Origin of the sequence: Geotalea sp. SG265, from assembly GCF_022808985.1 — a bacterium.
In the GTDB taxonomy this organism is placed as follows: domain Bacteria; phylum Desulfobacterota; class Desulfuromonadia; order Geobacterales; family Geobacteraceae; genus Geotalea.
In genome coordinates this window covers 173015-346999 of record NZ_JAKZFT010000003.1, presented here as the reverse complement: position 1 = coordinate 346999, position 173985 = coordinate 173015, and the positions used below count along the sequence as shown (strand labels likewise).

Here is a 173985-nt window from a genome sequence, read left to right as displayed (position 1 = left end):
TACGTGCTGCTATAACCTCTGGTGGCCAGTCCATTCTCAGTCTATCCTCTACATACTCGACGAGGGGCTGGTAATTCTGGCGACGATGACTCCGGGCCTTATGTCGGCGCTTCTCTACAACTGGCTGAATCCCGTAGTACCAGTAAACAGCATCAGGGGCATATTTAGGACCGTTACGCTTAATTTCACGGCTAATACTCGTGTGATGCCGCCCTAGTCGGCGGGCTATCTCCCGTAGGCTAAATTTCGCCAAGCGCAAATGGCTGATGACATACCGTTCTTTTTCAGTAAAATGGCTGTAGGACATGGTGGGTTCCTTTCCGTAGTGAGTGTTGGTCGCGCTTCACACACTACCAGAAAACCATCATGTCCTGCTTTTTTATCACGTGGTGCACTTACGAATAGAATCTACCCAATCATCAATAAAAAAATGAACCCGAGCAGGCAGTATCTTGTTGGTAAACAACGGGACTATCAAAGACGACTTAATGGTTTCAAAGCGCGTTGGGTCCAGAATTCCGAGAAGATGACGGTCATAGATTCATGCCAGTCTCATCTCGATGACATTGAGTGCATGCTCAATGTCAAGTGCAAGAAGATATACAAGAAGACTTTTACAATATGGCATTTGTTTCATCGGATCGATGAGTATTTTTTCCTGTTGATGAACGAGGCTGAGTTGAAAGCCAACGGATGGGAGCTTCTGCAAGGGCTAAAAATTTCACCGGTGACTCAGCAGGCAAAGACCGAATGGATCGTCAAACTGCAAGAGATGTTAAAAAAACTGGATGTCCCCAATCCATCCCCGAGAGATGTTTCCGAAGCTGCACAACTCTTTAGTTCAGCGGCCTATATCCATAACGACTGCGTCGACAACCTCTTTTGGGACTATTGGTGTCGTAAGTTCTTTTCCCTCATCTATACAATTGGCCTACTGGCCGCACTGATAATATTTGTTTTCCTTTACTATCACACAAATTTCCTCCTTTGCTCATTTACTGCAGCATTATTGGGTGCAATGGGTGGACTTCTCAGTGGAATAATGACGACACAAATAGAAAGCATTCCCTATGGGCAGTTCTGGGTGAGCATCTTCTATCACTCCATGGTGCGGCCAATCCAGGGAGCTATTGCTGCTGTCATCTTTTTCTGGATGCTTCAAAGCCAGTATATGATCAAGATCGACCCGCCATTATCACCAGGTAAAGTGGTTTTCACAGGATCATCGACGTGCCGGATTGAGATGCCGGCTGTTATGTCGCCTCGTTCAGGGCCTGCAGTCTTCCGTAATATGTCGAATCCAAAGCAAGATCCCCTGCTTGTCCTTAAAGCAGCTCCAGGAATGCAGCTCTATCTCTATATGCTGGTGCTGCTAATAGCCGGTTTCTCCGGTGATAAGGTGCTGCGCTATGTCTCGGATAAGGTGTCTGGACGGCTATTCGCCGAGGCGGAAAAGACGAAGGAAGCGAAGTGACCACGACTGCAGTCACTGTTATACAATAAAATCTGATCTATCAAAGGGGGGGCAATGTTTAAGGCAATCATTATCACAGGGTTATGTTTATTTATACTATCAGGATGCGCAGGAGTCTACCAAGGCCGTCCTTATAAGCCTAAATATCAAGATAAGATAGTAAATGCACTTGTAGATAAGTACTCTGAATCTAATGCAATATTTGTAAATAACAGCACAGTGACTGTTCAACAACGTAATCAAATTTTGGATGAACTCATTTACCTCACTGATGTCAACTATTATAATTTTGAGGCCGGACTTTATGGGGGAAGAGCTACCTTTGACACAACAACTGATTTGGCAATACTCGGTCTGGGAGCTGCTGGAGGGTTGATCACCCACAGTGCCACGTAGGCGATAGTCTCTGCAATTTCTGGTGGCATTGGTGGTGCACGGGTTTCAATCAATAAAAACTACTTTCAAGATTCATCAACACAGGCTTTGATTGCCAAAATGCAATCGTCAAGGAAGGCTAAGTTGGAGATAATACGCCAGGCAATGTCATTGGAGGTAAGGGATTATTCTTTGCCGCACGGTCTTAGTGATATTGTGGACTATTACAATGCGGGCACTATTGTGGGGGCGCTGCAAAATATTATTGCCGATGCCGGAGCCGACAAAAGATCTGCTGATGATAATCTTAAAAAATTGATTGAAGGTAAATACAGCAGGACTGTTTCTGGGGACAGCCTACGTAGTTTCATAAAACCGGATGGTAAGACGATCGACAAGGCAAATGAACAAAGGCTTCTTCAGTGGATGAAGGACAATGGCTTTGACACCAGCCCTGGGGCCATCCCTATGTTTTTGAGGAATAAAACACTTGAGGAGGCGCGCGTAAAGGCCATGCAGGATCTTAAGCTGAACGAATAAAGAGATATCAAAGGAGGGTGCAATGACCACGAAAAGAGTTTTGACTGATGTTCCAGGGAATGATGTTGACCAACTGGTACAAGATTTTATCGACGATGGTTGTACTGCCAGCAAAGAAAAGCAGAGTAATGGTTTGTGGACTGTTACGGCTATCTGTCCTGATAATCGCTGAGGATGTTGCTGTTGTTACTCCTACATCAGCTATTTAAAAGCACCTCTATCGCTGCAGGTTAAAGATTGGCCTGTGTTTGCACTCGCCTGCGGCGGGCACAGATGCGGTGTGGCAGTAGTCACCTTAATCGCTATGACTGGAAACAGTACAGAAACATTGTAAAGGGAGGCAGTATGCCGGATTTCAAAGAACGATTGATGCGTCATTCAGAGCACGTGAAGAACGTAGGCTCCCATTGCCAGAGTGAAGAAACAACCAAGCAGGCCCTGATTCTTCCCTTCCTCAACCTCCTCGATTTCAATCCATTCGATCCACTCAAAGTGAAAGCTGAATACTGCGCGGACTTGCCGGGGATAAAGAATAACGAGCGGGTTGATTATGCGCTGTTCTCGGAGAACGACCCGGTGATGTTCATCGAGGCGAAGCCTTATACGGAGAAACTCACTAACCATACAGGCCAGATCGCCCGCTATTTCAATGCGACCCCTGGCGTTACCATTTCGGCGCTCACCAATGGCCGTGAATGGCGTTTCTATACAGACCTCAAAAACAAAAACATCATGGATGATGCGCCATTCCTAACTTTTGATCTCACCAAAATGTCAGAAGCAGATGCCGAACAGCTGGCTCATTTCCGGTACGGCAACTTCCATCCTGACAGCCTTCGATCTTTTGCAAAGGACCAGGTATATATCGACAAATTCAAAGAAGTGATTGAACTGCTTCTGAGGGAGCCCGATGCCGATTTTGTCCGACTTGTTGCAACTCGCGCCAACATCGGAGCGAAACCAAGCGGCAGGTTTATAGAAACTGTGAGCCCTTTGGTGAAGCAGGCTGTTGCCGATGCCATCAGCAAAATGGTAGTGACCGGCCTTTCCTCACCACCGCCTCCTGCCTCTGCAACCGTAGAACTAGCGACTGCTCCGCCTGTTGACCCCGATGCGGACATGATTGATCCTGCAAATCCCAAAATTGTTACCACTGCCGCGGAGAGGAAGGTGCTTTCCATCGTGCAGATGATCCTTGAGGGTCAGGTGCTCTCGGACGAGATCGTCGGCAAGGATACGGAGAGTTATTACGCTGTCCTGTACCAAGGAAAAACCAATCGCTGGATTGTTCGCTACACCGGAGACCGGCAGAAGCCTTTTGTTAATTTCATTGTTCCCTTGACGGACCAGCATAAGGCGCTGATCGAGCGGGCGGGGCTGGAGGTTGGGGCCAGTAACAGTGTGGTTCTGAATAGGCCTGAGAACCTGATGAAACTGTCGGGGATTATCTTTGATGCATTGTCGTTTTGTCAGGATGATAGCAACTTTAAACGGAAGGGGCAGGAGGTTGAGGGGCAGTTTGCGGCTGTCTAATTCAAAGATTGCGCTGATCTTCAGCCGAGGAGGATACTGTGATCATGAAACCAATAGCTATGAAAAGCTTTGCTGACTTTGTAGCAGGGACCGAAGCTACAAGAATGCGCGTGCTAAGGCAGTACAAGTATCCAAGTGAAGAGGGACTTGCAATGTCCAGGTACTATCACCCTGCGAAATCAACTATCATCGAATTTAATAGAGACAATAGAGACATCGATTGGGCCTTAGATCAAGCAGCGGAACTTGAAAAAAAGGCTCTGACACCAAGTAAGTCATTACGGAATAAACTAGTCTTGAATTCAAAAGCAATTAGGAACTATGTTCAATACTTTGGCGACCAGCACTTTAATATCTTAAAAGACGAGAAGTTTCCATTTTCTTTGAACGAAGTAAAAATTAATGTGACGCCTGACATTCACACGACTCATAAAGAACAAGACTGGTATATCAAACTTTATTTCGGCGCTAAGAGGCCAAAGTATGAGTTCGTAAGAGCAATATTAAATTGTATGGCTTATGGAGTATCCGTTAATAGAGGTAAAATAGCAGGAGAATCAATTGTTTTTGTTGATGTAGTCCGGGGCAACATCAGCCTTGGGGTTAAGTTGACTGATGAGATAATAGAAGAACTTGCTCAACATTGTGCAGATATATCCGACCTATGGCAAGCTCTTTAGGGATTAAAGAGGCGACCGGTGTTTTATGAATAGAAAGATTAAAGTCAGCCTGTTTTAAAATAGAGGCTCCATTACACTGGTGCTACTTTAGGGACTATGATACAGCAGCGATTTGCACGTTAACGCTGAGTATTTTGCTGCATTAGCCATTCAGTTGGAACAAGTTTCACACCAGCCCGTCATTTCTCGAAAGATGCACATTTGCAGTATCACTCCACACATCACGAGGTGCATGGTTAAAGGACAATAATCTACAAACCTCCATTGGCATTTCCGACAACATCAGCCATCACCCTAAAAAATGAGGGATACTATCTCTTTATTCCGCTAGCCGAGGAAACAAAATCTGACATCTGGGCTAATCCGTCTGGCTCCTTACCGAAATCACCGACTAGGTCATAGACCTTTCCATGTAGTAGGACCAAAAGACAATCCCTGCTTTGCTGCCAAATATAAACCGTAAATCCGTTGACCATATCATGTCCTTAACGTACAATTCGTACAGATGGAGGTCGTTATGACGAAGATATCGACAGCAGAGGCTCGCAACGGTTTTGCCGAGGTCATAAATCGTGCATCTTTCGGTAAGGAGCGCTTTGTTCTGACCAGAAGAGGGAAACAACTGGTGGCGATTGTGCCGGTTGAGGACCTGGAACTGCTTGAAGAGCTGGAAGACCGGATGGATATCGAAGCGGCAAAGGCAGCTTTGGCTGAGTCAGACGAGCGGATTTCCTATGAGGATCTGCGTCGTGAGCTGGGACTTAAATGACTTACCGGGTTGAGTTGACTCGTGCTGCTGTCCGGGATTTATCGGCTGTTCCCAAACCGATCCTGAAACGTGTGGATGCCTGTATCCTTGGCCTAGCCGACGATCCATTGCCACCGGGAGTAAAGAAACTCAAAAACAGCGACGGACTGTATCGCGTGCGGGTGATCGATTATCGCATCGTTTACCGTGTTGAACAGGAAATAGTGACCGTTCTCATTGTCAGGATAGGCCACCGACGAGAAGTGTATCGGTGAGGGAAATAGAGAGGCCAATCATGCAATGCCCCTACTGCAAAGAAGAAATCCTCGACGGCGCCATCAAGTGCAAGCATTGCGGCTCCATGCTTGGTCCTCCGCCTCGGCCGGGCGGGCAGGGGGTCTTCGGTGCGCTGTTCGAGACGGTGGTGCGGATCTGGAAGGGGAACCTGGCCGACCTGGTGCTGCTGACACTGATCTTCATGCTGGTGGTCTGGATACCCATCGCCAACATCGGCTTCATCGCCGGCTATGTCCGCTCTATTATCAAGGTCTCGCGAGGGGAAGGGACGGCTCAGGTGGGGGACATCTTCAATGCCTGGGACTGCTTTCCCAATCTCTTCCTCTACGTCCTCATCAACCTCATCATCGTTTTGGTCCTGCATGGTGTTCCCTTTTTCGGCAGCATTGCCTCCATTGCCGTAGGCTTCGTCGTTTTCCCCGGCGCATTTCTCATCATCGACCGGGGAGTTGGCATCACCGAGGCCTACAAATGGAGCTTCGAGACCATTCAGACAGACTTCGCCGGCTGGCTGGCGGCCTACTTGGTGGGGAATGTGATATTCTTCGCCGGCGCCGCGGTCCTCTTTATCGGCATCATCTTTACAGCTCCCCTCGGGCAACTAATCTTCATCCAGCAGTACGACCGGGTAAAGTCCGGCACCCCCACCATCATAATCTGAGCCGTGGTAGCGGCTGCGCGGAAGGAACAGGAAACATCATGCAGATTCATCCCATCCCCACCGGACGTAAATATCTCATGGCAGCGCTTTTGCCCGCCGTTTTGTTTCTTTCGGCGGTGCCGTGCCTCAGTGCCGACAGAAATATCCTCTGGAATACCATCTCCACCTGTATCGACACCAGCGACAAGGATTACTGCTCCAAATGCAGTACCCCCCGCGTGGAGGTGGATTGTAATACCTGCCGGAATCTGACGGAGGTATGGGCCGAATCGAAGGAGTTCGCGGCGATCCGCGATCGGAAGATGTGCGACTGTCCGCCAGGCTTTGTCCATGGTCTGGTGATTCCCCGCAGCCGGGTGACGGGGGTGGAGGATCCCCTGCGCCCCGACGGCATCTGGCAATTCGCCTGGGATTCGGCTGTGAAGAAACTGCCCGAGGGGGAGATCGCCCTGGTGGTGAATCCGAAGAAGGACCGTAGCCAGGATCAGCTCCATGTGCACATCGTCAGGGTGCGCAGGGAGACTCTGCCATCGGACCCGGCGAGAATGTCACTTGTTCATTCTCTGGACCGGGTTTGGTATGAAGCCGCGCGCAAAGCGGCGGAGCTGGAGTGGAAGGATTACGGCGTGCTGGTGACCAGGAAGGCAGGGGAGGGCTACCTGGTGGTAGTGGACGAGGGCAGCCCTGAGGACCGGTTTACCCTGGCGCGGTGCAGGTAAACCGGTCCATTTTTCCTGGCGTACGATTGTTATCGTGTCCGGCCTCCGGTTGCTCTGCCGCCGCCGGAGGGCATCGGCGCCATGCCACCCCCCGATGGCATCCTTGACATGCCCCCCATGCCGGCGGGGCCTCTCATCCCTCCCCCGCTGGGAGCCCTGAACGATCTGCCGGTAAACGGTGCGGGTCCGGGCCTGTTGAATATCCTTCGCTCGCCTCTGGGAACGCCGGTGGGAATGAAGTTGCGTGTTCCACTTCGCACGCCGATGCCGGCGAAGGTCCGCCCGTTAAACCGTGCTCCAGGATCGACCCTGAAAACCCGATGGCGTCTCACGTCATTGAAATGATTCGAGATGAAGTGCACCCGGTTGTGCACCCTGAACGGCCGGTGGAAATCGTGCAGGACGAAGAATCCGGGGAAACCGAAGCCGAAGCTGAAGAACGGGTAGGGGACCCAGCTGTAGAGGTAGAAATAATCGGGGGGAGGGGCATAATAGGTGACAATCGGCGGCCCCTCGTTTTCATAATAGTTGTTGATGACGGTGGAGTCCGGATACTCCCGTGCCGTCTCGGGGATCTTCTCCCCCTTATCCCTTGCCGTGTAAGGTTTTACCTTGAGTCCCGCCTCCTGTTTGGTCTGCTCGAATGCCTTCAATGCCTCTTCCTTGTCCATCTCCAGGTTCCCTGCATCGGCTGCTTTTCTCACCGACTGGTGCAGTTCGCCGACGATATCCGGCGTGACCGGATAGTCCGCTATCCAGCCATTGCGTGGGGCGATACCTGCATCTCCCAGGCTGGTCTCCGCTTCCACCTCGTCGTCCGTATCGACTATGTCCAGGCTTGCAGCAAGCCTGAGGGCGAAGTCACCTTCCCGGACCAACTGTTGTCCTACCGGCGGGGTGGCTGACTGCTCCGTTGCCGTTTGTGCTTGAATCCACCCGGGGAACCACAACGAAAGGGCAAGAACAACCGGCAGAATCTTGAACAATGATCGTTTCATGCTCGCTCCTTGTCCAGTGATAGCGGTCACATACGATAAAAGTGTACCCTAATACACCTCCATTAACCAGTGGCACCAGGGGAAAGATTGCGATTGAATCTTCTCTTAGAAGACGGCCATTTGACTTTTTTGGGAGGGATGGGCCGCCCAGTAGGCCCTGGGAAAATCCTCTGATAGAAAAAGGGGGAAAGCCTTTCGGCCTTCCCCCTTTTTCCTCAGCAGCTGCAAGCCCTACTACTCCAGCTTTATCTGCCGGGCAGAGGTTTTCGTCTCGGTTTTCGGCACCCGGATTTCGAGCACTCCGTCTTTGAAGCTGGCTTTGATCTGCTCGGAATCTATCCCTTCAGGAAGGGCGATTCTCCGGCTGAATGAGCCGTGGGTCCGCTCCACTCTCAGGTAGTCCTTGCGTTCCACCTTTTCCTCTGATTTCCGTTCTCCCTCGATGATCAGGTTGTTGTCCATGATGGTCACCTTGACATCCTCCCTGCTCATGCCGGGCAGGTCAGATTTGACCACCAGCTCATTCCCCGACTCGAAAATATCACAGGTCGGTGTGAATGTTCCGAAACTGCCGAGTTCTTCGAACATGTGTCTGAACGGCACCATGTTGAACCCGAAAAATGGACGATGAATCGTTTCGTCGAACATCCGCTCCATTTCATGCAGGGTCGACAGGATATTCCGTTCGATGGTGGTCGGCTTGGTTTCATAAGTACCGGACGAGACAGGTTTTTTTTCAAGTTCCCTGGTTGCGGGTTTCATTTCTTCTGTCTGCCGCCTCATGACCAGACACCTCCTTCTTTGGACTTTTTACTCCTCTTGTTCAAATAATACTTGGAGTAAAATTGAAAGTCAACATCAAAAAAAGGCCCTGATTATTCAGGTGTTAAAGAGAAACATGCCTTGATTTTAAAACAGGACTGTCAATCGTCCAGACCCGAAGCAACTCGCCGCAGGTAGAACTCGGAAAGCTGAAAGGCGTTGACAAGGCCCAAACTGCGGGCAAATTCATAGACAAAGCCTCGCAGATAGACCGGAGGGGGGAGGTGGTCGATTCGTTCCGATTCGATATCATCCAGCCTCATTGTGCTTATTTTGGTTCGGTCCGCCAGTTGTCTTATGGAAAGTCCTGCCTGGTTCCGCGCCCAACGGAGATATTCCCCGGGTGCCATCTCGGGATCCGGCATGGGTGCGGATGGAGAATGATCGGAGTTAGTGTGTTCCCCTTCATCCCCATGCAGGTGCATGAAGGAGAGAATGCGCTGGTAAGCCGATTCTACCTGTTCCAGGCGGCTCTCCCTGTCCGATTCACTGGCCAGTGAGTAAATGGCCAACGAACCCCGGGAATAAAGTTCTTTGCGCCGCTGGTAAGCACGTTTGACTTCAGAACGTTCCGCACCTGGAGCCAGGCCGAGAATTTCATACGATTCATCCATGTTGCGCCTCCCTATCGCGGTTAATGAGCCGCATGGCGATTCCTTCTATTACGGTAGAAAACTGGCAGGCAGGCTGGGTCGCCTGCAGAGGTTTTCTGTCCAAAATCGAGGAAACAACCCGGTCGTCGCTGCGGAGCCCTCCCAGATACTCCAGTTTCACGCCATAGAAGTCGTGGCAGGCATAGGCAATCTGGTCGCCAAGATGCATGTCTTCCTCGCGGCGGACCTGGTTGACAATGAGCTTGGGGCGTACACCGGCCATCATGCTGCCGATGGCTGATCCGGCATCAGGATGCTCATGGCAGAGATAACGCAGCAATTCCCGCGGGGAATGGAGGCCGTTGGCGTTTTTATCGGCAAGGGCTTTTTTTGCCAGTTCGGTCACTTCGGCCTTTGCCACAGCCTGCATGAAACGGCGATGGAGGGCTGCATTGAGAAAATGGTAGGCATTCTCGATGGAGGTGGGTGTTGGGGCAACGACCATGATCGGGTCATGGGCGGCATTGAAGAAATCTATGACATTGAATGATGACCCGGCGCTAAGGTCAATGAGGATGATATCTGCATCGATGGCAAATAGCTGGCGCAGCAGTTTGAGCTTCTGTGCGTGCTTGGGGTTGGCCATGTCCAGCAGTGCCTGCGCCCCGCTTACGAGATGAAGATTTGCAATGCCGGTGGGGATGAGAATGTCGTTGAGAGATGCGGATTCATGGTTGAAGATGCTGGCAAGACCTTTCTTGGCGGATACCCCCAGCATGGTGTGCAGATTGGCGCCTCCCAAGTCTGCATCCACCAGCACACAGCGGAGACCCAGCCGTGCCACGGCCACACCCAGATTGGTGGCGACTACGGACTTTCCGACTCCCCCCTTGCCGCCACCCACAGCCCAGACCCTGGGAACTTGGGGGGGGATTGGCTGTCCCGGCGAAGGATCTTCTGTCATCTCCACTCCGTTCAATTTATCGGTATCGTCTACTGGAGTACTTCCACCGGCTTATATTCTAAGTTATGGTTTTTCTGCATCATGGAATGACCCTCGAAAATGGCTCCTTCGGCGATGGACAGTCTGGCAGTCATGATATCGCCGTTTATTTCTCCACGGGGCAGAATTTCGACACATTCGCTGGAACGGACATTGCCGTTCAGTTTTCCCCCTGCGATAAAGGTCTTGGCGGTAACATCGCCGACAATCGAGCCGGAATCGCCGATAATGACGCAGTCTGCGGCAATGTCCCCCTCAAGTCTGCCATCGATCCTTACCGTTCCCTTTGACGCGATTTCTCCCTTGATGACGGTTTCGGCGCCGATAACTACTTCGAGTTTCGAGTGCTTCTTGCTGAACATGGTGCTGCTCCTTTCGTGATGGAAGGGTTGCCGGCGTCAGTCGCGGCCCTTGATGAAGGGGAGTGGATCGATGCTCTGGCCGTATTTCCAGATTTCGTAGTGGACATGGGGGCCAGTGGAGGCACCGGTGGAGCCGGCATAGGCAACCACATCCCCCCGTTTCACCGTCTGCCCGGCCTGGGCGAGGTTTTTGGAATTGTGGGCGTAGATGGTGCTGTAGCCCAGACCATGCTCGAGGACAGTGATGTTGCCGTTGTTGGCGGCCCTGCCGGCGAAGCTGACGACACCATCAGCGGTGGCATGGAGGGGGGTGCCGGTGGGGACCGATATATCCACCCCCGAATGGAACTTCCTGATGCCGTAGAGGGGGTGTTCACGATTGCCGAAAAGGGAGCTGATCCGCCCCGCCGCGGGCCACCCCTGTGGTGTGGCCAGGTCCGTGGCCCGTTCCTTTCTCAGATAGGACTTGATTTCCTTGACCGTATCCATGGACTTGGCAACCTGGCTTTTCAGTTCATCGATGTCTATGGAGCCGCTCTCGGCAGTATCCAGGTTCTGGAGGATCTTGCTGCGGGAGCCGAGGGAGACCAGCTGCTTGAGCTGGGCTTCCGATTCTTTGAGGGAGGTCATGGTCGAGCGCATCTGCGAGACCTCATCGGAGATTCCCGCATAGCGCTTTTTCAACTGGTGGTAATTGACCGCTTCAATGGTCAGGGAAACGGTGACGATGCCGCCGACGACGGACAGGCAGCAGAACAGCAGCGCCAGAATGAACGGTATCCTGATGCTGCGGGAAGAGCCCCTGGAATGGGGAACGATCATGATGGTAAGTGGGACATGAATCTTCTTGATGAATGTGCTGAACCTGTACATTTGCATGGACCCCCTGATGTGCAAGCACCATACCCAGTGCCGGGGCAGATGGCGACAGTGCGGCATCAGGATGTGAGTTCAGCGGGTTTACATTGGTAATTACCCGGGCAAGGACCCGAATGTCGGATTAAGCGGGGAGGTGGGGGGCGGAATCCCTGACGGATGGCGACTGTATGCACCGCAATGGAGCTCAGGGACTTATTTTGGGAATGGGTCGAATCTGGATTTGTCGGTCAGCTGTCGCAAAAAATATGACACTTTTTGTCGCTGCCTTATGAAAAAAATTCCGTTTATTCCACGTCCACTTTTCTGATCCCTTCGGGGCGCCAGGCCGGGGAAATGACGAAGGACCCCTTTTTTGCATCATCGGCGAGCAGGGTGCCGAAGGTGACCGAAAATTCACCAAAACGGCTATTGACCTCGTCCATAGCCTTGGCCAGATGGGCTTTCTTCCGTTCCCCCTCGAAAAGGGAAAGCTGTTCGTCCTGGTGGCGCAGGTTGGAAAGCTTTACCCCCAGAAGGCGTACCGGCTGGGCCAGTTGGACGCTGTCCAAAAGCGTCACCGCCCCATGGTAAATATCCGCACTCAGATTGGTATAACGGGGCAGGGTCAATTGGCGGGAAAAGTTGGTATAGAAATCGGCATAGCGCACCGAGAGACAGACGGTTTTGCCGGTGACGCCATAGCGCCGCATCCTTCTGCCGACCATTTCGGCAAGCTGAAGGAGATAGCGGAGTATCTCCTCCCTCTTCTCCAGATCATGCTCCAGGGTCATGCTATGCCCCACCGACTTGACCTGATCGGACTCATCCGTTGGGACTACGGGCGAATCGTCCATTCCCAGCCCCATGCGGTGCAGCGCCTCACCTACGATGCCGAATTTCTGCCTGAGCAGTTTTACCGGAAAGCGCCCCAAGTCACCACAGGTGCGGATGCCGAGCATGGTCAGGGCTTTTTCTGTTTTCTTGCCGATGCCGCACATATCCCTGATGGGGGTCCGGTCCATGACAGGGGCGACCTGATCCAGGGGGATAAACGTCAACCCGTCCGGTTTCTGCATGTCCGAGGCAAGCTTGGCCAAAAGCTTGTTAGGTGCGATGCCGATTGAGCAGGTGAGACCGAACCGCTCCCTGATGCGGGCTTTGAGTTGATGGGCAATGTTTTCGGGGGTGCCGAAGAGGGTGAGCGACCCGGAAATGTCCAGGAAGGCTTCATCAACGGAAAATGTTTCCACCAGCGGCGTAAAGTCGTGCATGAGCTGCATGATCAGCGAGGAGATGTGGGTGTATTCCCTGTTTCGGCCCACCACCAGGATCAGGTCGGGACAGCAACGCTTCGCTTCCCAGAGGGCCATGCCGGTCTTGACGCCGAAAGCCCGGGCCTCGTAGGAGCAGGTGGTGACTATGGTTCTTTTCGAGGAACCGACCACTGCCACCGGCTTCCCCCGGAGGTTCGGGTCGCGCTGCTGCTCCACGGAGGCGAAAAAGGCGTTCATGTCCACATGCATGATGATGCGGCCGCCGAAGGGATTTTCTTTTTGCTGCCCGTCCATGGTCAACCTCTATCATGGTTTCCCATGGAGAGTCAAACCATACGGTACCGCTGCCGGAAGGTCACATCGCCGCCATCAGCTCGTTATGCTCGTCTTCGGCAAAGAGCAGGTTCAGGTCGAGAAGGATCAGCAGACGATTGTTATGGTCGTGGATGCCGGTGATGCAATCCTGCATGCCGTCCTGGTGGGCGACGTCTGGGGCGGGCTGGATCGAGCTCTTCTGGATGCGGATGACCTCGGCTACCGAATCGACGATGAAGCCGGTGAGATTGCCCCCCTTCAGCTCCATCACCAGGATGCGGGAATTCCGGTCATGATCGTGGTCATCCAGGTTGAACCGCTTGCGTAGCGAGATGACTGGAATGACTGTGCCCCTCAGGTTGATGACCCCTTCCACGAAGTGTGGCGCATTGGGCATTTTCGTCAATTCGGGCATGCGGATGATTTCCCGGACGCTCAGCACCTCCACGCCGTATTCTTCCCGCTCCAGGGCAAAGGTTACCATCTGGACGATTTCATTCTTCTTTTGTTCTGCTGCTGGAGAAAAGGGGACAATATCCGACATCTGACCCTCCGCTTTGTCTGAAAAAAAGTAATAGCTGTTGGGTCCTTTATCGGCCTATGCATGTGCAACTTTAGGGCAAACTGATGGGGCATCCTGCAACGAGGTAGAGAACTTGCTTTATCAAAAGCATGTGGATAGACTAAAGCTAAATTAAAAATGGGGATAGACAATGCGCATTCTCGTCATAGAAGACGAACCGAAAACAGCGGGTTTTATCAGGAAAGGACTGCGTGAGAGTGGTTATACCGCCGATATGGCTCACGACGGTGCCGAAGGACTGGAACTTGCCCTGACCAAGGAATATGACATCATCATCCTGGATGTGATGCTCCCGGGGCTTGACGGCTGGCAGGTCATCAGCAGGATCCGCAAACTGAAAAAAGATACTCCGGTTATATTTCTGACTGCACGGGATGCGGTCCAGGACCGGATAAAAGGGCTTGAACTGGGGGCGGATGATTACCTGGTAAAGCCTTTTGCCTTTTCCGAACTGCTCGTCCGGATCCGGACAATTCTGCGCAGGGGGCCGGTAAAAACCCAGGAACTGATAACGATCGGCGACCTGGAGATCGATCTCATGGGACACCGTGTAACCCGAGGCGGCAAAAGGCTTGACCTGACGCCGAAGGAGTTTGCCCTGCTGTCCCTTCTCGCCCGGCGAAGCGGAGAGGTCCTGACGCGGATGCGCATTGCCGAGCGTATCTGGGACATGGATTTCGACAGCGATACCAACGTGGTCGATGTGCATATGCGCCGTCTCCGTGCCAAGGTTGACGATCCCTTCGAAAAAAAGCTCATCCACACGGTACGCGGAGTCGGGTATGTCCTTGAAGAACGATGAACCTTCCAGTGCTGTATGCAGCGGCAGCCATTCCCGATCTTGGTCTCTCTCGCGAAGGCTGATGCTGCATTATGCATTCTCGACCTTCGTAATCCTTAACCTTTCGGCGGCTCTTCTTTTCTGGGGTCTGGTGAATATCGCCGAACGGGAGAGCAGCAAGTTCCTTCAGGACGAAATCAACACCATCAAGCTCCTCAGCTCAAGGGAGTCTTACCAGCAAGGTCTAGCGCGGAAACTGGAGGTCGGGTACGCTGCCCGGGAGTCGATGAAGGTGTATGGGCGGATCCTTGACGGACAGGGGAAAGTTTTGCTGCAGACCTACGGCATGAATGAAAATGTCCCGGTAGCAGTATTCCCGCCACTTGCCCTTTCCGACTATACGCAAACGCAAAAGTGGGAAAACGGCAAAGGACAGGTATACCTTCTCCGCTCCGTCCGCCTCGAATCGGACCCCGGGCAGGGGGAGCGGATGCTGCAGATTGCCCTTAATATTACCTATATGGAGCAGGTATTGGGACATTTCCGCACGGTTCTGCTGCTGGTCATCTGTGTCGGCACGTTTGTCTCTCTTGCCCTGGCGGTCCTTACCGTGAGACGTGGGCTTTATCCGCTCACGGAGCTGGCCCAGCGAACCACATCCATCACTGCTTACAACCTGAATGAACGGGTAACGTTGGGGCACTGGCCGGCAGAGGTTAAGGATCTTGCCATTGCCATTGACACAATGCTTGACCGGCTGCAGGATTCCTTTTGCCGTTTGTCCAGCTATGTATCCAACCTGGCCCACGAACTCCGTACCCCTGTCAACGTGCTCATGGGGGAGGCCGAGGTCGCCTTGACCAAGGCCAGGTCCGCTGATGACTATCGGCATGTGCTCGAATCGAACCTGGAGGAATACGAGCGGCTTGCCAGGATCATCGACAGCCTGCTCTTCATCGCCCGTTCCGACGTGCAGGAACCGGATCTGTCCCTGGAAGAGATAGACGTCTGCCGGGAAGTAGGGGAGATCATCGAATATTACCTCCCTTTGGCCGAGGACAAGGGGATAGCAATCTCCTGCCATGAAAACGCCATCCTCTATGCCGATCGGACCCTTTTCCGCCGCGCCGTCAGCAACCTGGTTTCCAACGCCCTCAACTATACGGATGCGGGCGGCACCATTACGGTTTCCGCGCGACGGGAGGCTGGCCGCACTGTAGATGTTACGGTCAGCGATACCGGTTGCGGCATCCCCAAGGCAGATCTTCCCAATATCACCGACCGGTTCTACCGGGTCGATTCAGCTCGCCACAGGAACAAAGAGGGGACCGGCCTCGGCCTTGCCATCGTCAAGTCGATCATGGACATGCACGGTGGTTCCATCAAGGTTGCAAGCGAAGTTGGCAAGGGAACATCCATTACCCTCGTTTTTCCCCGTTCCGACATTACGAATCTGTCATCCTGATGTCAGCGTACTGAAAGGTCTTTTTCGTCAAATACGCTGTCCCACCTGTCTGTTCACCATCCTGATCCATAAACACCGCGAGCCCTGCCCTGTGCAGGGCTTTTTTTTGTGGAAAAATATCCTGTCTAATCGGTGAGTTAGATTCCATGTGGCTGGTTGTGAAAAAAGACCGGCATCCCTTGTGCTCTTATAAAGACAAGAATGCTTGATTATGGACGTGAAAATGTTAAGGCAGGGTAATGTGTGATGAGACATTCCGATCTTGCCATGGAAAAAGACGGCAACCTGCTGGTCCTGGTCACCAGCGACACGACGCAGGAATTTACCCTGACCCGTTGCACGGCCAAGGGTGAGCCATCGGCACTCATTAGTGTCAGCAATCTGCCGCAGGATTTCACCCGCGATTTCTGCCCGACCAGCCTGTGGTGGGAGAATGGGTGCATAGGTCTCGTTGATAGGGAAAACGGCAAGGTCGCGGTTATTGACGGCAGTGGTGTATTTCTGCGCCGGAAATCATTGCCGGCACCTGCCGGAACGGCAGTTGAACGGGTTAAAGCTTCCCGCCCGAGGCAGTATTTCAGGTCTTTATCCCTTCTGCTTCAGCATGTTGCCAAAGGGCTTGTGAAGGTTACGAAATCGTCATCTTTACGTAATGGAAACGACTCCGCAAAAACGCCTTTTTCTCGGAATGGATTGTTGCTTGACGGAGTGGGGCAATGCGGTGAACAAACCAGATTAACATGGTTTAGTAATCTGCCACCGAAAGACAATGAAAAAGGTAAGGAAATGGACGTATTACGTTTCTCGCTCGCCGAGGATCACCAGCTGGGCATGGTTGATGCCTTTACAGAGGGTATAAATGATCCGCTTTTTTGCAAAATGATTAAAAACAGATAACCAGGTCCCGATTCGATAGGGCGTGTAGTAGCGTCACTGGAATCGATGAGACCCAGAGCTCCAGGAGGGTGGCTTTCCTTGTCTTTGTTGTGAGACGGAAAGGTGGCTCTGAACTAAATAAAAGGGGGTGAGGACAATGTAGCCGCACGGAAGGGTTTCATGTCACAGGTAAGTAGGTACAAATGTAAGGAAGTAAGAAGTATGGGCTAACGCCCTGCAAAACCGTACTCAACGAATCTAAACGAAAACGAATTCAGGAGATTATTAACAAATGAAATCATCCAAGATTTTGTTAGCAACAGCGCTGCTCACGTTCGCTGCAGCCGGCAATGCCCTTGCCTTCCATGAAGGTGGTGTTGCCTACTGTGACGGCTGCCACACCATGCACAACTCTTCTGGCAACAAAGCCATGTCCGGTGGCCGTAACACCGGCCTGACCGGCTGGAACGCCGCCGGCAAAGCTTCCACCACCCAGTTCCAGGGCAATGCCTTCCTCCTCCAGGGCTCCGACGACAGCTCCACCTGCCTCAACTGCCATGCTGCCAACGACGCTGCACCGACCGGCTATCATGTCATGACCTTTCCCGCTCCTGCTGTGAACGCAGCTGCTCCTGTTGAGCGTACTCCTGGCGGTGACTTCGCCTGGTTGACCCAGACCTTCCCGAAAGCCGGCTATGCTGCCCAGAGTATCGGCGAGCGTCATGGTCATAACGTTGTTGCCCAGGATTATGGTCTGCTTGCCGACGCTACCCTGACTGTCGCTCCTGGTGGTCAGTACGATGCAAAATCCCTTTCCTGCGCCAGCTGCCACGATCCCCACAGCCGTGCCCGTATAGTTGATACGAACGGTACCATTGCCTATGCCAAGCCTGGCCAGAAAGTACTGCCCATTGGTAACTCCGGTTCCTATGGTGCACAGCCTGATGCCAACGAGGCTGTCGGTGTTTACCGTCTCCTCGGTGGTGCCAACTACTCCCAGATGTCCTACAGCAACCCGCTTCCTTTCAATGCTGATCCTCCGGTTGCCGTAGCTCCTTCTACCTACAACCGTTCTGAGGCTACTACCGATACCCGCGTTGCCTATGGTCAGGGTATGTCCGAATGGTGCTCCAACTGCCACAGGGCTATCCACAACAACAACACCAACGCCAGCAATACTGCCCTTATCCACCCCGCTGGTAACGGTGCCAAGCTGACCGCCGCCGCCAACGACCTGGCCGGCAATGCTACCGGTACCACCATCGCCAACCTCTACAATGCTTATAAAACCTCTGGTGACCTGACCGGCAGCCAGACAACTTCCTACACCTCCCTGGTTCCCTATGAGGAAGGCACCGGCGTTATCGCTACCCTGGCAGGCCATGCCGACAACACCGGCACCCAGACCGCTGGTCCTACCACCGGTTCTGAGAACGTCATGTGCCTCTCCTGCCACCGCGCTCATGCTTCCGGCTTCAACAGCATGACCCGTTGGAACAACAACAGCGAATTCCTCACCGTCGGTGGTGCATATCCTGACTATGCTGCTGCCGCAGGTACCGATGCACTGAAGAACTCCAACGGTATGAACCAGGCAATCTACCAGGCCGCCATGTATGACCGTCCGGCTACCCAGTTTGCCTATGACCAGCGTTCGCTCTGCAACAAGTGCCACGCTAAAGACTAATTGCATCAATTGTTATTGCGCCGGGGGCAATGCCCCCGGCTTTTTTGAAGTGGGGGGGATGACTGTCGGAAGTCTCCCCCTTTTCCTGTGTGGGAAGCCAGTCCTACGATCAAGACACATAAGGTCGAGAATGAAAAGACATAGAAGAATGAAATTTCCTTTTCAGCACAAGCTTTCGTCGGTAGCGGTCACGGTAATGCTTTCCGTGCTGCTTCTCTCGGGAATCGCAGAAGCCAAACTCGATTACCTGTACAACCTTTCCAATTTCAACGGCGCCATTGCCTCAAGCTGGGTCAATTTCGGCATCGACAGGCAGCAGAAGGAAATCTACGTCATCAATCCTGCGGATCAGTCGGTCGATGTCTTTAATAATACGGGTCTTGTCGTCCATTCATTCGGAGATGAGGGGCAATATGGCTCGATCAGGGGTCTTGCCCTGGATGAGAGCGGCTCCATCTATCTTCTTTCCAATTCCATCAACCAATACAAGGTCTTCATCGCCGATTTCCGTGGCGAACTCAATGGGGTGCTCAAACTGGAAGGGCTGTCTCCCCTTTTTACTGAAGATTTCCGCCCCGATCGCATCTTCTGTCAAAAGGGGCACCTGTACCTGGTGGATACTCAACGCTTTAAATTACTCGTGACCGATCTCCGCGGCCATTTTGAAGACGGCTTCGAATTCGCCTCCATCATCGGCGTCAATGCAAAGAAACGGAGCGACTACGACATCCGCGGTTTAACCATGGATGAGGACGGAACGATGATCTTCACCATTCCGGTGCAGTCGCTGGTTTACCTGATTACACCGGACAAGAAGCTTAACACCTTCGGCAGGCGGGGAAGCAGTCCGGGCAAATTCAACGTGGTGGGGGGGGTTGCCGTTGACGACAAGGGGTTTCTCTACGTGGCTGACACCCTGCGCTGCGTCATCATGGTCTTCAACCGCAACGACGATTTCAAGTTCCTCGGCGAATACGGATACCGGGGGTTCGATCCGGGTAATCTGATCGCTCCAATGGAGATTGCCGTTGCCGGTGACCTCCTCTACGTGTCCCAGAGTGCAAGCAGGGGGGTTAGTGTTTACCGGATTTCCCGCGATTGACATGGTTTGAAAACGGCGAGAGGTGTCCGCCGGCACATCCTTATCCGGCAGAGATTCATAGAATTGGAGTGTAGAAATCTCCGATCCGCTACCAATCGGGGCTTTAACCGTCACAACGGCGGTCAGCCTGATCGGTGCAGGCTTAAAGAGGATGCAGTGAACCATACTCCTTTCAAAATATTTTTGGTCGTGCTTGTTGCAAGCCTCTTTCTCGGGGGCTGCGAAGCACAGAAACCCTTTATCAAGCCTTCCCTCGATGGGGAGGGAGAGGTCTTCCTCTATGTTCGTCCATTGCCCCACGAAGCGCGGCAGCTGAAATTCACCATTTCCAAGATCCTGGCGGTAAAGGATGACGGCAGCGAATACCCCCTTAACCTTGCCTTCAAGGATTTTTCCAATGACTCGGTAGGCCGCCAACGCTTTCTTGCCTCGGGGGTGCTTCCTCCAGGTGAATATGCGGGCCTTGCCATAGGGGTCGGCGGTGCGACTCTCCAGGATGAGGAGGGGGATGAACGGCTTCTCGTACCCGAAAAGCCGGCCCGTATCGACTGCAGGTTCACCATCACTCAAAAGAAGGCCACCTTTCAGTCTCTTACCTTCAACTACGACCAGTCGGTCACGACAGGTTACAGCTTCAATCCAGTTTTTACGGTGACGCCGGCAGGAAAGCCGGTCACCGGACTGACCGGCTACGTCAGTAATTCCGGTTCCAACACACTGACGGTCTTCGACAAGCAATACCTGGAAGTCGTCGGTGTCATCGCCACCGGTGCAGAACCCAAGGGGCTGGCCATAGACCAGTTGCGGCGCCGTGCCTATGTGGCCCTTTCCGGTGATGACGCGGTGGAGGTGCTTGACGTAACCCTTGGCGAAATAACGAACCGCATCAGGCTCAAACCGGGAGATGCTCCCGAGGAGCTTGCCCTGACTCCTGACGGAAAACTCCTGCTGGCGGTGAATAGCGGCTCGGATACGGTCAGCTTCATAGACCCGGTGTCCAATCTGGAAACGGGCAGGGTCAAGGTGGGCAACAAGCCCACATCGATTCTCCTCGACCCTGCGGGCACCAGGGCCTATGTTTTCAACATCCTTTCCCAGACGATGTCGGTCATTGATCTCCCATCACGAACCGAGGCAGCTGCGGTACCCTCCGAGCCCGGACTGACCCGTGGCCAGTTCAGCCGGAACGGGGACATTCTCTACACAGTGCACGACATGAGCCCGTTCGTCAGGGTGCTGAGCCCATTCCCATCCCTGGCGCTGCACCAGCGCTACCGCATCGGCATGGGGACCAGCAGTATCAAGCTCGATACCATGACCAATCTTATTTACATGGGTAAGCAATTGGGGTCGGAGATAGAGGTTTTCGAGCCTTCCACGTTCATATCCCTCGGCACCATCGCCACCTCCGGCAGCGCCGCTTACATGACCATAGACGGCGAGCAGAACAACCTCTATGTGCTCAGTGGCGACAGGAAGATGGTTGAAGTAATCAATCTGGTGACAAAGGATGTGGTCGGTCGTTTCGACGTCGATGAGGCCCCGTTCCGGGTATCCCTCATGGGGGAGAGATAGGTAAGTGTTTCGCCTTGGAAAGGGAAGCGGATCCGCGTGGCGGTGGAGTTGCTGCGTAGTTATGGCCATGGCTCTCGGGGCAGCATTCAGCATGAAATCATGGGCAGACGTGATAAACGGCAGCGCTGAGTTCGATGCCTATCTGTCCCGGAGCAAGTCGAAGGATGGAGCGGGGATGGTGACCTCGGACAGCAGGGGGACCGATTTCATGCACAAATACAACCTGTCCCTGGACAGCAGCCTGTTTCCCTTGCTGAAGCTGTCTGCAGGTTCCACGTTCCTGCAGGACATCAACACAATGCATGATATGGGCACGAGTTCCCGCTCCAAGTCCACGACCCTGTCACCCTACCTGGATCTCATGCTCAACAACTCGCTCTACCAGGCGGCGCTGGGATATTCCCGCAACCAGAACTGGCAGAGTGGTACCCAGGAACTGGTCCCCTCGACGGTCAACGATGAATACCATGCTTCCTTCGGCTGGCGTCCGGTAGGTCTTCCCGATCTCTCGGTCAGGCTTTCCCACGCCAACACCTTCGATGTGGACCGGGTAACCCAGGACATGACCACCAATATGGCGACACTGGGGTCACAATATACCTACAAGGCATTAAAGCTAGGTTATCAGTTTACCGGCACCGAGACCATGGACAACCTGCACGGCACCGACAACACCTCTCTGCTCAACAACGGTTCGGTCGGTTATTCGGATCAGTTTTTCAACCGGCGGGTCTCGGTATATGCCCATTACAACCTCAACCATCTCACCTCCACCACCAAGGCTGGTAATGGTGGTTTTGTGGACACAGAAGCAATTAACTATGACACTTGGCTTTATAGTCATAACTTCGATCAATCCCAGTCAACTGGCGATACAGAACTGAAAAGTGATGATCTTAAATCTGTAGGGATTAACTTGCTGCCTCCTGATCCCTTGGCAGTATGGGGCGTTGGCCTTGGCTTTTCTAACCCCACAGAAATAAATAAATTGAAAGTTTTTGTATCGGTGAGTGGATCAAATTTAACCAGTAGTTATCTGTTGCAACAGATGAAAAGCTATTTTACATGGCAGATTTGGCTAAAAGATAAAGATACCGACAACTGGAGAATGAGCAATGTTACAGTAACGGCTACCCCTGAATTCAATCAGTCCCAGCAATGGTTTACGCTGGATCTAAATGCACCGGTTAAGACAAAGTATATTAAGGTCGTAGTGAACTGGCCTATTATGAACGTCGATCCAAAGTGGAATGGTGTACAGATAAAGGTGACGGACCTGCAGGCATTTCTCAGCCAGCCGGCGGCCCAGGTGCAGGGTACATCGTCCCGTTTCAGCCAGACCTTCAATACGGATGTGCGGACGAAAATCACCGACTCCCTGTACCATAACCTGAACCTGTCCCTTTCCAATACCACCGGCGGAGAGCTGGCCTATGTCCTGGACAACAACCTGACCTACGACCACCGCCTCAACAGCATGTTCACCGTTGGGGCCAGTGCTGGCCGGGAAGACCTTTTGTCTGGAGGACTGCACAGTTCCGCTTACCTGTACAGCGCTTCGCTCAAGGCAACTCCATTGCCCGGTCTCAATAATGCCCTGGTGTACAGCGGCCGCATCGATCAGGCGGTCAACGGCACCTCGGAGAGCAATTCGATTTTCCTCACCAATACGGCACAGCCGTACAAGGGGGTCGCTTTCAACCTTTCCGGCGGGTACAGCCTTTCCACCGATGCCCGTGGGCAGAAATCGGAAAACCTGTCCTTCGTCAGCGGCGCAAGTATCGCTCCGCGTCAGGACCTGAATTTTACCATGAGCTATAACCGCAGCCTTACCTCCGCATCGGGAGGAACCCCCGGCTTGGGAGCATCAGCTGCGATCACCGGCGCGAGCCAGAGCGGGCAGATGGGCGCCACCTATCGGCCATTTCCCAATCTCTACCTGTTTGCATCCCTTGGGATCCAGCAGGCGGAGAGCAAGAAAACCCAGTATATCCAGAATTACGGCGGCACCTGGTCCCCCTTTCCCGATGGTGCGCTGCAGTTCAACATCGCTTACAACGAGAGCGCCAACAGTACCAATAACGAAAAAAACAGCAGCCTGACCCCTTCGATCAGCTGGAAGGTCGCCCCGAAGGCCATGCTCAGTCTCTCGTATTCACTGCTCAGAACCGACTCGCTTGTTGCTTCAACGGAGGCCAGTTATCTGTCGACGGTTCTGCGCCTGTCATTCTAATTTTAGGAGTACCTGTATGCAGTTCAGGAATAAAAGGATTTTACGCGCAAGGGGGCTGGCATGGTCCATGGCATTCCTCCTGTTGATCATGTGCCTGGGGGGCTGTGCTTCCATGCAATCTGCAGATGGATTCAGGGACGGCAATATGGATTTTGGCTCCATCCGTACGGTGGAGGTGCTTCCCTTTGCCAATCTTTCCCGGGACAATGCTGCCGCCGACAGGGTGCGGGACGTCTTCATGACGGCGCTGCTTTCCACGGGGGCTGTCTACGTTGTCCCGGTGGGCGAAGTGAACCGCGGCCTCATCAGGGCCGGCATCAGCAATCCTGCTGCCCCTTCTACGGAGGAGGTCATCAAGCTGGCCGGGTTTGTAAAGGCTGATGCGGTGATCATCGGCACGGTCAAGGAGTATGGCGAGGTCCGTTCCGGGAGTTCCGTAGGCAATGCCGTTTCCCTGAGCCTGCAGATGATCGAGACTCAGACCGGCAGGGTTGTCTGGAGCGCCTCGACCACCAAGGGGGGGATCGGCGTCACCGACCGGCTTTTCGGCGGCGGCGGCGAACCCATGAATGCGATTACTGAAAAGGCTGTCGATGACCTGGTCAACAAGCTTCTTCCATAAACTGCTCTCGGCGCTGGCTACGCTGCTCATTTTGGCCGGCTGTGCGGGGCAATCCCAGGTGCTCAAGCCTCCCCAGCCAGTCGACAAGGCAGGATACCGCGTTGCGGTTCTTCCCATCGAGAATCTGAGCGGTGGCAAAGCACCCCTGAAAGAGTTGCGGAAAACCCTGGAGGAAAAGGTGGAATCCGCGGGATTCGAGGTGCTTGGCGAGGGAGCCCTGGACCAGTTCATGGCCCGGCATCGGATTCGCCATGTGGGTGGCGTGGATGAAGAGTCCGCCAAACTCTTCGCGGAAGAGGAAGGGGTCAAGGGTGTCCTGGTGTCTTCGCTGGAGTTCTATGCGGACAGCTACCCTCCCAAGCTTGTCATGACTTCAAGGCTGGTGAGTACCGGCACCGATCCGCACATTCTCTGGATGGATAGTCTTGCCCTGTCGGGGAACGATTCTCCGGGCCTTTTCGAAACCGGGACCGTCAGGGATGCGGGGAAACTCTCCCAACAGGGGTTGCAGCAGCTTGCCGTGTCCCTTGCCTCGGCGCGGGAAGCCGGTTTCAGGCTCGACCCGGCAAAGATGCCGCAGAAATCATTTCCCCCGCGCCAATTCTTCCGCCAGGGGCTTTCCCCCGATAAGCGCTTCCGGGTGGTGATCCTCCCTTTTTATAACAGGAGTGGCCGCAAGTATGCGGGGGAAATAATGGCTCTCCATTTCCTCAAAGAACTGCAGCAGCTGGGTAATTTCCAGGTGGTTGAGCCGGGCATGGTGAGGAACAAGCTTTTGCAGTACCGGCTCATCATGGAGGGGGGGATGTCCAATGCCAACGCCGATGTCATCTTCGACGTCCTGCAGGCAAATGTCGTTGTCACGGGCAAGGTACTCGAATACCAAGATGCCCGTGGCGAGGCGGGTATTCCCGTCGTGGAGTTTTCCGCATCAATGCTCGATAAGGCAAGCCACATGACCGTCCTCGCCACCGACAGCTATAACACCGGAGAAGAACGGGTGCATTTCTTCAATATCGGCAGAATCAGCACCGCCAGCTGTCTGGCCGGCGAGATGATTCGCGGCATCGTCGATCGCCTCCGTCAACCGGCCGTGCTGGTCAACCATTAGCACCTGTTGTTAAAATTTCGATGAATCGGTAGGTAAATTGAATTTAAAGCAGTGGGCACTATACTAGGAGAAAGGATTGTTAAACTTTAATAAAAAAACCGCCACCGCGCTGAGCATAAGCAGCGTGAGCGAATTTCGGCCAGTCGGCAATACGCTTGTAGAAACACTAGGTAAGCAAAGGGGTCACATGAAAAAGATCATTCAGAGTATGGCAGTTGTTTCAGGATTGGTCATGGCAGTCGCCACATCAGCTATTGCAGCCGATGCCAAGACAGAGGACGTAAAACCTTCCGCAGTTACCGGAACGGAAGCGGCCAATGGGAAACCCAATGAGGCGGAAGAATCCCAGATAGCGGTCAAATTTCCCATCTTTGCCGCCAGTTTCGACAAAACGCCGCTGGCAGCGGTCAATGACGAACCGATCCTGCTGGAAGAGCTGAAGGCTGCCCTGGCCGGTCTGCACCAGCAGCAGGCTTCCGAGGGCAAATCAGGAATCAAAAAGGACTACATGAAAGTCCTTAACCGTCTGATCAATACCAGGCTGATCCTCGCCGAGGCGACCAACATGGGGATCGAGGAAACGCCGGAGGTCAAGACAGCCATTGATGCTTACAAGATGGACCATCTGCGGGACATGCTGAAGATGAAGCAACTGAAAGACTTGAAGCCGGATAGCAAGCTGGTGGAGCAGTTCTATAAGGATGCCGTCAAAGAGTGGAAAATCCGTTCCGTTAAGCTGGACAAGAAGGAGGACGCGGAAACACTGGTCAAGCAGATCGCTGCCGGCGGCAAATTCGACGAGCTTGCCGACAAGCTCATCGACGGCAAAAAGGCCGAAGGGATCAAGGAAGGTCAGTATATCCAGCCGAAAGCCCTGCTGCCTTACGTTGCCAACGCGGTATCCATGATGAAAGTGGGATCTGTCAGCCCGGTAATCCCTGTGGGGCCCGCATTCACTGTCATCAAGCTTGAGGACGTCCGCTATCCGGCCGGTGATGTTCAAGCCAAGGAAGCAGCGGAGAAGAAAGCCCTGGAAATCAAGCAGACGGAAATTCTGACCAAATACAATAAGGATCTGGCAAAGAAATACGCCACCGTTAACGAGAAACTGCTCAAGCAGCTGAATTTCGAGGCGGCAAAACCAGGCTTCAAGGTTCTCGCCAAAGACAAGCGTGTAGTGGTCAAGATGAAGGGTGGAGAAGCCATCACCGTTGCGGATCTGGCCGATGCCCTGGCTGGCCGCTTCTACCATGGCATCGACGAAGCGATCAAGCAGAAGGAAGTGAACTCGGTCAAAAGGGTTGCCCTTGATAACCTGATCTATCGCGTTGCCTTCATCACCGAAGCCAAAAGCCAGGGGATCGACCAATCTGCCGAATATAAGCACGATGTGAACGAGTACCGCAATTCCATCGTCTTCGGCCAGTTCATCAGCACCGTTGTCGCGCCGGATGTGAAAGTGTCCGATGATGACATCGCTGCATACTACAAGGAGCATCTCAACGACTACACCATTCCCGCCATGGTCAAGGCCCAGGGCCTTGTCTTCCAGAAAAAGAACGCCGCGGAAGAGAACATGGAGAAGTTGAAGAAGGGAATCGACTTCGACTGGGTGAAAAACAACGCCGAAGGGCAGGTGGACAAAGCCCAGAGCGAACACCTGCTTGAGTTCTCCGGCAAGCTGTTGTCCATCGCCACCATGCCTGACGGCATTCGCGAGACGGTCCAGGATGCCAAGGAAGATGATGTCCGCATGTATGCCTCTCCTGAGGGGTACTTCTATGTCCTACAGGTGAAGAAGGTCGTTCCGGCGACCCATTCACCTCTGGAGAAGGAAAGGAAGAGGATCTTCAACGAGATGTTCGCCTCTAAACTCAACAAGACCGTTGACCAGTGGTCTGAAAAGCTGAAAAAGGCCTATCCGGTCAAGATTTACCTTACCGGCAATTAATATCCAGCGGCCTGTGCGGTTGCTGTACGGCCGCACAGGAGCACTATCTGGAAAGTTAGGGGACAAATCATGAAGGAAATGAACACGCGACGCTACTCCCTGCTTATGGCGATAGTGGTTTTGTTCGGGGCGGTCTGCCTCATGTCGACGACTTCCCACGCGGCCAAGAAGTTCGTTACCAAGGACTGCCTGGACTGCCACAAGAAGTTCGCCGACAAGTACCTGGGCATGAAGGACGTGCATCCGGTGGTAAAGGAGAAGAAGTGCGAGGAATGCCATCAGCGCCATGGCATCGTGCCGAAACTGATACTTAAAGGGCCGGCAAATACCCTCTGTTTCAAGTGCCACAGCAAGGAAAAAATCGGCATGAACAAGCCGAATGTCCACACGGCGCTCAAATCGGGCAAGTGTTCCCTGTGCCACAATCCCCACGCTTCCAACGCCAGATACCTTCTCAATGCGGAAGGGAATGAGATCTGTTACCAGTGCCACAAGAAAGACAAGTTTGAAAAAAAGGTGGTGCATGGGGTCTTGACCAAGGAGGGGTGCAAGGCGTGCCACCTGGCCCACAGCTCCGATCAAAAGAACCTTCTGACCCAGGCGGAACCGAAGCTCTGTCTCGGCTGTCACGACAGCGGCGCTGCAGGGTTCCGGAAAGCCCATGAGAACTACCCGGTGGAGAATAGCCGCTGCACCACCTGTCACAATCCCCATTCCTCCATACAACCGAAGCTTTTGAAGGTGAGCGCCCACAATCCCGTCGCCACCAGCGGCTGTGATGGCTGTCATCAGCCGGCAAACGCGCCGAATCCCTTTGCCGTGTCCGCGAAGGGGAGCGAACTCTGTTACCAGTGCCATGAGGCAGTCAAGCTCAAAGATGGCGGCACTGTGGAGCATGACCCGTTCAAGAGCGGCGACTGCCTCTCCTGCCATAATCCCCATGCTTCCGAGTATGCGACGCTGCTGATCGAGGAAGGGAACAACCTCTGTGTGACCTGCCACGACAACAAAAAGGAGATTCCGCTCTACAAGCATGCGGCGGTTACCCAGGGGAAAGGCTGCATCTCTTGCCACCGGCCCCACGCCGCCAAATTCAAGAAACTCCTGGTGGCCCAGGGAGCGGACCTTTGCTACACCTGCCACCAGAAGGTCAAGGAAGCCCAGAAAAACATCAAGGTCCCCCATCCGCCGGTTGCCGACGGCGAATGTGATGCCTGCCACAACCCCCATGGCTCGGGGGTACCGAAAATCCTGAAAGACCGCATGGATGCCGTCTGCTATGGCTGTCACTCGGCTCTGGAAGGAATGTTCAAACAGAGCCACACCCACAAGCCGGTGCTGCAGGGAACCTGCAGCGCATGTCACGCGGCCCACGGCGCCCAGCAGAAATACATCCTCAAGGAGTCGGTGCCCAAACTATGCGAGCCGTGCCACAGCGACCTGATCAAACCCGAGGCGGGTGGTACCAATCACCAGCCCTTTGCGGACGGGGACTGCCTGTCCTGCCATAACCCCCATGCCAGTGCGTTCGACGGTATGCTTCGCCAGAAACAGGATGTCACCTGCTTCGGTTGCCACGATACCCTTGAAAAAGGACTGAATGCAGCGGGAAGTAAACATCCTCCTGTTATGGCAGGAGAGTGCACCAAGTGCCACAGCCCCCACAAGTCGAAGCTTTCCCGACTGCTCCTGGCCCAGGTGCCGGATCTGTGTGTGAACTGTCACAAACCGATCAAGGAGAAAATCACCAAGGAGAACCCGCATCCACCGGCGCAGAAGAACTGCCAGGAGTGCCACAGCCCCCATTTCAGCAAGGTGAAGCCGCTTTTGCCCAGCCAGCCGGTTGAGGTCTGTTCCCAATGCCATGACTACAAGGATGCTGCCTTTGCCAAGGCGCACCTGAACATCGCCGTCGGCAACATCAAATGCATGAGCTGTCATGATCCCCATGCATCCAAGGACCCCAAGTTCTTCAAGGAGACGATCCATCCTCCCTTTGCTGCCAGATCGTGCGATGACTGTCATATTGTCGGAAAGCAATAAGAGGAGCTTGTCATGAATTTTTCCCATGCGCGTATAGCTGTTGTCGTTGCGAATCTGGTCCTGGGGACCTGCCTCTTTAGCCATGCCCAGGATACGGAACTGAAGTACAAACTGAAGCCGGGGGCTGCCGGAAAGCTTTGCCTGCAATGCCATGATACATTCAAGGACAAGCTGGCCAAGCCCTCCATACATACCCCCCTTAAAAAAGGGGAGTGCATCGGCTGTCACAATCCCCACGCCTCGGACCACGGCAAATTGCTGGCGGCGGATATGACCAACATCTGCGCCACCTGCCACAAGGGGATGATCCCGGCGGATGCCAAGAGCGTCCACAAACCGGTGGGGGAGGGAACCTGCACCAAGTGCCATGACCCCCACAGTGCCCCGGCCAAGTTCAATCTCCTCAAGGGGGGTAACGACCTCTGCTTCGAATGCCACAAGGGGATGGGGGAAACCCTGACGAAGGTCAAGTTCAAGCACTTTCCGGTCACCAAGGGCTGTCTGACCTGTCACGATCCCCATGCCTCCGCCAAGTCAGCCTCCCTGTTGAAGGACGCTGTGCCGGCACTCTGTCTCGGCTGCCACAAACCGGACAAGCCCAATTTTGCCAAAGCCCACATGGGTTACCCTGTGACCGGGGCCCGCTGTACCGGCTGTCACGACCCCCACGGCTCCGACAGGAACGGCATCCTTTACAACAACGTTCACAAGCCGGTCATGAGTAAGATGTGCGCCCAGTGCCACGAAGCGAACAACTCCGCTACCCCGCTCAAGACGAAGAAGGGGGGCTATGAACTCTGCCGCGGCTGCCACAGCACCCTGATCAACGGCATGTTCGCCAAGAACCGGGTCCACTGGCCGATCCTCGACAAGCAGGGATGCCTGAGCTGCCACAATCCCCATGCCACAAAACAGAAGGGGCTGATCAAGGCTGATCTGATCACCACCTGCGGCAAATGCCACCAGGATACCATCAGGCGCCAGGAGAAATCCCTGACCAAGCATGAGCCGATCAAGGATGGCAAATGCATCTCCTGTCATGATCCCCATGCTTCCGATAACCTCTTTCTTTTCAACCAGGCGAGTGTCATCGATCTCTGCGGGACCTGCCATGACTGGCAGAAACACTCCACGCACCCGATCGGTGAGAAAAAACGGGATCCACGCAACAAGAACCTGTATCTGCAGTGCCTCTCGTGCCACCGGGCACACGGCACGGAATACAAGCATTTCATACCGTTTCCGACCACAAGCGATCTCTGCACTCAGTGCCACGAGCAGTTCAAGAGGTGATGATCATGATAACACGTGCAAATACAGGAATTCTGGTACTGGCGCTGCTGCTGATGCCCCTTGTCGCCTCCGCTGCGGAGCTTACGGCGCCGAAGCTGATTCAGCCCGTTCTTACCGATGACAAGGAGGGGATGATGAAGAGTCCCCAGGGGGTGGCCTGCAACAAAGAGGGTGCCTTCATCGTTGCCGACAGCGGCAACGGCAGGCTTTTAAGGTACAGCTACAAGGAGGACGTGGTCAAAGGGGGGGGAGAAATCAGGCCTGCCCAACTGAGCTACCCCCAGAGGGTCCAGTTGAACTCCAAGGGGGATATGTATGTCCTGGATGGGAAATCCCACAAAATTGCCCATCTGAACCCCCAGGGGAATTTCGTCGCTTTCCTGGAGCCCCAGGGAATCCCCGGAGTTGCCCCGGTCCCGAAGAGCTTCAAGATCGATCCCGAGGACAACATCTACATTCTCGACATCTTCTCCGAGCGGGTGCTGATGCTCGATCCGGACGGCAAATACCTGAAGTCCAAGGCATTCCCCTCGCCACACGGCTTCATCACCGACCTGGCGGTGACCTGGAGCGGGGATATCTATCTGGTGGATAGCACCAATTGCATGGTCCTCAAGTCAGCAAAGGGTGCCGACGCCTTTACGCCGCTCACTAAAAGCATGAAAGCGGACATGGATTTTCCCGGATACATGACCATTGACAGCAAGGGAACCATTTACCTGGTGGACCAGGATGGGGGCGGGATCATTGCCCTTGGTCCCGACGGTAACATCAGGACCCGCATGCTGACCATGGGGGTCAAGCCGGGCTATCTCTTCTACCCTGGCCAGATCTGCCTGAGTGAAAGCGGCACCCTTTTCGTTGCCGACCGGGACAACAACCGGGTGCAGCTTTTTGAAATGCCCAAGTAGGACAAGAGAGGACATCCAATGAAGAGAGCACTGCTATTTTCTATCTGTCTGCTGGCGTTTGGGTCTGCCGTCGCCTTTGGCGCCGATTCGGCCACGAGTCGCACTACTCAGGCGAAATCTGCCAAAGGAATGATCGGGAAGGCAAAGGGTCCCAATGCCGTCACCGTTGGTGAGGCTTACCGGGACAGCGCACGGCTTGCTGGCAATGTGGTCGTTATCAGGGGCAAGGTGGTCAAGGTTACTGCCGGCATCATGGACAAAAACTGGGTGCATATCCAGGACGGCACGGAAAATAACGGCAATTACGACCTGACCTGCACCACGTCCGGTGAGCTCCCCCCGAAAGGTGCCGTTGTCACCGTGACAGGCAGGCTGGCCACCAACCGGGACTTCGGCGCCGGCTATTTCTATCCGGTCATTGTCGAGGATGTGACGTTCAGCAAAAAGTAAAGCTGAGGCTGATGAAAAAGGCCCATCTGCGGCGTTGCCCTCACCTTCGTCGCTGCAGCGTACACTGAGTACGCTTCACTCCTCAGGTTTCGGGCGCCTTGCACCTGGACCTTTTTGATCAGCCTTAAAAGCTTTGATTTTGTCATCTGATGCCGCACATGCGACGCTGTCAGGGCGACAAAGAAGTGTTTCTATTGTTTGTGCTGGTCCTGTTCGTGGCACTTATTGCACAACGACCACTGATTGGCAGCGAAGGCGGTGGGGGGACGGTCATACATGGCCTGCTGATACTCAGCCATGGTTTTCCCCGTTGCATATTCCCCCTGCTGTCCCTGAGTGGTGGGTGCATCCAGGCCGGGATATGAGCCGGCAACGGTCAGGTAGGCGCCCTGGGCGGTATTCCAGCGGGTGCAGCTGTCCCAGGCCGAGGCGTGCGCCCGGTGGCAGGTTAGGCAGTTGACGTTATCCACCGCAGAAGCGCCGGCGGTGCTGGTGGTATCGGCGGCGAGGCTTGAGAGGCTGGAGATACTTTCCTCGAAGGGAACGAGGGAGCTGTAGCCGAGAGCGGGGTTGGTATTGGTGAGATTGCCGGTGTAGATGTAGGCGTTGTAGGTGGTGTAGACGTTGGTGAGCTTTGCATTGTATCCGGCAGGATGGTTGCCGACGGTGGTGGCTGGATTGATGGTATTGTGCTGCAGCGAGGCATGGCAGTTGCCGCACCATTCGGACATGCCCATACCGTAGGCAACTCTGGTGTCGGAGGCGGCTTCGGAGCGATTGTAGGATTGGGGCGCTACGGCCACCGGGGGATTGGCGACAAAGCCGAAATTTCCCTGCAGCGAGGCGGGTTTGTAATATTGCCCGGCCAGTAGGCGGTAGGAACCGACAGCTACGGATGATGTGGGGAGCGCACCATAGGAACCCGAGTCGCCAATGGGTTTGCCGGTGGTGGCAATGGTGGTTCCTGCAGCATCAAGGATGCGATACTTGCCGTGGGGGTCATGGCAGCTGGTACAGCCAAGGCTGGCAGTGGGATAAAAACCGCCTGGCGCTGTCGTCCACCTGGCTCCGTTACTGAAGTAGAGAAAATCGGCGGCGTTGATGTTGTGACCGTGATTGCTGCCGGGGCTTGATTGGGCCGTTCCGGTGGAGGTGACCCAGTTGTAGTTTTTTTGCAGATAGGCGAAGTCTCCCCCGGGGGGCAGTTGGAGCGGGAAGTTCCCGGGAGCGGGAACGGGATTGGTGGCGACTTTAAAGCTGTCGGTGGGGCTTGAGCCGGCATGACAGATGAGGCAGGTGGAGCTCTGGTCGGAACCTTTGAGCAGGTAGGCATATCCGGCGCCTGTCGGTCTGCCGCCGGTGGTCATGGGAACATTGCCCGATGAGTTGTGCATGGTATGACAGCCGTCACAGTCGGCAACGCCGCCATTATGGAAGGCAAAGGCAATGTTTCCAGGCAGAGGATAGGCCAGTAGGGCTGAAACAACAATAAAAGATGTAAGAGATATTCTTTGCATTGTCTGTTTACCTGAGATTATTGGTTAATTATACTTTGTATTTAGGATAAGTCAATTAATATAGCGATAATACATATGTAAGCAAATTGTTTAAATGAGTAAAAATCTCTCACGACTGTGTAATGTGATGTTACAAAAATGATTGCGTTATGGCTCATTGTTGCCTTACAATCCGTTTTTGTTGTTGTATTCACATTTGTTATAAGGAGAAAATGTGTAATGAGTATAATTAGCAAGGTCGGATTGGCCATAACAGTATGTTGGCTGGCAACGGTGTTGCCCTGTTCCAGTTTTGCCCAGCAGCAAAATAAGCTGCAGGAACCATCTCCTGCGGAAAAAAGTCAGGTGGACCTGAACCTGGCAAGCAAGGAACAGTTGATGACCCTGCCCGGAATCGGGGATGCGGAGGCAAAAAAGATCATCGAGGGGCGCCCGTACCAGATGAAAACCCAGTTGTTGAAGAAGGATATCGTTTCGACAGATACCTTTTATGCCATTGTCAACAGGGTTTCCATCGATCTTGACGCCTATGCGAAAGTAATGCGGGAGAAGGAGAAGAAGGCATTCGACGAGAAACAGAAGGCCGGGGGTAAAAGGGTGAAGACCCGCAGTGGCCTAATCTATCAGGATCTCGTTGTCGGGAAGGGAGCTAGCCCTGTTACCGGTAAGAAGGTGAGGGTCCACTATACCGGATGGCTCAAGGACGGCACCAAGTTCGACAGTTCCCTGGATCGGGGGGAACCGTACAGCTTTGTCATCGGCAAGGGTGAAGTCATCAAGGGATGGGACGAAGGGGTCAAATCCATGAAAGTGGGAGGAAAACGAAGGCTGATCATCCCGCCGCAACTCGCCTATGGAAAAAAAGGGGCCGGCGGCGTCGTACCCCCCAATGCCACGCTGATCTTCGAAGTGGAACTGCTTGACGTGATGGACTGACAATAGCATCGCCAGGAGAACGTAATGAAAAAAGCGCACACAATGTTTCAGATCCTCTGTATCAGCCTTGCTGCCGGGTTTGTCCAGCCAGTCTGGGCAAGTTTCAACACCGGTTTCAATGCCTACCGGCTCAAGGATTATCCGACGGCCATGCGCGAATTCAAGGCTGGTGGTGACTCCCAGTCAGCCTACATGCTTGCCATCATGTACTATAAAGGTGAGGGGACCGCTGCCAACAAGAAGGAGGCGGCGAAATGGTTGCGGCAGTCAGCGGAAAAGGGGCATGCGCTGGCGGCCAACAACCTGGGAATGATGTATGACAAGGGGGACGGCGTCCCCCAGGATACGGCCGAGGCTGCAAAATGGTATCGAAAGGCCGCGGAGAAGGGGCATGTGCCTTCCATGTATAACCTTGGCCTCATGTATACCAACGGGGAAGGGGTTGAGAAGGATCCGAAAGAAGCGGTGAAGTGGCTGCGGAAGGCTGCCCGCAAAGGACATGTGAATGCAAAGAAGATGCTCAAGGTGATGGGCGAGAACCAGTAGGCGCCACCAGCATAACGATCGGGGAAAAGAGGTAAAAAATGAAAGTATTGAAAATCGTCGTGGTTTTGGTTTCCATAGCAGCTGTCTGTTTGTTTTTTCTGGGCTGCAACAAGAAGAGTGAGGTGACCGGGAAGTGGAAAAACGTCAACCTGCCCGAAACCCTTGAGTTCAGAAAAGACCAGAGCGGTACCTTCACTGTTCAGAACAATCCAAGCCTGCAGTTCAAGTGGAAGGCGCTCCCCGATGGCAGAATCGAACTGGACATCAACTTCATGGGCAATGTCCGCATCCTGTACGGAAAAATGGAGAAAAGCACCTTTGTCCTCGGCGGAAACGGCGAACAGGCGATCTATAACAGGGTTGATTGACCTTGTCCAAAGGCTTCAGTAGCGGCCGATTTCATCTCCTGGTTTATGAGCCGGCATTAAATCAATAGTTGTAAAGTATTCCCCCTTGCTACCGATACGGTATCAAACACCGATGGCAAGGGAGGATACCATGGGCAAACCGGCGACCATTCTGGCTTCAATAGCTTTAATCACCATCACCGCTGGTTTTGGCTTCGCCGAGACCTTTCATAACGGCCACACTGGAGCTTGCGAAGGATGCCACGGCTCCAGTGGCGCCGACGGCAGCTATGCTTCACTTCTCGGTGCCGATGCCAGTTCCACCTGCCTCCGCTGTCATGCTGCGGCCAATCCCCAGGACTACCAGATTGCCACCGATCCCCCCCCTGCCGATGGCTTGCCACCGAAGGCCATGACTCCGGCGGGCGACTTCGCCTACCTGAAGAAGAACTACACCTGGACCAATGGCAACGGCAGCCGTGGTCAAAGCCCGGGGGAGCGCCACGGACACAACATCCTCGCAGCAGGTTATGGCTATGTGGCCGACAGTACCCTGAACGTCTCCCCGGGAGGCACCTATCCGGCCGGCCAGCTCTCCTGCATCAGCTGTCATGATCCCCATGGCAATTACCGCTTGGTGGATGTTTACGGCACCATCACCACCGATCACAATCCCATTGGCGAGTCCGGTTCCTACGGGGCCGTTCCCACTGCCGATGCGGCCGTCGGCAGCTATCGGCTGTTGGCAGGCAAGGGCTACCAGCCAAAAGGTTCTACCCATGTTTTCGCCAATGATCCACCCATTGCCGTTGCTCCCAAGGAATACAACCGCTCCGAGTCCACCAGCGATACCAGGGTCGCCTATGGAAAAGGGATGTCCAAATGGTGCGCCAACTGTCATGAGGCCCTCCTGGGGGGGAGCGCCAACCACCTCCATCCTGCCGATGCGGAGCTTGGTCCTATCGCCGGCATGTACAACAATTACATCAAGTCAGGTGACATGAGCGGCATGCAGGCGGGTGCCTACACCTCGCTGGTGCCTTTCCAGACCGCCGAGGCCACCGATCCGCAGCAGCTATCCATGGAAGTTACCTCCACAGCCGGCCCCAATCCCAACGACCGGGTGACCTGCCTGACCTGCCACCGTGCCCACGCTTCCGGTTGGGACAGCATCACCCGCTGGAATGCCAGGGGAACTTTCATTACCGTTGCTGGCGAATACCCCGGTACCGATGCTGGCGGCAATGGAAGGGATGGTGAAAATTCCACCGGCAAGCTGATGGCCGAATACAAGGCGGCCATGTACAACCGGGACGCGGCCAAATTCGCCGTTTTTCAGCGCCAGCTGTGCAACAAATGCCACGGTAAGGACTGATTCTGGGGCTATGATCAGTCTTGGAGAAGTTGACTCTGCCGTGACCAGAGCCGTGACTTTGGTCGCGGCTCTTTTTATTTTGAGCGGATTTGCCCGGAAAACTGCTACACTGGTAGCCGATTTTTTTCAACTACAGGGACAAGAAATATGAAGAAGGCATTACTGAAACAACTGGCATTCAGTGGCATCAGGCTCATTGTCCTCCTGTACCTGGCGGTGCTGGCGGCCAATTATCTCAATGGTCGCAATTTCTCCGATTATCTCGGCAGGACTATGATCAAAGTCCACGCCGAGGGTAAAATGGGGCCTGATGCAAATCAGCTGTCTCGCCTCCTGCTGGAGAAGGACACCCGGACCCTGCAGGGGCTTCTGGATCGTAATTACAATATCTACGCTTTGGTTATCACTGACTGCCGGACGGGAAACGACACTTGTCCCGGTCAAAACATTCTGTTTCAGACCAATCCCACACTGATTCCCGACGAGCATATCGATGCCGGATCATTGGATAACTTTCCCTACGTGCTGCTGCGACGGCAGTCTTCATCCATCCTTCAATTACTGCGGAAAGAAGGTGGGGCAGCAGGACATTCAGGTGAAATCATCGGCCGGGTCTATTCCATAAGCACCATCCCCAGCTTCAAGGAGGATTATCGCAACTGGCTCTCTGATCCATTTCGCGATAATGAACTGTGGCGAACCTATCTGAAAACCATGACCGGTTGCCTTCTAGCCTCGCTTTTTGTATGGCTTGTACTTGAACTGTTGCTGAAGCTTCGCCGCACCGAAGTGCGCAATGCCCGTCAGCGGGAGGCGGAGTTGATGCGGGATGTGGACAACTATTTGAACCAGCTGGACGAGAAAGGCCGCCAGATAGAAGAACAGCAGAATCTCTCCAACAGCCAGTTTGCCACTTACATCGGCCGAATTCGTGAACTTGAGCAACGCTTGCAGGATGTGGGCGAGCACCGGCAGGTGGCGGAACAGATCATCCGCGACCTGGAGGAGGATAACCTGCGAAGATCAGCGGAGCTGAAGGGGCAGCTGGACCGGACCCGAGCAGAAAAGGAACAGCTCCGGACCGAGGTGGAGCGATACAAGCGGTCGGTGGGGCGGGACAGGGTGGAGGCATCAAATGCTCTCTCAAGCGCCATAGGCACAAGGACCGGGGCTGCCTTCGAGCAGCAGGTGATCGACCGCATAGTCGGCAGTGACAAGGGGAAAAGCGGCGAATGGCGGCTCGTCACCAACTTCGACGTTTCCGGCGGCCAGGGGGGGAGCCGCTTCGTAGACTGCATCGTCATCAGCAAAGAATGTCTGGTGGTTGTGGAGGTAAAGGGCTATTACGGCACCATCGAAGCGGAAGGGAGCGTGGAGAACTCCACTTGGCTCTGCCGGGGGAGCAACAATCGCATCGTGGAGATCAGGGGAGAGGGGGGGGACAACCCCTATCATCAGGTCCATGACTACGTGGTCAACCTGATGAACCTGGTGAAGAAAAGACTGCCCCAATTGCCGGTTTTCGGGGTGATTGTCTTCCCCGAGAAGAGCGACATCTCCGGGATAGGAACGAGCATCGGCAGGTTCTACCGGATCACCGGCGCCGACCGTCTTCTGTCGGTGCTGGGACAGATGGAAGCAGAAGCGCGGCGGGGCCATCCCTTCAGCAAGCGCCCTTCACTGGCGGAGATCGAGGATGTGATGCGGGGGAAATAGAAGGATTCAGGTCCAGGGAAAGCAGGTAAAGGCTCTGGGTGTGCCTTCGACTGCCAAAGCGGCGCAGTATCCTTCCGGTACCTGAATATCGTGGAGGGTCCAACGCCCCTTGAGTGCCGGATCCTGGAAATCGTCAAGGAGCAGCTCGCCGGGGAGAACAGAGACTCGGAAGGTGTTCGCCGCTCTGGTCAGGCCGGTGCCGAGACCCTTCAGGTACGCTTCCTTCCTGGTCCAGCAGCGGTAAAAGGCTGCCATCTGCTCGTCGGGGGGGAGGATCAACAATTCATCACTTTCCTCGGTAATGAAGAATCGTTCCGCCATCTTCAAGTAAGGGATGCTCTCTCGCAGCTCCTCCAGGTCCACCCCCACTTCCCGGCCGCCGCTTATGGCAAGGGCTGCCCGGCCATGCTTGTGGGTCAGGTTGAAGCGCAGCCTGCCATGTTCGGCAGCATCGGCAAAATAAGGCTTCCCTTGCTCACCTTCAGCAAAAACCAGGCTTTCCGGCGCTTTTCCCAGATACGGTGCCAGGAGCCGGCGCAACCCGCCTCTGCCGGCGACAAACCTGCTTCTAACCACCGGGTTGAGCAGCCGCTTGGCCCGTGCAGATTCCTCCGGCGACAATAGCCCTCCGAGCCGCTTCAGTTCTCCCTCTTCCACATCCAGAGAGTAAAAATGAATATGCACCGCTCCGGAGGCGAGGGTCATGACCGCTATGCTCCCTGGGAGGAGAGCCAGGCCTCAAGGTGCTGCAGCCCTTCGGTAATGGAAATCCGCGGTTCATAGCCCAGATCCCTGCGGGCGGCAGAGATGTCGAACCAGTGGGCGGTGGAAAGCTCCCGGGCGACGAAGCGGGTCATGGGGGGCTCATCTTTCAGGGGGAGGAGTTGCCAGAGGGTTTCACAGAGGGCACCGACCCCGTAGGCGACGGTCGGCGAAATGGTGCGGTTCACCGGTGGCAGTCCGGCGGCATTGAGGATGGCATTGACCATCTCCCAGAGGGGGATGGGGTCGCCGTTGGAAATGAAGTAGGCTTTGCCGGCGACGGGGCTGCCATGTTCCAGGCGGTCGGCGGCAAGGAGATGGGCCTCGGCGGCGTTGTCCACGTAGACCGTGTCCACCAGACAGGGGCATTTGCCGATGCGGCGCAGCTTGCCTGCCTTTGCCCGGGCAATAATCCTCGGTACCAGGTGATTATCCCCAGGGCCCCAGATCAGGTGGGGGCGCAATGATACGGTGGCAAGTGAAGGACTATTCGCCGCCAGCACCAGTTGCTCGGCAATTGCCTTCGTCTTGGGATAGTTCGTCTCGAAGTGGTCAGGGTAGGGGAGTGACTCGTTGCCCCCTTCCACGTCATGGCCATCGAATACCACGCTGGGGGAACCAGTATAGACGAGGCGCCTGATGCCGTTCTTGCGGCAGGCGGCGAGGACGTTTTCCGTGCCGGTGACATTGGCCCGGTGGTAGTCGGCATAGTCTCCCCAGATACCCGCCTTGGCCGCCACATGGAAAACGATATCGCAGCCCGCAGCCGCTGCCGTGACCGCGTCAGGGTCGGCGAGATCCCCGGAGACTTGCCTGACTCCAAGCTTTTCCAGGTCCGGGTACCGGTTGCGGGAAAAGCTGACCACTTCATCTCCCCGCGCCATCAGCAGGCGTACGATGGCACTTCCCAGGAACCCGCCGCCGCCGGTAACTAGAGCCCTCATGCAAGGCTCCGTGCGGCCCACACGGCAAGTTTCTCCCTGAAGATCTTGGCGTTGTGGCGAATGTCTACTGGGAAGGCAGGGTGAAAGAGAATGGTGCTGATCAGCTGAGTATGAATGTGGGCCTTGGCCAGATCGATCAGCTCCTGGCGCACCTTTTCCTTGTTGACCCTTGCTCCCTTTTCCAGTTCGACGCAGAGTACCGGCAGCTGGTTCCCCTTTTCTCCGATCCCCACCAGGGCGGTGCGGAAGACGGCAGGGTGGGTGTTGAAGACCGCTTCGCAAGGGATGGTGAAAAGGGTCTCCTCGGGGGTGATGACACGGTGGGATTTGCGGCCGCAGAACCAGATGCGCCCATCCTCGTCTTTTCCCCCCAGGTCACCCATGCGGTGAAAGAAGCCTCCCGTAGCCGGATCCTTGATCTTGGCAAGGAGGTCCGCTTCCGGATGGTTATGGTAGCGCCGCGTCACCTGCTCTCCCTGAACGACGATCTCGCCGATTTTGCCGATGGGAACACAGAGGGAGTCGTCCCACAGGTCGATAGGGGCATCGCTGATCTCGATGATCTCCAGCCTGATCCCTTCCACCGGCGTGCCGATACAGACGCCGCCACCGGCCTCGGTAATGGCGCGGGTTTCTCCGAGGATCTCATGGCTGCCGATGGAACAGACGGGAAGGGCCTCGGTAGCGCCGTAGGGGGTGAATATCTGCACCTCGGGCCTTAGCATGCTGGCAAAGCGCTCCATGACCACTGCCGGCACCGGTGCACCTGCGGAGATGACCCTGCGCAGCGAGGGTAGCCGTTTCCCCCTTTTGTGTCCGTAGCGGCCGACCCGGTTGATGAGGGCCGGGGAGCCGAACATGGTGGTCACATGATAGGTCTCGATGGCGGAGATGATGCGGTGCGGGTTGACGGACCCGGGGCGGGTGAAATTCATCTGTGGGATGACGGCGGTCATCCCCAGGGCCGGAGCAAAAAGGGCGAAGAGGGGAAAGGTGGGAAGATCAACTTCTCCCGGCTCGATGCCGTAGATACGGCGCAATGCCTCCACCTGGGCGGCAAAGTTGCCGTGGGTGTAGACGGCTCCCTTGGGGGAACCGGTACTGCCGCTGGTGAAGAGGATGGCGGCCACCTCGTCCCGATCTGTCGGGGCCATGGGGAAAGGGCGCTCTCCCTGGCCTACAATCATTTCTTCCAGGGTTACCCCTTCCCAGAAGAGGCGACGGCCGACGGTGACGAAGGTGCGCAGGGTTTCCTCTCCCCAGCCGAACAACTTTCTGGCAATGTGTGCTTTGGGAATGCCGACGAATGCCTGGGGCTCGGCATCGGCCAGGCATTTCTTCAGGTTCTTGACTCCAAGTCCGGGATCTACCAGTACCACCACCGCGCCCACCTTGAAGAGGGCAAAGGTCAGGGCAAAGAAATCGGGGCCGGGGGGCACCATCAAAACTGTCCGCACGCCGCGGCCGATGCCGTAGGCTTCCAGGCCGTAAGCCATACGGTCGCTGAGACGATCCAGTTCGCCGAAGGTCAGGATGCGGTTTTTCTGGGGAAAGATGATGGCCGACGTGTCCGGCTGGCGGCGGGCCATGTCGGGAAGATGGGAGGCGATGTTGACGAAACCGGTTCTGCTCATGGCTTTTCCTCGGTTCGATGGAGGAAGTTCGCGATGAGAGGGACGATTTCATCACGCAGGTCCTCGAGAATATAGTGCCCTGCATCGGCATAGGCATGCACTTCCGCGTCGGGAAACCGGTGCTGCCATTCCTTGAGAAAGGTGCGGTCGAAGACGAAGTCCTTTTCCCCCCAGAAGATGGCCATGGGAAGGCTGCGGAACTGTTCGAGACCGGCGGCGACATCGCTGACCAGGTCGTAGGTGCGATCGCCGGGGGCGAGGGGGATGTCCTGGACAAAGCGCAGGGTGGCGATGCGGTTCTGCCAGTTGTTGTACGGCAGTCGATAGGCGCGCCGCAGCTCTCCATGCATGGGATTGCGCTTGCAGCCCACAAAAGAGGCGGCCAGGCTGAAGGCATTGAAGCCGCGGACAAGCAGGGTGCCCAGGAGAGTCTCACGGCAGATTTTCAGCGCCAGGGGGAATGGTTTCTCCTTGGGGAGATGGAAGGCGGCGGTATTGAGGATCGCCAGCCGTTTGATCCGCTCCGGATGGCGTATGGCATAGGCCATGCCGATCATCCCCCCCCAGTCGTGGACCACCAGGGTGATATTCCCTTTGATGTCGAGATGATCCAGTAGCTGCTCCAGATCATCGACTCGCCGGGAGAGGGTATAGTCGTAGCGGTCATCGCCCGGCTTGTCGGAAAAGCCGCAGCCCATGTGGTCGGGGACGATGCAGCGGTAGCGATCCCTGAGGGCAAGGACGAGGTTCCGGTAGTAAAAGGACCAGGACGGGTTGCCGTGTACCATGACCACCGGGTCACCGCTCCCCTCGTCCAGGTAGTGGTAGGCCAGGCCGTTCAGGTCCAGGTTTTTGCCGGTGAAGGGGTAGTGTTTTTTCAGGTCGATGGCCATTCTACCACTCCACCCCAAGCATCAAGCAGTTCAGCCCGCTGCCGATCCCCAGCAGGGCCACCTTTTCTCCCGGCTCCAGCATCTCCCGCTCGTCGGCAATGGCCGCGGTGAGTGGCAGGGAAACGGTGCCCATGTTGCCCAGGTACTCGAAGGTGGTGAAATCCCTGTCGCCGGGAATGCCCAGGGTCTTGAGGATCAAGCTCTGGTGGGCCGAACCCACCTGGTGGCAGACCACCCGGTCCACATCTTCCTTTTTCCATCCCACCTTGGGAAGAAATGCCTGCCAGGTGCGCAGCCCCAGCTCGACGCCGTGATTCATGACGTTGACGCCGTCGGTACTCATATTCTGGCGGTAGCCCCCCGTGCCGTCGGGTACCATCCCCCACAGGCAGAGGCGGTGGTGTTCCGGGGCGGCCTGCGTGACTCCGCCCAGGAGGCGACGTCGCTTGGCTGGGGAAAAGGAGCCGTCCGTAAGCAGAACGGCGACCGCTCCCGATCCACCGGTGAGGGTGGCGAGGGAGACGGCGAAGTGTTCCATGTTTCTTTCTTCGAGCATGCGGCCGATCATGACTTCGTTGATTTCCCGGGCGCTTTCGCAGGAGACCACCAGCCCGGCCCTGATCTGACCCAGCTCGATGCGGTTTGCCACGTCCAGCATGCCGTTCAACACACCAAGGCAGGCATTGGAGAGGTCGAAGACGGCGGCATTGCCCTCAATGCCCAGTCCGGCTGCGACGCGGCAGGCGGTGGCCGGCTCGAACTGTTCACGGCAGACGCCGGTATAGACTAGTGCACCAATCTCCGATGGTGCGATACCTGCTGCGGCAAGGGCCTTGCTTCCCGCGGCAATGGCGCCTTGGGAGAGGGGATAGCCAGGCTCCCACCAGCGCCGCTCGCGGATGCCGGTCAATGCCTGCAGCTGGCCCGGGGCAAGAAATAATGATTTGTATAGCGGCTCCAGCCTGGTTTCAAGCTCTGCCGAGGTGACCACAACCGGCGCCAGCTCGTAGCCCAGCGCATCCATATATACTTTTGAGTACTTCATATCCTTACCCGTGTCTTACCGTGAAATCGTTCATCTGATAAATAATTTTGCCGTCCACTGACAGGAAACCGTCGGCGGTCAGGGTCCGTTTCTCGTCGTCTACCGCAGTGATCCAGGCCTGGACGGTGGCTCTGCTGTTGGTCGGCACCACCTGCCCGCGATAGAGCCATTTATGCCTCTGCCCCAAGGCAATGACCGCCACCGTCTCACCGTTGTGCCAGCCCCAACGCTCGACAGCCACAAACTTCAGTAGCTGCAGGAACGACTCCAGCCCCAGGGAACCCGGTGTCACCGGGTCCTGGTAGAAATGGGCCTTGAAGAACCACTCTTCGGGGTCCACATGCTTGATGCCGCGGATGTAACCAAGCCCTTTGGGGCCACCATCGGGGACGAAGAGATCGACCTGGTCGATCATGCGCAGCATCTTCTCCGGGAATGGCGCCGTTTCAGGATAGGGCAGGCTCCTGCCCCGCTGTTCCTCATGGATGGTCGGCTGGTAGACAGCAGCGTCACGGATGCCCACCTGGTTGGCCAGGGCTTCCTTGGAGAAGAAGCCGAACATGGTCTCCCCTTCGTAAATGATCCCCTTGTCATCGGCAACGCGGAAGTCGAACTCCTGGATGATCATGCCGCCGCTGGTGGCAACTTTGGTCATGGTGGCCGATGCCGTCAGGGTCCCGCTCGCGGGGGTGACCGGACGGTGTTGGATGGCGGTGCCACCCAGGTTGCGGAAGGAGATGTCGGTGGGGCTGTTCAGCGCCGAGCCCACGTAGGCCGCCAGCCAGCCGCAGGGCTGAAGGGCCGCTTCCAGCAGCACGCAGAAGGGCATGAGAGGCTGACGTTCCGCAGCAAAGTACCATGCGTCGGCGGGAACATCGTATTGGGCTTCGGCCATGGCACCTGCCGCCATCACCCAGGGCTCGCCGCGTACAGCAGTGACCCGGTCCATGAATTGGAAGGGGGGGCCGGGGAGGCGAGCAATTTTTCGCTCGCTGTCGAAGATCCGGTAGCGCTCGCCGAAGCCTTCCGACGGCTTGCCGTTGCTGTAGGCAAGGATCTGTTCTTTGGTGTAAATGGCGGGTTTTACTGTTCCTGCAGGAGATTCGGCCTTCCCCTGCCACAACGCCAACAGCTTTTCTTTATTCGTCCCGCTCAAGCGCACAGACATGCTGGTGATCTCCACGATCGGCCTGCCGTCGGCATACATGAGGGCATCGACGATGGCGTACGGTTCAGGACGGTAGCCCAGCTCGCGGATGGTGATCTCATAGGTGGCGATCCTGGTTGTTTCCAGGACCTGACCGCGGCAGCAGAGACGGCTGGCCACCTCCGGCACCGGTTCCCATGCTGCGTCAACCGCTTCGGCTATCCAGCCCATGCGCAAGAGATAGATGCGCAGGGTGTGGAGGCAGCACTCGTACATGAGGGTACCGGGCATGACCCGGTCATCGACGAAGTGGCAGGTGATGAACCAGTCATCGGCATGGATGTCCGCTTCGGCGCGGATCATCCCCAGTCCGTACCGGCCGCCGGTGGGATCCAGCTCCATGACCCGGTGGACCAGCTGCATCCGCCCGCCCGGGATGGTCAAGGGATTGCGGACGGCAAGATTACTGAAGAGCGAGCCGAAACACCCGGCCAGATCGCCGCTGCGCAACCGCTCCAGCTTATGGGCATCGTAGGATTCCCGTGCCATGGGCACCAGTTCGACCCAGTCGGCCGGTCGCTTGCCCGCCTGGGGGCGCAGGTCAATGGCCCCCTTGACGATCCCCTTGCCTGCTGCCAGTTCCGCCGTGGTAAAGAAGCCGGCGCAGCCGTCACGCATGGTGAGGAGCGGCTTTCCATCGACGGTGGCGTCAAAATGGAAGCGGAACAGGTAGGTCTCTCCCTGGCGAAAGAAGCGCTCGATGCGGATGTCATAATGGATGGTTTCCCCAGGGACCGGCAGTTCGCGATGAAAGGTGACCACAGCATCCAGGAGCCGATAGACGGCAAGACCCCTGGTGATGAAGTCGATGCCCAGGTAGCCGGAAAGGAAGAGGTCGGCCTGGCCCGCTTCGACGGCAATGCAGGTGGGGATGCGCCCCCCGTCCAGGTACCAGGCGCCGGCATGGACATCGTGCTCGGTAACGACACGGCCACGGGTCATGGATTTTGCTTCCCCCTCCAGGGCCATGATCCGGTCCACCAGCATCAGCGGCTCATCAGGGAGGCGGACCCGGGTCGGGAAGGTGTCGGCTTCGGCAAAGGCCGGGCCGAGCATGCGTCCCGCCAGGCCACGGGCGAACTCCAGGCACATTTCCCGGTCAAAGACCGGCTTTGGCCCGGCTGGAGGGGCAGTGACCGGTGCCTGAGCGGCTGGGGAAACGCTGCCAAAGGCAATACCGGCTGCGGCCAGCCCGCTCTGCACGGAAAGCTGCAGCGCCAGTGTGTCGGCCATGGTCCGGCTGAAACTGCTGGAAATTTTCAGATAGGCATCATGGGCCTGCAGCTGTGCCTGCTGTGCTGCGGCAAAGGCTTCCATGAGCGGATCGGAGATCGACGCCTGAGCCGTGCCGGCAGGGAGTGCAGCGGTTGTCGATACCTCCACAGATGCATTCAAAGGGACTGTTGCCATGGTGGGTACCACTACTTTCCCCTCTTCTGGTGGGAAGGGGCGAAGGAGAGGGGGCATTGCAGGCTGAACTGTAGACATGGTTGCAGCAGGTTTCGGCGGTTCAAAGGGCTTATTGGCCATAACAACTGCAAATTCCCTTCCCGCGGCTTTTACCGTGATGACTGATTCCCGTTCTCTGCGGAGTGGGGCCAGATCAACCGGAAGCCGCTCGGCAATGAGCTGGGCCAGCAGGCGGAGAATCGCAGATGTTCCCTCAATGCCGGAAAAGCAGGCGGATCGCGCCAGGTGCGGGCGTTCCCCCAGGATGCGCCCGATCATCCTGCTGCAGGAACTGCCAGGCCCCATTTCCAGGAAGTAGCGGACACCGGTCCCATAGGCATCTTCGATGACGGCAGGAAAATCGATGCCGTCCACCGCCTGGGCCAGGATGGAATCGGCGGCACTGGCGCGGGTAACGGCATAGGACGTGCCTTTGGCGCCACTGTAAAAGGTTATGCCTTCCGGTGGGGTCGTCTTGAAGAGGTGCAGGTCGCGGTAGGCCTCTGCAACTTGCTTCGCCACTTCGCAGTGGACCGTGGTGACGCCCTGCAGTGGGTAGAAGCGGCATTCCAGCATGGCGACCAGGCGCTTGACCGCCTTGGCATCACCGCCGATGACGCACTCGTCGGGGGTGTTGACAATGAGTAGATAGACCCGCCGGGTGGAACGGAGAGCCCGGCGCACATCCTTGGCCGTTGCTTCGACGACACCGATGCTCCATTCCACTTCCTTTCCTTCGCCTAGACCCCAGGCACGGGCGGCGGCGCGGCATTCGCCGGCCAAATCCCGGGTAAAGAGGGTCGAGTTGTGCATGCGCTGCAGCATCTCGTCCCGGGCATGCCAGGCGCCCAGGGCGAAGAGGGCTGCCGATTCCCCCAGGCTGTAGCCGATGACGGAGGTCGGCTCGACACCGAAGGTGCGGACGATGTCGCTGACGGCGACACCGGTTGCCACTTGGCCGAAAATGACCGCCTCGTGATTATTGTTGATCTCATCCGCCGGTGCGCCGTTCCAGAAGTATCCCGGCTGGAACTGGTTGCGCAGGTAGAGGTTGGCGGCGTCCTGGCGGCGGAATATCTCAGGCCATGCGACGGAGAGCTCCATGCCCATGCCGGGATAGTGGTTGCCCGAGCCGGGAAAGACGAAGGCGACCTTGCCATCGGGACCGATAGGCTTGGGGGAAAAGAATAGCCTGTCGCGCAACAGAGGGTGCATCTGGGCAGTGGATGCGGTATCGCCGGCAACGACTGCTCTCCCCTGGTCGATCAGGGCTGTCAACTCATCGAAGTTCCTCGCCACAATGCTTACGGCAAGGCTTTTCGTGGCATCGCCACAATCCTGCCATTCCAAGGCAAGCCCGTCCAGGTCGAATTTATGCCCTTCGCTGAGGAGGCCCAGTTGATCCAGCCCCTGAACCAATTCGCCACGGTTGTTTCCGGTGATGACAAATAGCGATTCATCGGCTGGGCCCAATGGCGCCCGACGTTCGGCCTGGAAGCGCTGGGGTACCGACTCCCAACCTTCCAGAATCACGTGGCTACAGGTGCCGTCCACGCCGAAGGTGCTGATCCCGGCCCGGCGGGGCCCCTCTGCCCGGTTGCGCAGCCAGTAACGTGGGGCACGGGGAATGTGAAGCGATCCGCTGCCTGACAGCTCAGGTAACGGCGTTTCGACACCACGGCAGGGGGGGATAGTCTCGTGATGGAGGGCAAGACAGCTCCGGACGAAGGAGGCAAGTCCCGAGGCGGCGCCGCAATGGCCTATGTCTGCCATGACTGACGTAACGGCGCAGTGACGGCGCTCATTGTCGTCAAAGAAGCGGGCAAGAGTCTGAGCCTCCATGCGATCGTCCGGTGGATTGCCGCTGCCAACAGCTTCCAAAAGGCCGATGCTGCCCGGTTCCAGACCCGACGAGGTATAGGCCCGCTCCATGGCGGTTCTGTAGACGTTTTCGCCAGGGTTGACGATGCCGCCACCGGCTCTGCCGATACCTTTGATGACGGCATAGATGCGGTCACCGTCCTGCAGGGCATCCTTCAGGCGCTTGAGCACCACTGCCGAGGCTCCTTCGCCGATGATGCTGCCGGAAGAACTTTCGTCGAGGGGGGCTCCAAGGCCGGATTGGTTGAAGGGACGGCGGGAGTGGTGGCCGAGGACGGCACGCAGGTCTCCGGCAAAATCAACGGCACCCACCAGTGCCCGATCGATCTGACCGGCGCAAAGCAGCCGCACCGCAGCTTCCAGTGCCCTGATGCCGGAGCCTTCTTCGTTGGAGATGGTGAAACTGGGACCGCCGACCTTGAACTCACGGGCAATGCGGCTGGCAACGATGTTTCCCAGGGCACCCATAGTGCGGTTGGCGGTGAGTGGCGGTCCGGCAGCCTCGCGCAATTTGGCGGCCCATGCTTCCAGTTCGGCGGGGGTGAGTTCTCTGCCCAATTCCCGCTGCCAGTGTGGTGCTTCTTCCCCAATGGACCAGCGGAAGCTGAAATTGGTGCTGTTCAGATCCAGGGCGATGCCGATGAGGACCGCCGTCCGATCATTGCCCTCCCGGCCAAGACCGGCGTCGGCCATGGCCGCTGCGGCCACCTGCAGCATGAGAAGCTGCTGGGGCAGCATTTCCGCCATTTCCAGTGGTGGGATGCGGAATTGGTCGGCGGCCACGGCAAATTCGTCCATGAAAAAGCCCTTGAACCGGGTATGATCCAGCTCTTCGTTCTTGAACCAAGCGCTCTTTTCCGCTCCCCACCAGCGCTGGGGAGGGACCGGCACCGTGCCGCCGTCGCCGCCTAATACCCGTTGGGTAAATTTATCCAGTGACTGCCATGGGCCGAACCGGGCGTCAATGCCGACAACGGCAATATCGGTCGCCTCAGTCGCCGAATCAGACCTGACGGCAAGGGGCTGGGAAACCTTCCCCTGATCGGGCAGCCATTCCTCCACCAGGAGATGGCCATTGATGCCGCCGAAACCGAAGGCGCTGACAGCGGCCCGGCGAGGAATCCCTTCACCCCGTCGTACCCAGGGAATGGCGGTTGCGAGAACGCGGAACGGGCTCTGCTCAAGATCTATGGCTGCCGGAGGATTGGAAAAACCGGCGGTGGGGGGCAGCATCCCTTCCTTCATGGCCAGAAGCACCTTGGTCAGGGCGGCTGCCCCTGCCGCTGTCAAAAGGTGGCCGATATTGGATTTGACGGATCCGATGACGCAGGTCCTGTCTGCCGGGTGGACATCTCCCCAGAGTTCCTGCAGACTGGCGAATTCAGTGGCGTCTCCTATGGCGGTGCCGGTGGCATGGCACTCGATGAGGTCCACATCCTGGGGGTTCCAGCCCGTATCGGCATAGGCAGCCCGCATGGCCCGCAGCTGTCCCTCGGAGAGGGGCGCCAGCAGGCTCCCGCCCACGTCATTGGAGAGACCTACTCCCCTGATTATGCCGTAGATATGGTCGCCATGGGCCACGGCATCCTCCGTCCGCTTCAGGAGGAAGATGCCTGCCCCTTCGCCGACCACCAGACCATCGGCCGCGGCATCGAAGGGTGAGCAGGTACCGCGCTTGGAGAGGGCGCGGAGCTGGGAAAAGCCCATCTGGGTAAAGAGGGGGTCAGGGCGGGAAACGCCACCGGTGAGCATGGCATCGGCGCGGCCGGAAAGGAGCTCATCCACGGCAAGTTTGATGGCATAGATGGAGCTGGCGCAGGCGGCGTCCAGGGTACAGCTGCCGCCGCCAAGACCAAGGGCATGGGCCAGAAGTCCAGCCGGAAGCCCGGCTGAATAGCGGTTGATGGGATCTATATCTGCAGGGATACTGGAGTGTCCGAGAAGCCTTTCTTCAAAGGTTCTGCCCAACCAGGCCCGGGTCAATCCGGCGGTGGTTTCGGTGGGAAGTGCCAGGTTGCCGATGATGACGCCGACCCTGGAGCGGTCCAGGGGAGCGGTGATGGCGTCGTCGAATGCCCTTTTGCCCGTATGAAGCAGCAGCTGGAAAAGTGGGTCGAGACCGGCGACCAGGCCCGGATCTAGGGCGATGCCATCGAGCAGTGCGAGGGGAGGGAGTTTCTCGATGAAACAGCCACGCCGGGAATAGACCCGGTCCGTTTTGCCGGGGGTCGGATCGAAGACAGAGTCGGCAGGGACATGCCACCTCCCTGCAGGCACCTCCCTGGCGGAGGTGTGGCCGGTACGGATATTTTCCCAGTAATGCTCCAGATCGGGCGCGTCGGGAAAGAGGGCGCCGATGCCGACAATTGCAACGGAAGGTTTCTGCTGCATTATCAGGCTGCTCCCAACCGGAATCCGCCCGTTTCCTGGAGCTGGTTACGCTGGAAGGCCTGTTTCAGGGACGGGTCGATAATGCACTCGTATCCTTCGAGGCGTGCCACAAGCTTGCCGGAATGTCGGTCGTGGAATTCCATGTCGGCAGTGGCGCTATTCTTCCGCTCTTCCGTCACTCGCACTACGATCTGGACCCCTTCGGCGGGGAAGCTGTCCACATACTGGCGATAGCGGCCGGCAAAGCAGGGGAGGGAGCCGGCGCCGAAACGTTCGAAGGACCAGAGGATCATGAGCTGGAAGGCGCTGTCCATGACCAGCGGGTCGGTAAGCCAGGCGCTGCGCAGGGGGTGGCTGATCCAGGCGGCGGGTGAGGGCGCACCCTTGACGGTGGCGGCAATACCCTTGGTGGAGCAGCCTATCACCTGCTCGATGCCGTGCAGTTCGGGGCCGTGGAAGAGGCGTTCCGTGTCGTAGATACGGCCGTTTTTCGGCTCATAGGGGGTGGACGGAATTTCGATGATGGAACGGATTCCCTCTGGCAGGCGGCCGGCCAAGACGATCTCCGCCCGGGCGTGAAGGATGTTTTTCCCTTCTGTCGTGGCACTTGTCAGTTCAACAGGCACCAGGTAGAAGGAGTCCCGTTTCTGTGCCTTGCCGGCGAGAAAATGCAGGGTGCAAGGTGCCCCCTGCTCAAAGATAACACCTTTGCAGATGCGCAAGTCGTTGAAGCCATGGAAGCGCAGCCCGGGGTTGCCGTGGAGGGCACCGTGGGCAAGCCACTCGACGATCACCGCCATGGGAAGCACCGCCTTGCCGTCAAGGACATGGGAGCGGAGGAACGGGTATTCGTCGATGGTCAGATTGAGGGTGAAGGCCTCCGGCAGTGCCTGGGACCCGGGTGGGGGCGCAATGGCGGATAGCTCTCCGGCAGCGCCGGCGATGGCAATGATCTCCACGGGCGCTCCCATTGCAGCCACCTCGCGAACGAGGAAATCGCCACCGGCGGCGAGACCGATCAGGCCTATTCCCTCACCGGCAAAGACTCTTTTCAGGGAAGGGGTGACCATGCCCCCGTCCCACGGCCCCCAGTTGATGGCCACTACCCTGCATCCGGGGCGCTTGCGCATCTCGGCCTGGGCCAGCTTGTTGAGTACCTCGTTGGCCACCGCGTAATCCACCTGGCCGATGCGGCCGAAGCGTCCGGTGGTGGAGGAGAAGAAGGCCAGGAAGCGGAGTTCGTCTTCTGCGGTGGCAGCCAGCAGGGATTGCAGGCCTTCCACCTTGGTGCCGTAAACCGCGGCATATTGCTCCAGCGATTTATCGACGATCAGCCGGTCTGCCAGCACCCCAGCTCCGTGAACAATGCCGCGGATCGGGCCGTGCTGCTGCCTGATTCCATTGAGGAGGTTCCTGACAGTCCCGGCATCGCGGATATCCACCGTGTGATAAACTGCCGTGCCGCCGGCCGCCTCGATGCGGGCCAGGGTGGAACGCAGCTCCCGGCCGGCCAGGACAGCCCGGTAGCGTTCCTCGATATCACGGGGATGGAGTTTTCCTCCCGCCTGCTCGATGATACCCTTCTTGATCTGGGCTTCTTCGGTCAATGGGGTCAGCCAGGAGGGTTCCTCGGCAGGTTCCGGGCTTCTGCCAAGAAGGACCAGGAAGGGGCGGTATGCCTGGCTCAGGGCAATGGCGGTTTCGGCGGTCACGCCTCTGCCGCCGCCGGTGATGACAACTACCTCCCCTGGGCGCAGGGGAGTCGAAACCGTTTCCATGGCTGAAGCTTCAGAAAGCTGGAGCGTCACCCGTTCTTCCGGGGTGAGCCCAACCTCCACCGGCCCCATGCGGAACAATTCCCCTGCGACAGCGCCGGCCATGGCCGAAGGATCACTGAAGCCCGCCACATCAATGGCCTTGCAGACAACCTCCGGCCATTCCCGTGCTGCTGTCTTGGTAAATCCGGCAAGTCCGCCGGAGAGTGGATCGGCGATTTCCATTCCCGAACTGCAACCGAAGGCGCCATCCAGGCTGGAGATTGTGGCGAAAAGGGCCGTGCCCTCTTCGCTTCCCTTGCGCAGGGCAGGGGCGGCGCTCTTCAGGAGCATGAAGGAATTTTCCAGGAACTGGCCGTCGGTCCCTGAAACGGGTGCGGAGATTACCAGACCGGCAAGTTTGGCCGGTGCGGATATTTCGTGATGCTCATGGTTGCTGATCCTGCGGACCGTGTACCCGCGACGGAAGAGCATGGTGCAAAGCTCTGCGGTGAAGGGTGAACCGTCGTCGGTGACCCAGAATTCGCCGTCGGTAGGGGGTTCCAGTTTTTCTCCATCCCCAGTCTCCGGTAACTCCACGGGAACTATGGTGCTGCGACATATCTCAGGTTCCACCGCCTTGGCCGCCTCAGCGGGTGACGGAGACACCGTTTCGGCGACGGGAGCAGGCCTGCTGTCGCCACGGGTACCGGCCAGGTGCCCTGCGATCTCCCCCAGGGTTTTCAATGTCCCAAGGTGTTCAGGGCCGATGACCGGTGCGCCGGGGAGTCGTTCCTGGATGGTGGAGAGTATCTCGACCCGTTTGATGGAATCGATGCCCAGGTCGGCATCCAGCCCCATTTCCATCTCCAGCATCTCCACGGGATAGCCGGTCTTCTCGCTCACCACAGTGAGCAGCATCTGGGCTATGTCATCGGCGGGCTGGGCCGCGGCGGATGCCGCCGGTGAAAGAGTTGCCGGTGCGGGTGCAGATCCCTGCCCAAGATAGGCGGCGATGTCCCCCAGGGTGCGCAGGGTCCCAAGGTGCTCTGGACCGATGACCGGTGCGCCGGGGAGGCGTTCCTGGATGGCAGAGAGTATCTCGACCCGCTTGATGGAATCGATGCCCAGGTCGGCATCCATGCCCATCTCCATTTCCAGCATCTCCACGGGATAGCCTGTTTTCTCGCTTACCACTGCAAGCAGTATCCCGGCTACGTTGCTGGCAACCGATGTGGCGGCTGCTGCAGAGGTGCCGGGTGCGGCAACGGCTGATCCGGCACCAAGATAGGCGGCAATGTCCCCGAGTGTGCGCAGGGTCCCCAGGTGTTCCGGCCCGATGGCCGGTGCGCCGGGAAGGCGTTCCTGGATGGCGGAGAGGATCTCCACCCGTTTGATGGAGTCGATGCCCAGATCGGCATCCATGCCCATCTCCATTTCCAGCATCTCGACAGGATAGCCGGTCTTCTCGCTGACCACGGCCAGCAGGGTTTCGGCTACCTTGCCGTTGCCGGCAGGAGAGGATGCAGGGATAGATGTGGTGCACTGTTGTGCAGGCGCAGTACCAGGGGCTCCCACCCCTAGGTACGAGGCGATGTCCCCCAGGGTGCGCAGGGTCCCCAGGTGTTCGGGATCGATGACCGGTGCGCCGGGGAGGCGCTCCTGGATAGCGGAGAGGATCTCCACCCGCTTGATGGAATCGATGCCCAGATCGGCGTCCATGCCCATGTCCATTTCCAGCATCTCCACCGGATAGCCGGTTTTTTCGCTGACTACGGCCAGGAGGGCATCCGCGGTGCGGTCCGTTGCCGCTGCGGCCGGTGCCGGCGCAGGGGCAACAGCAGGAGCCGGTGCCGGAGCTGGGGGGGCGACTGACTTGAATGCGGGTATGGCTGCGGGCTGCTGGACCGCTGCTGGCACGGCGGCAGGTATGGCCTGTGAGGAAAGAGGTATGATGGAACCCTGAACAAGGCGCTGTTGCTGCTCCAGCAGGGCCTGAAAAGTTCGGTTGGCTGCCTCCTGTCCTTCCAGAAAGCGGCGATGGAGTTGGGCTGTCTCTTCCTGCATTTTCTGCAGTACCGCCAGGCTGTCGCGGGTGACCTGCAGGGACTGGGCGAGGACCTCTGGTTGAGCGGATACTGGGGCAGCTGAGGCTACCGACATCTGGGGCTGGGAAGGCGCTGTCGGCAAAGGCTGCGGCTGGACAGGTTGCGCAACGGCTGCGGCAGCCGGACGGGGTAGTGGTGGCCGTTTTGCTTTCGGCTTCACGTAATTGGCGCCGCAGATGGGGACGGTCATGGCCGGTTTTTTGCCGGTTTCCACCGGCGGCTGAAAGCTCTCATCCCACAGGGGGAGGCGCACCGTATAACCCAGCACAGCCAGCTGGGCCAGGAGCCTGGCCAGATCGGCGATGCCGGAACGTTTGCCGTTTGATGAATCAATGGCGACAGCCAGGTGCTCCCTGTCACCGAGGATGGCCTTGACCAGTCCCGTCAGCCTGGAGCCGGGGCCCACTTCCACAAAAGTGCGGATGCCTGCTGCATGCATGGCTTCTATCTCGGCGACAAACTGAACCGGATTGGCCAGCTGTTCTGCCAGCAACTTCCTGGCTGCACCTGCATCGGCGGGGTATTCGGCAGCGGTGGTGTTGGCGTACACCGGAATGCGAGGGGGAGCCAGGGTGACGGAAGCCAGCTCCTTCTGAAAGGGAACCGCTGCATCGGCGACAAGGGGGCTATGGAACGCTGCAGCAACAGGGATCTTTTTGCAGGAGATGCCGCGACCGGCGAGAATATCCGCCGCCCGGTCAATTTCCGCGCTTTTACCAGAGAGCACCCCCTGGGTTGGCGCGTTGCGGTTGGCCAGAACCAGGTCGATCTGCTCCTCGGCCAGCAGTTGCTCAATGGCTGCAATGGGTGCCGAGACGGCCAGCATGCTCCCCTTTTCCCCTTTTGTCTCTCCCATGAGTCGGCCACGCAGGCGTGACAGCTGGTGGAGTGCTTTATCGTCCATACGTCCCGCCGCATAAAGGGCGGTGAGCTCACCATAGCTGTGGCCGGCAACGGCGTCAGGATTCAGCCCGAAAGACTGGAGAATCTTCAAAGCCCCGGCGCTGACGGCACCGATGGCAGGCTGGGCAGCTTCGGTGGCGCGCAGTGCTGCATCCTGTTTCTCCCGTGTTCCCTCATCGAAAGGGGTTGGGGGATAGATGAGGTCGGAGAGACGGCCGCCTGCAGCGGAGCTGAAGCCTTGATCGGCGGCGGTAACCATTTCCAGGAGTTGCGGGAAATGACATGCCAGATCACGCAGCATGCCGGTGTATTGAGCTCCCTGGCCCGGAAAGAGCATGCCCACTTTGCCGGGGGCTGCACCATGGGCAAAAAAGACGCCATCGGGGGTATTCCAGGAACCGGCTGCGTTTTTGCCGAGCATTGCCTTGGCATTGCTGACCAGGGCCGCCGTGTTATTCTTCCCACGTTCGACGACTATGGCCATGCGTAAAGGTGCCCTGTTGTCGAAGGCTGTTCGGGTTTTTGCCGCAAACGCCCGCAGGTCGGTCCATGGGGCGGATACGGGAACCGTGCCCAGGGCCCTTCGCAGATCCTCGGCATTGGTGGCTGAAAGGGGGATGATCTGGACGTTGCCGTCCCAGTCTGCTGCTTCTTTGACAGGTTTGTATTCTTCCAGCACCACATGGAAGTTGGAACCGCCGAAACCGAAGGCGCTGACGCCGGCGCGGCGGGGTTGGTCGCCATGGGAGAACCAGGGGCGCTTTTGGGTGGTGAGATAGAATGGCGTTCCTGTTGCGGTGACTTCTTTGAGTGGTTTTTCCACCTTGATGGTCGGGGGAAGCACCTTGTGGTGCAGGGCGAGGGCAGATTTGATGAGACCGGCCGCTCCTGCCGAAGCCTTCGTATGGCCGATCTGGGATTTGACCGAGCCCAGTGCGCACCAGGGCGTATCTGCTTCGCCGTAGACCTCGCGCAGGGCCGAAACCTCCACTGCATCTCCCACCTTGGTGCCGGTGCCGTGGGCTTCGACCATACCGATGCTGTCAGGGGTGACACCTGCCCTGCTATAGGCATCGATGAGGGCTTTTTTCTGTCCGGCGGCACTGGGTGCGTAAATGGCATCTCCCTTGCCGTCGCTGGAAGAGCCGATGCCGCGAATGACGGCGTAGATCTTGTCACCGTCCCGCTCCGCATCGGCAAGACGCTTGACGACGACGATGCCCAGTCCTTCGCCCAGGATAGTGCCGTCGCCCGAGGCATCGAAGGGGTTGGCATCGCCGGTGGGGGAAAGGGCAGGTGTCTTGCTGAAGCACATGTACATGAAGATGTCGTTGAAGGTGTCGATACCGCCGGTAACCACCATGTCGGCCTTACCGGAGGCCAGTTCCATGGCGGCCAGATGCAGGGCGCTGAAGGAGCTGGCGCAGGCGGCGTCAACGACGCAGTTGGTTCCACCCAGGTCGTAGTGCTTGCTGATGCGCCCTGCCACCACGTTGCCGAGGAGGCCGGGGAAGGAATTCTCCTGCCATTCCACATAGGAATCGGCAATGCGCTGGACCACGTCTGCAGCGATCGTTTCGTCCACCCCCGCGTCCTTTAGTGCCTTGCGCCAAACGGGATGGCCGAGCCGTGCCCCCAGCGGTACGACCAGCTCCAGTGTGCCGGTGACGCCGAGTATGACGCTGGCGCGATTGCGGTCATAGTCGCTTCCCGGGCCGTAGCCGGCATCCTTCAGTGCCTGACCTGCCACCACCAGGCCGAGCAGCTGGGAAGTATCAATGGCTTCCATGATGTTGGGGGGAATGTTGAATTCCATGGGGTTGAAGGGTACCGGTGAAATGAATCCCCCCCTGCGACCGTAGGTGCGGTCGGGGGATTTGGGATCGCCGTCGAAATAGTCGGCGATCTGCCAATGGGTGGCGGGAATTTCGGTAATGGCGTCGATTCCTTCGGCAACATTGGACCAGTAGGTATTGGGATCCTCTGCCTGGGGGAAAAGGCAGCCGATACCGATAATGGCCAGGGGTGAGCTTGCTGTTGCGTCCGGTTTCACGTCGTTCTTTTTCACCTAAGGTACTCCTTGATCTGTGCTGTCTCCAACGGCTTTATCTGCAGGTCTTCAGCTGTCAGGCGAATCCCCTGGCAGCTGAGCATGGCGGCCCGGGTCCGGACTGCTGCGCCGAAGAGTATGTTCATTGCTGTCGTCACCACCGTGCGCCGGGTGTGCTGCTCCAAAAACGATCCGGCAGTCCATTCGTTGAAGGCGCCCATTGCCGGTCCGCACCATACCTGGTAATCCATCTTGCGGGTCGGTTCACCGTCACGGGCCCAGTGTGCCGCCTGCCCCAGGTACCAGCGGAAAACCAGGGCCATACGATGCTTGGGGTCGCGGTCGGCCCGCTCCACCTGGCTCGGGTCCCGCTGGAGGAAGTAGGACCGGGTATCCTGCCAGATCTTATCCAGGGTGGTGCGGAAGAGGGTCTGTTCAAGTTTTTCCCTCTCGGCGGCGGGGATTTCTTCCATGCTGCCGCAGGCGCGGTAGATCTCATAGAGCCTGGCAGCCCGCATGGGGAACATGGTGCCGCGCTTCAGAACCTGCACCGTTACTCCCATCTCGAACATGTCGGCGGCCGGGGCCATGGTCACATCCGCCTGGCGTGTTTCGGCGAGCATTTTGCGCACCTCTTCACAGGTACCGGATTCCACGCAGGCTTGGTTGACCGAGCCGGTGACGATGTAGGCTGCGCCCATGGCAAATGCGGCAGCGGCGGCGGCAGGTGTCGAAATTCCTCCTCCGAGACCGACCCGCAGGTCGATGTCCTTGTATTTCTCCCGGTATGCGGCAGCCAGGGAGAGGATGGTGGGGAAGAGGGCGATGGCCGGGCGGTTGTCGGTGTGGCCGCCGGAGTCGGCTTCGGCCGTAATATCCTGAGCCATGGGAATCTGCGCGGCAAGCTCGGCCTGGGCTTCGTTAATCTCACCTGCGGCAACCAGCTGGCGCAGGTGTTTTTCAGGCGGAGGGGAGAGGAATCGTGCCGCCAATTCTTCACGTGAAACCTTGGCGATGATGCGGTTGGGGGTGACGATGGTGCCGTCGGCGGCACGATGGATGCCGTGGATGCGGTAGCGGACCAGGTTGAGCGTTAAAGCAAGGAAGGCCGATGCCTCAATGACGCGAATGCCCCTTTGCAAATAAAGCTGCGAAAGGGCCTCCTCCAGGTCCGGCTCATGGGGAGAGTGGATGAGGTTGAACCCGAAGGGTACGCCTGCCTTCAGGAGCCGGTCTGCGGCGGTTTCCACCTGGGCAAAGGGAAGCCCGGCGGCGCCGAAGAAGCCGAACATCCCGGCGCGTCCCAGTTCTTCGGCCATGGCTGCGGAACTGATGCCCTTGGCCATGGAGCCACCGATGTAAGGATAGCGGATGCCGAGATCACGGCAGAATTGCGCATCTCCCAGCCGCTCGGGCAGGCATGGTGATGCCTGACCGATAATGGGCAGCGCTCCTGCCGGCTTTTCGCAGCCGAAGAGGGCGTTGCCGCCAGTCCTGGCATAAAGGGTGTCGCCGCTTCTTACCACGTACAGGGGGCGGGTGACCTGGCGAAGCGCCTCGGCCATGGTGTATTCACATCCTGCAGGCTGCGAGGACGCCGACCACCATCCAGGGCAGGCAAATCCCGAGGGATCACCAACCGAGTCACTCCCGGTCTGAAACTGGTTCAACACAATCTCCTATCCTGGTGCGTTTGCTGGATTCCGGTCTGCGAAGGAAGGAACGGAAGGGCAGGCAAACCCGCTGAAACTAAGCGAAGTACCCTTCGATGGATTAAAGATGCCTGCTGAATTTTAACTTTCGACTTTTACCTGAAAACCTCCAAAAAAGCAAGGTTAACGTGGAAGATATGGGTTAAACATTTCATACACCCCTCATTCTAAATCCTGCTGAAATTAGGGGCAAACTATACTGGAGCCAGCCATTTAGCAGGAAACATAAAAACAGCTTTACATTTTGTAGATACATATATAAATATATAGATATATGATTCAAATTTCTTCTAGAGGGGTATGTTGATGGAAGGGATCAGGTTTGGGCTTCAGATTGCGGGGGTCTTTTTGGCCGGGTTGTTCGTCTTGTTTCTGGTTTACCTGAAGGTGGTGGGGGCGGCTGCGAAAAAAGCGAAGAAGTAGGGATCGGGGGGCTGGAAACAGCCCCTTTTTTTGTCATCATGCCACTATTCCCGTGGTCTCCGATTCTCTGCCCCTGTTGTAATAATGAAGACCCACCAGGATCAAAGCTGCAGCGAGATAAGCGGCTGCGAAGGCTTTGGCGGTGCCGAAGCCGAAATTGTTCTGTACGCCGGCCGGAGTCAGAATATAGGCATGGATGATGCCGAAAAAGGATAAAACTGCGGCGACTGTTGTCCAGAGAGCCGCCTTGAGAAATTCCCGCTCCACCACGTGCACCATCACCGCCGAAACGATCATGCAGGAAAGCATGAACCCCTGGGAGAGGGAGATGATGCCGTAAATATAGAGGTCGCCGCCAAATTTCGGGGCGGTGGCGTAGAGGCTGGTGCCTCCCTTGCGCAGAGCCGTCTCGATGAGCAAAAGCGCCCAAGCCGCCAGTGCCGGTATCAGTCCGAAGGCGACAGCCACGCTATGCTTTCTTGGCACTTCCTGGAATGCCTGGGCGGTCATGATTATACCAATCCAGAGCAAAATACCGATCATCGCCTCCATGGGTACCACCTTGAGCACCAGGGTGACTCCTCCGATCAGGCAGAGTATGGTGATTACGGCACCGTTAAGGATGGAATATCCCCACCTGGCTCCCATGGCTTTCCAGCCGGGATGGCCGATATAGATGGTGGTGGGGAAGGGGTTTCCCAGGCAGGCAGCCACAATGGAGCCGAAACCGTTGACCAGCAGGGACGAACGGGTGTCATAGCTGTCTCCTGCTGCTTCGGCGCTCTCCAGGTTCTGGAGCGATCCGATCAGGTTGAATAGGGCCATGGGGAATATTACGGAAAGGAACTTCCAACCCTGTCCGTTGGTGAGAAAGGCCAACATTTCCGAAAGGGCGGACTGTGGCAGGTGCAGGGCAAACCGGTAGGGCTCCGCAAGGGGCTGGAAGAAGGGGTAGCCTGCCAGTCGGAGGATCCAGCCCAAGGCCACGCCGATTGCTACGGCTACGAATCCCCCCGGAAGGCCGAGCGGCAGTTTGATCTGTGCTCCGTAAACAAAAACGACGAATAACGCAGGAATAACCGCTATTGCCGGCATGGCGAATATCTGGAAAACAAAGCCCATGGAAATGAAGGTGATGGCGATCCCTGCCAGGGATGACAGAAGCGCGGCACGGGGCGTGTTTCTGCGCAGGCGGTCGCCGACAAAGGCGCCGATACATTCGAGGACGGCACTGATGAGGCAGGCAAAGAGTCCAGCCTGCCAGGCAAGGTTTGCATTCTTCGTCTCGAAATAGACGGGGGCGATGATGAGAAAGATGAAGGAGATGAGACTGACGGTGTTGATGCCGTAGGGAAGGGCGGTGACATCTGCTCGCCCGCTTTCCATTGCCAGCTTTCGAGCCTGCCAGGTGTAGAAGGCGTTGCCGAAGAGGATGGAAAGGGCGGCACCGGGAAGTATCCTGCCGTAAACCAGATCTGCAGGCATTCCGCAGACGTTGCTGCAGAGAACGGCTATCAGCATCAGCTGCAGCAGATTATCTACAAAAAGGCCGAAAAAACCGTCGATATCGCCGCGAACGAACCATCCCACTTTCATAGGCGCTTTTCCATTCTTGCAGTGATTTCATGGGAGCAAGCCCAATGGTCAAACCGGTGAGAAACTAACAAAAGAAATCGGCAAAGGCAATAGGCCAATAGGCTGTTGCCTCAGTTGGGAATTGGTCGCTGGTGCGAAGGATGTGGGATACCGGGAGAAAAAATAAATGGCCAGGTTGTGGAACCTGGCCATGTGATTTTTGGTGGGCGATGTTGGGATCGAACCAACGACTTCTACCGTGTGAAGGTAGCACTCTCCCGCTGAGTTAATCGCCCGTTGTTGTGCAAAACTTAATAACAGATGCTCTTTTACATGTCAAGATGTCATTACTGCCGAAAGCAGCTGATGTATCCGTTTACTGATGATAAAATATTGTTATCTGGACTTAAATCAGCTTGACACCCGATGCCCGTAGTTGGTATATTTTCGCCGTTTCACCTTGCCTCATTAGAAATTTTCTGTAAACCCTGGAGTCTCCCTTGCCAAATCGCCCCGTACAGGTAAAACACGACGAGAACATTGCAATACTCAGCCTTAACCGGCCTGCCGCCAGGAACTGCCTAAATGGAGAAATGCTGCAGCTGCTGCTGACCACCTTTGCTTCGCTGAAAGAGAATGCTGCCGTGGCCGGGGTGCTCATTACCGGTGCCGGTGCATCCTTCTGCGCCGGCGCGGATATCGACGCCATGCGCACCATGACCCCCTTCGAGGCGGGTCGCTTCTCCCAACTGGGGCAGGATGTCATGTTTGCCATTGAATCCCTTGGCAAGCCGGTCATTGCCGCCGTCAACGGCTATGCCCTGGGGGGCGGATTCGAGCTGGCGCTGGCCTGCGACTTCATCGTTGCTTCCCGTTCGGCCGTTTTTGCCGCTCCTGAGATCCGCCTGGGGATAATTCCCGGCTTCGGGGGCACTCAGCGCCTGACGCGGCTGGTGGGCAAGGCGCGGGCGAAGGAGCTGATCTTTACCGGCGACCGGGTCGAAGGGGAAGCAGCCCTCGCCATGGGGCTGGCGAACCGGATCTATGATGACGGCGCTCTGCTGGAAAAAGCGGCGGCTCTGCTCAAGACCATCTGCAGCCGCGGCATGCTTTCCTTGAAGATGGCCAAGGAGATTATCGGTGCCGGGGCCGATGTGGACCTGAAGAATGCGTGCCTTATGGAGCGGGATGCCTTTGCCATCTGTTTTGCCACCGAAGACCAGAAGGAAGGAATGACCGCCTTCATTGAAAAACGTCCGGCACAATTCAAAGGGAAATAACATGAAACTGGAACGGGGTTGTGTTCAGGTCTATACCGGCAACTGCAAGGGGAAAACGACTGCGGCCCTGGGACTGGCGCTGCGTGCCGTGGGCCGCGAGCTGATGGTCTGCATGATCCAGTTCATGAAGGGGGGAGGGCCCTATGGTGAACATCTGGCTGCCGAAAAGCTCGCCCCCTACCTGACCATCATCCAGACCGGCCGTGAAGGTTGGGTCAACCGGGACAATCCCGATCCCGAAGATATCCGCCTGGCCAGGGAAGCGCTGAACAGAGCCAAGGACGCCCTCACGGGGGGGCGCTATGATATGGTCATTCTCGACGAGATAAACGGAGCCGTCTCCTTCGGCCTGCTTGATGTGGAGGATGTCCTGGAGCTGATTGCCCTCCGGCCGGAACGGGTGGAACTGGTCTTGACCGGCAGGAATGCCCATGGGAAAATTATTGCTGTGGCGGACCTGGTGACCGAGATGACGGAAATAAAGCATTATTACAAGGCGGGAGTGCCAGCCAGGATCGGTATCGAAAAATAGGCGTAGAGACTGCCGCGGCTTCGGGAGAGCGTGACAGAGCGGCAGCGGTGAGCGGACGCCCGCCTGACAATGAACGGTATGTCTACTTCCTGTTGAGAATGAGCCATTTTGATAAAAGGAGAATGCCATGACTGAGCGGAAATTGAGGGTGCTGGTGGGTAAGCCCGGCCTGGACGGACACGACAGAGGAGCGAAGATCATTTCCCGTGCTTTCAGGGATGCGGGTTTCGAGATCATTTACACCGGTCTCCACCAGACACCGGAACAGATCGTTGCGGCGGCGATCCAGGAAGACGTGGATTGTGTCGGTCTTTCCATCCTCTCCGGTGCCCATAACACGCTTCTGCCCCAGGTTTGCCAGATTCTCAAAGAAAAGAAGGCCGACGACATCGTCGTTTTCGGCGGCGGGGTCATTCCGGATGACGATATCCCCGGCCTGAAATCGGCAGGCATCAAAGAGGTCTTCACCCCCGGCACCTCCACGGACGACATCGTCGCCTGGGTGCGCAACAACGTCCATCCCCGCGCATAGGGTTTAAAGGCTTCTTGTCTAGCCACGAATAGCACGAATGTGCACGAATAAAGGCAACAGCTGAATCTTTGGGTTCCAAATCCAAATGTACATGGTTACCGGCTAGGATTCCATTCGTGGCAAAAGAGGTTTCAAGCGGCAATAAACTTTTCGGTTCCGAAGCTTTTTATTAGGGGCGCAGCTGCAGCTGGATTGTCATACATGCTGCAGTTGGCGCTCCTATGGTTTTTGAGGATATAGCCTTGTACAACAAACTGCGACTGGAAGTGAAGAACCGGGTCGGTTTCATGACCATGGACTCGGGAGCAAGGTTCAACAAGCTCACCATCAACATGCTCAAGGAACTGAAGCGCGGCCTGGCCGAGCTTCAAGCCTGCGATGATGCCGCATGCATCGTCCTTTCCGGGTATCCAGGCGAATCATTTGCCGTAGGCGCCGACATCGGCCAGATGGTCAAGTTCGATTCCCAGCATGCCTTTGCCTTTGCCGAACTGGGGCAGTCCCTGTTTGCCGCCATGGAATCGTGTCCCAAGCCGATCATCGGGGCCCTCAACGGCATCGCCATGGGAGGAGGCTGTGACCTCTCCCTGGCTTGCGATCTGCGCATCGCCAGCGATGCCTTGCGCTTCGCCCATCCCGGTGCCAAGCTCGGCATCCTGACCGGTTTCTGCGGCACCCAAAAGCTGCCGCGGCTTCTGGGGAGGAATTTCGCCAACGAAATCTTCATGACCTCCGACGTTTTTGGCCCTGAAGATGCCCTGCGCATGGGGTACGTGAACGCTGTCCGTCCGGCCGCCACCTTCTGGCAGGAGGTCGTCGCCTTTGCCGAGCGCATTGCTGCATATCCCGCATCAGCCCTCGCTTATGCCAAAAAAGCCGTCAATGCCGCAGAGGATTGCGACCTGAAAAACGGCTGCACCCTGGAGTCTGGGCTCTTTGGCAGCCTCTTTCCAATCCGGGACTTAAACGAAAAGGAAGTACGATAAATGTCATTGGCGGAAAAGATTCTTCAGGGGGATATTCGCTCGGCGGCACGGTTGATGCGCGATATCGACGACGGTCTCAGAAGCTCGGTGGAGGAGTTGAAAAAGCTCTATCCACACACGGGGCGGGCTTACATCATCGGCCTTACCGGCCCCCCGGGCGCCGGGAAATCGACCCTGGTGGATCAACTGACCGCCGCCTACCGCAAAGCAGGCAAACGGGTTGGGGTTGTGGCCATTGATCCCACCAGTCCCTTTACCGGTGGGGCCATTCTCGGGGACCGCATCCGCATGAACCGCCATGCCGATGATGACGGTGTTTTCATCCGCAGTCTCGCCACCCGGGGACACCTGGGAGGGCTTTCCCGATCCACCGGCAATGTGGTCAACGTTATGGACGCCATGGGGATGGATATCGTCATCATCGAGACAGTGGGGGTAGGCCAGGACGAGATTGATATCGTCCGCATGGCCCATACGACGGCTGTTGTCATGGTGCCGGGGCTCGGGGATGATATCCAGGCCATCAAGGCAGGCATTCTGGAGATTGGCGATGTTTTCGTCGTCAACAAGGCTGACCGTGATGGGGCCGAGCGCACCGTCCGGGAACTGGCGACTATGCTCGACATGAAACCGTCCAAGCCGGGGGAGTGGCAGGCCAAGGTTCTTAAAACCGAAGCCCAGTGCAACCGGGGGATTGAGGAACTGGTGGCCGAGATCCAGGCTCACCGGGATTTCCTCTTTTCCACCGGCGCCATCAATCACCTCCTGGAGGAGCGGAATGCCTCGATGTTCATGGACCTGCTCAAGGACCGGCTCTTCTCAGATTTCTTCGCCCACATCAAGGTCAACGGCCGCTTCCGCCAGATCATCGACGGCATGATGACCAGGGAGAAGGACCCCTACACCGCCGTGGAAGAGATTCTGACCGAGGAGACGGGCAAGGTGAAATGGACCGGGTCTGCTTGAAAAGCTCTTCTCTCCGTTGGCTGAAGTTGTTTGTCGTTGGACTGGTTTTTCGCGTAAAGGATGTGAGATGTTGAAAAAACTGCTGTTCGTTGTCGTTGTAGTGCTGGTTGCCGGTATTGTCTGCTATAAACCTTCTGCCACTTCCGATCCGGGAGCTAATCCCGAAGATCCCGCCAAAGAGGACCTGACGAGAATCCATTACCCGAGCCTGGACAAGATCCCCTGGCGTGGCCGTTTCATCAGGCCCCAGGATACCTTGGAGTCCCTGTATGGGAACAATTGGCCGACGGTGGCTCGCTTCAACAGGATCGACCGCCGTCACGTCTATCCCGGCATGACCATCAGGGAACCCCTGGATATCGCCTCGGTGAGGAATTACACCCCCATGCCGGCCACCTACGAGCCGGCGAAACGTTATGAAAAATATATCCTCATCAACCTGGGAGAACAGTGGCTGGGTGCCTACCAGTTTGGTAAACTTAAATTTTCCATGCCGGCTGCCAGCGGTGCCAAGGGTCACGAAACGCCGACGGGGCTGTTCCGTGTCGATGCCCGGCATCGTACCCATTCGTCGTCACTGTACAAGACGGAGGACGAGACCGAGCAATATCCCATGGATAACGCCATCCGCTTCCATATCGGCCCGGACAACGTTTCCTACTGGATCCACGCCCGTGATCTGCCCGGCAAACCAGCTTCCCATGGCTGCGTAGGCCTGTCAGACGAAGGGATGCAGAACCGGGTGTACGGAATTCCCAAGGAACCGCTGGTGCTGGATTCGGAAAGGCTCTATGAATGGGCCGTGGGGGAGAACGAGTACGAGGATGACACGGGAGACCTGGAAGAACTGGAGGATGGGCCGCCGGTGGAAGTGATCGGCACCAATCCGGAATACCGGTGAAAGAGGCAAGGGTGAAGAGTGAAGCGGACCTGGAACTTCGAACTCTAACTTTGAACATAGAACATCGAACATAGAACCGGTTTTCAGGCGGAGGAAACGGTGCAGCAGTTTCTCAGAGACTATCTTGAGTTGCACGGCTACTGGGTATTGTTCCTCGGCACGTTCCTGGAGGGGGAAGCCATCCTCATCATGGCCGGCTTTCTTGCCTTCCAGGGCTACCTCAACTTGGTCGGTGTCATCCTTACCGCTTTCGCCGGGTCGTTTTTCGGCGACCAGTTCTACTTCTACCTGGGAAGGTGGAAGGGGCCGCTCCTGCTCAAGATCTTCACCTCTATCGCCCGGAAGTTCCACAAGGCCTTGAAACTGATCGAAAAATACGGCAACCTTGTCGCCTTCATCTCCCGCTACACCTATGGTTTCCGCATCATCCTCCCCATCATCCTGGGCATGACCAATCTTCCCGCCATACGGTTTCTCTGGCTGAACTTGATCAGCGCCCTGACCTGGGCGGCCATATTTTCCTGCGCCGGCTATCTGTTCGGCAAGAGTGCCTCCCTCTTTGTGGAAGATGTCCACCGCTATGAGCCATACCTGATGCTGGCCCTGCTCGGGCTCATCGCCTGCATGTGGCTCTTTCACTTTATCCATGCCTGGCTGCGCAAACGGCCTGCCAGGGCCAGACTCCACAGAATGCGGCAGAGATGCCGTGAACAAGAAGATAACGGGAAAGCGTAGCAATGAAGAAAAGCAGTATCACCATTGTGCTGGTTGGGACCCAGAGCCCGGGCAACATCGGCATGGTCTGCCGGGCCATGAAAAACATGGGTCTGTCCGACCTGCGACTCGTTAATCCCTGCCAGGTTGATCATCCCGAGGCCCATAAATTCGCCGTATCTGCCCGGGATGTCCTTGATGGCGCACGACGGTTCACTTCCCTTGAAGACGCCCTCAAGGACTGTGAAATTTCCGTTGCCACCACCAGGCGCCATGGCAAGTATCGCCAGGAAATCTGGACACCGGAAGAGGTGGCGGAAAAGATCAAGGCTCAGCCGGCCAGCCACCGGGTTGCCCTGGTCTTCGGCCGGGAGGACAGCGGCCTCACCACCGAAGAGGTTGCCCTGTGCCGCTGGCAATCCACCATTCCCACCGCCGACGAATACGGCTCCCTCAATCTGGCCCAGGCGGTGCTCATCTTCTGCTATGAGCTCTCGCGGGAGGCCAATACCAAAGCCGCAACCGAAACGCGGCAGCTGGCAGATTCGGCAGCCATGGAGGCCATGTATCGGCAGATGGAAAAGACCCTGCTCAGGATCGGTTTCCTCAACCCCGAAAACCCCGCCCACATCATGCGCACCTTGCGGCGGATTTACTCCCGGGCCGAGCTGGATGAACGGGAGGTGGCGGTGCTGCGCGGCATGATGTCCCAAATCGACTGGGGGGCAAGCGAATTCAAGGGGAGAAAAGGATGAATGTCACATATCTGGGTCTCATGGCTGGAGCGATCACCACTGCGGCAGCGGTCCCCCAGGTGGTCCGGACCTACCGCACTCGCCAGGCGCGGGACATCTCCATCTGGCAGCCGGTGCTCTTGAACGTTGGCATGTCCATGTGGCTCATCTACGGCCTCATCATCGGCGATACGCCTCTCATTGCCGCCAATGCCTTTTCCATCGTCTGCTATTCGCTCCTCATCATCATGAAAATTGTCTACAAAGAGGATGACAAATCCAAAAGCTGTGCTTAAATTTCTTATCAAACTGATGTTGGAGGGGCTATGAAAAAGATAATCTTCGCTTTAATTGCCTTTTTTACCTTGTCGATTCTTGGCGGCTGCGGCTACAACACCATGCAGGCCAAAGAGGAGGCGGTTCTTGCCGCCTGGGGGGATGTGGAGGCAACATATCAGCGCCGTGCCGACCTTATCCCCAATCTGGTGGAGGTGGTCAAGGGGTATGCGAAACACGAGGCCGATACTCTGAAAGCGGTTACCGAGGCCAGGGCCAAGGTGGGGTCCGTGCAGATGGGCAAGGATGTGGTAAATAATCCCCAGGCGCTCAATGCATTTCAGCAGGCCCAGGGGCAGCTCTCCAGCGCCTTGTCGCGCCTGATGGTGGTGGTTGAGAAATATCCCGACCTGAAGGCGAACCAGAACTTCATGGATCTGCAGAACCAGCTGGAAGGAACCGAGAACCGCATCAACGTGGCCAGAACCCGTTACAACCGGGCGGTGCAGGACTTCAACACCAGCATCAGGACCTTCCCCAATTCCCTGACCAATTCTCTGCTGCTGCATCTGTCGCGCAAGGAACCGTTCAAGGCGGAAGAGGGGGCCAAGCAGGCACCGAAGGTGAAATTTTAAAATGATCACCCCTGCAACCTAAGGTAGCTGCAGGAGGAGCCTCGTCCATTTCGTTCGAGCCAGAGCTGCGGACCTTGACCGCTTTCCTCATAAGAAACAGACGGCGCAGTTAACGCCATTTATTTACTGATCGGTCGGGGGCGAGCGTCCGCTGCCGCTCTGTCTCTTCTCTCCACTCCCGAGACTCCCCCTGCAGCAGTGTCTCTTGATTGACTGGAGAAACGATTGATGGCGAAAAAACTCATACTCATCTTTTTGTTCCTCCAGTTTTCTTGGCTGTTTGCCCAGGCACTGGAAGTTCCCCCCCTGCGCGCTCATGTCAATGACTATGCGGCGCTCCTTTCTCCCTCCGCAGCCCAGTATCTGGAAGAGCAGTTGACCCAGTTCGAGCGGAGCGACTCCACCCAGATCGTCGTCCTCACCATCGAATCCCTCGCCGACGAAAACCTGGAGGATTATTCCATCAAGGTGGCCGAGACCTGGAAAATCGGCCAAAAGAAGATCGACAACGGTGCCATCCTCCTCATCGTCAAGAACGAACGCAAGATCAGGATAGAAGTGGGGAGGGGGCTCGAAGGGAAGCTGACTGACCTGGTCTCCGGGCGGATCATCCGCAACGACATTTCCCCCCGCTTCAAGCAGGGAGATTATGATGGCGGCGTTGCCGCCGGGGTTGCCGCAATCATGGCCGTGGTACGGGGAGAGTACAAGGCCCCTGCCACAGATCTGCGCCATGGCCGCAAGGGTGCCAATCCCGCCTTCACCCTGATCATCTTTGTCGGCCTTGCCGCTCTCTTTTTGGGCTCCATCTCCCGCATTCTCGGCGGTCTGGCCGGTGCCGTCGGCGTACCGCTCATCGCCTTCATCTCCTTTTCCGGCATCTCGCTTCTGCTGCTTTTGGGGCTGGCGGTGGTCGGTTTTATCCTCGGGCTGATCATCCCTTTGCTCTTCGGCGGTGGCGGCGGCTTTTTCGGCCCCTTCGGCGGGTTCGGCGGTGGTGGCTTTGGCGGGGGCTCGTTCGGCGGCGGAGGTGGATTTTCCGGCGGTGGCGGCGATTTTGGCGGCGGCGGCGCTTCAGGAGACTGGTAATGATCCCGGGGACAAGGTAAACCTATGAAACCTGACAAGACAAACGACTTTTTCAGTGCCGCAGAAATGAAGGCGATCAGGAAGGCGGTTGCCGTTGCCGAAACCGGTACATCCGGGCAGATCGCTCCCATGATTGTCGATGAGAGCGACAGTTACCGGGAGGCGTTGCTCCTGGGGGTTCTGTTTCTCTCCGGTCTGCTTGCCCTTATCGTTGCCATCGCCATCCATCATGTGACCATCTGGACCTACATCCCGCTGGTAGTGGTCCTGGCGCTCCCCTGTTACCTGCTGCTTCGGCGTTTTCCGCGCATCAAACTCGCCTTCATCGGCCGGAAAAGGATCAATGAAGCGGTACAGGAACGGGCGGTGAGGGCCTTCTACGAGAAGGGACTCTATCGCACCCGTCATGAAACTGGAGTGCTGATCTTCATTTCGCTGCTTGAGCGAAAGGTGTGGATTCTTGGCGACCGGGGCATCAACGAAAAGATAACCCCCGATTCGTGGCAGACCCTGGCAGGTGAGCTGGCCAAGGGCATCAGGCAGGGAAAAACCTGCGAATCCCTGTGTACGACCATCCGTGCCTGCGGCGAAGAACTGACCAGGTACTTCCCTCAGGCTCCCGGAACAGGCATTAATGAGCTGCCGGATGACCTGCTGGTGTCCCGATAGCATTCCATCCTGCTGGTTCATGTGCAACCCAGTCTGAGCAATCCATCCGTTCGGCGTTATCCCTGTCTGTGCTGCAACATCCCTCCGCTGTATTCTAATTTTCCCATTGAGTCGAGCACATTTTTGGTGTACTGATGTCATGTTAATGAAATGATCTTGAGGCCTGTCAGGCCCATGTTTCCGGGCAGGCCGGCACCTGTGCCGAAGGAGACGTGAACGTGCTGAAAACGATCCTGTCCCGTTTGCGAAAGTCTGTGGTGATTGCCCCCTTGTTGTGCCTCGGTATCCACCTTTTAGCAGGGGCCGGCGAGGCAAAAGATGACGGTCCATGGGAGCGGAACTTTTTCACCTCGCCCGCTCAGGCGCTGCTCGCGGCGGCAACTGCGGTCCCGACACCGGAAAAGGGGGGCGTTGTCGTTCTCCTGGATGAAGGGAGCTTTTCCTTTGACGGTGAAGGGCGCTGCATTACCCGTTACCGCATGGCCTACCGCATCATCAACCAGACGGGGGTGGAGGGGTGGGCAGCCATCTCCGCAGGGTGGTCCCCCTGGTATCAGGATCGCCCGAGCTTGCAGGCAAGGGTTGTCTCGCCGGACGGAGTCGAGCACCGGCTATCCCAGGACACCATCAGCGACGCCCCTGCAAAACAGGCTTCTTCCGATGTCTACAGCGACCGCAGGGTGGTGCAGGCCCCTTTGCCGGCAGTTGCTGTGGGGGCCGTTGTCGAGCAGGAGATCGTTATCCGTGAGAAAACGCCGCTCTTCGCCGCCGGAAGCCTGCACCGCTTCTACTTAGGCAACAGTTCCCGGACGCTCAACAGCCGGATGATCATTGACTTCCCGGCTACTCTCCCCATCAAGCACAGGGTCTACCTCCTACCGCAGCTGTCCATGTCCAAAAGGGAAAAGGACGGCCGGATCACGCTCACCTTTCAATCGGGTCCCATGGAGCCGCTGGAAGCCCTGGAGCCGAATATTCCAGGTGAGATCACCCGCTGGCCAAACGTCGCCTTCACCACCGCCCGTTCCTGGCCGGAGGTTGCCCGGCAGTACGGGGAGGTTGTAGCGGGCCGGATCAAAGGGTCCGATCTGTCTGCACTGGTCCGGGAAACCGTGGGGGAAGTGAAAGACCGCGAGAAGATCGCTGCGCTGCTTCTGGCTCGCCTGCACAAGGATGTTCGTTACACCGGCATCGAGTTCGGCAGCGCCTCCATTATTCCCAGAACCCCGGATGAAACTCTCCGGCAGAAATACGGTGACTGCAAGGACCAGGCTGCCCTCCTGGTAAAGATGCTCAGGACTGCCGGCGTTCCGGCACAGGTGGCCCTTATCCGTGGTGGAGAGGGGGAAGACATTGCCGCCGACCTGCCTGGCCTGGAGGGTTTCAACCACGCCATCGTCTACCTGCCGGGCAATTCCCCCATCTGGATCGACCCCACTGCAACCTACCGACCTGCGGGGGAACTTCCTCTGGGGGACCAGGGAAAATTGGCCATGGTAGCCGGGGGAGAGTTTTCTTCACTGCTGGTAACGCCGGAAGCACCTTCTGCCGAGAACCGCCAGGAGGAGACAAGGGAATTTTCCCTTACGGAAAAAGGAAAAGCGAGGGTCATCGAGACGACACGCATGTGGGGCTCCATCGGCGCGTCATACCGGGGTGATTACGGAAGCGCCGACCAGAAGACGATCCGCAAAACCCTGGAGGACTACGGCAAATCCGAGTACCTGGCGGACAAACTTACCACGGTCGAGTCTTCGGACCCGGGCAAGGTGAATGAGCCGTTCCGCATCAGGCTGGAAATGGATCAGGCCACGCGGGGATTTACCGATGACGACGAAGCACTGGTGGCCATTTCTCCCACCTTTGCCCTGCGCCGGCTCCCATCGGAATTGATCGAGGAGGAGAAAACCAAGGCAGCGGAACGAAAGCAGGACTATCTCCTCCACGAACCCTATGTTTTCGAGGCGCGATACCGTATTGTGCCGCCACCAGGCTTCGCAAACCAGGCCCTTCCCCAATCGGACTCGCTGGATCTCGGCCCGATGATGCTTCAGAGGGAATACGCTGCCGACGAAGACGGCTCGGTCACGGCAGTGATACGCTTCGATACCGGCAAGCGGCGCCTCACCCCAGACGAATTCGACGCGGTGAAAGCAGCCGTCAAGTCCCTGAAGGAAGAGAAAACCACCTTCGTCCGCTTCCAGCAGGTCGGCCGGTCGCTTCTTGCCGCCGGCAAGTTCAGCGAAGCCCTTGCCGAGTTTCGCCAGCTGTCGCTTCTGCACCCCGGCGAGGCGCTGCATCACGTTCAGATTGCCGAGACCTTGCTGGAGATGGGACTGCGTGATGCCGCCCTCAAGGAGGCGGAGCGGGCCGTTGCCGTCGAACCCGCTTCGGCCCAGGCCCACCGGGCGGTGGCCTGGATTCTCCAGCACGATGCCATCGGCAGGCGCCAGCTGAAGGGGATGGACAGGAAGCGGGCCATCTCCGAGTATCGGAAGGCCAAGGAGCTTGATCCCGAGGATTTTTCTGCCAGGGGCGATCTGGCGATCATACTGGAACACGGGCCGGACGGAACAAGATATGGCCGAGGGGCTGATTTGGCGGGGGCCATAGCAGAGTATCGTGCCATCAGGACTGATCTGAAGCGCAATGAAATGGATGAGAATCTCCTCGCCTGCCTCTATCGTGCAGAGCGGTGGACGGAACTGAAAGAAGCGGCACTGGCGCCCGATGGGCCGGAAAATGTCCATCTTTATGTAGTATTGGCCGTCGCAGGGGAGGAAGGGGCCGAAGCCGCCCTGAAGGAGGCATACCAGCGCATCCCGGACCCTGCAAAGCGTCGAGAAGCCCTCTCCACTGTCGCCTCAAGCCTTATCGCCGTCCGGCATTACGGAGATGCGGTGGCGCTCTTGGAAGAGACGGCCAAGGGGGCTGCAAATGCGGTGGCACTCAGGGGCAGGATCAAGGCGTTGCGCAACGTCAAGCCCTTCGAGCAGGTGTCGCTTGCCGATGACGATGTAACCACGGTGGTCAAGCGCCTGTTCCTTTCCATCTTCGTCCCGGCGTCAGCCCCCGATTCCCTGAACTCCCTCTTCGCCAGTGATGTCCGTGAAGAGGTCAAGGATGGGACCATCGATCCTGCCTTTGCCTATGCAGTCGAAAAGGCCATGAAGGAGGACGGCCCACCCCGGGAGGTGGTGGCAGACCTGGCGCTGAGCGCCTTGGAGTTCCGTGTTTCCGGGAGCGACGCAGTGGGATACCGGATCGATGCCGACAGTGGGACCATTTCCACGGAGAACAAGCTGCGGCTGTATGCAGTGAAGGAGGATGGCCGCTACCGTATCGTGGCCGAAGAGACAAAGCCAGCGGTCATGGGACTGGAAGTGCTGCGCCGGCTTGAAAAAGGTGACCTGACCGGGGCGAAAACCTGGCTCGACTGGGCTCGGGAGGCAGCGCCCCGCAACCGGGACGACGATCCACTTTCGGAAGAGCCGTTTCTCAAAATCTGGGGGCAGGATGCATCCGCCACCCCGGAGCATATGCGTCTGGCCGCCGCAGTCCTTCTGGCCGATTCGGGGCACGACAAGGCAATCTCCATCCTGGTAAAGGAGCGGACGAAATCTGAGGGAATGTCCGCCGCGGCCATGGATCTGGCACTGGCAAGGGCCTATGGGGAGAAAAAGAAGTACAAGGAAATGCTGCAACTGGTGGAGCGGGTGGCAGCCGCCTACCCCCAATCGGTTACAGCCTTCATCGGCCGTGCCCATGCCCTGCGGATGATGGGGCGCTGGGATGAGGTCGCCGCCATTGCTGAGGAGCGGCTGGCAAGAATGCCCAAGGATCCGGCAGCGATCCGGGTGCTGGCTTCCTGCGCCGAGCAGAAGGGGGCATTCGACCAGGCGGCCAGCTGGTACAAGGTGCTTGTCGACGCGGGGGCTGCCCTGTCAGCTGACTACAACAACCTTGCCTGGCTGGAGCTATTCAGGGAGACAATCTCTCCAGAAGCCTTAACCAATGCGGAGCGGGCGGTAGCCATGTCCGGCGGCAAGGATGAGGGCTCCCTGCACACCCTCGCTGCCGTCTACGCCGAAGCGGGCAGGACTGCCGAGGCACGGGAGACGATCCTCAAGACCCTGAGCGTATCAGATACCAACGAGCCGAAATCGCGGCACTGGTATGTCCTGGGTCGCATTGCCGAGCAATACGGCGAGATGGAAGCGGCACGTGAGGCATACGCCAGGGTCGAGAAACCCGATGCTGAGGTAATTGTGGCCAACTCCACCTATGCGCTCGCCAGGAAAAGGCTTGAGATGGGGCTGCGCAAGGTGGAGGCAAAGCAGGCTTTGCGTGGGGGAGAGGGGAAGGTTACGGCAGCTCGAAAAGACTGAGGTTTGGCGGAAGCACGTGTTCGCGGCCAGATCAAATGCATCGATCTCCAATGTAGAACATATGATCTCTCTTCGCGATCAAAGAAGGGTGGAACGCTAGGACCTCCTCCCGGCATCAATCCACAGGAAGTAGGGAAGGGTCCATATTTTACCCATCAAATGATCAACTGTGGTGGTTGATTATAGACTTGGAGTTGAAAGTCCTCTACGAACCCTGATGGTGAGAACCGTTAGCCGGACGGCAAGGGTGTCTTTCGCGAGGCGGAATCTGAAGAAAGCTGTAGGCAAAGTCCTGGTCCGACGAACAGAAATCACATACTGAGGCATTCACATCCGGGCGAGATGGCACGTGACTTCAAAGCCCGATAACCATCCGGAGGGTGCGTGTGTAATGCGGCGGGTATATGGGATGAAGGTCACGCGCATTACCCGGGGAGGTCTGTCCCGCACTGGGCGAAATCCGGTGCAGAGGAGCTTAAAAGCAGCTCCCTCATGTTCGGCAGAAGTCAGCAGAAGCCCCATGATAGCATATGAGAGCTTTGAGTGCTCGAAGATGCGTCAAATGGAAAAGGATACTGGGCTGATGTGTTAGAGAAATCAAGGGTGGCTAACCAGGCCGGTAGAGCGGTGAACCCGCTTTCCGGCCACGACGTTGGGCAGGAAAGAAATTGAAACAAAAATTAAAGGGCTACTTATGCCGATCTGGAGTGGCCCGTTCTTGAATAGGATCAGGTATGTCGGAAGAGTTGAAGTTTTATGCTGACTGGATCTTTTATGGTTCCTTGATTTCAACCATGCTGTTCGGCCTGACGATTTACTTGAGAGGTCGTAAAGAAGGCCATAAGAGGCTGATTGGAAAAGACTACCTGATCTTTGGCATATTGTACAGTGCCCCGTTTGTATTTCTGCCACTTTGGTTGATGCCAACACAGTGGTGGGAAAAGACAGGTATAACGTTGGCAATGATTGCAGTGGCGTTCCTGCATTATGTGTTCGTTACTAAAAAGCAACATGAAATTTACATCCGGCATTTGGAAAAAAGCGATGGCCCAAAGGAATAGGGCAACCAGCAAAATGTAAAGGGGGTCAGACCTACACAATTGACAAAGCTGACGCACTGGTATGCCCCCACGCCGTTGCCTGGGCCTAAAACAATTTTGCAATCCCCCTTTGAAGAGATATATTATGCGCATAATGTGCATAGGAGGCCCATATGCAAACCCAACTTTAACTTCAGGTGAACCTATAATACGAATGCTTTCAGTAGGGTGCTTTTTCGTGTGTGCCAACATAAAAAATCTCCACAATACGAACTTCGTTGTCCTCAATGTATCAATTACAGATACATCGTCAAGTCCCTTATTTGCACTTGTCCGCGCATCCGGGTGTCCTAAATGAAAAAGATCATCACTTTTTGTGTTTTAGTTGCATGTAGCGCATGTTCAGAGAAAAGAGAACCGAACTGGACCGAGATCGCATGGCGAGTGGAAGCTTATGCAAACGACCCCTCACCTGGCAATACAAAGAGGGCTATAGCAGTACTTCCCAAGGAGCAAGTTTCATTTTCGGGCTCCCGAGAAGAATCTGAAGCGAATAAGAAAATTTATGCAGATAAACCAATGGCGGTTCTGGAGCAGCAGGTATTAAAGCGAGACCAAATGTCGGTAGAGATGGTCTTTCTGTTGCTGAATATTGCGGATGGAGCATTCGCAGAGGATTTGGATATTATACTCGGAAAGCTCGTTAGGATAGCACCGGAATTATTTCTTTCGGAAATGAAGAGTGCAAATGCACCTGGCATAGAGCAGGTGGTCCTTGAGGTCAGCGGTACAGATGAAATGGAAGGGATTTGCGAAGAGTGGCGTCTGAGGAAGGAAGCACTGCAAACAGTCCAAATGACCGGCCTGGAGGCCATAAAACAACGTGCAATTGGCGTGATAGAAGAAGAATTGAGTTCTTGCGGCACCGAACAAGCCGCTCTACATGGCGCTCCAAAGCCTACGGCTCCGCGGCGTCGGTAAACGGCCGAACTGTTATCTAGTAAAGACCTGCAGTAATTACAACAAAACGATGCGTATGCACGAGAACTTTTGCCGGAGTGCGACCAGCGGGCGACAAATTGACGCACGGCCAGCACGAATTTCCAGAGATATGAATGGAAAAGAAGCTACTAAAAGCAATCATTGTTGCTCCACTTGCTTCCCCAGTTGTTACAGCTATAGTTTCACTCATTTTTGATGTTTATTACCTAGTAGCTACTGGTGACAGATCATTGGATGACGCACTGGGTTCCATAACTTTACTGTTGCCAATGTCTTATGCTTTTACCGTGCCTAGCATAGTTGTTGCCTATCCTATATTGATTTGGTGTAAAAAGGATTCTACAGTCTTTTACCAGATGTCTTCAATTGTTATGGCTTGTGGCATAGCCACTTTGTTTAACTTGTCAGCTGGTCCCCCTCTCGAGTTTGGGCTGTTGCTCATCTTTTCGCTGTTCGGTTTGATCAATGCCAGTGCCTTTGCACTTATGATGAAAAGGTAGGACGAGCTGTTATAAGAGGCGCATCCGCTACTGAATTTCATGCAAGGCCGATGTAGGTGAGGGCAGCAAGGGTAAGTGCGCTTACGGCAATCCAGAGAGTTATCCCCTGCAGGAGAGGATTTACTCCCACTTTGCGCAGGACTTCTCTGGTCAGGCCTCCGCCGACAAGAAACAGCGTTACGACCAGGCACTGCTTTGCAACTGCCGTAACCCCGTTCCACAGGATCGCATATTGCGGGAGAAGGCTTCGTACCGTTGCCGCCAGGATGAATCCCACAATGAAGAGCGGGACCGTCGTCCTCTGCTTAGATTTTCTGAGCATTGCGGTTCCAATGACAACGGGGGTGATCCAGATGGCCCTGGTTAGTTTCACGGTGGTAGCCGTGGCAAGTGCCTGAGTGCCATAAGCGGAAGCTGCGCCCACTACGCTGCTCGTGTCGTGAATCGCCAGGCCAGCCCAGGCCCCGAATATGTTCTGGTCAAGGTGCAGCACGTGCCCGATCAGCGGGAAGAGGATCAGTGCGGCAGAATTGAGTGTGAAGACGGTGGCCAAGGCGATGGCGGTTTCGTCGTCGTCGGCCTTAAGGACCGGGGCCATGGCGGCAATGGCGCTTCCACCGCAAATGGCGGTTCCGAAGGAGATCAGCATGGACGTATTCCTGCCAGTCCGAAAGAGCCTGCCGAGCCCATACCCCAAGGCGAGCGTGCAGCTAATGCCGACTACGGTATAGAGGAGGGAGCTCTTGCCGGTCTGGATCACGTCGCCGATGCTCACGCCGAAACCGAGTCCGACGACTGAGATTTGAAGGAGCCACTTGCTGATAAGAGTGCTCTTCCTCGGCCATGGATTCCCAGCAATGAGGCTGAGACATATCCCTCTGATCAGCGCTGTTGCGGTGCCAGTCCAAGGGAGTGCGCAAATAACGATACCTGCTGAAAAGAGAAGCTTTGAACCATACCTGTTTAACACATTTCCCCCTGATGTATATTTTTGTTGCAGTATAGGGAAATTTGTATATAAATAAAAATGAAAAATATAGATAAAAATTATCAATAAAACTGATTGATCCATGACAATTACTCTCAGGCAGTTGGAAATTTTCGAGAAGGTTGCGACATCCCAGCACGTGACTCAAGCCAGCGAACAGTTGCTGGTGGGACAGTCGGCTGTAAGCATGGCCATTGCTGAGATGGAGCGACAGGCAGGAAGCCCGCTTTTCGAGCGGGTCGGGAAGAGGTTGATTCTGAACGACAGAGGCAGGCAGATCCTTCCACAGGCTCGCAAGGTGCTTACGGAATTACATATGATGGAACAGTTTCTTGCCGAATCGGCTGGTCAACCGATTGGCACCCTCGACGTCGGAGCGAGCACCACCATTGGCAATTACATCCTCCCGGCCATTGTAGGTGAATTTTGTCGCCGTTACCCGAAGGCGAAAGCACTGCTTCACGTGGCGAACGCGCAACAGGTCGAGAGTGCTGTGGCAAAAGGTGACCTCGATTTCGGCCTGGTGGAAGGTCTTGCCCACTACGGCTCCCTTACTGCCACCCCCTGGAGGGGTGACGAACTCGTCGTCATTGTCGGGAAGGATCATCCCTGGGCAGACGAAAGAGTCGCATCACTGGATGATCTTCACAACGCCTCTTGGATCATGCGGGAACGTGGTTCCGGGACAAGAGAAATTTTTGAGGCAGCCATGGCCAGGCAAGGAGTAACGTTTGCTGTCTCTCTCGAACTTGGCCATACGGAGGCGATAAAGAAGGCGGTTGAGGCTGGGCTTGGCGTGGGGTGTCTCTCACGGATGGCCGTTGAGAGAGAAATAGCTCATGGCTGGCTCATCGAGGTCGCAAGCCAGCTGGATCTCCAGAGATCGCTTTTGATTCTGACCAGGGATACCCAACAGCTAACGGCTTTATCGAGGGCCTTCCTGACCCTGCTTGGTGACAGCAAATGACAAAGGCCAGACACAGAACCACTACTCAGAAAATCCATATGCACCGACACGGTCCACTCCTGGCGATTATCTCGGCAATTCTTTTCGGCATGTCCCCCGTTGCCTGCAAGGCGATGGTCGGCCAGATGCCGTCGGCGCTCCTGGCAGGGCTGCTCTATCTGGGGTCGGGACTGGGCCTGACCGGGGTGGTCGTGCGGCAAGGGGTTGAGGTCCGCCGGATCATGGGGGCGCTGTCCCTGCGCCGGCAGCTGTTCTTTGCCGGGGCGATCCTTGCAGGCGGGGTGGCGGCGCCGCTCTTTCTCGCCTATGGCATCCGTTACGGTTTGGCAAGTGAGGTCTCTCTGCTGCTCAATTTCGAGACGGTGGCGACGACGTTGCTGGCCTGGCTGATCTTCCATGAACAGATCGGCGGCCGGGTCTGGCTCGGCAAGGTTTTCATCGTTGGGGCTTCTGTTCTAGTGATCCTCTCTGGCAGCAGAGACATAGGCTTCTCCATTCCCGGGCTTGCCGTTCTCGCAGCCTGCTTTCTCTGGGGAGTGGACAATAACCTGACCCGCGAGCTGGAGGAGATTCCCGCTTCACTGCTGGCCTGCATCAAGGGATGGAGTGCCGGAATCTTCAACATAGCCCTCTCCTTTTTCCTTGCCACCGGCCCGGTCTCAGCCTTTCAAATTGCGGGAACGCTCACCGTGGGGGCGCTCAGTTACGGTGCCAGCTTGGTCCTTTTCGTTCAGGCGCTGCGGGAGATCGGCGCCGCAAGAACCAGCACCTGGTTTGCGTCGGGACCTTTCATCGGTACCGTCCTTGCAGTCGTCGTTCTTGGAGAGCGCCCTTCCGGTACCTACTGGATTGCGGCGCTCTTTATGCTGTCCGGCATGGTGTTCCTTTTCGGCGAGAGGCATGGCCACCTTCATAGCCATGAAATGATTGCTCACACCCATCCCCACGACCATGACGAGCATCACCGGCACGAGCATGAGGAAAAGAGAACAGCAGGTAAGCATAACCACTTCCATGTGCATCAGCCGCTGATCCATGCCCACACACACTGGCCGGACATCCACCATCGCCATATCCATTGAGGAAAGAGAAACTCCTGCAGGCATCCCATCCGCACGTACCCGTTGCTAGTGGTCTTTTTTTTGCATAATACCGCTTTTACCATGGCCGTACAGCCATATGGCGGCGAAATGGTTTATGATATCAATTTGTTACGTTGTCGTGCCGTCAGAACACCAAGGCATTCATACTTCCGACAACTCAAAAGGGTCACATGGTGCAATCAGATCCCAATGCCATAGCCGCTGACGAGCAGGCCATAACCATGCTCACGTTGCAATCCCTGGTGCTGGAAAAGATGGGGGAGGGGGTGAGCGTCTGTGATGAAAACGGCTTCATCGTCCTGTCCAATCCCGCTTTCGATAAAATGTTCGGATACAATCCCGGTGAATTGAAGGGGGAACACATTACCGTTCTCAACGATTGCTCCGACGAGGAAAAGGGGAGAATCTTCAGTGAGATTATGGGAAAACTGCGGTCAGTGGGGGAATGCAGCGGTGAGTTCTCCAATCGCCGCAAGGATGGCTCTCAATTCGTGACCTTTGCACGCATCTCGGCTGCCCGTGCCGCCGGCAAACAGTACTGGGTGACCGTCCAGGAGGATATTTCCAGGCGCATGAACTCTTCTGCGGAGATAGATCTGCTCCACGAGAATCTGGCGGCCCATGCTGCCGAGCTGGAGGCGCTCAACCGTGAATTGGAAGCTTTCAGCTATACCGTCTCCCATGACCTGCGCAAGCCATTGACCAGAATCATGGGTTATACGGAAGTGGTCCTGGAACAGTGCAGTGAAATGAACTACCGGCCGTGCAAGGATTATCTTCAGGAGATCAGCGCGGGCGCAGAGCGGATGAACAAACTGATCGACACCATGCTGGAACTGTCGATGCTGGCAAAAAAGGAGGTAAAAAGGGAGCGGGTCTCCTTGAGCGACCTGGCGACGGCTGTTGCCCTTGAGCTGAAGCTTACGGAACCGGGGCGCAAGGTGAATTTCCACATTGCCGAGGGGGTAGTCGTCAACGGGGATCCTGACCTGCTCAGGGTGGCACTGGAAAATCTGCTCGGCAATGCTTGGAAATACAGTGTCCAGAAGGATGATGCCCTGATCATTTTCGGTGTTACCGAAAGTAACGACACGCCGGCCTACTTCGTATGCGACAACGGGGTCGGTTTCGACATGGCCCAGAGCGAGAAGATATTTACCCCATTCCAGCGCCTGCCCAATGCCAAGTCCTATCAGGGGTTCGGCATCGGTCTTGCCACCGTGAAGAGGATCATAAACGGTCATGGAGGTCGTATCTGGGCGGAAGGGAACATTGGGACCGGTGCTACCTTTTATTTCACCCTGGAATAAAGAGCTTGCCGACGACTTCCCGATGATTTGTGTTAAAATAAACTTAATAAAATCATCGGGAGGTCAAAAATGAAAAAAGTCTTGTCTTCTCTTGTAGCTGCTGTTGCTGCAGTATCCTTCGCCGGTCTTCTCTTTGCAGCCGATCCGGAAAGCACGACCACAACGACTACGACCCAGCCTTCAGCCACTGACGGGGGACAGTCTACTCAAACGGAGAAGAAGCCGGCCAAAAAGCATAAAAAAACCAGGAAGCACCGCAAGACAACCAAGAAGAAAAAAACAACGACTGAAACTACTACTGAGCCGAGCCCATCACCTGGCCAATAAGAGGCAAACAAAAGGGGCTGCATCGTTGGATGCAGCCCTTTTTCGTTGTCCGGTGGGACCGCTATCACCTCAGGGCCAGCTTCTCCCTTGTTGCTTCGGCGGTAAGTGTCGTATCCATTGGGATGAGGGCGATTTCTATGCGGCGGTTGAGGCTTCTTCCCTTGCTGGTGTTGTTGGCCGCCGCCGGGGCATAGGGTCCGTAGCCCGCCAGGGTCAGAAGCTCCGGGTTTATGGCGCCTTTTCTTTGCAGGTATCTGACGACGCTGGCAGCTCTGGCTGCCGATAAATCCCAGTTGCTGGCATATTTGCCTCTCGCTCTGATGGGAGTGCTGTCCGTGTGCCCCTCAATGCGGATGCGGTTGTTCCGCACCTTTTTCAGAATTCCCGCCACCCGCTCCAATGCTTTTCTGCCGCTTCTGTTGATGGTTGCGCTTCCCGAGCGAAACAGCACCTGTTCCGGCAGGGTGACGATCATCTTGTCTGGATATTCCGTGACGAGAATCTCACCTTTGTTGATCTGGTCGCCGAAATTTCTGCGGAAATCGGCATAGGCATTTTCCTTTTCCTCGCTGCCGCTTCGCTTCTTTGCCAGCTGGATCACATCGCTTCTGATCTGCACGAGATTGACCTTCAAGGAGCGGAGAGTCGCGTTCAGGGTTTTTATCCGCTCTTCCCTGTCCGCCACGGCAGCCTGGAGCTCAGGGACTTTTTGGGCCGTTTGTTCCTGCGCCGTGAGCAATGCGGTGAGCTCCTTGACCCGCGTCTCCGATTCATTCAGCCGAGCGGTGAGCGCCTCCATGTCACTGGAAAAGGCCTGCCTCTTGTCGCCCATGGCTGCATTGGCATTTTCCCTTTCCGCCGTCATGGCGACATATTCCGCCTTCAGATTCTCATGCTCCTGCTCCAGCTTTGCCAGATTCTCTCTGCTCTTCTGCAGTTCCGCCTGCAGAGCCTTGCCAGCCGCCTCCGATTTCGCCAGGTTTTCCTCAAGGGATGTCACATCTCCCCTGAGCATTGCCACCTCCTGGACCTTCTCATTGTACTTGGACATGGAAACACACCCGGAAACCATCAGAGCGACTAACAGCATACTTCCGGTCCTGATGAAACGCATGGCTACCTCCTTTGATGGTATTGCTGCCGATTCCGAAGACAATGGGAGACCGGCAACCGTTCAGGTACGTACAACGGAGCACTTCCTACGAGTTATGGCTATGCATTGGTTGTGATGCAACAGGAAACGCTGCTGCAGAAGAGATGCGGCCGCATCCGTTATGTGGCCAAAAACGCTTTCTCACGGGGCATAGATAGGAAACGTTCAGCTTTTGGGCCAAAAATTAATTGTCGTTAACAATTATATCCCAGTCGGGAAAAAATTCTCCAGGAGAATGAATTTTTTCCATCCCGCTGCAGGCACATTCCCATGGCCTGGCCATGGATTGACAATCGGGCATCATGTTGTTAAATAACTTCAGGCATGGAGCCGGATCTTGAGCTGATGCGGGGAGATCCTGTGCCGCACTCTTCGAGGTATGCATGTCATTTTATGCCGCCGTCATTCTTTTTCTACTGGTAATGGATCCGCTGGGGGACATTCCCTTTTTCATCTCCGCGCTGAAAAACGTTCCCGAATACCGCAAGAAGAAGGTCATCCTGAGGGAGTTGCTGATCGCCCTGGCACTGTTGGTGCTGTTCATGTTCCAGGGGGCCAAGATTCTGAAGATGCTCTCCATTTCCGGCCCTTCCCTGACCATAGCAGGAGGCATCATCCTGCTCCTCATCGCCATCAAGATGATCTTCCCCGCCAAGGGCGAGTTCATGGAAAACATTGTTGCCGAAGAGCCGCTGATCGTGCCTCTGGCAATTCCTTACGTTTCCGGTCCCTCTGCGCTCATCACCGTAACCCTGGTCATGAGCCGGGAGCCACACCGCTGGAAGGAGTGGCTCCTTGCCCTGGTTTTTGCCTGGGTCGTCACCGGCGCAATCCTCATCATGTGCACCGAACTGGAACGGGTGCTCGGCGAGCGGGGTGTCATTGCCCTGGAGCGTCTCATGGGCATGATCCTCACCACCATTGCCGTGGAAATGACCCTCAATGGCATTATGGCTTTTATCAACCAGATCCGACCCGCCTGATGCAGTCATCCCCCTTGATTTTCCCTCTGCCGTGATTATCTTTTCTGTGTAGAACAATGAAAGGAGGTAATCCATATGGCTAACTGGGATCTTTTCAGAGAGTTGGACAACATGAGACGGGAGATCGACGAGACCTTCCGCAACTACGGATTGGGGCGGTCCATGGCGGCCGGCTTCCTGTCACCGGCGCGTAATCGTTTTCCGCTTATGAATGTGCGTGAAGACAGCAGCAATATCTACGTGGATGCCCTCGTCCCAGGAGTCGACCCGAATGGGATCGACGTTTCCGTCTTGCGCAATGCCGTCACCATTTCCGGGGAGCGGAAATCTCCCCTGGACGAAAAGGGACAGGTAGTCCATCGCAGCGAATTGGGATTCGGCAAGTTTTCCCGTACCATCGAGCTCCCCGGCGAGATAGATACGGAGAAGATCACGGCCCAGTCAATCAACGGCCTCTTGCGGGTGACGCTGGCAAAGGCGGAGCACGCCAAGCCCAAGAAGATCGAAGTGAAGCTTTCCTGACCAAAATGCCGCGAAAGGGGGAAAATCATATGGCAGCGAACGAAGTGGCACCGAATGTTGAGCGGAACGTGCGGCCCCGGGAGGAGACCCGGGCCTTTGAAAAATACCTTAAGCCGGCGGTGAATATAATCGAGGTGGAGGACAGTCTTGTCCTGACCGCTGATCTGCCCGGCGCCGGGAAGGAGACTCTGGACATCAATGTGGAGAAGGGGATATTGACCATAAACGCGGGAGTTTCGACGGAGGCTCCAGGGCGGCCGGTATACACCGAGTTCGAACTGGCGCCCTACTACCGCCAGTTCCAGGTACCTGAGAGCCTGAATAATGAAAAGGCGAGGGCGGAATATGCCGATGGCGTTCTTACGCTGCGCCTGGCAAAACCCGAGGCGGCAAAGCCACGGAAGATTCAGGTTACCGGCGGCTAGAGATGCAGCCGAGATAAATTACGAACACCACCCATAGCTACACCAGACCCCGACGACCAAAGGTTCGCCGGGGTCTTTTTTTTGGATCACCAGACATTTCTGGGGAAGGCAGTCGTGGCGTTGGGAGTGAGCGACGAGCTACAGCGGCGAGCGGACACCCGCCGCATGTGGAACGGAGAGAATCCGTGAGTTTACTCTCAATGTGGCATTACACGGGCGGCACCGCAAGGTCCGCAGCTGTGGCGACAGAGCGAACGGACGACGTCGCGACTGCCTGCCTTTCCTCCCATGTTTTCGGAAGAACCCATTTTTTCAGGCATGGGCGTGAAGCGCTCGTTGACCCGACTTCATTTCGCCGATGACATCCTTGGCGACGCCGGCCACTGGTGGCTTTATGCCATAGAGACGGGCGGCGTTACCTCCAAGTATCGCCCGTTTGACCACCCCGTCCGCCGGCCCCAGGGGCGCAAACGCGAACTTTCGCTGCAGGTCCTCGGGTATTTCCATGCGACGGAAGGCCTCGATCTGCCACTGGGGGGAGCCATACCAGGTGGAATCGGTTCCCCAGAGGACACGCTCATGGCCGAATCCCTTGATGAGCGTGCCAAGGATGCCGGCGCAGTATCGTGGATTTGAGACCGCCGTCAGGGCGAAAACGGAGCCCAATTCCGCATAGAGGTTTGAAATGCCGTATTTCTTCGGCATTTCAGCCAGCTCGCTGACCCACGGAATATGGCCGCTGCGCTCGAACGCATCCACGTCCTTGCTGCTGGGGGGCGTTGCCGAGCGATAGGCGGCATGGAAAATGACGAAATTGAGCTGGGGCCAGTCCTGAGCTGCTTTGGGGATATCGTCGGGTGCGGCGTAGCGCCAGTTGGGGCGCATGAGGGTCTGATGCCCGGCGGGAAGCAATCCCTTGTGGATGCAAATGGTGGTGATTCCAGATTCGGCGATGCGCTGGTAGCCGGGGTAAACTTTCTTTTCGTCATCCATGCGCCAAGGCCACTTGGAGAGGCCGAAGGGGGTCCCCACCGGGTAGCCTTTCCAGGAGTCCGGCTTTCGCTCTGCAGCAATGCGGATTCCGTCGAGCCAGCCGCTTCGGCCGGGGGTGAAGACGGCGTTGGCGAACATCCGGCGGGAACCGGCGAAGGAGTTGATCTTTGCCCGTGCATCGACGACCTCCCTATTGTGAAGGAACCATCTGCCGGGATCGTCTGCCGGTGCGCTGGAGAGAAGAGCCATGGTGGTATCGCTCTCCATGAATATCTCTTTAACGAAGGGCCCAAAGCGCATGCAATCCAGGGTCGAATGTTCCCCCAAAAGCTGCCGGTTCCATTTTTTCGCTTCATCCCGCAGGGATAGAATCCTTTTTTCGCTGTAGGCACCGTTGACGAAATGGGTCTGCATATCGAAAACGAACTGATTCTTCAGTCGCCTGGCGGCTTCGGCTGCTGCGCTCCGGTCCGATGCCTCCGCCGGCTCTACCATGAAGAGGTGACCGTGCACGGCATTGGCGGCAAGGAAAAATGCCGCCATCCCCGATGCTGTCGATAGAAAAGCACGACGGCTAATGCCGGTTTTCCTGGACATGCGCTCCGCGTACTGCGAAAGGACTGCCTCCACTTTGAGACAGTCATCGGCACCCGAGCCTGTGCCCGATGCACCGGTAAATGCTCCTTTCCCATCCATGCCGGCCATGGTGACCTCCATCGATGTAATGAATACATTTTAACGTAAATTCCTTGTAAGGGAAGGGGTGGCTGTCCGGCACATATTGCCTTAGCGGGGATAGGGGTTAAAATTAATGTATTCCAACTATTGGCGCAAAAAGGGGGATCTATGGAAAGGGCGGAGCTCATAGAACGGTTGAACGATCTGATCAAGCTGGATGTGGATGCCATTGAGGCATACGGGCAGGCTGTAAAACATATCAAATATGATGACATCAAGCAGAAACTGCTGGATTTCCAGGACGATCACAAGAGCCACGTGGGGAACCTGTCGGCCTTGGTCAGGGAGTTTGGCGGAGAGCCGGCAAAACCCTCCCCGGACTTCAAAGGCTACCTGATCGAAGGGTTCACCGCTTTGAGAAGCATCACCAGTACCAAAGGGGCTTTAGAGGCCATGGAGACCAATGAGAAACTGACCAACAAGAAGTACCAGGAGGCGGCCGACCAGCCTTTCCCCTCCCATGTGCTGAAGGTGGTCAAAAGCAACCTGGCCCAGGAGGAGCGACATTTGGATTATATCCAGGATATCCTTATCAATACCCGTCATCCCCTGTAACAGGGATTGGAAAAGCCATGGCGAGGATTCCGTCTGAGGGAGACAATGCAGAAACCGCCGGAGCAGGTACATACCAGCATTGAAGAGCTGGAGCATTGCAGGGACCGGCTTATCCACATTATCGCCCGGTGTGTGGAGGGGATCGTTATCGCCGACCAGGAGGGTATCATCCGTTTTGTCAACGAGGCTGCCCTCCTGATCTTCCGGCGCCGGGCCAATGAGATGATCGGTCTGCCGTTCCGCTTCCCCCTCTCTCCTGAGGAGTCGAAGGAATTGACCATAAAGCTGCCCGACGGAAAGATGCAGACGGTGGAAATGAGCGTCTCCCAGACTCTCTGGGAGGAAAAACCCGCCTGGCTTATCACCCTCCATGACATAACGGCACAGCGGCTTGCAGAGAAGGAGCTCAGGTTGCTGTATCGGGCAGTGACCTTCAGCCCGGTCATGACCATTATCACCGACGCTGCGGGCAAGATCGTGTTCGTCAATCCGAAATTTACGGAACTGACCGGGTTCGATCATTCCCAGGTGGAGGGAAAGCTGCCCGACTTTCTCGATCCCAACAAAATGCCGCTCGACATGTACAGCCAGGTCTGGAAAGCCATAGCCGGCGGTCAGGAATGGCACGGAGAGCTGGCTGCGACAAAACGGGACGGGCAGCCCTATTGGCAATCGGTATACCTGTCGCCGGTGAAGGACCAGGAAGGTTTGGTCACCAATTTCGTTGCCATTGCCGAGGATATATCGGAACGGAAAAAGTTGGCGCAGGAACAGGCTTTCCTGGCGGCAATCGTTGACTCCTCGGACGATGCCATAATCGGCAAGACGCTTGAAGGCATCATCACCAGTTGGAACCATGGCGCCCAGGCCATGTATGGCTACATGCCGGATGAGATCATCGGCAGGCCCATCACCCTCCTGGCACCGCCGGAGAAGACCGATGAGATAATCCATATCCTGGAAAGGATCAGCAGGGGGGAGCGCGTCCCGCCGTTCCACACGGAGCGGGTACGAAAGGACGGATCCCGGCTGCAGGTATCACTGCGCTTATCGCCGATCATCGATACTGCAGGGACCATTATCGGCGCAGCGGCAATAGCCCGCGATCTTGCCGTAAAACTGAGGTCCAGCGACGTGCATGGAGGGACGAAGGGGTTTTTTAGCCAATTCATGCACCGGGGACCGGAAAGGAGTTACCATGGCTGAAGAGAGTCAGAATACCTGCGAGGTAAGGATCTGGTGTCCAGATTGCGAACGCAGCGAGTATACGACCAAGGGAGAAAAATACCTTTGTGCCAGCTGCGGCAAGATTCTGGAAAGCCATCATGAGGTGCATCACGAGATATTTCCCCATGTGTCGGGGGACAAGGATAACCTCTCCTGATGGGGAGGTTGATGAAGCAGGTGGGGATTTTGATCGGCCTGAAAAAACGGGCGGCGGCCAAAGCGGCTGCCGCCCGTTTCTTATTCGGCTACTTCTTGCCCCGCTCGTCCAGAGCCTTGTTCAGGAGCGCCACACCTTCCTTGGAGGCGGTGATTGACGCCGCAAGACTGTCCCTGGCCAGGTCGGGATTATGGAAACCGTCGCTGTTCTCTGCTGTCCACCATTCCCAGAGGACATGGGCCTCTTCATGCTTCTCACGGGCCTTGGCAAGTGTCGCTTCATCCACTCCGAAGCGTTTTGCCGCGGCGTAGGTGTCGATCAGCTGGCCGAGCCAGTATTCCGCCTTGCGCATCTTGCCCCTGATGTAGTTTTCGATGGCGTCGATCTGGTAGAGCTGCTGTTCGGCGGTCCACTTCGGATGGCAGCCCTGGCAGGATTCCTTCACATGGTTGCGGGGGCGGATCATCATGTGTGATTTGTAGCTCTTGCCCTGCTTGTTCTTCATGACCGGCATATGGCAGTCGGCGCAGGTGACACCCGCTTTTTCGTGGATGCTGCCGGCGTATGTTTCGGCTTCAGGGTGCTGGAGCTTGACCAGCCGCGCGCCGGTTACAGCATGTTTGAAGTCGTAGTAATTGAGCTTCCGGTAGTGGTCGAGGAGTTCCCTGACCTGCTTCAGGGGCATATGGTTGGTCCGCTGATCATCGTAGCCGACAGATTTGCCGCTGTCGAACTCGAAACCCTTGCCGCAGGCGTATTCCACGTGGCATTGGGCGCACATCATGCGCGAGTCGGGCTTCTTCATGACACCGATCTTGCGGAAGCCATCACGGAAAGAAATCACCTTGAGATCGGTAACGCCGTTTTTGGCGAACATGGTCGCGCCCTTGTCGATCTCGTTGATCAGTGCGTCCCGCACGATCCGAGGCTGGGTTCCATGGGGGTCGTGGCAGTGGATACAGCCGACCACGTTGTTGGTATCTTTGGCTACGGCGATGATGTCCGAGGTCCGGTCCCATTTGGCCCTGGGATCCTTGTCGCCCAGGAACTTCCATTTCAGAATGTGATCGGATGTTTTGCACTGGATGCAGGTGGGATTACCCGCCTTGGCGGTTTCGGCCATCTTGAAGTCAGGACCCATGTCCTGGAGGATGTCCCAGGTTTTCCCCACCTGGTCCACACCGGCCCAGCGCTGCTTGTATTGGATGCGGCCGCCGGCGAAGCGGTCGACGACGAACTGGTCGGTGACCATGAAAGCGTGGCCGCGCGGCTCATTATGCTCGATGGTGAAGCCGTAGGGGGCTAGCAGCTTGTCCATCACCGGTGACCGTCCCCCCGGGATCCCTTTTTCCTTGCGGGCAGGGGCTTCATAATCCACCAGCATGGAACTGACATACTCATCCTTGTGACATTTGCCGCAAAGGGCTGCATCGATGATGGTGACCGGTTTGGTCTCAGCGTTATTCAAATGTTCCTTCAGCTTGTCGTGGCAGGTGTTGCAGGCTAGTTTCGCATGTTTTGAGCCCTCTTTGAGAGCCTTGACTTCTTCGTGACAGCCGAAGCATTTTTCCCTGCCGTCACCATTGACCTTTGCGCTCGGTTTACCCTTTGCTGCAGTGGAAAGAACCGGAAAAGACAACAACAGTGCCAATCCAGCCGTCGCAGCCAGAGATGCCAATCTTCTGGTGGTCATGTAACCCCTCCTTAGGATACGGTAAATATTGTGCAGGAAATAATATTTAATGGATAATGAAGCTTTATTCAAGTCAATAAATACCGGTTGCCTTGTCCTAAGGAGAACTACCGGTTTTCAAATCGGCAACTTCAGTCTTTTCATTGGAGGCATCAAGTCATGTCTTGATGGAAATGAGTGCAGGTTTTCAAGAGAAGTTCGAGAGGCTCTTTTCCACCACTTCATACACATCCCGCGGCAGATTGGGAAGTGCCCTGATCCGCTCCAGTTCATTCCGCATCATTGACTGCCTTTTCTCATCAAACCTGCGCCAGCGGGTGAGTGGTGACATCAGCCGGGCCGAAACCTGTGGGTTGAGCGGGATGAGTCGGATCAGCTGATCCGTAAGAAACCGATAGCCGGTACCGCTCTTGTCGTGAAACCGGACCTGGTTCGCCTGGGAGAATGCGCCGACCAACGAACGGAAGCGGTTGGGGTTGGCCAACTCGAAAGCGGGATGGTTGAGCAGTCTCTCCACTTGGGCAATGGTGTTGGGAAGGCTGGAGGTTGCCTGCAGGGTGAACCATTTATCGACCACCTGCCGCTCATGCTGCCAGCACTGGTAGAATCCCTCGAGCACAGTCTGTCTTTCCGGTGAGATCGAAGAGGCGAGGGGGCCAAGGGCTCCCATGGTGTCGGTCATGTTGTCGGCCGATTGGTACTGGTCGAGACAGAGCTTGACCTCTTCGTGGGTGTCCAGAGTGGTGAGATAGGCAAGGCAGAGATTGGCCAGACGCCGGTCACCGGCCAGTCCGTCGTCAACTGCATAGGGGCGGGCAGGGCGGCAGGTGGTCCGGACGTTCAGGAATTCCGCCTTGAGTTGGGCAGCCAGGGTTTTTCGCACGAACTGGCGGACCACATGAACCGCGTCGGGATCGGCTACGGGCATAAGATCAGCCAGGTAGGCTTCGCTTGGGAGGGTCAGTGCCTCGGCCAGGAAAGCCCGATCCTTTTCCTTGCTGGTGAGGGTCTCCCGGAAGGCGCCGATAAAGCCTTTGTCGAGCTCGAGCGGCCGTCCGACTTGCCAATCGGTCACCAGGGCGAGCATGATCTGTATGGCCAGTTGCTGCCCGGCTTCCCACCTGCAGAAGGGGTCGGTTTCGTGGGCCATGAGCAGGACCAAGTCACTGTGGCTGTATGGATATTCCAGCCGAGCCGGTGCGGAAAATCCCCGCAGCAGCGCCGGCACCGGTGGCGAAGAAAGGTTGGTAAAGGTGAAATGTTCCTCCGGCTTGCGGAGTTCCAGCAGCCGGGTGGTAGACCCCGGTCCTTTCTCTCCATCAAGCGTCAGAGTCAGCTCATGCCCCTCCTGGTCCAGGAGTCCCATGAGCAGCGGGATATGCAAGGGTTCCTTCGGTGTATCTTCGATGGCCTTTCCATAACGCTGCCTGACCGTGAGTCGATAGGTCCCTGCTCCGGAGTTAAACTGCCCCTCCACGTGCAGCTCAGGGGTTCCTGCCTGGCTGTACCACCGTTTGAACTGCTCAAGATCGATCCCTCCCGCATCGGCCATGGCCTGGACGAAATCGTCCACCGTGGCGGCCTGCCCGTCATGGCGCTGGAAATATAGGTCCATTCCCCGGCGGAACCCTTCCGGCCCGAGCAGGGTGCGCAGCATGCGGATCACCTCGGCCCCCTTGTTATAGACGGTGACCGTATAGAAGTTGTTGATTTCCATGTAGCATTCCGGCCTGACCGGGTGGGACATGGGACCGGCATCCTCGGCAAACTGGGCGGTGCGCAGGTAGCGGACGTCGGCGATGCGTTTAACCCCCCGGGATTCCATGTCCGCGGAGAACTCCTGGTCGCGATAGATGGTCAGCCCTTCCTTAAGGGAGAGCTGGAACCAGTCACGGCAGGTGATGCGGTTGCCGGTCCAGTTGTGGAAATATTCGTGGCCGATGACCTCTTCGATTGCTTGAAAATCATCGTCGGTGGCCGTCTCCTGGCTGGCCAGCACGTAGCGTGAGTTGAAGACGTTGAGCCCCTTGTTTTCCATGGCTCCCATGTTGAAGTCGTCCACGGCGACGATCATGTAAATATCCAGATCGTATTCTCTGCCGAAGGTGTCTTCATCCCATTTCATGGCCTTCTGCAACGATCGTAAGGCATGGCTGCATTTGTTCCGGTTCTGTTCGTTGACATAGATGCGCAGGGCAATGGTGCGACCGGAACGGGTTGTGAAGGTATCCTCAAGGCAGACCAGATTGCCGGCCACCAGGGCGAAGAGGTAGCTGGGCTTGGGGAAGGGATCGTGCCAGGTGACGTAGTGCCGCCCCCCTTCCAGATCCCCGGATGCAACGGGGTTGCCGTTGGAGAGGAGCACCGGGTAACGCTCACGGTCGGCAACGATGGTGGTGGTATAAACGGCCAGCACATCGGGGCGGTCGGGGAAATAGGTGATGGAACGAAATCCCTCGGCTTCGCACTGGGTGCAGAACATCCCTCCCGAGCGGTAGAGCCCTTCCAGGAAGGTATTATCCTGGGGGCGCAGCTCGGTGGTGATTTCCAGCTGAAAGGTTTCGGGAACCCGGTCGATGATCAACTGTCCCCGGTTGGCCGTGTAGCGGTCAGGTGGAAGAACCATGCCGTCCAGCTTGATCTCCAGCAGAGTGAAGCGGTGCCCGTCCAGCACCAGGGGAGGCTGCATGACACCGATGGTGTCGGAGTTCCTCGCCATGTTCAGCTGGGCGACAACCCGGGTCGTTTCCTCGTTCAGCTCAAAGCGTAGCGCCACTTTCTCAACCTTGTAATCTGGTGGAGTGTAGTCCTTGCGGCAGATGGTATGGTGGGGGTTTTGGATCATGGTCAGTTCTCCGGCAGGTGGTTTGGCATCTTCGCATGGAATTGTAGCATCAAAAGGATGGAGGGCAAAGGATAACATCGGTTACCTTCTTTACAAAGTCACCTGCGATGGGGTATCTTGGCCACATTTTCACGAGGTGAGCAGTGGCTACGCGAATCAGGATTCTTCCCGAACAGTTGACCAACAAGATTGCCGCCGGCGAGGTGGTTGAACGCCCCGCCTCGGTGGTGAAGGAGTTGGTGGAAAACGCCCTCGATGCAGGCTGCAACGAGGTCATGGTGGAGATAGAGGCGGGGGGGAAGCGGCTGATCAAGGTCTCCGACACCGGCTGCGGCATGACGCGGGAAGATGCGCTTCTTGCCATGGAACGCCATGCCACCAGCAAGATTGCCAGCGACGACGACCTTTTCAGCCTGGCTACCCTGGGTTTCCGTGGCGAGGCGCTCCCTTCGGTGGCATCCGTTTCCCGTTTTACCCTGGCGACCCGTGAAAAGGGGTCGCTGGAAGGGACCGAGATCTATGGGGAGGGGGGACGGATCAAGGAGGTCAAGGCATGCGGCATGGCCGAGGGGACGGTCATTTCGGTGCGGAGCCTCTTTTTCAACACCCCGGCCCGCCTAAAATTCATGAAAAGCAGCGATACGGAAGCAGGCCACGTGGGGGACCTTCTCACCCGGCTGGCGATCTCCCGCCCTGACGTCCGCTTTATCTACACCAACGACGGCAAGACGGTCTTTCGCGCTCTCAACACCGATCTGCGTGAACGGGTGGCGAACCTCCTCGGGCGGGCCATCTCCCGGGATCTCTACCCCGTTGAATACGGGGACGGACAGGTGCAGATAACTGGCTTGGTTGCCAAGCCCGAATGCAGCCGGTCCGCCGCTTCCCATCTCTATACTTACATCAACGGCCGCTTCATCAGGGACAAGGTCGTTCAGCATGCCGTGCTTCAGGCTTACCGTAATTTCATGGAGCGGGGGCGCTACCCGGTGGTGGTGCTCTTTATCCAGGTTCCCGCGGCGGAAGTGGATGTGAACGTCCATCCTACCAAGCACGAGGTCCGCTTCCGGGAGCAGGGGCGGGTGCATGACTGCATCCAGGCGGCGGTGGAATCGGTGCTGCGCGCTACTCCTTGGGTAAAAAGGGAGCCGGTGACGGAAATAAAGACGGCAGCATCACCGGCAGCGGCAGCGAGAATCGGCGAGGTGCGGGAATCACTGGCCCGCTATACTCCGCCAAAAGCCGCACAACAGACCTTCAGCATGCCGCAGGCCCAGCGCCCCAGCGTTCTCGGGAGAAAGGAGCCCTTTCTCAGCACCCAGCCCACAGCGGACGCGGCACCTGCCGATCCAGAGCCATGCGGCTACTTCTCAGGCCTGATGGTCATCGGCCAGTTCAATGCGGCCTATATCCTCTGCCAGGACGGCACCGACCTGATCGTTATAGATCAGCACGCCGCCCACGAGCGGGTTGCCTTCGAGCGGCTGAAGACCCAGTTCGCTTCCCTGGGTGTGGCTTCCCAGCGGCTCCTTTTTCCAGAAACGGTCGAATTTTCTTTCAAGGAAGGTGCTGCCATCCGGGAACACCTTCTGGAATTGACCCGGATCGGTTTCAGCCTGGAGGAATTTGGCGGCTCAACCTGGCTGGTACAGGCGGTGCCCCAGATTCTTGCGGGGAGGGACCATCTCACGACGTTACGCGACATCCTCGAGGAGTTGCAGAGCCTGGGACGAAGCCGCTCCTTTCAGGATGTTCTTGAAGATATCCTGGCCAGGATTGCCTGCCACAGCGTTGTTCGCGGCAGCCATCCCCTCAGCAATCAGGAGATAAGAGCGCTCTTTCGGCAGATGGATGCCACCGAGTTTTCCAGCAACTGCCCCCATGGCAGACCTGTTTCACAAAAGCTGACCCTGGCGGAGATCGAAAAGATGTTCAAGCGGTAACGTTGTGAAGGGTGAAGAGTGAAGAGTGAAAAGGAAATCAAGGTCGTCTGCATCGTCGGGCCTACTGCCTCCGGAAAGACCGAGCTGGCGGTGAGGCTTGCCGAGCGTTTTGAGGGCGAAATAGTCAATGCCGATTCCATGCAGGTTTACAGAGGGATGGATATCGGTACTGCCAAACCTTCTGCTGATTTGCGCCGGCGGGTTCCCCATCACCTGATCGATATCGTCACCCCTGCGGTCAATTTTTCCGCTTCCGATTTCCGCCGTGAGGCCGGCAAGGCCATTGCCGACATCCATTCCCGCGGCAAGAACGTTTTCGTTGTGGGAGGGACGGGGCTGTATATCCGTGCCCTGCTCCAGGGACTGGTGGATTCGCCCCGCGGCGATGAGCGGATTCGCTGTGAACTGAACGAGCTTGCGGATGAAATCGGCAATGAAGGGCTTTTGCAGCAGCTGGCCCAAGTCGATCCCGTTACCGCCGCGCGTCTGCATCCTAATGACCGGGTCCGCATCGTTCGCGCACTGGAGGTATACCGGCAGACCGGGCGTCCCATGTCCGAGTTCAGGGAGGATCACGGCTTTGCCGATGAGCTGTACGATTGCCTGATGCTGGGGATCAGGGTGGAGCGGCAGGAACTGTACGACCGGGTGGAGAGCCGGGTCGAGGAGATGGTGGAGCAGGGGCTGATCGCGGAAGTGGAGGAGCTTTTGCGGCAGGGCTACACCAGGGATCTCAAGGCAATGCGCTCCATCGGCTACAAGGAGATATGCTCATTTCTCGCAGGAGAGATCCCCCTCGACCAGGGGGTGCAGCTGATCAAAAGGGATACCAGGCGTTATGCGAAACGGCAGATGACCTGGTTTAATAAAGAATATGGGATTAAATGGGTTGAATATCCTGCGGCATTTGCTACTATTTGTAACCATGTGATTGAATTTTTTGAAAGAGGAGAGGACCATGCCAAAAGCACCTTTCAACATCCAGGATCAGTATCTTAATCAGGCACGCAAGGAGAGGGTCAAGGTTACCGTCCAGCTCATGGCCGGCAGTAAACTGGAGGGCTATATCAAGTCGTTCGACAATTTTTCGGTGCTCATGGAAGTACAGGGCGATCTTCTCATCTATAAGCATGCCATTTCCAGCATAACTTCCGTGGACGGTTCTTTCAGACTGCATCAATAGTAGTACTGCAATCAATAGGGATGGAAAAACAGGGATTACCCCGGCGGGGTCTTCCCTGTTTTTGTTTGTAAAAGGGGCGGGGCTGCGCTATCCTTGCTGCCTGCGCAGTTCAGCCACAGCCAATGGGATCAACCATGATCAGTGACAAAAAACTTCTGATTGCATTCGTGCTTTCCGTATCTGCGGCTCTGGCGGTGGTATTCCTGTCAGGCACCGTGTTTCTTCCGGTCTTCATCGCCCTCATTCTCACCTATATCCTCAACCCGCTGGTGGCGCTGCTCACCGGAAGAGGTGTGAACCGGACCCTCGCTATTATTATCGTCTTTTTCGCCCTTGTTCTTCTGGCCACACTGGCAACGGTGTTCTTCGTCGTTTCCATAAAGGGGGAGCTGGGCTCCATTGAGCTGAACCTCCCGGAGTACGCAAACCGGCTCTATGACTACATACCTGCCGGGGTGAAGGCCTACCTGGATATCGAGACTCCGGAAAAGGCCTATCGGCATCTGACGGAAGCATTGGACCGGCTGCGAAGCATATCCTTCAGCCTCTTCAAGGAGAGCTTTGCCGTCGTCACCAGGGCCTTCAGCTCCACGCTTGCCTTCGTTCTTTCCATACTCGGCTATTGTATAACTCCAGTGTATCTTTTTTATTTCCTTCAGGACATGCCGGAATTGAAGGCCGCGACGCTGAACCTTGTCCCCGAGCGGCACCGGCCTGGAGTCTGCCGGAGAGCGGCTGAGCTGAATGAGGTTCTTTCCGCTTTCGTCCGCGGGCAATTGCTGCTCTGCGCCATACTGGCCGTGCTGTACAGCATCGGGCTCTATGTAATCGGCATTGACCTGGCCATTCTCATCGGTACCATGGCCGGGGTTCTCTTTATCGTCCCTTACCTGGGGACCCTTTTCGGCATCGTCTTTTCCATGCTCATGGCCTTTCTCAAATTTCACGATTTTCTCCATCCCCTGCTGTGCCTGGGATGGTTCATACTGGTTCAGGCAGCCGAAGGGACCATCATTACGCCGAAAATCGTCGGCGACAAGGTGGGGCTGCATCCGGTGGTGACCATCATCGCCCTGCTCCTCGGCGGCCAATGGTTCGGCATCTTCGGCATGCTGCTGGCGGTGCCGGTGACCGCCGTGCTCAATGTCTTTTTCCGCTCGCTGCTCGATTACTACCGGAGCACGGCGTATTATACGGGTGCATGATGGAAGGCCTGCTAATAGAGGATGTGGTGCCGGAAAGCCTTGCCGAAGAGCTTGAAATAGAGGCTGGGGACCGGCTGGTGGCCATCAACGGCCACACGCTACGGGACATCATTGATTACAACTATTTCTCGGCCGATGAGGAGCTGACCCTGGAGGTCGTGAAAAGAGACGGCGAGGTCTGGGAAATAGAAGTGGAACGGGATGAATCGGAGCCGCTCGGGCTGGTTTTCCAGGCACCTGTCCCGGCACAGTGTGGCAACAAGTGCGTTTTCTGCTTCGTCCACCAGTTGCCCAAGGGGTTGCGGAAACCCCTCTACGTCAAGGATGAGGACTACCGTCTTTCTTTCCTCTACGGCAACTACGTGACCCTGGCCAATATCCATGATGGCGATCTTGAGCGGATCAAGTCCCAGCGGCTTTCACCCCTCTATGTCTCCGTTCATGCCACGGATCTTGCGGTGCGGGAACGGATGCTGGGCAAGGCGGGGATTCCTCCCATTCTTCCCATAATAAAGGATCTGGCGGCAGCCGGCATTGCCATGCATACCCAGGTGGTTCTCTGCCCCGGCTTCAACGACGGGCCCATCTTTGAGCGGACCGTTGCCGATCTGTCTGCGCTTTACCCTGCTGTGGCTTCTCTTGCGGTAGTGCCGGTAGGACTGACCATGCACCGCAAGGGGCTGCCGGGCCTGCAGCCGGTGACGAAGGAGTACGCCGCAGGGCTCCTGGCCCACTGGCAGCCGCACATGGCCGCGCTGACAGAGCGTCTAGGCGAGCCATTTCTCTTCTTCGCCGATGAATTCTACATCAAGGGAAACGTTGCCTTTCCTCCACTTGCCGCCTATGGCGACCTTCCCCAGATCGAAAATGGCGTCGGCATGGTGCCGCTGTTTTTGGATCAGGCAGACGAAGTAATTCTGGACGCCGAAAGGCTGAAACCTTTAGCGGTTACCGTTGTCACGGGAGAATCCCCCTATCCCTATCTTAAGGGCTTCCTTGGCCGTCTTGCCGAAAAGACAGGCATAGCCTTCACCGTCATACCGATCAAGAATCGGCTTTTCGGCCAGACGGTCACCGTTACCGGTCTTGTTTCCGGTGGAGACGTGGTGGAAGCGCTGAAGAAAGTGCCTTTGGGGGATGTAATTGTCATACCGGATGTTATGCTTAAGGAAGGGGAAGGGGTTTTCCTGGATGACCTGAGTATTGACGATCTGCACGATGCTTTGGGGAAGGAGGTCGTGGTCGTAGAATCGACCCCCCGCGGCATTTACGAAACAATCCTGCAACTGCAGTCACCATGACAGAATCGCGTGGTTCCGAACCGCTAAGGGGGGAAACGAATGCGAATGTCTTGCCCAATGGTGTCAGCCTTTCTTGCAGCTTTCCTTCTTGTTTGTCTTACCGCTTTTCCCGCCCCGGGACATATCACCAGTGATCAGCCCGTTTACCGGGCCAGCGATGGCAAGACCATCACCTTTCGACAGATGCTCGAAGACCTCAAGGGCACCGACGTGGTGGTGATCGGCGAATCCCATGACAGCCCTGAACATCATCAGCTGCAGCTGGCGGTGATCAACGCCTATCGCCAGGCTGAGACACCCATTGCCGTCGGTATGGAGATGTTCACCACCGACAGTCAACGGCAGCTTGATCGCTGGACGAGCGGAACCCTGGATCAATCCAGCTTTATCAGGCTTTACTATAGGAATTGGCAGATGCCGTGGCCCCTTTACAGCGAAATTCTTCTGTATGCCCGGAAGCACCGGATACCGCTGATAGGTTTGAACATTGACCCGAAAATACCCAAAAAAGTGGCTCGCCGGGGATTCGCCGCCCTGTCGGAAAAGGAATTGAAGAAGATACCAAAAGGGGTAACCTGCAATGTTGACCCCGATTACATGGCCTTCATACGACAGGTCTACTCATCCCACAACAAGAGCGACAAGTCTTTTACCCATTTCTGCGAGGCCCAGAGACTGTGGAATTCCTTCATGGCGTCGGAAATAGTGGATTACTTGAGTAAGAATGATGGAAAAACCATGGTGGTTCTGACGGGAGCGGGGCATGCCTTGAAAAGCGGCATTCCTGCCGAGCTTGAACGTGTTTCGGATGTCTCATGCAAGGTGATTCTACCGGAATTTCCTGAGCTGGCTCCGGAAGATGAGGCTGACGGCGCCGATTACATCCTTCTGGAGCAGTAAGTGGCCGCTTTCATTCGGGCACATCCCTATTCCGCACTGATTTTCTCGTGAAGGGATTTCCTCCTCTCCTTTCCCACGTAGCTCTCAAATGAGGAATTTTCATCCCTGACCGGATCGATACCGATCTTTACCCACTTGTCGGACCGGCAGAACCCTGTTATATTGCCCGTTCGGATCAAGTAATCCAGACAATAGTCTTCAACAATATCATAAGAATTATCATTGTAACATACCATCACCTTCATATGCCCTCCGGGACAAGATATCAGCAATGAAGCAGTCCCAACAGGGTACATATCGTACGGTCCGATAAAAACTTTAATAAAAAATCTAAATTTACAGGCGCTGACTTTATTTTGTTTAATGTGACTGGTTGTCTGACCTTGTCAAATTGTTGCAGCGCCTATGGAGCCGACCATGTCCAACGCCAATTACATTACCGCCGAGGGGGCAAAGCGCCTGCGGGAAGAATTCGAATACCTGTGGAAGGTGGAACGCCCGCGGGTTACGCAGGCGGTTTCCGATGCTGCCGCTGAAGGGGATCGTTCGGAAAATGCCGAGTATATCTACGGTAAGAAACGCCTGCGGGAGATCGACCGGCGGGTCCGTTTTCTCATGAAGCGCCTAGATGTCCTGACGGTGGTGGAAGACCAACCGGAACGGCAGGGAAAGATCTTTTTCGGCGCTTGGGTGAGGCTTGAAAACGAAGAAGGGGATGAAGTCGTCTATCGGATAGTGGGGCCAGACGAATTCGATCCAGGAAGGGGCTACATCAGCGTCGATTCGCCCATGGCAAAAGCCCTGCTGGGCAAACAGGAAGGGGACGAGGTTGTGGTGAAAAGGCCTGCGGGGGTTGCCTCCTTTACCATTCTGGAAGTGGGATACAAGCCCTTTTGCGAGTGACGATGATACCGACCTCTGAACGGCTTGCCAGGGCGGGCCGACTTGCCGTTGCCAACGCCGTCGTAACTGTTCCTCTCTTCCTATTTTCACTGATACTGGCACTGGATGACAGCTATAGTGCCCGCGTCGCCCAGGCGGTCACGACACTGATTTCCACACTGCTCTTTATTTACGTCATGCTGACCTTGCTGGATTATCTCAACGGCAGCTATGACTTTCATGCGGTGGACAAGCCGGTCAAGGTGCTGCTCTGGATAAACATTATTGTGACGGTTATGGGCACGCTGGGGCTGCTGAGCCGGCAACTCCAGGAAGTGGACGCTCCTTTTGCCATGCTGCTCATGGTGCCCTCAGGTGCCGCCCAGGCGGCTTTCGGTTACCGGCTGCTTCGGCTGCCTGACCCACTCGGGGGTAAGCTCAAGCCGTTCTGTATTCTAAATCTGATTTCAGGGATATCTCTTGCGGTTGTCGTAGCCATACCGCTAGGGCTGTTGACCAGCGTCGCATCCGACTTTATTCTCGGCAGGATTTTTCTTGAGGCTGCCCGCATGCGGCCACGTACCTAAGATATCCAAAACAAAAGCGCCCGGACTTTCATCCGGGCGCCTGTGTTTCTGGTGTTACATACGGGCTCTTTCTACATATCCGACGGTGGATAGCAGGTGGAATCGGATTACGTGCTCCTTGCAGGGCCACCCAATTCTTTTCCGGGTCTGCTTCCCCTTTTTCCAGAGGTTTTTACGCTCATGACGGATGTAGTATGAACTGCCTATTCAGCGTCGCCCCATGTAACACCATTTTGCGAAAGATCATTTCCTGCTTTTGATTATATGATACTACCGCGCAGGTTATAGTCAAGCAGTAAATTTGTTGCATTTACAGTAGGTTATGCAGTCGCCTGATTCCCCCAAATATAAAAAGGGTAGCTCTCTTTAGGGAGAACTACCCTTTGGTGTTGTGGCAGAAAACTGCTATTTCTTCTTCAGATTGTAAAAGACCTCTTTACCGCGGAAGAGGGCCACTGCGTCCAGTTCGTCCTCGATACGCAGGAGCTGGTTGTATTTACAGACCCTGTCCGTGCGGCAGAGGGAGCCGGTCTTGATCTGTCCGGCATTAACTGCCACGGAGAGATCGGCAAGGGTGGTGTCCTCCGTCTCCCCGGAGCGGTGGGAGATGACTGTGGTGTAGCCGGCCCGCTTAGCCATTTCGATGGCGTCGAGGGTTTCGGTGAGGGTACCGATCTGGTTTAGCTTGATGAGGATGGAGTTGGCGATACCCTTCTCGATGCCCTCTTTGAGGATTTTCGGATTGGTGACGAAGAGGTCGTCGCCGACGATCTGAATCCTTTTGCCCAGGCGCTCGGTCATCAGTTTCCAGCCCTCCCAGTCGTTTTCGGCCATGCCGTCTTCGATGGAAATGATCGGGTACTTGTTGACCAGGTTCTCGTAGAAGTCCACCATCTGGGCCGGGGTTTTGTTGGGTTCTGCTTCGTTCTCCAGGGTGTAAACGCCTTTCTCCTTGTCGAACAATTCGGAGGAAGCCACGTCCAGGGCAAGCAGCACGTCCTCACCCGGTTTGAATCCGGCCTTCTGTATTGCCTCGATGATCACTTGCAGCGCCTCTTCGTTGGATTTCAGGTTGGGTGCGAAACCACCTTCATCACCGACAGCGGTGTTGTATCCTTTACCTTTGAGGACTGCCTTAAGTGCGTGAAATATCTCGGCACCCATGCGTAGCGCTTCGGCAAAGTTCTTTGCTCCGGCGGGCATGATCATGAATTCCTGGATATCGACGTTGTTATCGGCGTGGGCGCCACCGTTGAGGATGTTCATCATCGGCAGCGGCAGTTCCTTGGCGTTTGCTCCGCCTATGTACTGGTACAGGGAAAGACCTACCTCATCCGCTGCGGCCTTGGCCACAGCCAGTGAAACCCCGAGAATGGCATTGGCGCCGAGCTTGCTTTTGTACTCGGTTCCGTCCAGTTCGAGCATTTTCCGGTCTATTCCCACCTGGTCGGTTGCTTCCATGCCGATGATTTCTTCGGCTATTATATCGTTTACGTTGGCAACGGCTTTGAGCACCCCTTTGCCCAGGTAGCGCCCCTTGTCGCCGTCGCGTAGTTCAAGTGCTTCCCTTTCACCGGTAGAGGCACCGGATGGGACGGCAGCTCTTCCCATGGATCCGGATTCCAGGAAAACTTCCACTTCCAGTGTTGGATTGCCCCGGGAATCAAGAATCTCCCTGGCGTAGACATCGGTAATCTGGCTCATCATACCCCCCTTATTAATTATTTCACAGACATGATGTCTGTAATTTCAACCCTGTTTATATAGCACACTTTCCCCGAAATGGAAGTAGTTTTATTAAGTTACCCACAGGAGCGGCCAATGGTTTGAGTTGACACTCCTTGTTGATAAGGCTATATTCAAGGCTTGCCTGTTTCGGAAGTTTTTGCGGAAAGTCCTGCGGCTATTACCGGAAAACGTTCTGCCATTGACAATCGGACGCCTGTTCAGCCGGCGGCCGAGCAACGGGAACAACACAGATAATGCCCATTGAAAGCGGCAACAAAGATAGAGAAACCAAAGGCTCACTTATCCTTCTCGGCGAGAAGTGTCTTGCCTCGGTCCTGGAGAAGATCTCCGATTCCAGGCAGGAAAAGCGCTGCCGGTTCATTTTGCTTTTCTTCACGGCGCTTTTTATCACCTTCATCATCATCCCCAGTTATCAATTCCTGGCAGTCAAATACAAGGTCGGGGACATAGCCACCTCGGATATCCGGGCGACCCAGGACTATTTCATCGAGGACCGGCTCCTCACCGAGAAAAAGCGCTCCGAGGCGGAGGCTGCTTCCCCATTCGTCTACAACTACAATTCCGCGGCTTCCCTTGACCTGGTTCGCCGCTTGGAAAGTACCATTGCCTTCATACGTCGGGCAGTGGAGCGTGACGAGACCGCAGGAGATGGTTTCCGCCAAAATGTTGGTCACCTGTTGATGCAGGACGTTTCTGGCAGGGAGGTCGCTGCGCTGGTCAGGCTCGTGGCGGACCAGTCGTTGCAGATGGAGTTGGGACGCATCAGCACAGCGCTTTACCAGCAAAAGATCGTCGAGGACAATAAGCAGTTCGGCGATGACCGCAGGCACGGTCTCGTCGTCAGGGACCTGGAGACAAAGCGTGACATTGCTGCCGGCGATTATTCCCTGTATATGGACGCGGACGAGGCGCGCACGGCTCTTTTGGGCAAGAAGCTGGCGCTGTCCGGTTCACCGGGCGACGTTGCATTGCTTAAGGGGATAGTGAGCCGGATGGTCTCACCCAATCTCACCTTTGACCGTGAGGCGACAGAGCAGCTGAAACATGAAGCCCGTTCGGCGACGCGTCCGGTCCTTTTCCAGGTGAAAAGGGGAGAGATGATCGTCCGGGTCGGCGAGCGAGTCACCCAGGAACAGGCCACCAAGCTGGACAGCATCTTTGAGTCCCGCGGCATTCAAAGATTCTTCATGGGAGTCGGCATTTTCGGGCTGGTGCTGGTCCTCTTTTACTTCCCGTACCGGTTCGCCCTCAAGAACATCCGTAAATTCAACCCTTCCACCAAGGACATCCTGCTCCTGACGCTGATGACCATCGGCAATTTCATTGTCCTGAAAATTGCCTCTGTTGTGTCAACGGCCATGGGCAGCCTTTTCCCTTTCATCGACACGGCCGACTACTACTATGTCTTCCCCTTTGCCGCCAGCGTCATCATCGTCCGCATTATCCTCAATTCCGAAGTGGCCCTTGTTTACTGCGCCGTCTGTGCTCCGCTTCTTGGGATCATGTTCAACAGCAGTCTGCAGGTGGTCATCTATGCCCTTCTCAGCGGCATTGTCGGTGCCCACGGAGTTCGCCAATGCAAGGAGCGCAGCGCCATTTACGTGGCAGGATTGAAGGTCAGCGTCGTCAATATCGCCATGGCCGTCTCATTCCAGTTCTTCAGCGACAGCGCCTTCACTGTTCAGACCGCCTATTGCGTCGTTTTTGCCGGTTTCGGCGGCATCTTCAATGCCGTCTGCGTCACGGGGACCATTCCGCTTATAGAGGCCCTTTTCCATTACACGACCGACATCAAGTTGCTGGAGCTGGCCAATCTGAACAGTCCGGTCCTGCGTGAGCTCATGATCAGGGCTCCCGGCACCTACCATCACAGCGTCGTCGTGGGCAATCTCGTGGAAGCCGGGGCCGAGGCGATCAATGCCAATCCGCTCCTGGCCAGGGTTGCCGCCTATTATCATGATGTGGGCAAAATCAGCAAACCTCTATATTTCATCGAAAACGTCGGCGGTGGCGAAAACAGGCACGACAAGCTTTCGCCGAACATGAGTGCTCTCATCCTTATTTCCCACGTGAAGGAGGGGGTGGAGCTCGCCCGTGAAAGTCGTCTCGGCCAGCCGCTCATCGATATAATCCGTCAGTCCCACGGTACCTCTCTCATCAACTTTTTCTACCAGAAGGCGAAAGGGCTGGCAGCGACCGATCTGCAAGCGGTGGATGAGCGGGATTTCCGTTATCCGGGACCGAAGCCGCAAACTCGTGAAGCCGGCTTGGTTCTTTTGGCCGACTGCGTGGAGGCGGCCTCCAGGACTCTGATCGATCCCACCCCAGCCAGGATCCAGGGGATGGTGCAGAAGATCATCAACAATATCTTTATCGACGGGCAGCTGGATGAGTGCGAACTGACCCTGAAGAACCTGCATGAAATTGCCAAGAGTTTCAATGGTATTCTTGCCGGTATCTACCATCAGCGCATTGACTACCCGGAGCCTGCCTACAAGGAAAAAGCAAGCGGAGGAAAGAAACCCATTGAAGATAGCGATAGCGAATCGGCAAAGGCGCCGGCCGATAGAAGCGAAGAGGTTAAGAAGGGTGGCGGAGAGGATCTTAAGCGACTTGGGATGTCCTGATAGCGAGCTATCCATCAGCATCGTCGGCGACCGGGCCATTCGCCGCATCAACCGCGATTACCTGGATCGTGATAGGACGACCAACGTCATTTCCTTTGCCATGCATGAAGGTGATTTCAGTCAACTCAACCCCCAGATGCTTGGGGACGTGATCATTTGCGCCGATACGGCTGCGCGGGAGGCGGAAGAGGGAGGCATGCCTTTTTTTGCACGCCTTGCATTCCTGCTTTTGCATGGGATTCTCCATATAACCGGCTACGATCACGAACGCAGCGGTGAGGCGGAAGCCGCCCGCATGGAAGCACGCGAGCGGGAGATCTTCCATAACCTGAGCCGGGAAGGGCTGGTCTGATTGGCTGTTGACGAGCCGATAAAAGAGCATGGCGCACCGGGTACGGATAATGTGCCGACGGGGTCGGCCCTTAAGCCAACCCGCTTCATTGATTCCGCCAACTGTGCAATAGAGGGAATCCTTTACACAGCCAGGACCCAAAAGCACATGCGCAACCACTTTCTGGCCGCGCTGGCCGTGCTGGTGGCGACCCTTTTCCTCCATGTCACGGCACTGGAATTTATCCTTTTGGCACTGTCGGTTTCTTTCGTCCTTTTTGCCGAATTGATGAATACCGCCATCGAGGTGGTTGTGGATCTGGTTTCACCGGAATACCACCCATTGGCTAAAATAGCCAAGGATACCGCGGCCGGGGCGGTGCTGGTCGCCGCCATCGGCACGGCGATCATGGGGTACCTGATCCTCTCCCAATACATCTTTCCGGTTTACAAGGAGGTACTCGGCATGATAGGAACCCCTACGGAGATGGGGACCCTGGTTTCCATGCTGATAGTGGTCATCGTGGTTATCATCATCAAAACCCGCACCAGCAGAGGTACGCCCCTGCACGGTGGTCTGCCCAGCGGCCACGCTGCTCTGGCGTTTTCCATCGCTACCGCGGTTTCACTCAATACCAAAGACCCGATGGTATCGCTGCTGACCATTGCCCTGGCGACCATGGTCAGCCATTCCCGGCTGTTACTCAACATTCATTCGCTCCGCGAAGTTGTCTTCGGTGCCTTGACCGGGACCGGCATAACGTTGGCGGTGCTGCTTCTGTTCAAAATCGCCGGATGAAGATTCTCATTCACTTAAAAAACGGGGGAAGCTATTTTTGGAAGGGGACAACGGCAAAAAGGGCCCAGGTCTGATTGACATCGTCAGCCGCTTTCTTTCCGGCCGCAGGCGCGTGACCGAAGAAGAAATACAGGAACTGATGAATGCCGGAGAAGAAGAGGGGCTGATCAACGAGGAAGAAAATCAGATGATTCGGTCGATTTTTACCCTCGGAGACACGGTGGTGCGGGAAATAATGGTGCCGCGTACGGACATGGCCTGTGTCAGTGCCGATGCCGGCGTCAAGGAGATACTGTCCGCCATCATTGCCTGTGGACACTCGCGCATCCCGGTATACGAAGGGACCGTGGACAACATCATCGGTCTCATCTATGCAAAGGACCTGCTCAAGTACTGGGGCATGGATGCTTCGGCCATCGTTCTCAAAAAAATCATCCGTACCCCCTATTTCATCCCGGAGAGCAAAAATCTCGAAGAGCTGCTCCACGAATTCAAGAAAAAGCGGGTGCATATCGCCATTGTGATCGACGAATACGGCGGAACCTCTGGACTTGTCACCATCGAAGACCTGCTTGAGCAGATTGTCGGGGATATTCAGGACGAATATGACCTGGAGGAGGAGTGGCTCGTGGAGCAAGAGGACGGCTCTGTTATCGTCGATGCCCGCTTGCCTATAGAGGAGCTGGAGGAGCATTTCCAGATAGAAGTGGAACGGGAAAAATTCGATACGGTCGGCGGCCTCATATTTCACCTGCTCGGACGCATCCCGGTCAACGGCGAGGAGGTGGATAACCACCATTTGCATATGAAGGTCCTGGAAGCCGACGAACGGCGCATCAGCCGAGTGTGCATCACCAGGAAAGGCGCTGCTGAGGAGACAACCGGCTAGTGGGTTACCGCAGATTCCATATGGCCGACTTCAACACCGTTCCCCGCCGGGACTATCTGCTGGCGGTGGTGTCGGGAATTCTTCTGGCGTTGTCCTTCCCAAGGCCGGGGCTGTCCATCTGTGCCTGGTTTGCTTTCGTGCCGCTTTTTCTGGCACTGGGCAAAAACGAGCCGAGGATTGCTTTCAGACTTGGATTTGTCTGCGGACTCACTGCCTATGGCGGCATTCTGTACTGGGTCAATATTGTCATGACCACCTACGGAAAGCTGCCTCTTGCCGTCAGCTTCTGCCTCTATCTGCTTCTGTCCGCATATGTCGCCCTTTATGTAGGCGTTGTAGCTTACCTGATCAACCGTGGCGAAAGGGCAGGAATTCCTGCGGTTGTTACATTTCCTTTTTTGTGGGTAGGCTTAGAGTTCATCCGGGCCTTTGTCCTGACCGGCTTTCCCTGGGCCTCCCTCGGCCATTCCCAATACCGGACCCTGCCCCTGATCCAGATATCCGACATCACCGGTGTCTATGGTGTCAGTTTTCTCATTGCACTGGCCAACGTTATCATCTACAAGATCATCAAGGGACTGGTGCGGAAGGAGCCCGTCGCCTATCCTGCCCGAAGCGCGAGTATTTTCCTGGTGCTCATGGCGCTGACCATCGGTTACGGCTTTTTCCGGCTGAACCAGGCAGAGCAGGGGGAGTCCCTAAAGGTTGCCCTGGTACAGGGGAATATTCCCCAGGATGTGAAGTGGGACCCCGCCTTTCAGGAATCGACGGTGGGCATTTACGAAAGGTTGACCCGCAAGGCCTGCGCCGGTGGCGGGACGCTCGTTGTCTGGCCGGAGAGCGCTCTTCCCTTTTATTTCCAGACGGAAGAGCAGTATGCAGCCCGGGTGAAGGCCCTTGCGGCCGAAACTAAAAGTTGCCTGGTGGTGGGCAGCCCGGCTTTCGAGAAAAAAGACGAGCGCATCCGCTACCTGAACAGCGCTTTTCTTCTCTCGCCAGCGGGGGAGGTGCTGGGCCGGAGTGATAAGATGCACTTGGTGCCCTTCGGGGAGTATGTGCCGCTGCAGAGATTGCTCCCCTTCGTCAACAAACTGGTGGCGGGCATCGGCGATTTCTCCCCTGGGCTTAAGGCGGTCCCCCTCAATACCGGCAAAGGGGAGATCGGTGTTCTCATCTGCTTCGAAGGGATATTTCCGGAACTGGCACGGGACTATGTCCGCGCCGGCAGCCGTCTCCTGGTGAACATCACCAACGATGCCTGGTTCGGCAGGTCGTCGGCTCCCTACCAGCATCTTTCCATGACCGTATTCCGGGCGGTGGAGAACCGGGTGCCACTGGTCCGTGCTGCAAACACCGGCATTTCCTCGGTCATCGACAGCAAGGGGCACATCCGCGGTATGACCCCGCTTTTTAAGGAAACCTTCCTTTCGGGGGAGGTGCAATACGGCACCAGGCGCACCGTCTATAACCGGATGGGCGACTTTTTCGCCTGGAGCTGCCTGGCGTTGTCCGTGGGGATAGTCGTAAGGATTTTCAGGAAAAAGGTTGACGAGTGAGACACCCGCTTAAAATAAATCGATTTCGAGGAGTAGACGATGTTCAGAGAAGAAACGACACGGGTCGAAGCAATGGTAGAACGGATCAACAGCTTACGGGGGTCTCTTTGACATAGACCGCCTGCGGGAAGATATTCAGGAACTGGAATCGAAAATTGCCGCCCCCGGCTTCTGGGATGATAACGAGTCAGCACAGAAAGTGCTCAAGGAGCGCACGGTCATGGAGAAGACCCTGGCATCCTGGGACCGGCTCAACCGGCAGGTTGACGACATCCGGGTTCTCATCGAACTGGGAAGCGAAGCTGAGGATGAGACGACCCTTGCCGAGGTGCACGAACTCAACGACCAGCTGGAAAAAGGGGTAAACGAGGCAGAATTTCAGAAAATGCTTTCCGGTCCCCACGATGCCAGTTCATGCTTTTTTTCAATCAATTCCGGCGCCGGCGGCACCGAGTCCCAGGACTGGGCCGAGATGCTGCTGCGCATGTACCTGCGTTACTGTGAACGAAAGGGATGGAAGACCGAGATTACCGATTACCAGGCCGGCGATGAAGCCGGGGTCAAAGGGGTCACCTTCTCTGTCACCGGCGAGTATGCTTACGGCTATCTCAAGGCGGAGATCGGCATTCACAGGCTGGTGAGGATTTCTCCTTTTGATAGCAATGCCAGACGCCACACATCCTTTGCCTCGGTTTTCGTCTTCCCCGAAATAGAGGATGACATTGATGTCAAGATAGTCGAAACGGACTTGCGGGTTGATACCTATCGCTCCAGCGGTGCGGGTGGCCAGCATGTCAACACGACCGATTCCGCCATCAGGATCACCCATATTCCCACAGGCATCGTCGTTGCCTGCCAGACCGAACGCAGCCAGCACATGAACCGGGCCACGGCCATGCGTGTCTTACGGGCCAAGCTCTACGAGCGAGAATTGCAGGAACGGGAATCCAAGGCTGCGGAAATTGCCGGCGAGAAAAAGGAAATCGGCTGGGGAAGCCAGATTCGCTCCTACGTACTGCATCCCTACAAAATGGTGAAGGACCTGCGCACCGGGGTGGAGAGCGGCAATCCTGACGCGGTCCTGGACGGGGAGCTGGAGCAGTTCGTTGTTCCATTCCTCATGGGGGTTCGCCGTGAGGTCAGGGACATCTGACGATGGCGATGCTTGGTTGTTGATTCGGGAGTATGGCAAAATGATTTGCAGGGCTTTGTATCTGGCGTTTTTCCTGGTTTCCCTCTGTGTTACCAATATCGGTTGTGCGGCGCAATTAAAGGCTGCAAAAGGACTGTCGCGGATTGGCTTCGCCATCCAGGTGGGGGCATTTTCCGAGGTGAAGAATGCCGAGCGGTTGACCGCCAAGCTGCAACAGAAGGGAATTGAGGCTTTCTATTTCAGGAAGGACAGCGGTGTGTACGCCGTCCGCTTCGGCGACTTCGAAACCTGGGATAAGGCAAAGAAGGCTGCCCAGCGCCTTGTTGCGGAGAAGGTTATCGGTTCCTACTTTATCGCACCACCCCAGACACTCGGCAGGAAATCGGCTGAGCCCGGCATCGAAACTGCTCCCCAGCCATCCCTGAAGAAACTTGCACCGGTGGTGCCGAAGAAAAGGAAAGAGGAAAAAACAGGTGACGGTGAACCAGCGGACCGGGCCAAGGCACGGAACGACATGGGCGCCATTGCCGCCCGCACGGCTGAACGGTTTGTTGGCATCCCGTACCGCTGGGGGGGGGACACCGTTGTCGATGGCATGGACTGCAGCGGGTTTGCCCGGGCCGTCTATAACCTCTGCGGTGTCAATATTCCACGCAGCTCCCGTGAGCAGTTCAGGGTCGGGGACAACGTGAGCAGGGCCGACCTGAAAGACGGTGACCTGGTTTTCTTCGGCAATTCCGAGACCGAGATTAACCATGTGGGCATCTATATCGGCGACGGACGTTTCGTCCATGCACCGCGCCGTGGCGACGACATCAAGATTTCCGGCATGGACGAAGCCTACTTCGTCAAACGCTTCATCGGGGCGAAACGGTATTTCTGACACCTGTCAATCTGTTTATAAAGAACTTGTACGAAACGAGGTAATCAATGGCTTTCATCAAACCATTCAAGGCGCTCAGGCCTAAACAGCAGCTGGCGGACAAGGTTGCGGCTCTTCCCTATGACGTGATGAGCACCGAAGAAGCCGTGGAGATGGCGGCGGGCAATCCTTACAGTTTTCTACATATATCCCGCCCCGAGATCGACCTGCCCGGCGAGGACATCCATGCTGAACCGGTATATCGCAAGGGACAGGAGAATCTCCTCCGGTTTCTTGCGGAGGGGGTTCTGGAACAGGATGCGGAGGAGTATTACTACGTCTACCGGCAGAAGATGGGGGATATCATTCAGACAGGGCTTGTAGTCTGCGCCGGGGTGGATGACTATCAGGACGGTACCATAAAAAAACACGAATTGACACGGGCGGACAAGGAGGAGGACCGGGTAAAGCATATCGATTACCTCGATGCCAATGACGAGCCGGTCTTCTACACCTATAAAAATGATCCTGCTATTACTTCACTGGTGGAGAAAGCGGCTTCTGCGCCACCCGTATACGATTTCACCACCGATGACGGCGTTTCCCATACTCTCTGGATCATTACCGACCGGGAATGGATAACCGAGCTCACTGCACGGTTTGCGGCCATTCCCACACTGTATGTGGCAGACGGTCACCACCGGAGCGCTGCTGCCAGCAGGGTTCGTGAGCTGAGGAAGGCCCGGAATTCCGCCCACTGCGGCCGCGAAGAATACAATTATTTCCTCACGGTGATATTTCCCGACAACGAGATGAACATCATGCCGTACAACCGCGTTGTCAAGGATTTGAACGGCCTGAGCATTACCGAGTTCATGGCGCGGCTTGCTGAAAAGTTCGAGATCAGCCCGCTGGCTGCTCCCCTCAAGCCGGAACACAGCCACCAGTTCGGCATGTACCTCTCCGGCAAATGGTATGAATTGCTTCCCAAAGAAGGCTCTTTTTCCGAAGACGATGCGGTGGTCAGGCTTGATGTCTCAATTCTGCAGAACAACCTTTTAAGCCCCGTCCTTGGTATCCGCAATCCCCGTACCGATCAAAGAATTCAATTCGTCGGCGGCATCAGGGGGCTTGATGAGCTGGTGCGGATGGTGGACAGCGGCGAGCATGAGGTGGCCTTTGCCCTGTATCCCACCTCCATGAAGGAACTGATGGAACTGGCTGATGCCGACAAGATCATGCCTCCCAAATCCACCTGGTTCGAGCCGAAGCTGCGCAGTGGACTCTTCGTCCATCTGCTGAAATAGAAAGCGATACAAGAAAAGCTGAAAAGGAGAAATGGTAGAAATGCGAAATGTGGAAAAATTTATTGTCATGCTCTTGTTGCTGGTGGCGGTTGTGATTCCTGCCTGTGCCCAAAAGGAGTCGAAGATTGTGGCTGAGCCAAAGGCCACTGCTGCTTCTGCTGCCGCCAATGCCGTCAAGACCCCCTCCGGTCTTTCCTACACCGACCTCGTTCCTGGTAGCGGACCTTCACCCACAGCGGGAAAACCGGTCAAAGTTCACTATACCGGCTGGCTGGAAAACGGTACCAAGTTCGACAGTTCCCTGGACCGGGGCGAGCCTTTTGTTTTCACCATTGGCGCGGGACAGGTGATACCCGGCTGGGATGAGGGGGTTATGACCATGAAGGTCGGTGGAAAACGGAAGCTGATCATCCCTCCCCAGCTCGGCTATGGCGCTGCGGGGGCAGGTGGCGTCATCCCTCCCAATGCAACCCTTATTTTCGAAGTGGAGTTGCTGGACGTTGCCCGATAAATTCCCTGCTGAAAGGGGATGTCCATGATTAAAAATCTTTCTGCCGTGGCTGCCGCTGTCCTGCTGGCGCTTCCGGCCTTTGCCGCCGATAGGTCGGTCACCCTTTTCCTGGATGGTGCCAGGGTGGAGCAGGCTGCCACCGCCGCCAAAGGGTATGCTGAGATTTCCCTTCCCCCGTCGGTGCTGCCCGGGTCTTTGCGAGTCAGACCTCCTGCCGGCGCTGCCATTGACCGCGTGGAAACGGTAGCGGTGACCACCAACCCCAAGCAGAGGCAGCAGCTGGAAAAACTGGCAGAACGCAGAGACCAGCTGGAGGACCGGCTGAAAGCTCTTGCAACCCGGGAGCGGATCTTCACAGCCGCAGCCAAATCCCAGAGCGGCAAGGCACCCCGCAAAACCAAGAACAATCCCGAGCCGCTGGCCGCCATTCGCCAGGGGACCGAATTTGCCATTGCGCAACTGGAAGGGGTTTACCAAGCCAAACGGAAGACGGAAAAGGAACTCAAGATCGTCCAGGCGCGGCTGGAAACGGTTGAGAAGGCTGCGAATATCGGTGGCAGCAAGGTCAGGATCTGGTTGAAGGGCAAGGGGGGTAAGGTGACAGCCAGTTACCTGGTTCCGGACATGCGCTGGCTGCCGGTTTACGATTTTAGAGCCAGCGAACGCGGCACTGTCCAAGTCGTGCAGCGAGCCTCCTTTCCCACTATGGAGCAGGGAACGACGGTTGCCGTTGTCCCCAGGGGCATGGCCGAGGCTGCACAGTTCCGGGCTGTGGAGCTGAAGGCTTTCCCCTTCCAGGAATTGACGGCGCAAACCCTGCCTGCACAGAACCTTACTCTGGCAGATTCCCCTCAGCCGGCTCTTTCATTTTCCTTGACCAACACCTCGCCAGGACAGCTTCCTCCAGGAGAGGCCGTTTGCTATTACCGGGGCGAATATCTTGGCCGTTTTTCCTTTGCCGGACTGAACCGGGGCGAAACGGTTGCCGTTTCCTGCGGCAAGTAAAGCCGGACCGTAAGAAAATGAGAACGTAAAAGGGCCTCCCATTGCCATGGGAGGCCTTTTTTGCAAAATAGATTCAAGTTTGTCTCGGAGCTGTCGATATGCTGACTAAACAGGTGGCTACATGGGACAGCTTATCCGAAAATACAAACATCTGACCACCTCGCTGGTCGTACTTGCCGTGACGGGAGTGATGCTCTTTGGAGCCATTTCTTCCTTTTCCGGCAGCGCGAGGATGGAAACAGCAATTTGCATAGCCGTGGCAATGCTCGGTCTGCTTCTGATGTTCCTGCATCTGGAGCGCATTTCCACCCTGCGCCAGGTGGAGAAAAATTGGGCTCTGGCTGGCGAGAATGTTCGGCTCATGGAGGCCCTGAACGAGATGGAAGATCGCTACGGTGCCTGTATGAAAGCGCTTGTTTCCGCCGTCGACGCCCACGATCCCTATGCCAGCGGCCATAGCGAGCGTGTAGCCAGCGTATCGGTGAAGATCGGCAGAGCCATGGGGCTTGCCGAGGAGCAACTGAAATCCCTTGAAAAGGCAGCCCTTTTCCACGACGTGGGAATGCTCTGGGTGCCGACCGCTATTCTCGTCAAAGAACAGCCGCTTTCCCCCGACGAACAGGCGGCCATCAGGAGGCATACCGTCCACGGAGCTGAACTGCTCGATTGCGTAAAACCATTGAAAGAGGAGAGCCAGGTGGTGCTTCACCATCACGAGCGTTTTGACGGCACGGGATATCCCTACGGCCTCAAGGGGCATGCCATTCCCCTGGCGGCGAGAATTCTTGCCGTTGCGGATGCCTTCGATGCCATGACCTCGGAACGGCCTTACCGCTCATCGCTTCTCATGCGTGAAGCCCTGGAAGAACTCTACTCCAACGCCGGCGGCCAATTCGACCCCCGGGTGGTGGAAGCTTTTCTCAATGCCCTTGATGACATCAGCCGGGAAAACGAGCCTTCGACTCCGGCTGCAAAGCGATTCGAAGCACGCCTCTTCAGCATGGTCGGCAATTGCTGATCACTTTCCAATGAAAATCGCCTTTTCCCTTCCCTGTCTGCCGGCGCTATCTGCCGCCGCGCTTGATTCCAGCGACCTTTTCTGTTGAGCAATTCATGTAGTTATGGTAGTTTAACCTGTTTTTAACCGTAACCAATAAAATCAGGAGATACTACCGAATGTTCAGCGCTCTCATTAAAAAAATTGTCGGCAGTAAAAACGAGCGGGAGCTGAAGCGGCTCTGGCCCGTTGTCGAGCAGATCAATAATCTTGAACAATCCATCAGCAAACTTTCCGATGAGCAGTTGCGCAATAAGACGGCCGAGTTCAAGGAACGGTACGGCCGCGGCGAGACCCTCGATTCCCTGTTGCCCGAGGCTTTTGCCGTTTGCCGCGAGGCGGGCAAAAGGGTGCTCGGCATGCGCCACTTCGACGTGCAATTGATTGGCGGCATGGTGCTGCACCAGGGCAAAATTGCCGAAATGAAGACCGGTGAAGGTAAAACTCTGGTGGCGACGCTTCCTTCCTACCTCAACGCCATCACCGGCAAAGGTGTCCATGTTGTCACCGTCAACGATTATCTGGCCAGGCGCGACTCGGAATGGATGGGCCGAATTCACAACTTTCTCGGTCTGACGGTCGGTGTCATCATTCACGGCCTGGATGACGATGAACGCCGTGAAGCATACAACGCCGATATCACATATGGCACCAACAATGAGTTTGGGTTCGACTACCTTCGGGACAACATGAAATTTGCCCTTGAAGATTACGTACAGCGCGATTTTCATTTTGCCATCGTGGACGAGGTTGATTCAATTCTCATCGACGAGGCAAGAACGCCGCTCATCATCTCCGGTCCCACTGAAGACTCCACCGACAAGTACTACATCATCGACCGGATCATTCCTCTGCTGAAAAAGGGGGAGGTCATTGAAGAAGAGGCCAATACCTTGTCTGGCAAACGGAAACGCTATACGGGGGACTTTACTGTCGACGAAAAGGCAAAATCCGCCACCCTGACCGAGGAAGGGGTGCTGAAGGTTGAGAAACTGCTGAAGATTGAAAATCTTTACGATCCCCGCGATATCGAGACCCTTCACCATGTGAACCAGGCATTGCGTGCCCATGCCTTGTTCAAGCGGGACGTGGATTATGTGGTCAAGGAAGGGGAAGTCATCATCGTCGATGAATTCACTGGCCGCCTGATGCCGGGGCGCCGCTGGTCCGACGGTCTGCACCAGGCCATTGAGGCAAAGGAAGGGGTGAAGATCGAAAACGAGAACCAGACCCTGGCCACCATTACCTTCCAGAACTACTTCCGCATGTACGAAAAGCTCTCCGGTATGACTGGAACCGCCGATACCGAAGCCGAGGAGTTCCACAAGATCTACAAGCTGGACGTAACGGTCATTCCCACCAACAGACCTCTTTTACGCCCCGACTTCCCGGACGTTATTTACAAAACCGAGCGGGAGAAGTTCAATGCCGTGATTGAGGAGGTCAAGGAACTTCATGCCAAGGGGCAGCCGGTGTTGGTCGGCACCATCTCCATCGAAAAATCGGAAGAACTGGCCGAACTGTTGCGTCGTCAGGGAATTCCCCACTTTGTCCTCAATGCGAAGCAGCATGAAAAGGAGGCGGAGATAGTGGCCCAGGCCGGGCGCAAGGGAATGGTGACCATCGCCACCAACATGGCCGGCCGTGGTACCGATATCCTCCTTGGTGGCAATGCGGAGGCCCTGTCCAAGCAATGGCGACGGAGCAATCCCGAGGCTTCCGAGGAGGAGTTCGCCAGGGTATCGGCCCAATTCAAGGAACAGTGTGCTAAAGAGCATGATGAAGTCGTGCAGCTTGGCGGTCTCCATATCCTGGGTACCGAGCGCCACGAATCCCGCCGCATTGATAACCAGCTGCGCGGTCGTTCCGGCCGCCAGGGGGACCCCGGTTCCTCCCGTTTTTATCTGTCGCTTCAGGACGACCTGCTGCGCATCTTCGGCTCAGAGCGCGTATCTAAAATCATGGACATGCTGAAAATCGAGGAAGGGGAGGCGATTACCCACGGTCTGATCACCAGGGCGATCGAAAACGCTCAGAAGAAGGTGGAGGCCCACAACTTCGAGATCAGGAAGCATCTGATCGACTACGATGACGTCATGAACAAGCAACGCGAGGTCATTTATGCCCAGCGCCGCGAAATTCTTGGCGGTGAATCGATCCGGGAAAGCTTTGTCGAGATGGTCAACGACACCGTTGCTGATCTGGCCGAAGACTATGCTATCGACAAAGTTCCTGCAGCCGAATGGAACTGGCAGGGGCTGAGCGAGTCGCTCTTCAAGCTGTTCGGCTTCCATGTGGATATTCCCGCAGAGACCATGGATCGTCTCACTCCGACCAATCTGCGCGATCTGTTACAGGAGAAGGTCCAGGAGCTGTTTAATGCGAAGGTTGCCGAGTTCGGGGACGAACTGATCGACCACCTGATCAAGGTCATAATGCTGCAGAGCATCGACGCCCAGTGGAAGGACCACCTGTTGTCCATCGACCATCTGAAGGAAGGTATCGGCCTGAGGGGCTATGGACAGAAGGACCCCAAACAGGAGTATAAAAAAGAGGCTTATCAGCTATTCATAGACATGATGGGACGTATCCGTGAAGAGGTCGTCGAAAAGATTTTCTGGGTGCAGATAGCTCGCGAAGAAGACGTGGAAAGGATCGAGGAACAGCAGCAGAAGCGCCAGCGCCTCGTTTTCAATGCCGGAGATGAAGCCCAGGTCCAGCAGCCGGTCACCAGCAAGAAGGTGGGCCGCAACGAGCCGTGCCCGTGCGGCAGCGGCAAGAAGTACAAGCAGTGCTGCGGTAAATAAATCTTCCGGAGAATGCCATGTCAGTAAAAGGATTCAAATTTGCGGCCGTGGAGGCTGCGGTTAAAAAGCCGGGGCGGCTCGATTTCGGATTGATCTTTTCAGAAGCGCCTGCTGTGGCGGCAGGCGTATTCACCACCAATAAGGTGAAGGCGGCCCCGGTTCTCCTGGGGATGGAACGGATTCAGGAAGGCGTTTGCCAGGCCATCGTCGTCAATAGCGGCAATGCCAACGCCTGTACCGGCACCAGGGGCATGGACGATGCCCGGGAAACGTCACGCCTTGTCGCCGAAGGTCTGTGTATCTCAGACGACATTGTCCAGGTTGCATCGACGGGAGTCATCGGCCAGGCGCTCCCCATGGAGCGGTTGCGGAAAGCGGTGCCGAAACTGATCGAGGGACTTGCAGGCGGCACTTTCGAAGATATTTCCTGTGCCATTATGACCACGGACACCTTCCCCAAAATGGAGGTCCGCCACGGCGAGGCTTCAGGTGTTCCCTATACCATTGCCGGTGTTGCCAAGGGGGCGGGGATGATCATGCCCAACATGGCGACAATGCTGGCGTTCATCGTCACGGATGCTGCCGTTGAGCGGTCATGGCTGAAGAAAGTCTTCAGTGAAGCCAATGATGCCTCTTTCAACATCATTTCCGTCGACGGCGATACTTCCACCAATGATACTGCCCTGATCCTTGCCAACGGCATGGCCGGGAATCCCGCAATCGGAGAAGAAAGCAAGGATGCAGACATATTCAGAGCCAATCTGCAGGAAGTATTGCTGTCTTTGGCACAGCAGATCGTAAAGGATGGCGAGGGGGCAACGAAATTCGTCAGGATAATCGTTAAAGGGGCTTCTTCCGTTGCCGACGCGAAAACAGCAGCCATGGCCATTGCCAACTCATCCCTGGTCAAGACAGCCTTTTTCGGCCAGGACGCCAATTGGGGCAGGATTCTTGCGGCAGTGGGATATTCTGGTGCCCAGGTGGATGCCGACCGGGTCGCACTATTTTTTGATGACGTGCAGATGGTTCAAAATGGGTTCTTTGCCGGCGGGACCGCTGAAGAACTGGGCTCCCGGGTCCTGAAGAAAAAAGAGTTTACCGTGACCGTGGATCTGAAGCTCGGGCAGGGAAAGGCTACCGTCTACACCAGCGACCTGTCCTACGACTATGTCAAGATCAATGCTGATTACCGGACTTAGGCCGTTTGCCGAAGGGGGCGGGAAAATCAGCAAAATCATGCGGAGGCTTTATGAGGATTGGGCTACCAGGGTTGTTATCGCTAATTGTTATTGTCGGTATTGTTATCGCTTCTGCTCATGCTCGTGCAGGTGAGGTCAGGATCACTGAAATGGCGGTGACGACCAAAATCGTCAAGGGCAATCCCATCGATTCCGTCAGGCGCATTTCATCATCTTCGGTGAAGGCGCTTTTTTGTTTTACCCGCCTGAGCAAGGATGGGGAAGACGAAGCGGCCATAAAGCACGTCTGGTACAAAAACGATCATGTTGTCGCAGAATACGATCTTCCGGTGAAGGGAACGCGCTGGCGTACCTACAGCAGGAAACTCATCGAAAAGGGTGCCAATGGCGACTGGCGGGTGGAAGCTCTCGATGAAGATGGCAATATCCTGAAGTCCGTCAACTTCAGGATCAACTAGGATCGGGGAACGTGGTGCCTTGATCCGCTACCTTTTTGCTTTTTTCATTTTCATCGCCACACCAGCCCATGCCGCCGATGAAGCCTTGCTGGTTACTGACAGTCATGCAAAGGTTGATCAACTGATGGATGGTGCGATTTCCGGTGGTCTCATAGCCGGAGGCGTGGTACTTGTCGGCGATCACGCCGGTGTCCTGTTTGAGAAAGCCTACGGCAAAGTTTCCAGCGCTCCCAATGCCCGGGCGATGACCGTGGATACCGTCTTCGATATTGCCTCTCTCACCAAGGTCATAGCAACGACCCCGGCCATCCTGAAGCTGATGGAAGAGGGAAAGCTCAGTCTGGTCGACCCGGTCGAAAAATTGTACCCGGAATTTTACGGCCACATGAAAGACGACCTGCTCATGGTCAATCTCCTCACCCATACATCATGCCTCGACGACTTTCCCCTCTCCTCTGAAAACACTATGCAAAGCGCTGTTAACGGAGCCGCGACCCAAAAAATGAAAGGCACGGTGTGGAGCCGGTTCAAGTATGCGGACATTAATTTCATCCTCCTGGCAGATTCGGTAAAGAGGGTTTCGGGGAAGGGACTTGATTCCTATGCTGCAGAAAGTTTTTTCAGGCCCTTGGGAATGAACGATACCGCCTTCAATCCCAACAAGGATGATGTGCAGCGCTATGCTGCCACCCTCGATACGGACAAAACCCTCATGTTTGGCCAGGCCCAGGATTATGTGGCCCGGCAACTGGGAGGAGTCGCCGGACACGCCGGCCTTTTCAGCACCGCCGGTGATCTGGGCAGATTCTGCAGAATGATGCTTAACCGTGGTACCTACGAGGGAAGGCAGATCCTTTCCCGGCGGGTCGTCGATCAGATGACGGCACCCTATTTCTCCCGTGGAGGTAAAGTGGTAAGGGGGCTCGGCTGGGATATCGATTCGCCCTATTCTTCGCCCCGGGGGAACGGCTTCTCCCCCATATCGTACGGCCACACCGGCTATTCAGGCTCCTCTGTCTGGATCGACCCGGCTAAAGACCTGTTCGTGGTTGTGCTTACCTCCCGGTTGGATTATAAAAACACCAGGAATTTCAATGAGCTGAGAAGTGCCTTGTCAAGTGCGGCCGTAGAAGCTTTTGCGCCAGCTTTGACCGTGACAGGTGGATTGTCGGGGCTTGAATACCAGTGATTCCTGAAAAGGCAAATAACTTGACACACTATGGCCATTGTGCTAGGTTTTTCGCACTTATTCGCCCATTTATGCGCATTCCCGCCCAACCAGCGTCCTTTGCCAAGTCCCATCGAAGGAGGGATAGATGAGCAAAAAATTGCTCCTTGCCGACGACAGCATCACCATTCAGAAAGTCGTTGGAATAATCTTCGCCAATGAAGATTATGAGCTGTCCGTCGTCGATAACGGTGACGCAGCTCTGGAAAAAGCCAGGCAGATAGTTCCAGATATTATTCTCGTGGATGCGCTGATGCCAGGCAAAAACGGCTATGAAGTCTGTGCGGGCATTCGGCAGGATCCAAAGCTGAGCGCCATACCGCTCCTTCTCATGACCGGTGCCTTTGAGCCCTTCGATGAAGATAAAGCCAAGCAGAGCGGTGCCGACGACTTCATTTCAAAACCCTTCGAATCCCAGCAGCTGATCGACCGGGTACAGAAATTGATCGAAATGGGTAAAGCGCGGGGAGCAGCGTCTACAGCCGGCCCCACGGTCGCAATGGTATTGCCGGAGCCTGCTGCTCCGCCGGTTCAGGCGGCGACAGCATCTGCGGTGAACGATCTTGCCCAGGCCTTTGCCGTGGAACCGGTCTTGGAAGAAAATGCCGACGAGGTCTTTGCCCTTGGCGAGGAGGCTGTGGAGGGATCTCTCGATGACGATCTCTGGGGCGCCTTCGAAATAGATGATCTATCCACAGCCGGTGCTGCAGACTTCGGAGTAGTTGAGGAACAGGATCGCGTTGCGGTACCAGCGGCCACCAGCCAACTGGTGGATGATGCCTTTTCCTTCGCCGACATCAATGAAGACCTGGGGCGTGCAACGGCTGCCGAAGCTCCAGTTGAAGTACAGCCGGTGGAGACGGGGTGGGAGCCGGTGGACGAGCAGAGTTTTGCCTTTCAGGAGGAAGAACCTGCAGAAATGGAGCCGCTTGCCGAACCCGTTGCCGCTGTAGATTCCGCATTCGATTTTGCTCCAGAAGCAGATGAGCCGGCACCGGAAATGGCCTTTTCTTTCGAAGATGCTGGTGAGGCGGTGGAGGAACTTACTTCTCCGGTTACTCCTGAACCGGCACCGGTCTCTTTCGCTGCTGGCGGCGAGTCTGCTCCTCCCAGTCAACAGCCGGTCATCACCGAGGCACAGCTGGCGGCTGCTCTTTCAGGCATTTCCCGTGAGATTATCGAAAAAATAGTCTGGGAAGTGGTGCCTGACCTGGCTGAGGCTCTGATCAAGGAAGAAATTCGTAAGCTCAAGGAAGGATCGGGCAGCTGATCCTGTTGCTGGATAGGTATTAAAAACGGGGATTTCGCATCCCCTTTTTTATTCAATTTATGCTCAAGAGGTTGTTGATGGCGGACAAAGAACTAACAAAAGTGTATGACCCTGAGAATGTTGAACGGAAGTGGTATCGGGAGTGGGAAGAGAAGGGGTATTTTTCTGCGGCGGCGACTTCCTCCAAGCCGGCCTACAGCATCGTAATTCCTCCTCCCAACATCACCGGCGTGCTGCACATGGGACATGCACTGAACAACACCCTCCAGGACATCCTTTGCCGCTGGAAGCGCATGCAGGGCTTCAATGTGCTCTGGATGCCCGGAACGGACCATGCCGGCATTGCCACCCAGAACGTGGTCGAGCGCCAACTGGCCGCCGAAGGGAAGGATCGCCATGAATTGGGCCGCGATGCCTTTACCGAGCGAGTCTGGCAATGGAAGGCTCAATCTGGAGGGCAGATTATCGGCCAGTTGAAACGGCTTGGGGCTTCCTGCGACTGGGGGCGCGAGCGATTCACCATGGATGAAGGGCTTTCCAAGGCCGTACGGGAAGTCTTTGTCCGCCTTTACGATGAAGGATTGATCTATCGGGACAACCGGCTCATCAACTGGTGTCCCCGCTGTCATACGGCACTTTCCGACATCGAAGTCGAACATGAGGAGAAAGACGGCCATCTTTGGCATCTCCGCTACCCGGTGGTCGGCTCAGGCCGGCACCTGATAGTTGCCACCACCCGTCCCGAGACAATGCTCGGAGATACTGCCGTGGCAGTCAATCCCAATGACGACCGATACCGGGACCTGATCGGCGGCTCGGTTATGCTCCCCCTTGTCAACCGGCAGATTCCCATCATTGCCGACGAATATGTGGACATGGAGTTCGGTACCGGTGTCGTCAAGATTACGCCGGCCCATGATTTCAACGATTTCGAGGTGGGCAAGCGACACAACCTGGACCGGATCAACATCTTCGATGAATCGGGTGTCATCAACGCTGCCGGACATCAGTACGAAGGTTTGGATCGTTTTGCCGCCCGGAAACAGATCGTGGCAGACCTGGAAGCCCAGGGATTGCTGGATAAAATCCAGAGCCATGCCCTGTCCGTCGGGGGGTGCTACCGATGTAAGACCGTGGTCGAGCCGTACATGTCCCTGCAGTGGTACGTGAAGGTCGGACCGCTGGCAGAAAGGGCGCTTGCCGCCGTCAAGGAGGGAAAGACCCGCATCGTTCCCCAGCAGTGGGAGAACACCTACTATGAATGGATGGAGAACATCCGTGACTGGTGCATTTCCCGCCAGATATGGTGGGGGCATCGCATCCCGGCCTGGTATTGCGACCATTGCGGCGAAATTACCGTTGCCAAGGTTGATCCGGCCAAATGCAGCAAGTGCGGCAGCGACGAAATCAGGCAGGAAACAGACGTTCTCGATACCTGGTTTTCTTCGGCACTCTGGCCATTTTCCACCATGGGATGGCCTGACCGGACCCCCGAACTGGCAACCTTCTACCCCACCTCCTGCCTGATCACCGGTTTCGATATCCTCTTTTTCTGGGTTGCCCGAATGATGATGATGGGACTGCACTTCATGGAAGACATTCCCTTCCGTGACGTGTACATCCATGCCCTGGTGCGCGATGCCCAAGGGCAGAAGATGAGCAAGTCAAAGGGGAACGTCATCGATCCCCTGACAGTCATCGATTCCTACGGTACCGACGCCTTCCGCTTTACCCTTGCCGCCTTTGCCGCCCAGGGGCGCGACATCAAGCTGGCAGAGGATCGGATTGCCGGCTATCGTAACTTTGCCAACAAGATCTGGAATGCCTCCCGCTTTGCCATGATGAACCTGGAGGGGTTCGATCCAGATGGGGTCAAGGTCGGTGAACTGGAGCTGTCAAATGCCGACCGCTGGATTCTCTTCCGCCTCAACGAAACCGCCTGCGAGGTCGAGGATAATCTTACCTCCTATCGGTTCAACGATGCCGCTGCTGCCCTGTATCGCTTTACCTGGAGCGAATTCTGCGATTGGTACATAGAACTGGTCAAGGACGACCTTTACAAAGGAGAACCGTCACGGCAGGCGACCGCCCGCTACATTTTGTGGACCGTCCTGGAGCATTTGCTCAGACTGCTGCATCCGTTCATGCCGTTCATTACCGAGGAGATCTGGCAGGCTCTGCCGGGCAAAAAGAACACCCCCAGCATCATGCTGGCCGAGTACCCACGGAAGAAGGCCGAATGGAACTTCGGTGAGGGGGCGGCCGAGATGGAGCTGGTTATGGCGGTAATCGGCGGCATCAGAAACATCCGCGGCGAGATGGAAGTCCCTCCCAGCAAGGCCATTTCTGTCATGCTCGATTGCAAATCTTCAGCAAGCCTCAACCTCCTGAAAAGAAACGAGGTCTACATTGTCAGCCTGGCCAGGCTGTCCGACCTTGCCATTGGCCAGGACATCGACCGTCCTGCAGACGCGTCCCTGCAGGTTGCGGGGGATGTGGAAATTATCGTACCGCTCAAGGGGTTGGTGAATGTGGAAGAGGAGGAAAAACGCCTGCTGAAAGAAATAGGCAAAATCGACAAGGATATGGAGTTCCTGAGCAAGAAGCTGGAAAATCCCAGTTTTGTCGATCGTGCTCCGGCCGAGGTAGTGGCCAAAGAGCGGGAGAAAATTTTGGAGTTTGCCAATAAGAGGCAGGTGCTTGGCGAGAGCCTGGAGAAGATCAGACGACTGAAATAGCGATCATATTGGACTGGCGGGAGAGGAATTACAGCTCTTTCAGTACGGAGACTAATGGATGTCAGGCATACTGACCTTTTATTTCTTTGCTTTTATTTTCGGTGCCGTCGTCGGCTCCTTTCTCAACGTTTGCATCTATAGGTTGCCCAAGGGGGAATCGGTGGTCTTTCCCCCTTCCCATTGTCTCCAATGCGGCTACAAAATCAGATTTTACGATAACATACCCATCGTCTCGTACCTGTTTCTAAGGGGCCGGTGCCGCTCGTGCGACACCTCCATTTCCCTCCAGTACCCGGTTGTCGAACTGCTGAACGGGCTTCTGACCCTGTTTCTCTTCATCAAGTTCGGTCCGACCCTGACCTTCCTGCTGCTTTTTCTCTTTTCCTCTGCCCTTGTCGCCATCACCTTCATCGATCTGGAACACCAGATCATTCCCGATGTCATCAGCCTTCCTGGCATCGTCATAGGCTTTGTCGCCTCTTTTTTTCTGCCATGGCTGGGATGGAAGAATTCGCTGATCGGCATTCTCCTCGGCGGCGGTAGTCTATTGATTATTGCCTACGGCTACCAGTTTCTCACCAAAAAGGAAGGGATGGGGGGAGGGGATATCAAGCTTCTGGCCATGATGGGAGCCTTTCTTGGCTGGCGCTCCATTCCTTTTATCATCTTCATCGCTTCTCTGGTCGGTTCGGTGGTTGGCATTACCCTGATGCTGGCGCAGAAAAAAGACTCCAAGCTGGCCATTCCCTTCGGACCTTTTCTTGCCTTCGCCGCAATACTTTATGTTTTCTATGGTCGGGAGATAATCTGGTGGTATCTGTCTCTGGCCGGTCCCAACCCGGGAGGGTAGGGGAGCGCATGAGGCCCTTTCGTATTTCCCTTACCGTTTCAATTCTCTCTTCCCTGGCCTGTCTGCTGATCCTGACCTGGCTCCTGCTCAGTCTCATCTCTTTCAAGACCGCCGAAAAAGACCTGCTGCATCAAAAGAATGATGAAGGGCGCATTCTACTCGCGGCTTTTGTGGATGTCCTTCCCACGTCCCTTGGCAATTTGCCGGGAGATACCATCATACGGAATTTTTCAGCACGCTTAGCCAAAGAGAAAGACTTCGCAGGTATTCATGTGGTGGATGCGGGGGGACGAACGATTTATTCCGCAGGCGACTTTCGAAATTCCGACAGACAACTGCAAGAAACGCTGGCAACCGGCAGGGCGACCTATGCTTACAGCCGCGATGGCCGGTTCATCTATCGTTATGCCCCAATCGAGGCAGCAAATAAAATCACTGGGGCGGCTCGCCTTACTATTTCCCTGAAAAGGGCTCAGGAGCGTCTGGCTGGATCCCGGCGTATGTTTGTTGCTTACTTTGTACTGGATTTTCTCCTCCTGCTCGGCATCGGTTCATTCATGCTGTCGCGCATAGTAGTGGTGCCTGTGCGGAAACTCCTGACTGCCACTGCACGGATAGCCTCGGGCGACTATCGCCATACGGTGAAGGTTCCTGGGAGCGCAGAAATAGCGGAACTTGCAGAATCCTTCAATACCATGGCCGAAGTGCTGGAACAAAAGCGGCTTGAGGTGGAGCGGACCGTACAATACCTTGAGCAGGCAAACCGGGACCTTCAGACCGCGAGGGAAGAATCCATACGATCGGAGAAAATGGCCTCCGTTGGCCTGCTTGCCGCAGGCACGGCCCACGAAGTCGGTACGCCCCTTGCCGCTATCATTGGTTATGCCGGCATTCTGAAGGATGAACTGAAGGATGATGATGTAAAGACCGATTATGTAAACAGGATCGAGGCCGAAGCGAGCCGCATCGATCGCATCGTTCGCGGACTGCTCGATTACGCCCGGCCCACCCAGTCCCAGCGTGAGCAGGTTGATGTTCCTCGACTGGTAAACGACACTGTCGGACTCCTCCAGGAGCAGGGGGTACTCAAACGCCTGAACCTTTCCATTGCTTCGGGGGGGGATCTCCCCTGTGTGGAGGTGGACCCCCATCAGTTGCAGCAGGTTCTCATCAACCTGGTGATAAACGCCAGGGATGCCATGGCTGCAGGGGGAAGCCTGGAAATAAGAACAGAGCTTGTGCTGGGAGATGTCGCCCCGCTGCTTAAACAAGATAGTGGCGGCGGGATTGTGGGGAGACGGAAGGGGGACGGCAACAATGCCTTCAGGGGCGGAAAGCTCATCTCGCAGTGTCTTAACGGTTGGGTGACCATTTCGGTACTGGATACGGGTGAAGGAATTGTCGCAGAACACCTTGAAAAAATTTTCGATCCCTTCTTTACCACCAAGGAACCGGGTAAGGGGACAGGTCTTGGATTGGCCATCTGCGCGCGGATCATCGATTCTTTTAACGGCAGGATAGTTGCTGAAAGCGAAACCGGTAAGGGGACGGCGGTTACCGTATGGCTGCCGGTTCCCGAAAGGTAAGGACCTATGAAGAGGACTGCAAAATGCATACTCGTCGTTGACGATGAGGAGAACCTCCGCCACATGCTGCAGGTAATGCTGGGCAAACAAGGTTACAGCGTCGACCTGGCCCAGGAAGGGGCCGAAGCGTTAAGGCTGGTATCTCAAAAGCATTACGACTTCATCCTATGTGACATCAAGATGCCTGTCCTTGACGGCGTCGGCTTCCTCAAGGGAATAGATCGAGCCGGCACCGCAAGCACAATCATCATGATGTCTGCCTACGGCACGGAGGACACGGCCATCGAATGCATGAAGCTTGGGGCATACGACTATATTTCCAAGCCCTTCAAGAGCGATGAGATCGCTCTTGTCCTGCGCAAGGCCGAAGAACGGGAGCGGTTGAAATTCGAGAACCGGATGCTCAGGGATGAACTGAGGAAGGAATGCTCCTTTGCCGACATCGTCAGTAAAAACCGGCGCATGCAGGAAATTTTCAGCCTGGTGCAGAAGGTCGCGGATTTCAAGACGACGGTATTGATCCTAGGGGAATCAGGAACTGGCAAGGAGCTCATAGCCCGGGCGGTACACAGGAACAGCAAACGGAAAAGTCGCCCATTTGTTGCCGTAAATTGTGCTGCGATCCCCGAGACCCTCCTTGAGTCGGAACTTTTCGGCCATGTAAGAGGTGCATTTACCGATGCCCTGGCCGACAAAGTAGGGCTCTTCGAACAGGCGAACGGGGGAACCCTTTTTCTCGACGAGATTGGTGAAATGCCGCTCTCACTGCAGGTAAAGCTCCTGAGAGTCCTGCAGGATGAAGAAATCAGGGTTGTCGGTGGGACGATCGCGAGAAAGATCGATGTGCGCGTCATCTCCGCCACCTCTAAGAATCTTGAGCATGAAATTTCCGAGGGCCGCTTCAGGGAAGACCTCTATTTCAGGCTCAATGTGTTCACTATTACCCTCCCGCCCCTGCGTGATCGCCAGGAAGACATCCCCTTGCTGGTGGACCACTTCATTGCCAAACATTCGGTGAATATGTCAAGGGCGGAAGTGGCGTGCTCGCCGGAAACGCTCAGGGTGATGATGGACTACAACTGGCCCGGCAATGTCAGGGAATTGGAAAACTGCATTGAGCGGGCCCTGGTGGTCTGTGAAAGCGGCAACATCGGTGTGGACAGTCTGCCGGAGAAGGTCAAAGATGCAAAAAGTGGAAAAACGCCGAATCTGGATTTTTCATCCATGTCCATCAAGCAGGCAGAAGAGACCATCGAACGCGAGTTGATCAGGCAGGCCCTGGAACAGACCGGGGGTAACCGAACCCACGCGGCAAAATTGCTGGAGATAAGCCAACGCGCCCTTCTTTACAAGATCAAGGAGTATGGCATGGAGTGATGACGATTTTTGCGCAGCGCGGCGGACAACTATGAAAAAAATGCATAGTTCCCCAGGAGCGCTCCCGAAGAATATTGCGTAAACCTTTGCTTTCGATGGGGCTGGTATAGGGCACGATCTTTGCTGGTCTGATTTTGCTCCGATGATTGCTTTTGCTGACAGGGTTAATCAATTACTAAAAGATCTGCTGAAGGTGAGGTACATATGCTTTCCATTGTAAATCTCAAGGCAACAATCGGATTTCTCGCATTTCTCACGATCGTACTTCCATCTTCGTCCCAGGCTGATTCAGGCAATCAATTCTGCATTACCCCCCCGTTCATTACTGCCGGCATCAAGCCGAACCTGCTCCTGATGATCGACAACTCGGCCAGTATGTACGATCTGGCCTACCAGGACGCCGGCAACAAGTACTGCGCAAACGGCCCGACCACGCTCTGCACGGCCGACGCACAGTGCGCCACGGCCGGTCAGGCCTACTGCGTGGGGAGCTATGTAACGACGGCGGCTACGACTACCAAGGCGGCATGTAATACCGATGCCGACTGTCGGGCCATTCCCGGATTCCCTACCGATACGTGCGTTCTGACCGGTCCAAAGTCCGGCCGGAACGTCTGCACCGCGGCTACGGTGATTTCGCCGGCAACGATCAGCCCGATAGCATGCTCCTCCGACACCGACTGCAGTGGGGCAGCGGCTGCAGGTGTCACCTGGATTGCGGGCGACACCTGCAACAACAGGTGCAACGCCAGCCGTCAGTGTTACGACACAACATACGCAACCGCTACCACTTACTACGGCTATTTTGACCCTGCGGCCATCTACAGCTACACCGCCAACAATTTCGCAAGCGGCGCGACCATGCCTGCGACCTGCACGTACACAGCCGGAACGCCGGCCTACTTCTGTGTCAACACCACGGGGACCGGCAGCGCCGAAACGGTGGTTGCCAACTCGACCGGTTTCGTGGCGAGCGGGAATTTTCTCAACTGGCTGACCATGTCCAAGTTCGATGTGGAGAAGAAGATATTGACCGGCGGCAAGTTCGATACGACAGCCAATCAGCTGATCTCCGAGTCAAGGGGGTGCGGCGGCCGGGAATTTTTAAAGAGTGTGACAGGGGTGAATCTCACCTTTGCCATCCGGGGGGGGACGTCGGGGGGCATCGCTTCGACCCAGAGCCTGGCGACCGAGTACGGGCAGACTCATATCGACATATATGCAGGTGTTTACAATGCGGATGCCTGTCTTCAGGCGATGAACAACTGGATAAATGTGGTCAGCGGAACTCCGCCAAACCTGGGGTCGTTCCAAAATTCCACCAAGTCCTGCCTAGGGGCCGGTACCACGGTTCTCAACCCGACCAGCATGTGGAACCACTCTCTCCACAACTGCTACCAGGGCATGACACCTGGCACCCCCAGCTATAGCACCAATTTGAACGCCCTGGAAAACGAATGTAAGATGGTCTATGCCTCCATACCCCCCAACAGGCTCACCGATCCGAACAACGGTTTCTCCGTCTGCTCAAGCGTATTGACCTATACTGTAGGCGGGACCTCTTTCTCCGGCTATCTGGGCGCCTGCTGGAACGGCACTGATTTTACCGGCCCATGCAAAAACCCCGACGGTACTGCTCAGACCGGCATGACAGATGTGACGCAGATGCAGAATTACTGCCAGGTTAACGTTGCTACGACCCCGATCGCTGATCCGTCATCCACCTCCGCCACCAATACCACGGTCAGCGCCAGTATTCCTGGGTTCGTCATGCAGCAGGGGCTGGCAGGCCTAACCAATGTCGGCTCTTTTCCGGTCAAGGTGGGCGCTGCGGCGCAAACCGGTTTGATAGACAAGTACAGCGACCGTATCCGCTTCGGGGCCATGACCTTCCAGAACAACGGCACCGGTTCGGAGTGCGGCGGAACGAGCTCGATCCCCTGTGTGAAGACCTGCAGCGTTACGGCGACGAGGATATGTTATTTTGACACCGACTGTCCGACAGGGGAGAAGTGCGGGGCGCTCGCCAAGGCCGATGGCGGTGCGATCAAGGCATACGTGGGCGCAGGATTCTGTTCGGCGACGACCACATTCCCCTGCACCGTTGACTCGGATTGCGCAACTCAGACTCCAAGCGGACAGTACTGCAAACCGTCGATAGGGAATCACAGCACCGGTCTGATAAGCAGCATCGACCAGATCCCGGCGACATCGTGGACTCCGTTTGCCGAGGCATTCTACAATGCCATGGGGTATTTCGCCCGTTCAAACAATTACGGGGTTTCTCCGCCATACAGCAGGGATCTGAACTTCAGCGTTCTCGGCCCGAATACGGCCACAAGCTACGTCACCGATAAGAACCCTTCCCAGTTCCGGTGCCAGTCGAACAATCTGCTGCTCATCACCGACGGCATGTCAACCGCCGACCAGCATGTGGATTCCGAGGCGCTTGCCACGCTCTACGCCTCCCAAGTGCCCTACACTATCGGCGCGACGACCTACAGACCCGGCGATACCGGGTACGACCCCTCGAATGTTCATGGGGCAACAGCTGCCTGCCCCTCGTATTCGGGGAGCAGGAGCATCAGCGATCTGGCCTGGGTGGCTAAGAACCGAAACATCAAGACTCTGACCACATCCGGCACAGCAAGCACCACCACTCCCCAAAACTCCAGCGAGTCCATCACCACGTACGTTGTCTACTCCGGCCCGCAGACCTCCACTCAGCCGGGGCTCTGCGATCCGAAGACACTCATGACTAATACCGCAACAAACGGAGGCACCTCACTATTCTCGGCGTCCGATCCCGCATCACTTTACAACCAGATCGACACGGCGTTCTCGACCGTAGCTGCCAAGGCTGCTTCTGGTACTGCCGCTTCGATCCTCAGCAACAGCGAGGGTAGTGGCGCCAATCTTCTGCAGGCAGTTTTTTATCCGCAGAAAATTTTCGATGGATCCACCGCAGTCAACTGGATCGGCGAGATGCAAAATCTCTGGTACTATGTGGATCCCTACATTCAGAACAGCTCCATTCGTGAAGATACCGTAAGGGACCTGAAACTCAATCTGGTCAGCGATTATGTGGTCAGATTCCCTTTCGACGCAAGCTCGGACAAAACAATGGCCCAGCGGTATTCCGATTCCGACGGCGACGGCGTTGTCACCGACAGTAATAAGGTGGGTGGGCTTATCGATCCCGATTACGTCAAGAGCATCTGGCGTGCCGGTGCACTGTTGTGGAAGCGTACTTCCGCCCGGACCATTTATACCGGTTACAACTCTACCCAAGACAGTACTCCGGTGGAATTAACCGCCTTGAATAATGCAACCTCCGGCGTGTGGGATGCTCTCCAGATACCCGCCGGTACGGATACCCAACGCGGAGCCCTTGCCACGAAGTTAATCGATTATACTTTGGGGACCGATCAAGTCGATGACACAACCGCTCCTTGTCTGAATGCTGACTGTAAATATCGTCCCCGCAAAGTTACCATGTCTGTCTGCTCCGACAGTAATGTGAGGTGCTCGACAGCGGCTGACTGTTCATCAGGCGCAACCTGCGATAGTTATAACCAGGAGTGGAAGCTGGGCGATATCATCTCCTCCACCCCCCGCATCCAATCCACCATCCGTCTCAATACCTATGACCTCCCTTCACCGGGTGGCTACAGCGATAAGACCTATGAGGCCTACGTCAATTCAAACCAATATCAAGGCCGTGGCAAGGTGTACGTGGGCGCCAACGATGGTATGCTCCATGCTTTCAATCTGGGGAAGTTGTCGGTGAAATCGACGGGATTCCAGAAGGCCCAGCTAACGCCCATAACCGGTGAGTCGCTTGGCGATGAGCAATGGGCTTTTATTCCCAAAAATTCCCTCCCGTACCTGAAGTATGCGACTGACAAGGGTTACAGCCACCTCTACTACGTTGATGGCAGGACCGTTGTTTTCGATGCCAGTATAGGCGACACCAACACCGGTACCTGCATCCCTTCAAGCTACTGGGAATGCAGCAAACCGCGGAACGGTTCAATACCGTTTGTTGATAGCAGTAATAACCTGGATGCCACCAAGAATACCTGGCGGACCATAGTCATAGGTGGCATGGGGGTGGGAGGGGCTTCCCGCAATAATGTCAGCGGAGAAATCTGTACCGAAGGGGCAAGCGGAAACTGCGTCAAGACCCCCATCAGTGGCATCGGCTATTCCTCTTACTTTGCCCTGGATGTCACTGACCCCAATAACCCCAAATTCCTCTGGGAGTTCAGTAATAATCTGCTGGGCTACTCCACTACTGCACCTGCTATCGTTCGCATAGGCGACAAAGATAAGAACGGACGATGGTTTGCCGTTTTCGGTAACGGTCCCTTTGGCCCTATCGACCCAGGCTCACATCAGTTCATGGGTGAGTCTACCCATCATCTAAGGTATTTCGTGGTCGACCTGAGGAGCGGGACGCTCCTTCGGACGATCACGTTCAACGGGCTTGACGCCCCAAATATTGACGATGCATTCGCAGGCACTTTGCTTGGCGGCTCCATCGATGCCGATCGCCGTGACCCCTCAAATGCGGGCAATTATCAGGATGATGCAATCTATTCCGGGTATGTGACACTGGGGACCGACGGCAAATGGACGAACGGCGGCGTTGTCAGGGTCATGACCAAGGAGGATCAGGACCCTACGCACTGGGCGGGGAGCAAGGTGATAGAGGGAATCGGCCCGGTGACCACCTCCATTGCCAGGACCCAGGATACCAGGGCGCTCAACAAGAATCTTTGGCTATATTTCGGCACTGGCCGTTACTACTACCGAGATTCATCGACTCTCGACGATAACGACAACAGAAGAGCCCTTTTGGGGATTCAGGAACCTTGCTACAACACTGCAACCCGTCCAGGCAACGTTCTGGATGGTACCTGTACCGCTACGGTAACAGCAGGGTCACTGGTCAATCAGACATCCTCTGTATCAACACTAGGGGCGACCGATAAAGGCTGGCGGATCGATCTCGATACGGTCACCGCAAGCGAAGGAGCAGAGAGGGTTGTTACCGATACCGTTGCCCTGACAAACGGGACGGTCTTTTTTACCTCATTCAAGCCGACCATGGATGTTTGCGGATACGGCGGCAATTCTTTCCTCTGGGGGGTAAAATACGATACCGGTGGCCAGGCTGCAAGCAACGCGCTCAAGGGTAAAGCGTTGATCCAGCTTTCAACTGGAGAATTCAGTGAAGTAGATCTTTCAAGTGCCTTCACGGATAAGCTGAACCGGCGGATGACGAGCCCGATGACCGGCAAGCCGCCGTCAGACGCACCGCCGGTAATCAGTAGCAGCTTGAACAAGCCAGTGAAGAAAATCCTTCACATCCGGGAACATTGATATGACAAGTCAACGCGGCTTCTCATTGGTGGAACTGGTAGTCGTCATTGCCATAATGGCAACGTTGCTGGCCATTGCAACCCTTAACTGGAGGGAGATGAACCTCAAATCCGGTATTGAAAACCAGATCAAAAAGATACATGCCGACCTTATGGAGGTCCGCCTGCAGGCACTCTATACCAAAACCCCCCGTAGCGTCGTCATCACAGATTATCAATTGAAGATATATGCAACTGATGATACGTCTGTGTCTGTGGCACCAATTAGTGTGAAAGACTTGCCATATAAAATTACATGGAATAATGGTACGCTTCTTACTTTTGATGCCCAGGGGCTTACCAATGGCACCCAGGGTTCACTATGTATTGTCCCAACCGGTGATACGTCTGTCGTCAATTCAGCAGTTGTAGACAGTATTGTTGTTTCACAAGCCAGGCTAAACCTGGGGAAAAGGACAGGAGGGGCTTGCAGTGCTGGCAACATCACTCAACAATGACAATGGTTTCACTCTCATTGAGGTCATGATTGCCATCATCATTATGATGGTAGGACTCTTGGGGTTATTACAGTCCATAAACGTGGCCACGGAATATAACCTGAAGAACCACCTCCGTGACGAAGCAGTCTATGTCGGTGAAAAATATCTGAATGAGCTAAAAGGGAGAGGCTTTGATAATATTCCTTCTTATCTGGTAATCTCTACTGCAAGTAAGATACGTGGCATCAACAAAAAACTTATGGTTGAGACAAACTCATCTGATATTTCAACTGACAGCTACGGAAAACCCCTGACCAAACGGCTTAATGTCATCGTGAGATGGACGTATAAGGGAGTTACTTATGATAACAGACTATCAGCTCCAGTTTCAAAAATCCCAAACTAATCAAGTGGCAGAGTCGAGGTAATACATGCTACGTCTTGATAATCACGGATATACACTGACTGAGCTTATAATAGTCATGGCAATATTTATGACTGTTATAATTATTACCGCAAACGCATTTGAAAAAATAGTGTACCAGTCATCAAATCAATCAAAATCAGCTGAAACCCAGATAGAAGGAATAGTGGGGCTGGAGGTCCTGAGGGCTGACCTGGAACAGGCTGGATTCGGGCTGCCATGGAGTTTTATTCCTGCTATTAATTATACTGAAGCGGATGGAGATAATCTGTTAACTGCCACTATCAGACCCACAGGGAAAAATGCGGGCACATACAATGATGCACCCACCAGTGCACCTCGTGCAATTGTCTCCGATGACTCCACCTTCAACTGGGATGGAAGCGCCGGTTCAAAATACCTGGTTATTAAATCAAGCTTAGCTGCAGCAAATGACACCTGTAGAAAATGGACTACTGTCTCCTTTGACCAATACGGTGCAAGAACGAGAAAGATCTGGGGGAGTGCTGCTCTAGATTTCAATACCACCGATCGCGTAATAATCGTCAAGAACTCTCTAAATACTACGCCTATTACGCGGCAGTTAGTTTCTTCTTCCACTAGCACAGCCGCCTTTTCAGGAACCTTTTCTAATTTTTCATCTCCAGCAAACCCCCAGAACGGTGATACCTTTGAAATCTACGGGATTAATGACAGTAGTGATGCACTTAGCTTTCCTTTCAATCGGGCCGACTATTATGTTGCCAGGCCTTCTTCTGCAATGCCGAAAAGCTGTGCCGATAATACTGGCATACTCTATAAATCTACTGTTATTCAGGGAGGTACTTCGGCAGGAAAACTCGCACCAGGAATGCCGCTCCTAGACTGCGTAGCCGATATGCAGGTAGTGTTTGGTATTGATGCATCAGGGAATGGAATAAATTACGCTGACCCTAATTACCATACCACATCCCTCAGCGGATACGATGCCAACCGTATTCGAACGGAATTAAAGGAGATTCGGGTGTATATTCTGGCACAAGAGGGAAAAAAGGATCGCCTTTACACATATCCATCAGAAACTGTAGAAGTGGGTGAACGATTCGGTGGAGTCCTGCAGGGGAGGGTATTCAACCTGAAGGACCGAATAGGGGCAGATTATAAAAATTATCGATGGAAAGTGTATACCATTGTAATCAGACCGAAAAATCTGCTTCAATAATACGGTGGTGACTGTATGAATATAGTGAGAAATGAAAAAGGTGTTGCTTTAATTACGGCCTTGATGTTCACTCTGATCTGCCTTGGCATGATCATGACACTACTCTATTATGTATTGGCAGGAACGAGAATGTCTGCTGCTCAGAAGCGCTACAGAAATGCGCTTGAGGCTTCCTATGGCGGTACAGACTTTATCACCAAATCTATTATTCCCAGGCTCTTTAATAACTACTCTGCAGGAAAGCTGGCACTGCAGTCAGATTTCGGTACTTCCCTTGGACTTACCTTTGCCCCAAATGACCCCCTTAAGACAAAACTGACAATGGCAACTTCAGCATGGCCTGCTACTATTTCCAAGACCGTGGACCCGAAGGACAGCCCTGATTTGACCTTTAGTCTTGATGGTACTTCTGGAAATAAGTTTAAAGTTTATACGAAGATCATTGATACAGTACCTGGCATCGGTTTGATTGATGCAACCGGCATAGATTATTTAGATGCCGGTATTGGAGTGGCTGGTACAAGCAATAGCACCCAGACCCCGAGAACTCCCAATTTGTATTCCATAGAGGTACAAGGTGAAGCGGCTGTAAATCCCAGGGAAAAGGCTGCTTTGTCCGTGTTGTATGCCTATTAGCGCCATTTGCCGACATAGCATTGACAATAAATGTTATTTGCAGTATCGCAACCTTCTTCGAGATTCCATATCTTCCTGATATTAATATGGTATTTATCTTATGCTCGTAAGGGAACACTTATTGCTGTCTTAAATCCATTTTCCCAGACATAAAAGTTACCAAGATAAACGATAATACTAAACCATTCGCGAGAATGGGGCGGAAAGCCTACAGGGTCTCAAGTAGACAGCCGGGTTGCCGAAATATCATAAAGGCAGCCCGTTTTTTTTATCTCATGACCTACATATTACATAATTATGTATAATTTAGTTTATTTTGTTACAAAAAACATTAATTCATTGACATTCCTTTTCATTGTGCTATTTTCCTTTTAAAATTCGCGGGAATTGGGAAAAGGAAATGCCTGTAAAGAATAATGTCAGAAAAATCCGAGAACAGCGGTTGATGAGCAAGGCTGAACTGGCCAGATTGGCGGGAGTTTCTCCTGTTACCATAGATCGTATAGAACGTGGTGAAGACTGCCGCATGGAAACCAAGAGAAAGATAATATTGGCTTTGGGGTTTTCCTTATCGGACAAAGATAAGGTATTTCAAGAATAACGGTGAGGGTGGACTGACAATGTTTTTTACCCGAAAAAAAGATATCGTCGGCATTGATATTGGTTCCAGTTCAATCAAGCTGATACAGCTTAAATCCCAGAAAGGTACGTATCAGCTGCAGAATGTGGGGCTGGTCCCTCTACCTGCCGAAGCTATTGTCGACAATACGCTCATGGACAGCGCATCAGTGGTTGAAGGGGTTAAAACCTTAATTGACAGTCTCAAGATCACCGCAAAAGAAGCTGCATGTTCAATCTCGGGTAATTCGGTCATTATTCGGAAAATATCCTTGCCGGTAATGCCGACCGAAGAACTGGAAGAGCAGATACATTGGGAGGCAGAACAGTACATTCCTTTCGATATAAATGATGTGAATATTGATTTCCAGATTATAGCTCCTGATGATATCGACTCCTCAAAGATGAATGTGCTTTTAGTGGCAAGCAAAAAAGATATCATCAATGATTATCTGGCCGTTTTCACTGAAGCAGGGTTGAAGCTGACAGTTGTAGATGTTGATTCTTTTGCTGTTCAGAATGCCTTCGAGTTGAATTACAATCCCGATCCCGATGAAGTAATTGCACTGGTCAACATTGGTGCCAGTGTTATGAATATGAATATTGTTAAGGATGGAATTTCGTTGTTCACACGCGACGTCCAGCTTGGCGGTTCTTTATACAACGAAGAGATACAAAAGCATTTTGGTGTTAATAATGAGGAAGCAGAAAGGATCAAAATATCAGAATCAGCAGCTGATAGCGACAGGTTGAAAGACATCCTAGCCCGTGCAAATGACACGCTTGCCATTGAAATGCGGCGGTCACTTGATTTTTACAACTCAACTGCCGGAGAAGGTAAAATCGGCAAAGTATATCTGAGTGGCGGTGGAGCCAAGTCTGCAATGCTACCAGAAACAGTCAGTCAAAAACTGGGAATTCCTGCTGAAATACTTAACCCGTTCTCAAAGGTGCGGTTTGACGAAAAAGAGTTCGATCCAGATTATTTGAAAGAAATAGGTCCTCTTGTAACTGTTGCTATGGGACTGGCTACAAGGAGGCTCGGGGATAAATGATAAAGATTAATTTATTACCAGTCAGAGCAGCCAAAAAGAAGGAAACCACCAGACAGCAAATTTCAATACTTGTCATTACCGTGGTCGGTACAATCGTTGTCTGTATCCTTTTATATTCCATGGCGATTTCCAAAATTTCAACTACCAAGGAAGACATTGCCAAAACAGAACAGGAAATCCAGCAGCTGAAGACAAAAATAGGAGAGATAGACAATATTAAAAAGCTTCAGGCTGAGGTTAAGAAGAAACTGGATATCCTGAGCCGATTGAGAAAAGAGAAAACCGGTCCTGTCAGCAGACTCGCTTTGCTGAGCAATGCCGTGCCCGACAAGTTGTGGCTCACCAAATACACAGAAGCTAACGGTGTCATATCTATCTCCGGCGTCGCTTTCAGCGAAGATGACATCGCTGCTTTCATGAAAAATCTGCAGGCCATTCCCGATTTCTCCAATGTGGAACTCCAGGTTTCGGAGCAGACGGAAATTAACAAAACCAAGGCAAAGAGGTTTGACATAACCTTTAAGCTCACAGCCTTTGCTCCTCCCGAGCCGGATAAATCGGTGAAAAAATAAAGGCAGAGATTGATTCTTCCCGAGGTTTTCATGGACCCCCAAATTGAAAAGCTATTGAAGCTTCCGACCAAGCAAAAGCTTGCGCTTCTATTCCTCATTATCGCCTTGATTGGAGCTGGATTTTTTTTCGGTCTCTATCAGCCGAAACTTAAGGAATTGAAGGGCTTGCAGGCAAATCTTGAGGATTTGCACAAGCAGGCTTCCGATGCTCAGAAGCTTGCGAACAACCTCCCGAAATATAAGCAGGAATATGAACAATTGCAGAACGAATTAAAAGTTGCCTTGACGGAATTGCCCAACCAGAAGGAGATTCCTTCTCTCTTGGCGAGTATATCCAATGCGGGTAAAAGTGCAGGGCTGGAGTTCCTCCTTTTTAAACCGAAACCAGAAGAGCCGAAGGATTTCTACGCTGCCGTCCCTGTGGATATTTCGGTTTCGGGTACTTTTTACAAAGTTGCGGATTTCTTTAAGGCAGTTTCCGCTCTTCCGCGTATAGTAAATATTTCCAATGTGAATTTTGCCGATATAAAAACTGCCAACGGCACCACGACACTCAAAGTCAACTGTCTTGCAACAACATTCCGTTTTCTTGATAAGAAAGAGATAAAGGATGAGAAAAAGCCCAAGTAAACTGATCCTGGCATTTGTACTCGGTCTTCTGATCATTTATGCCGCCAGTGGATGCAAAAAGACGGATGAAGTGCCTTCATCACCTCCTGCTCCTGCGCCTGCTCAGCCCAAAGTTGCGCCAAAACAGAATGCTGCCGTGCAAAAACCTGTTTCCAGCGCAAGAGCGGGACAGGCACCTGTGCCATTTAGTTTTGCCGGTAAAAAAGATCCGTTTAAGCCATTAATTGCCCCCCAGGAGGCGACTGCAGCCAAAACGCCGCTGCCTGTAAAGCGTAAAATTGTCGATGCTCTCCCCATACAGAGCTATGAAGTAAGTAGATTTGTCGTAACTGGCATAATTACAGGATTAAGAGAAAACAAAGCTTTGCTCATTGACCCTGCAGGCAAGGGATATGTCGTTAAAACAGGTATGCTCATTGGTGATAACGGTGGGCGTATTACAAAAATTACCGCCTCCTCCTTGGAAGTGACTGAATCATACGAGGATGGGAAAAAACGAATAAAGAATAGAAAAATAGTACTGCCATTGGCCAAGAAAAGTAAGGAGACCTCCCGATGAAAATGAGTTCATTTCGAATCATTTGCCATGCCCTTATACTTATTTTTTTAATGGCTTTATCTGGCTGTGCCAAGAAAATGGTTGCAGCAAAAGATGTTGAACAATATGAAGCCAACTCTTCTGCTGTCATTCAAGGAATAACCATCAAACAAAATGGATCCCAAGCGGAAATAGTTACCAACAAGCCTTTGACTTATACCTCCTATAAGACGAATGACCCACCTAAGATATTCATCGATCTAGCCCAAACGGAACCAGGACAGATTAAACCTGTAACCTCAGAAACCGGGAGTATCAAGAGCATTCGTGTAACACGTCAGGATTTCGGCAGTGGTTTCCTCAGCAGAGTCGAAATAGATCTGAGACATGATGCAGATTTTTCTGTCAGAACGGATGCAAATGACAAGGGAAAGCTTCACGTTGCGCTTGCTTCAAGACAGGCTGAGGAAAAGAACGCAAAGGCTGAAGAAGACCAGCCGGCTGTTTCTGAACCGGAGAAAACAGCCGGTGCTGCAAAAGCACTTGTGAATGTGGCACCTGATCAAACACCAACTGCTGAAGGTGCTACAGGTGAACCAAAAGAGGATACTGCAAGAAATACTGCTGATACAGAGGGGGACAAAGGGGCTAAGGGCGATGGGAATACTGCAACTCAAGACAAGCCAACTTCCAATGCATTGAAGGTACTGAGTGCCATTAATGTACTTGATGACAGGATAGATTTGACCGTTGCCGGTAGCCCTGTTACATTCACTTCCTTCAAACTCGATAAACCAGGCCGTTTGGTGATGGACCTGTTTGAGATCAAAAATGAAGTGAAGTCCAACCCCATTTCCATAAATAGGTTCGGAATCGCAAAAGCCAGGGTCGGGACCTCTCCCGGTAAAGTGCGGATTGTATTCGATGCGGCCAAGGATAAAGTGCCTGCATATCGCATTGACAAGTCAGACTCCGGGGTGAGCATCATTTTTTCTGAAGTGGCCGGAGAACCGGCAGCTCATAAACAACCGGCTGCATCAGAATCTCCGAAAGTGGCTTCAGAAAACAAAAGGAGTGGAGCTGAAAAGGGTACCGTCGAATCCATCGATTTTAAGCTCATTGACGGCTTCTCACGGGTAGAAATAAAAACAGCAGGTGCCTGCACTGTCGATAAGCCCGCCGAAACCTCGAAAGGAATCCTCCTCAGCTTTAAAAACTGCGAGCTCCCCAGAAAACTCCAACGGACACTGGATACAAAGGCGTTTGCCAGTTCCGTTCTTAGCGTAACGCCCTACCAGGTAAAGGTTGCCGGTGGGATCAATGCCAGAGTGCTGGTTAAGCTTCGGAGCAAGAGTGCCTACTCCGACCGTATGGAAGGGCGTACATATGTCTTCGAAGTGAAAAATCCCATTGTCCCTGCTGTCATATCCGGTCCTGCCAAGGACAAGGCGGCGCCTGCTCCTAAAATAGAGGATGAATTGCTTGCGGCACCCTCAAATGGATCAGGCGCTGCGGAACTTCCCAAATCTGTCGTGACCAAGCAACAACCAAAAAAGATCTATACCGGCAGAAAAGTCACCCTGGAATTTTCCGATGCCGATATCCGCAAGATTTTCCAGCTCATAGCAGAAGTCAGCAACCTTAACTTTCTCATTGCCGACGATGTAACCGGGACCATCAGTATCAAACTTGTAAATGTGCCATGGGATCAGGCTTTGGATGTAATTCTCGATACCAAGGGCCTTGGCATGATCCGGGAAGGGAATATCGTTCAGATTAAGCCGAAGGCAAAGATGCAATCCCAGTCCGACGAAGAACTGGCTGCGAAGAAGGCCCGTGAGCGAGGGATGGAGTTGCGTACTGAGATTTTCGATGTCAATTATGCTGCTGTCGCAGATATTGCAACCCAGTTTGGTACGCTCAAAAGCGAGCGGGGCATTGTAAGTACCGATGTACGAACAAATCGTGTAATCGTCAAGGATATTGCAACTGCCATTGACGATATGCGAATGCTACTCAAAAACCTTGATACGCCGGAAAAGCAGGTAATGATCGAAGCTCGCATTGTCGAGGCGAGTACCTCTTTTGTCCGTGATCTTGGCGTTCAATGGGGAATTCATTACGTAGATGGATCGGCATCCGTTGCCGGCATCAGCAGACTCGATACGGGCTTCGGCGGACAGGTTGTCACGGCGCCTACTTCGGGCACTTCAGGTCCAGGGGCCGCCGTAGGCATGTCATTCGGCAAGCTTGCCAGCAATATCCAACTTGATATGCGTCTTTCAGCGGCTGTTACCGCCGATCAGATCAAGATAATGTCCACACCGCGGGTCGTAACTCTCAACAACAAGCCGGCCAAGATATCTCAAGGTGCGTCCATTCCCTACCAGACCACTTCTGCGGAAGGAACCAAAACTGAATTCGTCGAAGCCGCTTTGACCCTCGAGGTCACGCCGCATATTACTTCAGACGGCAGCATTGGTATGAAAATCAAAGCCTCCAACAATTCCGCCGGTGCCGGTACACCGCCGCCTATCAACAAGAAAGAAGCCACAACGGAACTGCTTGTGAAGAACGGTGAGACCACTGTCATTGGCGGAATCTACGTGGACAGCGACACCGAAAGCGACAAGGGAGTGCCGTTCCTGCAGGATATACCTCTGCTCGGCTGGCTTTTCAAATCGAACACGAAGAATAAGACGAAAAATGAGCTTTTGATCTTTATAACACCTAAGATTGTCAGTTAAGGGGGGGGTAAATGTTTAATAAGGCAATACTGAAGAGTCTCTTGGTTATTTGTTGTTCTGCTGCCTTGACCTCATGCGGGGGGGGGCCGGGTGGTGGGGTAACTGAGTTTAAAACTGTTAGAATTTCACCCTCTCCTAAAATGCTTAATCTGGAAACTGATGTTATCACTGGCAACACGTGCACAACTGGAGGAGTCACAAGCGGGAATGGCACAATTGTGACTGACTCCGTTGATATAGAATTTGCTTCTGATTTATATCCCGGTGTCGCTTCTGGGCTCCCAGTCAGAATTGATAGCTACAGCGTTCGTTTTGAACCTAACCTCAATCCGGGTGCGTCTACTAGCCCCCCTCCTGCTCTCCCAACGATTCCGTATACATCTATTGGACAAGAGATCCCAGCAGGAGGAACCCTTACATATCCGGTCGTAATAGCCCAAGATGCTTTAAAAAGTTACATTCTTAAAAACAATATCATCAATGCATGCGATGGCACCATTTACTCATACTATGCAATTATAACTTTTGAGGGGATTGAAATAGGTACCGGTACAAGGCGTTCGATTGGCCCTGTTTCAATAAATGTTGCTTTTGCCGACAGGGTTAAATAGATACGCGTAACAGTATGTCTTAGCGAATGTTGAAGTAACACCGAGGGAGAAGACTCTATGCGCATTTTTAATAATTTGTCATCTTTATTGCTAGTTCTGTTAGTTGCGGTGATTTGTGGCTGTTCTGGAGGTTCTACCACTTCCCAATCCACTGGGAAGAAATCCACGGCAAAGGTGCTGGATAACGATCAGCAGATCACCACGGATTCCAATGATCAGCAGCAGCCGGCCGTTGCTTTTGACACGATTAATCACAAATACCTGACAGTCTGGACCGACTATCGGAATTCGGATGGCTCTACGGATATTTATGGCAGGATCTCCTCCGGGCAGAGCCTCTACGAAGACGGTCAATTGCGTTTTGATAACACCACAAGCAGTTTGCGTAAGGTCAGCACACCCCCCATGACCCTGGATATAGAATTTGTTATCAGCGATGCTGCAGGGGATCAGCGCCAGCCGAGGGTTGCTTTCTTTCCTGACCCAAAAATCAAAGCTAACAGCAAATACCTGGTCATCTGGAGTGATTCGCGGAATGGCTATAGCCAGATATATGGTCAATTTGTCAATACGGCCGGTCAGCTGATCAAAAAAGATGGTTCTCTGGGTAAAGAAAATTTCCCTATTTCAGATCATGTGGGTACTGTTTTCAATGGTACCATTGCCGTTACAGGGGTTCAAACCATACCTGTCCAAAGAGGTACCGTTTCAGTTGCTGCAGCTTCCGCTGTGGTGACTGGTGCAGGCACGACGTTCGTTACCAGTGGGATTCAACCTGGCGATATATTCTCCATACTGGGTGTTCCATATGGTGTCAAAACTGTCGATTCAGAGACACAAATCACCCTTACCTCAAACTACACCGGCTTCTTGCCTGCTCCAGCACCACAAAGCGGCAGCGGGTTTTCCTATAGTTCGTACCGTTTAGATACCCCTACCGCCACCATTACAGGAACTGGCACTACCTTTATAAGTAGCCAGGTGCAAGCGGGGGACATGATAAATATCGCCGGCGTTTATTATGAAATAAAATCAGTGGATTCTGAAACAAAGCTTACCCTGACCACCACAGCGAACAAAAGCTATACACAAAGTGGCCTCAACTACGAGGTTACTGTCCATAAAGACCAGACTGACCCGGATCTGATCTATAATCCGGTGACAAAAAAATTCAACATTGCCTGGACGGACATTACAGACCTAGACACTAACCACACCGCAGTCCTTGGGGGGGCAGGCTGCAGCAACTCCGTGCTTGTCAATTACATCCCCCTTCCATTTGTCGATAACAATCTTATTAAAACAACCGATGTTGACCCAATGACAGCCGCTGTCGGTGTCCGCAAACCTGTTTCGTCTATTGTCAGTCAAGGATTGACAACTGATTCAGGCTCCTCATTGACACTCGCTTGGTCAGCTCAGCTCAATGAATCAAAGCCAAAGCTTGCCTTCAACTCAAGCACTGGTGAAACCTACCTCGCCTGGAGCGGCATAAATCAAACTGTGACGCTGAAGCTGGATTATACGAAAGACGCTGCGCCAGCAACTACCTGTACTTATAAAAGCCCTACATTTGCACAATCCAAGACAGATGCGGCGCCAAAGATCAAGCTCCGCCGGGATGCCGGACTCGGTCTTGTTAAAGACTACAGCTTTGGCTCCCCCGATGGTACTGAAACTGCAACCTTTGCTGCAACGGCGCCATCACTTGCTGTCAACCCGAACACCAACCGCCTGCTTGTTGCATGGGAAGACAACAATGGCGGACCAGAAACAGGCAAAAATATCCAGGGCCAATTGGTCGATCTGACGAGTTTCACCCTTTACGGCAGTGGCATCAACATATCAAACGCAGTAGGCGACCAGAGTTCACCCGCTACCTCCTATGATAACGTAAACCAACGTTTCCTTGTGGTTTGGGAGGATGCACGAAACCAAAGTGCAAACATCTCCAATATGGATATTTACGGTCAATTCATCGACCCACAAGGGAACTTGAGTGGCGGTAACTCCATTATTACTGTTGCTGCCGCCAACCAGACGAAACCAGCAGTTGTCTTTGGTGATGTATTTTTCAGAAAGTTCCTGGTTGTCTGGGAGGACGGCCACCTGAATAATAATGCTGATATTTTTGCACAGTTGATGGAGTTTTCCACATCACCACAGCTGGTGCTTCTTGATGCTGCAGGATTGCCTATTCTCAATGGGGCTGTGGATTTTGGCAGCGTCGATGTTGCGGCAACAACACCGTATAAAGACATCACCATCAAGCTGCGCAATGATGGCAATGCCTTGCTCACCATCAATAGTATCAGTGAACCTGGTTTACCGTTCTCCATAACAACTTCTACGCCTGTAACCATCAGCCCCGGAACGAGCGCGGATATGACGCTGAGATTCGCCCCCTCCGGTCAGGGTTCATTTTCTGGGTCAGGTGACCCGTCAAATACCTATAAAATTGTGTTCAACTCAAACGGCGGTAATGCTGTTATTTACCTCAGTGGTAGTGCCTTCGGGTTCATTCCTTTGACCGTAGCGACCACATCGCTGCCTGACGGGGCTGCTGGTGCAGTTTACACAGGCGGCATCCTGCGTGGAAGTGGCGGCGATACTCCCTATAGTTCCTGGACCAAAACATCTGGCAACCTCCCTCCAGGCCTGGGTATTTCGACTGCTCCTGACGGCACCGGATTAATCAGCGGTACCATTGCTCCGAGCGCCAATGGACCATATACGTTTACTGTTACGACAACCGACAAAAATGGAGTAGTAAGTGCTACAAAAACACTGACAATCAATGTGACCACAATCAGCATCGATAATCTCTCAACTTTGAGACCATGGACCGTAGGTGTTGCAGGCTATAATGTGGCGTTTACTGCCACAGGTGTTACTGGCACACCGACATGGTCGGTAGTAGATTTCAATGGCAATGCGACAACTCCCCCCCAAGGTTTAACGTTAAATGCGACTACAGGAGTGCTCTCTGGCACTCCCACTTCCGCTGGCAACAATACTTTTATAATCAAGATAGTCGACGGTCTGCAGACAGCTACGAAACAAGTGACAATTCCTGTCAATTCAGCACTATCTATTTCTACTACCAGTGTTGCAGATACTGTCGTAAACGGAGATTATACCCAAGCGATGGCTGCTACAGGCGGAACACAGCCGTTGACTTGGTCGGTAGTTGCCGGGCAGCTGCCTCCAGGTTTTAATCCAATTAATCCAAGCACTGGTGTGATTAGCGGCAAAGCAACAAGCTCAGGCAAATTCACTTTTACTGTTCGGGTTACAGATAATATCGGCGCCAGTACTACCCAGAACTTCTCTATCAATGTCAATGATGCCTTGAGCATTGCGACTGCTTCGGGTCAGCTTCCCAACGATGCTACAGTGGGTACACAATTCACTACTTCATTAGCAGCGACAGGTGGAAGCGGATTCTACGAATGGTCTGTTGTTGGCGGTTCTTTGCCTGCAGGTTTGTCGCTGAGCCCGTTTACAGGGATGATCTTTGGCACACCTGCCACACCTGGCCCTTATGTTTTTTCTGTCAGTGTCAAGGACACACTTTACCTGAACACTGCTGCCAAAACATTCATTCTTACGGTGGTGGATCCAACAATCATAAATCCTACTACCTTATATTACCGAAACCTGGCTGCAGCGACGATATCTTCGCTTTCATTTGGCAATGTTTTCGTAGGAGCAACTGATAAACAGACTATTTCGCTTGTGAATAGCACGTCGCGAACTATTACCATCACCTCTGTCTCCTCCAGCAACGGCTCATTTTTCACCAATCTTCCTGCTGTTTTTGATGTTGCTGCAAGTGGAAACAAATCGTTTGATGTGTCCTTTATTCCAAGCAGTTTAAAATCAACCTCTGGTGATCTGACTCTGACCGATTCAAATGGCGCACAATATAAGCTTGCACTCTCCGGAACTGGATCGCCAATGAAGGTAGAGACTTCTACAGCCAATGCCTTAATTGGTACCATGACTCCTTTGTCAAGTTCGGAATACCCTACTGCCAATAAACCAGCTGATCTGACCGTTACCGCTGCAGGAGAGTTCACCATTACCGGAGTTGCAACAGCAACCGTAAAGCTGACATTCGACAGCAGTGTCTTTCCAGCTGCCCCTGTTTTCTACTCTATAGACAATAATGGTAAGTGGAATCCCATTACCGGTACCGTTTCAGGCAATACCTTTACCTTTTCTCTGCCGGATAACGACGCGTTACTGGATAAGGATACTTCAGCGTTATCCATACGGAGTATGGTTGCCATTGGCACCACCGATACTACCGGCAACAGTGCTGGCGGAACAGGTGCAACCACAGCTCCTCCCAGCTCTGGCGGTAAGAGCGGCTGCTTCATCGCTACTGCCGCTTATGGCAGCTACCTGGATCCAAACGTTGTTGTGCTGCGTAAATTCAGGGATAACGTCCTGCTGAAAAGCTCCCTTGGCACCGCGTTTGTCAAATTCTATTATACGGTCAGTCCTCCAATCGCCGATTTCATCCGCGAGCATGAAGTGCTGCGTACCATTACACGCTTAATGCTGACGCCGCTCATCTATGGGGTCAAATATTTCGGGACTGCTCTTGTTTGGACCTTTGCTTCTGCGGCACTATTTATGACCCGCAGACGCATGAGAAAGAACATCTGATGAAACTGATGTAGTACAGCACCTTGAAATGGGGCACGGATGGCTGTGCCCCATTTTGATTTTACAGGAGGAGCTTTCAATGTCTCAGAAGTCTATCTTTGTCTTTTTTCTCTTTTGTGTACTGCTTATGTCAGGGTGCAGTTCTGCACCATCGAAAGATGTTGCCGCCGCTGCCTTGAAAAAAATATTACCCATGTCCTTTTCCATTGAGGGAGTGCATCCGGTCAAAGGCATATCAGTGTTAAGCGAGGTAATTGTTGTTGCCAACAAGCAGCCGATGGTGTTTTATATGGACAAAAAAGGTGCATATGTAATTTCAGGCAACATTGTGGAAGCTGAAACGAAAAAGAATCTCACCATCGAGGCGCTGCAAAAGCATCAACAGTTAAAGTAAATAAAGACAGTAAAGGATTGTTATGTTCCGCTATCTTACCGCAGGTGAATCCCACGGTCCCCAATTGACTGCCATAGTCGAGGGGCTGCCTGCCGGACTTCCCCTTTCAGAAGAATCGATCAATATTGACCTTGCCCGCCGCCAGGGGGGGTATGGCCGTGGCGGCAGGATGGCTATCGAAAAGGACCAGGTGGAAATTCTTTCCGGGGTCCGCTGGGGCAAAACCATTGGCTCTCCCGTCACCCTTTGTGTAAAGAATAAGGACTGGGCCAACTGGCACGAGAAGATGTCCCCCCATGAGCGGTTCAGGGATGACAGTATTGCCGTTACCCGCTCCCGTCCCGGTCATGCCGATCTGCCCGGGGCTATGAAGTACGACCATCGTGACGTCAGGAATATCCTGGAGCGTTCAAGCGCACGTGAGACAGCCGTTCGTGTGGCTGTCGGTTCGGTCGCCAAGGCCCTTCTGCAGCAGTTTGAGATTGATGTATGCGGTTATGTGGCCGAGTTGGGGGGGATCAGGGCTCGGCGATCCGAACTTCCCCTTGCCGATCTGCGTGAAGTGGTGGCAAACTCCGATCTGTACACCAGCGACCGTGCTGTAGAAGATGAGATGAAAAAGCTCATAGACGAAGTAAAAGCCGCAGGCGATACTGTCGGCGGGGTGGTGGAGGTTATCGCCTCAGGAGTTCCTGCCGGACTGGGGAGCCATGTGCAGTGGGACAGGAAGCTGGACGCTCGGATTGCCATGGCCATGATGAGCATTCAGGCCTTCAAGGGGGTTGAACTGGGCCTTGGTTTCGAGGCTGCTGCCCGGAAAGGTTCCAACGTTCATGACGAGATTTTTTACGACAAAGCTCGAAGTACACAAAGGAATATGACCGGCTTTTACCGCTTGACCAACAATGCAGGGGGAATCGAAGGGGGGATCACCAACGGTGAAGATATTCTGGTACGAGCTGCAATGAAGCCTATTCCCACTCTGTACAAGCCCCTAAGGTCTGTGGACATTGTCAGCAAGGAAGCCTTTGAAGCCACTGTGGAGCGGTCTGATGTCTGTGCCGTTCCTGCAGCATCGGTGGTTGCAGAATCCGTATTGGCCATTGAACTTGCAGACGCCTTTATGGTAAAGTTCGGCGGTGATGCCATAGGGGAAATGCAACGCAATTATGCGGGTTATCTGGAATATCTGAAAAACTTCTGAGTCATTTTTATTATGAATAAAAAAACCTCTTCCGACATGGATGCCATTCAGGTGGGGCTTGGGGAACGCAGCTACCCTATATATATTGCAAGCCATACCCTAAATCGGCTCGGCTCCATATGTCTTGAGCACAAGCTAGGCCGTAAAGCGGCGGTGGTGACCAATCCGACCATTGGTGCCCATTATCTCCAGCCAGTCGAAGAATCACTTGTTTCAGCAGGCTTTTCCGTCTGCCGGATTGAAATCCCCGATGGCGAAATCTATAAAAACAGCGAGACCCTTAACTTCATATACGACAAGCTTATCGACGGCGGTTTGGATCGCGGCTCCTTTATCGTAGCTCTGGGGGGGGGAGTGATCGGCGACATGGCCGGATACGCAGCTGCCACGTACCTACGCGGCATACCGTTTGTACAGGTACCGACCACCCTGCTCGCCCAGGTGGACAGCAGTGTGGGTGGGAAGACCGGCATCAATCATCCCCTGGGTAAAAACCTGATCGGTGCCTTCTATCAGCCGAAGCTTGTGCTCATGGACCTCACCGTACTGGACACCTTATCTGACCGACAATATATCAGCGGTCTAGCCGAAATGGCCAAATACGGTATCGTGCTCGATGCACAGTTTTTCCATTTCATGGAGGCCAATGCTGATAAATTGCTTCATCGGGATAAGGCTTGTCTGCAGCAGGCCACGAAAACCGCCTGTCTGCTCAAGGCATCGGTTGTCGAACGTGACGAAAGGGAAGGTGGGCTGCGGGCAGTGCTTAACTACGGGCATACCATCGGCCATGCGGTTGAGACGCTCACTGACTATCGGCAGTTCCTTCATGGGGAAGCCGTTGCCATCGGTATGGCTCAGGCGGCCCAAATTTCCGAGGAAATGGGATTTTCTTCTCCTGAATGCACGAAAAGCATCTGCTGTTTGTTGGCCGCGTTGCAGCTGCCGACGAACCTTCCTCCCTTTAAAACCGATCAGTATCTGGCAGCCATCTTCCATGACAAGAAGATGAAGGATGGGGGGCTCAGTTTTGTGTTCAACAAGGATATTGGTAACTTTGCCATAGATAAGGTCAAAGATGTGAGCCGATTACTGAAAGTATGTGGAGTAGGGGACTGACCATGGATCAGGAAACGCTTTCCTTCTGGGCTGACATCGGCAAATACGAAGAAACCCTCGCTAAAGATCCCAGCTCATTCTGCTTCGCACCGCTGGCAGACCTCTACCGGAAACTCGGCATGATTGACGAGGCTATTGCCGTCGCCAAGAAAGGATGCGACAGGCATCCGGGCTATGTGGGCGGATTTATGGCCCTTGGGCGCGCCTATTATGAAAAGGGGATGAAAGAAGAGAGCAGGGCAGCCCTGGAAAAAGTCATTGCTGCTACACCGGAAAATCACCTGGCACAAAAACTTTTGAGTCAGCTTTATTTGGAGACAGGAGACAAGCCTGCGGCTGAACAGTCCCTGCAGATAGTGCTGTCGGCCAATCCCGATGATAAGGAAAGCAGGTATCTGCTCGATGCGCTCCGATCGGGCAATGATTCACCTGCAAGTGTTGCCGCTGAGTCGTCTGCAGGCATCCCCCTGCAAGTGGATGCAGATGGTGTGCAGGGGACTGCCTTGGAATACGAATTGTCCCTTGATGAGGCAGAGGTTATAGAGGATCTTACCGATGAAATTGTCGATCTTCACGAAGAGCACGATGCCCAGGGATTAAGCCTCTCTACCGGTATGGACAGCGATCCGGACCGGAAAGATCCTCTCAAGACCGCTACTCTTGCCGAGCTGTATGTATCGCAAGGTTTCCTCTCTTCCGCACTCTCCATTTACCAGGAGCTGCTCAAGAATGATCCCGACAACAAAGACTATGAAAGGCGGTTGTCGCAAATCCGGCAATCCATCGTTCTCCAGGAGCAAGAGGAGCAAGGAGTCGTTGAAGATTTGCCTGCAGGACTGGGGGAACAGCCTCCCGTCGCTGTTTTTGCACAGCAGGTGGAAGCAGGTTCTGGCGGTTCTGCTCCCCTGGTCGCCTTGGAAAAATGGCTTGAAAACATCCAGAGGAGGCGTTGATGCCATTCAAGGATATCTTGCAGACGGTGGTTGACAATGTTGATGGGGCCGTTGGCGCTGTCGTCATGGGCTACGACGGCATCGCCATAGACGATTTTATCAAAACGGAAAACTCTTTCGACCTGCAGCTATTGACAGCAGAATATGCGGCGGTGCTCAAGGAGGTCAAGGGAACGGCCGAAGTCCTGAAATCGGGCCTGCTCCAGGAAGTAGCCATAAGCACGGAGCGTTCGACGGCCGTTGCCCGGGTCATAAACGAGGATTACTTCGTCCTTCTGGTTATTGCCATGGGGGGCAACTTCGGCAAAGGGCGCTTCTACCTTCGCCGTGAAGCACCAAAACTTGCCGAAGCTCTGCAGTAAGAATCTTGGAGAAATCATGAAAATACTCGTTCTGCATGGGCCAAATCTTAATATGCTTGGTGTCAGGGAGCCGGAAATATACGGCAGCCTGACCCTTAATGATATAAATGACTCGCTGAACAGGCTTGCCGGTGAATTGGGCATCGAAATCGAGTGCTTCCAATCGAATTCCGAAGGGGAGCTTGTTGACCGGATACAGGCCGCCGTCAGCAGATTCGACGGCGTTCTCATAAATCCTGCCGCCTACACCCATACCAGCGTCGCCATTCGTGACGCCATTGCTGCAACGGCACTCCCCGCTGTTGAGGTGCACCTGTCGAACATTCACAGCCGGGAGAAATTCAGAACAAAAAGCTATATAGCGCCAGTGGCCGCTGGGCAGATATGCGGATTCGGCGCTGATAGCTACCTGCTTGGGCTCCGCGCCATTTTTAATCACATTAAAAAATAGATTGTCATACGGGTTTGATTATGCTAAAAGACAGAATCTTTTCAGCCCGAAGGCATCTGCAGCGTTTAGATGCTGATTTTATTATCTTTTTCGGCCTGAGTACCATCAGGTATCTGACCGGTTTCACCGGCAGTTCGGGGCTGCTGGTTCTTGGCATCGAAGAAGCATGGTTCCTTACCGACTCCCGCTACACGACTCAAGCTTCCATAGAAACCAGCGGCTGTACCGTCATCGAGTATCGCAGTCAGATCGGCAGTATTGCCGAACTTGTCAAGGGCAGCAATGCCCGACGAGTCGCCTTCGATGCTGAGCACACCACGGTGGCACTCTATAACGAACTTGGCAAGGCATTGCCGGATGTGCAGCTTGTTCCTGCAGGCAAAGAACTCGACGGCCTGCGCGCAGTCAAAGATGCAGAGGAGATAGGCATCCTGACAGCAGGCGCAGCGATTGCATCCAATGCACTGCTGGGAATACTGGACCTGATCAAACCGGGCGCAACCGAACACGAGATCGCTCTGGCCCTCGAATTCGCCATGAAGCAGGCGGGTGCCGAAGAAAAAGCTTTCGATTTCATAGTTGCCTCCGGTCCCAGGGGGGCGCTACCCCACGGTAAGGCAAGCAGCAAGGTTCTTGCTGCAGGTGAGCTGGTCACCATAGATTTCGGAGCCGTCTATCAGGGGTATTTTTCCGATGAGACAGTTACCCTTGCGGTCGGAACTCCCGATGCCCGTCAGCAACAGATCTATGCAATAGTCAAGGAGGCCCATGATCTGGCTCTGGCTGCTGTTCGTCCGGGTGCGACCTTCAGCGCTCTCGATGCCATGGCCCGGGATCACATTGCCAAGGAGGGTTACGGCAGCTACTTCGGCCATGGTTTGGGACACGGAGTTGGCCTTGAAGTCCATGAGCCACCGACGGTTTCTTTTCGCAATGACGGTGTGGTGGAAGAAGGGATGGTTTTTACCATCGAGCCGGGGATATATATTCCCGAGTGGGGCGGTGTCAGAATAGAGGACACCATTGTCGTTACCGCCGATGGGTGTGATGTTCTGACCAAGGTGCCAAAGGCGCTGCAGGTTTTATAAGTGGGGTATCCCCAGATCAAAGGCAAAGGAGAAGAGGGCAAATGGATATAAAGGATTTGAAAGTACTCGTCAAAATGGTGACGGAAACTGACATTACTGAATTCGAGCTGGAAAATGCAGACGAAAAAATCAGGATAAAGCGTGGAACGGCCCCTGAGGTAATTCACTACCAGCAACCGCCGGTTGCACCGGTCCAGTTCCCGTCCGTTCAGCAAGCAGCTCCAGCAGCGCCCGCAGAGGCGTCATCAGCGCCAGCTCCTGTTGCAGAGAAAGGGCAGAAGATAGTCTCTCCCATAGTCGGCACCTTTTATCGCGCACCGGCTCCCGATGCCGCTCCCTACGTGGAAGTGGGGCAGGTTGTCGAGAAAGGCCAGGTCCTGTGCATAGTTGAGGCAATGAAGCTCATGAATGAGATCGAGGCGGAGTTTCGCTGCAAGATTGTCAAGATCTGCAAGGAAAACGCACAGCCCGTTGAGTTCGGAGAGTGCCTCTTCATCGTGGAACCCTTGTAATTACGGAACAATCCAATTCGTCAAATGCCAATAATAATGGAGATTCTTTGATGTTCCACAAAGTGCTCATCGCCAACCGCGGCGAAATCGCCCTCCGTATCATCAGGGCCTGCAAAGAGTTGGGGATCAAGACAGTTGCCGTTTTTTCCACTGCCGATAGCGAATCTCTGCATGTGAAGCTTGCCGATGAAAGTGTCTGCATCGGGCCGGCTCCCAGCATCCAGAGTTACCTCAATATAAATGCCATCATCAGTGCTGCCGAGTTGACCGATGCGGAAGCTATTCATCCGGGGTATGGATTCCTTTCGGAGAATGCGGCCTTTGCTGAAATTTGCGAAAAATGTGGCATAACCTTCATCGGCCCTTCTTCGGAGAGCATGCGCCTCATGGGGGACAAGATCAGTGCCCGCCAGGCAGTCATCAAGGAGGGGGTGCCCATACTCCCCGGCACCAAAGAAGGGGTGAACGATGTCAACGAGGCGGTCAAAATCGCCAAGAATATCGGTTTCCCGGTAATCATCAAGGCTACTGCCGGAGGGGGTGGCAGGGGGATGAAGATCGTTCATTCTCCGGCAGCTTTGCCCAACGCATTTGCCACGGCACGGGCAGAGGCCCAGGCAGGCTTCGGCAACCCAGAAGTCTATATCGAAAAATACTGCGAAAATCCGCGCCATGTGGAAATTCAGATATTGGCCGACAAGCACGGCAACGTCATCCATCTGGGGGAGCGTGACTGCTCCATCCAGCGCCGGCACCAGAAGATCATCGAAGAGGCTCCCTCCACCGTCAGCACCCCGGAGTTGAGGAAGGCCATGGGGGATGCAGCGGTCCGGGCGGCAAAGGCGGTCGGCTACAACAGCGTCGGCACCATGGAGTTTCTGGTCGACAAGAATAACGATTTCTATTTCATGGAGATGAATACCCGAGTTCAGGTGGAGCATCCGGTCACGGAATTGGTGACCGGTGTCGATATCGTCCGCGAACAGATCCGCTCTGCTGCCGGCCATAAGCTCCGTTACAAACAGAGTGATATCAAGATCAACGGCCATGCCATCGAGTGCAGGATCAATGCGGAAGACCCGGTCAGATTTACCCCCTGCCCCGGCAAGATCACCTCGTATCACACCCCGGGCGGGCTCGGTGTGCGTGTGGACTCCTTTGTCTACGACCATTATTCAGTGCTGCCACACTACGATTCGCTGATTGCGAAGCTCATCGTTCATGCAGAGACCAGGGAAGACGCCATCAGGCGTATGGCACGGGCTCTGGATGAATACATTATCGAAGGTATCAAAACCACTATTCCTTTCCATAAGCGCATCATGGCCAACAAGGACTTCATCGAAGGAAACATCGATACGGGATTTATCGAGAAGATGGTTCTGGAGTGATTAAATGGACTGCCCTGAAGAACTGAAATACAGCAAGGAACACCTCTGGGTCCGAGTAGAAGGGAACCGGGGCATCATCGGCATTACCGATTATGCCCAGCAGGAACTCGGCTCCATCACAGTGGTTGATCTTCCCGATGTGGGCGACGAGCTGGAACAGGACGACTCATTCGGTTCGGTGGAAGCGAGAAAAACTGTCGCCGAACTTTATGCGCCGGTAAGCGGCACGGTCAAGGAAGTTAATGGCGAGCTTCGTGATACGCCGGAGATCATCAACGACGATCCCTATGACAGTGGCTGGCTCGTCGTTGTCGATATGGCAGATCCGGAAGAGCTCAATCTGCTGATGTCGGCGGATGTCTATGAGGATCATCTGGCAGATAATCCCTAAACTGTACATACCTGGATAACTTTTGGAGGTGAGACGCTTTGTCTCACCTTTTTATTTTTATGCAAGAGGTCGCGATGGAAATAAGAATCGGGGAAATAGAATATGCCAACTGTACGCCTATTTTTACGGCATTGAAAAAGAATTTCGACTGTAGTGGCTATCGCTTTGTCAGGGAGGTGCCTTCTGCACTCAATGCCATGCTTTCCAACGGCGAAGTGGATATCAGCCCGTCATCGTCCATAGAATACGGAAAATCCTTCGAGAAATATTGCCTTATGCCGCAGATATCCATCAGTTCCATCGGTCCGGTCAAAAGCGTCTTTCTCTTTTCCCGGATTCCCATCGAAAATCTGCACAACAAGACCATCGGGCTGACAACGGAATCCGATACCTCTGTCAATCTCCTGAAGATAATACTGAAGAAGAAATATGGCTATGAGAACGAATTCCAAAGAACGCCGCTGCCGTTGAAGGAGGCGCTGCAATCCCATGAGGGACTACTTCTTATTGGCGATGCCGCGCTGAAGGCCTCCCTGGCGAAACATAATTTCCATGTTTATGATCTTGGGCAACAGTGGTATGAATTTACCGGCCTGCCGTTTGTCTTTGCATTATGGATTGTCAGGCGTGATGCCGCTGCTTCGAAGCATGAAGCCATGGCGGTTCTTCGGGATAATCTGCTGAAGGCGAAAAAACTGGCTTACGATTCCTATGCATCGATTGCCCTGCATAGCAGGGAGCGGGAATGGATGAGCGCGTCCGCGTTGGTTGATTACTGGAAGACCATCTCCTATGATCTGACGGCCGAGCATCTCAAGGGATTGGAAACCTTTTACCGCCACGCGGCAGAGATGGGGCTGATTCCGAAGCAGCCGGAGATCGCCCTTTTTTCATGGTAGGTCCTGTTTCCGTTCAGATCCTGCCCTCAGCCTTCATGCGGCGATAATCATCGAGAATCTTCCGGTGATCGAAGCATAAGTGATCGGGGAGGGCATCCAAGGGAAATACTGCCAACGATGCCGCATCATCGGCCGCCTTTGGAATCCCCTGGCCGATTGCAGCATAAACTGTAGAAATGGTATGGGCACGTCTGTCCCTTCCCGGGTCGGAATAGCATCCAACCAGCCGCAGGTTACGGATCTGCAAAGAGGTTTCTTCCTGCGCCTCCCTCATTGCGGCGTCTTCCAATGACTCACCATAATCCACAAACCCACCGGGAATGGCCCATCCGAAAGGCTCGTTTTTTCGCTCGATGAGGATGATGCCGTTGTCGGTCTCGATGATGATGTCTACGGTAGGTAAGGGATTGCGGTACGACCTGACATTTTCACCGCATTTGGGACAGCTGAGGTAGTCAAAAGCCACGGCGATTCCTCCTTTACAGAGAAATAAAAAAAGGGAGGATGAACTCCTCCCTTCTTCGTACTCTTTCCTGCGGCGGTATTACTTCTTCTTGCCGCCACCGCCGGAGGCTTTCTTGGAAGCCTTGAGCGGGTTGACCTTGGTTTCTTCGCTCTTTATCTCGACCTTCACATGGGTGGCAAAGTTGCACAACCCGGCCGACCATTTCTTTTCGGGGGCGGGGTATGCGCTGCAAACCTTGCCAATGCTGCTTTCAACGATCCTTTCACAGCCCTCACAATTCTCGACCACAACCTGGCAAGAGCCTTCGGCGAATACACAACCCTGTTTCCCCCAAAAGGTGCATTCGGCACCGGGAAGTACTGTTTGACACTGCATGGATATTCCTCCTGTTTCTTTTGCTTCGTAATCGTTCAGCAATATTCACTCTAACAATTTTAAAAGAATAATGTCAACAGGAAAATCCCCTGTAAAAGACTGTTCTCCTTGACTCTGCAAAGCCTATATATTACCCTTGTTGAGGATTTGTTGCGGTTAATTTCTGAGGTATGGAACGTCTGGATGGAAGCAATGTAATTTAATTTTATCCAAGGAGAATTGTTATGCAACGTATCAGTTTCGGTACCTCTGGTTGGCGCGGAATCGTCTGCGAAGACTTCATCTTTGAAAATGTCAAAGTGGTGACCCAGGCCATTGCCGATAACGTCATTGCCGCGGGGGAGAAGGAGAAGGGGGTGATCGTCGGCTACGATTCACGTTTCATGGGTGAGCGGTTTGCTGACCAAGCCGCCCGCGTGCTTACCGGTGCAGGCATTAAAACCTTTCTTTGCGCCAGGGATACGCCGACGCCGGTCATCGCCTTCGAAATATTGCGGCGCAAGACTGCCGGCGCCATCAACTTCACCGCCAGCCATAATCCTCCCGAGTACAACGGTATAAAGTTTTCTCCTTCCTGGGGAGGCCCGGCCCTGCCCGAAACGACCCGCGACATCGAGCGCCGTGCCAATGAAATGCTGGGGGAGGTCTGCTACAAGGAGTGCGATCCGGACGATGCCAGGCGTTGCGCTATGCTGGTGGATATGGATCCTCGGGACAGCTATCTTGACGATTTGGCGACCAAGGTTGATTTTGCTGCCATTGCCCGGCTGGGTAAGGTGGCGGTAAATCCCCTCTATGGCACCGGGCGCGGCTATCTGGCTGAACCGCTGCGTGCCCATGGTGTGGATGTTGCGGTCATCAACGAGCACCGCGATCCCTATTTCGGCGGGTTTCCACCGGAACCGTCGGAAAAATACATCCAGGATTTCATACGCCTGGTCAAGGACGACCCTACAATCAAGCTCGGTATCGCCACCGACGGAGATGCGGACCGCTTCGGTATCGTCGATGTGGATGGAACATTCATCGAACCCAACTACATCATCGCGCTGCTCCTGGACTACCTGGTTCGGGTCAAGGGGCTCAAGGGAGGCGTAGCGAGAAGTGTCGCCACCTCCCATCTCATTGATGCAGTGGCGGCCAAACATGGCATCGAAGTTTTCGAGACGCCGGTCGGTTTCAAATATATCGGCGAGCTGATCAGCAAGGACAAGATCATCATCGGCGGGGAAGAAAGTGCCGGTTTAACCATCAAGGGGCATGTCCCAGAAAAGGACGGAATTCTGGCCTGCCTGCTGGTGGCGGAAATGGTTGCCCGCGAGGGACAACCGGTGCGCGCGTTGCTCGAAAGGCTCTACGGGCAGGTGGGACGATTTGTCACCAAACGTGAGAACATCACTCTTGCACCGGAAATCGAAGCGGTCTTTGCCGATAAACTGAAGGCTACCCCTGCCGTGATAGCTGGAGTGAAGCTGAAAGATACCGTAACCATCGACGGTACAAAATTCCTGCTGGAAGACGGCAGCTGGCTACTCTTCCGCAAGTCGGGAACTGAGCCGGTGGTGCGGCTTTATGCCGAAGCGGCATCAGACGCGCGGCTCCAGGAACTATTGGCCGCCGGCAGAAAATTAATACTTGAGTAAATTGGTAATACATTGTACATATAAGGCACGTGTTAAAGGCGCAAAAGTGTTGCTGAAAGAGGCTGCCCATGCTGCTTCTTTTACCGCTTTGTGCCTTTGCCTTATATATGGTTGATAAAAGGGAGGATGAGGACGCATGTGGGATTATACGGATAAGGTGAAAGATCATTTCCTGAACCCGAGAAATGTGGGTTCCATAGAGAATGCAGATGCTGTCGGCGAAGTGGGAAGCCTTGCCTGCGGGGATGCTCTGAAGCTTTTCATCAAGCTGGATGATAAAAAGGAGCGTATTGTCGATGCACGATTCCAGACTTTCGGCTGCGGCAGCGCCATAGCCTCTTCGTCTGCCCTGACGGAAATGGTGAAAGGGAAGACTCTGGATGAAGCTCTGCAGATCACCAATCAGGAAATAGCCGATTTCCTTGGCGGCCTGCCCGAAGAGAAGATGCACTGCTCGGTGATGGGACAGGAGGCGCTGGAAGTCGCTATCGCCAAATATCGTGGCGTTGCAGTCCCCAAGCATGACCATGAACATGACGAAGCAGGTATGGAAGGCGAAATCGTCTGCAAGTGTTTCGGTCTCACCGACGTCTTCCTGAAGAAGGTCATCGCATCCAACAAGCTGCATACGGCGGAGCAGGTCACCCATTTTACCAAGGCGGGCGGTGCTTGCGGCGGTTGTATTCCCAAGATCAAGGCACTGATTGCTGAGGTCATGGGTGAAGAAAAGAAAGCCGAAGAGAAGAAACCGGGCAAGCTGACCAACATGCGCAAGATGCAACTTATCCAGGAGACCCTGGAAAACGAGGTGCGCCCCCAACTTTGGGCTGACGGTGGCGACCTTGAGCTGATTGACATCGACGGAGGCAAGGTGCAGATCGCCTTCCGTAAAGCCTGCGCCGGATGTGCTTCATCCGGATTCACGGCCAAGTTCGTCGAACAGAAGCTCCGCGAACTTGTAGCCGATGATATCACGGTGGAGGAGGTCCAGGGATGAAGGAGATTTATCTCGACAATAATGCCACGACAAGGGTTGACGAGGCGGTTTTCGAAGAGATGCGCCCCTATTTCTGCGAACTCTACGGCAACCCAAGTTCCATGCATTTCTTCGGCGGACAGGTCCAGAAGAAGGTGGACGAGGCCAGGAGCCGCGTTGCTGCTCTGTTGGGAGCACTTCCCGAGGAAATCATCTTTACCGCCTGTGGCACGGAGAGCGACAATGCTGCCATTCGCTCAGCCCTGGAAGTCTTTCCCGAGAAGCGGCATATCATCACCACCCGTGTCGAGCATCCGGCTGTCCTGACCCTCTGTCGTAACCTGACCAAGAAAGGGTACCGGGTCACCGAGCTGAATGTGGATAACGCCGGCAGGCTTGATCTCGACGAACTTAAATCTGCCATAGACGACAATACAGCCATTGTTTCGGTGATGTATGCAAACAACGAGACGGGAGTTATCTTTCCCGTGGAAGAAGTTGCGGCCATTGCCAAGGAAAAGGGTGCACTCTTCCACACCGACGCGGTCCAGGCGGTGGGAAAAATCCCTCTCAACATGGCCTCTTCCTCCATCGACATGCTTTCACTGTCGGGGCACAAGCTCCATGCACCCAAAGGAATCGGCGTCCTTTATTTAAGGAAAGGGGTTCCTTTCAGACCTTTCATGGTTGGAGGCCACCAGGAGAGAAATCGAAGGGCAGGGACGGAGAGCACCTCTTCCATCATTGCCCTCGGAAAGGCCTGCGAGCTGGCAGCCACATCCATGGATGACGAGAACACGCGGGTTAAGGCCATGCGCGACCGACTTGAAAAGGAACTGCTGGCTATCATTCCCGATGCCCGCATCAACGGCGGAGGCGCGGATCGTCTTCCCAACACCGCTTCCGTTGCTTTTGAATTCGTCGAGGGTGAGGCAATCCTGCTGCTTCTTAGTGAAAAGGGAATCTGCGCCTCATCGGGCAGCGCCTGTACTTCCGGTTCCCTGGAACCTTCCCATGTGCTTCGTGCCATGGGGGTGCCGTTTACCTGTGCCCACGGTTCCATCAGGTTTTCCCTGTCCCGTTTTACCACTGATGACGACATCGATGCCGTTATCCGCGAGCTACCTCCCATCGTCAAGCGTTTGCGGGATATGTCACCGTTCGGCAGATAATTACTGCCATGGGGAAAATAGAGTTACCAGCCAAAACCGGCAATATCAACGCCTCGCCATGCTTTTTCTGGCGGGGCGTTTCTGTTTTGTTCATTTCAGGCACCGCCGCTCAGAAGAGCAGCGTCTTTACAGTTGACTTGGCTGGACTCGTGCATTAAAAACAGATTCACTGAAACGTTGATTACAACGGGAGCATCTACTAAATGGGCTATCGCAATCTTCAGGAATGCGTCAGGGACCTGGAATCGTCCGGCAAACTCCTGCGCATAAATCAGGAAGTCGACGCCGAGCTGGAGGCAGGCGCCATCCAACGCCGCGTCTATGAGGCTGAAGGCCCGGCGCTCCTCTTCACAAATATCCGTGGCTGCAGGTTTCCCATGCTGGGTAACCTCTTCGGTACACTGGAGAGGACCAGGTACATTTTTAGGGATACACTAAAGGATATGGAACGGCTGGTGGCCATGAAGGTCAATCCCATGGCTGCGATCAAAGATCCCTGGGGATTTCTTGGTACCGTACCGGCAGCGCTTCATCTGGTGCCGAAGAAGGTAGCCGGAGGGCCGGTTTTGGTCGCACAGACCAGCATTGACCAACTGCCCCAGCTGAAATCCTGGCCAGACGACGGAGGAGCGTTCATAACCCTGCCTCAGGTATATTCGGAAAGCGCCGTAAGGCCCGGCCTGCGCCATTCCAACCTGGGCATGTATCGGGTCCAGCTTTCCGGCGGCCGGTACCGCATCAACGAGGAGGTCGGTCTTCACTATCAGATTCACCGGGGCATCGGTGTTCACCATACAGAGGCTCTGGAGCGAGGGTTGCCTTTTCGTGTCAACATCTTTGTAGGCGGCCCTCCGTCCATGACTGTTGCAGCGGTCATGCCCCTTCCGGAAGGGATGCCGGAACTATCCTTTGCCGGTCTGCTTGGCGGTCATAGGATGGAGATGGTCTGCAGGGACGGTCTGCTTCCCATGCCGGCAGAGGCCGATTTCTGCATCACCTGCATCGTCGATCCCCGGCGTACGCTGCCGGAAGGGCCCTTCGGCGATCACCTGGGTTATTACAGCCTGGTTCACGATTTCCCTGTTCTCCAGGTGGACAAAGTCTATCACCGCCCCGATGCCATCTGGCCCTTTACCACCGTCGGCAGGCCTCCCCAGGAGGATACCTCTTTCGGCGCTTTCATCCATGAACTGACCGGGCCGCTCATCCCCACGGTCATTCTCGGCGTCAGGGGGGTGCATGCGGTCGATGCAGCAGGGGTTCATCCGCTGCTGCTGGCCTTGGGGAGCGAGCGCTACGTGCCATATGCAGAGAGGGAACCTCGGGAACTGTTGACCATTGCCAATGCCATCCTGGGACAGGGGCAGCTTTCCCTGGCCAAATACATCTTCATTGCTGCCCATGAGGATAATCCGGCACTGGATATCCACCATATCCCGGCTTTCTTCGCCCACATGCTGGAACGGGTCGATTGGCGGCGCGACCTCCATTTTCAAACCAGCACCACCATCGACACCCTGGATTATTCGGGAAGCGGCTTCAATGCCGGTTCCAAGGTGGTCATCGCCGCAGCAGGCGACAAACGCCGGGAACTTCCTTCGACCATTCCCAGCGGCCTATCCCTGCCGGAGGGCTTCGGCGAACCGAGGGTCTGCCTGCCCGGTATCCTGGCCATCCGTGGTCCACGTTGCTCCGCGGCCCGCAATTGCACCGATCCTGTCATGGAAGATTTTTGTCGCCACTTCGGCGACAGGCAATCCATTGCTGCCTTTCCCCTGGTGGTGGTAGTCGATGACAGCGAATTTACCGCCAGGACCCTGAACAACTTCCTCTGGGTTACCTTTACCCGCTCAAATCCTGCTTCCGACATCTACGGCATCGGCTCGTCCATGATTAGCAAGCATTGGGGCTGCACCGGTCCATTGATAATCGATGCCAGAACCAAACTCCACCATGCGCCACCGCTGATTTCGGACCCTGCCACTGAGCGAAAGGTGGATGCCTTGGGGGCGCCTGGCCGAATCCTGCATGGCATCATCTGAAAGGAAATGAAATCGGGAAACATGGCCAAGGAACGACTCGATAAAATTTTGCTGGACCGGGGGCTGGCGCCTTCACGGGAGCGGGCCAAGGCGCTGATCATGGCCGGGCAGGTGGTGGTGGACGATCACCTGGCCGACAAGGCTGGGCAAATGGTTTCCGTTGATGCCGAGATCCGGCTGAAGGGGGAGGTGCTCCCCTTTGTCAGTCGTGGCGGATTAAAATTGCAGAAGGCCCTGGACGAATTCGCCATCGACGTGACCGGGCTGGTGGTCATGGATGTGGGGGCCTCAACCGGTGGCTTTACCGATTGCCTGCTCCAGCGCGGGGCGGCGAAAGTCATTGCCGTCGATGTGGGGTACGGCCAACTGGCCTGGAAGCTCCGCCAGGATGCGCGGGTCGTAAACCTGGAGAAAACAAATATCCGCTATCTTGAGCCGGAAAAACTGGAGGAGGTTCCCCAGATGGCGGTCATCGACGCCTCCTTCATTTCCCTGGATAAGGTGCTGCCACCGGTGCTGAACCTCATTTCCCCATCGGCTGCTGTCGTTGCGCTCATCAAACCCCAGTTCGAGGTGGGGCGTGGGGAGGTCGGAAAGGGTGGTGTTGTTCGGGACGGCAGGAAGCATGCGGAAGTAATCGCAGCCATTACTGCCATGGCCCTGGATCTTAAACTTGAGGTGAAAGGGGTAACCGAATCTCCTATCCAGGGACCCAAGGGGAACCGAGAGTTTCTCATTTATCTGGCCAAGCCGCAGGTGCATGAGTAATTCTTGAAAATCGCCGGACGACAGAGTATAAAGGCTTTAATTCGGATAAGGGAGGGAAGAGCATGAGCGATTGTCTCTTCTGCAAGATGATCAAGGGTGAAATACCGGTAAAACCGGTCTATGAGGACGACCAGCTGCTGGTGATCAACGATATTGCCCCGGTCGCTCCGCAGCACCTGCTGGTGATCCCGAAGAAGCACCTGGCAAACACCCTTGAGATGCAAGTCGAGGACGAAGCCTTGGTAGGGCATGTGTTCCGGGTTGCAGCAATCATAGCCCGGGAGAAAGGCATCGCCGAGGATGGTTTCCGCATCGTCAACAACAATAATGCCGGTGCAGGACAATCGGTATATCACATTCATTTTCACCTGGTGGGGGGAAGGCACTTCAATTGGCCTCCGGGCTAGCCGTGTTCCATATTTGTCATGGTGGTGTCAGCTGCGCTCGAATCACTATCGAAGGAGGAATTGCATGAAAATCATTCTGCTGCTATCTATTTTTCTTTTTGCCGTGCCGGCCTTTGCCGTAACCTACGAGTGGACTGATGAAAGAGGCACGGTCAACTTTACGGAAGATCTGGGCAACGTGCCGAAGAAGTACAGAAAGCGGGTCAAGATCCTCGGAGCCGAAGAAGACACCGCACCTAAAGTTGTCGAAATGGATAACGGCGGCAAGGCGAAGGGGACTGAAGAAAAAGGCAAGGCAAAGGATGATGCTGTTGCCGGTAGTGAAACGAAGAAAAAACCGGCGGTCTATGGTGGCAAAAACGAGTCTGCTTGGAAAAATGAATACAGAAAGCTTTCCGCCGACGTGAGGGCAGCGGAAGAGCAACTGGAGCATCTCAATGGCCGTCTGGGCGATACGAGCAAGATGTCGCGCGCGGAGTATCTATCGCTTCAGCACACGGTAAAGAACACCGAATCGAGATTGAACGAGCTGAGGCAGAAACAGGATGCCTTCAATGCATCCGCTGCCAAGGCGGGGGTGCCGGCTGACATTCTGGAATAGCATAAGATAGTATACTTATAGATGAATGAAAAAGCCCGGAAGCTGATCCGGGCTTTTTTTGTCGGTCAAAATCCCAGGATTTTTCCCAGGGTACCTGGAGAGAGGAGATCAACGGTCATGAACAGGGTCAGGATAATCATGACGGCAACGGTGATCCAGGCCACCAGATTGAAGACCGGGCCGTTGGCATGATCTCCCATGAGGCTCCGGTCGTTGATTAGGAGCAGCATGAAGATGAGCACGAAGGGGAGCACTGCCCCGTTCACCACCTGTGAAACGAACATGATCATGATCAGCGGGGCGTTGGGCAGCAGGATCGTGAGGGCGGAGATGATGATGATGATGGTGAACAGCCAGAAGAACTGGGGGGCCTGCCGGAAGTCCTTGTCGATGCCAGATTCCCATCCCATTCCCTCGCAGATGTAGTAGGAGGTGGAAAGGGGGAGGATGCAGGCGGCGAAGAGGGATGCATTGAAAAGACCGAAGGCGAAGAGGGACGAGGCATACTCCCCCACTAGCGGTTTCAGGGAGAGGGCCGCATCTGCGGCGGTTTCCACCTTCAGCCCTTGTAGATGAATGGTGGCGGCGCAGGCAACGACGATGAAGAAGGCGACGACGATGGCCATCAGACAGCCGACGATGACATCCATCCGGGAAAAGCTGTACTGGTCGATGGTTATTCCCTTTTCCACGACTGCCGATTGCTGGTAGAACTGCATCCAGGGGGCAATGGTCGTGCCGACGACGCCGATCAGGGTGACCAGGTAGCCGCTGTCCATGCGGAAACTGGGGACAACGGTCGCCTTGAGGACGGTGCCCCACTGGGGGCCGGCCATGAACGCGGCAACAGGGTAAGCGATATACACCATGCATGCCACGAGGAAGACCTTTTCCACCACCTTGTATGAGCCTTTTACCACGAGAAGCCAGACCAGGACGGCACTGATGGGGACCGAGACATATTTGCTGATGCCGAAGAGTTCAAGGCTGGCGGCGATGCCGGCGAATTCGGAGACGGAGTTGCCCATGTTGGTAAGCAGGAGGGCGATCATAACGTAGAAAGTGACTTTGACGCCGAAGGACTCCCGGATCAGGTCCGAGAGCCCTTTGCCGGTGACCGCCCCCATGCGGGCGCACATTTCCTGGATGACCACCAGGGCGATGGTGGTGGGAATCATGACCCAAAGCAGGTCATAGCCATAGTGGGCGCCGGCCAGGGAGTAGGTGGTTATGCCGCCGGCATCGTTGTCCACGTTGGCGGTGATTATGCCCGGGCCGAGAATGGCGAGGAAAAGGAGAATATTTTTTCTGTTCACCTTGCGGATCGGTTTGAACAGTCTGGTTATGCTGATGCCGGTAAACATGGAGCGTCCGATCTTTCAGGAGGTGGTGTCGCTGGTATTAGTGGTGGTGATACCGTCTGCGTTTCAGGGCATAGGGAAGGAACATCTCCAGGACGTCATCGACCGTTACCAGCCCTGACATCTTTCCTTCCTTGTCCAGAACCGGGACGGCGATCAGATTGTACTTGGCGATGATCTCCAGTATCTCTTCAGGGGTGGATTCCACATCCACCGTTTTCAAATTCGTCGTCATAAGCTCGGCGACAGGGTTTTCCTCAGATGCCAGGATCAGTTCCTTCAGGCTAATAACTCCCTGCAGGTGCTCTTCCTGATCCACCACATAAATGTAGTAGACCGTTTCCACATCAGGGGCCAGGAGCCTGACCACCTTCATGGCATCGGCAACGGTCAGTTCGCTGGAGACGGAAAGATATTCGCTGTTCATCAGGCCGCCGGCCGTATCCTCCTCGTGCTCCATCAGTTCCTGAATGTCTTCCGCCTCTTCCTCGTCCATCAGCCCGAGCAGTTCCTGGGCCTTTTCTTCGGGTAGATCTCCGAGAACGTCGGCCGCTTCATCGGGGTCCATTTCTTCCAGAATGTCGGAGGCCTGTTCACTATCCAGCTGGCTGATGATGCGGCTTCGCAGTTCCGGCTCCAGTTCGTGGATGGCTTCGCCGGCGGTTTCCGTATCCAGCGAATTCAGCACCGTCTGGATGTTCTTTGCCGGGATCCTGGAAATGATGTGGGCCAGATCGGCGGGATGTAGCTCCTGCATCTGCTCCCGGGCAACGGTCAGGGTAAGGCGGGACAGGTTCATTTCCAGCAGCTGCACGTATTCCCAGCTGATATGCTGGTGTGCAAGCTTGACTTTGAGCAGGCCGGCTATTTTTTCGCCGAGGCGTTCATATCCCAGACGGCGCAGCAGCCCTCTGAATCCAATATCGACGAAGAAGATGCAGAGGTGGTCCTTATAGCTGCCAAGCTTCAGATCGTTGACCCGGACAACCTTCGCTCCATTCACATCCACAATCTGCCTGTCAAGGATATGGCGCTTGACGAGGATTTCGTTTTCCCTGGGCACATACTCTGGAAGACGTTCAGAGATCCCTGATATGGAGATGACGTAGCGATTGAAAAGGGACACCCGTTTCCAGGGGAGGGCCAGTATCCGCGTGCCTTTTTTCACCAGGAGGTGGGAGACCTGGGGAAACACTTCGCCTGGGACCATGATCAGATCCCACAGCTTGCCGATCTCGTGCCCCTGGGCGTTGATGACGGTCTTTCCCAGGACGGTGCTGAGAAAGATTTCGCTCATTATGTCTGCGTGGTCCATATTCACAAGAAAAGGCCCTTTCAGGGAGAAAGGGCCTTCATGCGCAAAAGGACACACCTTCCCCTGGTTTGAGTTTTAGCAGAGCACAACGTAGGTGAACCACCACCAGCTACCTTAGATAAAGCCTTATTCCGACTGAATCTGGTCTACCACATTGGCGTCTTTCGACGTTTCTGGGCAGTAGCTTCTGTTTGTGCTAACGCCTCTTCCTAACGAGGAATTTTTCCTGAATTTTATATGCCCCGGGAGGACTTTTGTCAACCGTTTGTTGCCCACGCGCGGCGCATCGGCATAAGGGACTGGGCGTTGACACTGCTGTCGTTTGTTGTTACCTTAGTCAAAATTTCTCCGGAGCCATCAATGACATTTCCCCATTTCGACCCGGTCTTTCTGCGCATCGGGCCTCTCCAGTTCCGCTGGTATGGCCTTATGTACATCATCGGATTCATCGCCGCATATTTCATCATCAAGGCAGGAACAAAAAAGAAGCGTCTACCTTTGAGCAAGGACGACGTTGCCGATCTTATCTTCACCGTAGCGCTTGGCGTCATACTGGGCGGACGTCTCGGTTATATCTTATTCTACGACCTGCAGGTCTATCTGGCAAAGCCGCTGGAAATCTTTGCCGTCTGGCATGGTGGGATGTCTTTTCATGGAGGGCTGCTGGGCGCCGTTGCCGCCGGTTTTTATTATACCAGAAAGAAGCAGATCGGCTTTTACGACATTGCCGACGTCGGTTTCACTGCTGCACCCGTAGGGCTTTTTCTCGGCAGGATCGGCAACTTCATCAATGGCGAACTCTACGGACGGGTTACGGATGTGCCGTGGGGGATAGTTTTTCCCGGTGCGGGAGATTTGCCACGGCATCCTTCCCAGCTTTACGAGGCGATCCTCGAAGGGCCGCTCATGTTTTTCATTCTCTGGCTTGTCGGCCGGCGGAAACACCCGGCTGGGGTTGTCTTCTGGTCTTTTATGGGATTGTACGGCCTGTTCAGGTTTACGGTGGAGTTTTTCAGGGAACCGGATGCCCAACTGGGGTTCGTTGTGGGCAGGTTCTCCATGGGGCAGATGCTGAGTTTGCCGATGCTGCTTGTGGGATGCGGGATGATTATCCGGCTTTACCGCAGTGACGCACGGTCCAGGTGATTTACTGCAGCTTCTTTTTCATTTCCAAGATGTTGCCGTCACACATCTTCCGGTAAGAGACCGAGTCCATCAGGGACTTGATCATGAAGATGCCGCGGCCGCGATCTTCCAGCTCCTCGAAATTGGGCGGGGGAATGATATTGATGTCGAACCCTTGCCCTGAATCGAACACCTTGATGGTCAACTCGTTCTCACAGATATTGATTATGATGTGCACCATGTTATCCGAATCTTCGCTGGTGGCGTGTTTTATGGCATTGGCCATGGCTTCCGTCAGGACAAGATTCAGATGGTAGGCAAGGGTTTCCCGGTCACCGGTGAATCTGACCAGTTCCTTGGCGATATCTTCGCCGATCCGGCCTATGAGACTCAGGTAACGGGTCTGGTTGGGGACCTTGATGTCAACCTCTATTTCGTTTTTTTCCATCTGAGCCTCTCAGTTAGAAGGTTTCAATAGCTTCCGCGGTAGAGGGGAAAATTTCAAAGACGCGGTGCAGCCTGGTCAATTCGAACATGGAGCGTACCTGGGACTGCAGCGTGGAAAGCTTTAGATTTCCCTGATGGGAGATGGCGTTCTTAAAGCCGGAGACAAGGGCGCCCAGACCCGAGCTGTCGATGAAACGCACATCTTTCAGGTCGATGAGCATGTTTTTCTGCCCCTGCTCGAACATCTTCTGCACTTCGGCCTTCAATTCACCCGAGTTGTGGGCATCCAGCCTCTCCTCATTAACATATATAATTACTATATTGTTCTTCAGCTCGGTCTGCAGATTCATGACATACTCCCCTGTTACGGATATGATTGCTGTATCATTAATTTCATAGTTTATAGCAAGGGGGCACTCCCTTCAACAAATTGTTTTTTCTGCCGCTTACCGCCGTTCATCAGTCGATCCTCATGATTATCATGGAGATGTCGTCTTCCAGGGGCTTTGAGCCGGCAAACCTGGTAACCTCCGCCAGTACTCTTCTCATGATCCGGTCCGGCTCCTCCAAGGCCATGTTTTTCAGGATCAGGCAGAGCCTGTCGACCCCGAACAGTTCGCCTCCCTCGTTTTGCGCCTCAATGATACCGTCGGTGTAAAATAGCACCAGGTCCCCCTCATGCAGCTGAAAAAGCTTCTCTTCAAAGGAGACTGTGCGGTTGATGCCGAGAATCAGCCCTTCGGCATCGAGTTCGATGCAGGCAGCCGCACCTTTGCCCATGATCAGCGGTGGGTTGTGGCCTGCGTTGGCGTAGCGCAGCAGCTTTGAGCCGGCATCGTAGTTGGCGTAAAACATGGTGATGAAAAGCTCCGCCCTGGTCAGGTCCTCATAGAGCAGGTCGTTCAGCGAGGCAAGGACCTCACTGCTTGAGGTCGTCAGTGGCACCTGTGCCCTGAGAACGCTGCGTGTCTCGACCATGATCAATGCCGCTCCCACACTGTGTCCTGAAACATCGGCTATGATCAGGTCGACCGTCTCCTTACCCCGGATGAAAAAATCGTAGTAGTCTCCCCCCACATGGGTGGCGGGCACGCAGCAACTGGCAAAACGGGCCCCGGGCAGGTCAGGGGGAGACGCCGGAAGCAATGAAAGCTGGATCTGCTTGGCAATCTCCATATCCCTCACTACCCGCGCATTTTCCAGCAGGGCAGCCTCCTTCTGCTGTCGTTCCTTCTCCTTTGCCTCCCGTTCCGAAACGATCTTGACCGCTTGGGCGAGCTGGCCCGCCAGGCTGCTCAAAAGCTGCAGGAACGGTTCGGTGAAAAGTCCGATGATGGATTTGGAGAAGACGGAAAGGATGCCCACCGGCGGCTCACCCTCACTGGCGATCGGTATATGGGCGAAGGATTTTATTCCCTCTCGCTCCATGATTTCCCGCGATTTCTGCTTTGTCAGGTAGCGGGTATCGTTGACGAATTCGGCTCTGTTGCTGAGAAAGGCCTCGCCGATGTGGGTATCGATTTCCGGAACCCAGTTGTTTCTGGTAATCTGCTGGTCTTCCGGGCCGGTGAAGGCATGGACGGTAAGAATCCCCTCCTCATTCACCAGCCTAATGATGCACAGGTCGAATTTGAATTCCTTCTGCAGCAGTTCCAGCAGGTCCTTCATGATGATTTCCAGATCCAAAGAGCGGTTCATGATTTCAGATGCTCTGAGCCTGACGAAGAGCGCCTCTCTGCTTTGATCGAGGGAGGTGCGGACTGTGCTGAATATATCGTAGACCGATTCCATCTTTGAGCCGATGTCGGTGAGGTAACTTTCCACGACGGCCCCCGCCGCCGCCGCCCCAAGGGAGCCGGCCAACGTCTTTTCGATAAAACGCTTCAGGTTGGGCAGTTCGAATTCCGAGACGCCTCCCTGGCTGTCGATTTCCCGGTTGCCGATATAGTCGCTGATGGCGGCATGGGCCTGAGGTTCGCCGATGAATTTGGCCATGAGGTTGACGAATTGCAGAATGGTCACCGGCTTGGAGAGACGTTTGGTTTCATAGGGCGCCTTCCCCCTGTCGGGGGTGAAGACGTCGATGAACTTGCGAGCCTGCTCTTGCTCTTTTTCTTCCTGGGGGGTCAGGATCGACAGGAGGAGATAGGCACCGACGTTGAAAAAGAGGCTCCAGAAGAGGGAATGGCTCCACATGTCAAAGCCAGTGAGACCAAAAAGCTGGGTAGGCCTAAGAAACCCAAGGCCAAAGGGGCCGCTGGTCATTATGTCGCTGTGCCACCATCCCGATCTGATGAACGATGGGATCAGCAAGGTATAGAACCAGGTAAGGAAGCCGAGGAACATACCGGTGATGGCACCCGCCTTGTTGCCCCGGTGCCAGTAGAGACCACCGAGCACGGCCGGGGCGAACTGGGCCGCAGCGGCAAAGGATATGAGGCCCATGGTTACCAGCATGTAGGTCCCGCCAACGATGTTCTGATAGAAGTAGCCGAGAAAGACGACGAGGAATATTCCTACCCGCTTGGCGTTTATGAGTAGTTCCGGAAACCAGCTGCGCGGTTCCAGTCTGATGACGATCGGCATGATGACATGGTTGAGCAGCATGGTCGATATGGTAACCGATTCGACCATCACCATGCCGGCGGCGGCGGAGAAGCCGCCCAGATAGGCGATAAGGGCTATCCAGTGGTTCCCGGTCTGCAGGGGAATGGTCAGGACGAAATAGTCGGAATTGAGGTTGCTGCCGGTTATGAGGATACCTCCCAATGCAATGGGCATGACGAAGATGTTGATGAGAAACATATACAAGGGAAAGAGCCACATGGCTTTGGTGACATGCTTCTCCGAAGGATTCTCAATGGCCATGATCTGGAACTGCCGGGGGAGAAACATGATGGCCCCCATGGACAGGTACAGCATGGTGAAGAGGGCGGTGTAGGAAGTTTCCGGTTCATCGCCGAAGGTTATCAGGTGTTCCAGCATGATCGGATTTTTTTCGTACATCCGCTGGAAAATGTCGCCGAAGCCGTCAAATAGGAAATAGGTGACGAAGATGCCGACAATGAGAAAAGCGGCAAGTTTGACGATTGATTCCAAGGCAATGGCGGCAACCAGTCCCTCATGGCGTTCCGACGACACCAGGTGACGGGCGCCGAAAATGACGCTGAAAGCGGCAAGTATCAGTGCCGAAAAAAAGCCCGGATGGGGGGAGGGGAGGGAAATGCTGTCCATGAAACGCAGGTGAAAGTCGGGATGGCCGGTTATGATGGAAAAGGCGCTGGAGACGGCCTTGAGCTGCAGGCCGATGTAGGGCATGATGCCCATTATAGAGATGATCGTGACCAGTGCCCCCAGCCACTGGGATTTGCCGTAGCGGGAGCTGATGAAGTCGGCCAGGGAGGTGGTGTTGTTCTCCTTGGTGACCCGGATGATCTTGCGCAGGAAAAACCACCAGGAAAAGGCTGTCAGTGACGGTCCCAGGTAGGTGAGGATGAAATCCATGCCGGTCGTGGCAGCTTTGCCGACGCTGCCGTAAAAGGTCCAGGACGTGGCGTAAACGGCGATGGAAAGAGCGTAAATTACTGCATTGGAGGTTATGCTCCGGCCTTCCCTCTGTCTTTTGTCGGCCAGGTAGGCCACCAGGAAGAGGAGTGCGATGTAGAGGAGCGAGATTCCCCATACCATTTCCGCACTGACCATCAACCCTGCTCTCCCTTATGGCTGTCGTTGCCTTTATTGGCAGAGTGATTGGCTTTGGTGAAAAGATAGATGACGAAAATCGAAATGAGCCAGCCCAGTTGCAGATAAAGATAGAGAAGGGGGAAGCCGAGCACGGAGAGCGGCTTGTTGAAAATGGAGATAAAGGGATAGTTCATCATGATGATTCCCAGCACAAAGAAAATCACCCACGACTCCCTGGTTCGCAGACTCTTTAAAAGCAAGGCCTTGAGTGTCATGCGCATTGGATCAGCCCCAACTGACCGAGAAGATGATCGATATTATCCAATAAAGAGTGTGAACTATCAATGGTAATCGTCTTTCCTTCCTGTGCCTGAAGCGGCTGAAATTCGTCCTTTTGCCGGTGGAACAGTTCCCATCGGCCGTCTGACGGTGCACTAGGGTCTTCTTCCCGCTGCAATAGCCTGCTCTTGACGAGCTGCTCCGGACATATGAAGAAGATGACGAGGAACTGAACATCGAGCCGGTCAGCGAGGAGGCGAAATGCCGTGCGATCCGCGCTACGGCGGAAAGTG

Annotated in this window: 150 protein-coding genes, 1 tRNA gene, 1 pseudogene and 2 riboswitches (1 of these 154 running past the window's edge); of the genes and pseudogenes, 117 read left to right on the top strand and 35 right to left on the bottom strand. The window is 54.9% G+C overall.

Going from position 1 to position 173985, the window contains the following annotated elements; genetic code table 11:
* From ML541_RS05830 to ML541_RS05775, 11 genes are all read left to right on the top strand, one after another.
* A partial coding sequence (locus tag ML541_RS05830; RefSeq protein ID WP_243371635.1) for a hypothetical protein occupies positions 1–217 on the top strand: 217 nt, incomplete at its 5' end.
* A gap of 42 nt (positions 218–259) precedes the next feature.
* A complete protein-coding gene (locus ML541_RS05820; protein ID WP_243371634.1) occupies positions 260–1474 on the top strand; it encodes a hypothetical protein in 1215 nt (404 codons plus the stop codon).
* Positions 1475–1528: 54 nt separating this feature from the next.
* Positions 1529–1870 (top strand): hypothetical protein, encoded by a 342-nt coding sequence (locus ML541_RS05815; protein WP_243371624.1) that lies wholly within the window; start codon positions 1529–1531, stop codon positions 1868–1870.
* Positions 1871–1993: 123 nt separating this feature from the next.
* Positions 1994–2389 carry a hypothetical protein gene (locus ML541_RS05810; protein ID WP_243371622.1) on the top strand — a complete coding sequence of 132 codons (396 nt, stop codon included), beginning with the start codon at positions 1994–1996 and terminating at the stop codon, positions 2387–2389.
* A gap of 22 nt (positions 2390–2411) precedes the next feature.
* Complete coding sequence (locus ML541_RS05805; RefSeq protein WP_243371619.1) at positions 2412–2561, top strand: hypothetical protein; 150 nt, start codon at positions 2412–2414, stop codon at positions 2559–2561.
* Between the two features lie 173 nt (positions 2562–2734).
* A complete protein-coding gene (locus ML541_RS05800; protein WP_243371616.1) occupies positions 2735–3922 on the top strand; it encodes a type I restriction endonuclease in 1188 nt (395 codons plus the stop codon).
* Between the two features lie 44 nt (positions 3923–3966).
* Complete coding sequence (locus ML541_RS05795) at positions 3967–4602, top strand: hypothetical protein (RefSeq protein ID WP_243371633.1); 636 nt, start codon at positions 3967–3969, stop codon at positions 4600–4602.
* Positions 4603–5119: 517 nt separating this feature from the next.
* Positions 5120–5371, top strand: a complete 252-nt coding sequence (locus tag ML541_RS05790) for a type II toxin-antitoxin system prevent-host-death family antitoxin (protein ID WP_243371613.1) — start codon at positions 5120–5122, stop codon at positions 5369–5371.
* Positions 5368–5625 carry a type II toxin-antitoxin system RelE/ParE family toxin gene (locus ML541_RS05785; protein WP_243371610.1) on the top strand — a complete coding sequence of 86 codons (258 nt, stop codon included), beginning with the start codon at positions 5368–5370 and terminating at the stop codon, positions 5623–5625. The genes ML541_RS05790 and ML541_RS05785 overlap by 4 nt, the downstream gene beginning before the upstream one ends.
* A gap of 20 nt (positions 5626–5645) precedes the next feature.
* Complete coding sequence (locus tag ML541_RS05780; protein WP_243371606.1) at positions 5646–6308, top strand: zinc ribbon domain-containing protein; 663 nt, start codon at positions 5646–5648, stop codon at positions 6306–6308.
* 38 nt (positions 6309–6346) lie between these two features.
* Positions 6347–7027 (top strand): CDP-diacylglycerol diphosphatase, encoded by a 681-nt coding sequence (locus ML541_RS05775; RefSeq protein WP_243371603.1) that lies wholly within the window; start codon positions 6347–6349, stop codon positions 7025–7027.
* A gap of 29 nt (positions 7028–7056) precedes the next feature.
* On the opposite strand, the gene ML541_RS05770 is transcribed toward ML541_RS05775, so the two are convergent.
* The 8 genes from ML541_RS05770 to ML541_RS05735 form a co-directional block, all read right to left on the bottom strand.
* Positions 7057–8025 (bottom strand): hypothetical protein, encoded by a 969-nt coding sequence (locus ML541_RS05770; RefSeq protein ID WP_243371600.1) that lies wholly within the window; start codon positions 8023–8025, stop codon positions 7057–7059.
* A gap of 234 nt (positions 8026–8259) precedes the next feature.
* Positions 8260–8808 (bottom strand): Hsp20/alpha crystallin family protein, encoded by a 549-nt coding sequence (locus ML541_RS05765; protein ID WP_243371598.1) that lies wholly within the window; start codon positions 8806–8808, stop codon positions 8260–8262.
* A gap of 140 nt (positions 8809–8948) precedes the next feature.
* Complete coding sequence (locus tag ML541_RS05760; RefSeq protein WP_243371596.1) at positions 8949–9461, bottom strand: helix-turn-helix domain-containing protein; 513 nt, start codon at positions 9459–9461, stop codon at positions 8949–8951.
* Positions 9454–10404, bottom strand: coding sequence for a P-loop NTPase (locus ML541_RS05755; RefSeq protein WP_243371594.1), 951 nt, complete (start codon positions 10402–10404; stop codon positions 9454–9456). The genes ML541_RS05760 and ML541_RS05755 overlap by 8 nt, the downstream gene beginning before the upstream one ends.
* Before the next feature lie 29 nt (positions 10405–10433).
* Complete coding sequence (locus ML541_RS05750) at positions 10434–10805, bottom strand: polymer-forming cytoskeletal protein (RefSeq protein ID WP_243371590.1); 372 nt, start codon at positions 10803–10805, stop codon at positions 10434–10436.
* A gap of 36 nt (positions 10806–10841) precedes the next feature.
* Positions 10842–11678, bottom strand: coding sequence for a M23 family metallopeptidase (locus ML541_RS05745; RefSeq protein ID WP_243371587.1), 837 nt, complete (start codon positions 11676–11678; stop codon positions 10842–10844).
* Positions 11679–11968: 290 nt separating this feature from the next.
* A complete protein-coding gene (gene dinB, locus ML541_RS05740) occupies positions 11969–13231 on the bottom strand; it encodes a DNA polymerase IV (protein ID WP_243371584.1) in 1263 nt (420 codons plus the stop codon).
* Positions 13232–13292: 61 nt separating this feature from the next.
* Positions 13293–13796 carry a chemotaxis protein CheW gene (locus ML541_RS05735; RefSeq protein ID WP_243371581.1) on the bottom strand — a complete coding sequence of 168 codons (504 nt, stop codon included), beginning with the start codon at positions 13794–13796 and terminating at the stop codon, positions 13293–13295.
* 169 nt (positions 13797–13965) lie between these two features.
* Between ML541_RS05735 and ML541_RS05730 the strand changes: the two genes are divergently transcribed.
* The 14 genes from ML541_RS05730 (at position 13966) to ML541_RS05665 (ending at position 31935) form a co-directional block, all read left to right on the top strand.
* Positions 13966–14637, top strand: a complete 672-nt coding sequence (locus ML541_RS05730) for a heavy metal response regulator transcription factor (protein ID WP_243371577.1) — start codon at positions 13966–13968, stop codon at positions 14635–14637.
* Positions 14618–16081 carry a heavy metal sensor histidine kinase gene (locus ML541_RS05725; protein ID WP_243371572.1) on the top strand — a complete coding sequence of 488 codons (1464 nt, stop codon included), beginning with the start codon at positions 14618–14620 and terminating at the stop codon, positions 16079–16081. The genes ML541_RS05730 and ML541_RS05725 overlap by 20 nt, the downstream gene beginning before the upstream one ends.
* A 267-nt stretch (positions 16082–16348) precedes the next feature.
* Positions 16349–16978, top strand: a complete 630-nt coding sequence (locus tag ML541_RS05720; RefSeq protein ID WP_243371571.1) for a hypothetical protein — start codon at positions 16349–16351, stop codon at positions 16976–16978.
* A 271-nt stretch (positions 16979–17249) separates the two neighbouring features.
* The gene (locus ML541_RS05715; RefSeq protein ID WP_243371570.1) at positions 17250–18644 is read left to right on the top strand and encodes a cytochrome C; all 1395 of its coding nucleotides are present in this window, start codon (positions 17250–17252) and stop codon (positions 18642–18644) included.
* Between the two features lie 148 nt (positions 18645–18792).
* Entirely contained in the window at positions 18793–19746 is a 954-nt protein-coding gene (locus tag ML541_RS05710) for a hypothetical protein (RefSeq protein WP_243371568.1), read from the top strand.
* Between the two features lie 156 nt (positions 19747–19902).
* Positions 19903–21321: a YncE family protein gene (locus ML541_RS18955; protein WP_243371565.1), complete on the top strand. Its 1419-nt coding sequence runs from the start codon at positions 19903–19905 to the stop codon at positions 21319–21321.
* 91 nt (positions 21322–21412) lie between these two features.
* On the top strand, positions 21413–23554 hold the full coding sequence (locus ML541_RS05700) for a hypothetical protein (RefSeq protein WP_243371563.1): 2142 nt from the start codon (positions 21413–21415) through the stop codon (positions 23552–23554).
* Positions 23555–23621: 67 nt separating this feature from the next.
* Complete coding sequence (locus tag ML541_RS05695; RefSeq protein WP_243371562.1) at positions 23622–24176, top strand: GNA1162 family protein; 555 nt, start codon at positions 23622–23624, stop codon at positions 24174–24176.
* Positions 24148–25287 (top strand): hypothetical protein, encoded by a 1140-nt coding sequence (locus ML541_RS05690; protein ID WP_243371561.1) that lies wholly within the window; start codon positions 24148–24150, stop codon positions 25285–25287. Before ML541_RS05695 ends, ML541_RS05690 begins: the two co-directional genes overlap by 29 nt.
* A gap of 187 nt (positions 25288–25474) precedes the next feature.
* A complete protein-coding gene (locus ML541_RS05685) occupies positions 25475–27238 on the top strand; it encodes a peptidylprolyl isomerase (protein WP_243371560.1) in 1764 nt (587 codons plus the stop codon).
* A gap of 69 nt (positions 27239–27307) precedes the next feature.
* The gene (locus ML541_RS05680) at positions 27308–29281 is read left to right on the top strand and encodes a cytochrome c3 family protein (protein ID WP_243371559.1); all 1974 of its coding nucleotides are present in this window, start codon (positions 27308–27310) and stop codon (positions 29279–29281) included.
* A 12-nt stretch (positions 29282–29293) separates the two neighbouring features.
* The gene (locus ML541_RS05675; RefSeq protein ID WP_243371557.1) at positions 29294–30574 is read left to right on the top strand and encodes a cytochrome c3 family protein; all 1281 of its coding nucleotides are present in this window, start codon (positions 29294–29296) and stop codon (positions 30572–30574) included.
* Between the two features lie 5 nt (positions 30575–30579).
* A complete protein-coding gene (locus ML541_RS05670; RefSeq protein WP_243371555.1) occupies positions 30580–31485 on the top strand; it encodes an NHL repeat-containing protein in 906 nt (301 codons plus the stop codon).
* 18 nt (positions 31486–31503) lie between these two features.
* Entirely contained in the window at positions 31504–31935 is a 432-nt protein-coding gene (locus ML541_RS05665; RefSeq protein WP_243371554.1) for a hypothetical protein, read from the top strand.
* Positions 31936–32126: 191 nt separating this feature from the next.
* Here the strand turns inward: ML541_RS05665 and ML541_RS05660 are convergent, their stop codons facing one another.
* Positions 32127–33452, bottom strand: coding sequence for a cytochrome C (locus ML541_RS05660; RefSeq protein ID WP_243371552.1), 1326 nt, complete (start codon positions 33450–33452; stop codon positions 32127–32129).
* A gap of 138 nt (positions 33453–33590) precedes the next feature.
* On the opposite strand from ML541_RS05660, the pseudogene ML541_RS18865 reads away from it, so the two are divergent.
* The 6 genes and pseudogenes from ML541_RS18865 to ML541_RS05630 form a co-directional block, all read left to right on the top strand.
* A pseudogene (locus ML541_RS18865) lies at positions 33591–33941 on the top strand (helix-hairpin-helix domain-containing protein); the annotation flags it as partial.
* Positions 33942–33992: 51 nt separating this feature from the next.
* Positions 33993–34388, top strand: coding sequence for an FKBP-type peptidyl-prolyl cis-trans isomerase (locus ML541_RS05650; protein ID WP_347710783.1), 396 nt, complete (start codon positions 33993–33995; stop codon positions 34386–34388).
* A gap of 24 nt (positions 34389–34412) precedes the next feature.
* Positions 34413–34934, top strand: coding sequence for a tetratricopeptide repeat protein (locus ML541_RS05645; RefSeq protein WP_243371550.1), 522 nt, complete (start codon positions 34413–34415; stop codon positions 34932–34934).
* A gap of 38 nt (positions 34935–34972) precedes the next feature.
* Positions 34973–35302 carry a hypothetical protein gene (locus ML541_RS05640; protein ID WP_243371548.1) on the top strand — a complete coding sequence of 110 codons (330 nt, stop codon included), beginning with the start codon at positions 34973–34975 and terminating at the stop codon, positions 35300–35302.
* A 130-nt stretch (positions 35303–35432) separates the two neighbouring features.
* Positions 35433–36656, top strand: a complete 1224-nt coding sequence (locus tag ML541_RS05635; protein WP_243371546.1) for a hypothetical protein — start codon at positions 35433–35435, stop codon at positions 36654–36656.
* 147 nt (positions 36657–36803) lie between these two features.
* Entirely contained in the window at positions 36804–38372 is a 1569-nt protein-coding gene (locus tag ML541_RS05630; protein WP_243371543.1) for a nuclease-related domain-containing protein, read from the top strand.
* Positions 38373–38378: 6 nt separating this feature from the next.
* On the opposite strand, the gene ML541_RS05625 is transcribed toward ML541_RS05630, so the two are convergent.
* The 10 genes from ML541_RS05625 to ML541_RS05580 all read right to left on the bottom strand — a co-directional run bounded on the left by ML541_RS05625 (position 38379) and on the right by ML541_RS05580 (position 61399).
* A complete protein-coding gene (locus tag ML541_RS05625; protein ID WP_243371541.1) occupies positions 38379–39077 on the bottom strand; it encodes a 4'-phosphopantetheinyl transferase superfamily protein in 699 nt (232 codons plus the stop codon).
* 5 nt (positions 39078–39082) lie between these two features.
* Entirely contained in the window at positions 39083–40078 is a 996-nt protein-coding gene (locus ML541_RS05620) for an NAD-dependent epimerase/dehydratase family protein (protein ID WP_243371539.1), read from the bottom strand.
* Positions 40075–41712, bottom strand: coding sequence for a fatty acid CoA ligase family protein (locus ML541_RS05615; RefSeq protein ID WP_243371537.1), 1638 nt, complete (start codon positions 41710–41712; stop codon positions 40075–40077). Before ML541_RS05615 ends, ML541_RS05620 begins: the two co-directional genes overlap by 4 nt.
* A complete protein-coding gene (locus tag ML541_RS05610; RefSeq protein ID WP_243371536.1) occupies positions 41709–42605 on the bottom strand; it encodes an alpha/beta fold hydrolase in 897 nt (298 codons plus the stop codon). Before ML541_RS05610 ends, ML541_RS05615 begins: the two co-directional genes overlap by 4 nt.
* A 1-nt stretch (position 42606) precedes the next feature.
* On the bottom strand, positions 42607–43650 hold the full coding sequence (locus ML541_RS05605) for a 3-oxoacyl-ACP synthase III (RefSeq protein WP_243371534.1): 1044 nt from the start codon (positions 43648–43650) through the stop codon (positions 42607–42609).
* A gap of 4 nt (positions 43651–43654) precedes the next feature.
* A complete protein-coding gene (locus ML541_RS05600; protein ID WP_243371533.1) occupies positions 43655–50578 on the bottom strand; it encodes a type I polyketide synthase in 6924 nt (2307 codons plus the stop codon).
* A gap of 2 nt (positions 50579–50580) precedes the next feature.
* The gene (locus tag ML541_RS05595) at positions 50581–57411 is read right to left on the bottom strand and encodes a type I polyketide synthase (protein WP_243371531.1); all 6831 of its coding nucleotides are present in this window, start codon (positions 57409–57411) and stop codon (positions 50581–50583) included.
* Positions 57408–58958, bottom strand: coding sequence for a PfaD family polyunsaturated fatty acid/polyketide biosynthesis protein (locus tag ML541_RS05590; protein WP_243371529.1), 1551 nt, complete (start codon positions 58956–58958; stop codon positions 57408–57410). Before ML541_RS05590 ends, ML541_RS05595 begins: the two co-directional genes overlap by 4 nt.
* 606 nt (positions 58959–59564) lie before the next feature.
* Positions 59565–61124: an NCS2 family permease gene (locus ML541_RS05585; protein ID WP_243371527.1), complete on the bottom strand. Its 1560-nt coding sequence runs from the start codon at positions 61122–61124 to the stop codon at positions 59565–59567.
* 200 nt (positions 61125–61324) lie between these two features.
* A tRNA-Val gene (locus ML541_RS05580) sits at positions 61325–61399 on the bottom strand.
* Positions 61400–61603: 204 nt separating this feature from the next.
* On the opposite strand from ML541_RS05580, the gene ML541_RS05575 reads away from it, so the two are divergent.
* From ML541_RS05575 to ML541_RS05500, 16 genes are all read left to right on the top strand, one after another.
* The gene (locus ML541_RS05575) at positions 61604–62383 is read left to right on the top strand and encodes an enoyl-CoA hydratase-related protein (RefSeq protein ID WP_243371525.1); all 780 of its coding nucleotides are present in this window, start codon (positions 61604–61606) and stop codon (positions 62381–62383) included.
* Between the two features lies 1 nt (position 62384).
* A complete protein-coding gene (gene cobO / locus ML541_RS05570; RefSeq protein WP_243371523.1) occupies positions 62385–62915 on the top strand; it encodes a cob(I)yrinic acid a,c-diamide adenosyltransferase in 531 nt (176 codons plus the stop codon).
* Positions 62916–63042: 127 nt separating this feature from the next.
* Positions 63043–63447: a cobalamin B12-binding domain-containing protein gene (locus ML541_RS05565; RefSeq protein ID WP_243371521.1), complete on the top strand. Its 405-nt coding sequence runs from the start codon at positions 63043–63045 to the stop codon at positions 63445–63447.
* Between the two features lie 242 nt (positions 63448–63689).
* On the top strand, positions 63690–64433 hold the full coding sequence (locus ML541_RS05560; RefSeq protein ID WP_243371519.1) for an enoyl-CoA hydratase/isomerase family protein: 744 nt from the start codon (positions 63690–63692) through the stop codon (positions 64431–64433).
* A complete protein-coding gene (gene meaB / locus ML541_RS05555) occupies positions 64434–65399 on the top strand; it encodes a methylmalonyl Co-A mutase-associated GTPase MeaB (protein WP_243371517.1) in 966 nt (321 codons plus the stop codon). It abuts the gene before it with no gap.
* A 67-nt stretch (positions 65400–65466) separates the two neighbouring features.
* Positions 65467–66300, top strand: coding sequence for a L,D-transpeptidase (locus ML541_RS05550; RefSeq protein WP_243371515.1), 834 nt, complete (start codon positions 65467–65469; stop codon positions 66298–66300).
* A gap of 99 nt (positions 66301–66399) precedes the next feature.
* A complete protein-coding gene (locus ML541_RS05545) occupies positions 66400–67035 on the top strand; it encodes a DedA family protein (RefSeq protein WP_243371513.1) in 636 nt (211 codons plus the stop codon).
* A 2-nt stretch (positions 67036–67037) separates the two neighbouring features.
* Positions 67038–67769 carry an RNA methyltransferase gene (locus ML541_RS05540; protein WP_243371511.1) on the top strand — a complete coding sequence of 244 codons (732 nt, stop codon included), beginning with the start codon at positions 67038–67040 and terminating at the stop codon, positions 67767–67769.
* On the top strand, positions 67766–68044 hold the full coding sequence (locus ML541_RS05535) for a SemiSWEET transporter (RefSeq protein ID WP_243371509.1): 279 nt from the start codon (positions 67766–67768) through the stop codon (positions 68042–68044). The genes ML541_RS05540 and ML541_RS05535 overlap by 4 nt, the downstream gene beginning before the upstream one ends.
* A 30-nt stretch (positions 68045–68074) precedes the next feature.
* On the top strand, positions 68075–68659 hold the full coding sequence (locus ML541_RS05530) for a LemA family protein (RefSeq protein WP_243371507.1): 585 nt from the start codon (positions 68075–68077) through the stop codon (positions 68657–68659).
* Positions 68660–68887: 228 nt separating this feature from the next.
* Positions 68888–69748, top strand: coding sequence for a TPM domain-containing protein (locus ML541_RS05525; protein WP_243371505.1), 861 nt, complete (start codon positions 68888–68890; stop codon positions 69746–69748).
* 24 nt (positions 69749–69772) lie between these two features.
* Positions 69773–70417 (top strand): TPM domain-containing protein, encoded by a 645-nt coding sequence (locus ML541_RS05520; RefSeq protein WP_243371504.1) that lies wholly within the window; start codon positions 69773–69775, stop codon positions 70415–70417.
* Positions 70418–70635: 218 nt separating this feature from the next.
* A complete protein-coding gene (locus ML541_RS05515) occupies positions 70636–74805 on the top strand; it encodes a DUF3857 domain-containing protein (RefSeq protein ID WP_243371502.1) in 4170 nt (1389 codons plus the stop codon).
* Positions 74806–75539: 734 nt separating this feature from the next.
* Positions 75540–75866: a hypothetical protein gene (locus tag ML541_RS05510; RefSeq protein WP_243371501.1), complete on the top strand. Its 327-nt coding sequence runs from the start codon at positions 75540–75542 to the stop codon at positions 75864–75866.
* Positions 75867–76199: 333 nt separating this feature from the next.
* Positions 76200–76826: a hypothetical protein gene (locus ML541_RS05505; protein ID WP_243371499.1), complete on the top strand. Its 627-nt coding sequence runs from the start codon at positions 76200–76202 to the stop codon at positions 76824–76826.
* Between the two features lie 134 nt (positions 76827–76960).
* Positions 76961–77347 carry a hypothetical protein gene (locus tag ML541_RS05500; RefSeq protein WP_243371496.1) on the top strand — a complete coding sequence of 129 codons (387 nt, stop codon included), beginning with the start codon at positions 76961–76963 and terminating at the stop codon, positions 77345–77347.
* 37 nt (positions 77348–77384) lie between these two features.
* Here ML541_RS05500 and ML541_RS05495 read toward each other — a convergent pair whose 3' ends face one another.
* Positions 77385–78419 (bottom strand): putative sulfate exporter family transporter, encoded by a 1035-nt coding sequence (locus ML541_RS05495; RefSeq protein ID WP_279342361.1) that lies wholly within the window; start codon positions 78417–78419, stop codon positions 77385–77387.
* Between ML541_RS05495 and ML541_RS05490 the strand changes: the two genes are divergently transcribed.
* From ML541_RS05490 to ML541_RS05475, 4 genes are all read left to right on the top strand, one after another.
* Positions 78418–79302 carry a LysR substrate-binding domain-containing protein gene (locus ML541_RS05490; RefSeq protein WP_243371491.1) on the top strand — a complete coding sequence of 295 codons (885 nt, stop codon included), beginning with the start codon at positions 78418–78420 and terminating at the stop codon, positions 79300–79302. The two genes, ML541_RS05495 and ML541_RS05490, sit on opposite strands and share 2 nt — an antisense overlap.
* Before the next feature lie 38 nt (positions 79303–79340).
* Positions 79341–80384 (top strand): DMT family transporter, encoded by a 1044-nt coding sequence (locus tag ML541_RS05485; protein WP_243371489.1) that lies wholly within the window; start codon positions 79341–79343, stop codon positions 80382–80384.
* 191 nt (positions 80385–80575) lie between these two features.
* Positions 80576–81715 carry an ATP-binding protein gene (locus tag ML541_RS05480; protein ID WP_243371487.1) on the top strand — a complete coding sequence of 380 codons (1140 nt, stop codon included), beginning with the start codon at positions 80576–80578 and terminating at the stop codon, positions 81713–81715.
* A 69-nt stretch (positions 81716–81784) separates the two neighbouring features.
* On the top strand, positions 81785–82042 hold the full coding sequence (locus tag ML541_RS05475; RefSeq protein ID WP_243371485.1) for a hypothetical protein: 258 nt from the start codon (positions 81785–81787) through the stop codon (positions 82040–82042).
* A 64-nt stretch (positions 82043–82106) separates the two neighbouring features.
* On the opposite strand, the gene ML541_RS05470 is transcribed toward ML541_RS05475, so the two are convergent.
* On the bottom strand, positions 82107–83156 hold the full coding sequence (locus ML541_RS05470; RefSeq protein ID WP_243371483.1) for a flagellar motor protein MotB: 1050 nt from the start codon (positions 83154–83156) through the stop codon (positions 82107–82109).
* A 422-nt stretch (positions 83157–83578) separates the two neighbouring features.
* Here ML541_RS05470 and ML541_RS05465 point away from each other — a divergent pair, with 422 nt between their 5' ends.
* The 3 genes from ML541_RS05465 (at position 83579) to ML541_RS05455 (ending at position 85125) form a co-directional block, all read left to right on the top strand.
* Complete coding sequence (locus ML541_RS05465) at positions 83579–84178, top strand: MarC family protein (RefSeq protein WP_243371481.1); 600 nt, start codon at positions 83579–83581, stop codon at positions 84176–84178.
* A gap of 75 nt (positions 84179–84253) precedes the next feature.
* Positions 84254–84700 carry an Hsp20/alpha crystallin family protein gene (locus ML541_RS05460; RefSeq protein WP_243371479.1) on the top strand — a complete coding sequence of 149 codons (447 nt, stop codon included), beginning with the start codon at positions 84254–84256 and terminating at the stop codon, positions 84698–84700.
* Positions 84701–84729: 29 nt separating this feature from the next.
* The gene (locus ML541_RS05455; RefSeq protein WP_243371477.1) at positions 84730–85125 is read left to right on the top strand and encodes an Hsp20/alpha crystallin family protein; all 396 of its coding nucleotides are present in this window, start codon (positions 84730–84732) and stop codon (positions 85123–85125) included.
* Positions 85126–85437: 312 nt separating this feature from the next.
* On the opposite strand, the gene ML541_RS05450 is transcribed toward ML541_RS05455, so the two are convergent.
* On the bottom strand, positions 85438–86823 hold the full coding sequence (locus tag ML541_RS05450; protein WP_243371476.1) for an amidohydrolase family protein: 1386 nt from the start codon (positions 86821–86823) through the stop codon (positions 85438–85440).
* A gap of 141 nt (positions 86824–86964) precedes the next feature.
* On the opposite strand from ML541_RS05450, the gene ML541_RS05445 reads away from it, so the two are divergent.
* The 3 genes from ML541_RS05445 to ML541_RS05435 are packed head-to-tail and all read left to right on the top strand — an operon-like array spanning position 86965 to position 88795.
* Positions 86965–87411: a DUF2383 domain-containing protein gene (locus ML541_RS05445; protein ID WP_243371475.1), complete on the top strand. Its 447-nt coding sequence runs from the start codon at positions 86965–86967 to the stop codon at positions 87409–87411.
* 45 nt (positions 87412–87456) lie between these two features.
* Positions 87457–88617 carry a PAS domain S-box protein gene (locus ML541_RS05440; protein WP_243371474.1) on the top strand — a complete coding sequence of 387 codons (1161 nt, stop codon included), beginning with the start codon at positions 87457–87459 and terminating at the stop codon, positions 88615–88617.
* The gene (locus ML541_RS05435) at positions 88610–88795 is read left to right on the top strand and encodes a hypothetical protein (RefSeq protein ID WP_243371473.1); all 186 of its coding nucleotides are present in this window, start codon (positions 88610–88612) and stop codon (positions 88793–88795) included. The genes ML541_RS05440 and ML541_RS05435 overlap by 8 nt, the downstream gene beginning before the upstream one ends.
* 88 nt (positions 88796–88883) lie before the next feature.
* On the opposite strand, the gene ML541_RS05430 is transcribed toward ML541_RS05435, so the two are convergent.
* Both ML541_RS05430 and pepN read right to left on the bottom strand, forming a co-directional pair.
* On the bottom strand, positions 88884–90488 hold the full coding sequence (locus tag ML541_RS05430) for an ammonia-forming cytochrome c nitrite reductase subunit c552 (protein WP_243371472.1): 1605 nt from the start codon (positions 90486–90488) through the stop codon (positions 88884–88886).
* Between the two features lie 187 nt (positions 90489–90675).
* Positions 90676–93333: an aminopeptidase N gene (gene pepN, locus ML541_RS05425; RefSeq protein ID WP_243371471.1), complete on the bottom strand. Its 2658-nt coding sequence runs from the start codon at positions 93331–93333 to the stop codon at positions 90676–90678.
* Between the two features lie 143 nt (positions 93334–93476).
* On the opposite strand from pepN, the gene mutL reads away from it, so the two are divergent.
* The 6 genes from mutL (at position 93477) to ML541_RS05395 (ending at position 99865) form a co-directional block, all read left to right on the top strand.
* Positions 93477–95276 (top strand): DNA mismatch repair endonuclease MutL, encoded by a 1800-nt coding sequence (gene mutL / locus ML541_RS05420; RefSeq protein WP_243371469.1) that lies wholly within the window; start codon positions 93477–93479, stop codon positions 95274–95276.
* Positions 95277–95294: 18 nt separating this feature from the next.
* Complete coding sequence (gene miaA / locus ML541_RS05415) at positions 95295–96275, top strand: tRNA (adenosine(37)-N6)-dimethylallyltransferase MiaA (protein WP_243371467.1); 981 nt, start codon at positions 95295–95297, stop codon at positions 96273–96275.
* Complete coding sequence (hfq, locus tag ML541_RS05410) at positions 96235–96459, top strand: RNA chaperone Hfq (protein WP_243371465.1); 225 nt, start codon at positions 96235–96237, stop codon at positions 96457–96459. The genes miaA and hfq overlap by 41 nt, the downstream gene beginning before the upstream one ends.
* Positions 96460–96593: 134 nt before the next feature.
* Positions 96594–97664: an AI-2E family transporter gene (locus ML541_RS05405; protein ID WP_243371464.1), complete on the top strand. Its 1071-nt coding sequence runs from the start codon at positions 96594–96596 to the stop codon at positions 97662–97664.
* Positions 97664–98965 (top strand): DUF512 domain-containing protein, encoded by a 1302-nt coding sequence (locus tag ML541_RS05400; RefSeq protein WP_243371463.1) that lies wholly within the window; start codon positions 97664–97666, stop codon positions 98963–98965. The genes ML541_RS05405 and ML541_RS05400 overlap by 1 nt, the downstream gene beginning before the upstream one ends.
* Positions 98966–99004: 39 nt before the next feature.
* Positions 99005–99865, top strand: coding sequence for a ChaN family lipoprotein (locus tag ML541_RS05395; RefSeq protein WP_243371462.1), 861 nt, complete (start codon positions 99005–99007; stop codon positions 99863–99865).
* 26 nt (positions 99866–99891) lie between these two features.
* Here ML541_RS05395 and ML541_RS05390 read toward each other — a convergent pair whose 3' ends face one another.
* The gene (locus ML541_RS05390; RefSeq protein WP_243371461.1) at positions 99892–100110 is read right to left on the bottom strand and encodes a GSU3473 family protein; all 219 of its coding nucleotides are present in this window, start codon (positions 100108–100110) and stop codon (positions 99892–99894) included.
* Positions 100111–100282: 172 nt separating this feature from the next.
* On the opposite strand from ML541_RS05390, the gene greB reads away from it, so the two are divergent.
* Together greB and ML541_RS05380 are read left to right on the top strand one after the other, a co-directional pair.
* Positions 100283–100768 carry a transcription elongation factor GreB gene (greB, locus tag ML541_RS05385; RefSeq protein ID WP_243371460.1) on the top strand — a complete coding sequence of 162 codons (486 nt, stop codon included), beginning with the start codon at positions 100283–100285 and terminating at the stop codon, positions 100766–100768.
* 2 nt (positions 100769–100770) lie between these two features.
* Complete coding sequence (locus ML541_RS05380; RefSeq protein ID WP_243371459.1) at positions 100771–101334, top strand: hypothetical protein; 564 nt, start codon at positions 100771–100773, stop codon at positions 101332–101334.
* Between the two features lie 405 nt (positions 101335–101739).
* Here the strand turns inward: ML541_RS05380 and eno are convergent, their stop codons facing one another.
* Complete coding sequence (gene eno / locus ML541_RS05375) at positions 101740–103038, bottom strand: phosphopyruvate hydratase (RefSeq protein WP_243371457.1); 1299 nt, start codon at positions 103036–103038, stop codon at positions 101740–101742.
* A 278-nt stretch (positions 103039–103316) separates the two neighbouring features.
* Between eno and ML541_RS05370 the strand changes: the two genes are divergently transcribed.
* The 44 genes from ML541_RS05370 to ML541_RS05155 all read left to right on the top strand — a co-directional run bounded on the left by ML541_RS05370 (position 103317) and on the right by ML541_RS05155 (position 157031).
* Positions 103317–105710, top strand: coding sequence for an HDIG domain-containing metalloprotein (locus ML541_RS05370; RefSeq protein ID WP_243371456.1), 2394 nt, complete (start codon positions 103317–103319; stop codon positions 105708–105710).
* Entirely contained in the window at positions 105697–106062 is a 366-nt protein-coding gene (gene ybeY / locus ML541_RS05365) for an rRNA maturation RNase YbeY (RefSeq protein WP_243371455.1), read from the top strand. The genes ML541_RS05370 and ybeY overlap by 14 nt, the downstream gene beginning before the upstream one ends.
* A gap of 18 nt (positions 106063–106080) precedes the next feature.
* Positions 106081–106839 (top strand): diacylglycerol kinase, encoded by a 759-nt coding sequence (locus tag ML541_RS05360; protein ID WP_243371632.1) that lies wholly within the window; start codon positions 106081–106083, stop codon positions 106837–106839.
* 37 nt (positions 106840–106876) lie between these two features.
* On the top strand, positions 106877–107728 hold the full coding sequence (locus ML541_RS05355) for a hemolysin family protein (RefSeq protein WP_243371454.1): 852 nt from the start codon (positions 106877–106879) through the stop codon (positions 107726–107728).
* Positions 107728–109284, top strand: a complete 1557-nt coding sequence (lnt, locus tag ML541_RS05350) for an apolipoprotein N-acyltransferase (protein ID WP_243371453.1) — start codon at positions 107728–107730, stop codon at positions 109282–109284. The genes ML541_RS05355 and lnt overlap by 1 nt, the downstream gene beginning before the upstream one ends.
* A gap of 39 nt (positions 109285–109323) precedes the next feature.
* Positions 109324–110437 (top strand): peptide chain release factor 2 gene (gene prfB, locus ML541_RS05345; RefSeq protein ID WP_243371452.1). Its coding sequence is split into 2 segments (ribosomal slippage): positions 109324–109392 and positions 109394–110437, totalling 1113 coding nucleotides; the frame shifts between segments, so codons are not numbered across the junction.
* Positions 110438–110477: 40 nt separating this feature from the next.
* Positions 110478–111320, top strand: a complete 843-nt coding sequence (locus ML541_RS05340) for an NlpC/P60 family protein (RefSeq protein ID WP_243371451.1) — start codon at positions 110478–110480, stop codon at positions 111318–111320.
* Between the two features lie 47 nt (positions 111321–111367).
* On the top strand, positions 111368–112606 hold the full coding sequence (locus ML541_RS05335; protein ID WP_243371449.1) for a DUF1015 family protein: 1239 nt from the start codon (positions 111368–111370) through the stop codon (positions 112604–112606).
* A gap of 40 nt (positions 112607–112646) precedes the next feature.
* Positions 112647–113117, top strand: a complete 471-nt coding sequence (locus ML541_RS05330) for an FKBP-type peptidyl-prolyl cis-trans isomerase (protein WP_243371631.1) — start codon at positions 112647–112649, stop codon at positions 113115–113117.
* 24 nt (positions 113118–113141) lie between these two features.
* Entirely contained in the window at positions 113142–114122 is a 981-nt protein-coding gene (locus ML541_RS05325; protein ID WP_243371447.1) for a DUF4140 domain-containing protein, read from the top strand.
* A 121-nt stretch (positions 114123–114243) separates the two neighbouring features.
* On the top strand, positions 114244–115140 hold the full coding sequence (locus ML541_RS05320) for an HD-GYP domain-containing protein (protein ID WP_243371445.1): 897 nt from the start codon (positions 114244–114246) through the stop codon (positions 115138–115140).
* 158 nt (positions 115141–115298) lie between these two features.
* A complete protein-coding gene (secA, locus tag ML541_RS05315; RefSeq protein WP_243371443.1) occupies positions 115299–117986 on the top strand; it encodes a preprotein translocase subunit SecA in 2688 nt (895 codons plus the stop codon).
* Positions 117987–118003: 17 nt separating this feature from the next.
* Positions 118004–119185, top strand: a complete 1182-nt coding sequence (gene argJ / locus ML541_RS05310; protein WP_243371441.1) for a bifunctional glutamate N-acetyltransferase/amino-acid acetyltransferase ArgJ — start codon at positions 118004–118006, stop codon at positions 119183–119185.
* A gap of 149 nt (positions 119186–119334) precedes the next feature.
* The gene (locus tag ML541_RS05305) at positions 119335–119643 is read left to right on the top strand and encodes a DUF2914 domain-containing protein (protein ID WP_243371439.1); all 309 of its coding nucleotides are present in this window, start codon (positions 119335–119337) and stop codon (positions 119641–119643) included.
* 19 nt (positions 119644–119662) lie between these two features.
* Positions 119663–120832, top strand: a complete 1170-nt coding sequence (locus ML541_RS05300; RefSeq protein ID WP_243371437.1) for a serine hydrolase domain-containing protein — start codon at positions 119663–119665, stop codon at positions 120830–120832.
* A gap of 127 nt (positions 120833–120959) precedes the next feature.
* Complete coding sequence (locus tag ML541_RS05295) at positions 120960–122141, top strand: response regulator (protein ID WP_243371435.1); 1182 nt, start codon at positions 120960–120962, stop codon at positions 122139–122141.
* 77 nt (positions 122142–122218) lie between these two features.
* Positions 122219–124879, top strand: coding sequence for a valine--tRNA ligase (locus tag ML541_RS05290; RefSeq protein WP_243371433.1), 2661 nt, complete (start codon positions 122219–122221; stop codon positions 124877–124879).
* Between the two features lie 58 nt (positions 124880–124937).
* Positions 124938–125729 (top strand): A24 family peptidase, encoded by a 792-nt coding sequence (locus tag ML541_RS05285; RefSeq protein WP_243371431.1) that lies wholly within the window; start codon positions 124938–124940, stop codon positions 125727–125729.
* A gap of 8 nt (positions 125730–125737) precedes the next feature.
* Positions 125738–127315 (top strand): ATP-binding protein, encoded by a 1578-nt coding sequence (locus tag ML541_RS05280; RefSeq protein WP_243371429.1) that lies wholly within the window; start codon positions 125738–125740, stop codon positions 127313–127315.
* Positions 127316–127321: 6 nt separating this feature from the next.
* Complete coding sequence (locus ML541_RS05275; RefSeq protein WP_243371427.1) at positions 127322–128692, top strand: sigma-54 dependent transcriptional regulator; 1371 nt, start codon at positions 127322–127324, stop codon at positions 128690–128692.
* Positions 128693–128896: 204 nt separating this feature from the next.
* Entirely contained in the window at positions 128897–134080 is a 5184-nt protein-coding gene (locus ML541_RS05270) for a PilC/PilY family type IV pilus protein (protein WP_243371425.1), read from the top strand.
* A gap of 1 nt (position 134081) precedes the next feature.
* The gene (locus ML541_RS05265; RefSeq protein ID WP_243371423.1) at positions 134082–134576 is read left to right on the top strand and encodes a prepilin-type N-terminal cleavage/methylation domain-containing protein; all 495 of its coding nucleotides are present in this window, start codon (positions 134082–134084) and stop codon (positions 134574–134576) included.
* On the top strand, positions 134551–134964 hold the full coding sequence (locus ML541_RS05260; RefSeq protein ID WP_243371422.1) for a type II secretion system protein: 414 nt from the start codon (positions 134551–134553) through the stop codon (positions 134962–134964). The genes ML541_RS05265 and ML541_RS05260 overlap by 26 nt, the downstream gene beginning before the upstream one ends.
* Positions 134965–134989: 25 nt before the next feature.
* The gene (locus ML541_RS05255) at positions 134990–136183 is read left to right on the top strand and encodes a prepilin-type N-terminal cleavage/methylation domain-containing protein (RefSeq protein WP_243371420.1); all 1194 of its coding nucleotides are present in this window, start codon (positions 134990–134992) and stop codon (positions 136181–136183) included.
* 15 nt (positions 136184–136198) lie between these two features.
* Complete coding sequence (locus tag ML541_RS05250; RefSeq protein ID WP_243371418.1) at positions 136199–136819, top strand: pilus assembly protein PilX; 621 nt, start codon at positions 136199–136201, stop codon at positions 136817–136819.
* 166 nt (positions 136820–136985) lie between these two features.
* A riboswitch (cyclic di-GMP riboswitch) is annotated at positions 136986–137062 on the top strand.
* Between the two features lie 157 nt (positions 137063–137219).
* Complete coding sequence (locus tag ML541_RS05245; RefSeq protein ID WP_243371416.1) at positions 137220–137420, top strand: helix-turn-helix transcriptional regulator; 201 nt, start codon at positions 137220–137222, stop codon at positions 137418–137420.
* A gap of 19 nt (positions 137421–137439) precedes the next feature.
* Positions 137440–138492, top strand: coding sequence for a type IV pilus assembly protein PilM (gene pilM, locus ML541_RS05240; RefSeq protein ID WP_243371414.1), 1053 nt, complete (start codon positions 137440–137442; stop codon positions 138490–138492).
* Positions 138489–139064: a PilN domain-containing protein gene (locus tag ML541_RS05235; RefSeq protein ID WP_243371412.1), complete on the top strand. Its 576-nt coding sequence runs from the start codon at positions 138489–138491 to the stop codon at positions 139062–139064. The genes pilM and ML541_RS05235 overlap by 4 nt, the downstream gene beginning before the upstream one ends.
* Before the next feature lie 30 nt (positions 139065–139094).
* The gene (locus ML541_RS05230) at positions 139095–139694 is read left to right on the top strand and encodes a type 4a pilus biogenesis protein PilO (RefSeq protein ID WP_243371411.1); all 600 of its coding nucleotides are present in this window, start codon (positions 139095–139097) and stop codon (positions 139692–139694) included.
* Positions 139675–140253: a pilus assembly protein PilP gene (locus tag ML541_RS05225; protein WP_243371410.1), complete on the top strand. Its 579-nt coding sequence runs from the start codon at positions 139675–139677 to the stop codon at positions 140251–140253. Before ML541_RS05230 ends, ML541_RS05225 begins: the two co-directional genes overlap by 20 nt.
* Positions 140250–142979 (top strand): type IV pilus secretin PilQ, encoded by a 2730-nt coding sequence (locus tag ML541_RS05220; protein ID WP_243371409.1) that lies wholly within the window; start codon positions 140250–140252, stop codon positions 142977–142979. Before ML541_RS05225 ends, ML541_RS05220 begins: the two co-directional genes overlap by 4 nt.
* Positions 142980–142990: 11 nt before the next feature.
* Entirely contained in the window at positions 142991–143590 is a 600-nt protein-coding gene (locus ML541_RS05215) for a hypothetical protein (RefSeq protein WP_243371408.1), read from the top strand.
* A gap of 57 nt (positions 143591–143647) precedes the next feature.
* Complete coding sequence (locus ML541_RS05210; RefSeq protein ID WP_243371407.1) at positions 143648–148267, top strand: CFI-box-CTERM domain-containing protein; 4620 nt, start codon at positions 143648–143650, stop codon at positions 148265–148267.
* A gap of 79 nt (positions 148268–148346) precedes the next feature.
* A complete protein-coding gene (locus ML541_RS05205) occupies positions 148347–148661 on the top strand; it encodes a disulfide isomerase DsbC N-terminal domain-containing protein (RefSeq protein WP_243371406.1) in 315 nt (104 codons plus the stop codon).
* Between the two features lie 22 nt (positions 148662–148683).
* Positions 148684–149865 carry a chorismate synthase gene (gene aroC / locus ML541_RS05200; protein WP_243371405.1) on the top strand — a complete coding sequence of 394 codons (1182 nt, stop codon included), beginning with the start codon at positions 148684–148686 and terminating at the stop codon, positions 149863–149865.
* A 36-nt stretch (positions 149866–149901) separates the two neighbouring features.
* The gene (gene aroB, locus ML541_RS05195; protein WP_243371630.1) at positions 149902–150984 is read left to right on the top strand and encodes a 3-dehydroquinate synthase; all 1083 of its coding nucleotides are present in this window, start codon (positions 149902–149904) and stop codon (positions 150982–150984) included.
* Positions 150985–150986: 2 nt separating this feature from the next.
* Positions 150987–151937 carry a tetratricopeptide repeat protein gene (locus ML541_RS05190; protein WP_243371403.1) on the top strand — a complete coding sequence of 317 codons (951 nt, stop codon included), beginning with the start codon at positions 150987–150989 and terminating at the stop codon, positions 151935–151937.
* Complete coding sequence (locus ML541_RS05185) at positions 151937–152299, top strand: roadblock/LC7 domain-containing protein (RefSeq protein ID WP_243371401.1); 363 nt, start codon at positions 151937–151939, stop codon at positions 152297–152299. The genes ML541_RS05190 and ML541_RS05185 overlap by 1 nt, the downstream gene beginning before the upstream one ends.
* A gap of 16 nt (positions 152300–152315) precedes the next feature.
* Entirely contained in the window at positions 152316–152750 is a 435-nt protein-coding gene (aroQ, locus tag ML541_RS05180) for a type II 3-dehydroquinate dehydratase (RefSeq protein ID WP_243371399.1), read from the top strand.
* Positions 152751–152770: 20 nt separating this feature from the next.
* On the top strand, positions 152771–153838 hold the full coding sequence (locus ML541_RS05175) for a Xaa-Pro peptidase family protein (protein WP_243371397.1): 1068 nt from the start codon (positions 152771–152773) through the stop codon (positions 153836–153838).
* Between the two features lie 41 nt (positions 153839–153879).
* Entirely contained in the window at positions 153880–154350 is a 471-nt protein-coding gene (accB, locus tag ML541_RS05170; RefSeq protein ID WP_243371395.1) for an acetyl-CoA carboxylase biotin carboxyl carrier protein, read from the top strand.
* 50 nt (positions 154351–154400) lie between these two features.
* Complete coding sequence (accC, locus tag ML541_RS05165) at positions 154401–155741, top strand: acetyl-CoA carboxylase biotin carboxylase subunit (RefSeq protein ID WP_243371393.1); 1341 nt, start codon at positions 154401–154403, stop codon at positions 155739–155741.
* Positions 155742–155745: 4 nt separating this feature from the next.
* Positions 155746–156132: a glycine cleavage system protein GcvH gene (gcvH, locus tag ML541_RS05160; RefSeq protein WP_243371391.1), complete on the top strand. Its 387-nt coding sequence runs from the start codon at positions 155746–155748 to the stop codon at positions 156130–156132.
* A gap of 74 nt (positions 156133–156206) precedes the next feature.
* Entirely contained in the window at positions 156207–157031 is an 825-nt protein-coding gene (locus ML541_RS05155) for a menaquinone biosynthesis protein (protein ID WP_243371389.1), read from the top strand.
* A 13-nt stretch (positions 157032–157044) separates the two neighbouring features.
* Here ML541_RS05155 and ML541_RS05150 read toward each other — a convergent pair whose 3' ends face one another.
* Complete coding sequence (locus ML541_RS05150) at positions 157045–157497, bottom strand: NUDIX hydrolase (RefSeq protein WP_243371387.1); 453 nt, start codon at positions 157495–157497, stop codon at positions 157045–157047.
* Between the two features lie 78 nt (positions 157498–157575).
* The gene (locus ML541_RS05145) at positions 157576–157872 is read right to left on the bottom strand and encodes a PxxKW family cysteine-rich protein (protein ID WP_243371385.1); all 297 of its coding nucleotides are present in this window, start codon (positions 157870–157872) and stop codon (positions 157576–157578) included.
* A gap of 224 nt (positions 157873–158096) precedes the next feature.
* Between ML541_RS05145 and ML541_RS05140 the strand changes: the two genes are divergently transcribed.
* The 7 genes from ML541_RS05140 to ML541_RS05110 all read left to right on the top strand — a co-directional run bounded on the left by ML541_RS05140 (position 158097) and on the right by ML541_RS05110 (position 165481).
* Positions 158097–159515: a phosphoglucomutase/phosphomannomutase family protein gene (locus ML541_RS05140; protein ID WP_243371383.1), complete on the top strand. Its 1419-nt coding sequence runs from the start codon at positions 158097–158099 to the stop codon at positions 159513–159515.
* 136 nt (positions 159516–159651) lie between these two features.
* Complete coding sequence (nifU, locus tag ML541_RS05135; RefSeq protein ID WP_243371381.1) at positions 159652–160512, top strand: Fe-S cluster assembly protein NifU; 861 nt, start codon at positions 159652–159654, stop codon at positions 160510–160512.
* Entirely contained in the window at positions 160509–161663 is a 1155-nt protein-coding gene (gene nifS, locus ML541_RS05130; RefSeq protein ID WP_243371379.1) for a cysteine desulfurase NifS, read from the top strand. The genes nifU and nifS overlap by 4 nt, the downstream gene beginning before the upstream one ends.
* 203 nt (positions 161664–161866) lie before the next feature.
* Positions 161867–163705 carry a UbiD family decarboxylase gene (locus ML541_RS05125; protein WP_243371378.1) on the top strand — a complete coding sequence of 613 codons (1839 nt, stop codon included), beginning with the start codon at positions 161867–161869 and terminating at the stop codon, positions 163703–163705.
* A gap of 21 nt (positions 163706–163726) precedes the next feature.
* Positions 163727–164473, top strand: a complete 747-nt coding sequence (locus ML541_RS05120) for a TlyA family RNA methyltransferase (RefSeq protein ID WP_243371629.1) — start codon at positions 163727–163729, stop codon at positions 164471–164473.
* A 62-nt stretch (positions 164474–164535) separates the two neighbouring features.
* Positions 164536–164880 (top strand): histidine triad nucleotide-binding protein, encoded by a 345-nt coding sequence (locus ML541_RS05115; protein ID WP_243371377.1) that lies wholly within the window; start codon positions 164536–164538, stop codon positions 164878–164880.
* Positions 164881–164944: 64 nt separating this feature from the next.
* Complete coding sequence (locus tag ML541_RS05110; protein ID WP_243371376.1) at positions 164945–165481, top strand: DUF4124 domain-containing protein; 537 nt, start codon at positions 164945–164947, stop codon at positions 165479–165481.
* A gap of 65 nt (positions 165482–165546) precedes the next feature.
* On the opposite strand, the gene ML541_RS05105 is transcribed toward ML541_RS05110, so the two are convergent.
* Both ML541_RS05105 and ML541_RS05100 read right to left on the bottom strand, forming a co-directional pair.
* On the bottom strand, positions 165547–166845 hold the full coding sequence (locus ML541_RS05105; protein ID WP_243371375.1) for an Nramp family divalent metal transporter: 1299 nt from the start codon (positions 166843–166845) through the stop codon (positions 165547–165549).
* 37 nt (positions 166846–166882) lie between these two features.
* Positions 166883–168139, bottom strand: coding sequence for a CBS domain-containing protein (locus ML541_RS05100; RefSeq protein WP_243371374.1), 1257 nt, complete (start codon positions 168137–168139; stop codon positions 166883–166885).
* Between the two features lie 72 nt (positions 168140–168211).
* A riboswitch (M-box (ykoK) riboswitch) is annotated at positions 168212–168381 on the bottom strand.
* 136 nt (positions 168382–168517) lie between these two features.
* On the opposite strand from ML541_RS05100, the gene lgt reads away from it, so the two are divergent.
* Complete coding sequence (gene lgt, locus ML541_RS05095) at positions 168518–169303, top strand: prolipoprotein diacylglyceryl transferase (protein ID WP_243371373.1); 786 nt, start codon at positions 168518–168520, stop codon at positions 169301–169303.
* A gap of 1 nt (position 169304) precedes the next feature.
* On the opposite strand, the gene ML541_RS05090 is transcribed toward lgt, so the two are convergent.
* The 5 genes from ML541_RS05090 to ML541_RS05070 all read right to left on the bottom strand — a co-directional run.
* Complete coding sequence (locus tag ML541_RS05090) at positions 169305–169730, bottom strand: ATP-binding protein (protein WP_243371372.1); 426 nt, start codon at positions 169728–169730, stop codon at positions 169305–169307.
* A 13-nt stretch (positions 169731–169743) separates the two neighbouring features.
* Positions 169744–170079, bottom strand: a complete 336-nt coding sequence (locus ML541_RS05085; protein ID WP_243371370.1) for an STAS domain-containing protein — start codon at positions 170077–170079, stop codon at positions 169744–169746.
* 109 nt (positions 170080–170188) lie between these two features.
* A complete protein-coding gene (locus ML541_RS05080) occupies positions 170189–173431 on the bottom strand; it encodes a SpoIIE family protein phosphatase (RefSeq protein ID WP_243371369.1) in 3243 nt (1080 codons plus the stop codon).
* Entirely contained in the window at positions 173431–173694 is a 264-nt protein-coding gene (locus ML541_RS05075) for a hypothetical protein (protein WP_243371368.1), read from the bottom strand. The genes ML541_RS05080 and ML541_RS05075 overlap by 1 nt, the downstream gene beginning before the upstream one ends.
* On the bottom strand, positions 173685–173985 hold the end of the coding sequence (locus ML541_RS05070) for a bifunctional aminoglycoside phosphotransferase/ATP-binding protein (RefSeq protein WP_243371367.1). 1238 nt of this gene lie beyond the right edge of the window; 301 of the gene's 1539 nt are visible here — the last part of the coding sequence; its start codon lies beyond the right edge, outside the window; the stop codon is at positions 173685–173687. Before ML541_RS05070 ends, ML541_RS05075 begins: the two co-directional genes overlap by 10 nt.

Coding starts and splice junctions, on each gene's coding strand:
- ML541_RS05820 (WP_243371634.1), top strand. CDS start 260: ATGGCTGATGACATACCGTTCTTTTTCAGTAAAATGGCTGTAGGACAT.
- ML541_RS05815 (WP_243371624.1), top strand. CDS start 1,529: ATGTTTAAGGCAATCATTATCACAGGGTTATGTTTATTTATACTATCA.
- ML541_RS05805 (WP_243371619.1), top strand. CDS start 2,412: ATGACCACGAAAAGAGTTTTGACTGATGTTCCAGGGAATGATGTTGAC.
- ML541_RS05800 (WP_243371616.1), top strand. CDS start 2,735: ATGCCGGATTTCAAAGAACGATTGATGCGTCATTCAGAGCACGTGAAG.
- ML541_RS05795 (WP_243371633.1), top strand. CDS start 3,967: ATGAAACCAATAGCTATGAAAAGCTTTGCTGACTTTGTAGCAGGGACC.
- ML541_RS05790 (WP_243371613.1), top strand. CDS start 5,120: ATGACGAAGATATCGACAGCAGAGGCTCGCAACGGTTTTGCCGAGGTC.
- ML541_RS05785 (WP_243371610.1), top strand. CDS start 5,368: ATGACTTACCGGGTTGAGTTGACTCGTGCTGCTGTCCGGGATTTATCG.
- ML541_RS05780 (WP_243371606.1), top strand. CDS start 5,646: ATGCAATGCCCCTACTGCAAAGAAGAAATCCTCGACGGCGCCATCAAG.
- ML541_RS05775 (WP_243371603.1), top strand. CDS start 6,347: ATGCAGATTCATCCCATCCCCACCGGACGTAAATATCTCATGGCAGCG.
- ML541_RS05770 (WP_243371600.1), bottom strand. CDS start 8,025: ATGAAACGATCATTGTTCAAGATTCTGCCGGTTGTTCTTGCCCTTTCG.
- ML541_RS05765 (WP_243371598.1), bottom strand. CDS start 8,808: ATGAGGCGGCAGACAGAAGAAATGAAACCCGCAACCAGGGAACTTGAA.
- ML541_RS05760 (WP_243371596.1), bottom strand. CDS start 9,461: ATGGATGAATCGTATGAAATTCTCGGCCTGGCTCCAGGTGCGGAACGT.
- ML541_RS05755 (WP_243371594.1), bottom strand. CDS start 10,404: ATGACAGAAGATCCTTCGCCGGGACAGCCAATCCCCCCCCAAGTTCCC.
- ML541_RS05750 (WP_243371590.1), bottom strand. CDS start 10,805: ATGTTCAGCAAGAAGCACTCGAAACTCGAAGTAGTTATCGGCGCCGAA.
- ML541_RS05745 (WP_243371587.1), bottom strand. CDS start 11,678: ATGTACAGGTTCAGCACATTCATCAAGAAGATTCATGTCCCACTTACC.
- dinB (WP_243371584.1), bottom strand. CDS start 13,231: ATGGACGGGCAGCAAAAAGAAAATCCCTTCGGCGGCCGCATCATCATG.
- ML541_RS05735 (WP_243371581.1), bottom strand. CDS start 13,796: ATGTCGGATATTGTCCCCTTTTCTCCAGCAGCAGAACAAAAGAAGAAT.
- ML541_RS05730 (WP_243371577.1), top strand. CDS start 13,966: ATGCGCATTCTCGTCATAGAAGACGAACCGAAAACAGCGGGTTTTATC.
- ML541_RS05725 (WP_243371572.1), top strand. CDS start 14,618: ATGTCCTTGAAGAACGATGAACCTTCCAGTGCTGTATGCAGCGGCAGC.
- ML541_RS05720 (WP_243371571.1), top strand. CDS start 16,349: ATGGAAAAAGACGGCAACCTGCTGGTCCTGGTCACCAGCGACACGACG.
- ML541_RS05715 (WP_243371570.1), top strand. CDS start 17,250: ATGAAATCATCCAAGATTTTGTTAGCAACAGCGCTGCTCACGTTCGCT.
- ML541_RS05710 (WP_243371568.1), top strand. CDS start 18,793: ATGAAATTTCCTTTTCAGCACAAGCTTTCGTCGGTAGCGGTCACGGTA.
- ML541_RS05700 (WP_243371563.1), top strand. CDS start 21,413: ATGAAATCATGGGCAGACGTGATAAACGGCAGCGCTGAGTTCGATGCC.
- ML541_RS05695 (WP_243371562.1), top strand. CDS start 23,622: ATGGCATTCCTCCTGTTGATCATGTGCCTGGGGGGCTGTGCTTCCATG.
- ML541_RS05690 (WP_243371561.1), top strand. CDS start 24,148: ATGACCTGGTCAACAAGCTTCTTCCATAAACTGCTCTCGGCGCTGGCT.
- ML541_RS05685 (WP_243371560.1), top strand. CDS start 25,475: ATGAAAAAGATCATTCAGAGTATGGCAGTTGTTTCAGGATTGGTCATG.
- ML541_RS05680 (WP_243371559.1), top strand. CDS start 27,308: ATGAAGGAAATGAACACGCGACGCTACTCCCTGCTTATGGCGATAGTG.
- ML541_RS05675 (WP_243371557.1), top strand. CDS start 29,294: ATGAATTTTTCCCATGCGCGTATAGCTGTTGTCGTTGCGAATCTGGTC.
- ML541_RS05670 (WP_243371555.1), top strand. CDS start 30,580: ATGATAACACGTGCAAATACAGGAATTCTGGTACTGGCGCTGCTGCTG.
- ML541_RS05665 (WP_243371554.1), top strand. CDS start 31,504: ATGAAGAGAGCACTGCTATTTTCTATCTGTCTGCTGGCGTTTGGGTCT.
- ML541_RS05660 (WP_243371552.1), bottom strand. CDS start 33,452: ATGCAAAGAATATCTCTTACATCTTTTATTGTTGTTTCAGCCCTACTG.
- ML541_RS05650 (WP_347710783.1), top strand. CDS start 33,993: ATGCGGGAGAAGGAGAAGAAGGCATTCGACGAGAAACAGAAGGCCGGG.
- ML541_RS05645 (WP_243371550.1), top strand. CDS start 34,413: ATGAAAAAAGCGCACACAATGTTTCAGATCCTCTGTATCAGCCTTGCT.
- ML541_RS05640 (WP_243371548.1), top strand. CDS start 34,973: ATGAAAGTATTGAAAATCGTCGTGGTTTTGGTTTCCATAGCAGCTGTC.
- ML541_RS05635 (WP_243371546.1), top strand. CDS start 35,433: ATGGGCAAACCGGCGACCATTCTGGCTTCAATAGCTTTAATCACCATC.
- ML541_RS05630 (WP_243371543.1), top strand. CDS start 36,804: ATGAAGAAGGCATTACTGAAACAACTGGCATTCAGTGGCATCAGGCTC.
- ML541_RS05625 (WP_243371541.1), bottom strand. CDS start 39,077: ATGACCCTCGCCTCCGGAGCGGTGCATATTCATTTTTACTCTCTGGAT.
- ML541_RS05620 (WP_243371539.1), bottom strand. CDS start 40,078: ATGAGGGCTCTAGTTACCGGCGGCGGCGGGTTCCTGGGAAGTGCCATC.
- ML541_RS05615 (WP_243371537.1), bottom strand. CDS start 41,712: ATGAGCAGAACCGGTTTCGTCAACATCGCCTCCCATCTTCCCGACATG.
- ML541_RS05610 (WP_243371536.1), bottom strand. CDS start 42,605: ATGGCCATCGACCTGAAAAAACACTACCCCTTCACCGGCAAAAACCTG.
- ML541_RS05605 (WP_243371534.1), bottom strand. CDS start 43,650: ATGAAGTACTCAAAAGTATATATGGATGCGCTGGGCTACGAGCTGGCG.
- ML541_RS05600 (WP_243371533.1), bottom strand. CDS start 50,578: ATGCAGCAGAAACCTTCCGTTGCAATTGTCGGCATCGGCGCCCTCTTT.
- ML541_RS05590 (WP_243371529.1), bottom strand. CDS start 58,958: ATGGCCGAGGCGCTTCGCCAGGTCACCCGCCCCCTGTACGTGGTAAGA.
- ML541_RS05585 (WP_243371527.1), bottom strand. CDS start 61,124: ATGAAAGTGGGATGGTTCGTTCGCGGCGATATCGACGGTTTTTTCGGC.
- cobO (WP_243371523.1), top strand. CDS start 62,385: ATGAAACTGGAACGGGGTTGTGTTCAGGTCTATACCGGCAACTGCAAG.
- ML541_RS05565 (WP_243371521.1), top strand. CDS start 63,043: ATGACTGAGCGGAAATTGAGGGTGCTGGTGGGTAAGCCCGGCCTGGAC.
- meaB (WP_243371517.1), top strand. CDS start 64,434: ATGTCATTGGCGGAAAAGATTCTTCAGGGGGATATTCGCTCGGCGGCA.
- ML541_RS05550 (WP_243371515.1), top strand. CDS start 65,467: ATGTTGAAAAAACTGCTGTTCGTTGTCGTTGTAGTGCTGGTTGCCGGT.
- ML541_RS05540 (WP_243371511.1), top strand. CDS start 67,038: ATGAAGAAAAGCAGTATCACCATTGTGCTGGTTGGGACCCAGAGCCCG.
- ML541_RS05535 (WP_243371509.1), top strand. CDS start 67,766: ATGAATGTCACATATCTGGGTCTCATGGCTGGAGCGATCACCACTGCG.
- ML541_RS05530 (WP_243371507.1), top strand. CDS start 68,075: ATGAAAAAGATAATCTTCGCTTTAATTGCCTTTTTTACCTTGTCGATT.
- ML541_RS05525 (WP_243371505.1), top strand. CDS start 68,888: ATGGCGAAAAAACTCATACTCATCTTTTTGTTCCTCCAGTTTTCTTGG.
- ML541_RS05520 (WP_243371504.1), top strand. CDS start 69,773: ATGAAACCTGACAAGACAAACGACTTTTTCAGTGCCGCAGAAATGAAG.
- ML541_RS05510 (WP_243371501.1), top strand. CDS start 75,540: ATGTCGGAAGAGTTGAAGTTTTATGCTGACTGGATCTTTTATGGTTCC.
- ML541_RS05505 (WP_243371499.1), top strand. CDS start 76,200: ATGAAAAAGATCATCACTTTTTGTGTTTTAGTTGCATGTAGCGCATGT.
- ML541_RS05500 (WP_243371496.1), top strand. CDS start 76,961: ATGGAAAAGAAGCTACTAAAAGCAATCATTGTTGCTCCACTTGCTTCC.
- ML541_RS05490 (WP_243371491.1), top strand. CDS start 78,418: ATGACAATTACTCTCAGGCAGTTGGAAATTTTCGAGAAGGTTGCGACA.
- ML541_RS05495 (WP_279342361.1), bottom strand. CDS start 78,419: ATGGATCAATCAGTTTTATTGATAATTTTTATCTATATTTTTCATTTT.
- ML541_RS05485 (WP_243371489.1), top strand. CDS start 79,341: ATGCACCGACACGGTCCACTCCTGGCGATTATCTCGGCAATTCTTTTC.
- ML541_RS05480 (WP_243371487.1), top strand. CDS start 80,576: ATGGTGCAATCAGATCCCAATGCCATAGCCGCTGACGAGCAGGCCATA.
- ML541_RS05475 (WP_243371485.1), top strand. CDS start 81,785: ATGAAAAAAGTCTTGTCTTCTCTTGTAGCTGCTGTTGCTGCAGTATCC.
- ML541_RS05470 (WP_243371483.1), bottom strand. CDS start 83,156: ATGCGTTTCATCAGGACCGGAAGTATGCTGTTAGTCGCTCTGATGGTT.
- ML541_RS05465 (WP_243371481.1), top strand. CDS start 83,579: ATGTCATTTTATGCCGCCGTCATTCTTTTTCTACTGGTAATGGATCCG.
- ML541_RS05460 (WP_243371479.1), top strand. CDS start 84,254: ATGGCTAACTGGGATCTTTTCAGAGAGTTGGACAACATGAGACGGGAG.
- ML541_RS05455 (WP_243371477.1), top strand. CDS start 84,730: ATGGCAGCGAACGAAGTGGCACCGAATGTTGAGCGGAACGTGCGGCCC.
- ML541_RS05450 (WP_243371476.1), bottom strand. CDS start 86,823: ATGGCCGGCATGGATGGGAAAGGAGCATTTACCGGTGCATCGGGCACA.
- ML541_RS05445 (WP_243371475.1), top strand. CDS start 86,965: ATGGAAAGGGCGGAGCTCATAGAACGGTTGAACGATCTGATCAAGCTG.
- ML541_RS05440 (WP_243371474.1), top strand. CDS start 87,457: ATGCAGAAACCGCCGGAGCAGGTACATACCAGCATTGAAGAGCTGGAG.
- ML541_RS05435 (WP_243371473.1), top strand. CDS start 88,610: ATGGCTGAAGAGAGTCAGAATACCTGCGAGGTAAGGATCTGGTGTCCA.
- ML541_RS05430 (WP_243371472.1), bottom strand. CDS start 90,488: ATGACCACCAGAAGATTGGCATCTCTGGCTGCGACGGCTGGATTGGCA.
- pepN (WP_243371471.1), bottom strand. CDS start 93,333: ATGATCCAAAACCCCCACCATACCATCTGCCGCAAGGACTACACTCCA.
- hfq (WP_243371465.1), top strand. CDS start 96,235: ATGCCAAAAGCACCTTTCAACATCCAGGATCAGTATCTTAATCAGGCA.
- ML541_RS05405 (WP_243371464.1), top strand. CDS start 96,594: ATGATCAGTGACAAAAAACTTCTGATTGCATTCGTGCTTTCCGTATCT.
- ML541_RS05400 (WP_243371463.1), top strand. CDS start 97,664: ATGGAAGGCCTGCTAATAGAGGATGTGGTGCCGGAAAGCCTTGCCGAA.
- ML541_RS05395 (WP_243371462.1), top strand. CDS start 99,005: ATGCGAATGTCTTGCCCAATGGTGTCAGCCTTTCTTGCAGCTTTCCTT.
- ML541_RS05390 (WP_243371461.1), bottom strand. CDS start 100,110: ATGAAGGTGATGGTATGTTACAATGATAATTCTTATGATATTGTTGAA.
- greB (WP_243371460.1), top strand. CDS start 100,283: ATGTCCAACGCCAATTACATTACCGCCGAGGGGGCAAAGCGCCTGCGG.
- ML541_RS05380 (WP_243371459.1), top strand. CDS start 100,771: ATGATACCGACCTCTGAACGGCTTGCCAGGGCGGGCCGACTTGCCGTT.
- eno (WP_243371457.1), bottom strand. CDS start 103,038: ATGAGCCAGATTACCGATGTCTACGCCAGGGAGATTCTTGATTCCCGG.
- ML541_RS05370 (WP_243371456.1), top strand. CDS start 103,317: ATGCCCATTGAAAGCGGCAACAAAGATAGAGAAACCAAAGGCTCACTT.
- ML541_RS05340 (WP_243371451.1), top strand. CDS start 110,478: ATGATTTGCAGGGCTTTGTATCTGGCGTTTTTCCTGGTTTCCCTCTGT.
- ML541_RS05335 (WP_243371449.1), top strand. CDS start 111,368: ATGGCTTTCATCAAACCATTCAAGGCGCTCAGGCCTAAACAGCAGCTG.
- ML541_RS05330 (WP_243371631.1), top strand. CDS start 112,647: ATGCGAAATGTGGAAAAATTTATTGTCATGCTCTTGTTGCTGGTGGCG.
- ML541_RS05325 (WP_243371447.1), top strand. CDS start 113,142: ATGATTAAAAATCTTTCTGCCGTGGCTGCCGCTGTCCTGCTGGCGCTT.
- ML541_RS05320 (WP_243371445.1), top strand. CDS start 114,244: ATGGGACAGCTTATCCGAAAATACAAACATCTGACCACCTCGCTGGTC.
- secA (WP_243371443.1), top strand. CDS start 115,299: ATGTTCAGCGCTCTCATTAAAAAAATTGTCGGCAGTAAAAACGAGCGG.
- argJ (WP_243371441.1), top strand. CDS start 118,004: ATGTCAGTAAAAGGATTCAAATTTGCGGCCGTGGAGGCTGCGGTTAAA.
- ML541_RS05305 (WP_243371439.1), top strand. CDS start 119,335: ATGGCGGTGACGACCAAAATCGTCAAGGGCAATCCCATCGATTCCGTC.
- ML541_RS05295 (WP_243371435.1), top strand. CDS start 120,960: ATGAGCAAAAAATTGCTCCTTGCCGACGACAGCATCACCATTCAGAAA.
- ML541_RS05290 (WP_243371433.1), top strand. CDS start 122,219: ATGGCGGACAAAGAACTAACAAAAGTGTATGACCCTGAGAATGTTGAA.
- ML541_RS05285 (WP_243371431.1), top strand. CDS start 124,938: ATGTCAGGCATACTGACCTTTTATTTCTTTGCTTTTATTTTCGGTGCC.
- ML541_RS05280 (WP_243371429.1), top strand. CDS start 125,738: ATGAGGCCCTTTCGTATTTCCCTTACCGTTTCAATTCTCTCTTCCCTG.
- ML541_RS05275 (WP_243371427.1), top strand. CDS start 127,322: ATGAAGAGGACTGCAAAATGCATACTCGTCGTTGACGATGAGGAGAAC.
- ML541_RS05270 (WP_243371425.1), top strand. CDS start 128,897: ATGCTTTCCATTGTAAATCTCAAGGCAACAATCGGATTTCTCGCATTT.
- ML541_RS05265 (WP_243371423.1), top strand. CDS start 134,082: ATGACAAGTCAACGCGGCTTCTCATTGGTGGAACTGGTAGTCGTCATT.
- ML541_RS05255 (WP_243371420.1), top strand. CDS start 134,990: ATGCTACGTCTTGATAATCACGGATATACACTGACTGAGCTTATAATA.
- ML541_RS05250 (WP_243371418.1), top strand. CDS start 136,199: ATGAATATAGTGAGAAATGAAAAAGGTGTTGCTTTAATTACGGCCTTG.
- ML541_RS05245 (WP_243371416.1), top strand. CDS start 137,220: ATGCCTGTAAAGAATAATGTCAGAAAAATCCGAGAACAGCGGTTGATG.
- pilM (WP_243371414.1), top strand. CDS start 137,440: ATGTTTTTTACCCGAAAAAAAGATATCGTCGGCATTGATATTGGTTCC.
- ML541_RS05235 (WP_243371412.1), top strand. CDS start 138,489: ATGATAAAGATTAATTTATTACCAGTCAGAGCAGCCAAAAAGAAGGAA.
- ML541_RS05230 (WP_243371411.1), top strand. CDS start 139,095: ATGGACCCCCAAATTGAAAAGCTATTGAAGCTTCCGACCAAGCAAAAG.
- ML541_RS05225 (WP_243371410.1), top strand. CDS start 139,675: ATGAGAAAAAGCCCAAGTAAACTGATCCTGGCATTTGTACTCGGTCTT.
- ML541_RS05220 (WP_243371409.1), top strand. CDS start 140,250: ATGAAAATGAGTTCATTTCGAATCATTTGCCATGCCCTTATACTTATT.
- ML541_RS05215 (WP_243371408.1), top strand. CDS start 142,991: ATGTTTAATAAGGCAATACTGAAGAGTCTCTTGGTTATTTGTTGTTCT.
- ML541_RS05210 (WP_243371407.1), top strand. CDS start 143,648: ATGCGCATTTTTAATAATTTGTCATCTTTATTGCTAGTTCTGTTAGTT.
- ML541_RS05205 (WP_243371406.1), top strand. CDS start 148,347: ATGTCTCAGAAGTCTATCTTTGTCTTTTTTCTCTTTTGTGTACTGCTT.
- aroC (WP_243371405.1), top strand. CDS start 148,684: ATGTTCCGCTATCTTACCGCAGGTGAATCCCACGGTCCCCAATTGACT.
- aroB (WP_243371630.1), top strand. CDS start 149,902: ATGGATGCCATTCAGGTGGGGCTTGGGGAACGCAGCTACCCTATATAT.
- ML541_RS05190 (WP_243371403.1), top strand. CDS start 150,987: ATGGATCAGGAAACGCTTTCCTTCTGGGCTGACATCGGCAAATACGAA.
- ML541_RS05185 (WP_243371401.1), top strand. CDS start 151,937: ATGCCATTCAAGGATATCTTGCAGACGGTGGTTGACAATGTTGATGGG.
- aroQ (WP_243371399.1), top strand. CDS start 152,316: ATGAAAATACTCGTTCTGCATGGGCCAAATCTTAATATGCTTGGTGTC.
- ML541_RS05175 (WP_243371397.1), top strand. CDS start 152,771: ATGCTAAAAGACAGAATCTTTTCAGCCCGAAGGCATCTGCAGCGTTTA.
- accB (WP_243371395.1), top strand. CDS start 153,880: ATGGATATAAAGGATTTGAAAGTACTCGTCAAAATGGTGACGGAAACT.
- accC (WP_243371393.1), top strand. CDS start 154,401: ATGTTCCACAAAGTGCTCATCGCCAACCGCGGCGAAATCGCCCTCCGT.
- gcvH (WP_243371391.1), top strand. CDS start 155,746: ATGGACTGCCCTGAAGAACTGAAATACAGCAAGGAACACCTCTGGGTC.
- ML541_RS05155 (WP_243371389.1), top strand. CDS start 156,207: ATGGAAATAAGAATCGGGGAAATAGAATATGCCAACTGTACGCCTATT.
- ML541_RS05145 (WP_243371385.1), bottom strand. CDS start 157,872: ATGCAGTGTCAAACAGTACTTCCCGGTGCCGAATGCACCTTTTGGGGG.
- ML541_RS05140 (WP_243371383.1), top strand. CDS start 158,097: ATGCAACGTATCAGTTTCGGTACCTCTGGTTGGCGCGGAATCGTCTGC.
- nifU (WP_243371381.1), top strand. CDS start 159,652: ATGTGGGATTATACGGATAAGGTGAAAGATCATTTCCTGAACCCGAGA.
- nifS (WP_243371379.1), top strand. CDS start 160,509: ATGAAGGAGATTTATCTCGACAATAATGCCACGACAAGGGTTGACGAG.
- ML541_RS05125 (WP_243371378.1), top strand. CDS start 161,867: ATGGGCTATCGCAATCTTCAGGAATGCGTCAGGGACCTGGAATCGTCC.
- ML541_RS05120 (WP_243371629.1), top strand. CDS start 163,727: ATGGCCAAGGAACGACTCGATAAAATTTTGCTGGACCGGGGGCTGGCG.
- ML541_RS05115 (WP_243371377.1), top strand. CDS start 164,536: ATGAGCGATTGTCTCTTCTGCAAGATGATCAAGGGTGAAATACCGGTA.
- ML541_RS05110 (WP_243371376.1), top strand. CDS start 164,945: ATGAAAATCATTCTGCTGCTATCTATTTTTCTTTTTGCCGTGCCGGCC.
- ML541_RS05105 (WP_243371375.1), bottom strand. CDS start 166,845: ATGTTTACCGGCATCAGCATAACCAGACTGTTCAAACCGATCCGCAAG.
- ML541_RS05100 (WP_243371374.1), bottom strand. CDS start 168,139: ATGAGCGAAATCTTTCTCAGCACCGTCCTGGGAAAGACCGTCATCAAC.
- lgt (WP_243371373.1), top strand. CDS start 168,518: ATGACATTTCCCCATTTCGACCCGGTCTTTCTGCGCATCGGGCCTCTC.
- ML541_RS05090 (WP_243371372.1), bottom strand. CDS start 169,730: ATGGAAAAAAACGAAATAGAGGTTGACATCAAGGTCCCCAACCAGACC.
- ML541_RS05085 (WP_243371370.1), bottom strand. CDS start 170,079: ATGAATCTGCAGACCGAGCTGAAGAACAATATAGTAATTATATATGTT.
- ML541_RS05080 (WP_243371369.1), bottom strand. CDS start 173,431: ATGGTCAGTGCGGAAATGGTATGGGGAATCTCGCTCCTCTACATCGCA.
- ML541_RS05075 (WP_243371368.1), bottom strand. CDS start 173,694: ATGCGCATGACACTCAAGGCCTTGCTTTTAAAGAGTCTGCGAACCAGG.